186 protein-coding genes, 3 tRNA genes, 3 pseudogenes and 1 riboswitch (2 of these 193 only partly in view) are annotated in these 230686 nt (G+C 74.3%); of the genes and pseudogenes, 108 read left to right on the forward strand and 84 right to left on the reverse strand.

All coding sequences use genetic code 11. From position 1 onward, the window contains the following. The 7 genes from ACN20G_RS14980 to ACN20G_RS15010 form a co-directional block, all read left to right on the forward strand. Nucleotides 1-1445, forward strand: the 3' portion of a protein-coding gene (locus ACN20G_RS14980; RefSeq protein WP_424215515.1) for a sugar transferase. Its footprint begins 169 nt before the window's first position; only the last 1445 of its 1614 coding nucleotides appear in the window; its start codon lies beyond the left edge, outside the window; its stop codon occupies nucleotides 1443-1445. Between the two features lies 1 nt (nucleotide 1446). Next, nucleotides 1447-2844, forward strand: a complete 1398-nt coding sequence (locus ACN20G_RS14985) for an O-antigen ligase family protein (RefSeq protein ID WP_424213275.1) — start codon at nucleotides 1447-1449, stop codon at nucleotides 2842-2844. After that, a complete protein-coding gene (gene murJ, locus ACN20G_RS14990) occupies nucleotides 2841-4646 on the forward strand; it encodes a murein biosynthesis integral membrane protein MurJ (RefSeq protein WP_424213276.1) in 1806 nt (601 codons plus the stop codon). Before ACN20G_RS14985 ends, murJ begins: the two co-directional genes overlap by 4 nt. Beyond that, nucleotides 4636-5421 (forward strand): polysaccharide deacetylase family protein, encoded by a 786-nt coding sequence (locus ACN20G_RS14995; protein WP_424213277.1) that lies wholly within the window; start codon nucleotides 4636-4638, stop codon nucleotides 5419-5421. The genes murJ and ACN20G_RS14995 overlap by 11 nt, the downstream gene beginning before the upstream one ends. After that, complete coding sequence (locus ACN20G_RS15000) at nucleotides 5418-6728, forward strand: glycosyltransferase (protein ID WP_424213278.1); 1311 nt, start codon at nucleotides 5418-5420, stop codon at nucleotides 6726-6728. Before ACN20G_RS14995 ends, ACN20G_RS15000 begins: the two co-directional genes overlap by 4 nt. Before the next feature lie 157 nt (nucleotides 6729-6885). Continuing rightward, nucleotides 6886-7665, forward strand: coding sequence for a YveK family protein (locus tag ACN20G_RS15005; protein WP_424213279.1), 780 nt, complete (start codon nucleotides 6886-6888; stop codon nucleotides 7663-7665). Beyond that, entirely contained in the window at nucleotides 7662-8810 is a 1149-nt protein-coding gene (locus ACN20G_RS15010; protein WP_424213280.1) for a GNAT family N-acetyltransferase, read from the forward strand. Before ACN20G_RS15005 ends, ACN20G_RS15010 begins: the two co-directional genes overlap by 4 nt. 71 nt (nucleotides 8811-8881) lie before the next feature. Here ACN20G_RS15010 and ACN20G_RS15015 read toward each other — a convergent pair whose 3' ends face one another. Continuing rightward, on the reverse strand, nucleotides 8882-10255 hold the full coding sequence (locus ACN20G_RS15015; protein WP_424213281.1) for a glycoside hydrolase family 26 protein: 1374 nt from the start codon (nucleotides 10253-10255) through the stop codon (nucleotides 8882-8884). Nucleotides 10256-10405: 150 nt separating this feature from the next. Between ACN20G_RS15015 and ACN20G_RS15020 the strand changes: the two genes are divergently transcribed. The 4 genes from ACN20G_RS15020 (at nucleotide 10406) to ACN20G_RS15035 (ending at nucleotide 16222) form a co-directional block, all read left to right on the forward strand. After that, the gene (locus ACN20G_RS15020) at nucleotides 10406-11977 is read left to right on the forward strand and encodes an ATP-grasp domain-containing protein (RefSeq protein ID WP_424213282.1); all 1572 of its coding nucleotides are present in this window, start codon (nucleotides 10406-10408) and stop codon (nucleotides 11975-11977) included. Between the two features lie 104 nt (nucleotides 11978-12081). After that, entirely contained in the window at nucleotides 12082-13353 is a 1272-nt protein-coding gene (locus ACN20G_RS15025; RefSeq protein ID WP_424215516.1) for an FAD-dependent oxidoreductase, read from the forward strand. Nucleotides 13354-13997: 644 nt separating this feature from the next. Next, nucleotides 13998-16007: a SpoIIE family protein phosphatase gene (locus tag ACN20G_RS15030; RefSeq protein ID WP_424215517.1), complete on the forward strand. Its 2010-nt coding sequence runs from the start codon at nucleotides 13998-14000 to the stop codon at nucleotides 16005-16007. Nucleotides 16008-16060: 53 nt separating this feature from the next. Then, entirely contained in the window at nucleotides 16061-16222 is a 162-nt protein-coding gene (locus ACN20G_RS15035) for a hypothetical protein (protein ID WP_424213283.1), read from the forward strand. A 45-nt stretch (nucleotides 16223-16267) separates the two neighbouring features. Here the strand turns inward: ACN20G_RS15035 and ACN20G_RS15040 are convergent, their stop codons facing one another. Continuing rightward, on the reverse strand, nucleotides 16268-16711 hold the full coding sequence (locus ACN20G_RS15040) for a DUF6299 family protein (protein ID WP_424213284.1): 444 nt from the start codon (nucleotides 16709-16711) through the stop codon (nucleotides 16268-16270). Between the two features lie 177 nt (nucleotides 16712-16888). Here ACN20G_RS15040 and ACN20G_RS15045 point away from each other — a divergent pair, with 177 nt between their 5' ends. Together ACN20G_RS15045 and ACN20G_RS15050 are read left to right on the forward strand one after the other, a co-directional pair. After that, a complete protein-coding gene (locus ACN20G_RS15045) occupies nucleotides 16889-17512 on the forward strand; it encodes a hypothetical protein (protein WP_424213285.1) in 624 nt (207 codons plus the stop codon). Nucleotides 17513-17568: 56 nt separating this feature from the next. Then, nucleotides 17569-18075 carry a DUF5949 family protein gene (locus ACN20G_RS15050; protein WP_424213286.1) on the forward strand — a complete coding sequence of 169 codons (507 nt, stop codon included), beginning with the start codon at nucleotides 17569-17571 and terminating at the stop codon, nucleotides 18073-18075. Between the two features lie 71 nt (nucleotides 18076-18146). Here ACN20G_RS15050 and ACN20G_RS15055 read toward each other — a convergent pair whose 3' ends face one another. The 3 genes from ACN20G_RS15055 to ACN20G_RS15065 all read right to left on the reverse strand — a co-directional run bounded on the left by ACN20G_RS15055 (nucleotide 18147) and on the right by ACN20G_RS15065 (nucleotide 21461). Next, complete coding sequence (locus ACN20G_RS15055) at nucleotides 18147-19391, reverse strand: cytochrome P450 (RefSeq protein WP_424213287.1); 1245 nt, start codon at nucleotides 19389-19391, stop codon at nucleotides 18147-18149. A gap of 143 nt (nucleotides 19392-19534) precedes the next feature. Then, nucleotides 19535-20686: a low temperature requirement protein A gene (locus tag ACN20G_RS15060; RefSeq protein ID WP_424213288.1), complete on the reverse strand. Its 1152-nt coding sequence runs from the start codon at nucleotides 20684-20686 to the stop codon at nucleotides 19535-19537. A 28-nt stretch (nucleotides 20687-20714) separates the two neighbouring features. After that, the gene (locus ACN20G_RS15065; protein WP_424213289.1) at nucleotides 20715-21461 is read right to left on the reverse strand and encodes a sirohydrochlorin chelatase; all 747 of its coding nucleotides are present in this window, start codon (nucleotides 21459-21461) and stop codon (nucleotides 20715-20717) included. A 281-nt stretch (nucleotides 21462-21742) separates the two neighbouring features. Between ACN20G_RS15065 and nirB the strand changes: the two genes are divergently transcribed. From nirB to ACN20G_RS15125, 12 genes are all read left to right on the forward strand, one after another. Further along, complete coding sequence (gene nirB, locus ACN20G_RS15070; protein WP_424213290.1) at nucleotides 21743-24511, forward strand: nitrite reductase large subunit NirB; 2769 nt, start codon at nucleotides 21743-21745, stop codon at nucleotides 24509-24511. 203 nt (nucleotides 24512-24714) lie between these two features. Continuing rightward, nucleotides 24715-26127 carry an MFS transporter gene (locus ACN20G_RS15075; protein WP_424213291.1) on the forward strand — a complete coding sequence of 471 codons (1413 nt, stop codon included), beginning with the start codon at nucleotides 24715-24717 and terminating at the stop codon, nucleotides 26125-26127. Between the two features lie 167 nt (nucleotides 26128-26294). Further along, entirely contained in the window at nucleotides 26295-27596 is a 1302-nt protein-coding gene (locus ACN20G_RS15080) for an anaerobic C4-dicarboxylate transporter family protein (RefSeq protein ID WP_424215518.1), read from the forward strand. Between the two features lie 235 nt (nucleotides 27597-27831). Next, nucleotides 27832-30099, forward strand: a complete 2268-nt coding sequence (gene pflB / locus ACN20G_RS15085; RefSeq protein WP_424213292.1) for a formate C-acetyltransferase — start codon at nucleotides 27832-27834, stop codon at nucleotides 30097-30099. Nucleotides 30100-30287: 188 nt separating this feature from the next. Continuing rightward, a complete protein-coding gene (gene pflA, locus ACN20G_RS15090) occupies nucleotides 30288-31124 on the forward strand; it encodes a pyruvate formate-lyase-activating protein (protein WP_424213293.1) in 837 nt (278 codons plus the stop codon). Between the two features lie 103 nt (nucleotides 31125-31227). Next, nucleotides 31228-32346, forward strand: a complete 1119-nt coding sequence (locus tag ACN20G_RS15095) for an MFS transporter (RefSeq protein WP_424213294.1) — start codon at nucleotides 31228-31230, stop codon at nucleotides 32344-32346. Beyond that, a complete protein-coding gene (locus ACN20G_RS15100) occupies nucleotides 32343-34640 on the forward strand; it encodes a molybdopterin oxidoreductase family protein (protein WP_424213295.1) in 2298 nt (765 codons plus the stop codon). The genes ACN20G_RS15095 and ACN20G_RS15100 overlap by 4 nt, the downstream gene beginning before the upstream one ends. Nucleotides 34641-34646: 6 nt before the next feature. Then, nucleotides 34647-35246 carry a 4Fe-4S dicluster domain-containing protein gene (locus tag ACN20G_RS15105; RefSeq protein WP_424213296.1) on the forward strand — a complete coding sequence of 200 codons (600 nt, stop codon included), beginning with the start codon at nucleotides 34647-34649 and terminating at the stop codon, nucleotides 35244-35246. Next, entirely contained in the window at nucleotides 35243-35908 is a 666-nt protein-coding gene (locus tag ACN20G_RS15110) for a ubiquinol-cytochrome c reductase iron-sulfur subunit (RefSeq protein WP_424213297.1), read from the forward strand. Before ACN20G_RS15105 ends, ACN20G_RS15110 begins: the two co-directional genes overlap by 4 nt. Beyond that, nucleotides 35905-36270 (forward strand): hypothetical protein, encoded by a 366-nt coding sequence (locus ACN20G_RS15115; RefSeq protein ID WP_424213298.1) that lies wholly within the window; start codon nucleotides 35905-35907, stop codon nucleotides 36268-36270. The genes ACN20G_RS15110 and ACN20G_RS15115 overlap by 4 nt, the downstream gene beginning before the upstream one ends. Nucleotides 36271-36273: 3 nt before the next feature. Beyond that, nucleotides 36274-37707 (forward strand): NarK family nitrate/nitrite MFS transporter, encoded by a 1434-nt coding sequence (locus ACN20G_RS15120; protein ID WP_424213299.1) that lies wholly within the window; start codon nucleotides 36274-36276, stop codon nucleotides 37705-37707. A 108-nt stretch (nucleotides 37708-37815) separates the two neighbouring features. Then, a complete protein-coding gene (locus ACN20G_RS15125; protein WP_424213300.1) occupies nucleotides 37816-38028 on the forward strand; it encodes a hypothetical protein in 213 nt (70 codons plus the stop codon). 17 nt (nucleotides 38029-38045) lie between these two features. Here the strand turns inward: ACN20G_RS15125 and mscL are convergent, their stop codons facing one another. The 3 genes from mscL to ACN20G_RS15140 form a co-directional block, all read right to left on the reverse strand. Continuing rightward, nucleotides 38046-38567, reverse strand: a complete 522-nt coding sequence (gene mscL / locus ACN20G_RS15130) for a large conductance mechanosensitive channel protein MscL (protein ID WP_424213301.1) — start codon at nucleotides 38565-38567, stop codon at nucleotides 38046-38048. Nucleotides 38568-39175: 608 nt separating this feature from the next. Further along, nucleotides 39176-40114 (reverse strand): RNA polymerase sigma factor SigJ, encoded by a 939-nt coding sequence (sigJ, locus tag ACN20G_RS15135; protein WP_424213302.1) that lies wholly within the window; start codon nucleotides 40112-40114, stop codon nucleotides 39176-39178. Nucleotides 40115-40153: 39 nt separating this feature from the next. Further along, nucleotides 40154-40711: a carboxymuconolactone decarboxylase family protein gene (locus ACN20G_RS15140; RefSeq protein ID WP_424213303.1), complete on the reverse strand. Its 558-nt coding sequence runs from the start codon at nucleotides 40709-40711 to the stop codon at nucleotides 40154-40156. A gap of 235 nt (nucleotides 40712-40946) precedes the next feature. Between ACN20G_RS15140 and ACN20G_RS15145 the strand changes: the two genes are divergently transcribed. Next, entirely contained in the window at nucleotides 40947-41825 is an 879-nt protein-coding gene (locus tag ACN20G_RS15145) for a hypothetical protein (protein WP_424213304.1), read from the forward strand. A 97-nt stretch (nucleotides 41826-41922) separates the two neighbouring features. On the opposite strand, the gene ACN20G_RS15150 is transcribed toward ACN20G_RS15145, so the two are convergent. The 4 genes and pseudogenes from ACN20G_RS15150 to ACN20G_RS15165 form a co-directional block, all read right to left on the reverse strand. Continuing rightward, nucleotides 41923-42756, reverse strand: a complete 834-nt coding sequence (locus ACN20G_RS15150; RefSeq protein ID WP_424213305.1) for an S-methyl-5'-thioadenosine phosphorylase — start codon at nucleotides 42754-42756, stop codon at nucleotides 41923-41925. A 114-nt stretch (nucleotides 42757-42870) separates the two neighbouring features. Then, nucleotides 42871-43179, reverse strand: a complete 309-nt coding sequence (locus ACN20G_RS15155) for an FmdB family zinc ribbon protein (RefSeq protein WP_424213306.1) — start codon at nucleotides 43177-43179, stop codon at nucleotides 42871-42873. A gap of 229 nt (nucleotides 43180-43408) precedes the next feature. Next, nucleotides 43409-44698, reverse strand: a pseudogene (locus ACN20G_RS15160) (MFS transporter); the annotation flags it as partial. Between the two features lie 378 nt (nucleotides 44699-45076). Beyond that, nucleotides 45077-46621: a potassium/proton antiporter gene (locus tag ACN20G_RS15165; RefSeq protein WP_424213307.1), complete on the reverse strand. Its 1545-nt coding sequence runs from the start codon at nucleotides 46619-46621 to the stop codon at nucleotides 45077-45079. Between the two features lie 318 nt (nucleotides 46622-46939). Here ACN20G_RS15165 and ACN20G_RS15170 point away from each other — a divergent pair, with 318 nt between their 5' ends. Further along, complete coding sequence (locus tag ACN20G_RS15170; protein ID WP_424213308.1) at nucleotides 46940-50011, forward strand: penicillin acylase family protein; 3072 nt, start codon at nucleotides 46940-46942, stop codon at nucleotides 50009-50011. A gap of 22 nt (nucleotides 50012-50033) precedes the next feature. Here the strand turns inward: ACN20G_RS15170 and ACN20G_RS15175 are convergent, their stop codons facing one another. Further along, nucleotides 50034-50684: a 5-formyltetrahydrofolate cyclo-ligase gene (locus ACN20G_RS15175; RefSeq protein ID WP_424213309.1), complete on the reverse strand. Its 651-nt coding sequence runs from the start codon at nucleotides 50682-50684 to the stop codon at nucleotides 50034-50036. Nucleotides 50685-50776: 92 nt separating this feature from the next. On the opposite strand from ACN20G_RS15175, the gene galU reads away from it, so the two are divergent. From galU to ACN20G_RS15220, 9 genes are all read left to right on the forward strand, one after another. Then, complete coding sequence (gene galU, locus ACN20G_RS15180) at nucleotides 50777-51688, forward strand: UTP--glucose-1-phosphate uridylyltransferase GalU (protein ID WP_424213310.1); 912 nt, start codon at nucleotides 50777-50779, stop codon at nucleotides 51686-51688. Beyond that, nucleotides 51685-53091 carry a gephyrin-like molybdotransferase Glp gene (gene glp, locus ACN20G_RS15185; protein ID WP_424213311.1) on the forward strand — a complete coding sequence of 469 codons (1407 nt, stop codon included), beginning with the start codon at nucleotides 51685-51687 and terminating at the stop codon, nucleotides 53089-53091. The genes galU and glp overlap by 4 nt, the downstream gene beginning before the upstream one ends. Nucleotides 53092-53176: 85 nt before the next feature. Then, nucleotides 53177-53656 (forward strand): cyclic pyranopterin monophosphate synthase MoaC, encoded by a 480-nt coding sequence (gene moaC, locus ACN20G_RS15190; protein WP_424213312.1) that lies wholly within the window; start codon nucleotides 53177-53179, stop codon nucleotides 53654-53656. Beyond that, the gene (locus ACN20G_RS15195; protein ID WP_424213313.1) at nucleotides 53653-54249 is read left to right on the forward strand and encodes a MogA/MoaB family molybdenum cofactor biosynthesis protein; all 597 of its coding nucleotides are present in this window, start codon (nucleotides 53653-53655) and stop codon (nucleotides 54247-54249) included. Before moaC ends, ACN20G_RS15195 begins: the two co-directional genes overlap by 4 nt. Nucleotides 54250-54266: 17 nt before the next feature. Further along, entirely contained in the window at nucleotides 54267-54872 is a 606-nt protein-coding gene (locus ACN20G_RS15200) for a GNAT family N-acetyltransferase (protein WP_424213314.1), read from the forward strand. Nucleotides 54873-55009: 137 nt separating this feature from the next. Next, on the forward strand, nucleotides 55010-56125 hold the full coding sequence (glpR, locus tag ACN20G_RS15205; protein ID WP_424213315.1) for a gephyrin-like molybdotransferase receptor GlpR: 1116 nt from the start codon (nucleotides 55010-55012) through the stop codon (nucleotides 56123-56125). Between the two features lie 73 nt (nucleotides 56126-56198). Continuing rightward, nucleotides 56199-56272: transfer RNA gene (locus ACN20G_RS15210), tRNA-Ala, on the forward strand. 182 nt (nucleotides 56273-56454) lie between these two features. After that, entirely contained in the window at nucleotides 56455-58038 is a 1584-nt protein-coding gene (locus ACN20G_RS15215; protein WP_424213316.1) for a hypothetical protein, read from the forward strand. Between the two features lie 39 nt (nucleotides 58039-58077). Further along, a complete protein-coding gene (locus ACN20G_RS15220; RefSeq protein WP_424213317.1) occupies nucleotides 58078-58593 on the forward strand; it encodes a hypothetical protein in 516 nt (171 codons plus the stop codon). A 27-nt stretch (nucleotides 58594-58620) separates the two neighbouring features. Here ACN20G_RS15220 and ACN20G_RS15225 read toward each other — a convergent pair whose 3' ends face one another. After that, on the reverse strand, nucleotides 58621-59490 hold the full coding sequence (locus tag ACN20G_RS15225; protein ID WP_424213318.1) for a YwqG family protein: 870 nt from the start codon (nucleotides 59488-59490) through the stop codon (nucleotides 58621-58623). 164 nt (nucleotides 59491-59654) lie between these two features. On the opposite strand from ACN20G_RS15225, the gene ACN20G_RS15230 reads away from it, so the two are divergent. Further along, entirely contained in the window at nucleotides 59655-60866 is a 1212-nt protein-coding gene (locus tag ACN20G_RS15230) for a cytochrome P450 (RefSeq protein ID WP_424213319.1), read from the forward strand. 32 nt (nucleotides 60867-60898) lie between these two features. Here ACN20G_RS15230 and ACN20G_RS15235 read toward each other — a convergent pair whose 3' ends face one another. After that, nucleotides 60899-62956 carry an Imm49 family immunity protein gene (locus ACN20G_RS15235; protein WP_424213320.1) on the reverse strand — a complete coding sequence of 686 codons (2058 nt, stop codon included), beginning with the start codon at nucleotides 62954-62956 and terminating at the stop codon, nucleotides 60899-60901. A 2189-nt stretch (nucleotides 62957-65145) separates the two neighbouring features. Between ACN20G_RS15235 and ACN20G_RS15240 the strand changes: the two genes are divergently transcribed. Next, nucleotides 65146-65505 (forward strand): PadR family transcriptional regulator, encoded by a 360-nt coding sequence (locus tag ACN20G_RS15240; protein WP_424213321.1) that lies wholly within the window; start codon nucleotides 65146-65148, stop codon nucleotides 65503-65505. Then, complete coding sequence (locus ACN20G_RS15245; RefSeq protein WP_424213322.1) at nucleotides 65502-66419, forward strand: hypothetical protein; 918 nt, start codon at nucleotides 65502-65504, stop codon at nucleotides 66417-66419. The genes ACN20G_RS15240 and ACN20G_RS15245 overlap by 4 nt, the downstream gene beginning before the upstream one ends. Nucleotides 66420-66466: 47 nt before the next feature. Here the strand turns inward: ACN20G_RS15245 and ACN20G_RS15250 are convergent, their stop codons facing one another. Further along, complete coding sequence (locus tag ACN20G_RS15250; protein ID WP_424213323.1) at nucleotides 66467-66973, reverse strand: GNAT family N-acetyltransferase; 507 nt, start codon at nucleotides 66971-66973, stop codon at nucleotides 66467-66469. A 100-nt stretch (nucleotides 66974-67073) separates the two neighbouring features. On the opposite strand from ACN20G_RS15250, the gene ACN20G_RS15255 reads away from it, so the two are divergent. Next, nucleotides 67074-67877, forward strand: a complete 804-nt coding sequence (locus ACN20G_RS15255; RefSeq protein ID WP_424213324.1) for an exodeoxyribonuclease III — start codon at nucleotides 67074-67076, stop codon at nucleotides 67875-67877. A gap of 111 nt (nucleotides 67878-67988) precedes the next feature. Here the strand turns inward: ACN20G_RS15255 and ACN20G_RS15260 are convergent, their stop codons facing one another. After that, nucleotides 67989-68192: a cold-shock protein gene (locus tag ACN20G_RS15260; protein WP_424213325.1), complete on the reverse strand. Its 204-nt coding sequence runs from the start codon at nucleotides 68190-68192 to the stop codon at nucleotides 67989-67991. Between the two features lie 119 nt (nucleotides 68193-68311). After that, complete coding sequence (locus ACN20G_RS15265) at nucleotides 68312-69049, reverse strand: MerR family transcriptional regulator (RefSeq protein ID WP_424215519.1); 738 nt, start codon at nucleotides 69047-69049, stop codon at nucleotides 68312-68314. Between the two features lie 816 nt (nucleotides 69050-69865). On the opposite strand from ACN20G_RS15265, the pseudogene ACN20G_RS15270 reads away from it, so the two are divergent. From ACN20G_RS15270 to ACN20G_RS15290, 5 genes and pseudogenes are all read left to right on the forward strand, one after another. Then, nucleotides 69866-71464: pseudogene (locus tag ACN20G_RS15270) on the forward strand (flavin-containing monooxygenase); the annotation flags it as partial. Between the two features lie 476 nt (nucleotides 71465-71940). Next, nucleotides 71941-72912: an alpha/beta fold hydrolase gene (locus ACN20G_RS15275; RefSeq protein ID WP_424213326.1), complete on the forward strand. Its 972-nt coding sequence runs from the start codon at nucleotides 71941-71943 to the stop codon at nucleotides 72910-72912. Then, the gene (locus ACN20G_RS15280; protein WP_424213327.1) at nucleotides 72909-73796 is read left to right on the forward strand and encodes an SDR family oxidoreductase; all 888 of its coding nucleotides are present in this window, start codon (nucleotides 72909-72911) and stop codon (nucleotides 73794-73796) included. The genes ACN20G_RS15275 and ACN20G_RS15280 overlap by 4 nt, the downstream gene beginning before the upstream one ends. 71 nt (nucleotides 73797-73867) lie before the next feature. Further along, nucleotides 73868-74038, forward strand: a complete 171-nt coding sequence (locus ACN20G_RS15285) for a hypothetical protein (RefSeq protein ID WP_424213328.1) — start codon at nucleotides 73868-73870, stop codon at nucleotides 74036-74038. 308 nt (nucleotides 74039-74346) lie between these two features. Further along, nucleotides 74347-74757 (forward strand): hypothetical protein, encoded by a 411-nt coding sequence (locus tag ACN20G_RS15290; RefSeq protein WP_424213329.1) that lies wholly within the window; start codon nucleotides 74347-74349, stop codon nucleotides 74755-74757. Nucleotides 74758-75316: 559 nt separating this feature from the next. Here the strand turns inward: ACN20G_RS15290 and ACN20G_RS15295 are convergent. Continuing rightward, nucleotides 75317-75514 carry a hypothetical protein gene (locus ACN20G_RS15295; RefSeq protein WP_424213330.1) on the reverse strand — a complete coding sequence of 66 codons (198 nt, stop codon included), beginning with the start codon at nucleotides 75512-75514 and terminating at the stop codon, nucleotides 75317-75319. A 158-nt stretch (nucleotides 75515-75672) separates the two neighbouring features. On the opposite strand from ACN20G_RS15295, the gene ACN20G_RS15300 reads away from it, so the two are divergent. The 3 genes from ACN20G_RS15300 to ACN20G_RS15310 are packed head-to-tail and all read left to right on the forward strand — an operon-like array spanning nucleotide 75673 to nucleotide 76935. Then, a complete protein-coding gene (locus ACN20G_RS15300; protein ID WP_424213331.1) occupies nucleotides 75673-76518 on the forward strand; it encodes a helix-turn-helix domain-containing protein in 846 nt (281 codons plus the stop codon). After that, on the forward strand, nucleotides 76515-76703 hold the full coding sequence (locus tag ACN20G_RS15305) for a DUF397 domain-containing protein (RefSeq protein ID WP_424213332.1): 189 nt from the start codon (nucleotides 76515-76517) through the stop codon (nucleotides 76701-76703). Before ACN20G_RS15300 ends, ACN20G_RS15305 begins: the two co-directional genes overlap by 4 nt. A gap of 46 nt (nucleotides 76704-76749) precedes the next feature. Then, nucleotides 76750-76935: a DUF397 domain-containing protein gene (locus ACN20G_RS15310; protein ID WP_424213333.1), complete on the forward strand. Its 186-nt coding sequence runs from the start codon at nucleotides 76750-76752 to the stop codon at nucleotides 76933-76935. A gap of 57 nt (nucleotides 76936-76992) precedes the next feature. Here ACN20G_RS15310 and ACN20G_RS15315 read toward each other — a convergent pair whose 3' ends face one another. Further along, nucleotides 76993-80613 carry a S41 family peptidase gene (locus tag ACN20G_RS15315; RefSeq protein ID WP_424213334.1) on the reverse strand — a complete coding sequence of 1207 codons (3621 nt, stop codon included), beginning with the start codon at nucleotides 80611-80613 and terminating at the stop codon, nucleotides 76993-76995. A gap of 271 nt (nucleotides 80614-80884) precedes the next feature. On the opposite strand from ACN20G_RS15315, the gene ACN20G_RS15320 reads away from it, so the two are divergent. Both ACN20G_RS15320 and ACN20G_RS15325 read left to right on the forward strand, forming a co-directional pair. After that, a complete protein-coding gene (locus ACN20G_RS15320) occupies nucleotides 80885-81478 on the forward strand; it encodes a TetR/AcrR family transcriptional regulator (protein ID WP_424213335.1) in 594 nt (197 codons plus the stop codon). Between the two features lie 223 nt (nucleotides 81479-81701). Beyond that, the gene (locus tag ACN20G_RS15325; protein ID WP_424213336.1) at nucleotides 81702-83966 is read left to right on the forward strand and encodes an MMPL family transporter; all 2265 of its coding nucleotides are present in this window, start codon (nucleotides 81702-81704) and stop codon (nucleotides 83964-83966) included. A gap of 136 nt (nucleotides 83967-84102) precedes the next feature. Here ACN20G_RS15325 and ACN20G_RS15330 read toward each other — a convergent pair whose 3' ends face one another. Then, nucleotides 84103-84597, reverse strand: coding sequence for an SsgA family sporulation/cell division regulator (locus ACN20G_RS15330; protein ID WP_424213337.1), 495 nt, complete (start codon nucleotides 84595-84597; stop codon nucleotides 84103-84105). A 176-nt stretch (nucleotides 84598-84773) separates the two neighbouring features. Here ACN20G_RS15330 and ACN20G_RS15335 point away from each other — a divergent pair, with 176 nt between their 5' ends. Genes ACN20G_RS15335 through ACN20G_RS15350 form a run of 4 tightly spaced genes read left to right on the forward strand, consistent with a single transcriptional unit; the run spans nucleotide 84774 to nucleotide 88737 of the window. Continuing rightward, nucleotides 84774-85865: an energy-coupling factor ABC transporter permease gene (locus tag ACN20G_RS15335; protein ID WP_424213338.1), complete on the forward strand. Its 1092-nt coding sequence runs from the start codon at nucleotides 84774-84776 to the stop codon at nucleotides 85863-85865. A 1-nt stretch (nucleotide 85866) separates the two neighbouring features. Continuing rightward, on the forward strand, nucleotides 85867-86631 hold the full coding sequence (gene cbiQ, locus ACN20G_RS15340; RefSeq protein WP_424213339.1) for a cobalt ECF transporter T component CbiQ: 765 nt from the start codon (nucleotides 85867-85869) through the stop codon (nucleotides 86629-86631). After that, entirely contained in the window at nucleotides 86628-87452 is an 825-nt protein-coding gene (locus ACN20G_RS15345; RefSeq protein ID WP_424213340.1) for an energy-coupling factor ABC transporter ATP-binding protein, read from the forward strand. The genes cbiQ and ACN20G_RS15345 overlap by 4 nt, the downstream gene beginning before the upstream one ends. A gap of 10 nt (nucleotides 87453-87462) precedes the next feature. After that, complete coding sequence (locus ACN20G_RS15350) at nucleotides 87463-88737, forward strand: serine hydrolase domain-containing protein (RefSeq protein ID WP_424213341.1); 1275 nt, start codon at nucleotides 87463-87465, stop codon at nucleotides 88735-88737. A 36-nt stretch (nucleotides 88738-88773) separates the two neighbouring features. On the opposite strand, the gene ACN20G_RS15355 is transcribed toward ACN20G_RS15350, so the two are convergent. Together ACN20G_RS15355 and ACN20G_RS15360 are read right to left on the reverse strand one after the other, a co-directional pair. Then, complete coding sequence (locus ACN20G_RS15355; RefSeq protein WP_424213342.1) at nucleotides 88774-90393, reverse strand: penicillin-binding transpeptidase domain-containing protein; 1620 nt, start codon at nucleotides 90391-90393, stop codon at nucleotides 88774-88776. Nucleotides 90394-90698: 305 nt separating this feature from the next. Next, nucleotides 90699-92501 carry a dolichyl-phosphate-mannose--protein mannosyltransferase gene (locus ACN20G_RS15360; protein WP_424213343.1) on the reverse strand — a complete coding sequence of 601 codons (1803 nt, stop codon included), beginning with the start codon at nucleotides 92499-92501 and terminating at the stop codon, nucleotides 90699-90701. A 344-nt stretch (nucleotides 92502-92845) separates the two neighbouring features. Between ACN20G_RS15360 and rsmI the strand changes: the two genes are divergently transcribed. The 15 genes from rsmI (at nucleotide 92846) to ACN20G_RS15435 (ending at nucleotide 112846) form a co-directional block, all read left to right on the forward strand. Further along, on the forward strand, nucleotides 92846-93706 hold the full coding sequence (gene rsmI, locus ACN20G_RS15365) for a 16S rRNA (cytidine(1402)-2'-O)-methyltransferase (RefSeq protein ID WP_424215520.1): 861 nt from the start codon (nucleotides 92846-92848) through the stop codon (nucleotides 93704-93706). Between the two features lie 160 nt (nucleotides 93707-93866). Continuing rightward, a complete protein-coding gene (locus ACN20G_RS15370; protein WP_424213344.1) occupies nucleotides 93867-94445 on the forward strand; it encodes a hypothetical protein in 579 nt (192 codons plus the stop codon). Nucleotides 94446-94720: 275 nt separating this feature from the next. Beyond that, nucleotides 94721-95626, forward strand: a complete 906-nt coding sequence (locus ACN20G_RS15375; RefSeq protein ID WP_424213345.1) for a TatD family hydrolase — start codon at nucleotides 94721-94723, stop codon at nucleotides 95624-95626. 111 nt (nucleotides 95627-95737) lie between these two features. Then, nucleotides 95738-97621, forward strand: coding sequence for a ubiquitin-like domain-containing protein (locus ACN20G_RS15380; RefSeq protein WP_424213346.1), 1884 nt, complete (start codon nucleotides 95738-95740; stop codon nucleotides 97619-97621). Continuing rightward, the gene (gene rsmA / locus ACN20G_RS15385) at nucleotides 97618-98550 is read left to right on the forward strand and encodes a 16S rRNA (adenine(1518)-N(6)/adenine(1519)-N(6))-dimethyltransferase RsmA (RefSeq protein ID WP_424213347.1); all 933 of its coding nucleotides are present in this window, start codon (nucleotides 97618-97620) and stop codon (nucleotides 98548-98550) included. The genes ACN20G_RS15380 and rsmA overlap by 4 nt, the downstream gene beginning before the upstream one ends. After that, on the forward strand, nucleotides 98547-99470 hold the full coding sequence (locus ACN20G_RS15390; protein WP_424213348.1) for a 4-(cytidine 5'-diphospho)-2-C-methyl-D-erythritol kinase: 924 nt from the start codon (nucleotides 98547-98549) through the stop codon (nucleotides 99468-99470). Before rsmA ends, ACN20G_RS15390 begins: the two co-directional genes overlap by 4 nt. A 99-nt stretch (nucleotides 99471-99569) precedes the next feature. Further along, a complete protein-coding gene (locus ACN20G_RS15395; RefSeq protein ID WP_424213349.1) occupies nucleotides 99570-100994 on the forward strand; it encodes an acyltransferase family protein in 1425 nt (474 codons plus the stop codon). A gap of 26 nt (nucleotides 100995-101020) precedes the next feature. Beyond that, nucleotides 101021-102832, forward strand: coding sequence for an ABC-F family ATP-binding cassette domain-containing protein (locus ACN20G_RS15400; protein ID WP_424213350.1), 1812 nt, complete (start codon nucleotides 101021-101023; stop codon nucleotides 102830-102832). A gap of 171 nt (nucleotides 102833-103003) precedes the next feature. After that, the gene (locus tag ACN20G_RS15405) at nucleotides 103004-104725 is read left to right on the forward strand and encodes a PQQ-binding-like beta-propeller repeat protein (protein WP_424213351.1); all 1722 of its coding nucleotides are present in this window, start codon (nucleotides 103004-103006) and stop codon (nucleotides 104723-104725) included. Between the two features lie 164 nt (nucleotides 104726-104889). Next, a complete protein-coding gene (locus ACN20G_RS15410) occupies nucleotides 104890-106776 on the forward strand; it encodes a PQQ-binding-like beta-propeller repeat protein (protein WP_424213352.1) in 1887 nt (628 codons plus the stop codon). 94 nt (nucleotides 106777-106870) lie between these two features. Then, nucleotides 106871-108682 carry a PQQ-binding-like beta-propeller repeat protein gene (locus tag ACN20G_RS15415; protein WP_424213353.1) on the forward strand — a complete coding sequence of 604 codons (1812 nt, stop codon included), beginning with the start codon at nucleotides 106871-106873 and terminating at the stop codon, nucleotides 108680-108682. A gap of 230 nt (nucleotides 108683-108912) precedes the next feature. Then, the gene (locus ACN20G_RS15420; RefSeq protein ID WP_424213354.1) at nucleotides 108913-109332 is read left to right on the forward strand and encodes a hypothetical protein; all 420 of its coding nucleotides are present in this window, start codon (nucleotides 108913-108915) and stop codon (nucleotides 109330-109332) included. 269 nt (nucleotides 109333-109601) lie between these two features. Then, a complete protein-coding gene (locus tag ACN20G_RS15425; protein WP_424215521.1) occupies nucleotides 109602-110312 on the forward strand; it encodes a helix-turn-helix transcriptional regulator in 711 nt (236 codons plus the stop codon). Between the two features lie 152 nt (nucleotides 110313-110464). Continuing rightward, nucleotides 110465-111502 carry a UDP-glucose 4-epimerase GalE gene (gene galE, locus ACN20G_RS15430; RefSeq protein ID WP_424213355.1) on the forward strand — a complete coding sequence of 346 codons (1038 nt, stop codon included), beginning with the start codon at nucleotides 110465-110467 and terminating at the stop codon, nucleotides 111500-111502. Nucleotides 111503-111964: 462 nt separating this feature from the next. After that, a complete protein-coding gene (locus ACN20G_RS15435; RefSeq protein ID WP_424215522.1) occupies nucleotides 111965-112846 on the forward strand; it encodes a LuxR C-terminal-related transcriptional regulator in 882 nt (293 codons plus the stop codon). Between the two features lie 104 nt (nucleotides 112847-112950). Here the strand turns inward: ACN20G_RS15435 and ACN20G_RS15440 are convergent, their stop codons facing one another. Beyond that, nucleotides 112951-113448 (reverse strand): MarR family winged helix-turn-helix transcriptional regulator, encoded by a 498-nt coding sequence (locus ACN20G_RS15440; protein WP_424213356.1) that lies wholly within the window; start codon nucleotides 113446-113448, stop codon nucleotides 112951-112953. Between the two features lie 143 nt (nucleotides 113449-113591). Between ACN20G_RS15440 and ACN20G_RS15445 the strand changes: the two genes are divergently transcribed. Together ACN20G_RS15445 and ACN20G_RS15450 are read left to right on the forward strand one after the other, a co-directional pair. After that, a complete protein-coding gene (locus ACN20G_RS15445) occupies nucleotides 113592-114557 on the forward strand; it encodes a methyltransferase domain-containing protein (RefSeq protein ID WP_424213357.1) in 966 nt (321 codons plus the stop codon). A gap of 5 nt (nucleotides 114558-114562) precedes the next feature. Then, a complete protein-coding gene (locus tag ACN20G_RS15450; RefSeq protein ID WP_424213358.1) occupies nucleotides 114563-114937 on the forward strand; it encodes a VOC family protein in 375 nt (124 codons plus the stop codon). A 26-nt stretch (nucleotides 114938-114963) separates the two neighbouring features. Here ACN20G_RS15450 and ACN20G_RS15455 read toward each other — a convergent pair whose 3' ends face one another. From ACN20G_RS15455 to ACN20G_RS15475, 5 genes are all read right to left on the reverse strand, one after another. Continuing rightward, entirely contained in the window at nucleotides 114964-116700 is a 1737-nt protein-coding gene (locus ACN20G_RS15455; protein WP_424213359.1) for an FG-GAP repeat domain-containing protein, read from the reverse strand. A gap of 132 nt (nucleotides 116701-116832) precedes the next feature. Then, nucleotides 116833-118665 carry an FG-GAP repeat domain-containing protein gene (locus tag ACN20G_RS15460; protein ID WP_424213360.1) on the reverse strand — a complete coding sequence of 611 codons (1833 nt, stop codon included), beginning with the start codon at nucleotides 118663-118665 and terminating at the stop codon, nucleotides 116833-116835. Between the two features lie 197 nt (nucleotides 118666-118862). Further along, on the reverse strand, nucleotides 118863-119855 hold the full coding sequence (locus tag ACN20G_RS15465; RefSeq protein ID WP_424213361.1) for a class I SAM-dependent methyltransferase: 993 nt from the start codon (nucleotides 119853-119855) through the stop codon (nucleotides 118863-118865). Then, entirely contained in the window at nucleotides 119852-120049 is a 198-nt protein-coding gene (locus tag ACN20G_RS15470) for a DUF397 domain-containing protein (protein WP_424213362.1), read from the reverse strand. The genes ACN20G_RS15465 and ACN20G_RS15470 overlap by 4 nt, the downstream gene beginning before the upstream one ends. Beyond that, on the reverse strand, nucleotides 120049-120936 hold the full coding sequence (locus tag ACN20G_RS15475) for a helix-turn-helix domain-containing protein (RefSeq protein ID WP_424213363.1): 888 nt from the start codon (nucleotides 120934-120936) through the stop codon (nucleotides 120049-120051). The genes ACN20G_RS15470 and ACN20G_RS15475 overlap by 1 nt, the downstream gene beginning before the upstream one ends. Before the next feature lie 269 nt (nucleotides 120937-121205). Between ACN20G_RS15475 and ACN20G_RS15480 the strand changes: the two genes are divergently transcribed. Then, entirely contained in the window at nucleotides 121206-121628 is a 423-nt protein-coding gene (locus tag ACN20G_RS15480; RefSeq protein ID WP_424213364.1) for an ATP-binding protein, read from the forward strand. Between the two features lie 113 nt (nucleotides 121629-121741). Here ACN20G_RS15480 and ACN20G_RS15485 read toward each other — a convergent pair whose 3' ends face one another. The 10 genes from ACN20G_RS15485 to ACN20G_RS15530 all read right to left on the reverse strand — a co-directional run bounded on the left by ACN20G_RS15485 (nucleotide 121742) and on the right by ACN20G_RS15530 (nucleotide 135074). Next, the gene (locus tag ACN20G_RS15485) at nucleotides 121742-124387 is read right to left on the reverse strand and encodes a hypothetical protein (RefSeq protein ID WP_424213365.1); all 2646 of its coding nucleotides are present in this window, start codon (nucleotides 124385-124387) and stop codon (nucleotides 121742-121744) included. Nucleotides 124388-125586: 1199 nt separating this feature from the next. Next, nucleotides 125587-127983, reverse strand: coding sequence for a hypothetical protein (locus ACN20G_RS15490; RefSeq protein WP_424213366.1), 2397 nt, complete (start codon nucleotides 127981-127983; stop codon nucleotides 125587-125589). Between the two features lie 545 nt (nucleotides 127984-128528). Continuing rightward, a complete protein-coding gene (locus tag ACN20G_RS15495; RefSeq protein WP_424213367.1) occupies nucleotides 128529-128762 on the reverse strand; it encodes a DUF6253 family protein in 234 nt (77 codons plus the stop codon). Further along, nucleotides 128759-129568, reverse strand: a complete 810-nt coding sequence (locus tag ACN20G_RS15500; protein WP_424213368.1) for a maleate cis-trans isomerase family protein — start codon at nucleotides 129566-129568, stop codon at nucleotides 128759-128761. The genes ACN20G_RS15495 and ACN20G_RS15500 overlap by 4 nt, the downstream gene beginning before the upstream one ends. A 183-nt stretch (nucleotides 129569-129751) precedes the next feature. Further along, nucleotides 129752-130426 (reverse strand): transglutaminase-like domain-containing protein, encoded by a 675-nt coding sequence (locus tag ACN20G_RS15505; protein ID WP_424213369.1) that lies wholly within the window; start codon nucleotides 130424-130426, stop codon nucleotides 129752-129754. 71 nt (nucleotides 130427-130497) lie between these two features. Next, on the reverse strand, nucleotides 130498-131616 hold the full coding sequence (locus ACN20G_RS15510) for an acyl-CoA dehydrogenase family protein (RefSeq protein ID WP_424213370.1): 1119 nt from the start codon (nucleotides 131614-131616) through the stop codon (nucleotides 130498-130500). A gap of 185 nt (nucleotides 131617-131801) precedes the next feature. Beyond that, nucleotides 131802-132176, reverse strand: a complete 375-nt coding sequence (locus ACN20G_RS15515) for an ectoine synthase (protein ID WP_424213371.1) — start codon at nucleotides 132174-132176, stop codon at nucleotides 131802-131804. Nucleotides 132177-132473: 297 nt separating this feature from the next. Further along, a complete protein-coding gene (locus tag ACN20G_RS15520; RefSeq protein WP_424213372.1) occupies nucleotides 132474-132743 on the reverse strand; it encodes an acyl carrier protein in 270 nt (89 codons plus the stop codon). Further along, nucleotides 132740-134212, reverse strand: a complete 1473-nt coding sequence (locus ACN20G_RS15525) for an AMP-binding protein (protein WP_424213373.1) — start codon at nucleotides 134210-134212, stop codon at nucleotides 132740-132742. The genes ACN20G_RS15520 and ACN20G_RS15525 overlap by 4 nt, the downstream gene beginning before the upstream one ends. Nucleotides 134213-134624: 412 nt before the next feature. Beyond that, nucleotides 134625-135074, reverse strand: a complete 450-nt coding sequence (locus tag ACN20G_RS15530) for a MarR family winged helix-turn-helix transcriptional regulator (protein ID WP_424213374.1) — start codon at nucleotides 135072-135074, stop codon at nucleotides 134625-134627. Nucleotides 135075-135211: 137 nt separating this feature from the next. Between ACN20G_RS15530 and ACN20G_RS15535 the strand changes: the two genes are divergently transcribed. The 4 genes from ACN20G_RS15535 to ACN20G_RS15550 all read left to right on the forward strand — a co-directional run bounded on the left by ACN20G_RS15535 (nucleotide 135212) and on the right by ACN20G_RS15550 (nucleotide 137408). Then, nucleotides 135212-135661 (forward strand): DMT family transporter, encoded by a 450-nt coding sequence (locus ACN20G_RS15535; RefSeq protein WP_424213375.1) that lies wholly within the window; start codon nucleotides 135212-135214, stop codon nucleotides 135659-135661. Between the two features lie 271 nt (nucleotides 135662-135932). Further along, the gene (locus ACN20G_RS15540) at nucleotides 135933-136250 is read left to right on the forward strand and encodes a DMT family transporter (protein WP_424213376.1); all 318 of its coding nucleotides are present in this window, start codon (nucleotides 135933-135935) and stop codon (nucleotides 136248-136250) included. Between the two features lie 13 nt (nucleotides 136251-136263). Beyond that, on the forward strand, nucleotides 136264-136758 hold the full coding sequence (locus ACN20G_RS15545; RefSeq protein WP_424213377.1) for a nucleoside deaminase: 495 nt from the start codon (nucleotides 136264-136266) through the stop codon (nucleotides 136756-136758). Then, nucleotides 136755-137408, forward strand: coding sequence for a DsbA family oxidoreductase (locus ACN20G_RS15550; RefSeq protein ID WP_424213378.1), 654 nt, complete (start codon nucleotides 136755-136757; stop codon nucleotides 137406-137408). Before ACN20G_RS15545 ends, ACN20G_RS15550 begins: the two co-directional genes overlap by 4 nt. Nucleotides 137409-137569: 161 nt before the next feature. On the opposite strand, the gene ACN20G_RS15555 is transcribed toward ACN20G_RS15550, so the two are convergent. Further along, nucleotides 137570-138241 (reverse strand): TetR family transcriptional regulator, encoded by a 672-nt coding sequence (locus ACN20G_RS15555; protein WP_424215523.1) that lies wholly within the window; start codon nucleotides 138239-138241, stop codon nucleotides 137570-137572. Next, on the reverse strand, nucleotides 138241-139257 hold the full coding sequence (locus ACN20G_RS15560) for an acyl-CoA desaturase (protein WP_424213379.1): 1017 nt from the start codon (nucleotides 139255-139257) through the stop codon (nucleotides 138241-138243). The genes ACN20G_RS15555 and ACN20G_RS15560 overlap by 1 nt, the downstream gene beginning before the upstream one ends. A 621-nt stretch (nucleotides 139258-139878) precedes the next feature. On the opposite strand from ACN20G_RS15560, the gene ppc reads away from it, so the two are divergent. From ppc to ACN20G_RS15575, 3 genes are all read left to right on the forward strand, one after another. Beyond that, entirely contained in the window at nucleotides 139879-142572 is a 2694-nt protein-coding gene (ppc, locus tag ACN20G_RS15565) for a phosphoenolpyruvate carboxylase (RefSeq protein WP_424215524.1), read from the forward strand. A 137-nt stretch (nucleotides 142573-142709) separates the two neighbouring features. Then, nucleotides 142710-142988: a hypothetical protein gene (locus tag ACN20G_RS15570; RefSeq protein ID WP_424213380.1), complete on the forward strand. Its 279-nt coding sequence runs from the start codon at nucleotides 142710-142712 to the stop codon at nucleotides 142986-142988. Beyond that, nucleotides 142985-143383: a PIN domain-containing protein gene (locus ACN20G_RS15575; RefSeq protein WP_424213381.1), complete on the forward strand. Its 399-nt coding sequence runs from the start codon at nucleotides 142985-142987 to the stop codon at nucleotides 143381-143383. The genes ACN20G_RS15570 and ACN20G_RS15575 overlap by 4 nt, the downstream gene beginning before the upstream one ends. Before the next feature lie 55 nt (nucleotides 143384-143438). Here ACN20G_RS15575 and pth read toward each other — a convergent pair whose 3' ends face one another. From pth to ACN20G_RS15600, 5 genes are all read right to left on the reverse strand, one after another. After that, nucleotides 143439-144032, reverse strand: coding sequence for an aminoacyl-tRNA hydrolase (gene pth, locus ACN20G_RS15580; RefSeq protein ID WP_424213382.1), 594 nt, complete (start codon nucleotides 144030-144032; stop codon nucleotides 143439-143441). Between the two features lie 105 nt (nucleotides 144033-144137). Continuing rightward, nucleotides 144138-144719, reverse strand: a complete 582-nt coding sequence (locus tag ACN20G_RS15585) for a 50S ribosomal protein L25/general stress protein Ctc (RefSeq protein WP_424213383.1) — start codon at nucleotides 144717-144719, stop codon at nucleotides 144138-144140. A gap of 216 nt (nucleotides 144720-144935) precedes the next feature. After that, complete coding sequence (locus ACN20G_RS15590; RefSeq protein WP_424213384.1) at nucleotides 144936-145913, reverse strand: ribose-phosphate diphosphokinase; 978 nt, start codon at nucleotides 145911-145913, stop codon at nucleotides 144936-144938. A 145-nt stretch (nucleotides 145914-146058) separates the two neighbouring features. Beyond that, complete coding sequence (glmU, locus tag ACN20G_RS15595) at nucleotides 146059-147513, reverse strand: bifunctional UDP-N-acetylglucosamine diphosphorylase/glucosamine-1-phosphate N-acetyltransferase GlmU (protein ID WP_424213385.1); 1455 nt, start codon at nucleotides 147511-147513, stop codon at nucleotides 146059-146061. 221 nt (nucleotides 147514-147734) lie between these two features. After that, nucleotides 147735-147806 (reverse strand) — tRNA-Gln (locus tag ACN20G_RS15600). 177 nt (nucleotides 147807-147983) lie between these two features. Here ACN20G_RS15600 and ACN20G_RS15605 point away from each other — a divergent pair. Then, a complete protein-coding gene (locus tag ACN20G_RS15605) occupies nucleotides 147984-149357 on the forward strand; it encodes a sensor histidine kinase (protein WP_424213386.1) in 1374 nt (457 codons plus the stop codon). A gap of 53 nt (nucleotides 149358-149410) precedes the next feature. Here the strand turns inward: ACN20G_RS15605 and ACN20G_RS15610 are convergent, their stop codons facing one another. Continuing rightward, complete coding sequence (locus ACN20G_RS15610; protein WP_424213387.1) at nucleotides 149411-149962, reverse strand: SUKH-3 domain-containing protein; 552 nt, start codon at nucleotides 149960-149962, stop codon at nucleotides 149411-149413. Continuing rightward, nucleotides 149959-150471, reverse strand: a complete 513-nt coding sequence (locus tag ACN20G_RS15615) for a YwqJ-related putative deaminase (protein ID WP_424215525.1) — start codon at nucleotides 150469-150471, stop codon at nucleotides 149959-149961. Before ACN20G_RS15615 ends, ACN20G_RS15610 begins: the two co-directional genes overlap by 4 nt. A 598-nt stretch (nucleotides 150472-151069) precedes the next feature. Here ACN20G_RS15615 and ACN20G_RS15620 point away from each other — a divergent pair. From ACN20G_RS15620 to ACN20G_RS15630, 3 genes are all read left to right on the forward strand, one after another. Continuing rightward, nucleotides 151070-152071: an SMI1/KNR4 family protein gene (locus tag ACN20G_RS15620; protein WP_424213388.1), complete on the forward strand. Its 1002-nt coding sequence runs from the start codon at nucleotides 151070-151072 to the stop codon at nucleotides 152069-152071. Between the two features lie 7 nt (nucleotides 152072-152078). Continuing rightward, entirely contained in the window at nucleotides 152079-154949 is a 2871-nt protein-coding gene (locus ACN20G_RS15625; protein WP_424213389.1) for an SUKH-4 family immunity protein, read from the forward strand. Nucleotides 154950-155152: 203 nt separating this feature from the next. Next, nucleotides 155153-156031, forward strand: coding sequence for a cellulose-binding protein (locus ACN20G_RS15630; RefSeq protein WP_424213390.1), 879 nt, complete (start codon nucleotides 155153-155155; stop codon nucleotides 156029-156031). A gap of 260 nt (nucleotides 156032-156291) precedes the next feature. On the opposite strand, the gene ACN20G_RS15635 is transcribed toward ACN20G_RS15630, so the two are convergent. Continuing rightward, nucleotides 156292-157821 (reverse strand): MFS transporter, encoded by a 1530-nt coding sequence (locus tag ACN20G_RS15635; RefSeq protein ID WP_424213391.1) that lies wholly within the window; start codon nucleotides 157819-157821, stop codon nucleotides 156292-156294. Nucleotides 157822-157992: 171 nt separating this feature from the next. Here ACN20G_RS15635 and ACN20G_RS15640 point away from each other — a divergent pair, with 171 nt between their 5' ends. Further along, nucleotides 157993-158424 carry a VOC family protein gene (locus ACN20G_RS15640; RefSeq protein WP_424213392.1) on the forward strand — a complete coding sequence of 144 codons (432 nt, stop codon included), beginning with the start codon at nucleotides 157993-157995 and terminating at the stop codon, nucleotides 158422-158424. Between the two features lie 185 nt (nucleotides 158425-158609). Here ACN20G_RS15640 and ACN20G_RS15645 read toward each other — a convergent pair whose 3' ends face one another. Then, on the reverse strand, nucleotides 158610-159152 hold the full coding sequence (locus ACN20G_RS15645) for a MarR family winged helix-turn-helix transcriptional regulator (protein ID WP_424213393.1): 543 nt from the start codon (nucleotides 159150-159152) through the stop codon (nucleotides 158610-158612). A gap of 177 nt (nucleotides 159153-159329) precedes the next feature. On the opposite strand from ACN20G_RS15645, the gene ACN20G_RS15650 reads away from it, so the two are divergent. Then, complete coding sequence (locus tag ACN20G_RS15650) at nucleotides 159330-159881, forward strand: hypothetical protein (RefSeq protein ID WP_424213394.1); 552 nt, start codon at nucleotides 159330-159332, stop codon at nucleotides 159879-159881. A gap of 44 nt (nucleotides 159882-159925) precedes the next feature. On the opposite strand, the gene ACN20G_RS15655 is transcribed toward ACN20G_RS15650, so the two are convergent. The 5 genes from ACN20G_RS15655 to ACN20G_RS15675 form a co-directional block, all read right to left on the reverse strand. Beyond that, nucleotides 159926-160429: a hypothetical protein gene (locus ACN20G_RS15655; protein WP_424213395.1), complete on the reverse strand. Its 504-nt coding sequence runs from the start codon at nucleotides 160427-160429 to the stop codon at nucleotides 159926-159928. Nucleotides 160430-160583: 154 nt separating this feature from the next. Further along, complete coding sequence (locus ACN20G_RS15660) at nucleotides 160584-161165, reverse strand: hypothetical protein (protein ID WP_424213396.1); 582 nt, start codon at nucleotides 161163-161165, stop codon at nucleotides 160584-160586. Continuing rightward, nucleotides 161155-161589 (reverse strand): GNAT family N-acetyltransferase, encoded by a 435-nt coding sequence (locus ACN20G_RS15665; protein WP_424213397.1) that lies wholly within the window; start codon nucleotides 161587-161589, stop codon nucleotides 161155-161157. The genes ACN20G_RS15660 and ACN20G_RS15665 overlap by 11 nt, the downstream gene beginning before the upstream one ends. A 270-nt stretch (nucleotides 161590-161859) precedes the next feature. After that, nucleotides 161860-163728: an MFS transporter gene (locus ACN20G_RS15670; protein ID WP_424213398.1), complete on the reverse strand. Its 1869-nt coding sequence runs from the start codon at nucleotides 163726-163728 to the stop codon at nucleotides 161860-161862. 992 nt (nucleotides 163729-164720) lie between these two features. After that, entirely contained in the window at nucleotides 164721-166247 is a 1527-nt protein-coding gene (locus ACN20G_RS15675; RefSeq protein WP_424213399.1) for a DUF2079 domain-containing protein, read from the reverse strand. A 585-nt stretch (nucleotides 166248-166832) separates the two neighbouring features. Between ACN20G_RS15675 and mfd the strand changes: the two genes are divergently transcribed. After that, on the forward strand, nucleotides 166833-170375 hold the full coding sequence (mfd, locus tag ACN20G_RS15680; RefSeq protein ID WP_424213400.1) for a transcription-repair coupling factor: 3543 nt from the start codon (nucleotides 166833-166835) through the stop codon (nucleotides 170373-170375). Between the two features lie 123 nt (nucleotides 170376-170498). Here the strand turns inward: mfd and ACN20G_RS15685 are convergent, their stop codons facing one another. Together ACN20G_RS15685 and ACN20G_RS15690 are read right to left on the reverse strand one after the other, a co-directional pair. Then, nucleotides 170499-170672, reverse strand: a complete 174-nt coding sequence (locus ACN20G_RS15685) for an antitoxin (protein WP_424213401.1) — start codon at nucleotides 170670-170672, stop codon at nucleotides 170499-170501. Nucleotides 170673-170971: 299 nt separating this feature from the next. After that, a complete protein-coding gene (locus ACN20G_RS15690; protein WP_424213402.1) occupies nucleotides 170972-171880 on the reverse strand; it encodes a hypothetical protein in 909 nt (302 codons plus the stop codon). Between the two features lie 347 nt (nucleotides 171881-172227). On the opposite strand from ACN20G_RS15690, the gene ACN20G_RS15695 reads away from it, so the two are divergent. From ACN20G_RS15695 to ACN20G_RS15705, 3 genes are all read left to right on the forward strand, one after another. Further along, on the forward strand, nucleotides 172228-174303 hold the full coding sequence (locus tag ACN20G_RS15695) for an N-6 DNA methylase (protein WP_424215526.1): 2076 nt from the start codon (nucleotides 172228-172230) through the stop codon (nucleotides 174301-174303). Between the two features lie 203 nt (nucleotides 174304-174506). Then, nucleotides 174507-175316 (forward strand): hypothetical protein, encoded by an 810-nt coding sequence (locus tag ACN20G_RS15700; protein ID WP_424213403.1) that lies wholly within the window; start codon nucleotides 174507-174509, stop codon nucleotides 175314-175316. Then, the gene (locus ACN20G_RS15705) at nucleotides 175316-176836 is read left to right on the forward strand and encodes a protein kinase domain-containing protein (protein ID WP_424213405.1); all 1521 of its coding nucleotides are present in this window, start codon (nucleotides 175316-175318) and stop codon (nucleotides 176834-176836) included. The genes ACN20G_RS15700 and ACN20G_RS15705 overlap by 1 nt, the downstream gene beginning before the upstream one ends. Here ACN20G_RS15705 and fxsT read toward each other — a convergent pair. Genes fxsT through ACN20G_RS15720 form a run of 3 tightly spaced genes read right to left on the reverse strand, consistent with a single transcriptional unit; the run spans nucleotide 176820 to nucleotide 182084 of the window. Then, entirely contained in the window at nucleotides 176820-179234 is a 2415-nt protein-coding gene (fxsT, locus tag ACN20G_RS15710) for an FxSxx-COOH system tetratricopeptide repeat protein (protein ID WP_424213406.1), read from the reverse strand. The genes ACN20G_RS15705 and fxsT overlap by 17 nt on opposite strands. Before the next feature lie 43 nt (nucleotides 179235-179277). Beyond that, nucleotides 179278-179625: a hypothetical protein gene (locus ACN20G_RS15715; protein ID WP_424213407.1), complete on the reverse strand. Its 348-nt coding sequence runs from the start codon at nucleotides 179623-179625 to the stop codon at nucleotides 179278-179280. 32 nt (nucleotides 179626-179657) lie between these two features. Next, on the reverse strand, nucleotides 179658-182084 hold the full coding sequence (locus tag ACN20G_RS15720; RefSeq protein ID WP_424213409.1) for a YfhO family protein: 2427 nt from the start codon (nucleotides 182082-182084) through the stop codon (nucleotides 179658-179660). 230 nt (nucleotides 182085-182314) lie between these two features. Here ACN20G_RS15720 and ACN20G_RS15725 point away from each other — a divergent pair, with 230 nt between their 5' ends. Both ACN20G_RS15725 and ACN20G_RS15730 read left to right on the forward strand, forming a co-directional pair. Beyond that, the gene (locus tag ACN20G_RS15725; protein WP_424213410.1) at nucleotides 182315-182941 is read left to right on the forward strand and encodes a hypothetical protein; all 627 of its coding nucleotides are present in this window, start codon (nucleotides 182315-182317) and stop codon (nucleotides 182939-182941) included. 70 nt (nucleotides 182942-183011) lie between these two features. Then, entirely contained in the window at nucleotides 183012-184151 is a 1140-nt protein-coding gene (locus ACN20G_RS15730) for a MazG family protein (protein ID WP_424215527.1), read from the forward strand. 47 nt (nucleotides 184152-184198) lie between these two features. Here the strand turns inward: ACN20G_RS15730 and ACN20G_RS15735 are convergent, their stop codons facing one another. Beyond that, nucleotides 184199-185410: a globin domain-containing protein gene (locus tag ACN20G_RS15735; RefSeq protein ID WP_424213411.1), complete on the reverse strand. Its 1212-nt coding sequence runs from the start codon at nucleotides 185408-185410 to the stop codon at nucleotides 184199-184201. 159 nt (nucleotides 185411-185569) lie between these two features. Beyond that, a complete protein-coding gene (locus tag ACN20G_RS15740; RefSeq protein ID WP_424213412.1) occupies nucleotides 185570-186847 on the reverse strand; it encodes a cytochrome P450 family protein in 1278 nt (425 codons plus the stop codon). Between the two features lie 313 nt (nucleotides 186848-187160). Here ACN20G_RS15740 and ACN20G_RS15745 point away from each other — a divergent pair, with 313 nt between their 5' ends. The 6 genes from ACN20G_RS15745 (at nucleotide 187161) to ACN20G_RS15770 (ending at nucleotide 193668) form a co-directional block, all read left to right on the forward strand. Next, the gene (locus ACN20G_RS15745) at nucleotides 187161-188339 is read left to right on the forward strand and encodes a LysM peptidoglycan-binding domain-containing protein (RefSeq protein ID WP_424213413.1); all 1179 of its coding nucleotides are present in this window, start codon (nucleotides 187161-187163) and stop codon (nucleotides 188337-188339) included. A 271-nt stretch (nucleotides 188340-188610) separates the two neighbouring features. Beyond that, nucleotides 188611-188793: riboswitch (cyclic di-AMP (ydaO/yuaA leader) on the forward strand. Nucleotides 188794-188796: 3 nt separating this feature from the next. Further along, nucleotides 188797-189402 (forward strand): transglycosylase family protein, encoded by a 606-nt coding sequence (locus tag ACN20G_RS15750; protein WP_424213414.1) that lies wholly within the window; start codon nucleotides 188797-188799, stop codon nucleotides 189400-189402. Between the two features lie 715 nt (nucleotides 189403-190117). Further along, on the forward strand, nucleotides 190118-191404 hold the full coding sequence (gene eno / locus ACN20G_RS15755) for a phosphopyruvate hydratase (RefSeq protein WP_424213415.1): 1287 nt from the start codon (nucleotides 190118-190120) through the stop codon (nucleotides 191402-191404). Between the two features lie 190 nt (nucleotides 191405-191594). After that, the gene (locus ACN20G_RS15760) at nucleotides 191595-192092 is read left to right on the forward strand and encodes an FtsB family cell division protein (RefSeq protein ID WP_424213416.1); all 498 of its coding nucleotides are present in this window, start codon (nucleotides 191595-191597) and stop codon (nucleotides 192090-192092) included. 53 nt (nucleotides 192093-192145) lie between these two features. Further along, nucleotides 192146-192709, forward strand: a complete 564-nt coding sequence (locus ACN20G_RS15765; protein ID WP_424213417.1) for a DUF501 domain-containing protein — start codon at nucleotides 192146-192148, stop codon at nucleotides 192707-192709. Beyond that, nucleotides 192706-193668 carry an exopolyphosphatase gene (locus ACN20G_RS15770; RefSeq protein ID WP_424213419.1) on the forward strand — a complete coding sequence of 321 codons (963 nt, stop codon included), beginning with the start codon at nucleotides 192706-192708 and terminating at the stop codon, nucleotides 193666-193668. The genes ACN20G_RS15765 and ACN20G_RS15770 overlap by 4 nt, the downstream gene beginning before the upstream one ends. A 122-nt stretch (nucleotides 193669-193790) precedes the next feature. Here the strand turns inward: ACN20G_RS15770 and tgmC are convergent, their stop codons facing one another. The 6 genes from tgmC to ACN20G_RS15800 all read right to left on the reverse strand — a co-directional run bounded on the left by tgmC (nucleotide 193791) and on the right by ACN20G_RS15800 (nucleotide 198460). Then, a complete protein-coding gene (gene tgmC / locus ACN20G_RS15775) occupies nucleotides 193791-194957 on the reverse strand; it encodes an ATP-grasp peptide maturase system methyltransferase (protein ID WP_424213420.1) in 1167 nt (388 codons plus the stop codon). After that, nucleotides 194954-195904, reverse strand: a complete 951-nt coding sequence (gene tgmB / locus ACN20G_RS15780; RefSeq protein ID WP_424213421.1) for an ATP-grasp ribosomal peptide maturase — start codon at nucleotides 195902-195904, stop codon at nucleotides 194954-194956. The genes tgmC and tgmB overlap by 4 nt, the downstream gene beginning before the upstream one ends. A gap of 1 nt (nucleotide 195905) precedes the next feature. Then, entirely contained in the window at nucleotides 195906-196169 is a 264-nt protein-coding gene (tgmA, locus tag ACN20G_RS15785) for a putative ATP-grasp-modified RiPP (protein WP_424213422.1), read from the reverse strand. Nucleotides 196170-196671: 502 nt separating this feature from the next. After that, a complete protein-coding gene (locus ACN20G_RS15790; protein ID WP_424213424.1) occupies nucleotides 196672-196899 on the reverse strand; it encodes a hypothetical protein in 228 nt (75 codons plus the stop codon). Between the two features lie 53 nt (nucleotides 196900-196952). Continuing rightward, nucleotides 196953-198173 carry a helix-turn-helix domain-containing protein gene (locus ACN20G_RS15795; protein ID WP_424213425.1) on the reverse strand — a complete coding sequence of 407 codons (1221 nt, stop codon included), beginning with the start codon at nucleotides 198171-198173 and terminating at the stop codon, nucleotides 196953-196955. Between the two features lie 119 nt (nucleotides 198174-198292). Continuing rightward, nucleotides 198293-198460, reverse strand: coding sequence for a hypothetical protein (locus ACN20G_RS15800; RefSeq protein ID WP_424213426.1), 168 nt, complete (start codon nucleotides 198458-198460; stop codon nucleotides 198293-198295). Nucleotides 198461-198983: 523 nt separating this feature from the next. On the opposite strand from ACN20G_RS15800, the gene ACN20G_RS15805 reads away from it, so the two are divergent. Next, complete coding sequence (locus ACN20G_RS15805) at nucleotides 198984-200384, forward strand: NAD(P)/FAD-dependent oxidoreductase (RefSeq protein ID WP_424213427.1); 1401 nt, start codon at nucleotides 198984-198986, stop codon at nucleotides 200382-200384. A 365-nt stretch (nucleotides 200385-200749) separates the two neighbouring features. Beyond that, nucleotides 200750-202123 carry a class I SAM-dependent methyltransferase gene (locus tag ACN20G_RS15810; protein WP_424213429.1) on the forward strand — a complete coding sequence of 458 codons (1374 nt, stop codon included), beginning with the start codon at nucleotides 200750-200752 and terminating at the stop codon, nucleotides 202121-202123. A 105-nt stretch (nucleotides 202124-202228) separates the two neighbouring features. On the opposite strand, the gene ACN20G_RS15815 is transcribed toward ACN20G_RS15810, so the two are convergent. Further along, the gene (locus ACN20G_RS15815) at nucleotides 202229-204772 is read right to left on the reverse strand and encodes an ABC transporter permease (protein WP_424213430.1); all 2544 of its coding nucleotides are present in this window, start codon (nucleotides 204770-204772) and stop codon (nucleotides 202229-202231) included. An 80-nt stretch (nucleotides 204773-204852) separates the two neighbouring features. Further along, nucleotides 204853-205626, reverse strand: coding sequence for an ABC transporter ATP-binding protein (locus tag ACN20G_RS15820; RefSeq protein WP_424215528.1), 774 nt, complete (start codon nucleotides 205624-205626; stop codon nucleotides 204853-204855). A 735-nt stretch (nucleotides 205627-206361) separates the two neighbouring features. Here ACN20G_RS15820 and ACN20G_RS15825 point away from each other — a divergent pair. After that, nucleotides 206362-206444 (forward strand) — tRNA-Leu (locus ACN20G_RS15825). Between the two features lie 1720 nt (nucleotides 206445-208164). Here the strand turns inward: ACN20G_RS15825 and ACN20G_RS15830 are convergent. Continuing rightward, nucleotides 208165-209469 (reverse strand): hypothetical protein, encoded by a 1305-nt coding sequence (locus ACN20G_RS15830; protein WP_424213431.1) that lies wholly within the window; start codon nucleotides 209467-209469, stop codon nucleotides 208165-208167. A 309-nt stretch (nucleotides 209470-209778) separates the two neighbouring features. Between ACN20G_RS15830 and ACN20G_RS15835 the strand changes: the two genes are divergently transcribed. Next, nucleotides 209779-210621 carry a Bax inhibitor-1/YccA family protein gene (locus ACN20G_RS15835; protein ID WP_424213432.1) on the forward strand — a complete coding sequence of 281 codons (843 nt, stop codon included), beginning with the start codon at nucleotides 209779-209781 and terminating at the stop codon, nucleotides 210619-210621. 222 nt (nucleotides 210622-210843) lie between these two features. Here the strand turns inward: ACN20G_RS15835 and ACN20G_RS15840 are convergent, their stop codons facing one another. Then, nucleotides 210844-211074: a DUF4287 domain-containing protein gene (locus tag ACN20G_RS15840; protein ID WP_424213433.1), complete on the reverse strand. Its 231-nt coding sequence runs from the start codon at nucleotides 211072-211074 to the stop codon at nucleotides 210844-210846. A gap of 111 nt (nucleotides 211075-211185) precedes the next feature. On the opposite strand from ACN20G_RS15840, the gene ACN20G_RS15845 reads away from it, so the two are divergent. Beyond that, nucleotides 211186-211575 carry a hypothetical protein gene (locus tag ACN20G_RS15845; RefSeq protein ID WP_424213434.1) on the forward strand — a complete coding sequence of 130 codons (390 nt, stop codon included), beginning with the start codon at nucleotides 211186-211188 and terminating at the stop codon, nucleotides 211573-211575. 126 nt (nucleotides 211576-211701) lie between these two features. On the opposite strand, the gene ACN20G_RS15850 is transcribed toward ACN20G_RS15845, so the two are convergent. From ACN20G_RS15850 to ACN20G_RS15860, 3 genes and pseudogenes are all read right to left on the reverse strand, one after another. Next, nucleotides 211702-212535 carry a hypothetical protein gene (locus ACN20G_RS15850; RefSeq protein ID WP_424215529.1) on the reverse strand — a complete coding sequence of 278 codons (834 nt, stop codon included), beginning with the start codon at nucleotides 212533-212535 and terminating at the stop codon, nucleotides 211702-211704. Between the two features lie 860 nt (nucleotides 212536-213395). Then, nucleotides 213396-214616, reverse strand: coding sequence for an acetyl-CoA C-acetyltransferase (locus ACN20G_RS15855; protein ID WP_424213435.1), 1221 nt, complete (start codon nucleotides 214614-214616; stop codon nucleotides 213396-213398). 728 nt (nucleotides 214617-215344) lie between these two features. Next, a pseudogene (locus tag ACN20G_RS15860) lies at nucleotides 215345-216397 on the reverse strand (SGNH/GDSL hydrolase family protein); the annotation flags it as partial. Between the two features lie 179 nt (nucleotides 216398-216576). Between ACN20G_RS15860 and ACN20G_RS15865 the strand changes: the two are divergent. Continuing rightward, nucleotides 216577-217965 (forward strand): cystathionine beta-synthase, encoded by a 1389-nt coding sequence (locus ACN20G_RS15865; protein ID WP_424215530.1) that lies wholly within the window; start codon nucleotides 216577-216579, stop codon nucleotides 217963-217965. Nucleotides 217966-218044: 79 nt separating this feature from the next. Here the strand turns inward: ACN20G_RS15865 and ACN20G_RS15870 are convergent, their stop codons facing one another. From ACN20G_RS15870 to ACN20G_RS15890, 5 genes are all read right to left on the reverse strand, one after another. Next, a complete protein-coding gene (locus tag ACN20G_RS15870) occupies nucleotides 218045-219976 on the reverse strand; it encodes a hypothetical protein (RefSeq protein ID WP_424213436.1) in 1932 nt (643 codons plus the stop codon). A gap of 331 nt (nucleotides 219977-220307) precedes the next feature. Next, nucleotides 220308-220556 (reverse strand): hypothetical protein, encoded by a 249-nt coding sequence (locus ACN20G_RS15875; protein ID WP_424213437.1) that lies wholly within the window; start codon nucleotides 220554-220556, stop codon nucleotides 220308-220310. Nucleotides 220557-222617: 2061 nt separating this feature from the next. Then, complete coding sequence (locus ACN20G_RS15880; RefSeq protein ID WP_424213438.1) at nucleotides 222618-223334, reverse strand: chitinase; 717 nt, start codon at nucleotides 223332-223334, stop codon at nucleotides 222618-222620. A 198-nt stretch (nucleotides 223335-223532) separates the two neighbouring features. Further along, complete coding sequence (locus tag ACN20G_RS15885; protein WP_424213440.1) at nucleotides 223533-224168, reverse strand: hypothetical protein; 636 nt, start codon at nucleotides 224166-224168, stop codon at nucleotides 223533-223535. Further along, nucleotides 224165-224728 carry a matrixin family metalloprotease gene (locus ACN20G_RS15890; RefSeq protein WP_424213442.1) on the reverse strand — a complete coding sequence of 188 codons (564 nt, stop codon included), beginning with the start codon at nucleotides 224726-224728 and terminating at the stop codon, nucleotides 224165-224167. Before ACN20G_RS15890 ends, ACN20G_RS15885 begins: the two co-directional genes overlap by 4 nt. A gap of 311 nt (nucleotides 224729-225039) precedes the next feature. On the opposite strand from ACN20G_RS15890, the gene ACN20G_RS15895 reads away from it, so the two are divergent. Then, on the forward strand, nucleotides 225040-225894 hold the full coding sequence (locus tag ACN20G_RS15895) for a MurR/RpiR family transcriptional regulator (RefSeq protein WP_424213443.1): 855 nt from the start codon (nucleotides 225040-225042) through the stop codon (nucleotides 225892-225894). 60 nt (nucleotides 225895-225954) lie between these two features. On the opposite strand, the gene ACN20G_RS15900 is transcribed toward ACN20G_RS15895, so the two are convergent. Then, nucleotides 225955-226362: a VOC family protein gene (locus tag ACN20G_RS15900; protein ID WP_424213444.1), complete on the reverse strand. Its 408-nt coding sequence runs from the start codon at nucleotides 226360-226362 to the stop codon at nucleotides 225955-225957. A gap of 102 nt (nucleotides 226363-226464) precedes the next feature. Between ACN20G_RS15900 and ACN20G_RS15905 the strand changes: the two genes are divergently transcribed. Beyond that, nucleotides 226465-226617: a hypothetical protein gene (locus tag ACN20G_RS15905; RefSeq protein WP_424213445.1), complete on the forward strand. Its 153-nt coding sequence runs from the start codon at nucleotides 226465-226467 to the stop codon at nucleotides 226615-226617. 223 nt (nucleotides 226618-226840) lie between these two features. On the opposite strand, the gene ACN20G_RS15910 is transcribed toward ACN20G_RS15905, so the two are convergent. From ACN20G_RS15910 to ACN20G_RS15920, 3 genes are read right to left on the reverse strand one after another with little or no spacing between them, the layout of a single operon-like run. Then, on the reverse strand, nucleotides 226841-227035 hold the full coding sequence (locus ACN20G_RS15910; RefSeq protein ID WP_424213446.1) for a hypothetical protein: 195 nt from the start codon (nucleotides 227033-227035) through the stop codon (nucleotides 226841-226843). An 11-nt stretch (nucleotides 227036-227046) separates the two neighbouring features. Then, nucleotides 227047-227238, reverse strand: coding sequence for a hypothetical protein (locus tag ACN20G_RS15915; protein WP_424213447.1), 192 nt, complete (start codon nucleotides 227236-227238; stop codon nucleotides 227047-227049). Between the two features lie 11 nt (nucleotides 227239-227249). Next, nucleotides 227250-228101 (reverse strand): helix-turn-helix domain-containing protein, encoded by an 852-nt coding sequence (locus tag ACN20G_RS15920; protein ID WP_424213448.1) that lies wholly within the window; start codon nucleotides 228099-228101, stop codon nucleotides 227250-227252. Nucleotides 228102-228388: 287 nt separating this feature from the next. Between ACN20G_RS15920 and ACN20G_RS15925 the strand changes: the two genes are divergently transcribed. The 3 genes from ACN20G_RS15925 to hutU all read left to right on the forward strand — a co-directional run. After that, a complete protein-coding gene (locus ACN20G_RS15925) occupies nucleotides 228389-228883 on the forward strand; it encodes an ATP-binding protein (RefSeq protein ID WP_424213449.1) in 495 nt (164 codons plus the stop codon). Nucleotides 228884-229950: 1067 nt separating this feature from the next. Beyond that, complete coding sequence (locus tag ACN20G_RS15930; RefSeq protein WP_424213450.1) at nucleotides 229951-230199, forward strand: hypothetical protein; 249 nt, start codon at nucleotides 229951-229953, stop codon at nucleotides 230197-230199. Nucleotides 230200-230351: 152 nt separating this feature from the next. After that, nucleotides 230352-230686 carry the start of a urocanate hydratase gene (gene hutU, locus ACN20G_RS15935; RefSeq protein ID WP_424213451.1) on the forward strand. 1420 nt of this gene lie beyond the right edge of the window, so only the first 335 of its 1755 coding nucleotides appear in the window; its start codon is at nucleotides 230352-230354; its stop codon lies off the right edge, out of view.

Consider the following 230686-nt stretch of genomic DNA (forward strand, 5'->3'; position numbering starts at 1 on the left):
GGCTGACCGCCGACGCGCTCGCCGTGTTCGGCACCGCCGCCGCCCTCCCCGGGCTCGCCCTGCCGATCGAGACCGCCGTCCCGCTGACCGTCCTGCTCGCCGGACTGCACGCCCAGGCCGGGCTCTACCGGCCCCGGCTCGCCCCCTCCGCGCTGCTCGACCTGCCCGCCCTCGCCGGCCGCGCCGCCGTGCTGTGGGCCCTGACCGCCGGGGTCGTCGCCGCCGTCGACCCCCGCCAGGCCCTCGCGTGGGGTCCGCTGCTGACCGCCGTGGCCCTCCAGACCCTGCTCGCCTGCGCGGGCCGGGGCCTGGCCAACCACCTGCGGCGCCGCGCCGGACTGCGCCGCCCCGTCTCCGCCCTCGTGGTCGGACCCGCCGGCGGCGCCCAACAGATCGCCGCCGCCCTGCACGGCCGCCCCGAGTTCGGCCTGCGCCCGGTGGGCCTGGCCGACGCCGGCAACCCCGGCGGCCCGGTGACCGCCGCGATCGCCACCGTCCTCCCCGCCGAGGCCGCCCTCGCCGCGCTCCCCGCCCCCGCCGACGGCTCCGCCCCCGGGGCCGCGACCGGGACCGCGACCCCGACGGAGGAGCCCGCCGCCAACGCCCTGCCCCGTCTCGACAGCCACGAGGACATCCGCCGCGCCGTCATCCAGAACAGCGTCCGGCACGCCGTCTTCACCCGCCCCCCGGAGGCCGACGAGCGCACCGCCGCCCTGGTCCGGCTCTTCCACGACCACGGCTGCCGCCTCTGGGTCGCCGACCCGACCGGCACCGCCAAGGTCACCGGCATGCGGGTGCCCGAACCCCGCGACCAGCTCTGGGGCCACGCCGTCCGCCCGCTGCTGCCCCGCCCGCACCGGATCCTGGCCCGCCAGGTCAAGCGGGGCATGGACGCCGCGCTCGCCGGCGCCGCCCTGCTGTGCGCCGCCCCCGTCCTCGGGGCCTGCGCCCTCGCCGTCCGGCTCGCCGACGGACCCGGGGTGATCTTCCGTCAGGAGCGCATCGGGCTCTACGGACGCCCCTTCACCCTGCTGAAGTTCCGCACCCTGCGCGCCGACGAACACGAGTCCGCGACCCGCTGGACCGTCGCCGGGGACCGGAGCATGAGCCCGGTCGGATCCTTCCTGCGCAAGTCCTCCCTCGACGAGCTGCCGCAGCTGTGGAACGTGGTGCGCGGGGACATGAGCCTGGTCGGGCCCCGCCCCGAGCGGCCCTTCTTCGTCGCCAAGTTCTCCACCGTGCACCCCGGGTACGAGGCCCGGCACCGGATGCCCGTCGGCATCACCGGACTCGCCCAGATCAACGGCCTGCGCGGGGACACCTCCATCGAGGACCGCGCCCGCTTCGACAACCACTACATCGACACCTGGTCCCTCTGGCAGGACCTGTGGATCCTCATCCGCACCGCGGCCGGGTTCCTCGGCTTCCGACTGGGGGGCAGCTGAGATGAGCACCGACACCGTTTCACGTGAAACAACGGCTGTTTCACGTGAAACAGCGCCGGCCGCCGCCGTCGGCGGGCCGCTGATCCGGATCGAGGCCCCGCCCCGGGGCGCGGCGGCCGTGCTGCGCCGCCACTGGGCCCTGCTGCCGCTGGCCGCGACCGTGCTCGCGCTGCTCGCCCCGGTCCCCGCCGGGGACGCCGCCACCTCCGGCAAGGTGGGCCCCGCCGACGCCTTCTCCTTCCTGCTGGTCGCGGTCTGCGGACTGCGGGCCCTCCAGGGCCGGGTCCGACCCTTGGGCCGGCCCGCCGCGATCGTCTTCGGGATCGCGGCCCTCGGACCGGCCGTCGCCACGATCACGGCCGGCGACCCCGGGGCCGCGCTGCCGGGCCTGGTCCGCTACCTCCAGGTCTTCGTGCTCGTGCCCGTCGCCGTGATCCTGCTGGTCGTCGACGCCTTCGCGTTCCGGCTGGTCGCCGGCTGCTTCATGGTGCTGGCCCTGGCCCAGGGCGCCTTCGGCGTGGTCCAGTTCGCCACCCACACCGGCGCCTCCTACCAGGGCGAGGACATCCGCGCCGTCGGCACCTTCGGGCCCGGGGACGTGATGGGCATGGCCACCGTGGTCGCCTACGGGCTGATCGCGGCCGCCGCCCTCGCCCTCGCCCCCGGCGCCTCCCCCCGGGTGCGGCGGTTCGCGCTGATCTCCGCGTGCGCCCTGCCCGTGCCCCTGGTGCTCTCCTTCAGCCGGGGCGCGTGGATCGCGACCGTCGTGGCCGCCCTCCTCGTCATGGTCCTCGCCGGGATCCGCCGCGCGCTCGGCGTGCTCGCCGCCCTCGCCGCCCTCGGCGTGGTCCTCGTCGGCGGGCTCGGGCTCGGCTCCGAGATGGTCGCCGAACGCCTCTCCTCCATCACCCAGGTGGCCGGCGCCCCCGACCAGTCCGTCGTGGACCGGTACACCATGTGGGCCGCGGCCCAGGAGATGTGGCGGGAGAACCCGGCCGCCGGGGTCGGCCTCAAGGGCTTCCCGGCCTACCGCGACTCCTACTCCTCCATCGCCCTGTCCGCCGGCTCCGACACCGCCGGCGCCGGACAGGGCTTCGTCAAGCAGGCCCTGCTCTCCCCGCACAACATGTACCTGCTGGTCCTCGGCGAACAGGGCCTGATCGGCCTGACCGCCCTGGCCGGCGGATGGATCGCCCTCCTCGTCGCCGGGGTCCGCCGCTTCCTCGCCGAACCCGGGGCCCGGGACTGCGGCCTGGTCGCCGTCGGCCTCCTCGCCTGGCAGCTCACCGACTTCCTCTACGCGGACATCGGCGGCCCCTCCACCGTGCTCACCGGGGTCATCATCGGCCTCGCCGGATGGTGGGCCCTCGGGGTCCGGGCGGGCACGGCCGGCAGGTGACCGACACGACGCCCTGGCGGCCCGCGCCCTCCACCCCGGAGGGCCCGGGCCGTCCGTCGCGCCCGGGGCGCCCCGCCGAGGCCCCGGGCACCGTCGTGCCCGCGCCCACCCTGGCCGCCGACCCGCCCGCGCCGGCGGCCCCCGGCGACGGGGACGGGGCGGGCGGGGCCCGACTCGGCCGGACCCTGGCCAAGGCCGCCGCCGTCACCGCCTCGCTCACGGCGGCCGGCGCGGTCCTCGGCCTGCTCCGCGACCAGAGCATCGCCCACCTCTTCGGCGCGGGGCACGACAGCGACGCCTTCCTGGTGGCCTGGACCGTGCCCGAGATGGCCTCGACGCTGCTGATCGAGGACGCCATGGCCCTGCTCATGGTGCCCGCGTTCAGTCACGCCCTGGCCCGCCGCGCCGCCGCCCGCTCCGGACTGACCCGGGCCGAGGCCCGGGCCGTCGACCCCGTGCGGCTGCTGGTGCTGGCCACCCTGCCCCGGCTGCTGCTCCTGCTCGCCGTCGTCACCGGCCTGCTCGTGCTCGCCGCCCCCGTCGTGGTCGGGGTGCTCGCGCCCGGCCTGCCCGATCCCGAACTCGCGATCCGCTGCACCCGGCTGACCGCGCTGACCGTCCTCACCTTCGGCGTGGCCGGCTACTTCAGCGCCGCCCTGCGCGCCCACCGCTCCTTCCTGCCGCCGGCCGCGATCTACGTGGCCTACAACGTGGGCATCATCGGCGCCGTGTTCGCCCTGCACGCGGCCTGGGGGGTGCGGGCGGCGGCGGCCGGGGTGGCCGTCGGCGGCCTGTTGATGATCCTCGTGCAACTGCCCGCGTTCGTCCGGCACGTGGGACTGCCCACCCGGCGCCGGCGCCCGCCCCGGGGGGAGCAGCGGGACCGGGACCGGCCCACGCTGATGGCGCTGGGCCTGATCGCCCCCGTCATCCTCTTCGCCGTGTTCCGGCAGTCCCAGGTCCTCGTCGAGCGCTTCCTCGCGGCGGCCCTGCCCGCCGGCGCCATCTCGCACCTGAACTACGCGCAGAAGGTCGCGCAGATGCCGATGGTGCTCTCCCTGATGATCGCCACCGTCACCTTCCCCGTGGTCGCCCAGGCCATGGCGAGCGGCGAACGGGACAAGGCCCGCCGCCGGGTGGAACAGGACCTCGCGCTGGCCGGGCTGACCGTGCTGCTCGGCACCGCGATGGTGATCGGCTACGCCCCGCAGATCATCGAGGTGCTCTTCCAACGCGGCGCGTTCACCGCCGAGGACACTGCCGCCACCGCCTCCGTGATGCGGGTCTACGCCCTCGGACTGCTCGGCCACTGCCTGGTCGGGGCCCTGTCCCGACCCTTCTTCTCGGCCGCCCGCCCCACCTGGTTCCCGATGCTCGCGATGGGCGTCGGACTCCTCGTCAACATCGCCGTCGGGGTGCTCGCCGCCGGCTGGTGGGGCACCTGGGGGATCGCCGCCGCCAACGCGGCCGGCATCTCCACCACCGCGGCCCTGCTGCTCTTCGGGATCGGCTCCCGGATCGTGCCCATCCGCGCCGGCCGGGTGGTCCGCGAACTGGGCCGACTCGCCCTGGCCGCGACCGCCGCCGCCGCGACCGGCCTGCTCGCCGGCCCGCTGGTCCCCGACGCGCTGCTGAGCGTGGCCCTGGGCGTGTTCCTGGTGCCCGCGATGTTCGTCGCCACCGGCATGGCCCTGCGCGCCCCGCAGGCCCTCGCCCTGCCCGCACTCCTCGCCGGGGCGGCCCACCGCCTCCCGCGAGCCCTCAGACACCGTCTTCCCACGAGGTTCCGCGATGACCGCTGAGACCCTGCCCGCCGGCCTCCCCGGGCCCCGACCCGCCCGCCCGCCCGGGGCCGTGCCCTGGGTGCTGATGTACCACTCCGTCACCGCGATCGCCTCCCCCGACCAGGACCCCTACGGCATCACCGTCACCCCCGAGGTGCTCGACGCGCAGTTGCGCCGGCTGGTGGGCCAGGGGCTGCGCGGGGTCTCGATGGGCGAGCTGTGGGCCGCTCGGGCCGCCGGGCGGGCCGCCGGACTGGTCGGGCTCACCTTCGACGACGGCTACCGCGACTTCCTGGAGCACGCCCTGCCGCTGCTGGCCCGGCACCGCTGCACCGCCACCCTGTTCGTGCTGCCCGGCCGGCTCGGCACCGACAACGCCTGGGACCCGCTCGGCCCCCGCAAGCCGCTGCTCGACGCGGACGAGGTGCGCGAGGCCGCCGCGGCCGGCACCGAGATCGGCTCCCACGGCATGCTGCACCGGCACCTCACCGGACTCCCCGACGCCGAGCTGACGGCGGAACTCGTCGACAGCCGGGCCGCCCTGACCGAACTGACCGGACGGGCGCCCGAGGGCTTCTGCTACCCGTACGGCTCCCTGGACCGGCGGGTCCTGGAGGCCACCCGGGCCGCCGGCTACGCCTGGGCCGTGGGCATCGACCCCGGCCCGCTGGCCGGGGACCCGCACGCCATCGCCCGCACCCACGTGAGCCAGGCCGACGGACCGGCCCGGCTGCTCGTCAAACAGGCCCGCCACCGGGCCCGCGAACTGCGCCGGGGAGTGTTCGGCCGATGATCGAGACCGGGGGCGCCACCCCCTACCGCAAGGGCGCGGGCCAGGGCTCGCCCAAGGTGCTGCACGTGATCACCGGGCTCGGGGTGGGCGGCGCCGAACAACAACTGCGGCTGCTGCTGCGGCACCTGCCGATGCGGGCCGACGTGCTCACCCTCACCAATCCCGGGCCGGTGGCCGAGGGCCTGCGCGCCGACGGGGTGCGCGTCCTGGACCTGGGCATGAACGGCAACCGGGACCTGGGGGCGCTGCCCCGACTGGCCCGGATCGTGCGGCGCGGCCGCTACGACCTCGTCCACACGCACCTGTACCGGGCCTGCGTGTACGGCCGGCTCGCGGCCCGGATGGCGGGGGTGCGGACCGTCGTGGCCACCGAGCACTCGCTGGGCGAGGCCGAGATCGAGGGCCGGCCGCTGACCCGGGGGGTGCGCGGGCTGTACCTGGCGAGCGAACGGCTGGGCTCGGCCACGGTCGCCGTCTCCGACACGGTGGCCGGCCGGCTGGTGGGCTGGGGGGTGCCGGCCGACCGGATCGCGGTCGTGCCCAACGGGATCGAGGCCCTGCGCTTCCGCTTCGACCCGGCCGTGCGGGAGGCCACGCGGGCCCGGATCGGGCTGCCCGCCGACGCGTTCGTGGTCGGCGGGGTCGGCCGGCTGGTGCCCGGCAAGCGCTTCGACGTCGCGGTCCGCGCGGTCGCGGCGCTGCCGGCGGCCCGGCTGGTGCTGGTCGGCGACGGACCCGAACGGGCCCGGCTGCGGGCCCTGGCCGGTGAGCTGGGGGCGGCGGACCGGGTGCACCTGCTCGGCGAACGCGACCCCTTGGGTGCACGCGGGGGTCCGGCCGTCACCCCGGGGGTGCCCGAACTGTTGAGCGCGATGGACGTGTTCGTGTCCCCGTCGAAGGAGGAGGCGTTCGGATTGGCGGTCTTGGAGGCGCTGGCGGCGGGCCTGCCGGTGTTGCACGTGACCTGCCCGGCCGTCGACGACCTGCCGCCCGAGGAGGCGCCGGGCGCGCTGCGGATCGGACCCGACGCGGGCGCGTTGGAACGGGCGCTGCGCGAGTGCCGGGACGCGGGCGCGCGACGCCGGCCGGTGCCGCCGGTGGTGCGCCGCTACGACATCGTGCGCAGCGCCGAGCTGTTGGCGGAGGTCTACGCGCGGGCCTGGTCGGGCACCCCGGTCGGGCCCGCGGGCGCGGCCGGCTGCGGGCGCCGGGCGGAGCCGGGGGCGGCGCGGGTGCCCGGCCCGACGGCCCCCGCCCGCCCCGGGGCCGGGATCGGCGCGGACCCGGAGTCCGCCGCCGGTCCGTGATCGCCGCTCCCCCCAGACCCGCCGGTCCGTCCCCGGACCGGCCCCCTCAGGTCCCGACCGCGCCGGCCGGATCCCCGGCGCACGGCCGTGTCCCCCACCCCCGCGGGCGCTGCCCCCGCAGCCGCCCGTCCCTCTCCAGGAAGTGAGTGAGCCGCAGATGGCCGACAACCCCGCGAACCCCGCGCACACCGCGAACCCCGAGACCGCCGATGGGCGGCGCTCCCGCAAGGGGCGGCTGTCCGTGCTGCCCGTGTGGTGGCCGCTGCCGGCCTGCGCCGTGCTCGGGCTCGCGGCGGGCGGCGCGTACGGGGTGCTGAAGACCCCGCAGTACGCCGCCACCAGCTACGTCGTGGCCGTGCCCGACGACGACACCGAGCCGGCCACGGCGCAGGGCTTCGCGCAGGCGTACGCGCGGATCGCGACCAGCCAGTCCACCCTGGCCTACGCCCAGCCGCGGGCCGGGGTGTCGGCGAAGAAGCTGCGCGCGCAGGTGCGGGCGGAGACCTCGCCGGAGTCCCCGATGATCGCGATCACGGGCACCGACGGGGACCCGGCGAAGGCGGCGGACATCGCGAACGCGGTCGCCGACGCCCTCTCGCTCAGCAGCAACCAGGCCGCGAAGAACACCGGCGTGCAGTTGTTGATGTTCAACCAGGCGGTGGCGCCGCCGGAGTCGATCTCGCCGTCCGCGCCGATCAGCGCGGCCGTGGGGATGTGCGCGGGCGGGCTGCTCGGCGGGTTGGCGCTGCTGGCCGGCCCGGGGGCGCGCGGCCGGCGTCGGGAGGACGGCGAGGGGGCCGAGGGCCTCGCCGGGGTGCCCGCCGGGTACGCGCCGGTGTACGCGCCGGTCGCCGGGGTCGGCTTCGGGCCGGTCGCGGCGCTGCCGGCGCAGGCCGAGGGCGGGGCGGCGGCCAAGGAGAAGGAGTCGGCCCGATGAGCGGGCGGGCGGCGGGCGGACCGCTGACGGTCACGCTGTGCCGGGACCCGCGCCGGTTCGCGTCGATGGAGGAGGAGTGGAACCGGCTGGTGCGCTCCTGCCCTTCGGCGACCCCGTTCCAGCACCACGCGTGGCTGCACTCGTGGTGGCTGAGCTACGGGCACGAGGGCCGGCTGCGGGTGGTGCTGGTGCGGCGCGGGGACGGCCGGTTGGTGGCGGCGGCGGCCCTGACGCTCGTGCACCGGCCGTTGCCGCTGCTCGTGCCGCTGGGCGGGGAGATCACCGACTACTCGGACGTGCTGGTGGACGCCGAGCACGCGGACCGGGCGGTGCCGGCGCTGGCCGAGGGGCTGCACCGGGCCGCGCGGGGCGCGGTGGTGGACCTGCGGGAGGTGCGCCCGGGGGCGGCGGCGGAACGTCTGTACGCGCACTGGCCCGGGGAGCGCAGCACGCTCGCGGACTCGGCGTGCATGGAGCTGCCGGCCGTGCCCTTCGAGGAGCTGGTCAAGCGGATGCCGACGGCGGGTGCGCAACGGGTGCGGGCCAAGCTGCGCAAGACCGACGCGGCGGGGCTGGAGGAGCGGGAGGTCACCGAGCAGGAGGTGCCGCGCGCGGTGCGGACCATGCTGCGGCTGCACGAGAAGCAGTGGCGGGGCCGGGGCGTGACCCCCGAGCACCTTCGGCCCCGGTTCGCCGAGCACCTGACGCGGGCCACCCGGCGCATGGTGCGCTCGGGGGACGGGCGGCTGACCGAGTACCGGCTGGACGGCAAGGTGGTCGCGTCGAACGTGACCCTGCTGTCGGCGGGCCTGTCGGGCGGCTACCTGTACGGGGCCGATCCGGACCTGCGCTCGCGCCGGGTGGACGTGGCGACGCTGTTGTTGCGCCACGAGACGGCGCGGGCGGTGGCCGAGGGCCGGCCGGTGGTCAGCTTCCTGCGCGGCAACGAGCCGTACAAGAACCACTGGCGGCCCAGCGTGGTGGTCAACCAGCGGATGCTGTTGGCGACCAGCGCCCTGGCCCCGCTACTGCGGCTGCGGCGGGCGCAGGTCACGGGGCGGGACCGGATGGCGGACGCGGTACGGGAGACGGTGCCGGCGGCCCGCGACTGGCGGGCCCGGCTGAACGATCTGCGCGCCCGGTGAACGGGGCCCCGAAGGACCCGTCCCGGGGCGGCCGGGCCCGCCCCGGGACGGGCCCGGGGCGGGTGGGCGGATCAGTTCCGGAAGGGCCAGTAGCCGCCCTTGCCGCCGTCGAACTTCACGCAGACGGACTGCTTGCCGACGAGCTGGGAGAGCCAGTCGCCGAACTGGATCGGGACGCACCACTCCTTGGGGTTCACGGGGGTGGTCGGCTTCGGCGTGGGCTTCGGCGTGGGTGTGGGTGTGGGAACGGGCAGCTCCGGCACCGGCGTGGGCTTCGGCGTCGGCGTGGGCTTCGGCACGGGTGTCGGGGTGGGCTCGGGTGTGGGCGTGGGCGTGGGGACGGGGAGCGGCGGCAGGGTCGGCACCGGGGGCCGGGTCGGCCGGGTCGGGGTGGGCAGCGGCGGCAGGGTGGGCCGGGGCGGCAGGCTCGGGCCGGTCGGCAGCGGGGAGGGGACGGGCGCGGGCCGGTCGGACATCAGCTCGCGGAAGACCTTGGCGGCGCGCGGGTTCTGCTTGCACTGCCAGACGCCGTGCGGGCAGTAGTCGGTGAGCGTGTGGTAGAGCGGTTTGTGCTCGTTGATCCAGCCGAGCATGCGCCGCACGTACTCGGGGTTGTCGCCGCGCCGGAACAGTCCCCACTCGGGGTAGGAGATCGGCTTGCCGTGTGCCTTCGCGAAGTCGACGTGCTGTTGGAGGCCGTAGGGCTGGGTGATCTGGTCGTCGAACGTGCGGCCGGGGTCCTGGTCGTACGAGTCCATGCCGATGACGTCGACCACGTCGTCGCCCGGGTAGCAGCGGGTCCAGCCGATCGCGTCGGTGCCCCGGTTGGGGGCGAAATCGAACTTGAACCGGGCGCCGGGCACGGAGCGCATCGCGTTGACGATCCGCTTCCAGTACACCTTCCAGTTCTCCGGGTCGGGCCCGCAGCGGTGGGTGTAGGTGGTGCCGTTCATCTCCCAGCCGAGCACGACCACGGTGTCGGGGACCTTGAGCTGGACGAGGCGCTCGGCGAGCCGGCGGAAGTGTTCGTCGTACTCGCCGCGGGCGCCGGCCCGGATCAGGCGGGCCACCTCCTGGTCGGACACGCGGGCCTCGTTGCGCTCCTGCATCGGGACGTTCAGGACGAACATCCGGTCGGGGGAGCCGCGCCGCCAGGCCGCCCAGGCCGCCAGGTAGTCCATGGCGCCCTGGCCCTCGATGTTGGACCACACGTCGCCGGGGAGGTACGTGTGCCCGACCCGGATCTCGGCCCCGCCGAGCCAGCGCGAGAGGTACGGGATGCGTGCCACGCCGGCGGGGCCGTAGTCGAGGTAGGCGCCCATCGCGATGTCGCGGTCCCGGACCACGCGCTCCTCGGGTTCGGTGAGGGCCGCCCCGGTGGCGAGGAGGCCGGCCGTCACGGCGCCGATGCAGGTCCCCGCGAATCTGCGGCTTGGTCTGGGCATGGCGTCTCCCGAGCTTTCCCGAGTCGGTGTGCTTGCACTCGACGTTAGGCATCAGATCCGACGAATGGCCTGTCCGGTGCATGCCCTGGTGGGCCATTCGCATGTGCGCATCACTTCCGCTTGGTCCGACTAGGTGAAAGACGTCCTTTCATGCACGAGTTCGCCGGCCCCGAGCCCGCCGTCCTGCTGCGACTGGATCGCAACCCCTTCCACCACGGCACCCTCGGGGCCGTCAGATCCCTAGGCCGCGGCGGCGTGGAGGTGCACGCGGTGGTCGAGGGCGGGGGTGGTCCGCTGGCGCGCTCGCGCTATCTGCGGGCCGTGCACAAGGGTCCTGACGGTGGTTCGGATCCGGAGGCCCCGGAGGCTCTGCTGTCCTGTCTGCTCGGCGTGTCGGAGCGGATCGGGCGGCCCGCCGTGCTGATCGCGATGGACGACTGCGGGGCCATCTCGCTGGGGCGCCTGGCCGGTCGGTTGGACGGGCGGTTCCGGATCCCCCATCAGCCCGACGACCTGCCGGCCCGGGTCGCTGACAAGGCCGAACTGGCCTCCCTGTGCGCCCGCTGGGGCATCCCGCACCCGGAGACGGTGGTGCCGTCGGCGGCGGCCGAGGCCGGGGACGCGGCCTGGCGGCTGGGGCTGCCGCTGGTCGCGAAGTGGAGCCGGCCCTGGCTGTTGCCCGCCGGGTCGGGGCTGCGCAGCACCTGCCTGGTGCACAGCGCGACCGAGGCCCGGCTGTTGTGGGAACGGACCGAGGAGGCCGGCAGTCGGCTGCTGTTGCAGCGCTTCCTGCCCGCCGGCCCGGACACCGACCGCTTCTTCCACGGGTGTTTCACCAGGGAGGGGCTGCCGCTGCTGTACGGGGCGGGCCGCAAGGAGCACTCGTGGCCGGTGCGCACGGGGCTGACGGCCGTGGGCCGCTGGCTGCCCGATCCGGCGGTGGAGGAGGCCGGGCTGCGGCTGGCCCGGCTGCTGCGCTACCAGGGCATCCTCGACCTCGACTTCCGCCGCGACGAGCGCGGCGCGTTCCGGCTCGTGGACTTCAACCCGCGCCCCGGGGCCCAGTTCCGCCTGTTCACGGAGGACGGCGGGTTGGACGTGGTGCGGGCCCTGTACCTGGATCTGACGGGGCAACGGGTGCCGGCGCCGAGCGGGGGTCCGGGGCGGCGGTTCGTGGCGGAGAACTACGCGCTGATGTCGCGGGTGTTGGGGCTGCTGCCGGTGCGCCCCGGGCAGGGTCCGGTGCCCGTCGGCGCGCGAGGGGGTGAGGCGGGTGTGGTCGACGGTTCTCGTGTGACGAACGAGAGTGAAGGTGACCACGAGATCGGCGAGGGGGGAGCGACGCACGAGGTGGTCGGACGCCCTACCGCGATCGGCGTCCCGGCGCAGCCCGAGGCGGCCCGCGCCGAGCCCGCGCACGACCGCGGCGCGGGGCCCCGACGCCGGCCTCCCGGGCCCGCCGGACGGCTGTCCGGCCCGCGCCGGGGACGCGTCGAGTACGCCTGGTGGGCGGCCGACGACATGGCCCCGTTTGTCGCGATGCTCGGCGCCTTCCTCGGTCGGGGGGTCCGCAAAGGCTGGGGTGTGATTTCCGGTTTTCCTGGGCAAAGTCGGCGTATCACTCGCGCGGCGGTACCGACCCGCACCCCCCACCCGAGAGGGGAGGTGGACGGCACCGGCGCCGCGGACTCCGCGGAACCCGACGAACTGGTGGCACGTTGACCCCTTCCGACCCCTTCCCCACCCCCCGCCACACCCCCCGCGACACCCCCGCGCCGCACCACGCGCACCGGGTGCCCGGACCCCGGCGCCGATCCGACCTCGTCGTGATCGGCGCGGGCCCCTACGGCCTCTCGATCGGCGCCCACGCCGCCGCGGCCGGCCTCGACGTCCGCGTCCTGGGCCGGCCCATGGCCTCCTGGCGCGACCACATGCCCGCCGGCATGCACCTCAAGTCCGAACCCTGGGCCTCCGACCTCTCCGCCCCCGCCCCCGGCCACACCCTGGCCGACTACTGCGCCCGCCGCGGCCTGAACGCCGCGCACGGCCGGCCGCTGCCCATCGAGGTGTTCGGCGAGTACGGGCTGTGGTTCGCCGACACGGCCGTCCCCGCCGTCGAGGAGAGCACCGTCGTCGGACTCGCCCCCGAACCCGGCGGCTACCGGATCACCCGCGCCGACGGCGAACCCCTGCACACCCGCGCCGTCACCCTCGCCGTGGGCGTCATGCCCTTCCGCCGCCACCCCCGCGCCCTCGACGCCCTGCCGCCCGGCACCTGGTCGCACAGCACCGAGCACGGCGGCCACGACCTGGAGCGCTGGGCGGGCCACGACGTGGTGGTCCTGGGCGCCGGACAGGCCGCGCTGGAGACCGCGAGCCTGCTCGCCGACGCCGGCGCCCGGCCCACCGTCGTGGCCCGCCGGCCCGCCCTGTGCTGGAACACCGTGCCCCCACCGCTGCGGCGCCCGCTCACCCGCTCCCTGCGCACCCCGCACAGCGGCCTCGGCTCGGGCTGGCGCAACTGGGCCTACGCCGAGCTCCCCGGCGCCGTGCGCGCCCTGCCCGCCCCCACCCGCGAACGGATCTTCCACACCGCCCTCGGACCGGCCGGCGCCTGGTGGCTGCGGTCCCGATTCGAACACCGGGTGCCCGTGCTCACCGGACAGCGACTGCTCGCCGTCGGGGCCCACGGGGACGGGGTCCGGCTGGAACTGGCCGGAGGTGACGGCCGGCGGACCGTCCTGGAGGCCGCGCACGTGATCGCCGCCACCGGCTTCGCCCCCGACCTGGACCGGCTCGACCTGCTCCCGCCCACCCTGCGCGCCGCCCTGCCCCGGCTCGGCGGCTGCGGGGCCCCCGCCCTCGGCGCCGATTTCGAGTCGGGACGGCCCGGACTCTTCTTCGCGGGCCTGCTCGCGGCTCCCTCGTTCGGCCCTTCCATGCGATTTGTACACGGCGCCGGCTTCACGGCGGGGAGACTGGTGACGGGTGTCCGACGGCGATTGCGCGCGAGCGGGTCGCGGCCGGTCACGCTCGGCACGGGCCGACCCCGCACGGTCACCGCCCGCGTCGAACGTCCGCAGCCTTCCCTGAGGTGACAGAAGGGGTCCGTGATGAGCCGGGAACGCGCAGAGGGTCGGGGGTGGGTCAGGATTCCCGCCAGCCGCGGCGAACAAGCGGCGGGGGCGGATCCCCGGCCCCCCGGCGCGCCCGAGGCGGTCGGATCCGCGCCCGTGGTGGCTCGGGGCGCCCCGGCGGGTACAACCCCGGTCGGGGGACCCGCCGCGCCCGCCCCCGGGAGCGGCGATCCCGTGATCTACCTGTCGCTCGTCGAGCGCTGGCGACAGGCCGGACGCACACTTCCGGGGCATCCTGACGAGGAGTGGGACCGGCTGATCAGACAGCCCTACTGGCCCGGCCGTTAGGTGGTGGACGCGTGGCAGCGGCGCAGGCACACGGGCACGGGCGAGGCCCCGAACCACGTCCCCGACCGCGCCCCGAGCCCGCGCCCGGCGGCGAGGACGCCCCGGAACGGGTCCGCGAGGCCGCCACGCCCCGGCCCGCCGCGCCCCAGTCAGCCGCGCCCCCGCCCGGGGGTTCCTCCGAGACGCAGCACCAGCGCGGTCCGGCGGGGGCGCCCGCCGGGGACGCCGAGCCGCCCGCCCGCCCCCGCGAGGGCCACGCGGGGCAGGGCCCGGAGCCGGGCCGGGGCCGGCCCACCGGCGCGGGCGAGCGACTCGCCCTGAACGGGATGGGCAGCTTCGACTGGGACCTGGACGAGGGGACCCTCGACCTCGACCCCGCCGGCATGGTCGTCTTCGACCTGCCGCCCGGCTCCTTCGACGGCACCCCGGAGGGCCTGGGCCTGGGCATCGACGACTCGGACGGGCTGCGGCTCGGCGAGACCGTGCTCAGCGCCCTCGACGCGCGGGAGGAGACCTACGGGGCCTATTTCACCGTGCGCCGCCGGGACGGCCGGGAGCAGTGGACCCACACCCAGGGGCGGATCCTGCGGGACGCCGAGGGGCGGGCCCGCCGGATCCTGGGGATCGTGCGGGACGCCACCGCCGAGCTGGCGCAGGCCACCGCGCTGCGGCAGCTGGAGGCGGCCCGCGCCAAGCAGAGCACCATCGTGCAGCGGACCACCGAGGCGCTGTCGCGGGCGGTGACCGTGGACGACGTGACGGCGGCCCTGACCGGGGCCGGGGCCCTGGAGCGGCTCGGCGCGGACGGGCTGGCCCTGGGGCTGGTGGAGAGCGGCGCGGTGCGGATCATCGCGCTCAGCGGCGAGACCCTGGAGATCCTCTCCGAGCGCCGCTTCACCCGCCTGGACGGTTCGCTGCCGCTGTCCGACGTGATCATCACCCGCACCGCGCGCTTCGTGGACGATCTGTCGGAGCTGGCCGAGCAGTACCCGCTCATGGGCCCCTACCTGCGGCGGATCCACTACAACGCGGCCGCCTACCTGCCGTTGATCGCGCAGGCCAAGGCCATCGGCGGGCTGGTGCTCTTCTACCGCCGGCACTCCGAGTTCAGCCCCGAGGAGCGCAACCTGAGCCTGGGCCTGGCCGGCATCGTCGCCCAGTCCCTGCAACGGGCCCTGCTCTTCGACCAGGAACGCGAGTTCGCCACCGGGCTCCAGGCCGCGATGCTGCCGCGCCGGATCCCCGAGATCGGCGGCGGCGAGATCGCGGTGCGCTACCACTCGGCGTGGAGCGGGCGGGAGGTCGGCGGGGACTGGTACGACGTGATCGCGCTGCCCCGGGACCGGGTGGGCATCGTGGTGGGCGACGTGCAGGGCCACGACACGCACGCCGCCGCGATCATGGGCCAGCTGCGGATCGCGCTGCGGGCCTACGCCGGCGAGGGCCACCCGCCGTCCACGGTGCTGGCCCGCGCCTCCCGCTTCCTCGCCGAACTCGACACCGAACGCTTCGCCACCTGCACCTACGCCCAGGTGGACCTCGGCACGGGCGGGGTGCGGGCGGTGCGGGCCGGGCACCTCGGGCCGCTGATCCGGCACACCGACGGGCGCACCGGCTGGCCCAACCTGCGGGGCGGGCTGCCGCTCGGGCTGGCCACCGTCTTCGCGCAGGAGGACTTCCCCGAGACCCGGCTCGACCTCGTGCCCGGCGAGACCCTCGTGCTGTGCACGGACGGCCTGGTCGAGGAGCCCGGCACCGAGATCACCGACGGCATGGAGGCCCTGGCCCGGGCGGTCCGCAGCGGCCCGCAGGGGGCGGAGGCGCTCGCGGACCACCTCTCCGAGCGGCTGTGGGAGCGCTGGGGCTCGGGGGACGACGTGGCCCTGCTGGTGCTGCGCCGGGCGCCGGACCCGGGCACCCACCGGGCGCCCCGGATCCACCAGTACGTGCACCAGGCCGATCCCGAGGGCCTGTCGGAGGCCCGGTACGCGCTGCGGCAGGCGCTGCGCGACTGGGGGATGCCGCAGCTCGCGGACGACGTGGAGCTGGCGGCGGGCGAGCTGCTCGTGAACGCGCTGCTGCACACCGAGGGCGGGGCGGTGCTGACGATGGAGGTGCTGCCCGAACCCGTCCGGCGGATCAGGCTGTGGGTGAAGGACCGTTCCAGCGTCTGGCCCCGGCGCCGCAGTCCGGGCGAGGCGGCGACCACCGGACGCGGGTTGTTGCTGGTGGACGCGGTGGCCTCGCACTGGGGCGTGGAGTCGCGGGGCGACGGGAAGGCCGTGTGGTGCGAGTTTCCCGCCCCGCCCACCGGGGACTCTCCGTGAGGGAGCGGTCGCGTGCGGTTGCGGTCGCGGTGAGCGGGAGTGAGCATCGGGGCATGAGAGGACTTGTGCGGGCGCTGCTGGCGTTCGTGTTGGTGTGCGCGGCGGTGGCGGCGTGGACGGCGGTCGAGCGGTCCGCCGGCACCGCGCGCGCGGTGGGTTCCTGCGACGGCGTGGCGTTCCTGTCGGTGATGGACGCCGGCCGGGACTGCCCCTGAGGTGTCCGGGCCGGCGGACCCGGACGGTGAGCTCAGAGAGCGGGCTCAGGGGGCCGCGAGGATCTCGACGTCCTGGCGGTGCGCGCTCAGCGGGGTGACGTTCGGGATCAGGCCCCGGCCGGGGCGCACGGAGGAGAGCCGGGCCTCGGCCTCGGCCGTGCCGGGGTGCAGGTCGGGGGTGTGCCGCAGGGAGCCGGAGGCGTGCCAGGCGTGCTCCTCGCCGTCGCAGACGGCGTCCCCGCCGGCGAGGCCGAGCCGGGTGCCGTCCTGGTAGAGGGTGACGCCGATCTGCACCGCCCCGGAGGGTGACGGGGGCAGGCAGCGGTAGGTCCCGGAAAGGGTGACGGTCGCGTCCGGTCCGATGACGGCGACCGGGGCCACGTCCACCTCGCTCGCGGCGGCGCCGGCCCCGGCGGGGGCGGCGAGGACGGCGGCCGAGGCCAGGACGGAGACGGCGGCCATGGACAGCGCGCGACGCGAAATGCGCATGATTCCTCCGGGGGAGTGGGGGGTGTTCGCGGGGGTGGGGCGGCGGGGGTGAATCCGCCGGAACGCATTGTGCTGGTCGCGGCCCGTCAACGCGTTCCGCCGGTCCGTGTCGTGGGCGCAATTGCCCGCTCGGCCGCGTGACACTGGGCGAAATTCGTCCCCCGAAGGGATTCCCCCGTGTCCGCACGTCACCGTCACCGTCGAGGCCGCCCTCGCGCCGCGCTCGCGCTCGCCCTCCTGCCGCTGCTGCTCGGCGCCGCCGTCGCCTGCGGGCACCTGCCGGAGGGGGAGACCCGGGCGCCCGCCGGGGTGCCCGCCGTGCCGGTGGGCGAGGGGGGCCCGGACCCGGGCGACGACGGGCGCGGCCGACTCGACGCGGCGCCCGCCGACGCGCGCCGGATGGGGGAGGTGCTGCGGGTGCGGGGGCGGGAGTTGGGGCGCCACCTGGACGCCGTGCTCACCTCGTGGGTGGACCCGGCGGTGCCGGTGCGGGCCGGGGTCGGGCCGCCCGCCGGCCGCCGTTGGGTGGGGGCGGGGATGTCCTTCGTCAACGTGGGGGGCGACACGTACGGGCCCCTGGGGAGCGTGTGGGCGCACGACAGCGCGGGACGGAGCTGGCCGGCGGTCGCGACGGGGGAACTCACCACCGGCAGGCCGCTCGTCCTCGATTCCCTCGCCGTGGGTTCCCGGGCCGAGGGATGGGTGGTGTTCGAAATTCCGGACAACGCGCGCATCGTGCGCCTCCAATACCGGGACGCGAACGTCCGCGCGAATTCCGGAGAGGGATTCTGGACCATCTAGCCCGGGTGGGTGAAGGGTCGTGAAATACCCCATCCGAATCCCACTAGGGTGCGCGCATGACTTCTACTCAGGCCGAAATCGACAGCTCCCGACTCGGCACCCTCTCCGTGCTCGCCTGGATCGGCGACCCCGAGGAGGGGCACGACATCCCCTACCTGCTCGCCTACACCCTCGGCGACGGGCCGGGCGAGCCGGAGGAGGCCCTGCGGGCGAGCGAGGAGGCCGCGCGCGCCCTGCTGGACCAGATGAAGCTCACGATCGGCGACGTGGTCCTCGACGCCACCCACAGCCCCCGCACCTTCCCGATCCAGGTCGTCCTCGTGGACGACCAGGTCGCGCTCACGATGCCGGGCCTCAACGCCCAGTGCGGGGCCCCGCCGGAGTGGGTGGCCGCCGCCAACGACAGCGAGCAGGTCTACTTCCTCTTCGCCACCCGCCCCTGGCCCGAGGCGGCCCCCGGCAAGCCGGTCAGCCCCGAGGCCCTGCAGAAGTTCGCGGGCGACGAAGAGGTCCTGACCTCCGCCGCCCACTGCGTGCTCCAGGTGCAGCGCCTCCAGCGCTGATCCGGCGCGCGGTCCGGGGCGACGCGCGATGCGCGCGCCGCCCCGGCCGTGCCGCTCCGCCCCGCCCCGGCTCAGCCGTCGAAGGCGAAGCGGAGGGTGCGGACCCGGTTGTCGAAGTTCGATCCGGCCAGGTCCGGCGCCCCCACCGCCCGCAGGCCCACCGGGCGGGTCAGCAACTCGCGGAACAGCGCCTTCAGTTCCACCCGGGCCAGGTGCGCCCCCAGGCAGTAGTGCGGTCCGCCGCCCCCGAAACCGAGGTGCGGATTGGGCGAGCGGGTGATGTCGAAGGCGTCCGGATCGGCGAAGACGGCCTCGTCCCGATTGGCGGAGGCGTAGTACAGCACCACCTTCTCGCCCGGCCCGAACTCCCGCCCCCCGAGCCGGTGTTCCGTGGTCAGGGTGCGACGGAACTGGATGATGGGGGTGGAGTGGCGGATGATCTCGTCCACCGCCCCGTCCGCGTACCGCTCGAAGTCCGAGACCCACAGCTCCCGTTGCTCGGGGTGCTCGGTCAGCAGGCTCAGCCCGTGGGTGATCGCGTTGCGCGTGGTCTCCACCCCGGCCACCATCAGCAGCGAGAAGAACGCCCCCAACTGCCGCGAGTTCAGGCCCTGCCCGTCGAGGTCGGCGGAGACCAGGGCCGAGATCAGGTCCTCGCCCGGGTGTCTGCGCCGCTCCCGGCCGATCGCCCCCACCATGCGCTGCATCCGGGCCAGCGCGCGCAGCCCCCGTCCCGGCATCCGCAGCCGCGAGGCCAGCCCCCGCTCCACCCCGATGTGCTCCGAGGCGTGGTTGACGCGGTCGGCGATCTCGGCCCGGTGCCGTTCGGGGATGCCCATCATGTTGCAGATGACCTCCAGCGGCAGCCGCGAGGCCACCGAGGCCACGAACTCGTCGGGCCGCCGGTCGAGGACCTCGTCCACGATCCGCCGGGCCACCGCGTGCACGTCCTCCTCCGCCGCCGCCAACAGCCGGGGGGTGAAGGAGCGGTGCACGATCCGGCGCAGCCGGGCGTGATCGGCCCCGTCCAGGTTGACCATCGAATCGCCGAACAGGGTCCGCACCCAGCGCGGCGGCTCCGGGGTGGTCACGCCGGGGGCGCTGGCGAAGACGGTGGGCCGCCGGCTCGCCTCCTGCACGTCCGCGTGCCGCACGAGCGCCCAGTGGCCCCGGCCGCGCCGGTCCTCCGGCATGAACACCGGCTCGCGCCGGGCCCGCAGCCGCGCGAACGCGGCCCGCTGCGTCTCGGGGGGCCGGCGCCAGAACGCGGGGTCGGCGAGGTTGACGTCCTGAGCGGGGAGGGACGCGGCCGGCATGGCGGTTTCCTTCGAGCGAGCGGGTTCCTTCACGTGTGAGGAGAACGCCGCCGCTCGGCGGGGCGTCGACCGCCCCGCCCCCGATTCCGTCGAAGGGATGGTCGCGCGGGACGAGGGTTGACGCCGCTCACCCCGGGCGCGCGTCAGACGAGGCGCGTGTGGTGCGCCGTCCGCACCCCGATGGCCACCGCCGCCGTCGCCACCAGCCCCATCCACAGCACCGCGTGCGAACCCGTCCACGCGCAGCCCACCACCAGCGCCGCCGTCACCGGCAGCAGCAGTTGCTGCGCCGGCCCGTTCTTGAAGTGCCGCGAGTGCAGCAGCCACACGAAGAACAGGAACGCCGCCGCCGGCACCGCCACCGCCAGGTTCGCCGCCACGACCGAGATGTGCGCCTCGCCCAGGGCCTGCTCGATGACCACCTCGATGCCCGCGCCGATCGCCGCCGCAGCCATGAAGATCACGAAGTGCCCGTAGCCCCACGGGATCGCCTCCCGGTTGCTCCGCAGCCGGTCGTGGGCGGGCACCGCGAAGTAGATCCACCAGGCCGCGAACACCAGCAGCACCCCGCCGCCCGCGATGTACAGCAGGTTGCCCAGCGCCTCGTGCTCGTCCAGCGCCGACTGCACCGCCACCGTCGCCGCCGCGATGGTCTCGCCCAGCACGATGATCGTGAACAGCCCGTAGCGCTCGGCGATGTGGTGCGGGTGCCACGGGGTCTCGTGCCCCCGTTCGGCGATCAGCGGCACCGACAGCTCCGCCACCACCAGGATCAGGAACAGCCAGCGCTTGGCCCCGTCCGGCGCCCACAGCAGCGCGATCCAGCCGAGCTGGCAGACCACCAGCCCCGCCGCGTACGTCAGGGTCGAGCGCCGGGCCGGGCCGCTCTCCCCGCGCGAGGCCCGCAGCCACTGCGCGGTCAGCGCCACCCGCATCACCAGGTAGCCGATGACCGCGACCAGCCAGTCGTTCGCGTCGAAGGCGCGCGGGATGCCGGCCGCGAACACCAGCACGCCCGCGATCTGCACCAGGGTCGCCACCCGGTACGGCACGTCGTCCACGTCGTAGGCGGAGGCGAACCACGTGAAGTTCATCCACGCCCACCACACGCCGAAGAACACGAACACGTAGCCCAGCAGCCCGTCCGCCACGTGCCCCTCGGCCAGGGCGTGCACGAGCTGCCGGCCGGCCTGCGCCACCGCGACCACGAAGCACAGGTCGAAGAAGAGCTCCAGGTTGGTCGCGGTGCGGTGGGCCTCGTCCCGGCTCCGGGCGGTCATCGGCAGGTAGGTCATGCGGGCCAGCACAGCAGCCCGCCGGGGGCTACGAGGCGAGGCGCGCGGTCCGGGCCTCGCGCATGCCCCGGGCGGACTCCCGCAGGGCCCGTTCCCAGCGGCGCAGCACCAGCCGGGCCAGCCGGGGGTGGTCGGCCAGCGGCGCCGACACGGTCCACGCGTCGAGCCGGTCCAGCACCTCCGTGAACCGGCCGGGGGCCAGCAGGTGGGTGGCCACGGCGATCCGCTCGTGGCCCGCCGCCCGCAGCGCGGCCAGGGCCTCGGCCGGGGTGGGGGAGGCGGAGGTCAGGTAGGCGGGCACCACCGGGATCGGGCCGGGCCCGCGGTCGCACTCCAGCAGGGTCGACAACTGCTCGACGCAGGTCAGCGTGCCGTCGTTGCCCCCGGGGCGGGAGGAGCCGGCGCCCGCGACGAGCACCGCGTCGGCCAGGGCGTGCGGTCCGCGCCGCCGCTCGGCCTCGCGCAGCCGGCCGTACAGGGCCAGGGCCACGTCCTGCTCGCGGGCCAGGCCCTCGGTGAGCACGCAGTCCGGGGCACCGTGCTCGGCCAGCACCGCCGGGATGTCCACCCGCCGGTGGTAGCCGTCGCCCAGCAGCAGCGGCACCACCACCGCGTGCGGGTGCTCGGCGACCACCTCGGCCAGCGAGGGGCGCTGCACGTCGAGGTGCCCGACGACGGCCCGGACCCCGCTGAGGGCCTCGATCGAGGCGAGCAGCCGGTCGATGGTGGCCGAGGCGGCCGGGACGGCGCTGCCGTGCACGGCGAGTACGAGCATCGTGATCCCTTTCCGGGCGGCGGCAGGGGTGTCCCCCCTCCCACGCTAAGCCGCGCGGCCCGCCCCGGCCGCTCGGCCAAGGCCCTGGGTGCAGGGCCGATGGTCCTGTGTGAAACGGGGCCCGGGGCCCGGGGTCGGGGGTCGTTTTCGGAGCCTGCGGACTGCGCGGCGGACCTACCGTCGAAGAGTCGGAATGTATGCACGGACAGGCGCGCGGATCCGCTGCGGATCCCCACCGAACGCGTCGCGTGCGCCGTACAGGGACACGTGGAGTGAGACGCATGCAGCAGACGCTGGTTGTCATCGGCCACGGCATGGTGGGACACCGCCTGCTGGAAGCCCTCGCCGAGCGGGACGCGCTCATCGACCCGGCCAAGCCCGAGGGCCGCGGCTGGAAGGCGATCGTCCTCGCCGAGGAGAAGCGCCCCGCCTACGACCGCGTCCACCTGTCCGCCGCGTTCACCGGCACCGGCGGCGACGAGCTGTCCATGGTCTCCGAGGGCTTCCTGGAGCGGCACGGCGTGGACCTGCGCCTGGGCGACCCGGCCGTGCACGTGGACACCGCCGCCCGCGCCGTCACCACCGCCTCCGGCGCGGTGGTCCGCTACGACGCGCTGGTCCTGGCCACCGGTTCCTACCCCTTCGTGCCGCCCATCGAGGGCGCCGACGCCGAGGGCTGCTTCACCTACCGCACCCTCGACGACGTCGAGGCCATCACCTCCTACGCCGGGGCCGCGGGCCGCCGCACCGGCGTCGTGATCGGCGGCGGCCTGCTCGGCCTGGAGGCCGCGGGCGCCCTGCGCACCCTGGGCCTGACCACGCACGTCGTGGAGTTCGCCGCCCGCCTCATGCCGCTCCAGGTGGACGACGGCGGCGCGGCCGCGCTGCGCGCCACCATCGAGTCCATGGGCGTGGCCGTGCACACCGGGGTCGGGGCCGCCGAGGTCGAGACCGACGCCGACGGGCGCGCGACCCGCCTGCACCTGACCAACGGCGAGGACATCCACGCCGACCTCGTCGTGTTCTCCGCCGGCGTCCGCCCGCGCGACCGCCTGGCCCGCGAGAGCGGCCTCGCGGTCGGCGACCGGGGCGGCGTGGTCGTGGACGCGCACTGCCGGACGAGCGACCCGTACGTGTACGCCGTCGGCGAGTGCGCGCAGACGGTCGACGGAAAGGTGTACGGTCTGGTCGCCCCCGGTTACCAGATGGCCGAAACGGTCGCCGAGGCACTGGCCGGCGCCGGCGAGCTCACGTTCACCGGCGCCGACACCTCCACCAAGCTGAAGCTGATGGGCGCCGACGTCGCCTCCTTCGGCGACCCCTTCGCCCCCGAGGGCCGCGACGGCGCGGTCTCCGTGGTCTTCTCCGACGCCCGCGAAGGCGTGTACAAGAAGCTGCTGCTGGGCCCGGACGGCGCCCTCCTCGGCGGCATCCTGGTCGGCGACGCCGACGCGTACGGCTCGCTGAAGCCGCACGCCGGCCGGCAGCTCCCGGCCCCGGCGGAGGCGTTCATCCTCCCCAACACCGAGGGCGTGGCCCTGCCGGGCGCCGACGCGCTGCCCGACGACGCGGTGGTCTGCTCCTGCCACAACGTGACCAAGGCGCAGGTCCGCACGGCGGTGGTCGAGGAGTCCCTCACCGACATCGGCGGCATCAAGAAGTGCACCAAGGCCGGCACCGGCTGCGGCGGCTGCCTGGGCACCCTCCAGGCCGTGCTCGACGCGGAACTCGCGGCGGCCGGCATCGAGAAGCCGCGCGGCCTGTGCGAGCACTTCACCCTCACGCGCGCCGAGGTCTACGAGACCGTCCGCACCGAGCGGATCCGCAGCTTCACCGAGCTGATGGAGAAGCACGGGGTCGGCGGCCAGGGCTGCGCCGTGTGCAAGCCCGTGGTCGGCAACGTCCTCGGCTCCCTCGCCCCGGACCTGGGCCTGAGGCACATTCTGGACGGGGAGCAGGCCACCCTCCAGGACTCCAACGACCTCTTCCTCGCCAACCTCCAGAAGGACGGCACCTACTCGGTGATCCCCCGGGTCGCCGGCGGCGAGATCACCGCCGAGCAGGTCATCGTGCTCGGTGAGGTCGCCCGGGACTACGAGCTGTACACCAAGGTCACCGGCGCCCAGCGGATCGGCCTGTTCGGCGCCCGCAAGGAGCAGCTGCCGGACATCTGGCGGCGCCTGGGCGGGGCCGGGTTCGAGACGGGCCAGGCATACGGCAAGTCCCTGCGCGCGGTGAAGTCCTGCGTCGGCTCGCGGTTCTGCCGCTTCGGCCAGGGCGACTCGATCCAGCTCGCCATCGACCTGGAGCTGCGCTACCGGGGCCTGCGCACCCCGCACAAGTTCAAGGGCGGCGTCTCGGGCTGCCTGCGCGAGTGCGCGGAGGCCCGCGGCAAGGACATCGGCGTCATCGCCACCGCCAACGGCTGGAACCTGTACGTCAGCGGCAACGGCGGCGCGATCCCGCGCCACGCCGACCTGCTGGCCTCGGACCTCACCACGGCCGAGCTGTTCGCGCTGATCGACCGCTTCCTCATGTACTACATCCGCACCGGTGAGCGCCTGGAGCGCACCTCGACGTGGCTGGAGCGCATCGAGGGCGGCCTGGGGCACCTCAAGGAGGTGCTGATCGAGGACTCGCTGGGCATCTGCGCGGAGCTGGAGGCGCAGATGGAGCGGCACGTGTCCGCGTACCAGGACGAGTGGCAGGCCGTGCTGGAGGACCCGGCGGCGCTGGAGCGCTTCGGCACGGTGGACTTCGGCGCGGGCGCGGCGGCGGTCTCGGACGCGCTGGAGCCCGGCCGCGGCCGGATCGCGGTGCTGCCCGACGGTTCGCAGGCGGCGGTGTTCAAGGACGAGGCGGGCGAGGTCTACGCGGTCGGCAACACCGACCCGTTCTCGGGCGCGGACGTGATCGCCGACGGGATCATGGGCTCGAAGGACGGGGTGCCGGTGGTGGCGTCCCCGATGCACAAGCAGCTCTTCGACCTGCGCACCGGCGTCTGCCTGGACGACCCGGAGGTCTCGCTCCCGGTCTTCGAGGTCAAGTGACCTGACGCGCACGCGCGCCGGCGGGGCCCCGCGGGGCCCCGCCGGCGCGTTCGGGGTTGTGGGCCGTGCGACGAACGCCTTGTGCGTCCGGGGACCTTGTCCTGTCGATCGCGCGACGTTCTGCCCTGCCGGCGGGCCGGGGCGAACCGGAACCTTGAAAGGTCAGGACCCGTAGGACCCCATTTCAACGTTCAGGACACTGCATGAGTTCCGCGAGCTTCACGAAGGTCGAGGAGACCACCGCGGTCGACCCGGCCCAATACCGGCCCGGCAAGACCATCACCGACTGGCGTCCGCAGGACCCGGCCTTCTGGGAGTCCACGGGCAAGCGGGTCGCGACCCGCAACCTGTGGATCGCCGTGCCGGCGCTGCTCGTGGCCTTCGTGGTGTGGCAGGTGTGGTCGATCACCGCGACCAACCTGAAGGACGTCGGGTTCGACCTGACCCAGTCGCAGCTGTTCTGGCTGACGGCCGTCCCGGGCATCACCGGCGGTACCGCGCGGATCTTCTACACCTTCTGGGGCCCGATGGTGGGTCAGCGCCGGTTCACCGCGCTGTCCACCGTGGTCCTGATCGTGCCGCTGCTGTGGCTCGGCTTCGCCGTGCAGGACAACACCACCTCCTACGGCACCCTGATCACGATCGCCGCCCTGTGCGGCATCGGCGGCGCGAACTTCTCCTCCTCGCTGGCCAACATCGGCTTCTTCTACCCGAAGGAGAAGAAGGGCAGCGCGACCGGCATCAACGGCGGCCTGGGCAACCTCGGCGTCTCCGTGGTGCAGCTGCTCACCCCGATCCTGATCACCACCTCGGTGCTCGCGATCGGCGCGGGCCAGGCCAAGGCCGACGGCAAGACCGTCTACCTGCAGAACGCCGCGTTCGTGTGGATCCCGGTCCTGATCGTGCTCGCCGCCGTGGCGTGGTTCGGGCAGAACGACCTGAAGGTGGCCTCGACCCCCTTCTCGCAGCAGAAGATCATCTTCAAGCGCAAGCACAACTGGGTCATGACCTGGCTGTACGTGGGCACCTTCGGCTCCTTCATCGGGTTCGCCGCCGCCCTGCCGCTGCTGATCAAGACCACCTTCCCGGACTACTCGGTGGCCACCTACGCCTGGATGGGCCCGGCCCTGGGCGCGCTCGCCCGCTGGGGCGGCGGCTGGCTGTCGGACAAGCTCGGCGGCGCCCGCGTCACCATGCTGTCCTTCGTGGGCATGGCCCTGGCCATCATCGGCGTGATCAACTTCCTGCCGGCCGGCGGCGACGGCGGTCACTTCTTCGGCTTCTTCCTCTGCTTCCTGGCCGCGTTCCTCTTCTCCGGCCTGGGCAACGGCTCGACCTTCCGGCAGATCCCGGTGATCTTCCGCGGGCAGCACCTGGCCGGTCTGACCGAGGGCACCCCGGAGTACGCCAAGGCCCTGAAGCAGTCCGAGATCGAGTCCGGCGCGGTCACCGGTTTCACCGCCGCGATCGCCGCGTACGGCTTCTTCTTCATCCCGGCGATGTTCGCGAACTTCGCCGTGACCAGCGCGATGTGGGGCTTCGTCGGCTTCTACGTCACCTGCCTGGTCGTCTGCTGGTGGTTCTACGCCCGCAAGGGTGCCGAGGCCCCCAGCTAGAGCTCTTCCGGCCCGTGCCGTCCTGACGACGAGCCCCGGTCCCGCGCGCCCCTCGGGGAGGCGCGGGGCCGGGGCGTCGGGGCGTCCGGGGCCGCTTTCGATCCTGTGGCGCCGGGGGACGCCGGGGGGACACTCCGCACGAAAGGCCAGGTCACGCCGTGCTCGGCATGTTCCTGCAACTCGCCGTCATGGTGGCGGCCATCGCCCTGGGCTCGCGCAAGGGCGGCATCGCGATGGGCCTGTGGGGCGCCGTCGGCGTCTTCGTCCTCGCCACCGTCTTCGACGTCACCCCCGCCGACACCGGCGGGATCGTGGACGTCATGCTGATCATCCTCGCGGTGATCACGGCCGCCGCCGCGATGGAGGCGGCGGGCGGCATCGACTTCCTCGTCGGGGTCGCCGAGCGGGCGATCCGGCGCAAGCCGCGCATGGTGACCTTCGTGGCCCCGCTGGTCTCGTGGGCCTTCACCCTGGGCGCGGGCACGGCGCACGTGTTCTACCCGTTGCTGCCCGTGATCCACGACGTGGCCCGGGAGGGCGGGGTGCGGCCCGAGCGGCCGATCGCGGTCTCCTCGATCGCGGCGACCGTGGGCATCACGGCCTCGCCGGTCTCGGCGGCGATGGCCGCGATGATCGTGATGTTCGACGGGGACGGCTGGAACCTGCCGCGGATCATGGCGGTGGCCGTGCCCTCCACGCTGATCGGCGTGGTGGTGGCGGCCTGTGTGCAGTCGCGGATCGGGGCGGAGCTGTCCGAGGACCCCGAGTACCGGCGCCGGCTCGCGGCCGGCGAGGTCGGGGAGGCGCTCGCGGGGGAGCGGCCGGAGCCGAGGCCGCGGGCCCGCTGGTCGGCGTGGCTGTTCCTGGCGGGCACCGGCGCGGTGGTGCTGAGCGGCTTGTTCCCGGGGCTGCGGCCGACCGGGCCGAAGGGGCCGTTGGGGATGCCGGCGACGATCGAGATCCTGATGATGTCGGTGGCCGCGCTGATCCTGCTGGTCTGCAAGGTGGACGCGAAGCGGATCCCGGGCACGGACGTGGCCCGCTCGGGGCTGGTCGCGGTGATCGGCGTGTTCGGCCTGTCCTGGCTGGGGCTGTCGTTCATCGGGGCCAACGAGCACCGGATCACGGGCGCGCTGGGCGGGATCGCCCGGGACCACCCGTGGTTCTTCGCCGTGATGCTGCTGGTGCTCTCGGGCCTGTTGTTCAGCCAGGCCACGACCACGAAGGCGCTGATGCCGCTGGGCGTGGCCCTGGGCATCCCGGCGCCGTTGCTGATCGCGATGTGGCCGGCGGTGAACGGCTATTTCCTGCTGCCCACCTACGGCACGTTCATCGCGGCGATCAACTTCGACCGGACGGGCACCACGAAGGTGGGCCGGTTCGTCGTGAACCACTCGTTCATGCTGCCGGGGCTGGTCACCGTGATCACGGCTGTGGCCTGCGGTTTCGGTATCTCTCAGCTCGTTTGACCGTGTTTGTGACGGCCTCGGGCGCGATCCGCCTGAGAAAGTTTGTGAATGCATTCACAAGCGCACGAAGGACCTTGGTCCCGTCCCGAATGCCAGGTCAGGGCCGGTGGGGGAGTCTGGAGGCAGGGGAGGGCGGGACCTTCGGGCGCCGGAACGGGACCAACGCGGGCCCAAATGATCGATCAAAAGGCGTGCAATGGATACAAGCAATGAGGCGACTGGGAAGGTGCGGGCGATGACTGCCACCCCTGCGGAAACCACGAAGAACGGCGAAGCCTGGGACGGCTTCAAGGGCGGCCTGTGGCGTGACGCCGTCGACGTCCGCGACTTCATCCAGCAGAACTACACGCCGTTCGAGGGTGACGACACCTTCCTCGCCGGCCCCACCGAGCGCACCACCGCCGTGTGGAAGGCGATCACGGACAAGTTCCCGGAGGAGCGCGAGAAGGGTGTCTACGACGTCGCGTACGACATCCCCTCGACGATCACCGCCCACGCCCCCGGGTACATCGACCGCGACAAGGACCTGATCGTCGGTCTCCAGACCGACGCGCCGCTGAAGCGCGCGATCATGCCCTACGGCGGCTGGCGCATGGTCGCCGGCGCCCTGGAGACCTACGGCTACCCGGTCTCCCAGGACCTGGAGAAGGTCTTCACCGAGTACCGCAAGACCCACAACGCCGGTGTCTTCGACGCGTACACCCCCGAGATCCGCGCCGCCCGCAAGGCCGGCATCGTGACCGGTCTGCCGGACGCGTACGGCCGCGGCCGCATCATCGGCGACTACCGCCGCGTGGCCCTCTACGGCGTCGACAAGCTCATCGCCTTCAAGAAGGCGGAGAAGGAGGAGCTCAACGCCCTCCCGACCGGCGACCGCCTGGAAGAGACCATCCGCCTGCGCGAGGAGCTCTCCGAGCAGATGCGCGCCCTGGGCGAGCTGAAGGCCATGGCCGCCTCCTACGGCTACGACATCTCGGGCCCGGCCAAGACCGGCCGCGAGGCCATCCAGTGGCTGTACTTCGCCTACCTGGCCGCCGTCAAGGAGCAGAACGGCGCGGCCATGTCCCTGGGCCGGACCTCCACCTTCGTGGACGTCTACCTCCAGCGCGACATGGAGGCCGGTGTCCTCACCGAGGAGCAGGCCCAGGAGCTCGTCGACGACTTCATCATCAAGCTCCGCATCGTCCGCTTCCTGCGGACCCCGGAGTACGACGAGCTGTTCTCGGGCGACCCGACCTGGGTCACCGAGTCCATCGCCGGCATGGGCGAGGACGGCCGTCCGCTGGTCACCAAGACCTCGTTCCGCTACCTCCAGACCCTCTACAACCTCGGCCCGGCCCCCGAGCCGAACATGACGGTCTTCTGGTCCCCGCAGCTGCCGCAGGGCTTCAAGGAGTTCTGCGCCCGGGTCTCGATCGACACCTCCTCGGTGCAGTACGAGTCCGACGAGCTGATGCGCCCGCGCTTCGGCGACGACACCGCCATCGCCTGCTGCGTCTCGGCCATGCCGGTCGGCAAGCAGATGCAGTTCTTCGGCGCCCGCGTGAACCTCGCCAAGACCCTCCTCTACGCGATCAACGGCGGTCGCGACGAGAAGCTCGGCATCCAGATCAGCCCCGACACGGGCGCGATCACCGCCGAGGTCCTCGACTACGACGAGGTCATGAAGAAGTTCGACGAGCAGATGGAATGGCTCGCCAACGTCTACGTGCACGCGCTGAACGTCATCCACTACATGCACGACCGGTACGCCTACGAGCGCATCGAGATGGCGCTGCACGACCGTGACGTCCGCCGCACCATGGCCTGCGGCATCGCCGGCCTCTCCGTCGCCGCCGACTCCCTGGCCGCCATCAAGTACGCCAAGGTGACCCCGGTCCGCGACGAGACCGGTCTCGCCGTCGACTACACCATCGAGGGCGACTACCCGGCGTTCGGCAACAACGACGACCGCGTCGACTCCATCGCCGTCTGGCTGGTCGAGGAGTTCATGAAGAAGGTGCGCAAGCACCCGACGTACCGCAATGCCGAGCACACCCAGTCCGTGCTGACCATCACCTCGAACGTGGTCTACGGCAAGAAGACCGGCAACACCCCCGACGGCCGCCGCGCCGGCGAGCCCTTCTCCCCGGGTGCCAACCCGATGAACGGCCGCGACACCCACGGCTACGTCACCTCCGCCCTCTCGGTCGCGAAGCTGCCGTACGAGGACGCCGAGGACGGCATCTCGCTGACCAACACCGTCACCCCCGACGGCCTGGGCCGCACCCCCGAGGAGCGGATCAAGAACCTGGCGGGCGTGCTCGACGGCTACATGTCGGTCGACGGCTTCCACATGAACGTCAACGTGCTCAACCGCGACGTGCTCAAGGACGCCATGGAGCACCCGGAGAACTACCCGCAGCTGACCATCCGTGTCAGCGGCTACGCGGTGAACTTCGTCCGGCTGACCCGCGAGCAGCAGCTCGACGTGCTGAACCGCACCTTCCACGGTTCGCTGTAACACCCCCGGTGCGCCGCCGCCCCCCGCGCGGCGCACCCCCTCCGGCCCGCGCGGCCCGGGACCGTCCCTGTCGGCCCCGGGACCGCGCGCCTCCACCGCCGGTCCGCACCCCTCAGAGCCGCCGGCCCCCACCGGCGGCGCCGCCACATCTCCACGAGACCCACCCCAAGGAATTTCGGAGACCTGCCATGACCGTCCTCCTCGGCTCGAACATCCCCGTCGGATCGGCGGCCGCCGCCTCGGCCGGATTCGTGAGCGCCGGCAAGACCCCGGCCGCCGCCGCCACCCAGCGGCCCTCCGAGGGCACGGTCCACTCCTGGGACCTGTCCACCGGTGTGGACGGTCCCGGCACCCGCTTCGTCACCTTCCTCTCCGGCTGCCCGCTGACCTGCCTGTACTGCCACAACCCCGACACCATGCGGATGCGCAACGGCAAGCGCACCTCCGCCGACGAGGTGATCGCGGAGGCGAAGAAGTACACGGCCTTCATCGCGGCCTCCGGCGGCGGCGCCACCATCTCCGGCGGCGAGCCCCTGCTCCAGCCCGTGTTCGCGGGCGAGCTGCTGCACCGCATGAAGCGCGACCTGGGCCTGCACACCGCCCTGGACACCGCCGGCTTCCTCGGCGCCCGCGCCACCGACGCGATGCTGCGCGACGTGGACCTCGTCCTCCTCGACATCAAGTCCTGGGACCGCGAGACCTACAAGAAGGTCACCGGCCGCGAGCTGGACCCCACCCTGGAGTTCGCCCGCCGCCTCGCCGACCAGGGCAAGGAGGTGCACGTGCGCTTCGTGCTCGTGCCCGGGCTGACCGACGCCCGCGAGAACGTCGAGGGCGTGGCCTCGTTCGCCGCCTCCCTCGGCAACGTCTCCCGGGTGGACGTGCTGCCCTTCCACAAGCTCGGCGAGAGCAAGTGGGAGGCCCTGAACATGAACTTCACCCTGCACGACACCCCCTCCCCGGACCGCGAGCAGGTCGCCGCCGCGCGCGAGATCTTCGCCTCGCACGGCCTGTACGCCGTCTGACGCCGGCCGACACCGCCCGGGCGGGCCCGGGGTTCCGCCGAACGGGCGACCCCACACCCCCTTACAACAGGCTTAAACCGGACATACCCCCTAGCGTGGGGGTGTGTCCGAGCCCACAGAGGTCCTCCCCGCCGCGCCGCCTCCCCCTCCCGAGGCGGCGCCGTCCTCGCCAGGGAAGAAGCGCTCCGTCACGGCACGCGCCACCCTCGCGGGGACCGTCGTCTCCCTGCTGCTCGTCGTCGCGATCGTCCTGGGCAGCCGACTGCTGCGGGACTTCGACTCGGCGCTGCTGCCGTACGCCGTCGCCACCGTCTTCCTCGCCTTCGGCGTCGCCTATCGGTACACCGTGTGGGTCTCCGCCCCCGGCGCCCGACGGCTGTTCAAGAAGGGCTTCGGGAGCTTCTTCTCCGTCGCCAACTTCAAGAAGGCACCCACCGCCCTGCCGCGGATGATCGCCACCTACCTGGGCTTCCAGAAGTTCCTCGGGGCCCGCTCGCGCTCCCGCTGGATCGCCCACCAGCTCATCTTCTGGGGCTGCCTGCTGGCCGCCGCGATCACCTTCCCGCTCACCTGGGGCTGGTTCACCTTCACCTCGTCCACCGGCTCCGGACCGGGCTACGAGATGCGGATCTGGGGCTTCAAGGTGCTCGGCTACGACTCGCTGAGCGTGGTCGGCTGGATCATGTTCCACGGGCTCGACCTGGCCGCCGTCCTCGTCATCCCGGGCGCCTGCTACTTCCTGTGGCGCCGGATGAAGGACCGCGGCGCCATCACCGGCCAGCGCTTCGCCTACGACCTGCTGCCGCTGATCTGCCTGATCGTCATCTCCGTCACCGGCCTGCTGCTGACCTTCTCCTCGATCTTCCTGCACGGCGGCGGCTACGAATTCCTGGCGATCCTGCACATGGTCTCGGTGGTGTTCACCCTGATCTACATCCCGTTCGGGAAGTTCTTCCACATCGTGCAGCGCCCGGCCGCCGTCGGCATGCAGCTGTTCAAGTACACCTCCCGCAAGAACGCGGCGGGCACCGGCGAGGAACCCCTCCAGGGCTGCAAGCGCTGCGGCGAACCCATCGACACCGCCCCCTACGTCGAGAACCTGCGCGGCACGATGCGCGACCTGCGACTCGACTTCGACGCCTGGGCCGAGTACTGCCCCCGCTGCAAAAGAGTCCTGCGCGGCAACGCGTACCTCACCCACGTCAAGAAGGGGTACAAGTGACCTCCCCGTTGCCTCTCGACCCGTCCGTCGCGCCGCCCGGGACGCGTAATTTCCGGGATGCCGGCGGGATTCCCGCCGATCGGTGGCACGCCGATCAGAACGGGGAGACGCTGGTCCCCACCCACTGCTGCTTCTGCGGCGTGCAGTGCGGCATGTACCTGCGGGTGAACTCGCACGGGAAGGTCTTCGGCGTCGAGCCCCGCAACCACGACATCAACCGGATGCGGCTGTGCCCCAAGGGCATCAACGCCTACCAGCAGGTCAACCACCCCGACCGGCTCACCGCCCCGCTGATGCGGACCTCCCGTGACGAGCCCTTCCGCGAGGTCTCCTGGGACGAGGCCCTGGACTTCACGGTCCGTGAGATCCGCCGCATCCAGGCCGAGCACGGCAACGACGCCTTCGGGCTGCTCGGCGGCGCCAGCCTGTTCTCCGAGAAGACCTACCTCGTCGGCAAGTTCGCCCGGGTCGCCCTCAAGACCAAGCACGTGGACTACAACGGCCGGCTGTGCATGGTGAGCGCGGCCGGCGCGAACAAGCTGTCCTTCGGCATCGACCGGGCCGGCAACCCCTTCTCCGACATCCTCCTCACCGACTGCCTGCTCATCGCCGGCTCCAACGTCGGCGAGTGCTTCCCCGTCATGACCCAGTACCTGTGGGGCGCCCGGGACCGCGGCGCGAGCCTGATCGTCGTGGACCCGCGCGAGACGGCCATCGCCCGCACCGCCGACGTGCACGTGGCCCTCAAGCCCGGCACCGACTCGGCCTTCTTCAACGCCGTGCTGCACGTGGTGGTCGCCGAGGGCCTCGCCGACGAGGCGTACCTCGCGGCCCACGCCACCGGCTGGGAGGAGGTCAAGGCCACCGTCGCCCAGTACCCGCCCGAGCGCTCGGCCGAGATCTGCGGGGTGCCCGCCTCCCAGATCGTGCAAGTGGCGCGGATGTTCGCCGGCGCCCCCAAGGCCATGGCCTGGCACGCGCGCGGCATCGAACACCACTCCCAAGGCGTCGAGAACTGCCTCACCGTCATCAACCTGTGCGCGGCCACCGGACACATCGGCAAGCCCGGCGCCGGCTACGGCACCATCACCGGCCAGGGCAACGGCCAGGGCGGGCGCGAGCACGGCCAGAAGTCCGACATGCTGCCCGGCGGCCGGGCCATCGACAACCCCGAGCACCGCCGGCAGATCTGCGAGATCTGGGCCATCGAGGAGTCCGAGCTGCCCCGCTCCGGCACCTCGATGATGGAGATGGTCTGGCAGATGCAACGCCGCGAGATCCGCGGCCTGATCGGCATCTGCAACAACCCCTTCGTCTCCCTGCCCAACTACGCGGTGGTCAAGGAGGGCTACGACACCGCCGAGTTCCACGCCCAGTTCGACTTCTTCCTCTCCGAGACGGCCGCCAACGCCCACGTGGTCTTCCCCGTCACCACCTGGGCCGAGGACGACGGGGTGATGGCCAACGCCGAGGCCCGCGTGGTCAAGCACAACAAGGCCCAGGAGCCGCCCGCCGGGGTCCGCACCGACACCTGGGTGCTGTGCGAGCTGGCCAAACGCCTCGGAGCCGGCGAGAAGTTCCCCTTCCGGAACTCCCAGGAGGTGTTCGAGGAACTGCGCGTCGCCTCCAAGGGCACCGTCAACGACTACTACGGCATCACCTACGAGCGGCTGGAGGAGACCGGCGGGATCGCGTGGCCGTGCCCGAGCACCGACCACCCCGGCACCCCCCGGCTCTTCGAGGACGGGCGGACCTTCCACGCCGACGGGAAGATCCACATGCAGGTGGTGGAGTGGCACCCGCCGATGGACGCCTACACCGAGGAGTACCCGCTCTCGCTGACCACCGGCCGCACCGTCGCCCACTTCCTGTCCGGCAACCAGACCCGACGCCTGGGCGCCCTGGTCGAGCAGACCCCGCGCCCGTGGGTGGAGGTGCACCCCAGCCACGGGTTCCGCAACGGCGATCCGGTGCGGGTGGTGACCCGGCGCGGCAGCGAGGTGTTCCCGGCCCTGGTCACCGAGGCCATCCGGCCCGACACCGTGTTCATCCCCTACCACTGGCCGGTCCCGACCGCCGCGAACGCCCTGACCATCGACGCCCTCGACCCGAGGTCGAAGATCCCCGAGTACAAGGTCTGCGCCGCCCGGATCGAGGCGGCCGACGCCGTCGACGAGGTCCCCGAACCGCCCACCGCGCCCGGACACGTGGCGTACCCGGAGACCCAGGTCTCCCGGACCGACCCCCTGCCGCCGACGTCCCCCCAGGGCCGCGGCACGTCGGAGAGGAGCTGACCCACGATGATGGGCCGCACGATCTTCATCGACCCCGGGCGCTGCATCGGCTGCCAGGCGTGCGTCTCGGCCTGCCGCGAATGCGATTCGCACCGCGGCAAGTCGATGATCCACCTCGACTACACCGACCCCGGGCACACCGTGGCCTCGATGCCCACCGTGTGCATGCACTGCGAGGACCCGGTGGCCCCGTGCGCCGAGGTCTGTCCCGCCGACGCGATCCTCGTGACCGCCGACGGGGTGGTGCAGCAGGCCGACACCACCCGCTGCATCGGCTGCGCGAACTGCGTCAACGCCTGCCCCTTCGGGGTCCCCAAGATCGACCTCCAGGCCAAGCTCCAGCTCAAGTGCAACCTCTGCTACGACCGCACGGCCTACGGCCTGGCCCCGATGTGCGCGACCGTCTGCCCGACCGGGGCGCTGTTCTACGGAACCCTCGAAGAGCTGCGGGCCGAGCGGCCCGGGGTGCAGGTCGCGGACTCCTTCGTCTTCGGTGACGTGGTGGTCTCCACCGGCGTGGCCATGGTGGTCCCCGCCGAGAAGGTCCAGTGGCCGGTGCCGGGCGGTCTGCCCGTCGTCGAGGTGAACGGAGTCGACGTCCGATGAGCGTGACCGAACAGCCCGCCCCGGGCGGCTCCGGGCCGGATCCCGAGGAGGACGCCGCCCAGACCGCGCTGCGGGACCGGATCAGCGCCGACTCGCTGACCACCCGCCGGGACTACCTGCGGATCGTGGCCACCGTCTCGGGCGGCCTCGCCATCGGCGGGGTCGGGGTCGCGGCCGGGATCCTGCACCGGCACGGGGACAGCGACACCCTGCCGGAGACGAAGAAGGTCGCCGACCGGATCGCCCCCGGCGAGTCCGTGGCCTTCCGCTTCCCCGGCGACGAGGACCGGGCCCTGGCCGTCCGGCTCGGCGACGGCACCCTGGTCGGGTACTCGGCGGTGTGCACGCACCTGGCGTGCGCGGTGCTGTGGCGCGAGGACCGGGGGCCGGACGGCGAGCTGTACTGCCCGTGCCACGAGGGCGTGTTCGACGCCCGCAGCGGGGAGGTGACGGCCGGTCCGCCGCCGCGCCCGCTCCCCAGGATCTTCCTGACCGAGCAGCTCGACGGCAGCGTGTGGGCCGTGGCGACCGCCCGGTCGGGGGAGCCGGCCAAGGACGCCCTGTGCCGGCAGTTCCGCGACTCCCGTCCCGAGATGGCCGAACGCCTCGGCTGTCCCGGCACGGGTCGCGACGGCGCCACCGAGAGCAGGCGAGCGACATGAGCGCGAGCGAAGGCGACCGCCCGGAGTTCCACCCGGGCAGCGCGCAGCCCCGACTCAACCGCCCGGTCCGCGAGCGGTACCCGCAGATCCGCCCCACCAGCGGCTACGGGGACCCCCGGGTCCGGCACACGGGTCCGGGGCCCGGCGCGGGCAGCGAACAGGAACCGGAACGGTCCTCGAAGCTCAACGCCCGGCTGGCCCTGGCCCTCACCGTGGTCGTCGGCCAGCTCTGGGGGCTGACCGTGACCGTCAACGAGTGGATGCGCGGCAACACCGGCACGGCCTGGTGGGGGGCGGGATTCCTGGTCCTGTCCTTCCTGGTGGTGCTGGTGCTGTGGCTCCTCGACCCGAAGGACCGATGACCGATGTCCATACCCACCCCCACCCCGAGGGCCACCGGCCCGGCGCCCGTCGGCGGCGACAGCTACAAGCCCGGCAGCACGATCAGCGACTGGCGGCCGGAGGACGAGGGCTTCTGGGCCGCCACCGGACGCAAGGTGGCCCAGCGCAACCTGTGGATCTCGGTGCCGGCGCTGATGCTGGGCTTCGTGGTCTGGCAGGTCTGGTCGGTGACCGTGGTCCGCCTGAACGACGTGGGCTTCGGGTTCACCAAGTCCCAACTGTTCTGGCTGACGGCCATCCCCGGCATCACGGGCGGCACGTTCCGGATCCTGTACACCTTCATCGGGCCGATCTTCGGGGAGCGGAAGTTCACCGCGTTCTCCACGATCATCCTGGTGGGCCCGATGCTGTGGCTCGGGTTCGCGCTCCAGGACACCGGTACCCCGTACTGGGAGCTGGCGCTGATCGCCGCGGTCTGCGGCATCGGCGGCGCCAACTTCGCCTCCTCGATGGCGAACATCGGCTTCTTCTTCCCGAAGCGGGAGAAGGGCAGCGCGAACGGGCTCAACGGCGGCCTGGGCAACCTGGGCGTCTCGGTCGTGCAGCTGGTGGCGCCGCTGGTGATCACGGCGGCGGTGCTCGGCGCGCCGGCCGGCGGCCCGCAGCGGGACACCAAGAAGAACACCGACATCTGGCTCCAGAACGGGGCCTTCCTGTGGGTGCCGCTGCTGGTGATCATGGCCCTGCTGGCCTGGTTCCTGATGAACGACCTCAAGGTCGCCGCGGCCCCGTTCAGCCAGCAGAAGATCATCTTCAAGCGCAAGCACAACTGGCTGATGACCTGGCTCTACGTGGGCACCTTCGGGTCCTTCATCGGCTTCGCGGCCGGTCTGCCGCTGCTGATCAAGAACAATTTCGAGGCCCAGGGCTACCAGGCCACCACCTACGCCTGGATCGGCCCGTTCGTCGGCGCCGTCATGCGCTGGGCGGGCGGCTGGCTCTCGGACCGGATCGGCGGCGCGCGGGTCACCATGCTCTCGTTCGTCGGCATGGCGGTGGCCCTGGTCGTGGTGATCTTCGCCCTGCCCTCGGGCGGTGACGCGGGCAGCTTCTGGGCCTTCTTCATCGGCTTCCTCGTCGCCTTCGCCTTCTCGGGCCTGGGCAACGGCTCCACCTTCCGGCAGATCCCGGTGATCTTCCGCGACCACCACGCGCGGACGGCGGCGGGCAGGGGCCCGGAGGCGCAGGCCGCCGCGATCAAGCAGGCCGAGATGGAGTCCGGCGCGGTCGTCGGCTTCTCCTCCGCGATCGCGGCCTACGGGTTCTTCTTCATCCCCGCCATGTTCGCGAACCTTGCGGTCACCACGGCCCTGTGGATCTTCATCGGGTTCTACGTGACCTGCCTGGCCGTGTGCTGGTGGTACTACGCCCGCAAGGGCGCCGAGGCCCCGAGCTGACCCCCGCGCGGACGCCCGGGCAGGGACGTCCGCGCGAGGGAACACCCGGGCCGGGGGCGCCGGGGCGGCCACGGACCGCCCCGGCGCCCCCGGACGTACCCTGGGGGGATGAGCGACACCCCCCGTCCCGAGACCGGCCCGGCGGCCGAGACCGCCGAGACCGCCGCCCCGACCCGGCCCCGGCCCCGGATCGACTTCGACGACCCGCTGGACCGGCGGTCCGCCGACGACACCGACCGCGGCTGGGGCGAACGCCCGAGCGGCGGCGCCTCGGCCGACCTCGCGCGCTTCCTCGACGAGAAGCCCCCGCACCACGTCTGAGCCCGCGCGGACGGACCTCAGAACCCGGTCGACCCCGTCGAACCGGTGCCGCCCGAGGTCCCCGAACCGCCGGCGCCGCCGGAGCGCTGCGCGACGAGGGTGTCGCGGATCTCCTTGAGCACCTCCAGCTCGGTGATCTCCATGGTCTCCTTCACGCCCTCCTTGGCCTTGCGGCGGTCCTCCTGCCGGGCCAGGTACTTCGCCATCGGCAGCACCATCAGGAAGTACACGACGCCCGCGGTGATGAGGAACGACAGGGTGGCGTTGAGGACCGATCCCCAGAGGATGTTCACGCCCTCGACGACCTCGCCCTTGCCGTCCACGCGGCAGGGTCCCTTGAGGCAGGACGAGTAGGTGTCCAGGTTCTTCGTCCCGATCGCGCCCACGAGCGGGCTGATGATGCCCTTCACCACCGAGTTCACGATGTTGGTGAAGGCGGCGCCGATCACGACGGCGACCGCGAGGTCCACCACGTTGCCGCGCATCAGGAAGGCCCTGAAGCCCGCCAGGACGCTCTCCTTCTTCTTCTCGCTCACCACTGAGCCTCTCTGTACGAGTCCGGACCGTTGCGCTACCTATGGCAGTCCGGGGCCGGTGTGTCCAATCCGGCCACGCTCGCAGGTGACTTGACCGCCGGTCCGTTCGATTCGCCACCGGGCCGGGGGCCGGGGTCGCGGGGTCTCTCGGAGGCGCCGGCGAGCAGCAGCACGAGGGCCGCGAGCAGCCCCGCCGCCACCGGCCGGGCCCGCACCCCCGCGAGCCCCCCGCGCCCCCGTCGACGGACCCGCACGGGCGCGAACGCGGGCACCGCGCGCCCCGGCCCCGCCCGGCTCCGACCGCCCGCCCGGTCCGGGCCGGCCGCCGGGCCCGCGTGCTCCGCGTGCTCCGGTCGGGTCGGTGTGCGGGCCGGCGTGCGGGTCCCCGGGTAGCGGGGCAGCGCGGCGCGTTCGGCGTGCGGGTTCGGGTGCGGGTTCGGGGCCGAGGTCGGGGTTCGGGACATGGCGGGTACCGCCCTTCGGGTGCGGGTCACGGGTCACGCGCCCCGGACCTGCGCCCGGGGCCCCGTCAGCTTCCCGCGTTCCGCCCCCGCCCGCTCGACCCTGTGGACAACCCCCCGGCCTGTGGACAGAGGGTTCACCCACACCCGTCACAGGTGTCGCAGCTTCTCCGGATTGCGCACGACCGGGACCTCCGCGATCCGACCGTCCGCGCCGCACTCCATCACCGCCACCGAGTCCACCGACCCGTCCGGCAGCCGCAGCAGCACGCCCGGCTGCCCGTCCACGTCCACCGCCTCGGCCGCGAGCCCCGCGACCTCCGGCCGGGCGAGCACCCCGAGCAGGAACCGGACCACGTTCTCCGGGCCCGACACCGGCCGCACGGCCGCCCGGATCAGCCCGCCGCCGTCCGTCCACAGGGTCACGTCCGGCGCCAACAGCCCCAGCATCCGGTGCAGGTCCCCGCCCGTCGCCGCGGTGAGGAACTCGTCGGTGACCGCCCGGCGCACGCCCGCCGGCGCCTCGAAGCGCGGGCGCCGGGCCCGGACGGCCGCCTTGGCCCGGTGCCCGGTCTGGCGCACCGAGGGTTCGGAGCGGTCCAGGATCGAGGCCACCTCCCGGTAGGGGTAACCGAAGACCTCGTGCAGCACGAACACCGCGCGTTCCACCGGCGACAGGCTCTCCAGCACCACCATCACCGCCGTGGACACCGAGTCCGCCAACTCGACCGCCGCCGCCCCGTCCGCCGGCTCCGCGGCCCCGGCCGCGGTGACCAGGGGCTCGGGCAGCCACGGCCCGACGTAGGTCACACGCCGGGCCGCCGCCGAGTCCAGCCGGTTCAGCGCCAGGTTGGTGACCACGCGGGCCAGCCAGGCCGGCGGGTTCTCCACCGCCTCCCGGTCGGCGGCGTCCCACCGGATCCACGCCTCCTGCACCAGGTCCTCGGCGTCCGCGACCCCGCCCGTGATCCGGTAGGCGATCGCGAACAGGCGCCGGCGCTGCCCCTCGAACAGCTCCGCCCCGGCCTCCCGCCCGCCCGTGTCCCGCCCCGCGCCCGTCCCCGCGCCCGTCTCCGTGTCCCGCGTCACGTCGTCCCCCGTGGTCGTCCCCGCGACCGCCGGCGGCGGTCACCGGGGCGACGGTACGGCACACGCGGTCGAGAAGCCCTGACTCGTCAGGCCGAAGGCCCGGTTCGCCCGCGAGCGCCAGTTCTCCAGCCCCACGATCGCCGTCAGCTCCACGTACGCGGCCTCGCCCAGCTCCGCGATCACGCGGTGCGCCAGCTCCTCGTGCACCTCCGGTTCGGTCGCCGTCATCGCCTCCGCGTACTCCATGACCAGCAGTTCCCGTTCGCCGTACACGCCCTCGGTCTCGCGCCAACGGGGCACGGCCTCGATCCGCTCCTTCGACAGCCCGCGCTCGTGGCTCTCCCAGTAGCCGAAGTCCACGCACCACGAGCAGTTCAGCCGGACGGCCGCCGCCAGCACGGCGAGCTGCTTGAGCTCCCCGTCCAGCGCGTCCCACTTGGCGACCGAGCGCTCCATGGCGAAGTAGGTCGAGAGCACCCTGGTGTTGTGCCCGTAGGCCAGGCCGGGCTCCAGCACCTTCCCGAAGTCCCGGCGCGACCACCAGCCGCCGATCCGCAGCAGCAGCGAGGGGCGGGGGGCGAGCGACACGTACGGCATGGTCGGGTCCTTCCGGTCGGTGACGCGCCCTGCGCGCGCCCTCACCCGGTGGACCGGACGGGCCGCCCGGATGTGACAGGGCGGCCGAGGTTTTTCTCGGGAGGTTCGCGGAGCGTCTCCCTCCGCCGGCCCGGGGAACCGATCCCGCCGTACGGACGTGAAGTGTTCATGTCGGACGAGCTCCCTATGATGCGTGCTTCGACACCCTCGAACACCGCCCCCAAGGAGACGACGCATGGCGCAGTACGGCCCCGGTCCGGGTCAGCCCCCGCCGAACAACCCCTACGGCCAGTCGGGCAACCCGTACGGCCAGTCGGGCAACCCCTACGGTCCCGGCCCCGGTCAGCCGGGCCCGCCGCCCGGGAACCCGTACGGGCAGCCGGGCCCGCCGCCCGGCAATCCCTACGGCGGCCCGGGGCAGCCCCCGCCGCCGCCCGGCGGCTGGGGCGGTCCGCCGCCCGGCCGGCCGACCCCGCCGCCCGGCAAGGGCAAGGGCCTGGTGAGCGTGCTCGTGCTGCTCGTGCTGCTGATAGGCGCCGGCTACGGGCTCTCGAAGATCGTCGGCGACGACAAGGGCGGCTCCGACAAGCCCACCGCCTCGCCCTCCGCCTCGCACTCCTCCTCCAAGGGGGAGAAGGCCGGTCCGTGGAAGGTCGGGGACTGCGGCGGACCCGACCCCGAGGACCGGCCGGACGGCTACACGGACTTCGACTGCGACGAGTCCGGCGCCACCTTCAAGGCCCTGGAGGTGCAGGAGGCGAGCATCCTGCCCGGCTCCGTGCAGTGCCCCGCCGGCACCGACCTGATCATCCAGGTCAAGCGCACCTTCGGCGGCAACAAGGACGGCGGCCTGCCCACCCAGACGGTCTGCGGCCGCAACCTCAAGGACCCGCACCCCGGTGACGCGGGCGCCGGCGGCGGCCAGCTCGTCAAGGGCGACTGCATCACCGAGACCGCCAAGGAAGTGGCCTGCGCGAGCGCCGGCAGCGGCGCCTACAAGGTCCTCGACCTGGTCAAGCTGGAGTCCCAGTGCCCGGCCGGCACCACCGAGCCGATGAAGCTGACCATGTCCATCGGCCGCCCCTTCGACGTGATCTGCGCGAAGCCCGCGTAAGGGCGGCGCACGCCGACGCCCGCACGCCGACGCCCCGCCCCGACCGGAGGAGACCGGTCGGATCGGGGCGTCTCGCGCGTCGGGCGCGGGCGGGTGCCTACGGCAGTTCGATGCCCAGGTCCCAGCCGTCGTGCGCGTGGGTGCACAGGCAGTCGCGGTCGGCCGACGGCGGCAGCGCCGTCACCGCGTCGAAGAGCACCTCGCGCAGCCGGCCCACGTTCTCGCCGAAGACCTTCAGCACCTCGGTGTGCGAGACGCCGTCGCCGGTCTCCGCGCCCGCGTCCAGGTCCGTGACCAGGGCGATCGAGGTGTAGCACAGGCCCAGCTCGCGGGCCAGGATGGCCTCGGGGTGGCCGGTCATGCCCACGATGGACCAGCCCATCGCGGCGTGGAAGCGGGATTCGGCGCGGGTCGAGAAGCGCGGGCCCTCGATGACGACCATGGTGCCGCCGTCCACCGGCTCCCAGTCCCGTCCCCGGGCCGCCGCCAGCGCGACCTGACGCCCGACCGGGCAGTAGGGGTCGGCGAAGGTGGTGTGCACGACGTTGGGCACGGTGCCGTCCGGCAGCGGCAGCCCGTCGAAGAAGGTGCCCACGCGGGCCTTGGTGCGGTCCACGAGCTGGTCGGGGACGAGCAGGGTGCCCGGCCCGAACTCCTCGCGTAGCCCGCCGACGGCGCAGGGCCCGAGCACCTGGCGCACGCCCAGGGAGCGCAGCGCCCACAGGTTGGCCCGGTAGTTGATCCGGTTCGGCGGGACCTTGTGGTCGCGGCCGTGTCGGGGCACGAAGGCGACCTTGCGGCCGGCCAGCTCGCCGAGGAAGACGGAGTCGCTGGGGGCGCCGTACGGGGTCTCCACGGCGACCTCGGTCACGTCCTCCAGGAAGGAGTAGAACCCGGACCCGCCGATGACGCCGATCTCTGCGTTGCTCATGACAGCGTTGCTCATGGCGCCCACAGTATCCGGGCACGCCGAAGGCCCCGCTGCCCGCCCGGGACCTGTTCGGTCCGGGGTGGTGCGGGGCCCGGCGTGGCCTGGTGCGCGCGTTTAGGCGGCGGGGGTGGAGGAGCTCGTGCTCGACGCGGCCGGGGCGGCGGTCGAGGTGGTGCTCGACGTTCCCGAGGTGGTCGACGCGGACGAGGTCTTCGAGGACGAGGCCGGCGTGGAGCTCGACGAGGAGCCGCGGCTGTCGTTCCGGTAGAAACCGGAGCCCTTGAAGACGATCCCGACGGCGGAGAACACCTTCTTGAGGCGTCCCTGGCAGCTCGGGCACTCGGTCAGCGCGTCGTCGGTGAACTTCTGCACGGCCTCAAGGCCCTCACCGCACTCGGTGCACTGGTACTGGTAGGTCGGCACGAATTTCCTCCTGGCACTCTGACTCGATGAGTGCTAACGACGGTCCATGGTGACGTATTCCGCCCGTTCAGTCCACCGTCACCGGGACGCGGTGACCGACGCCACGCTCGCGCGCGGCCCCGGAACCCTTGTCCGCCATGGCCTTCGGGCTCTCCACGGTCATCTCGGGAGAAGAATCGGACGCCACCGTTCCGTGGCTCCGGTCGGCCTGTCCGGCCTGCGGCGCGGACTTGCTGACGATCCGGCTCGGGCCGTGCGGGGCCAGCTTGGAACGCAGCGCGAGCACGGTCAGCAGGGCCAGCACGGTCGCGCCGGCGGGCACCAGGAAGCCGTACGTGGAGCCGTGGGCGTCGGTCAGGCGACCGGCCACGGTCATCGCGCCGGCCTGGCCGAAGGCGACCGCGCCGGTGAGCCAGGTGAACGCCTCGGTGCGGGCGTTGTGCGGGACCAGGGTCTCGACCATGGTGTAGCCGGTGATCAGGGCCGGGGCGATGCACAGGCCGACGATCAGGCCGAGGGCGCCGAGCAGGATCGCCGAGTCGGCGGTCCACAGCAGCGAGGCCGCGGCGGCGAGGCCGACGTAGCCGAGGATCAGGCGGCGGCGCGGGCCGATCTTCCAGGCGATCATGCCGCAGGCGATGCCGGCGATCATGTTACCGCCGGCGAAGACGCCGTACAGCAGGCCGTTGGCGCCCGGGTTGCCGATCTCCTGGGAGAACGCGGCCAGCGAGACCTGCATGCCGCCGAAGACGGCGCCGATGCCGACGAACGCGATGATCAGGACGCGCAGACCGGGGACGGACAGCGCGGAGGCGTGCTTCTGGCCGTCCGCCGAGTGCCGGCCGTGGGGCTTGGGCTGGGAGGAGCGGCGGGCCGCGAAGAACAGGCCGCCGAACAGGGTCAGCGCGGCCTCGGCGACCAGACCGGCCGCCGGGTGGACGCCCGCGCACAGGGCGGTGGCCAGCACCGGGCCGACCACGAAGGTGAACTCGTCGGTGACCGACTCGAAGGCCGCGGCGGTGGGCATGAGCGCCGAGCGCTCGCCCTCCAGCTTCGCGGTCCAGCGGGCCCGCACCATCGGGCCGACCTGCGGCACCGAGCCACCGGTCAGCACGGCCGACAGGGCCAGGGCCCACAGCGGGGCGCCGAGCAGGGCCAGGGTGACGAGCAGGGCCACGGACGCGGCGTGCGCGAGGACCGCGGGGATCAGGACGGCGGCCTGGCCGAAGCGGTCGGCGAGCTTGCCCATCTGCGGGGCGAGCAGGGCCATGGAGACACCGGTGACGGCGCCGATGATGCCCGCGTCGCCGTAGGAGCCGGTGGTGTGCTGCACGAGCAGCAGGATGCCGATGGCCAGCATCGCGAAGGGCTGGCGGGCGGCGAACCCGGGGAGGACGAAGCCCAGCGCGCCGGGGGTGCGCAGGAGCTGTCCGTAGCCGACCTTGGCCTTCGTGGGGCGGTCGGCGGCGGGGGAGGAGTTCTCGGACTTGTCGTGCTGGTCGGTCGTGACGGATGCCACGGCCTTGCCTTTCCACCGCCTGGTAGAGCGTCCCCGTCTGCGGACGACACGGCCTGTGGGTCGTGCCCGTACATGTGGGAGCTCCGAGAGCTGTCCTCTTGCGCCGGACCGAGTGATACCGGGGACCCACTGCGGGGGGTGCCACGGCCGCCGAGCGGTCGCGCCAGCTCTGCGTCAGGCAGAGTTGGTTCGATGTGTGTCCTTCGATCGTACAGGGGAAAAAGGGGACACGCCCTGTGATTGTGCTGACAAGGCGTGTCTTCACCTGCGATTAACGGGGACTTCACATCCCCCGATCTTGGAAACCGGCGTGAAAGCTGCGGTTTCCCTCGGTAAGGCGGCCGGATTCGTACGGATTTCGCAGCTCCGCCCGGTCTGTCAGGTACGTGACGAAGATCGCCGGGCGCCCGGCCCCGCGCCCGTGCCCGACCCGTGCCCGGCCCGCGCGCCGCCGCCGGCCGCGTGTCCGGCCACCGCGCCCGTCGTGCCCAGCCACCCGGCCAGCTTGCCGCCGCGCGCCACCGCCCGCAGCCGCTCCTCCGCCGCGTCCCGCACCGGGTCCGTGGCCACCACCAGCAGCTCGTCCCCGCGCCGCAGCACGGTCGAGGGCTGCGGCACGAAGCTCTCCGCGTCCCGCACCACCAGGGTCACCGAGGCCCCGGCCGGCAGTCGCAGCTCGTGGATCTCCACGCCGTGCATCTTCGAGGCGGCCGGGATCGAGAACGACAGCAGGTGCCCGCGCAGCTTCTCCAGCGGCGCCGACTCGATGCCGAGGTCGGACGCGGCCTCCGCCGGATCGCCCAGCCGCAGCTTGCGCGCCAGCCAGGGCAGCGTCGGCCCCTGCACCAGCGTGTAGACCACCACGAGCACGAAGACGATGTTGAACACCCGGTCGCTGCCCTCGATCCCCGACACCATCGGGATCGTGGCCAGGATGATGGGGACGGCGCCGCGCAGGCCCGCCCACGACATCAGCGTCTGCTCCTGCCACGGCACCCGGAACGGCAGCAGCGAGACGAAGACCTCCAGGGGCCGCGCCACCATCGTCAGCACCAGACCGATGACCACCGCCGGCCAGAAGTCGTTCACCAGCTCGTGCGGCGTCACCAACAGGCCCAACAGGACGAACATGCCGATCTGGGCGATCCAGCCGAGCCCGTCGGCGAAGCCCCGGGTCGCCTGCCAGTGCGGCAACTTCGCGTTGCCCAGCACCATCGCGGTCAGGTAGACGGCGAGGAAGCCCGAACCGTGCGCCATCGCGCCCGCCGCGTACGCCGCCACCGCGATCGCCATCACGGCGATCGGGTACAGGCCGGAGGCCGGCAGGGCCACGTGCCGCAGCCCGTACGCGCCGAGGAAGCCCACCGCGAGACCGATCGTGGCGCCGATCGCCAGCTCCAGGGCTATCTTCCCGAGCAGCAGGTACCAGTCGTCCACCGGGCCGACGGTCGCGAACGCCACGACGAGGATGACCACCGGCGCGTCGTTGAAGCCGGACTCGGCCTCCAGTACGCCCGTCACCCGCGAGGGCAGGGGCACCTTGCGCAGCACCGAGAACACGGCCGCCGCGTCCGTCGAGGAGACCACCGCGCCGATCAACAGCGCCTGCCGCCACTCCAGCCCCACGAGGTAGTGCGCGCCGGCGGCGGTCACCCCGACGCTGATGGCCACGCCGACCAGAGAGAGCATCACGGCCGCGGGCAGGGCCGGTTTGATCTCTTTCCACTTCGTGCCCAGACCGCCCTCGGCCAGGATGACGACCAGGGCGGCGTAGCCGATGACCTGCGTGAGCTCGGCGTTGTCGAACGTGACGTTGCCGATGCCGTCCTGACCCATGGCTATGCCTATGCCGAGGTAGATCAGAAGGCTCGGCAGGCCGCTTCGGGACGACACGCGCACCGCCGCCACGGCGACGAGGAGCACGAGCGAGCAGACCAGCAGGAGCTCGTTGAGCTGGTGGACGGTCAGCGATCAACCCTTTCCTCGGGGCACCCGCCGGCCGGGGCCGCCGGCATCGAACCGACGGGCGCGGCGCGTTCGGGCGCGCGACACAAGTACTTCGTTACCTTACCTAATCTTTGACGGTTCCTTGACGCCTCTCACCACATTGTGAAACGCCTGTTCGGCGTAGTGCTCGGTGTGTCGGGACTTCCTGCGGCCACCTGGGGGAAGGGACCGGCGGGTCCTGCGCCTATGGTTGCTCCCAGCACTCAGGACCACCCTGCCCCTCTAAGGACAGCGATGCCCGCCACAGAATCCGCTCCCTCCACCAAGAAGAAGGGACGACGCGCCCGTCTGATCGTGCTCCTCCTGGTGCTGGTACTCGTCGCGGGCCTCGGCTACGGGGCGTACTGGACCGTGGACAACGTCCGGGCCTCGTACCCCCAGACCAGCGGCGAACTGGCCGTCCCCGGCCTGGCCAAGCCCGTCGAGGTCAAGCGCGACGCCAACGGCATTCCGCAGCTCTACGCGGACACCGACGAGGACCTCTTCCGCGCCCAGGGCTACGTGCACGCCCAGGACCGCTTCTGGGAGATGGACGTCCGCCGGCACATGACCTCCGGGCGCCTCTCCGAGATGTTCGGCGAGGGCCAGGTCGAGACCGACGCCTTCCTGCGCACCCTGGGCTGGCGCAAGGTCGCCCAGGAGGAGTGGGACAAGAAGCTCAGCCCCGAGACCAAGAAGTTCCTCACCGCCTACGCCGACGGGGTCAACGCCTGGCTCAAGGGCAAGTCCGGCAAGGACCTGTCCGTCGAGCACGCCGCGCTGAAGCTGACCGAGGACTACGTGCCCGAGCAGTGGTCGCCGGTGGACTCGGTGGCCTGGCTCAAGGCCATGGCCTGGGACCTGCGCGGGAACATGCAGGACGAGATCGACCGCGCGCTGATGGCGGGCAAGCTGACGCAGGCGCAGATCGACCAGCTCTACCCGCCGTACCCCTTCGAGCGGAACCGGCCGATCGTGGACGGCGGCAAGGTCGGCACCGAGGGCTTCACCGCCGCCAAGGGCGACGGCGACACGGGCACGGGCACGGGCAACGGGACCTCGGGCACCGGCGGCACCGGCACCAACGGCACGGGCGGCACCGGGACCAACGGCCTCGCCCCGCAGACCTCCGGCACCAATTCCCTGCCCGGCGCCGCCGAGGGCGTCCGCGCCCAGCTCGGCGCCCTGGCCAGGACCCTGGACCAGGTCCCGGCGATCCTCGGCCCGAACGGCTCCGGCATCGGCTCGAACTCCTGGGTGGTCTCGGGCAAGTACACGACCACCGGCAAGCCGCTGCTCGCCAACGACCCGCACCTCTCCCCGCAGCTGCCCTCCGTCTGGTACCAGATGGGCCTGCACTGCAAGACGAAGTCCGCCGCGTGCAGCTTCGACGTGGCCGGGTTCACCTTCTCCGGGATGCCCGGCGTGGTCATCGGCCACAACGGCGACATCGCGTGGGGCATGACGAACCTGGGCGCCGACGTGAGCGACCTGTTCCTGGAGCAGGTCCGCCCCGACGGCTACCTGCGCGACGGCAAGACCGTCCCGTTCACCACCCGCGAAGAGGTCATCAAGGTCGCGGGCGGCGAGAGCAAGAAGATCACCGTGCGCTCCACCGGGAACGGCCCGCTGATCTCCGACCGCAGCTCCGAGCTGTCCACCGTCGGCGTCCGAGCCCCCGTGGACGGCTCCGCCCCCGACCGGGGCAACGGCTACGGCATCGCGCTGCGCTGGACCGCCCTGGACCCGGGCAAGTCCATGGACGCCGTCTTCAAGATCGACCGCGCCAAGGACTTCACCGGCTTCCGCGCGGCGGCCGCCGAGTTCGAGGTCCCCTCGCAGAACCTGATCTACGCGGACAACAAGGGCCAGTACGGCAACATCGGCTACCAGGCCCCGGGCCGCATCCCGATCCGCGGCAAGGGCGACGGGCGTAGCCCGGCCCCCGGCTGGGACTCGGCGTACGCGTGGAAGGCCGACTCCAAGGGCGCCAAGCCCAAGGAGGACCCTGACGGCACGGGTACCGGCACGGGCACGGGCACCGGAACGGGTACCGGCACCGGCACGGGCACGGGCACCGGCACCGGCACCGGGACGGGCACCGCCCGCGACGGCGACGGCGGCTGGATCCCGCAGGACGAGCTGCCCTGGGAGCTGAACCCGGCCCGCGGCTACATCGTCACGGCGAACCAGGCCGTCATCAAGTCGACCCCGGCCGCCGACAAGGACAAGGGCACGGGCAACGGCACGGGCACCGGGACCGGCAACGGCACGGGCACCGGCACGGGCACGGGCAACGGTCCCGGCGCGAGCGCCGGCGGCTACCCGTACACCCTGACCACCGACTGGGGCTACGGCACCCGCTCGCAGCGGATCAACGACCTCATCGAGGCGAAGATCAAGGGCGGCGGCAAGATCTCCACCGACGACATGCGCACCATGCAGATGGACAACAGCAGCGAGATCGCCACGCTGCTCACCCCCATCCTGCTGAAGATCGACGTCGACGACCCGGAGGTCCGCGAGGCCCAGCGCCTGCTGGAGGGCTGGAACTACACGCAGGAGCCCGACTCGGCCGCCGCCGCGTACTTCAACGCCGTCTGGCGCAACATCCTGAAGCTGGCCTTCGGCGACAAGATGCCCAAGGAGCTGCGGGTCGAGGGCTCCTGCGCCAACGTCCCGGCCAACGCCGCCGGCCCCGCCGACGACCTGTCCCGGGTGGTCCGCGAGTGCGGCGAGCGCGGTCCGGACTCGGCGCAGCCCGACGGCGGCGACCGCTGGTTCGAGGTGGTCCGCAACCTGCTGAAGGACGAGAAGTCGCCGTGGTGGAAGGCCCCCGGGACCCGCAAGGCCCCCGAGGCCACCACCCGTGACCAGCTCTTCGCCCGGGCCATGACGGACGCGCGCTGGGAGCTGACGGCCACCCTCGGCAAGGACACCGACGCCTGGTCCTGGGGCCGGCTGCACCAGCTGACCCTGAAGAACCAGACCCTGGGCACCGAGGGCCCCTCCGCCGTGAAGTGGCTGCTCAACCGGGGTCCGTGGAACCTGGGCGGCGGCGAGGCCACGGTCAACGCCACCGGCTGGAACGCGTCCTCGGGCTACGGGGTGACCTGGGTGCCGTCCATGCGGATGGTCGTGAACCTCAAGGACCTGGACAAGTCCCGCTGGATCAACCTGACCGGGGCCTCCGGGCACGCGTACCACCCGAACTACTACGACCAGACCGACATGTGGGCCAAGGGCGAACTGCTCGACTGGCCGTTCGGGAAGGCCGCGGTGGACAAGGCCACCGTCGACACCCTCACGCTGACCCCGGGCAACTGACCCGGGGGCGCGTGACGGCGAGCTAGCGAAAGCGCCGGACCCCCGAGGGGGTGACGGCGGCGCGCACGGGGTGGTCGTGCGGTTCCTCCGGGACCCGCGCGACCACCTCGTCGTCGTAGAGGAGCACCACCAGGGCCGGGTTCCGGCCGGCCGCCGCGAGCCGGGCCAGCACCCGGTCGTAGCTGCCGCCGCCCCGGCCCAGCCGCATCCCGCGCCCGTCCACGGCCAGCCCGGGCAGCAGCACGGCGTCCGCGTCCAGCACGGCCGCCGGCCCGAGCGGCCTCCCGGCGGGCTCCCACAGCCGCAGCCGGCTGCCCTCCCGCCCGGCCGCGACCAGGGCCCCGGGCCCCTCGTAGGGGGCCCAGTCCAGGTCGTCGTCGGGCAGCAGCACGGGCAGCAGCACGCGGACCCCGGCCGTGCGCAGGGCGTCGAGCAGGGCGCGGGTGCCGGGTTCGGTGCCGACGGAGACGTACGCGGCGACGGTGCGGGCCCCGGCCAGTTCGGGCAGGGCGGCGGCGCGGCCGGCGAGGGCGTCGGCGTCGGCGGCGCGATCCTCGGGGGAGCGGGCGCGGCGGGCGCGCAGGAGCTCGCGCCGGAGCGCGGCCTTGGCGGCGGGGTCGGCGGGGTCGGTGGGGCCGTCGGGGTGGGGCTGGGGGGTCGGGTGGGGCTGCACGCCGGCTCGATTCCGTCTCTTAGCGGGACAAGTACTGAGGAATTTCCCTGAGGCACATGTTCGACCCAGGTGCACCCTCTATCGTGCTGACCATGACTCCGTCGCGCCCCGTGATCAAGAAGGCCGTCATTCCGGCCGCAGGGCTGGGCACCCGTTTCCTGCCCGCGACCAAGGCCACGCCGAAGGAGATGCTCCCGGTCGTGGACAAGCCGGCCATCCAGTACGTGGTGGAGGAGGCGGTGGCGGCGGGGCTGGACGACGTGCTCATGATCACGGGTCGCAACAAGCGTCCGCTGGAGGACCACTTCGACCGCAACCACGAGCTGGAGTCCGCGCTGATCGCCAAGGGCGACGACGACCGGCTCAAGAAGGTCCAGGAGTCCAGCGACCTCGCCACCATGCACTACGTCCGCCAAGGCGACCCGCGCGGCCTCGGGCACGCGGTGCTGTGCGCGGAGCCGCACGTGGGCCGCGAGCCCTTCGCGGTGCTCCTCGGCGACGACCTGATCGACCCGCGCGACCCGCTGCTGTCCCGGATGACGCGGGTGCGCGAGCTGCTCGGCGGCACCGTGATCGCGTTGATGGAGGTCGAGCCGGAGCAGATCCGGTTGTACGGCTGCGCCGCCGTGACCCCGACGGACGACGCGGACGTGGTCCGCGTGACCGGCCTGATCGAGAAGCCGGAGCCGGGCGAGGCGCCCAGCAATTACGCGGTCATCGGACGGTATGTCCTCGACCCGGCGATCTTCGACATACTGCGGGAGACGCAGCCGGGCCGCGGCGGGGAGATCCAGCTCACCGACGCCCTGCAGAAGCTGGCCGCCGACGAGAGCGTCGGCGGTCCGGTGCACGGCGTGGTCTTCCGGGGCCGGCGCTACGACACCGGGGACCGCGGCGACTGGCTGCGGGCCATCGTCCGTCTCGCCTGCGAGCGCGAGGACCTGGGCCCCGAGTTCCGCACCTGGCTGCGGACGTTCGTCACGGAGGAGATGGAGCAGTCTTGAGCAACACCGCACCGCAGGACCCCACCGCCCGGCTCTGGTCGGTGGACGAGCACCTGGCCGACATCCTCGCGACGATCCGGCCGCTGGAGCCGATCGAGCTTCAGCTCCTCGACGCGCAGGGCTGCGTCCTGGTCGAGGACGTGACCGTGCCGGTCTCGCTGCCGCCCTTCGACAACAGCTCCATGGACGGGTACGCGGTGCGCGTGGCCGACGTGGCGGCGGCCACCGAGGAGCACCCGGCCGTGCTCACCGTGATCGGGGACGTGGCGGCGGGCAGCGGCGAGCTGCCCGAGGTCGGCCCCGGCGAGGCCGCCCGCATCATGACCGGCGCCCCGCTGCCGCCCGGCGCGGACGCGGTGGTCCCGGTGGAGTGGACGGACGGCGGCACCGGCGCGGGGGTCGGCGAGACCCTCGGCATGGTCCCGGCCGCCGACGCCCCGGAGGGCGCGGCGGGCGAGGTCCGCGTGCACCGTCCGGCGCGGACCCGGGAGCACGTGCGGGACAAGGGGAGCGACGTGCGGGCCGGGGACCTGGCGCTGGCCGCCGGCACCGTGCTCGGCCCGCCGCAGATCGCGCTGCTCGCGGCGATCGGCCGGGGCAGCGTCACGGTCCGCCCGCGTCCGCGGGTGGTCGTCATGTCCACCGGCAGCGAGTTGACCCAGCCGGGCGAGGAACTGCCCGCCGGCGCCATCTACGACTCCAACAGCTTCGCGCTGGCGGCGGCGGCCCGGGACGCCGGCGCCCTGGCCTACCGGGTCGGGGCGGTCGCCGACGACGCGGACGTGCTGCGGGACACCATCGAGGACCAGCTGATCCGGGCCGACCTGCTGGTCACCACGGGCGGGGTCAGCGTCGGCGCGTACGACGTGGTCAAGGAGGCCCTCGGCGGGGTCGGCGCGGCCGACCTGGGCCGCACCACCGCCTACGAGGGCGACGGAGCCGACTCGGACGGTGCGGACGACTCGGACGGGGCCGCGGGGACGGCCGGCGGGGGCGTGGACTTCCGCAAGCTCGCGATGCAGCCCGGCAAGCCGCAGGGCTTCGGCGCGATCGGCCCCGACCGCACCCCGCTGCTGGCGCTGCCCGGCAACCCGGTGTCCTCCTACGTCTCCTTCGAGTTGTTCGTGCGGCCCGCGATCCGCGCCCTGATGGGCCTGCCGGACCCGAGCCGGCCCACCGTGCGGGCGGTGCTGAAGGCGGACGCGGCCCTGCGGTCGCCGGCGGCCCGCCGGCAGTTCCTGCGCGGGGCCCACGACCCGGTCTCGGGCACGGTCTCCCCGGTCGGCGGATCGGGCTCGCACCTGATCGCCGCGCTCGCCCACGCGGACTGCCTGATCGTGGTCCCGGAGGACGTGGTGTCGGTGGAGCCGGGGACCGAGGTGGAGGTGGTCCTCCTCGGGTGAGGCGGGCCCCGGGCGGGTAGCGTGGGCCCCCACACAGAGGCCCCCCGCGTGACGCGCGGGGCCCCGATCGGGAGCGGTACCGCGCATGAGCACGCAGAGCAGGCTGACCCACATCGACGAGGCGGGCGCGGCCCGCATGGTCGACGTCTCGGCGAAGGACGTCACGACGCGCACCGCGCGCGCCAGTGGCCGCGTGCTGGTGGCGCCCCGGGTGATCGAACTGCTGCGGGGCGAGGGCGTGCCGAAGGGCGACGCCCTCGCCACCGCGCGGATCGCGGGGATCATGGGCGCGAAGAAGACCCCCGAACTGATCCCGCTGTGCCACCCGCTGGCCGTCTCGGGGGTCACGGTGGACCTGTCGGTCGCCGACGACGCGGTGGAGATCCTCGCCACCGTGAAGACCACCGACCGCACGGGCGTGGAGATGGAGGCCCTGACGGCGGTGGCGGTGGCCGGGCTGACGGTGATCGACATGGTGAAGGCCGTGGACAAGGGCGCCGTCATCACCGACGTGCGGGTCGAGGAGAAGACCGGCGGCAAGTCGGGCGACTGGAGCCGGGCGTGAGCCCGCGCGCCGGCGAGGCGCACAGCCACGCGCACGACGACGGCGCGCGCCCCGCGCCCGAACACACCCCGGACCGGGCGCCGGACGCGGCCCGCGCGCCGCGCGCGCTGGTGGTGACGGCCTCGAACCGCGCCTCGCGCGGGGTGTACGCCGACCGCGGCGGCCCGGTGCTGGCCGAGGGCCTGACGGGCCTGGGCTTCGCCGTGGACGGCCCGCTGGTGGTGCCGGACGGGGACCCCGTGGAGGCGGCGCTGCGCGAGGCGGTGGCGGCCGGCTACGACGTGGTGCTGACCACCGGCGGCACCGGCATCTCGCCCACCGACCGCACCCCGGACGCGACCGCGAAGGTGCTGGACTACGAGATCCCGGGGATCCCGCAGGCGATCCGCGCCGAGAACCTGGCGAAGGTGCCCACGGCCGCGCTCTCGCGGGGCCTGGCGGGCGTGGCCGGGCACACCCTGATCGTGAACCTGCCGGGTTCCACGGGCGGGGTGCGCGACGGGCTGACCGTCCTGTCCCGGATCCTGCTGCACGCGGTGGACCAGATCCGCGGCGGCGACCACCCACGAGCGGACGCGGGGAGCGGAAGCTGAACGGACCCTCTTGGCCGGTGACGCTGACCGACGGGGACGTCAGCCTCCGGCCGATACGTCTGCGCGACCACGCGGACTGGCGCGAGGTCAACCGGCGCAACCGGGACTGGCTGCGCCCGTGGGAGGCGACCGTGCCGCCGCCCGCCCCGTGGGGGCCGGTGGTGCGGCGTCCGACCTTCCGTCAGATGGTGCGCCACCTGCGGGCCGAGGCGAACGCGGGGCGGATGCTGCCGTTCGTCGTCGAGTACCGGGGGCGGCTGGTCGGGCAGTTGACGGTGGCCGGGATCACCTGGGGCTCGATGTGCGGGGCGCACGTGGGGTACTGGGTGGACCGGGAGGTGGCCGGGCGCGGGGTGATGCCGACGGCGGTGGCGCTGGCGGTGGACCACTGCTTCCGCAAGGTGGGGCTGCACCGGATCGAGGTGTGCGTGCGGCCGGAGAACGGGCCGAGCCGGCGGGTGGCGGAGAAGCTGGGCTTCCGCGAGGAGGGCCTGCGCCCGCGCTACCTGCACATCGACGGGGCCTGGCGGGACCACCTGGTGTACGCGTTGACGTCGGAGGAGGTGCCGGAGGGTCTGGTGAACCGCTGGCACGCGGCCCGGCACGCCAAGAAAAGCGAATAAGTGTTCGAATGTTTTCGGGAATCGACCATAATTCGATCCGGAGAATCACAAAAAAAGTCCGTGATATCAGCCGGATCGTGCGACACACCGAACCAATTGGCAGTTGGGCCCGCCCGCGCCCCTCTACGGTGTGAGGTGTGAGCAGCAGCGGCCTCATCTACGCAGTCATCGTGGGGGCCTGGGCCGCCTACTTGGTGCCCATGTGGCTCCGCAGGCAGGACGAGCTGAACGAGGCCCGTCCGACGGAACGCTTCTCCACCGCCATCCGGCTCCTGTCGGGTCGCGCGGGAATGGAGCGCCGGTACGCCAAGGACCTGCGGGAACGGGATGCCAAGGAGGCGGGGCAGCGGCCCCACGCGGACCCGGACGCCGTGACGGAACGAGTCGATTCCGTCGACGCCGACGTTCGGGCCTTCGGCATGCCCGCGCCCGGCGCGCACGCCGGTGAACCCGGCCAGGCCGGCCCGCCCCGCGCGCCCGTCCCCGAGACCCCGCCCACCCGCGCCGAACCCCGCTCCGTCACGGTCGAACGCGAACGCCGGGCCCGCCGCAAGCGCCGCTCCCGGGCCCTGGCCCGCCGCCGGCGCACCACCGCCCTGCTCTTCCTCCTCTTCACCGCCACCGCGCTCGCCGCCGTGGCCCTCGGCGGCCGCTTCCTGTGGCTGCCCGCCCTGCCCGCCGTCCTCCTGAGCGCCTACATCCTGCACCTGCGCGCGCAGGAACGCCGCCGCTTCGCGTTCACCATGGACCGCCAGCGCGCCGAGGCCGCCGCGCACCGCCTGCGCGAGAGCCGCGGCCTGCGCCGCCCCGAACCGGCACCCGTCTTCGACGAGGACACCCCCGAACCCGAACCCGCCCCCCGGCTCACCCCGCAGGAGGCCGGCCGGCGCGCCCTGGTCGAACAGACCGACCACGCCGAGTGGGTGGACCAACAGCGCGAACGCGAACGCGGCCCGGCGCGCGGCGAGAGCTGGGAACCCGTCCCGGTCCCGCTGCCCACGTACGTCACGGCCCCGGTCGCCCCCCGCGCCGGCGCCTCGCCCGCCGCCGACCCCTGGAGCCCCACCCGCTCCAGCAGCGCCGAACCCACCGACCCCCGCCTGCGCGCCCAGGGCGCCCGCCCGAAGCCCCCGCGCGAGGACCGCGCCCCCGAGGAGCGCCCGGCCCGCCCCCACCGCCCCCGCGACGCGGGCCGCACCCCCCTCTTCGACCAGTGCGAACCGGAGGACCGCCCCCGCGCCGCCAACGAGTGACCACCCCTCCGACCTGCGCGGCAGCGGATTTTGGAGCATCCGGCGGAGGGTGCTAATGTTTCACACGTCGCAAGGGCCTGTGGCGCAGTCTGGTAGCGCACCTCGTTCGCATCGAGGGGGTCTGGGGTTCAAATCCCCACAGGTCCACAAACGACAGTTCCCGGGTAGCCCCCGAGAACGTCCTGAGATCCCGTCCCACCGCAAGGTGAGACGGGATCTCGGCGTTTGTGGGGGTCGAGTGGGGTTTCCGGGGCGGTCGTGAGCTCGCGTCCCGCTCGCCGAGCGCGGGTGGGCTGGTGTGGGGGCGGCTTGTTTGTTTCGCTGGGGGGATGCAGCCCTTGTACGTGGTCGAGTTCGACGTGTCGGCGGCGCCCGGCGTCGAGGTCGACGTGGCCGGTCGGTTACGCGCCCACCTCGCCTCCTGGCTCGACGGGAACAGTGGGCTGGGGCCCACGGTCGAGGAGTTGACCCGGTCCGGGGAGGTCACGCTGCCGGCCCGGCCGCCCGGGCGGGAGCGGCGGTCGGCGCGGTGGGCCGTCGCGGGGGGTGACGGGTCGCGGGCGGTGCGCGTGCACCTGTCGCATCCCGTGGACAGCGGCGCCCTGTTCCTCACCCAGGTCACCCTCGCCGACCTCGCCGGCAGCGTCGTGTTGCGGGTGGCCCTGGGGCAGGAGATACCCAGCGGCTGGCTCGCGCCGATCGAGGATCCGCCGCTGTACCGGCCGAATCTGCTCGGTCGGGTCGGCGGGGACAAGGACCTGCGGCTGCACACCCTCGGCCGGCCCGTCTCCGACCGGTTCGAGGCGGTCCGCCGCAGTGAGGACGTGCCCGCGCTGGTGGCCTCGCTCACCGCCGCCGGCCCCCTGCCCACCCTGCTCGTGCACCCCCGGGACGAGGACGCGCGCGCCCTGGTGCGGCGGGCCTCCTCCCAACTGCTGGGTCTGGCCCGGGTGGTCGCCCTGAACTACGCGGGCGGTCAGGAGCTCGTGCGGGCCCTGCCCCGGTTGCGGGTGCCCGACGGCGGGGCGCTGCTGGTGTGGCCGCAGCTCACCCTGGCCCACCCCCGGTTCACGCGGGCCGAGCTCGCCGATCCCGGTGTCGTCGAACGGTGGACCCGCACCCTCGCCGGTCTGTCCGTGCTCGCCCGCGGTTCCGATCGGGGCTGGGGTTCGGCCCGGCAGGCCGGGCTGCGGGACGCCGCCCGTCGGGCCGACGCCCGGCTCGCCGAGGCCCGGCACCTCGGCGGGCTGAAGGCCGCGAACGCCGAACTCCAGCGGCGGGTGCGGGAGTTGGAGGCGGAGGCCGGGCAGTGGGAGGAGCTGGCCCTGGCCGAGTCCGCGCGCGCCGACGAGTACGCCGGCCTCGCCGCCGACGCCGCGCAGAGTCGCGAGGAGGCCACCCGGTGGCGCGAGCTGTGGGAGCAGGAACGGGCGACGGGACAGGCCCCGCCGCCCGCCGACCCCTGGCAGGAGATCCCGCCGCTGGACCACGGGGACGCGGGCGCCGTCTATCGGGCCCTCGAAGCGGCCTCCGGCGGCCGGGTCGTGTTCACCCCCGGCGCCGAACGCAGTTGGAAGGCGATCCGCTACCGCCATCCCGACGAGATGCGCGAGCAGCTGATCCTGCTGGCCAAGGCCGCCGCCGACCTGTACGAGGAGAGCACCGGGCCGATGCCGCACCTCGACGAGTGGTTCTCCACCGAGCACGGGCTGCGGGTGGCCACCAGCGACCAGACCCTCAAGAAGGACCAGCGCAAGCGGTACGCCGAGTTCGAGGGCGCCCAGTGGGACACCCTCCCGCACGTGAAGGTCCGCGACGGGGTCGCCCACAGCGAGTGCGGGCGGATCCACTTCGCCCTCGACCCCAAGGGCCGCCGCTTCGTCGTGGACCACGTCGGCGTGAAGAAGTACTGAGCCCGGCCCCGCCCCGCCCCCGTCGCCGATGATGAGTACATGACTGAACACGAACTGCCGTACGCCGTGGACGCCAAGGCGCTTCAGGGGCTCGCGGAGGGCCACCACGCGCGGGCCGCGCGGGCCCTCGGCACCCGCGAGGCCGCCGGGCACCTGGTGAAGACGTACGTGATCGAGGCCCCGGGCCGCCGCGTGTCGGAGGCGGAGGTGGGCGCCGCCCTGCGCACCGCCGAGGGGCACCTGGCCGGCGGGGCCACGCGCGGTACGACGGGCCTGTCCGTGCTCGTCCTGCACGCGGGCGGGGACGGGGACTACCTGCTCGTGCACACGTGGATCGAGGGCTTCATGTCCGACCTGGCCGTGTTCACCGGCCCCGCCGACCGGCCGGCCGAACTGCGGCCGGGCCGGGCCGGGTTGGCGCCGTGCGTGTGGGAGGCGGCGGTGCTGGCCCACGAACGGGACGCGTTCGCGCGCTACGTGCTCGACGGGACCGGGCCGCTCCCGGACCGGCTCGCGGCCTGGGGCGCGGACGTGGTCACCGGCGACCTGCGCTGAGCGGGTCGGGGCGGGACGGCCGGCCGCTCAGCAGCACTGCCAGGTGAAGCCGGCCTCCTCGAAGCGGCCCGCGGCGAGGTCGGCGGGGCGGATCAGCCAGTACAGGGCGCCGGCGTCGCCCCACATCATGTCGGCCCGGTCGTCGGTGTCGATCTGGACGAGGGGGACCCAGGCGGCGGCCTCCGCGTCGGTCGCGGGGTCGTTCCAGGGGGTGTCGGGGCCGAGGAGCCCGTGCGCGAGCTCCCATTCGACGGGGTTCTGGATCGGCGCCGCGTGCCCGCCGACGCGGTGCACGTCCTGGGAGAGCTCGTACAGGGCGTCGGTGAACGCCTCCGCGTACAGCGGGTGGGTCTCGTCGCGGCCGATGACGCGGGGCAGGCCGAACGCGGCCCGCACGCGCGGGTCGTACCCGCCGAGGGCGGTCAGCCCCGGGACGCCGCGCAGCGGGGCCTCGGGGTAGGGCGGCAGCTCTTCGGGGGCGGGACGGGTCGCGGTGACGGCGTCGCCGGGTACGTGCAGGATCCGCGCGCCGGGGCGGGATTCCGGCTCGTCGGGGCCGACGAAGGCGTCGCCGTCGTCGACGCGGCCGTCGAAGTGGAAGAGGAGCAGGGCCCCGGAGGCGGGCAGGGCGAGGCCGGTGTCGCCGGCGGCGGAGAGGGCCGCGCAGTCGAGGGTCGCGACGAACGAGAGCGGCCCGTGCCCCTCCCAGTGCGGCCAGGGGACGTCGGCGGGCAGGTCGGGCAGTCCGCCGAGCCGGCCGACGAGCGGGCCCTCGGCCTCCGGGTCGCTGTCGAGCCGCAGGCCGGGGGCGAGGAGCCCGATCCAGGTCTCGGCGTCCTCGGGGGAGAGGTGGGCGCGGGCGAGGGCGTGCAGGGCGGCGGCGGAGGCGTGCGTCATACCCCCGATCATGCGTGCCGGCACCGACAATCCGTGCGGCGGGCCCGGCCCGTCGGCGTCGGGACGCGGGCCGGCCCCGGGGCCGACGGGGTGTCAGGATGCTCGCGCGGGGGTTATCGCGGGCCCGGGTGGGTCCGGGGTGGGTCGATGGCCGGGAGGCTGACGTGAGCGTGGGGACCGGGGAGACGTCCATGATCGGGCGGCTGGAACGGGTGTGGCACGAGGGGCGGGAGGGCGGTGACGGGGTGCTGCGGCTGGGCCCGCAGGCCCTCGTGCTGGTCGCCGACCCGGCCGGGGTGCGGCACGTGCTGGCCGCCAACCCCGAGGTGTACGTGAAGAAATCGCACCGGCTCGGCGCCCTGCTCGGCGACGGGGTGATCACGGCGGCCGGCGAGCCGTGGCGGCGTCAGCGCAAGCTCCTCCAGGCGCATTTCACCGGGCCCGGCGTGCGCCGGTACGCGGAGGCGATGGAGGGCGCGGCGCAGCGGGTGGTGGCGCGGTGGCGGGACGCGGCCCGCGCGGGCACCCCCGTGGACCTCGCGGACGAGACCCGGGCGTACTCGCTGGACGTGATCTGGCGGACCGCGACCGGCTCGACGGCGGGCCTGGACGCGGACACGGACCGGGAACTGCGGGTGATCGACGAGGTGTTCGGGGCGCTGCCGCCGTTCCCCGAGCCCGGGGTGCCCGCGCCCGATCTGTCGGAGGGCCTGGCGCGGATGCACGCCACGGTGGACCGGATCGTGGCCGGGGCGCGGTCCGGGCCGGCGGGGGGCGGGCTGCTCGGCGTGCTCCTCGACGCCGGGTACCCGCCGGAGTTGGTGCGCGACGAGCTGATCACGCTGTTGGCCGCCGGGTACGAGACCACGGCCACCACTCTGACCTGGCTGTTCCTGCTGCTCGACGGGGCGCCGGGGGAGCGGGAGGCGGCGTTGGGGGCGGGGGCCGAGGGGGTGCGGGCGCTGGTCTCGGAGGCGCTGCGGCTGTACCCGGTGGTGTGGATGCTGCCCCGGCACGCGGCCGCGGACGACGTGCTGCCGGACGGGCGGCGGGTGTCGGCGGGGGACGTGGTGCTGTCCGCGCCCTGGTTCACGCACCGGGACCCGGGGGTGTGGGAGCGGCCGGGGGAGTTCCGGCCGGGCCGGTTCCTGCCCGGGGGCGAGCGGCCGCACGCGCCGGGGGCGTACGCCCCGTTCGGGCTGGGGCCGCGGGCCTGTCTGGGGGCGCAGTTCGCGGTGCGGGAGTCGGTGGTGTTGTTGGAGCGGCTGCTGCCGGCGCTGACGCCGGTGCCGGTGGGGGAGGCGCCCGCGCCGCACTTCGGGGTCACGGTGCGGCCGGCGGGGCCGGTGTGGGCGCGGGTGGTGGAGCACGGGTAGCGGGGCGCTCGCGGGCCCCCTCCCGCCCGCCGTCAGGGGGACAGCGGGAGGTAGGCGGAGAGCACGGGCACGGGCCAGGGCAGGCGGCGGGCGTGGGCGACGAGGCCGAGGACGTCGAGGTTGAGGGCGGCCTCGGGGTCGGCGGGGCGGTCGGCGACGGACCAGTGGTCGCGGTGCGCTTCGAGTTCGTCGGCGAGGGCGAGGGTGAAGCCGTCGCGGTCGCCGGTGACGAGCTGGGAGAGCAGCCGGACGGGCGGGGAGGGGAACCCGGCGTGGGCGCGCAGGGCGCGGTCGGTGGCGGGTTCGGGGTCGTCGCCGCGCAGGTAGGCGTGCAGGGCCGCCGCGTAGGGGTCGCCCTGGCCCTGTTCGGGGTCGGGGGAGAAGTACTCGGGCGGCATGAGCACGCAGTCGGCGAGGGCGGTGCGGTCGCCGGTGAGCAGGGCGAGGGCGACGGCGCGGCGCCAGTGCAGGGAGTGCGGGACGGGTTCGTCGGCGGAGCGGACGAGGGTGAGGTCGAGGGGGCCGACGGTGACGCGGACGCTGTCGCCGGGCGCGGTGCGGGCGAGGCGGAACGCGGCGGCGCCGGCCTGGGCGGCGGTCGCGGTGAGCTCGGGGTCGGCCAGCGGATTGCCGGCGGGCGGGTTGCCGGAGGGGCCGGGGCCGGTCCCGGCGCCGCTGGAGTCGGAGGCGGCGTGCAGGTGGAACAGGCGGACCTGGTGGTCCATGAGGGCGGTGAGCCGGTGCAGGGGGCGGACCGGGGCGGGTTCGGCGAGGTGGGCCCACTGCTCGCGGGCGAGTTCGGCGCAGTCGGCGCGGGCCTCGGCGTCCAGGGCGCGCGGGTGCGGGGGGCGGGCCACGCGCAGCGGGCCGGCGGCGAGGGCGGTGAGGGCGTCGGGGCGCTTGTCGCGGCCGTAGGCGCGGACCCGGGGCGGGCCGGGGTCGAAGCCGCTGACGGGGGCGGCCGGCAGGTAGGGGGAGTCGATGCCGGTGGCCCAGCCGTTCCAGCGGCGGGCCATGGCGGCCAGCGCGATGGCGTCCAGGGGCAGCAGGGTGTGCGGCTTGGGGTCGCCGAATGCCTGGTGCAGCTCGCGGTGGAGGAGGAGCTGGGCGCGCAGGGCGGCGGCGAACGCCTCCTGGTCGCCGGCGGCGAGGGCGCGCAGGGTGGTGAGGGCGGCGCGGTAGGTGGGCCAGTCGGTGCCCTCGGGGAGCCGGCCGATGACGGCGTCGATGACGGCGCACTTCTCGTGGTCGGTGCGGGCGGTGGCCGGGGTGCGGCGGGGCGCGCCCTCGGGGCCGGTGGGTCCGCCGACCCCGGCGGGCACGCCGCCGAGGCCGCCGGCGGCGCTCAGCGCGGTGGCGCCGGCGGGGACGGCGGGTTCGACGTGGCCGAAGGCGTAGGCCATGAGGGCGTGCACGAGGGCGATGTCGGCGCGGTCCTCGTGGCCGGCGCGGGGGGTGGCGGCGGCGATGAACGCGGCGGCGCGGCGGTCGCTCTGGTTGGCGATGAAGGCGAGGCAGAAGGCGTCGAGCCAGTCGTGGGTGGCGGGGACGCCGCCGCCGAGGGCGTCGAGGGGCCCGGTGCCGGGGGCGGGCGCGGGGGCGCCGACGGTGTGCAGGCCGGGGGCGCGGGTCGCGGCGGGGGCGGCGGGGGCGTCGGGGGGGAGGACGGCGGGGATGACGGGGCCGTCGTCGAAGGGGCCCGCGTCGTAGGGGACGGCGTCGTAGGGGATGGGGAGGTCGAGCGCGCCGCCGCCGTCCCAACCGTCCCAACCGTCGTAGGAGACACCGGTGCCGGTGTAGTCGATGGAGACGTGCGCGGGGCCGCCGGGCACGGAGATCAGCTCCAGGGCGCCGACGGCGGCCTGCGCGGCCGACTCGAAGGCGACCTGGGCGTCCCGGCCGCGCAGGTCACGGTCTTGGACGGAGCGGGCACCGAGGTAGTCCAGAAAGGATTCGGCCACCATTTGCCAGCCGTAGGCCGGGCTGGGGTCGTGCTGCATGCGGTGTACGTCGCCGGCGATCCGCTCGGCGAAGCCGTGCGCGGCCGTCGACAGTGCCGCGTCCCCCACCTGATGGCGCTCGATTCGCACCGGAAGTCCCCTTTGCGTCCGCTTTCGAACCGTCAGGATAGGAAGCGGGCGGCCCTCCGGGGCCGTGACCGCCCGGGGGCGTACGGGTGACACCACGGCCGGGCCCCCCGACACGCCGGGGGGCGCGCGCCGCGCACACGCCCCGGCGCGTCCGCCCGGCGCGCGGACCTGCTGCGTCACCGCCTGCGGCGCGCCCCGGACCCGCCTCAAGCCCCCGGACGCGCAGTCCCCCGCCCGGGGTACGCCACCCCCCGGGGGACGGGGCCCCGGGCGTGTCGCCGGGTGGTGGTGGCGGGGGCCGGCGGGGTCGGCGGGGCGGTGGGGTGGTGGCGGTAGGGGCGGCGCGGGGCCGGCGGGGGCGGGACCTCGGGTTCCGTGCGTGGCCGGGTGCGGGTTGGTGTGGGGCGGGCGTGGCCACCTGCCGGTGGCGGGCAGGTCAACAGCGTTTCCCGGTGGCGGCGGGGAGGGGGCCGGGACGGGGGTGCGTCGCCGTCTGCGGGTGGTGTGGGGCCGGGGTGGCCGCCTGGCGGCGGCGGGTAGGTCAAAGGCTTTTCCCAGGGGCGGCGGGGAGGGGTCTGGGGTGGGGGTTCGTTGCCGTCTGCGGGTGGGTGTGGGGTTGGGGTGGCCGCCTGGCGGCGGCGGGCAAGTCAAAGGCGTTTCCTGGTGGCGGCGGGGAGGGGGCGGGGGCGGGGGTGTGTCGCCGTCTGCGGGTGACTGCGTGGCTGGTGTGGCCGCCTGCCGGCGGCGGGTAGGTCAAAAGCTTTTCCCAGGGGCGGCGGAGGGGGCGGCGGGCTGGGGTCCGTGGCCGTTCGCCGGTTCGCTCGGGGTGGGGGTTGGTCCACGGCAGGCGTCAGGTCCGGGGGCGGCTGGGGTGGTCTGTTCCATGAACTGCGACCGTGCGCCCCGCCCTCCGTCGCGCTCACCGGGCGGTCTCGGGCGGGTGCGGGCCCGTCGTGCACCACAAGCCCCGGCCGTCTGACGCCTGGCGGGCCGGACTGCGACCGGCCCGGCGTGTCGCCACGTCGGGCAGCCGTCTGGCACCTGGCGGGCTCGGCTGCGGCCGGCCCGGTGTGCCACCACGGCGGCCGTCTGACACCTGACGGGTCTGGCTGCGTACCGCCGGGTGTGTCGCCACGTCGAGCAGCCGTCTGACACTTGGCGGGCCCGGCTGAGGCCGTGCTGGTGTGCCGCCACGGGCGGCCGTCCGACACCTGGCGGGCCTGGCCGCGTACCGCCCGGCGTGTCGCCACGTCGAGCGGCCGTCTGGCGCGTGGGCGTCCCGGGCGCGGTGGGCCTGGGGCGTTTCCACGTGCCTCTGCCGTCTGGCGCATGGGCGTCTTGGGCGCGGGCGGCCTGGTGCGCTTCCAGGTGCCCCAGCCGTCTGGCGCGTGGGCGTCCCGAGCGCGGCCGGGCCTGGTGCGTTTCCACGGGCTGACCCGCAGGTAGGGGACGGGCTTGGGCGGGGCCGGTCCCTCCGCCCGGCACGTTTCTTTCCGGATTGGGGGCGGTGCCGGCAGATCGGTTGGCTTGCGTCGGCGGGGGCGGGGTCAAGGGTGGCGCGCAGCGCCATCGCGCAGCGACGCGACCGAAGGGAGCGCCCTTGAAGCCGTCCCCGACGAGGCGAGACGATCGGGCTGACGGGAACGACCCGACACCACATCAGCCCACGACACACCACCCACGGGCTGAGGTCTGGAGGGTGCGTCCGCCCCGTACGCGCCACTCCGCCCGCCCTTTTGGGGCGGGCGGGCGACGGCCCTGCCCTGCCGTGCCCTGCCCTGCCCTGCCGTGCCCTGCCGTGCCCTGCCGTGCCCTGCCGTGCCCTGCCGTGCCGTGCTGGCCCTGCCCGGCTCCGGACCCGGACCCGGCCCCGCCCCGGCCCCGCCCCGGCCCCGCCTCGGCCCCGCCTCGGCCCCGGCCCGGCCCCGGCCCGGCCCCGGCCCGGCCCCGGCCCCGCCCCGGCCACGGCCTCGACCTCGGCCCGGCCCCGGCCTTGGCCCCGCCCCGTCCCGGCCCCGACCTCGGCCTTGGCCCGGCTTCGGTCCGGCCCCGGCCCCGGTCCGCCCTGCCTTGGATGGCTTGGCTTGTTCGTTTGTGTGGTGGGGGCGGGGGGTGTTTGGGTTGGTTTTGGTGGGGGGTGGATGGGTCGGTGGGTGACATGTGTCGGTGAGTGACCTATGGTGGCCGGCATGAGAGATCGTGCGATGCAGGAACCGACGTTGCTGATGCTCACCGCGCTCGCCGATCGGCCGCGGCACGGTTACGCGATCGTCCAGGAGGTTCTGGAGATGTCCGGCGGGCGGGTGCGGTTGCGGACCGGGACGTTGTACGGCGCGCTCGAACGACTGCTCGGGGAGGGGCTGATCGAGGTGCACGGGGAGGAGACCGTCGACGGGCGGTTGCGTCGTTCGTACGTGCTCACGCGGGCCGGGCGCGAGGCGCTCACCGCCGAGGCGGAGCGGCTGCGGGCGACGGCGATCGAGGCGCAGCGGCGGCTCGGTCTCACGCTCCCGCCCCTCGGGTCCGCGCCGAAGGGGGCCACCGCGTGACCGACCATCTGACCGACCTTGCTGCCGACCACCGCGCCACCGCTTCGGTGCCGTGGCCGATACGGATCCTCCCGGCCGGGTATCGGCGGGCGCACGGGGAGGAGATGGCCGCCGTGCACGCCCAGGCTCTGGAGGGGGCCGGGCGGCTGGATCGGGTGCGGGAGACGGTCGACCTCGCGGCGTACGCCGTGCGCGTGCGGTTGCGCGTCACCTCCGCGGACCCTGCCGGGCGGGCTCTCGCCTCGGCCGCGCCCTACGTGGTCGGCGTCGCCGCCGGGCACGCCGCGCTGATGGCCCTGTGGATCGCCACGGGCGCGTTCTTCTTCGACCCCGTGGGCCGCTTCGGGAACGGCCGGGTCGAGCTCGTGGCGTCCGTGCTGCTCGCGCTGAGCGGGCCGGCGATCCTCCTGGGGCGCTGGCCCTGGGCCCGGCTGCTGGTCTTGGCCGGTGTCGCGGTGAGTGTCGCGGACCTGGTCGTCCACCCCGACCCGGCCGGCGGCTTCCCGGCCCGGCTGCTGCACGTGGTCCTGCTGCTCGCGCTGGTCCTGGGCTGCCCGCCCGACCTGCCGCCGGTCGCGGAACGCCACCGTCGCCGCACCGCCGCGTTGATCCTGCTCGTGGCCGGACCCCTGATCGTGTTCCGGCTCGGTGTACCGATCCTCGTGGTCAGCGCGACGACCCTCACCCTGCTCGCGCTGGCCGGGGCCTTCCTCGTCGCGGTCGCGTCGGAGGGCGCACGGCACCACCGGCCGGTCGGGGTGCTCCTGGCCGCGGTTCCCTGGGCCTGCGCCCCGGTCTACGGGTTCGTGGTGGTCGGGCAGAACCTGCTGTGGATCGCGGTGGCCTTCCCGTTCGCCTACGCCGTCGGGCTTCTGGTGCACGCCCTGCGCGGGCGCGCCGCCGACAGCGCCTGAGCGCACGCCGGCCCGGCACGCGAGTGCCGGGCCGGCGGCCGTGTGCGTCAGGCCAGGGGCTTGGTCATGCAGCGGCTGGAGTCGTGGAAGCGGTAGTGGCCGAATTTTTTCTCCGCCGGCAGGTAGCCCTCGGAGGTGTAGAGGGCGATGGCCTCGGGCTGCTGGTCGCCGGTCTCCAGCACCATGCGCAGCCGGCCGGCGTCGCGGGCGTCGCGTTCGAGGGCGGCCAGCACGAGGCGGGCCAGGCCCCGGCCGCGCGCGGCGGGCACCACGTACATGCGCTTGAGTTCGGCGTCCCCGTCCGCGTAGCCCTCCTCGTCGAACTCCCGGACCCGCCAGCCGCCGCTGGCCAGGGGGGCGCCGGCGGCGTCGTAGGCCAGCAGGTAGAGGCCGAGCGGCGGGGCGAACATGGACGGGTCGAGGTAGGTGGCGTCGCCCTCGCCGTCCTGGTAGCGGCGCTGGTATTCGAGCTGCACCTCGGCTTCGAGGGCGACGGCGTCGGGGTGGTCGTAGGCCACGATCCGCAGATCGATCCCCTGGGTTCCCTGAGACATCCGAACATCGTACGAAAGCACCGCGCGCGACCGGCGCGGGCGGGGGCCCCGCGCGCTCTCGGTACCCTGGACGCCGTTTCGCGCTGCCAGGGAGTTCCACGTGATCACAGTGACCACCGCCAACGTCAACGGCATCCGCGCCGCCGCCAAGAAGGGCTTCGTGCCCTGGCTGGAGTCGACGGCCGCCGACGTGGTGTGCCTCCAGGAGGTGCGCGCGGAGGAGAAGCAGATCCCCGCCGAGGTGCTCGCGGTGGAGGGTTGGCACGCGGTGTGGGCGCCCAGCGTGGCCAAGGGCCGGGCCGGGGTGGCGCTGCTGACCCGCCGGGAGCCGGACGCGGTGCGGATCGGGTTCGGCAGCGAGGAGTTCGACGTGGCCGGCCGCTACGTGGAGGCCGACCTGCCGGGCCTGACCGTGGCCAGCCTGTACCTGCCCTCGGGCGAGGCGGGCACGGTCAAGCAGGACGAGAAGTACCGGTTCATGGCCGAGTTCCTCGACCACCTGACGGCGCTGCGGGCCCGGGCCGCCGCCGACGGCCGCGAGGTCGTGGTCTGCGGCGACTGGAACATCTGCCACGCCGAGGTCGACCTGAAGAACTGGAAGACCAACCGCAAGAACGCGGGCTTCCTGCCCGAGGAACGGGAGTGGCTGACCCGGGTCTACGAGGAGGCCGGGTACGTGGACGTGATGCGCGCCCTGCACCCGCAGGAGGAGGGCCCGTACTCGTGGTGGTCCTACCGGGGCCGCGCCTTCGACAACGACGCCGGGTGGCGCATCGACCTCCAGGTCGCGACCCCCGGGCTGGCCGGGAAGGCGGTCAAGGGGCTCGTGGAGCGCGCCGAGACCCACCCCGAGCGCTGGTCGGACCACGCCCCCGTCACGGTCGCCTACGACCTGCTGCCGTGACGGCCGGAGCCGGCTCCCCGCGGTGTGCGCGGGGGCCGGCTCCGTCGGTCTCGGGGTGCGCGCGCGGTGTCGGAAGGGCGCGCGGCGCGCGGCGCGGGGCGCCGGGGCGGGTCAGAGGGTGCGGACGTTGCCGGCCTGCGGGCCGCGCTGGCCCTGGCTGATCTCGAACTCGACCCGCTGGTTCTCCTCCAGGTTCCGGAAGCCGGTGCCGGAGATGGCGCTGAAGTGGACGAACACGTCGGCACCGCCCTCGTCGGGGGAGATGAAGCCGAAGCCCTTCTCGCCGTTGAACCACTTGACGGTGCCCTGTGCCATGGCGTGTTGCCTCTCGCGTGACGGTGGCCGGACCGGGAGCGGCCGGCGGCGCGCTCCATCCCTTTCCCGTTCGGCGGGGTCGAAACGAGGCGGGGGGAGCGGGATCGCGCGGGGGGCGTTCAGGGGGCGTGCGGCGGTCGGGTGGGGGGTGTTTCGGGTTCCGCTTCTGGCTCTCGGGCGGGTTCCGGTCCTGCTTCCGGTTCGGCGGTGGTGGCGGCGGTGGCGGTGGCGGTGGCAGCGGTGGGCGCGGCCGGCATGAGGCGGTCCAGGGCCATCGAGAGTTCGGCCTCGACCACGCTGCGGGCCAGCGGGCGCAGTCGGCCGACGGCGGCGGTGGGGTCCCGGTCGTCGGGCGCGAGGTGGGTCACGACGAGTTCGGCGAAGATCGCGGCGAGGGCGTCGGCGTGCTCGCGGACCCGACGTCCGGCGCCCATCACGGCGGCCAGCGGCACCCCTTCGCGGACCAGGGCGGCGGAGACGTCGAGCAGCCGGCGGCTGACGTGCACGATCTCCTCGCCGTCCAGGGCCACGTAGCCGAGGTCGAGGGCCGCGGCCAGGTTCTCGGGGGTGACCTCGCCCGCGAAGTGGTCGGCGAGGGCCTCGGGGGTCAGCCGGACCGGGGTCTCCTCGGTGTAGCGGATGCCGAGCAGCTCGCCGAGCTGGTCCACGTCCCGGCCGCGTTCGAAGGCGGCGGTCAGCTCGGCGATGCCGCCGAGGGTGTGGCCGCGTTCCAGGAGGGCCGCGATCGTGCGCAGCCGGGCGAGGTGCCCGTCGTCGTACCAGGCCAGGCGGCCGGCGCGGCGGGGCGGGGGGAGGAGCTTGCGCTCGCGGTAGAAGCGGAGGGTGCGCAGCGGGATGCCGGCGGCCTCGGCGAGCTCCTCCGGCCGGTACTCGCGCGCGGCGGCGGCGGCCGGGTCCGGCCCGGTGTTCGCTTCGGGCGCCGCCGTGCCGGGGGCGGCTTCCGGGGCGGGGGTGGCTCCGGAGGCGTCGGGCCGCGTTGCGGGACCGGGTCCGGGGGCCGGGTTGGAGCGGGTTACGGGGGCCGCTCCGGGCCGGGTTCCGGGGGTCGGGGCGGGTGTCGGTGTGGGCTTCGGTCCGGGGGCGGCTTCGGTCCGGGTTCCGGGGGTCGGGGCGGGTGTCGGCGTGGGCTTCGGTCCGGGGGCCGTTCCGGGCCGGGTTCCCGGCTTCGGGCCGGGGGGCGAGCCGGGCGCCGGCGCGGGGTTCGCTTCGGCGGCGGTCGTCGTGGCGGTCGCGGCGGTCGCGGCGGGCGCAGTGGGCGCGGCGGTCGCGGTGGGCCGTGCTCCGGGGTCCGGGGCGGGTTCCGGTCCCGGGGTTCTGGTGGGTTCCGGTTTCGGGGGTCGCTCGGCTTCGGTCGCCAGGACGGCAGGGGCGTCGGCGGGGGTGTCGGGCCGTGGGGGCGTGGGGGGGTTCGGGGCCGGGGTGGGCCGTGGGGGTGTTCGGGTCGTTCGGTGTTGCGCCACATCCGCCCCTTGAGTCGTACCGCCGGTAACTTTACCCGCCCGCCCCCTACCCACCGGTACGGGACTGCCCTACTCTCCCCATCATGCCAGTGATTGCTGGCACGGTCTTCGGGTACTGCGGAGGGTGGCGGGATGGACGGCACGGACCAGACGCACGGCACGCACGGCACGCGCGACACCGAACACGGGGTGGTGCGGGGCGCCCGCCTCGACGCCCACGGACGCGAGCACGTCCGGGTGGCCGTCATCGGCAGCGGCTTCGGCGGCCTCGGCGCGGCCGTCCGCCTGCGCCGCGAGGGCATCACCGACTTCGTCGTCCTGGAGCGCGCGACCTCCGTCGGCGGCACCTGGCGCGACAACAGCTACCCCGGCTGCGCCTGCGACGTCCCCTCGCACCTCTACTCCTTCTCCTTCGCGCCCAACCCCGACTGGCCGCGCACGTTCTCCGGCCAGCCCGCCATCCGCGCCTACCTGGAGCACGTCGCCGACACCTTCGGCCTGCGCCCCCACCTGCGGCTGGGCGCCGAACTGCTGCGGGCCCGCTGGAACGAGGCCGAACTGTACTGGGAGCTGGAGACCGCCGACGACGCCGAACTCGTCGCCGACGTGATCGTCTCCGCCACCGGCCCGCTCTCCGACCCCAAGCTCCCCGAGATCCCGGGCCTGTCCGAGTTCCCCGGCGAGGTCTTCCACTCGGCGCGCTGGCGGCACGACGTGGACCTGCGCGGCAAGCGGGTCGCGATGATCGGCACCGGCGCCTCCGCGATCCAGATCGTGCCCGCCATCGCCCCCGACACCGCCCGCCTGACCCTCTTCCAGCGCACCCCGCCGTGGGTGATGCCGCGCGCCGACCGGGCCGTCACCGGTTTCGAACGCGCCCTGCACCGCAAGCTGCCCGTCACCGGCACCGTGCGGCGCGGCCTGCTGTGGGGGATCCGCGAGCTCCAGGTCGGCGCGTTCACCAAGCACCCCGACCGGCTGGGCCTGATCGAGTCCCTGGCCAAGGCCAACATGGCCCGCGCCATCAAGGACCCGGTGCTGCGCGCCAAGCTCACCCCGGACTACCGGATCGGCTGCAAGCGGATCCTGCTGTCCAGCGAGTACTACCCGGCGCTCGCCCGGCCCAACGTCGACGTGATCGCCTCCGGCCTGAAGGAGGTCCGCGGCTCCACCCTCGTGGCCTCCGACGGCACCGAGACCGAGGTCGACGTGATCGTCTTCGGCACCGGTTTCCACGTCACGGACATGCCGATCGCCGACCGCGTCGTCGGCGAGGACGGCACCAGCCTGGCCGAGCACTGGAAGGACGGCATGGCCGCGCTGCGCGGCGCGACCGCCGCCGGCTTCCCCAACTGGATGACGATCATCGGGCCCAACACCGGCCTCGGGAACAGCTCGATGATCCTCATGATCGAGTCCCAGCTCAACTACATGGCCGACTACCTGCGCCAGCTCTCCGTGCTCGGCGGCCGGTCCGCGCTCGCCGCCCGCCCCTCCGCCGTCAACCAGTGGAACCGGCGGGTCCAGGAACGGATGAAGCGCACGGTGTGGAACACCGGCGGCTGCACCAGCTGGTACCTCGACGCCGCCGGCCGCAACACCACCGTCTGGCCGGGCACCACCGGCGAGTTCCGCCGCGAGACCCGCACCGTGGACCTCGCCGAGTACGAGGTGCTGCGGATCCGCGACCGCGACCGGCCCGCGTTCGGCCTGGTCGGCGCGGGCGCCTCGGCCGGCGGGGCACGCGGCACGGCGGGTGCGGGCGGGGCGGCCCGCCCGACGCCCGCGCGGGGCGCCGGCCCAGCGACGGGCCCGGCGGCGGGCCCGGCGGCGGGCCCGGCGGCGGGCTCGGCGGCGGGCGCGGGCGTGGGCACGGGCCCGGACGCGGGGGCGCCGGCGGGCGCGGGGGCGGTCCGGAGCGCGTCCGTCGCCCAGGGCGCGGCGACAACCACGACTCCGACCGCGAGCGCGTCGGCGGGGGCGGACACGGCGAGCCCGAGCCCGAGCCCGAGCCCGAGCGCGGGTGCGTTGATCGCGCACATCGCGCCGGGTACGGCCGACGCCGCCGCCAAGGCGGCCGTCGCCCGCCTCCTCGGCACGTCCCCCGGCACGCCCCCCGGCGCGGCACCCGACACGGGCGACTCCCCGTCCCCCGCCATGCGGAAGCCCACGTCGACCGGCGACTTGGACCCCGCGCCCAGGCGCGCCAAGGGCAAGGGCCCCGCGTCCGCCGCCGGCGGCGCGAACGACGGTACGGGGGCGGGCGCGTGAGCCGGCTCGGGCACGTCACCGCCGGCCCCTACGCCCCGCCCGCCCCCCGCCGCGAGCACGTCGTCACCTCCGCCGACGGCTCCCGCCTGCACGCCGAGGAGCACGGGCCCCAGGACGCGCCCGCCGTCGTCCTCTCCCACGGCTGGACCTGCTCCACCGCCTTCTGGGCCGTCCAGGTCCGTGAACTCTCCCGCGACCACCGCGTGATCGTCTACGACCAGCGCGGCCACGGCCGCAGCCCGGCCGGCGCCCGCCACGGCACCACCGAACTCGCCGACGACCTCGAAGCCGTCCTCACCGCCACCCTCGGCCCCGAGGAACGCGCCGTCGTCGCCGGGCACTCCATGGGCGGCATGACGATCATGGCCGCCGCCGGTCGCCCCGCCTTCGTCCGGCACGTCGGCGCCGCCCTCCTCGCCAGCACCGGCTCCTCCCGGCTCGTCGCCGAGTCCACCGTGCTCCCGCTGCGCCCCGGCCCCGCCCGCACCCGCCTGACCCAGGCGGTCCTCGGCGCCCGCGCCCCCCTCGGGCCGGTCACCCCGCTCGGCAAGAAGGTGCTCCGCTACGCCACCATGGGCCCCGGCGCCGCGCCCGACCGGGTCGAGGCATGCGCCCGGATCGTGCACGCCTGCCCGGCGAAGGTGCGGTACTCCTGGTCGCACGTGCTGGCCGGCCTCGACCTCGACGCCAACCTCGCCGCGCTCGACGTGCCCACCGCCGTGCTCGCCGGCACCGCCGACCGGCTCACCCCCATCGGCCACGCCCGCGCCCTCGCCGCCGCCCTCCCGCGTTCCCTCGGCCTGACCGCGCTCACGGGCGTCGGCCACATGACCCCCATCGAGGCCCCGGAGGCGGTCACCGCCGAGATCCGGGCCCTCGTCCCGCACCTCACGCACCTCCCGCACCCGAACCCGCAGCCGCAGCCGCAGCCGAACCCGCGCACGGAGACGAAGGAGAAGACGGCATGAGCCCTCGCAGGAGCCTCGAAGGTCAGGTCGCGGTCGTCACCGGGGCGGCGCGCGGGGTCGGCGAACTGCTCGCCCGCAAGCTCTCCGCCCGGGGCGCGAAGATCGCCCTGGTCGGGCTGGAGCCGGACGCGCTCAAGGAGGTCGCGAGCCGGCTGCACACCGACAGCGCGTACTGGCACGCCGACGTCACCGACCACGAGGCGATGGCGCGGGTGGCCGCCGAGGTCAAGGAGCGTTTCGGGAAGGTGGACGTGGTCGTCGCCAACGCGGGCGTCGCCGCCGGCGGCCCGCTGGTGGACTCCGACCCCGAGGCATGGCGACGGGTGATCGAGGTCAACCTCGTGGGCAGCGCCGTCACCGCCCGCGCCTTCCTGCCCGTGCTCACCGAGAGCCGCGGCTACCTGCTCCAGATCGCCTCCCTCGCGGCCATCACCCCCGCGCCGATGATGAGCGCCTACTGCGCGTCCAAGTCGGGGGTCGAGGCGTTCGCGCACTGCCTGCGCGCCGAGGTCGGCTACAAGGGCGTCAAGGTCGGCGTCGGCTACCTGTCCTGGACCGACACGGACATGGTGCGCGGCGCCGACGAGAACCCCGTCATGCGCGACCTGCGGCAGCGCCTGCCCTGGCCCGCGAACCGCACCTACCCGCTGGGCCCGGCCGTGGACCGGATCGTCGCGGGCGTCGAACGCCGCTCCGCGCACGTCTACGCCCAGGGCTGGCTGCGGGGGATGCAGGCGGTGCGGGGGCTGCTGCCGGGGATCATCGGCACGGTCGGGCAGCGGGAGATGAAGCACTTCGAGCACCGGCTCGGCGAGGTCTCCACCGGGCTCGTGGGCGCGGGCGGGGCCGCCGACCGACACGAACGGGATGCCCGAAAGGTCTGACATGCGATGTTCGTGACTCCGTGGGAGGCTGGTCGGGTCCGTTCCCAGCGAGCGTTCCACGGAGGTCGCGCATGGCGTTGAAGGACCAGTTCCACGACAAGGCGAGACGACTCGCCGAACGCGCCGAGGCCGCCGACCGAGAGACCGGCACCACGCCGGCCGCCGACCGGACCCCCGACGCGGCGTCGACCCCGCGCGAGACCGGGACAGACCGGGCCCGCGACGTGTTCGACGTGTCGTAAGACCGTTGATCCATCGTCCGATCCCACGCAGCACGCAGTGAAAGAAGCAGTACGCAACACGAGCAGTACGCAGTGAGAAGCAGTACGCAACACAAGCAGTACGCATCACGAAGCAGTACGCACAAGGCACCACCCCCGTGACAGGCGGGGTTTCGCGGCAAGGCCCGACTGCTACCGGACCCGACCGCACGCACGGCACAAAGGGGCGCGGGCCCGACCGGAGGACCGGTCGGACCCGCGCCTCCGTGCGTGCGGGTGCGCGTGTGCGCGTGCGTGTGCCCGTACGGGCGACGGGGAAGACAGGCGGCATGACCGCCGCCGCGCCCGGCCCGAGCGATCCGCAGCCACGCCCCGATCTGGTGCGGCGCGCGATGCCGTTCCTGCCGGCCGGCAGCGAGGTCCGGCAGGCATTCGTGTGTCAGAGCGCGCCGAACTTCTGGTTCTTCGTCGTCACCTACCTCACCGGCCTCACGATGTTCCGGAACTCGTACCGGTGCGTGGTGGTCACGCGGGACGCCATCCACGTGTTGGACGGCGCGAAGTGGTCCGGCGGCGCGGTTCCGCGCCGCCTGGTGGGGACGATGCCTCGCCGCACCCGGCTCGGGCCGGTCACGGGACGATGGGGCCGGGTCGACCTCCTCGGCGAACGCCACTGGGTCCACCGGCGCTTCCACGCCCAGATCGACGCGGCGGACCACGAGGCCGACCTCCCCCACTGACCCGCCCGCCCGCGGCCCGGCGGCGGTCGTGGCCGGTCGCGTTCCCGTCCCCCCTCCCTCCCCTCCGGCGTGACGCGGCACGGGCGGGGTGACGGGGAACGCGAGGGAGCCGGCTCGGGCGGATGGGCGGGTGGGCGGTGCGCGGGGTGCGGCCGGGGGGCCGGCTCATCGCGGAGGGCCGTCGGGGGTCGGTGGGCGGTGCACGTCGTCACCCTCGCGTGGGGGTGGTGCGAGGGGCGCCGGGTCGGGCGCCCCGGTACGCGACGCCACGAGCTCCCGCGCGTGCGCGAGAGCCCGTGCCATTCCCGCCAACTGCCAACGTTGCAAGAGGTCCGGGAAATTCACCGGTACTCGCCGACGAAGGGTCGCCAATCCGGCGGGGGTGCGGTGCGGACGCACATTCCGCGCGCCTTTCGGTGCGAATAGCTGAACAGCGAACCATTGGCCAGAGAATGCCGGATCACCTGTTCGTGGGGAGCGATGGGCTTTCCGCACGTCCGGCATTTCGCGCCCTGCGGGGCCCATGTCGGATAGTCGTACGAGGGCAGCGGCTCGACGCTCACCGGGACGGGTCCGGGCGGTATCGGTGCAGGCCCAGGGTGTTGCGGACCGGCTGGGCCAGCAACCTGGCCCGCTCCTCCTCCTCGCGCGTGGCCGCGCGGAAGTCCCCGGCGGAGTACCACGTCTCCACCCCGCCGGCCGACCACACGGACCGCAACCACGCCCCGCCGATCGACGGATCCGCGAGCCTGGCCACAATCCGAAGTTCCCGCGTCCGCGAGAGCACCACAACGTCCCCGATTTCCATCGGCCGTCCCTTCTCGGAGTTCTTTCCCGATTGCTGAGACGACTGTGGTTCAACTCCCTTATTCTGCAAAGGGCTTCATACCTCACCTGCGAGGAGATACGAGGCATATGCCAGGGCTGCAAAGCGTGGACCCTACAACCGATACGGCCAGCTACCTGGGCGCCATGGTCCAGCGCCAACGGACCGCGACCGCGCGCAAGAGGGCAGGGCTGTTCCTGACCCAGGAAGAACTGGGGCACCAAGTGGGGGTCAGCCAGTCGCGGATCAGTGACATCGAGACGGGGAAGGTCCCGCCGGACCTGAAGCTGGCGCGGGCGCTGGAGCGAGTGTTGAGCATGATCCCGGATTCGTTGGCGGCACTTGTGCAGCAGATGAAGGACACGCGCATCCGGGACTACTCCGTGCCGTACTTTCAACGGCTCCGGGAAGCTGAAACCATCAACCACTTCGGTGGTCTGGTCGTCCCCGGAACCCTTCAAACGGTGACCTACACGGCGGCGCTGCTGCGGTCGGGCATGATCGGATCGACGGAGGACGAGATTCGAGCAGCCGCCGAAGACCGATGGGAGCGGGCGCAGGAAATACTGACTCGCCCCGTGCCCCCGTACGTGTCCACGATCCTCTACGAAGGTGTTCTACGAGCAGCCCAAGGCGACCTTGGCGCCGTCCGCGACCAGTTGGAGTACCTACTCAAGCTGGCGGTACTCCCGCACATCAGCATTCGGATCCTTCCCTTCAGCGCTCCGGCCATCGCAGGTGGTTTGACGATGCTCACCTTCGCGCACGGGGAAGGGCGCGCTGCTTATGTGGAGGGGTACGACTGCGGGAGCCACACGGAAGAATCGGCCCCGGTTGCGCAACAGCAACGGGTCTATGATCGGTTGTCCGAGGAAGCTGAACGGCCGGGCCGGTCAGTGGAGATGATCCGCGACGCTTTGGAGAGCCTGAGATGAGCCACGACATGCCGGGTTGGTACAAGTCGAGCTACAGCGGCAACGTTCCCGACTCGTGCGTTGAGATCAACCCCGAGGTCAGCCCCGCCGTGCTGATCCGTGACAGCAAGGAAGACGCCGGCGCGATCGTCACCGTGAGTCGGGCCGCGTGGGCCGCGTTCGCGGGCTCCGTCGCGGGTAGGTAGTCCTCCCGGTCGCTGGGACCGGTTTGCGCGGCACTGGAGGGTGCAGATGGACGTCCACGCCGGCCCTGGATGGTTCAAGAGCAGCTACAGCGGATCGGAAGCTGACGCGTGCGTTGAGATCAATCCGGCCGTCGCCCCGGCCGTGCTGATCCGTGACAGCAAGCAGGACGCCGGTGCGGTTGTGGCCGTGGGCCGGGCCGCCTGGGCCGTGTTCGCCGGGTCGGTGCGGTAGCCGGGAGACGGCTGCGGTGGGCCCCTCGGGATGCATCCCGAGGGGCCCCGTTCGTGTTCAGGCGCGTGGCGGCAACGGCGGACGCCGCAGGTCGGGGACGTTGGTGTAGCCCGGTGGGGTCGCCGGGGGGTTGCGTTCGAGGAGTTCCAGGGCCAGGACCACCGCGTCGTCGAGTTCCGCGTAGCGGCCCTCCGCCCAGTCCAGCGGGGTGCGCAGGGCCTGGAGGTCGGGGTCCACGCCGTGGTTCTCCACCGACCAGCCGTACTCGGGGAACCAGGCCGCGTTCATCGGCACGGTGATGACCGTGCCGTCGGCCAGGCGGTGTCGGCCGGTCATGCCGACGACCCCGCCCCAGGTCCGTTGCCCGACGACCGGGCCGAGGCCCAGCAGCTTGAACGCCGCCGTGATCATGTCCCCGTCGGAGGAGGTGGCCTCGTCGGCGAGGGCGACCAGTGGGCCGCGCGGGGCGTTGGACGCGTACGAGACGGGTTGGGCGTTGCGGGTGAGGTCCCAGCCGAGGATGGTGCGGCTGAGGGTCTCCACCACCAGCTCGCTGATGTGTCCGCCCGCGTTGCCCCGGACGTCCACGATCAGCGCGGGCCGGGACATCTCCACCCGCAGGTCGCGGTGGAACTGCGCCCAGCCCGAGCCGCTCATGTCGGGGATGTGCAGGTAGCCGCAGCGGCCGCCGCTCAACTCCCGCACGACCTCGCGTCGTTTGGCCACCCAGTCCTGGTACCGCAGCGGCATGTCGTCGACGAGGGGCACGACGGCGACGCGACGCGGGCGGCCGGGGGTGCCCTCGGGCGGGGCGAAGGTGAGTTCCACCGTGGTGCCGCCGGCCGCGCCGAGCAGCGGGGCCGGGCCCGCGACGGGGTCCACGGGCCGGCCGTCCACGTGGGTGAGGGCCGAGCCCTCGCGGATGCCGGTGCCGGCGAGCGGGGAGCGGGCCTTGGAGTCGGAGGAGTCGCCGGGCAGGATCCGGCCGAGGATCCAGGCGTCGTCGCGGCGCACGAGGTTCGCGCCGAGCAGGCCGATGGGCCGCTGGTAGTGGGCCGGGCCCTCGTTGCGGCGGGCGGCGGTCACGTAGGCGTGCGAGGTGCCGAGTTCGCCCATCACCTCGCGCAGCAGGTCCGCGAACTCGCCGGGGGTGGCGACCCTGTCCAGCAGCGGGCGGTACTGGTCGAGGACGCCGTCCCAGTCGATCCCGCACATGCGGGGCTCCCAGAAGTAGGCCCGCACGATCCGGCCCGCCTCGTCGAACGCCTGCCGCCACTCGGCGGCCGGGTCCACCTCGTGCAGGATCCGCCGCAGGTCGAGGGTGACGACGGAGTCCCCGTCACCCGATTCGCTCGACGGGGCGGCCCGCAGTTCGCCGTCCTCCTGGAGCACGAGCCGGGTCCCGTCGCCGGAAAGGGCGAAACCGTCGATCTCGGAGGCGAGTTCGGTGCGGCGGGCCTTCGTGAGGTCGAAGTGTTCCAGGGTCGGCTTGCCGCTGGTGTCGGTCGGGTTGGCGAAGGTCTCGCCGAGGGCCCCGGAGATCGGCCAGCGCAGCCAGACCAGGCCGCCGCCGGCGACCGGGCACAGCGCGGAGTACTTGGACGCGGCCACCGGGAACGGCGCCACCCGGCTCTCCAGCCCCTCCACCTCGACCGTCACCGCGCCCTCCCCGTCGCTCGCGCCCTCCACCGGGTCGAGCCCGCCGCCGGCCGGCCGGCCCTCGGGGCTGTAGGCGAAGGGGGAGGGGGTGGCCGAGTTGAGGGGCACGAGGTAGGGGCGGCAGCCGAGCGGGAACGACAGGTCGCCGGTGTGCACGTCGTACACCGGGTCGAAGCCGCGCCAGGACAGGAACGCGAGGTAGCGGCCGTCGCGGGTGAACACGGGGCTCTCGTCGGCGAACCGGCCGTTGGTGACGTCCACGACGGTGTGCGGGCCGGGGCCGGTGATACGGGCCATCCGGATCTGGCTCAGGGAGCGGCCGATGCCGGGGTGGCACCAGGTGAGCCAGCCGCCGTCGGGGGAGAAGGCGAGGTCGGAGACGGGGCCGTTGGGGGAGCGGACGAGTTCCGTGACGGGGCCGGTGGTGGCGGTGGCGCCGGTGCCGGTCGGGGGTTCGGTGAGGGTGGTCGCCGGGGTCGCGGTGGGGTCCGCGGTGGGGTCCGGGCCGGTCTCGGGTGTCGCGGCCGGCGGGGTCGGGGTCGGCGTGTCGGGGCCGGGGCCGGCGTGCATGGCGTCGTCGGTGGGCTTGTCCGCCGTGCCCTCGTCCCCGTCCGCGCCCTTTCCGTCGGCGGCGTCCGGGTTCCCGGCCGGGCTGCCGGCCGCGGCCCCCGCCGGGCCGTCGTCCTCGGACGGTTCCGGGGTGTCCTCGTCGAGGGTGTCCGGTTCGGAGGTGTCCACGAGGAGCAGCCGGCCGTCGTGCGAGGCGATGGCCACGCGGGAGCCGTCGGGGGAGGAGACCAGCTCCAGCACCCGGCCCAGTTCCCCGGCGCCGATCCGGCGGGGCGCGCGGTCGCCGGTGGCGCGCGGCAGCCAGGCGATCTCGACGGCGTCCTCGCCCTCCGCGTCCGTGACGTACGCGATGCGCCCGCTGTCGCCGAGCATCTCGGGCAGCCGGACCCGGACCCCGGGGTCGGCGGAGATCACGCGGGCCGGGCCGTCGCGGTGGGTGAGCCAGTACAGGGCGCCGCGCACGCCGATGGCGCTGGCCCGGCCGGTGGTGTCGACGGCCAGGGAGGTGACGTTGCTGCCGGCGGGCACCTGGTGCACCCGGCGGCCGGTGCGCGGGCCGCCGAGCCGGACGGGCAGCCGGCGGGGCACTGCGTCGGGCGTCAGGGACTCCACGAGCCACAGGTCGCCCGCGCACTGGTAGACCACGCGCCGGCCGTCGCTCGCGGCGTGCCGGGCGTAGAAGGCGTCGTGGTCGGTGTGGCGGCGCAGGTCGGAGCCGTCGGTGCGGCAGGAGTAGAGGTTGCCGACGCCCTCGTGGTCGGAGAGGAACGCGATCCGGTCGCCGACGAACATGGGCGCGTCGAGGTGCCCGCCGATGTCCTCCAGGAGCCGGGCGCCCTGGTACCAGAGCCGGCCGCCGGCGCCGCCCCGGTAGCGCTTCCACTCGGCGGGTTCGTGCGGGGGCTTTCCGGTGAGCAGGAGGGTGCGCAGGGCGGGGTCGGCGCCGGCGTCGGCGGCGTCGGAGCCGTCGGGGCGGGTCTCGGGCCGGCCCATGGCGATGTGGGCGACGGGGCCCCAGGGCAGTCGGCCGCCGGGGCCGCCGTCGGTGGGCAGGCGGTGGCCCCAGGAGTGGTACGAGAAGGGCTGGCCGTGGGAGGAGACGGCGAGGATGTCGGAGCGGCCGTGCTCGTCGGGCGGGGTCCAGCCGCAGATGCGGGTGTCGGCGGAGCCCCAGTGGGTGAGCCGGCGGGCCGGGCCGCCCTCGGTGGGCACGAGGTGGATCTCGGGGTCGAGGCTGCGCCAGGTGGTGAAGGCGATGGAGGCGCCGTCGGGGGAGAAGCGGGGGTGTTCGACGATCGTGCGGTCCACGGTGAGCCGCCAGGCGCGGCCGGGGGCGGTCTCGGCGCCGGGCGCGGGCAGCGGGGCGACCCAGAGGTCGTCCTCGGCGACGAAGCACAGGAGGTCGTCGTGGAGGTGCGGGTGGCGGAGGTATGCGGGGTCGTCGCTCACCCTGACATGTTTTCCGCGCCCGGCGGGCCCGGCAACCCGTGGTGCGGATCTTGTGCGACGAGTACGACGGGTACGGGGGTGTGTGCGCGGGTCGGGTTCGGGGTGGGTTCGGGTCGGGTTCGGGGTGGGTTCGAACGGTCCGGGGCTTCGGGCCGTGACGCAGGCCACGACGTGGAACGAAACGGAACGGTTTCGTTTCGCTCTGGCGAGGGGTAGCATCCTCGGTGTACGACAGCGTTTCGTTCCACGATTCGACGGGGAGGTGCGGGAGATGACCGATGTGGCAGCGTCGCCGAGGCGTACCCGGATCACCCCCGAACGCGAGGCCGAGCTGCACGAGGCGGTCCTGGACCTGCTCCGTGAGGTCGGCTACGAGGCGCTCACCATGGACGCGGTCGCCTCCCGCACCCGATCCAGCAAGGCCACCCTCTACCGCCAGTGGGGGAGCAAGCCGGAACTGGTCGCGCGGGCCCTGCGCTGCACCCAGCCCACGTCCCTGCGCGACATCGACACCGGATCGCTGCGCGGCGACTTCCAGTTCATGATCGAGAGTTCGGACGACGCCCGGATGGCGAAGGACACCGCGCTGATGCGGGGCCTGACCCATGCCGTGCACGAGAGCCCTGAACTGCACAAGGCCCTGCGCGACCTGCTCGTCGACCCGGAGCTCAACGGGTTGCAGGCCATGTTGCGCCGGGCCGTGGACCGGGGCGAGATCCGGCCGGACTGTCCGGCGTTGGACTTCGTCCCGCACATGCTGATCGGCGCGTTCATCGCGCTGCCGCTGATCGAGGACCGGTCCGTGGACCGGGTCTTCCTCGGGCAGTTCATCGACGCCGTGGTCCTCCCCGCCCTCGGCGTCTGATCCCGCGACGGCCGCCCCGCCGGCGACCGCCGCCCCACCACCACCGACAACCGCACACCGCTGTGCGCCTCACCGTGCCCGGACCACCCTGACCCGCCCCGGGTCACCGGCCCGCGATCGGGCGCGCCCCCCTCTCCAGCCTCCCCGGACACGCCGCTCTCGTCGTCGGGTCGGCTCGACACGCCCTGATCCCATCCCACGACTCGACGGGAGCACCACAACCGTGGCCACCTTCCTCTACCGGCTCGGCCGAGGCGCGTTCCGGCGCCGCAAGCTGGTCGCCCTGCTCTGGGTGGCGCTGCTCGCGATAGCCGGCGTCGGCGCCGCCACCGCGAACACCGCCACCTCCGGCTCGTTCTCCATCCCCGGCACCGAGGCGCAGCGCGCCGGCGACCTGCTGGAGCAGCGCTTCCCGGGCATGACGGCGGGCGGCGCGACCGCGCGCATCGTCGTCAAGGCCCCCGAGGGCGCCAAGGTCACCGACCCGAACGTCAAGCGCGAGGTCGACGGCCTGGTCTCCGGCCTGAAGTCGGGCGAGGGCGCCGACCAGATCGCCTCGGTCGACGACCCGTACCAGACCAAGTCCATCAGCCGGGACGGCACGACCGCCCTGGTCACCGCGAAGTACAAGGTCAGCGGCATGGAGCTGACGGAGGGCACCAAGTCCTCCCTCACCGGCTCCGGTGACGCCGCGAAGAAGGCCGGGCTGACCGTCGAGATCGGCGGCGACGCCCTGATGTCGATGCCCGAGAGCGGGGCCAGCGAGGCCATCGGCATCTCGATCGCCGCGGTCGTCCTCGTCATCACCTTCGGTTCGCTGGTCGCGGCCGGGCTGCCGCTGCTGACCGCGCTGATCGGCGTGGGCATCGGCGTCTCCTCGATCACCGCGCTCGCCAACGTGCTCGACCTCGGCTCCACCACCTCCACCCTCGCGATGATGATCGGCCTGGCGGTCGGCATCGACTACGCGCTGTTCATCGTCTCCCGCTACCGGGGCGAGCTGGCCGAGGGCCGGGAGCGCGACGAGGCCGCCGGGCGGGCCGTGGGCACCGCCGGCTCCGCCGTGGTCTTCGCGGGCCTGACCGTGGTCATCGCCCTGGTGGGCCTGGCCGTCGTCAACATCCCGATGCTGTCGAAGATGGGCTTCGCCGCCGCCGCGACCGTGGTGCTGGCCGTGCTCGTGGCGCTGACCCTGGTGCCGGCCGTGCTCGGTTTCGCGGGCGCCAAGGTGCTGCCGGCGGGCGAGAAGAGCCGCCTGTTCGGCAAGGGCAAGGCCGCCAAGGCCGCCAAGGCCGCCAAGGCCACCGGGGAGGCCGGGAGCGCGGAGGAGTCCGTCAACGGCGGCACCCGCTGGGCGCGGTTCGTGCTGCGTCGCCCGATCTTCGTGCTGCTGACCGGTGTGATCGCGCTCGGCGCGATCGCCATCCCCGCCACCAAGCTGGAGATGGGCCTGCCGGACGACGGGGTCAAGGCCACGTCCACCAGCGAGCGGCGCGCCTACGACCTGGTCTCCGAGGGCTTCGGCCCCGGCTTCAACGGCCCCCTGATGGTGGTCGTCGACGGCACCAAGGCCGAGGCCGACGCGACCGTGAAGCGGATCCGCGGGCTGGGCGAGGAGGCCGGCATGGTCACCCCCGCGCAGCCGAACAAGGAGGGCGACACCTGGATCATCACCGTGATCCCCAAGGACCGCCCGTCCTCCACCGAGACCGAGCAGCTCGTGCACGACATCCGCGCGGGCAACGGCGACAACGTGTACGTCACCGGTCAGACCGCGATGAACATCGACTTCTCGCAGAAGATGAACGACGCGCTGGTGCCGTACCTGGCGCTCGTGGTCGGCCTCGCGTTCCTCCTGCTGATGGTCGTCTTCCGCTCGATCCTGGTGCCCCTGAAGGCGGCCCTCGGCTTCCTGCTCTCGGTGGTGGCCGCGCTCGGCGCCGTCGTCGCGGTCTTCCAGTGGGGCTGGCTGGCCTCGCTGCTGGGCGTGGAGCAGACCGGGCCGATCATGAGCCTGATGCCGATCTTCATGGTCGGCGTGGTCTTCGGCCTGGCGATGGACTACGAGGTCTTCCTCGTGACCCGGATGCGCGAGGCGTACGTGCACGGGGAGCGGCCCGGGCAGGCCATCGTGACCGGTTTCCGGCACGGGGCGCGGGTGGTCGTGGCCGCCGCCGTCATCATGATCGCGGTGTTCGCGGGCTTCATCGGCATGGACGACCCGATGATCAAGTCCATCGGTTTCGGCCTGGCGATCGCGGTGTTCTTCGACGCGTTCGTGGTGCGGATGGCGATCGTGCCGGCCGTGCTCGCGCTGCTGGGGCACGCGGCCTGGTGGCTGCCGGGTTGGCTGAACCGGATCCTGCCCAACGTGGACGTCGAGGGCGAGGGGCTGCGCAAGCACCTCGACGGCGAGTCCGCGGCGGACGGGGACGACGGGGACGGGGACGGCGGCTCGGGCAAGAGCCGCGAACTCGTCAACGCGTGAACGCGTGAACGCGTGATCAACCCCTGATCCGCCGATCTGCCCATCCGCCGATCGGGTGACCAGGGAACGGGAACGGGCCGGGTTCGGACGCACCTCGCGGTGTGTCCGGGCCCGGCCCGTTTCGGCGTGCGCCCGCTCAGTCGGCCCGGTCGGCCCGGGGGGCGGGGCCCGCGTCGCCGTCGTGGGCGTGCGCGTGCGTGCGCGTGTCGGCGTCGTGGGCGTCGTGGGGCTCGGGTTCGGCGGTGCGGCGCAGGAAGCGGCGGAGCGGGGAGCTGTCGAACTGCACCACGGCCACGCCCTCGGGCGCGTGGAACTCCATGACCACCTGCACCCGGCCACAGGGCCACACGTGCACCCCGCCCCGGTGCGCGGGGGTGTGCAGGCCGGTCTCCAGCAGGCCGCGCGGCAGCACCCACTCGTTCTCGGTGCGCTCGGGCGAGACCTCGGCGGGGAAGACGAGGCGCACGGAATGCGGTTCGCCGGCCAGTCGGCGCAGGGTCACGGGGATGGTCCGCTGGAGGGGGTCGTCGCTGATGACGCGGGCGCGGACGAGCACCTCGGCGGTGACGGAGGGGGCGGTGGTGTTGGCGGCGGGGGTGGACACGGGGGTGGTGGCAGGCAACCCAGACATCGACCGGCTCCTCGAAATCGGAACAATTGCGTCCGTTTGTCCCCCCAGACTCGCACATTCCCACGAAATCGGGCTTGCCCTTTTGTGATGCGGACGCTCTTGCCAAGGGTTTGCAAGTGGGCACTAATCTTGAACAGTTAAGGATTTTGTAGGACCGCAGGAAGCGGAGTCTCCCCATGCATGTGCCCGACGGATTCATCGACACGCCCGTCTCCATCGCCTCCGGCGTGGTCGCGGCCGGCGCCGTCGCGGTCGCGCTGCGGGGCGCCCGCCGCGAGCTCGACAGCCGCACCGCCCCCCTCGCCGGCCTGGTCGCCGCCTTCGTGTTCGCCGTCCAGATGCTCAACTTCCCCGTCGCCGCCGGCACCAGCGGACACCTCCTCGGAGGCGCCCTGGCCGCGATACTCGTCGGCCCCTACACGGGCATCCTGTGCGTGTCCGTGGTCCTGCTCATGCAGGCCGTGCTCTTCGCCGACGGCGGCCTGACCGCCCTCGGCGTCAACATCACCGACATGGCGCTGGTCACCGTGGTCGTCGCGTACGCGATCTTCAAGGGCCTGCTGAAGCTGCTGCCCAACACCCGCCGCTCGGTCACCCTCGCCTCCTTCGCCGCCGCCCTCGTCTCCGTGCCGGCCGCCGCGATCGCCTTCACCGGCCTGTACGCCCTCGGCGGCACCACCGAGGTGCCGCTCGGGCAGGTCTTCGGCGCGATGGTCGGCGTGCACGTCCTGATCGGCATCGGCGAGGCCGCCATCACGGCCGCCACCGTCGGCGCCGTCCTCGCCGTCCGCCCCGACCTCGTGCACGGCGCCGCCCACACCCTGGCCGCCGCCCCGCTCAAGCTCCGGATCGACGGCGAACTCGTCGACGCGCCCGCCGCGAGCCCCGCGAGCCCGGCCGCGCCGGCCGCCGCGCCCGTCGCCGCCCGCTCCGTCGGCAAGCTGTGGGCCGTCGGCCTCGTCATCGCCCTCGTCCTCGCCGGCTTCGTCTCCGCCTTCGCCTCCTCCAGCCCCGACGGCCTGGAGAAGGTCGCCGCCGACCACGGCATCGACGAGCGGGCCCGCGACTCCGCCACCGCCGGCTCCCCGCTCGCCGACTACGGCTTCTCCGGCATCACCGACGCGGCCGTCGGCGGCGGCCTCGCCGGCGTGATCGGCGTCGGCGCCACCATCGTCGTCGGCTCCGGGGTCTTCTGGGCCGTCCGCCGCCGCCGGGACGGCGCCGCCGACGAGACCGCCCGCACCGACACCTCCGCGCCGGTGGCCTGACATGGGCGCGGGCCACGCCCACCGGCTCCACCGGCCCGGCACCTCGCCGGTCCACCTGCTGCCCCCGCACTGCAAGATCGCGGCGACCTTCCTGTTCGTGCTCGTCGTGGTCTCCACCCCGCGCGAGTCGATCTGGGCCTTCGGGGCGTACGCCGCGCTGCTCGCGGGGGTGGCGGGCGCGGCCCGGATCCCGCCCGGGTTCGTGCTGCGGCGGATGCTGGTCGAGGTCCCGTTCGTGCTGTTCGCCGTGCTCATGCCGTTCGTCGCGACCGGCGAACGGGTCTCCGTCCTCGGCGTGTCCCTCTCCGTGCCCGGCCTGTGGGGCGCGTGGAACGTGCTCGCCAAGGGCACCCTCGGTGTCTGCGCCTCCGTGCTGCTGGCCGCCACCACCGACCTGCGGGCCCTGCTGCTGGGCCTGGAACGGCTGCGGATGCCGCCGCTGCTCGTGCAGATCGCGTCCTTCATGCTGCGCTACGGCGACGTCATCGCCGACGAACTGCGCCGCATGTCCGTGGCCCGCCGCTCGCGAGGCTTCGAGGCACGCGGGGTCCGGCACTGGGGGGTGCTCGCGAAGACCGCGGGCGCCCTGTTCATCCGCTCCTACGAACGCGGCGAACGGGTCCACCTGGCCATGGTCAGCCGCGGCTACACCGGCACCATGCCGGTCATCGACGACGTGAGCGCCGCCCCCGCCCAATGGGCCCGCGCCGCCCTGCTCCCGACGGCGGCCCTGGCCGTCTGTCTGACCGGATGGATCCTGCGATGACCACACCCACGAGCACCCCCGCCGCCGCTCCCGCCGCCGAGACCGCGCCCGAGACCGCCGCCGCGCCCGCGCCCGTCGGGCCGCCGTCGCTGGAGGTGCGCGGGCTGGCCTTCGCCTACCCCGACGGGCACCAGGCCCTGTTCGGCGTGGACCTCACCGTCGGACGCGGCGAACGCGTCGCCCTCCTCGGCCCCAACGGCGCCGGCAAGACCACCCTCGTGCTGCACCTCAACGGCATCCTCGACGGCGGCGTCGGCACCGTCACCGTCGCCGGGCTGCCCGTGGTCAAGCGCAACCTCGCCGAGATCCGCCGGCGCGTCGGCATCGTCTTCCAGGACCCCGACGACCAGCTGTTCATGCCCACCGTCCGCGAGGACGTGGCCTTCGGCCCCGCCACCGCCGGACTGCGCGGCGCGGCCCTCGACGCCCGGGTCCGGGGCGCCCTCGAACGCGTCGGCATGGCCGACTACGCCGACCGCCCCCCGCACCACCTCTCCTTCGGCCAGCGCCGCCGCGTCGCCGTCGCCACCGTGCTCGCCATGGAACCGGAGATCCTCGTCCTCGACGAACCCTCCTCCAACCTCGACCCGGCCTCCCGCCGCGAACTCGCCGACATCCTGCGCTCCCTCGACGTGACCGTCCTGATGGTCACCCACGACCTGCCCTACGCCGCCGAACTCTGCCCCCGCTCGGTGATCCTCAGCGAAGGCGTCATCGCCGCCGACGGCCCCACCCGCGACCTCCTGTGCGACACCCCCACCATGACCGCCCACCGCCTGGAACTCCCCTACGGCTTCGACCCCCGCAACCTCCCCGCGTGAGACGGCCGGGATGAAGCCGGGGGCCGTGTGCGTTGCACAGGCCGTGGACATTCAGGGAGAGGTAGCCGACGGGTTCGAGCCGTTGCGCGAGACGTTCGAACGCAATTTCGCCGAGCGCGGGGACCGGGGCGCGGCCGTGGCCGTGCACCTCGACGGGCGCAAGGTCGTGGACCTGTGGGGCGGGGTGCGGGACGCCGACGCCTGGGACAGCGACGCCGGGGCCGCCGAGGGTGGGGCCGCCGACGCCGGGGCCGCCGGGGGCGGCGCTTCGTGGGCGCGGGACACCGCCGTGCTCGTGCGTTCCGCCACCAAGGGCGTCGCCGCCGCCGTCCCGCTCCTCCTGCACGAACGCGGACTCCTCGACCTCGACGCGCCCGTCGGCTCCTACTGGCCCGAGTTCAAGGCCGCCGGCAAGGAGCACGTCACCGTCTCCGAGCTGCTCGCCCACAGGGCCGGCCTGGCCGCCCTCGACGCCCCGCTGACCCCCGCCCGCGCCGCCGACGGCGAGAGCGCCGCCCGCGCGCTCGCCGAGCAGGCCCCGTTCTGGGAGCCCGGCACCGCCCACGGCTACCACGCGCAGACCTACGGCTGGCTGCTGTCCGAACTCGTGCTCCGCGTCACCGGCCACACCCTCGGCCGGTTCCTCGCCGAGGAGGTCACCGGCCCGCGCGGCCTCGACTTCCGGGTCGGCGTGCCCGACGCCGCCGCCGACCACGCGGCCGGCCGGCTCGCCCGCGTCGCCGCCGTCGAACCCCCGGCCCGCACCGGCACCCTCAAGGTCCGCGCCCGCCGCGACATAGCCGAGGCGTGGGCCGACCCCGAGTCCCTGACCCGCCGCGCCTTCGCCGCCGTCACCCCGCTGCCCGACGAGAACGACCCCGCCTGGCTCGCCGCCGACCTGCCCGGCTCCGCCGGCGTCGGCACCGCCCGCGCCCTGTCCGGGTTCTACGCCGCCACCTTCGGCGCCACCGAGGACGGCCCGCGCCTGCTCACCCCGGCCTCCACCGCCCTCGCCGGCCGCGAACTGTCCGCCGGCCCCGACCGGGTCCTCATCGCCCGCACCCGCTTCGGCCCCGGCTGGATGCTGCACGGGCCCGCCGCCCCCATGCTCTCCCCGGCCTCCTACGGCCACCCCGGACGCGGCGGCTCCCTCGGCTTCGCCGACCCCGACGCCGGCATCGGCTTCGGCTACGTCACCAACGGCCTGGCCCCCTCCGTCACCGCCGACCCCCGCGCCCAGGCCCTGGTCCGCACCCTCCGCACGATCCTCGCCGACCGGGCCTGACGCGCGCCCGACCGGGTGTCAGGCCAGGGGGTGGGCTCAGCGGGAGTTGAGGATCTTCGCGACGATGGGGCCGGCCGCGTCGCCGCCGTGGCCGCCGTTCTCGACCATCGCGGCCACGGCCATGCCGCCCGCGAAGCCGGTGAACCAGCTGTCCGGGGTGCTCTCCGGGCCGCCGACCTCGGCCGAGCCGGTCTTCGCGCCCTTGTCGCCGCTCACCGAGGCCATCGCGGCGCGGCCGGTGCCCGATTCGGCGGTCTGCCGCATCATCGCGACGAGCTGCTGTCGGACCTCCGGCTTCATGGTCCGCGCGGCCTGGGCGCGGTCGCCTTCGAGGAGGTCGGCCGAGACCAGCAGCGGCTGGTTGAAGACCCCGGAGCGGGCGGTGGCCGTGATGGAGGCGACGTTCAGCGGGTTCATCTGGACCTTGCCCTGGCCGATGTAGGCCGCGGCCGTGCCCGAGCCGGACTCGTCGGGGACGGTGCCGTCCTTGGTGTCCACGCCGACCTTCCAGTCCAGCCCGATCCCGAACACCTCGCGGGCCTCCTTGCCGAGGGCGCCCGGGTCGGCCACCGGCTTGATGCCCTTGATGAAGGCGGTGTTGCAGGAGCGGGCGAAGCTGGTGGAGAAGGGGGTGCCCTCGGGGAGGGAGAAGCGGTTCAGGTTGTGGAAGGTGGTGCCCTCCCACGAGACCTCCTGCGGGCAGGGCGCGGGCTTGTCGGCGGCCACGACGCCCCGGTCCATCAGCATGGCGGCCGTCACGATCTTCATCGTGGAGCCGGGGGCCCGGCCGCCCTGCATGGCGGCGTTGAAGCCGTCCTTGCGGTTGTTGGCCACGGCGAGCACGTCGCCGGTGTTGACGTCCAGGGCCACCACGGAGGACTCGGGGAACTGGGCCACGGCCTTCTCGGCCGCCGACTGCACCTCCGCGTCCAGGCGGGTCTTGAGCCGGCCCGGGGTGCCCTCCTCCAGGGTGAGCAGGGTGCGGCGGGGGCCCTCGGGGGTCGCGGGCTCGATCCACAGCTCGACCCCGGACTCGCCGCCGGCCTTCGCCCCGTACCGGCCGCGGAGCACGTCCACGACGCCCTTGAGGCCGGGGTGTTTCTCGGTGTCGAGTTCGACGCCGGAGCGGTCCACGGCGACGACGGGGGGCACGGTGGGCGCGCCCGTCTTGAGGGTCTCGCCGACGGCGAGCTGCGGGTGCACCACGCTGGGGGCCCAGCTGACCACGGCCCGGCCGGTGGTCTGCCCGCGGACCACGGTCAGCTTGGACTCGTAGGAGAGCTTCTTGGTCGCGCCCGCCTCCCCGACCTCGGCGGAGACGGTGAAGGCGACGGTGGAGCCGACGGCGGGCCTGGGGGTGATGGTGGCCTTGGGGATCTTCGCGCCCTCGACGAAGGAGAGCAGGACGGGGCTCGCGGCGGCCTGGTCGGTGGTGAGGGCGGCGGCGGTCTCCGATTCGCCCGAGGCCCATGCCTCCAGGAAGCGCTTGGAGGTGTCCGCGACCTCGTCGGCGGTGACGGGCCCGGTCCGGCGGCCCGAGGAGCTCGACCCGCTCCCGCCGTCGTCCCCGACCAGTGTCCACACCCCGTAGCCCGCGCCGCCGACCATCGCGAGGAACACCCCGCCGACGATCACACCCTTGGCCGCCCCGTTCATCGATCCTCCCCGTGGGGCGACCCCCGCCCAGATTCCTGAACGCGTTCAAAGGTCGGTCCCGGTACGGACCTTACGCCCCGCGAACGACAGAGTCCCCTTCCGTTACCGGACCGGAACGGGAAGGGGAATCCGCCCGACCGGTCCCTTTCGGTCGATATCGACAGTTCTCGGGGCGGGTGATGGCATGGTTTGCCCGGAACGGTCCGTTCGTCCCGGCGGGTTCGGTCAAACGGGCGGAGTGTCAGGTTTCCCGGCCCGCGTCGACCCGTGCCGACCGGTGGAACACCCGCCCCGGGGCCCGGGGCTCAGATCCAGGTGTCCAGCCACATGCGGCCGCGCCACGAGTCCATGGGGAGGGTCTGGCCCGTGTAGATGGGCCAGAAGTAGATGAAGTTCCACACGATCAGCAGCACCAGCACGCCCGCCCCGATCGCGCCCACCGCCCGCCGGCGTTCCGAGGACCCGGCCGGGCCCAGCAGCGCGCCGATCATCATCGCCACCGCCAGGCACAGGTACGGCACGAAGACCACGGCGTAGAAGTAGAAGATGGTCCGCTCCTGGTAGTTGAACCAGGGCAGCAGGCCCGCCGCCACGCCGCACGCGATGGCCCCGGCCCGCCAGTCGCGCCGGAACGCCCAGCGCCACAGCACGTACAGCAGGGCCGCGCACGCCGCCCACCACAGCAGCGGGGTGCCCAGGGCCAGCACCTCGCGGGCGCAGTTCTGGGTCTCCGTGGCCGGGCAGCCGTCCTTGCCGGGGGCCGGGGACTCGTAGAAGTAGGAGACCGGCCGGCCCAGCACCAGCCAGGACCACGGGTTGGACTCGTAGGTGTGGCCCGAGGTCAGGCCCACGTGGAACTTGTACACCTCGGTCTCGTAGTGCCACAGGCTGCGCAGCCACTCGGGCAGGAAGGACAGGGAGCTGCCCCGGTCCTCGGTGGCCGCCCAGTTGCGGAAGTAGCCGCCCTTGCCGTCGGTGGAGGAGAGGATCCAGCCCGACCAGGACAGCACGTAGACGACGATCGCGGTGGGCACCGTCGAGAGGAACGCGGGCAGCGCGTCCCGGCGCAGCATCGCCGCGTACGGGGCGCCGGCGCCCGCGACCCGGCGCGCGGAGGCGTCCCACAGCACGGTCAGGATGCCGAAGAAGGCCAGCACCACCAGCCCGTTCCACTTCGTGCCGAAGGCCAGGCCCAGGCTGATGCCGGCCACCCACCGCCACGGCCGCCGGCCCAGGCGCAGGGTCTCGGCGATCACCGCGTCCGGCCGGGTGCGGCCCTCGGCGTCCACGGGGAGGGCGTCGGCGAGCCGGGCCCGGGCCTGGTCCCGGTCGACGAGCAGCGCGCCGAACGCGGCCAGCACGAAGAACATCAGGACCAGGTCGAGGAGGGCGGTGCGGCTCATCACCAGGTGCAGGCCGTCCACGGCCAGCAGCAGGCCGGCCAGGCAGCCCAGGAAGGTGGAGCGCAGCAGGCGGCGGCCGATCCGGCACAGCATGAACACCGACAGGGTGCCGAGCACCGCCGTCATGAACCGCCAGCCGAAGGGATCGAAGCCGAACATCCACTCGCCGAGCCCGATCACCCACTTGCCCACCGGCGGGTGCACCACGTACCCCGGGTCCAGGGGCAGCGCCACCCCGTCCGGGTTGGCGAGGATGGCCTTGTCCACGTCCTTGGGCCAGTTGGCCTCGAAGCCCTGCCGGATCGTGGCCCACGCGTCCTTGGCGTAGTACGTCTCGTCGAATATCACCGCCTTCGGGCTGCCCAGGTGCACGAACCGCAGCACGCCGGCGAGCACGGCCACGACCAGCGGCCCCAGCCACGCCATGACCCGCAGCGCGAGGTCCTGCCGGCCGGGCCGGATCCCGAGGGCGGCCCAGGTCTGCGCCGAGGGGCGCGCGTACCCGGGCACGAGCCGGTCGCGCACGTCCGCGTGCGGACGGTCGCCGGGGGGCACGTAGCCGAACCGGCGCAGTCCGCGCACCCACGCGGCGGGCTCGGCGGCACGTTCGCCCCGCCGGGCGCCCCCGGCCGGGTCGGGGGGCCCGTCGGCGTCGGCGGACGGGCTGCCCGCGGGGCTGGGTTGCGGCGTCGCGGTACTGGTCACCGGGTCATCGTAGGGAACCGGCCCCCGGGAAACACAGGCACGACGACGGCGCGCTCCGCCCGGGACGTGCTCCGGCGGCGGGCTGAGAGGATGGGACGGTGACCACGAAGCCCCCCGCCACCGCCCCCGACGACGCCGCGTTCGCCCCGGACCCCGACCTCGCGGACGACACCGCGTTCGACGCCGCCGGCGCCCCGGAGGAGGACGAGCCCGGCGACCCCGACCTCGACGCCGACCCCGACCCCGAAGCCGAAGCCGACGCCGACGCCGACGCCGACGCCGACGAGAACGACGCGCACGACGCCCGTGGCGTGTCCGCCGGGCGGTCCCGGCGCGGCGCCGACCTGCCCGGCGGGGTGCTCGTGCTGGCCGGCACCCCGATCGGGGACCTCGCCGACGCCCCGCCCAGGCTCGCGACCGAGCTGGAGCGCGCCGACGTGATCGCCGCCGAGGACACCCGGCGGCTGCGCCGGCTGACCCAGGGCCTGGGCGTGTACACCACCGGCCGGGTCGTCTCCTACTTCGAGGGCAACGAGACCGCGCGCACCCCCGAGCTGGTCGAGGCGCTGCTGGCCGGCTCGCGGGTGCTGCTGGTGACGGACGCCGGGATGCCCTCCGTGTCCGACCCCGGCTACCGGCTGGTGGCGGCGGCCGTCGAGAAGGGCGTCCGCGTCACGGCCGTGCCCGGCCCGTCCGCCGTGCTGACCGCGCTCGCGATGTCGGGCCTGCCGGTGGACCGCTTCTGCTTCGAGGGCTTCCCGCCCCGCAAGAACGGCGAGCGGATCTCGCGGCTGAAGGAGGTCGCGGACGAGCGCCGCACCCTCGTGTGGTTCGAGGCCCCGCACCGGCTGGACGCGACCCTGGCCGCGATGGCCGAGGTCTTCGGCCCGGACCGGCGGGCCGCCGTCTGCCGCGAGCTGACCAAGACCTACGAGGAGGTCAAGCGCGGCGGTCTCGGCGAGCTCGCCGCGTGGGCCGCCGAGGGGGTGCGCGGCGAGATCACGATCGTGGTCGAGGGCGCGCCGGCCGCGAGCCCCGGCGACGTGGACGACGCCGAGCTGGTGCGCAGGGTGCGGGTGCGCGAGGAGGCGGGGGAGCGGCGCAAGGAGGCGATCGCGGCGGTCGCGGCCGAGGTGGGGCTGCCCAAGCGGCAGGTCTTCGACGCGGTGGTGGCGGCAAAGAACGCGGCACAAAAGATGCCGTGAAATGGTAAAGGGATAATCTGAAAGGCAAAGGTCGGGCCGGGCGACGGCCGGTTCGGGAATGAACCCGCCAAAGATCGCCCATTCTTCGACAGCGGCCGATGCGCTCCCGCCCGGCGAGGAGTCCACTGGAAAGTGACTCCAGCGGACCGAAGGAGCTGGCATGAGTGACAGCGCAGACATCCCGCAGGACGCCCGACCGGCGTCCCCGGCGACCGTGACCGCCCCCGCCCCGATCCCGCCCGCCGCCACCGCGACCCGCCCGGTCGCCACCGCGACCCCCGCGCCCGCCGCCGCCCCCACCGTGCACGAGGCGTACGCCTTCGCCTGCATGAAGTGCGGGCACGGCTGGGAGCAGGACTACGAGATAGAGCACCACCGGGACGGGCGCGGGCAGCCCTTCATCGTCTACACGGTCCGGGGCGAACGGGTGCCCTCGCCGCTGTCCAGCCCCACCTGCCTCAACTGCGGGGGCCACGTCGTGCGCATCATGCGCTCCGGCCAGGTCTCCTCGGTGCTCGGCATGATGGACCAGCTGCACCACCGGCGGCGGATCGCGCGCCGCATCGCCGAGACCGCGCCCGGCACGGCCCCGGCGGCCGGCCCGGTCGGCGGACAGGCCCCGGCCGGGGCCGCGATGGACCCGGCGGAGGCCGCCGGACCCTCCGCCGGCGAACCGGCGACGGTCCGACGCGGCCTCTGGGCCCGGCTGATGGCCGCGCTGGGCCGCCGCGAGGGCTGAGACGCGCGACGGAAGCGGGGTCGGGACGTGCCGCACGCGCCCCGACCCCGTTCCCGCCCCCGCGCCGCCCGTCCGCCCGCGGCCGGTCCGGCTCCCCGTCCCCGTCTCCGGACAGGGGTCCGGACCCTCCCGATCAGGGCACGCCCGGGTCGCCCGCCCCCTCCCGACCCGGGTGGCGCCCACGCCCCCGCCGCCACGCCCCCGCCCCGGCCCTGCACACGCCCACGCCCACGCCCGGGCCTCGCCCCGACCGCGTCCGGCCTAGGATCGGGGGCATGGCCAAGTCCTCTTCCGCCGCCTCCTCCGGCGCCTCCGACAAGAACGTCCCGCCGCCGCTCCCCGCCCCGCTGCGGGTGCCGGTGGCCGACTCGCACACCCACCTGGACATGCAGGCGGGCACCGTCGAGGAGGGCCTGGCCAAGGCCGCGTCGGTCGGCGTGACCACCGTCGTGCAGGTCGGCTGCGACATCCGGGGCTCGCGCTGGGCCGCCGAGACCGCCGCCGCGCACGCCAACGTGCACGCGGCCGTGGCCCTGCACCCCAACGAGGCCCCCCGCATCGTGCACGGCGACCCTGCGGGAGGGTGGTCGCGGCAGGGGCATCGGCCGGCCGGTGGGGACGCGGCGTTGGACGAGGCGCTCGTGGAGATCGAGAAGCTGGCCGGGCTCGCCCAGGTCAAGGCGGTCGGCGAGACCGGCCTCGACTACTTCCGCACCGGCGAGGAGGGCAAGGCCGCCCAGGAACGGTCCTTCCGCGCTCACATCGAGATCGCGAAGCGACAGAACAAGGCGCTCGTGATCCACGACCGCGACGCCCACGCCGACGTGCTGCGGGTGCTCCGCGAGGAGGGCGCACCCGAGCGGACCGTCTTCCACTGCTACTCCGGCGACGCCGACATGGCCCGCGAGTGCGCCCGGGCCGGCTACTACCTCTCCTTCGCCGGCACCGTCACCTTCAAGAACGCCGGCGCCCTGCGCGAGGCCCTCGCCGTCTCCCCCCTCGACCGCGTCCTCGTCGAGACCGACGCCCCCTACCTCACCCCCGCGCCCTACCGGGGCCGCCCCAACGCCCCGTACCTGATCCCGCTGACCGTCCGCGCGATGGCCGCCGTCCGGGGGATCGACGAGGACGCCATGGCGACCGCGCTCGCCGCCAACACGGCCGTCGCGTTCGACTACTGATCGGCTCATTTCGACACGCTGGGTGACGCTCCGGGTTGGGAGAGTGACGGTCGCTCCGCTAGGGTGCCGTGCCCGTACCCACAAGGGGCCGGAGCCAGGGGAGCGACCGTCGTGAGCGACACCCAGCCGTACGCCGACCCGCCGGCCCCCGCGCCCGGTCAGGTGCCGCCGGAACCCGGGCCCTGGCCGCCCGAGCCGGGCGGCGGATGGGGCCAGGGCGGCGCCGTGGGTATGTTGCCCGACCAGGCCCCGCCGGTCGGCGGCCCCGTGCCCTGGCCGGGCGGGGACGGCTCCTGGGGCCCGGCGGCGCCGGCCTTCGACCCGGGCTTCGACCCGGGGGAGCCGGGCGGGTACCGGCCCGAGGGGTACGAGCCGCAGGCGTACGACCTGCCGTACGTGCCGGTCCCCGCCGGATCCGGCGCCCCCTTCGACCCGACGGCCCCGGGACTCGCGGACCCCTTCGGGGCGGAGCCCCTCGCGGCCGACCCCTTCGCCCGGGCGTCCTTCCCGACGGACTCCTTCCCCGCCGACACCTTCCCCGCCGATCCCTTCGCGCCGGACGCCTTCCCCGCCGGGCCCCTCGCGCCGGATCCCTTCGCCCCTGACCCGTTCGCGGCGGCCGGGGGCGCCCCCGCCGACCCCTTCACCTTCGTGCCCCCGCCACCCGCCGACGGCGACCCAGGCCCCGCCACCGACCCCGGCGCGCTGCCCGGTCCCCGGCCCGGCGGGCGGGCCGCCGCCCGGCGCGGGCGCGGCAAGGGCGGACCCGCCGCCGCCCCCACCGGCCCCGCCGACGAGGGCGCCGGCGGCCGGATCGGCCGGCAGGGCGGCCGGGCCGCGGGCCGGGGCCGGCGCGCCGGCGCCGCCACGACCGGCGCGGGCGCCCCGGCCGGCGGTGGCAAACCGGACGGCTGGCGGCGGCTGGTCCCGCAGGCCCTCGTGGTCGCCGTCCTCGCCGGCGGCACCTCCGCGTTCGTCGCCGCCGACAAGACCGTCACCCTCACCGTGGACGGCGTCCCCCGCAGCCTGCACACCTTCGCCGACGACGTGGGCGAACTCCTCGACGACGAGGACCTCGGGGTCGGCGGCCACGACCTCGTCGCCCCCGGCACCGAGACCGAGATCGACGACGGCGACGAGATCGTGGTCCGCTACGGCCGCCCCGTCACCCTCACCCTCGACGGCGAGAGCCGCCGCGTGTGGACCACCGCCCGCGACGTGGACGGCGCCCTGCGCCAGCTCGGCGTCCGCGCCGAGGGCGCCTACCTGTCCGCGTCCCGCTCCGCCGCCATCCCCCGCTCCGGCCTCGCCCTCCAGGTGCGCACCGAACGCGGGATCACGTTCATGGCCGACGGCCGCGAACGCACCATCCGCACCAACGCCGCCACCGTCCGCGAGGCCCTCGAAGAGGCCGGCATCACCCTCGGCGCCGAGGACACCACCTCCGTGGACCCCGGGTCCTTCCCGCGCGACGGCCAGACCGTCACCGTGCTCCGCGTCTCCGGCAGCCGCGAGGTCGCCGAGGAGGTCATCCCCTTCGAGACCGAGCGGATCAAGGACTCCTCCGTGTTCACCGGCACCGAGGTCGTCGAACAGCCCGGCCGCACCGGCCTGCGCCGCGTCACCTACAGCCTGCGCACCGTCAACGGCGTCAAGGACAAGCCCCGCAAGACCGCCGAGGAGATCGTCCGCGAGCCCGTCACCCGCCGGATCCGGGTCGGCACCAAACCCATGCCGAACTCCGTCGCCGGCGCCGACCACCTCAACTGGTCCGCCCTCGCCCACTGCGAGTCCGGCGGCCGGCCCGGCGCCCTGGACCCCTCCGGCACCTACGGCGGGCTCTACCAGTTCGACGACGGCACCTGGCGGGGCCTCGGTGGCGCCGGCCGCCCCCACCAGGCGTCCTCGGGGGAGCAGACCTACCGGGCGAAGAAGCTGTTCACGCAGCGGGGGGCGAGTCCCTGGCCGCACTGCGGCCGTAGGCTTTACCGGTGAGCACCGCAGAGCAGCCCCCCCAGCCCGCCGTCGACGCCGCCCCCGACGCCCTTCTCGGCCCCGCCGACGTGCGCGAGCTGGCGGAGGTCCTCGGCGTCCGCCCGACCAAGCAGAAGGGCCAGAACTTCGTCATCGACGCCAACACGGTCCGCCGGATCGTGCGCGTCGCCGACGTGCGCCCCGAGGACGTGGTCGTCGAGGTCGGCCCCGGGCTCGGCTCGCTGACCCTGGCCCTGCTGGAGGCCGCCGCGCACGTCACCGCCGTCGAGATCGACGACGTGCTCGCCGCCGCCCTGCCCGCCACCATCGAGACCCGGATGCCCGAGGCCGCCGGCCGCTTCGACCTCGTGCACTCCGACGCGATGCTCGTGCGGGAACTGCCCGGCCCGGCGCCGACCGCGCTCGTGGCGAACCTGCCGTACAACGTGGCCGTGCCGGTGCTGCTGCACATGCTCGACCGCTTCCCGACCATCGAACGCACCCTCGTCATGGTGCAGTCCGAGGTCGCCGACCGGCTCGCGGCCCGCCCCGGCAACAAGGTCTACGGGGTGCCCTCCGTCAAGGCCAACTGGTACGCCGACGTCAAGCGCGCCGGCGCCATCGGCCGCAACGTGTTCTGGCCCGCGCCCAACGTGGACTCCGGCCTGGTCTCCCTGGTCCGCCGCGCCGAACCGGTCCGCACCAGCGCCCCCAAGCACGAGGTGTTCGCCGTCGTGGACGCCGCGTTCGCCCAGCGCCGCAAGACCCTGCGCGCCGCCCTGTCCGGCTGGGCCGGCTCCGCGCCCGCCGCCGAGGCCGCCCTCGTGGCCGCCGGGGTCTCCCCGCAGGCCCGGGGCGAGGCCCTGACCGTGGAGGAGTTCGCGGCGATCGCCGAGCACAAGCCCGAGGGCGCGGCGGCCGCCCCCGAACGCTCCGGCGCGGGCGCGTGAGCGCCCCCGCCGGGCCCGCGCGCGCCGTCACGGTCCGCGCCCCCGCGAAGGTGAACGTGCAGCTGTCGGTGGCCGCCGCCCGCCCCGACGGCTTCCACGACCTCGCCAACGTCTTCCTCGCCGTCGACCTCTTTGACGAGGTCACCGCGGCCCCGGCCGCCCCCGGCGAGCTCACCGTGAGCTGCGAGGGCCCCGACAGCGACCAGGTGCCCCTGGACCGGGGCAACCTCGTGGCCCGCGCCGCCGAACTCCTCGCCGCCCGCGCCGGCATCGCCCCGGACGTGTCCCTGCGGATCGTCAAGCGGATCCCCGTCGCCGGCGGCATGGCCGGCGGCAGCGCCGACGGCGCGGCGGCCCTGCTGGCCTGCGACCGGCTGTGGGGCCTGGACACCCCGCGCGAGGTGCTGCACGAACTGTGCGCGGAACTCGGCTCCGACGTGCCGTTCAGCCTGCTCGGTGGCGCCGCCCTGGGCACCGGGCGCGGGGAGCACCTGACCCCGCTGGACTCCGGCGTCTTCCACTGGGTGTTCGCCGTGGCGCACGGCGGGCTGTCCACCCCGGCCGTGTTCGGCGAGTTCGACCGGCTGACGGCCGGGACACAGGTGCCCGAGCCGGTGCTCGCGCCGGGCCTGACCGAGGCGCTGGCCTCCGGCGACCCGGACCGGCTCGCGGCGGTCCTCGTCAACGACCTCCAGCCGGCGGCCCTGTCCCTGCGGCCGGAACTGGCCGCGACCCTGGAGGCGGGCCGCGCGGCCGGGGCCCTGGCCGCGCTGGTCTCGGGCTCGGGCCCGACCACGGCGTTCCTGGTGCGGGACGTGGGCACGGCGGAGAAGGTGGCGGCGGCGCTCGCGGCGGAGCCCACCGTGCGGGCCACCCGCATGGCCTCGGGCCCGGCCCCGGGCGCGACGGTCCTCGGCTGAGGCCCCTGCGTATGTGAGGCCCCTGCGTATTTGAGGCCCCTTTCTATTTGAGTATGTGCACCCATGTGCCGGGTCCCCCGGGCCCGGCACGGTGGGGGCATGGCCGAGACCACATCCACCGCCCGCGCCCGGCGTGCCCCCACGGCCGCCGAGGTCGACGCCCGCACGCCCGCCGGTCGGGACCGGTACGCCGATCTGCTGAGGGTGGGTTCCCTCGCGGTCGTCGTGCTCGGGCACTGGCTGATGGCCGCCGTCAGCGGCACCGGGGTCGGCAACCTGCTGGCCGTGCTGCCGGGGCTCCAGGTGCTCACCTGGGTGTTGCAGGTGATGCCGCTGTTCTTCTTCGTCGGCGGGTTCTCGCACGCGTTGGCCTGGCGGTCCCTGGTGCGGCGGGAGCCGGACGCGCCCTCGCACTACGCCCTGTTCCTGCGGTCCCGCACGCGCCGGCTGCTGCGGCCGACGCTGGTGTTCGTGGCGGTGTGGACCCTGTTCGCGCTGGTCGCCGCGCTCGCCGGGATCGGCCGGCGGGGGCTCAGCGGGGCGGCGTTGCGGATGGTGACGCAGCCGCTGTGGTTCATCGGGATCTACCTGGCCATGGTGGCCCTGGCCCCGCTGTTGCTGCGGGCGCACGAGCGCTGGAGGTGGGGCGCGTTCGGGGCGCTCGTGGGGGCGGCGGTGGCCGTGGACGTGCTGCGGTTCGCGGTCGGGGTGCCCTTCGTGGCCTTCCTGAACTTCGCGTTCGTCTGGCTCGCCGTGCACCAGCTGGGCTTCCTGCGGGCCGACGGCCGGCTCGTGCGCCCCGCCCGGCCCGCGCTCCTCGCGGTCGCGGGGCTGGTGGGGGCTGTGGTGTTGGTGGGGTTCGGGCCGTATCCGTTGTCGATGGTGGGGATGCCGGGGGAGAAGGTGTCGAACATGGCGCCGCCGACCCTGGCCCTGCTCTGCCACGGGCTGTGGCTGACCGGGGCGGCCGAGCTGTTGCGCGGTCCGGCCGGCCGGCTGCTCGCGCGGCCCCGGGCGTGGCGGGTGGTGGTGCTCGCGAACGGGTTCGCGATGACGGCGTTCCTGTGGCACCTGACGGCGATGCTCGGCGTGTACGGCGTGCAGCTGGCGTTGGGGCCGGCGCTGCCGGAGCCGGCGACGGGGGCGTGGTGGGCGCAGTTGCCGGTACGGCTGGTGTGCGCGGCGGCGGTGACGGCGGGGCTGGTGGCGGTGTTCCGCCGGTTCGAACGCCCGCCGGCGGCGCGTGCGGCCCGTCCGGCGCGGGCCGGGGCGGGGGCGGGGCCCCGGCGGGGGAGCGGGCCGTGGCCGGGGGCGCGGGCGGCGCTGGGGGCCGTGTTGGCGCTGCTGGGGGTGCTGGGGTTGTCGCTGACGGGGCTGGGCGGATTGTTGGCCGGGCACAGCGCGACGCTGATCGTCGTGCCGGTGACGGCGCCGGTCGCGATCGCCGCCGCGGTGGTGGGCCTGCTGTTGGTGGAACGCTCCGCCGCCGACACGCCCGACCGAACGGTTAGGGTGAAGGGCTGATCGATCCCTTTCCCTGGAGTGCGTGGATGGCCGTCAATCTGGTCAATGTCGAGGCTGTCAGCAAGGTGTACGGAACCCGTGCCCTGCTTGACGGTGTCTCCCTCGGCGTGTCCGAGGGGGATCGGATCGGTGTCGTGGGTCGCAACGGCGACGGCAAGACCACCCTGATCCGCATGCTGGCGCGATTGGAGGAACCCGACACCGGCCGGGTCACCCACACGGGCGGGGCCCGGATCGGGGTGCTGACGCAGCACGATTCGCTGGACCCGAAGGCGACGATCCGGCACGCGATCATCCGGGACCTCGCCGATCACGAGTGGGCGGGTGACTCGAAGGTCCGCGACGTGCTCACCGGCCTGTTCGGCGGGCTGGACCTGCCCGGGTTCGAGCAGGGCCTGGACACGGTGATCGGGCCGCTGTCCGGTGGCGAGCGGCGGCGGATCGCGCTGGCGAAGCTCCTCATCGAGGAGCAGGACCTGCTGGTGCTGGACGAGCCCACCAACCACCTGGACGTCGAGGGCATCTCCTGGCTGGCCAAGCACCTCTCCGAGCGGCGTTCCGCGCTCGTCTGCGTCACCCACGACCGGTGGTTCCTGGACCAGGTCTGCACCCGCATGTGGGACGTGCAGCGCGGCGCCGTGCACGAGTACGAGGGCGGCTACAGCGACTACGTGTTCGCGCGGGCCGAGCGCGAGCGGATCGCGGCCACCGAGGAGACCAAGCGGCAGAACCTGGTCCGCAAGGAACTGGCCTGGCTGCGGCGCGGCGCCCCCGCCCGCACCTCCAAGCCCCGGTTCCGCATCGAGGCCGCGAACGCGCTGATCGCGGACGTGCCGCCGCCCCGGGACACCTCCGAGTTGATGAAGTTCGCGAACTCGCGGCTGGGCAAGACGGTCTTCGAGCTGGAGGACGTGACCGTCACCGCCGGCCCCAAGACCCTGCTCCGGCACCTGACCTGGCAGCTGGGCCCGGGCGACCGGATCGGCCTGGTCGGCGTGAACGGCGCGGGCAAGACCTCGCTGCTGCGGGCGCTGGCCGAGGCGGCCCGCACCCAGGGCGACGCGCAGCCCGCGGCCGGCAAGGTCACCGTCGGCAAGACCGTCAAGCTGGCGTACCTCTCGCAGGAGGTCGGCGAGCTCGACCCCTCGCTGCGGGTGCTGGAGGCGGTGCAGCGGGTCCGGGACCGGGTGGACCTCGGCAAGGGCCGGGAGCTGACCGCCGGGCAGCTGTGCGAGCAGTTCGGGTTCACGAAGGAGAAGCAGTGGACCCCGGTCGGGGACCTCTCCGGTGGCGAGCGCCGCCGGCTGCAGATCCTGCGGCTGCTGATGGACGAGCCGAACGTGCTCTTCCTCGACGAGCCCACCAACGACCTCGACATCGAGACCCTGACCCAGCTGGAGGACCTCCTCGACGGCTGGCCCGGCTCCATGATCGTGATCTCCCACGACCGGTTCTTCATCGAGCGCACCACCGACACGGTGATGGCCCTGCTCGGCGACCAGAGCCTGCGGATGCTGCCGCGCGGCCTGGACGAGTACCTGGAGCGGCGCGGCCGGATGCTCGCCGCCGCGGCCCCCGCCCCGGCCCCGGCCGCGGTGGCCGCCGCCGCCGAGAAGACGAGCAACGCCGCCGATTCGCGGGCCGCGAAGAAGGAGCTCCAGAAGATCGAGCGGCAGCTCAACAAGCTGGCCGACCGCGAGAGCGGACTGCACGCGAAGATCGCCGAGCACGCCACCGACTTCGAGAAGGTCGCGGGCTTCGACGCGGAGCTGCGGGAACTGCTCTCCGAGCGCGACGAGTTGGAGATGCGCTGGCTGGAGCTCGCCGAGGACGCGTGAGTTTCGGCCGGGTCCGGGGCGAATTGACCGCCCGCCGGCCGGATAACGACCACGTCACGGGCCGGTTCGCCCTTGGGCACAGGGCGCGACCGGCCCGTCTTCGCGTCCGTGACGGGTGGTAGAAAGGTTCGGTCCCGCGCCAGCCCGCCTGCCGATCCGAAGGTCCGAGAGATGCCCGAGCAGCCCCCGCCGCCGAATCAGCCTCCCGTGCCCGAGGGTTACGGCCACCTCCCGGGCCCCCCGCCCGGCGGACAGCAGTTCCCGCCGGCCGGGCCGAACCCCTACGCCCAGCCCGCGCCCGGCGCGACCCCCGGGTACGGGTACCCGCAGTCGTCGCCGCAGCAACCGCCCACGACGCCGGCCGGACCCGGGTACGGGTACCCGCAGCAGCCGCCGACGGCCCCCGGGTACGGGTACCCGCCGCACCAGCCCGCGACCGGCCCCGGCGGCCCGGGCGGCTCCGGCGGTTCCGGCGGGGGCAAGGGGCGGCGCAACGCGATCATCGCGGCCGGCACCGTCGGGCTGCTCCTCGTCGGCCTCGGCTCCTGGTTCGTGTTCGGGACCGAGGACGAGAAGCCGGCCAAGCCGGTCGCCGCCCCGAGCACCCCGGCCGCCCCCAAGCCCTCCGGGTCCGCCACGCCCGACGCGGGCGACGGCAAGGGCACCGGCGCCGCCGCCGCCGAGTTCAACGAGGGCCGCGCCCCCGACGAGGGCCGGGTGAACTGGCTGAAGATCAACGACATCCAACTCCCCGGCGGCGGCGGGGACTCCTGGGGCCAGTGGATCATCGGGGACACCGTCGTGAAGTCCCTCTACAAGTCCGTCACCGCCTACGGCCTCGCCGACGGCAAGGTCCGCTGGAACCTCGAACTGCCCACCGCGCCCTGCGGCATGACCTCGCAGGCCACGAAGGACGGCAAGATCGTCGCCGCCTTCAAGAACGGCACGACGACGAACGCCGACTGCAACCAGATGCGCATGCTCGACCTGACCAAGGGCACCGCCGGGTGGACCAAGGAGGTCCCCAAGGAGAGCATGTTCGACATGATGACCACGCTGGAGATGGTCATCGCCGGGGACGTCGTGGCCGTCTCCCGGACCGGCCCCAGTAGCGGCTTCAAGGTCAGCACCGGCGAGAAGGTCTGGGTCCGCAAGGGCGAGGAGAAGTGCCCGCCCTACAAGTACGCCTCCGACGGCACCACCCTCGTCAACTCCGGCCTCTGCTCCGTGGACAAGCAGAACGTGCAGGGCGCCGACCCGCTCACCGGCAAGACCACCTGGACCTGGACCCCGCCCGGCGACTACAAGGTGGACCGGTTCTACTCCGTGGACCCGGTGATCGTCGACGTCAGCAGCGAGAAGACCAAGAAGCGCGGCGTCGTCGTCCTCAACAGCGACGGCACCCAGCGCTCCCAGCTGCGCGCCGACGGCGACTTCACCCCCAAGTGCGGCTACGGCATCAACGACCGGGGCCTGCAGAACTGCCGGGGCGTCGCCGTCGACAAGGCCACGAACACCCTGTTCATGGCCACCAGCTTCAAGATCAAGAAGGCGAACGAGATCGTCGCCTTCGACCTGACCACCGGCCAGGCGAAATGGCGCGAATCGTACGGCAACGACCGCACCCTCATGCCGCTGTCCGTCACCGACGGCAAGCTGAACGTCTACCTGGAGGCCACCAAGACGGCCGGCGGGCAACTGCTGACCATCCCCGTCTCCGGCGGCTCCTTCGACACCGTCCTGAAGAACCCGGTGCGCGGCGCGGCCGTCGAATCCGGCTTCCGCGACGCGATCGTCCAGACCGGCGGCGGACACCTCGTCGTCGGCACCTCGTGGCTGCTCGGCGAGGGCAGCAACGGCAAGGAGAAGGTCCTGATGGTCTTCGGCAAGTGACGGCCCGGGCCGCGCGGCGCACCACCGGCCGCGCGGCCCCGCCCGTTCCCGGCCCCCGTGCGCGCCCGGGCCCCCACCCCGCGCGCCGGCCGCCGAAGGCCACGATCCCGCGCGTCCGCCCGCCCCCGACGGCCCGCGCAGCACGAGAGGTCCCCACCGTCCCCATGAGCACCCCGCCCCACCATCCCGCCGGCCCCCACGAGGACCCCGAGCGGGCCCCCGACGGCTACGCCCACCTGCCCGGCCCGCCGCCCACCGCCCCCGTCACCGGCCCCAACCCGTACGCGAACGCGGACACCCCGCCCCCGGCGACCCCGGCCCCGGCGACCCCGTATGGCCCCCCGCCCGTGCCCGGCCCGCGCCCCGGCACCCCGAACACGCCCGGCCCGTACCCCGGCCCCCCGAGCGCGCCCGGCGCCGCCGCCGGCGCCCCGCCCGTGCCCGGCCCGCCGCACGCGCCCGCGCCCGCCGCCGGCGTCCCGCCCGTGCCCGGCCCGCCGCACGCGCCCGCGCCCGCCGCCGGCGTCCCGCTGCCGCCGACCGTGCCCGCGCCGCCCGTGCCGTCCTGGAGCGGCCCGCTCGTCCCACCCCCGGCGGTCACGCCCCCGCCCGTGCCCGTCGCGGCCCGGCACCGGCGTCCCACCGCCCTGCTCGCCGCCGCGATCGTCGGCCTGCTCGTCTTCGGCGCCGGCACCTGGTACGCCGCGGTCAACGGCGCCGGCGCCCCCGTGCCCGCGAAGGGGGCCGCCGCCCCCAGCGCCCCCGCCGCCCCGCCCCCCTCGGCCGCGCCCGGACCCGACGACGCCAAGGGCCTCGTGCCCGTCGACACCTACAACGCCCGACGCGGCCCCGGCGAGGCCGAACTGCTGTGGTCCCGGCAGAACACCATCGCGCTGCCCGGCGCCGGCGGGAACTCCGAGGGGCAGTGGCTCGTCGGCGACACCCTCGTCAAGACCCTGCACGACCAGGTCACCGCCTACGCGCTCGCCGACGGCGCCGTCCGCTGGCGCCACAAACTCCCCAACACCCTCTGCGGCCTCACCCAGCAGACCACCGCCGACCACAAGATCGTCGTCGCCTACAAGACCGGCACCACCGAGGACGCCGTCTGTGACCAGATCCGCTCCCTGGACCTGACCAACGGCACGGTCGGCTGGACCCGGAAGCTCGTGCAGGAGCACAAGTTCGACATGCCCGAGGGCCGACTGCCGCTGAGCATCACCGGCGACCTCGTCACCGTGAACCGGGCCATCGTCGTCAGCGCCTACAAGGTGAGCACCGGCGAGAAGGCGTGGTCGCACCTCGAACAGAAGCCGTGCACCCCCTACAAGTACGCCGCCCAGGGAACCTCCCTCGTGGCCGCGGGGCTGTGCACCCAGGACAAGATGGAGATCCAGGGCATCGACCCGGCCACCGGGAACGTGACCTGGCGCTTCGCGCCCAAGAGTGGCGACTACGTCATCGATCAGGTCTACGCCGTCAACCCCACCATCGTGGACTTCCGCAGCAACGCCACCGGCAACCGGGGCGTCGGCGTGTACGACGCGAACGGGAAGGAACGCTCCCAACTGCGCTCCGACGGCGCCTTCGGACCGGCCTGCAAGTACGGCACCGACGACGAGAGCCTCCAGACCTGCCGGGGCGTGGTCCTCGACCGCGCCTCCGACACCCTCTTCATGCCGGGCAAGGACAGCGACGCCGCGACGGTCACCGAGTCCTTCGTCTTCGACCTCGCGACCGGCGCCGTCAAACGCCGCCTCAAGCACCCCTCGGGCCGCGACCTCGAACCCCTGCGGGTGATCGACGGCAAGCTCTACGCCTACCTCAAGCCCTCGAAGACGGAACCCGGGGAACTCGTCACCGTCCCCGTCGACGGCGACACGTTCACCACCGTCCTGAAGAACCCGAAGTCCACGGTCGACCTGGAACGCCGGATCATCGACCCGGTCGTCACCACCGACGGCCGGCGCCTGATCGTCGGCGCGGCCTCGCTGCTCGGCGAACAGGCCGCGGAGGAGAAGGAGAATCTCGTGATGGTCTTCGGCCCGTGACCCCGCCCGGGCCGCCCCGGCCCGCGCCACCCCCGTCACCGCACCCCGTTCCCGCCCTCCCCACAGCAGCGAGCCGAGAGGCAGACCCGAGACCGTGAGCACCCCGCCGCCCCCGCAGGACCCGCGTGACCCGCGCGCCGGATTCGGCGCCCCCGACCCCCGGTCCGGGCAGCCCACCGGCCCCGACCGCCCCGCGCAGCCGCCCACGCCGCCCGCGCAGCCGCCGACGGACCCCTCGACCATGCCCTTCGGGAAGGTCACCCCCGGCCCCGCCCCCACCCCGCCGGTCGTCCCGCCCGGCGCCCCCGTGCCCCCCGGCCCGCCGGCCTACGGCTACCCGCAGCAGCCGCCCACCACCCCCGAGGCCGCCGGGTACGGCTTCCCGCCCCAGCCCCCCACCACGCCCGGCTTCGGCGCCCCCACCGTGCCCGCGCGGCCCGCCGCGAGCGGCGGCCGGACGCCGAAGGAGAAGCGCGACCAACTCGCGATCGTCACCGCCGCCGCCGTCTGCTGCGCGCTGATCATCGGCGCCGGCTTCTGGTACTCCGGCAACCGCGAGGACACCGGGCCCGTGGCCGCGCCCCAGAACTCCGCCTCTCCCTCCGCCGACCCCAAGGCCCCCGGCGGCGAGACCGGCCCGGCCCGCGAGCAGGTCCCCGCCAACACCGCCGCCGCGATGACCTTCACCCTCGCGCAGCCCGAGCTGAAGTGGGACTACGCCGACACCAAGGGCTCCTGGCTCACCGACACCACCTTCGCCAAGGCCGCCCCCGACGGGATCGTCGGCTACGACCTCGACACCGGCAAGGAGAAGTGGAAGGTCCCCCTCACCGGCGCGGTCTGCGGGGTCTCCCCCCACGTCACCGGCGACAAGGCAGCGGTCGTCTTCCGCGAGGCCATGCCCACGGAGAAGAAGAAGGTCCCCTCGTGCAACACCGTCGGGGTCGTCGACCTGGCCGGCGGCAAGCTGCTGTGGAAGGCCCAACTGGGCCCGGGCGAACTCGGCGGTGACGAGCCGCTTCGCCTCGACGGGGTCACCGTCAGCGGGGAGACCGTCGCCGCCGCCGGCCTCTCGGGCGGCGGGGCCTGGAACCTCAACGACGGCAAGCCCCGCTGGGCCCCCAAGGTCGACGCCGAGAACTGCGCGGACACCGGTTACGCGGGTGGCCCCGCCCTCGCCGTGGTCCGCCGCTGCGGCGAAGCGGACCCGGCCTACCGCGTCGAGGTCCTCGACCCGGTCAGCGGCGCCCCCAAGTCCACCTACCGGCTGACTCCGGGTCTCAAGGACCCCGTCATCGTCTCCACCAACCCGCTTGTGATCGCGGTGAACGCCAACAAGAGTGCGAAGAACGGCAGCGGGGTCTCCGACCTGTTCGTCGTCTCCGAGACGGGTGCCCTCACCTCCAAGATCTCGCTGACCTCGGGTGCCTACGACCCCGACTGCGACACGTACGCGGAGGACTGCCGGCTGATGACCGTGGGCAACGGCAAGCTCTACCTGCCCTCGGTGAAGCACACCGTCGACGGCGACGCCAAGAAGGACACCAACGAACTGGTCTCCTTCGACCTCGCCACCGGCAAGCAGACCTCCGACCGCGTCGAGGCCGGCGCCGGCCTGCTCCTCCAGCCGATGCGCATGGACGGCCCGAACGTCATCGCCTACAAGGCCCCCGACTACAGCCAGAGCGGCGAGATCGTCAGCATCGACGGCAAGACCATGAAGGTCACCACCCTGCTGAAGCTGCCCACCGATCTGAAGTCCCAGCTGGTCTCGGGCCGCTTCGACATGGACTCCGACGACATCGTTTACCGCAATGGGCGGCTCGCCATGTCCAAGCAGATTCTCAGCAAGCCCTCCTCCACATCCGAACCGCGTCCCTGGGGGGCGCTGTTCACCGCCAAGTGACGTAGTCCGGATCTCCGTTAGACCCCACCGTCCCGCGCGTTCCCCTTCGTCGCCACCCGTCGGCGTGATCGGCGGGTGCGAAGGGCGCGGTACCCGGACGGTGGGCCCGGTCCAAAGTTCCCGAAACGGTGAACATCGCTGCAGATGAGGCATGTTGACGCATGGGCAAACCCAATTGGATCCGAGCTAAAGTGTTCGGCTCCAGCCACCATGTTTCCTCTGGGGGATCCTTGCGCATCAAGACCGGCCTCGTCGCCGCCGCGGCGGCTCTGGCCACCCTTCTCACCCCACTCGCAGCCGGCCCTGCGGCGGCGGCCGGACAGATCACCGAGGCCACCGTCGAGGATCCCGCGTTCTACGGGCGGGTGGTCCTCGGGTGGAGATACGACGGTATCGACCCGATCCTGATCACCGCCCAGGATCGTAAGACCGACGGCTTTGCCATCGGTATCCGCCTCGTCATCAACGACGGGAACGGGCAGTTGCGGGTCATCCCCAGCGGGAAGGCGTCCGCCGAGTGGAGGACGTACCTGAGACAGAGCAACGTCTACTCGGTGTACTTCCGGGTCTGCAAGATCAGGGTTGCCAACGACAACATCGAGGACTGCTACTCATCGCGGGTGATGGAGAACCCGATCCAAGCCGGCTAGACCCCGGCCGCTCTCCCCGGAGCTGAACACGCGTCGTGTCACGCGCATCCTCGCCCACGTCCGAACCGCGGCCCTGGGGGGCGTTGTTCACCGCCAAGTGACGTGGTTCGGCCGGCGGGGCGGTGCGGGTGCGAAATCCGTGGCCGTCGGCGCGTGACCGGGAAGCCCCCGAAGGGAATGACCTTTCGGGGGCTTCTGCTCGGTAACGGCCCGCACCGTCGAACAAGCGTGTAACTTGCCGGGGCAGAAGGATGGGGTGGGTACAGGCGATGGGCGTACGGGTCGTGGTCGTCGACGAGCACCGGCTGTTGGCCGAGGCGCTCGCGTCGGCCCTCAAACTGCGCGGGCACCGGGTCCTCGCGGCGACGGCCCCGGCCGCCGGCGCGGCCGACCTGGTCATCGGCCGCGCCCCGGAGGTCTGCCTGTTCGGCACGGCCGACCCGGCCGGCCCCGGGGTCTTCGAGCCCGTGTCCCGGATCCGCCGGGAGAGACCGCAGATCGCCGTCGTCGTCCTCGGGCCCGTGCCCAGCCCGCGCGGGATCGCCGCCGCCTTCGCCGCCGGGGCCTGCGGGTACGTCCGGCAGGACGAACGGATCGAGGGCGTGGAACGGGCCCTGGGCAAGGCCCGCGCGGGGGAGGCGGCCGTCTCCCCGCAACTGCTCCAGGGCGCGTTCGCCGACCTGCTGCACCCGGCGGCCCAACCCGACGACGAGGGCAGCCGCCTGCTGGCCCTGCTCACCCCGCGCGAGGTGGAGGTGCTGGTGCGGGTCGCCGAGGGCGAGGACACCCGGGGCATCGCCGCCGGCATGGACATCGCCCCCAGCACCGCCCGCACCCACGTGCAGCGGGTGTTGATGAAACTGGGCGTGGGCTCCCGGCTGGAGGCCGCCGCCCTCGCCGCCCGCACCGGGCTCCTCGACCGCGCCCTGCCCGTGTACTCCGCCCCGGCACCGGCGCACGCCCCGGCGCAGAGGCCGTAGGGGATCGGGCCGGGGCGGGGACCGGGGGGGCGGTTTCGCGACGAATTCGCGGCGAACCCGAGGGGAAACCCCGACGAATCGGCGTACGGGCCGTGTTGTTCACCCGGAAGGCCCCCGGATCCGGTATTCAGTGCCCACCGGGACGCGCGCGGATGCGCCCCGACGACCCGAAGGGCTGTAAGCGCGTGAGCAAGTACCTGGTCACCGGCGGCGCCGGTTACGTGGGCTCGGTGGTCGCCCACCACCTGCTGTCGGCGGGGCACGAGGTCGTCGTGCTCGACGACCTGTCCACGGGGTTCGCGGCGGGGGTGCCGGCGGGGGCGGAGTTCGTCCGGGGCCGGATCCAGGACGCGGCCGAGCACCTGGACCCCTCCTTCGACGGGGTGCTGCACTTCGCGGCGTTCTCGCAGGTCGGGGAGTCGGTGACGGATCCGGGCCGGTACTGGGAGAACAACGTCGGCGGCACGATGGCGCTGCTCGCGGCGATGCGCGCGGCCGGGGTCGGCCGGCTGGTGTTCTCCTCCACCGCCGCCACCTACGGGGAGCCCGTCGGCGGGGCGCCCCTGGTGGAGGGCTCGCCGACCGCGCCCACCAACCCGTACGGGGCGACGAAACTGGCCGTGGACCACATGATCGCGGGGGAGTGCGCGGCGCACGGCCTGGCGGCGGTGTCCCTGCGGTACTTCAACGTGGCGGGCGCGGACGGGGCCTTCGGGGAGCGGCACGAGCCGGAGACGCACCTCATCCCGTTGGTGCTGCGGGTCGCGCTCGGGGAGCGGGAGTCGATCTCGGTGTTCGGGGACGACTGGCCGACCCCGGACGGGACCTGCGTGCGGGACTACATCCACGTGGCGGACCTGGCGGAGGCCCATCTGGCGGCGGTGGCGGCGGCCCGGCCGGGGGAGCACCTGGTGTGCAACCTGGGCAACGGGACCGGGTTCTCGGTCCGCGAGGTGATCGAGACGGTCCGCAAGGTCACGGGCCGGGAGATCCCGGAGGTGGTCGCGGGTCGGCGGGCCGGGGACCCGGCGGTGCTGGTGGCCTCCTCGGCGCTGGCCCGCGAGCGGCTGGGCTGGACCCCGAGCCGGTCGGAGCTGGCGCGGATCGTCGGTGACGCGTGGGAGTTCACGCGGGGCCTGCGCGCGGGCGCGTTCGACGGGGGGTCGGGCGCCGGATCCGCCCGCGCGTGACCCCGCGCCCGGCGCGCGCAGAGCGGGAGCGTGCCGAACGGGCGCGTGCCGAGCGGGTGCGCGCCGGGTCGTGGTGTCGGTCGGCCGTGTGGGCCGGGCGGGTGGTCGTTCCGTCCCGGTCCCTCCGTTGTCCTCGTGGATCCTCCCGGCTTCGGCCGGGTTCCCCCGGGATCCGCGCGATGGGTCGATTTTCGGCCGGCGCCTCGGCGTCGATCGGGCCCCTGATCGGGAAAACGGCGGCAAAAACTTCAGGTATTCGGCCATCCATCGCCCGGGACCGGGCCTAACCTGAAACCTGACACCGGTGGGGGCCGGTGTTGATTCAGGGGTCGAGAAGCGTCGGGTACGGCGCCCGGTCCGGGGTAGTGCACAGGAGTCGCGACGGCGGTCGTGGCCCCGGAGATCACCCGGTCCCGGTGCCGTGCCCGGCGTCGTCCGTTCCCCGACCCATGGGGGTTGTCTGTGGTTCGTATCCGGGTTCTCGTGGTGGACGATCACCGAATCTTCGCCGAGTCGCTGGCGGCGGCGCTGGCCGCCGAGCCGGACGTCGACGTCACGGCGGCGGGCAGCGTGCCGGCCGCGCAGCGCTGTCTGGAACGGGGCGCGGCCGAGGGGCGCCGTTTCGACGTGCTGCTCGTCGACGCCGACCTCGGCGCGCTGTCGGCCGGCGCGCCCGCCCCGGGCGCGGGCCCACCCGGGGGCGGCGCGGCCGTGCCGGGGCCCCGGGAGGCCCCGGGCGGGATCGGGGCCGGGCGGGTCGGGTTCGGGCTGCCGGTGGGGCCCTCGGGGCCGCCGGGGCAGGCGGGGCTCGCGGGGGGTGCGGCGCCGGTCGTGCCCTCGGACGGGATCGGGTTGGTGGCGGCGGTGCGGGCGGCGCACCCGTCGGTGCGGGCGGTGGTGCTGGCGGAGCGGGACGAACCGCGCCGGGCCGCGTTGGCCCTCCAGGCGGGGGCCTCGGGCTGGGTGGCGAAGGACTGCTCGCTGTCGCGGCTGCTCGCGGTGATCCGGGGGGTGCTGCGGGACGAGACGCACCTGGCGCCGGTACTGCTGACCGGCGTGCTGCGGGAGCTGACGGCGGCGCGCAAGCACCGCACGGACAGCGAGCGGCTGGTGGAGTCGTTGACCCCGCGCGAGCACGAGGTGCTGCGGTGCATGGTGGCCGGGCTGGGGCGCAAGGAGGTCGCGGCCCGGCTCTACCTGTCCCCGCACACGGTCCGCACCCACATGCAGAACGTGCTGGGCAAGCTGGGGGTGCACTCGACGCTGGCGGCGGTGGCCCTGGCCCGGCGGGCGGGGGTCCGCCCGGCCGACCTGGGGCCGGTGCCGGCCCTGGGCGCGGAGTAGCGGCGGGTCGCGGTCGCGGTGGCGGCGGTCGCGGCGGCGGGGAGCGGTGCGGGGCGCGCGGGCGCCCCGCGGCCGGCCGGCCGGCCCGTGGGCGGCGGCCCGTGCTACCCGGGGACGTTGTCGAAGGGGCCGGTGAGGCGGCGCAGCAGGCCGGCGAGTTCGCCGCGCTGGGCGCGCGAGAGCTCGGAGAGGATGGCGCGTTCCTGCGCGAGCAGCCCGGCGAGGGCCTGGTCGGCGGCCTCGCGGCCCTCCGGGGTGAGGCGCACGAGCACCCCGCGCCGGTCGTTGGGGTCGGGCAGCCGCTCGACGAGGCTCTTCTTGGCGAGCCGGTCGATGCGGTTGGTCATGGTGCCCGAGGTGACCAGGGTCTGGGTCAGGAGCTGCCCGGGGGAGAGCTGGTAGGGGGCGCCGGCGCGGCGCAGCGACGTGAGCACGTCGAACTCCCACGGCTCCAGGTTGTGCTCGGCGAACGCGAGCCGGCGCGCGCGGTCGAGATGGCGCGCCAGCCTGCTGACGCGGCTGAGCACCTCGAGTGGTTCCACGTCGAGGTCAGGGCGCTCGCGCCGCCATGCCGCGACCAATCGGTCGACCTCGTCCTCCATGGCGATCAGTGTAGAGGGTCTATCGACGTGAAGTATCTTGACGTCAAGATATAGTGGTCGGGTCCTCGGGCGGAACCGGCACCGGCGCACCCGCCGGCCGTCGGCCCGCCGGCGCGCGACACCCCACCGCAGGAGGCCCGTTCATGTCCGTCGACCCCGTCCCCACCCCGCCCGCAGGCCGCCCCGCCGCCACCTGGGACCCGGCCCAGTACCTGCGACATTCGGGACATCGGGCCCGGCCGTTCGTGGACCTTCTGGCCCGGGTCCCCGAGCCCGCGGCGGCCTCCGGCCCCGCCGGCACCCCGTTCCGGATCGCCGACCTCGGCTGCGGCCCCGGCAATGTCACGGCCCTCCTCGCCGACCGCTGGCCCACCGCCCGCATCACCGGCGTGGACTCCTCCCGCGAGATGCTCGACCGCGCCGACGCCGCGTACGCGGGCCCCACGGCGGGCGGCGGCCGACTCGACTTCGTCCACGCCGACCTCACCACCTGGGACCCACACCCCCCGACAGCACAGCCCCCGACCGCGCCGGACGCGACCGGCCCGCACCAGCCCGGCCCGTCCCCGACCGGCCCGTCCCCGACCGGCGCGGTCGGGCAGGAGCCCTGGGACCTGCTGGTCTCCAACGCCACCCTCCAGTGGGTCCCCGGCCACCTCGACCTCTTCCCCCGCTGGCTCGCCGCCCTCCGCCCCGGCGGCACCCTCGCCTTCCAGGTCCCCGGCAACTTCGACGCCCCCAGCCACCTCGCCCTGCGCGCCGTGTGCGACGGCCCCCGCTGGGCCGACCGTCTCGGCGGCCTCGCCGCCCGCGCCGGCCGCGTCGCCGACCCCGCCGAATACCTGGAGCGCCTGGCCGACCTCGGCTGCTCGGTCGACGCCTGGGAGACCACCTACTGCCAGGTCCTCACCGGCCCCGACCCCGTCCTCGACTGGGTGAAGGGCACGGCCCTGCGTCCCGCCCTGACCGCCCTGTCCGAGGACCCGGCGGCCCGGGAGGAGTTCCTGACCGACTGCCGCGAGGAGCTGCGGAAGGCGTATCCGGCCGGTCGATTGGGCACGGTCTTCCCGTTCCGTCGCGTTTTCGTCGTGGCCCGCAAGGAGGACTGACCTCGATGCTCGTCTCCCTCGATCACGTCCAGCTCGCCGCCCCGCCCGGATCGGAGGACCGCCTGCGGGCCTTCTACATCGGGGCCCTGGGCATGACGGAGACCCCCAAACCACCCGCCCTCGCCGCCCGGGGCGGCTGCTGGTTCGAGGCCGGCCCGGTCCGTCTGCACGTCGGCGTCGAACACGACTACCGCCCGCCCCGCAAGGCCCACCCGGGCCTGCGGGTCGCGGGGATAGCGGAGTTCGCCGCCCGCCTCGCGGCCTCGGGCGCACCGGTGGTCTGGGACGAGGAACTCCCCGGCCACACCCGCTTCTACTCGGAGGACCCGGTCGGCAACCGCCTCGAATTCCTGGAACCCCACCCCACCCCGAACACCTGACGGGGGCGGGGTGGGCCGTCGTCCGCTCAGTGCACGTCGGCGTACGGGAACAGGGAGGCGGCCAGTGCGACCGGGCTCGTGAACGCGGCCGTGCCGGGCAGTCCGGTGGCCGAGAGCCGCACGGTCCCGGAGCCGGCGTCCATGCCGACCAGGTCGCCGAGGCCGTCGCCGGTCACGTCACCGACCGACGCGAGCAGCCGGTAGCCGGCCAGGCCGTCGGCGACCTTGGCGCGGGCGCCGAAGGGCCTGGCCGCGTTCCCGGTGCCGGGGTGCACCCACAGGGCGCCGGCCGGGGTGAGGCCCAGGAGGTCGGCGCGCCCGTCGCCGGTCACGTCCCCGGCTCCGAGCAGCCGGCCGTAGCGGCCGAAACCGGTGCCCGCCTTCACCGGGGCCTCGAAATCGAAGCCGCTCCCGCCGGACCGGTGCAGCCACAGGTCCCCGGCGGCGTCGCGGGTCACGAGGTCCCCGAAGCCGTCACCGGTCAGGTCCCCCGGCCCGGCCAGGGCGTCGTACCGCTCGGCCCACCCCGCGCCCACCAGCCGGCCGCGCGCGGCCTCGCGGACGTCCGCGCCGTCCGTCACGAACAGCTGCGAGCCCGCCGTGCCGTCGGTGGCCACCGTGCCGTACAGCCGCCGGTCCGGGTGGGGGAAGGCCCACGGGTCACTGGCCTCCACGGAGGGCAGGAAGTCCCCGTCGCCCCGGGCGTCGAACCGGTCCACGCTGCCGCCGCGGGCGCGCGCGTACAGGTCCGAACGCCCGTGCGCGGGGTTGCCGCCCTCGCCCGCGATCACGTCGGCGGGCAGCGGCCCCGCGCCGACCGGCACCGGCGTGCCGAGCCGCCCCCCGCCCTGGTATGGGATCAGTACGAGGCGCCCGTCGCCCTCACGGGCCGACAGCACCGGTACCCCGCCGTCGTCGAGGAGTCCGATCCGGTTGTACCGCCGGAACTCCCCGTCGACGCGGACGGCCGGGGCGAACAGCGCCGTCGGATCGGCGGCGGCGGTGCTCGCGTGCAACCAGAGCTCGCCTTCGGGGGTGCGGGTCACGAGGTCGGCGACCCCGTCCCCGGTGAAGTCCCCGCCGCCCACCAGCCGGTCCCACCGGTTCCAACCGGTCGTGGACACCACCAGGCGCGGGCCGAAGGGCTTGGCGGGGGCCGCCGCGCCCGTGCCCCGGTACAGGTGCAGGGCGCCGGCGGGGGTGCGGGCCAGCAGGTCGGGCACGCCGTCGCCGGTCACGTCGGAGGCGCCGACGAGCTTGTTGTAGCGGTTCCAGCCCTCGGAGGAGAAACGGGCCGGTCCGGTGCCGGTGGCCTCCGCCGGGACCAGGCTCAGCCGTCCGGTCGTGGTGAGGACGGCCAGGTCGGGTGTGCCGTCCCGGTCGAGGTCGCCGACCGGGACCACGTCCTTGACGGGCCGGGGGTCGTCGGTGCCGGGATCGACCCGGTACCCCTGCCCGGGGACGGATCCGGCGGCGGAGCCCAGCACGTGCCAGGCACCGGCCGTGCGGTGCAGCAACTCGTCGCGGCCGTCCCCGTCGAGGTCGAGACGGGGTGGCAGCGGGCGGGCGCCGGGCCCGCCGCCGGCCTCGGCGACGGCGGCCCGCACGGCGGCCAGGGCGACGGCGAGGTCGCCGGCCGGGCCGCCGTCCCCGTCCGGGGCGGGTGCGGCGTGGGCGAGTCCGGTGGTGAGGGAGCCGGCGGACACCGCGAGGGCGATGCCGACGGCCAGGCGTCGGGTGAGACGCGAACGTGCGCGGGACAAGGGGTCTCCCTGGACGGTGGCAGGCGAAACCGGGCCCCGGGCGGGGCCGGGTGTGCCGGCGCCCCGGTCGCCGGTTCGCACGGGGTGCGGGTCGGCGCCGGGGCGCGCGGGTACTGCTCGGGGCCGCTCGGGTCAGCTGATGGCGTTGAACTTCTGCCAGCCGCCGCCCATGTTGGTGCGGGAGCCCAGGGTGTCCATGCCGATCGCGGCGGAGCCGGCGGCCGGGTAGCGGTAGGAGTTGCCCGCGCTGTCCACGGCGAAGAGGTCGCCGAGGCCGTCGCCGGTGATGTCACCGGTGGCGGTGAGCTTCGGGAAGGTCCAGCCCGTGCCGATCTTCACCTTGGCGGCCAGCGGCGAGGTGCCGTTGCCGGTGCCGGCGTAGATGTACAGCTCGCCGGCGGTGTTGCGGGCCAGGAGGTCCGCGCGGCCGTCACCGGTGAAGTCGCCGGCGCCGAGGAGCTGGTTGTAGATCTGCCAGCCGGTGCCGATCTGCACGCGGGTGTTGAACGTGGTGCCGGTGCCCTGGCTGGTGTGCAGCCACAGCTTGCCGGTCTTGTCGCGGCCGATCAGGTCGCCGCGGCCGTCGCCGTTCATGTCACCGGGGCCCACGACCGCGTCGTAGGTGTCGGCCCAGCCGGCACCCACGAGAGTGGGCTCGGTGGCCTCGTACAGGTCGCTGCCGCTGCCGAAGAAGAGCTGCGAGCTGTTGAAGTTGTCGGTCGAGGAGGAGTTGTACAGCTTGGTGCCGGCGAAGGCGCCCGTGTCGCTGATCGCCGTGCCGGGGAAGAAGTTGCCGTCTTCCTTGAAGTAGTACCCGAAGAGGGTGCCCGCCGCGTCGCGACCGATGAGGTCGGAGCGGCCGTGGTCGGCGTTGCCGCCCTGGCCGGCGATCAGGTTGACCGACTCGTAGCCCGTGCCGTACGTGATGCGGTCGCCGAGCTCGGCGACGGCCTTCAGCGGGTACAGGTAGGTCTGGCCGCTCTGCTGGCGGGCGAAGACCACCGGGGTGCCGTCGTAGTCGTTGACGACGCTGAGCTGGTTGTAGATCCGCCAGCCGTGACCGATCTTCACGCGCGGGGCGAAGGTGGCGTTCGCGTCCGGGACGACCTGGCTCGCGTGCAGCCACAGGTCGCCGGCGCTGTCGCGGGTGACGAGGTCGGGCTTGCCGTCGAGGGTGAAGTCGCCGCCGCCCACGAGCTGGTCGTAGCCGCCCCAGCCGGAGCTGATCTTCACGCGGCCGCTGAAGGGCTCGCCGCCGGAGACGTTGCCGGTGCCCGCGTACAGGTACAGGTCACCGGAGGGGGTGCGGGCGACGAGGTCGGGGATGTTGTCGCCGGTGATGTCACCGGTGCCCACGACCTTGTTGAAGATGGTCCAGCCGCGGCCGGTCCACACGGTGGAACCGGAGCCGGTGGAGCCCACGGTGCTCAGGCTGAGGTTGCCCGTGACCGACAGGGCGAGCACCTCGGGCTGCCCGTCGCCGTTGAGGTCACCGGCCGGGATGACGTCCTTCAGGGTGCCGTTCTCGCCGACGGCCCCGGAGATGTCGAACGGGGTCTCCGTGCCGTCACCGTTGCTGAGCGAGACGAAGTACCCGCCGTTGAGGTCGCGGACGACCAGGTCGTCCACGCCGTCGCTGTTGACGTCGAAGTGACGCGGCGCGACCGGGACCTCGGCGGCGAGGGCGGCGGCACGGCCGTCCTTCGCGGCCTTGCCGGCCTTGCCCGCGCCGGCCTTGGCGTCGCCGCGCAGCGCGAGCTTGGCCTCGGCACCGGTGGTGCGCTTGGCGGACGGTACGTCGTCGGAACCGCCGGCGCCGCGCGGCTCGACGGACTTCGCCGACGGCACGGGCGTGACCGGACCGGGCGCGGCCACGGCGGCGGCGGACGCGAACATGCCGGCGGACAGGACGAGGGCGGTGCAGGCCGCGAGGCGGCCGGCGCGCTGGTGGCGCGTGAGGAACAAGAGGTCTCCCTGGTCGAACAGGCGAAACCGGGCTGAGCACGGACCCGCACGAACGCGCGACGGCACGCCGAAGCGCGCGGTGGGTGGCGTACGGGTGTCGATCCCCCCCCGGGAAGTGTCGTCAGCCTACAAGCGGGGTCCGACAGTGGCGCAGCAATATCGGAGAATTTTTGATCACGTTCAGAAATCGAGGGGGGTCACGCCGATCGGGCGTGCGGTCCCGGTGTGCGGTCCGGCGTGTGGTCCGGCGTGCGGGAGATCCGCAGCTCGAACAGGTACCGCTTCGTCACGGACCCCCCGAACCGGGTGTCGATCAGCCGACCGACGCAGTTCAGCAGCGAGTCGAGGGCGGCTGGCGGCAGGGTGCGGTGGTTGGAGTAGGTGCGGAGCACATCGAGGTACTCGGCGGTGGAGTAGGCCAGGTCCCGGACGTACCGCCGGGTGAGGGCCCCCGGCGCGAACCGTCCGGAGCGTTCCGCTTCGGCGGCGTGGGAGGAGGTGTCCACGTCCGCGACGGCGGGCGGCCGAAGACCGGGCGGGGTGGCGGGATCGAAGCGCTCGTAGCAGTCCTGGACGGCGGCGAAGAACTCCTCCGTCCCGCCGGCCACGTGCTGCGTGGCCACGACGGCGAGCGCCCCACCGGGCCGCAACGCGTCGGCCGAACGCGCCATCCGCACGGCGGGATCGATCCAGTGGAACGCGGTCGCCGCGAACACCACGTCGAAGGGCTCGACGGGCAGGGGCCACTCCTCGAACGCGGCGGTCACGACGACGGCGGCCGGCGCGGGGCGGGACGGCGCGGTGCGGGACGCGCCGGCGGGCGGCGTGATGTGGGGTGGCGCGGTGTCGGGCGTGCCGGTGGGTGGTGCCGTGCCGGGCGCGTCGGTGAGCGCGGCGAGGTTGCGCCGCGCGACGGCGGCCATGTTCGCGCCCACCTCCACGGCCGTCACCCGACACCCGCGCGCGACGAGCGGCACCGTCGCCTTGCCGGTTCCCGCGCCGATCTCCAACACCCGGGCCCCGGGCACGGCCCCGGCGAACTCGGCGAGGTCGTCGAACAGCGCGTCGGGATAACCGGGCCGCGCCCGGTCGTACAGTTCGGCGTCCCCGTCGAACGTCCGACTCAACGCGACCCGCCGCACGTCGTCGGGCACGTCGTCCCGCCGCGCCGGCGGCGGCGTCCCCGTCACGCCCCCTCGGCCCTACCTGCGACCCCGGCGACAAACCCCCGCCAGGCCCGGTCGGTGACGAGCAGCGTCGGCCCGCCGGACCGCTTGCTGTCCCGCACGGCGATGGCGCCGAGGGGGTCGGCGGCGACGGCGACGCATTCGGTGTCCGCGCCGTTCTTGCTGTAGCTGGAGGTGATGAAGCTGCGCATGTGCATCAGGTGGTTCCTTTGGCGAGGTCGCCAAGCAAGGAGATGGATTCCTGGGGCGACAGGCTGTACTGAGCCAGGGTTTCGAAGGACTTCTTGTAAAGCGCGCCTTGGGTGGCGGTTTCGCCCCAGGATGCGCCGAGCCTGTTCTCCGCGTACACCACATCGATCGCGTCACCCTCGGCGAAAGACAGAACGTTGAACGGTCCGTCCATGCCAGGCAGAGCACCGGTGGAGAAAGGGAGGATCTGCACGTCGACGTTCGGCAGCTCGGCCATCCGCACGATGTGTTCGGCCTGTTCGCGTACGACCTCCTCGGATGCGAACCGGCTGCGTACGGCGGCTTCCCAAATAATCGCGTGAAACCGTAGGGGATTCTCACCGGTCAGCCTGGCGTGTCGGCGCAGGCGGATGTTGACGATCCGTTCGAGGCGATCAGGGTCGATCGGTTCCGAACCCGGACCGGTGTTCAAGGCTCGAACGTAGCCTGGCGTTTGGAGCAGGCCGGGCACCAAGGCGAGTTGCCATGTACGGATGAGCGAGGCGGTCGCTTCCAGGGAGATGTATTCGGCCAGTGCGCTGATCTCTGGAAACTCGTTCCACCACCCTTTGGTGCGGCGCTGCTCCCTGTCTAGCTTGGCCAATTCAAGGAGGGGTTGGATCGTCTCTTCGTCCCGGACTCCGTAGAGGTGGCACAGGGCGCGGATGTCCGGGTCTCGCATGGGGACCTGGCCGCGTTCCATCTTCGCGACCTTGGTGATCGAGGCCGTGAGGGCCTCCGCCGCGTGGGACTGGCGAAGGCCGAGGCGTTCGCGCATGGCCAGGAGTTCGCCGCCGAGGCGTCGTCCGAGGACGGTCGACACCGTTTTCCCGCGATCTGGGTCGCTGCTCACCATGGCGACAGTGTGACCGGGCCGGGTGTAGATCATCAACCCTCGGCGATCCCGGGTGGGGGAATTTTCTGCCCGTTCGATTGCTGCCCGAGCAAATCCCCCGCTACCGTCGATGACGTAACCGCTCACCAGGGCTGGGGAGTTGGCGGAAGGCGCCGTGCTGTCTGCGGGAGAGCCACCGTCCGTTGTGTGTGCCGTGGCCTCGTCGTGCCTGGTGGTGGGTCCCTTCATGTGCCCTTTCGTGTGCTGTGCCGTGCCCGAGGAGTGTCGTCATGAGCCAGGAATCTTCGTCGTCCACGCCCTTTCCCTCGCTCCGCCGGGACGTGGGCATGTACCCGCCCCGGCAGGACTCCGTGACCGCCGCGCGGCGGCACGTCGCCGGGATGGTCGCGTTGTGGGGACAGCCCGGACTCGCGTTCGACGCGGGGCTGGTCACCAGTGAGCTGGTCACCAACGCGATCTTCCACGGCACGGTGCGGGGCCGACTGGTGCGCGTGGAGGTCGAGTTGCGGGGGGACTGCGTGCGCGTCGCCGTCAGCGACTCGCGCGGGGAACGACGGCCCGCGGTGCGGGAGGTGGGCGCCGAGGACAGGTTCGGGCGGGGGCTGCTCGTCGTGGCCGGGACGAGCCGGGCCTGGGGGTGCGAGGACCGGGTGGTGGGCAAGACGGTGTGGGCCGAACTCGCCCTCGGGTGAAGTGCGCACGGACGGCCGCGAGGGGCGGGCCGGCCCGCCCGGGGCGGCGGGGGCCCGCCCCTCACGGGCGGTCGGCGGCGCGCGGCGCGGCGTGTCGTGCGCCGCCGCCGGCGTCAGGTGTTGATGGGCGCGCAGACGGCCCAGGTGCGGAACTCCAGATTGCCGTCGGTGGTCGAGATGTTCTTGACCGCCGTCTTCCACGCGCTGTCGCCCTCGGGACGCGAGTAGACCATCACCAGGTCCGAGGGGTCGACGGTCGGGGAGAAGCCGCCGCCGGTCACGCGGGTGCCGGTGGGGCAGGTCGCGGTGGCGGTGCCGACGGCGTTGCGGGCCACGTTGACGGGGGCGCTCGACACGATCGTCGGCGCGTTCAACAGGCCGCCCTTGTCGCCCTTCGCGCCGGTGTCACCCTTCGCGCCCGTAGCGCCCTGGTCACCCTTGTCGCCCTGGCGGCCCGCCGGGCCCTGGCTGCCGGTCGGGCCGGCCGCGCCCGTGGCCCCGGCCGCCCCGGCGACGCCGGTGTCCCCGCGCGGGCCGGCCGGGCCGGTGTCGCCCTTCGCGCCGGTCGCCCCGACGGCGCCCGCGCTCCCCGGGTCGCCCTTGACGCCCGTGTCACCCTTCGCACCGGCAGGGCCCTGCGCACCCGTGGGGCCGGCGGGACCCTGGACGCCCGCCGGGCCGGTCGCCCCCGTCGCGCCCGCGGCCCCGGCCGCGCCCTGCGCGCCGATCGGCCCCTGCGCGCCCGTGGGCCCCGCGACGCCCGTGGGGCCGGCCGGGCCCTGGGACCCGGTCGCGCCGGCCGCGCCCTGCACCCCGGCCGGACCGGTCGGCCCCGCCGGGCCCGCCGTGCCCTGCGCACCCTGGTCCCCCTTCGCGCCGGTCGGGCCCTGGGCGCCCGTCGGACCCACGGGCCCCCGGGCACCCGCCGGTCCGGGATCTCCCTGGACCCCGGCCGGGCCCTCGGCGCCGGTGGCGCCCTGCGCGCCCTGGGCACCCGTGGCGCCGGCCGGGCCCGCGAGCCCCTGCGGCCCGGTCGGGCCCACGGGACCGGTCGCCCCGTCGGCGCCCGTCGCACCGGTCGCGCCCCGCGCGCCCGGGTCGCCCATCGGGCCGCGTGCGCCGGGGTCGCCGGTCGGGCCGGTGGGTCCGGTGGTGCCGCGTTCGCCCTTCGCGCCCGTCGCACCCGCGTCGCCCTGCGGGCCGGTGGCGCCCGTGGCCCCCGTCGCCCCGGCGGCACCGGCCGCGCCCGGAGTGCCGGCCGTGCCCTGCGCGCCGGTGTCGCCCTTCGGGCCCCGGGCCCCCGGGTCGCCGGTCGGGCCCGTCGGGCCGGTGGGGCCCCGGTCGCCCTTCGCACCCGGCGTACCCGGGTCGCCCTGCGGACCCGTGGCACCCGTGGCCCCCGTCGCGCCGGAGGCACCCGCCGCGCCCGTCGCACCGGCCGCGCCCTGCGCGCCCGGATCACCCTTGGGACCGCGTGCGCCGGGGTCGCCGGCCGGGCCGGTGGGTCCGGTGGTGCCGCGTTCGCCCTTCGCGCCCGTCGCACCCGCGTCACCCTGCGGGCCGGTGGCGCCCGTGGCCCCCGTCGCCCCGGTGGCGCCCGCCGCACCCGCCGCACCGGGCGCACCCGCCGCGCCCGGATCACCCTGCGGACCCCGCGCCCCCACGTCGCCCTGCGGGCCCGCGGCCCCGGTCGGCCCGCGATCACCCCGCACCCCCTGGGCCCCCGCCGCCCCGGCCGGCCCCGTCGCACCCGTCGGCCCCGCCGGGCCCCCCGCACCCGCCGCGCCCGCCGGCCCGGCGGGACCCGCCGCACCGGCCACACCCTGCGGACCGGCCGGGCCCTGCGCCCCCGTCGCCCCGGCCGCGCCCGCCGCACCCGGGGCGCCGGCCGGACCCCGCGCCCCCGGATCGCCCTGCGCGCCCTGCGCCCCCGGATCACCCTGCGGGCCCGCGGGCCCCGTCGGACCCCGGTCGCCCGCCGGGCCCGGCACCCCCGGATCCCCCTTCGCGCCCGCCTGCCCCGGATCGCCCTGCGGCCCCGCCGCGCCCTCCGCCCCACGCTCCCCGCGCGGTCCCGGCGGACCGGCAGGACCCTGAGCCCCGGCGGCGCCCGCCGGCCCGGCCGGACCCGACGCGCCCGCAGGCCCCGGATCCCCCTTCGCGCCGGTCGCGCCGGCCGCCCCCGGATCACCCTTCGCGCCGGCGGGCCCCGCGGGGCCCGCCGGACCCGCCGGCCCCGGGTCGCCCTTCGGGCCCGGCTCGCCCTTGTCCCCCTTGTCCCCCTTGTCGCCCTTCGGGCCCTTCCCGCTGTGATCCCCGTCGTTCCCGCACCACGGCACCGGACCGGACGGCTTCACGTACCGGGCGCTCATCCACCCCGAGGTGCCGGCGAGCCGGTACCAGACGTTGTTGCCGTCCACGACCTGCCCCGCCGCCTTGCAGGCCAGGCGCACGTGCGCCCCGTGCGGGTGCTTGCCGATCGCGGCGGACGCGGTGGTGGGACGCTCGCGCACGTACTGGTACGTGTGCGACACCACCGTCCCCGACACCGCCGCGCCCCCGCCGCCGCCCGTACGGAACGTGTCGCCGGCCGGGCCGGGCACGAGCGAGGCCGGACCCCGGTCGTGCGCGGCGGCGTGCGCGTGGACGGCGAGGGGACCGGCGAGTCCGGCGGTCACCCCGAGGGTGAGAACGCCCCGGCCGAGCCGATGAGCGATGACGGCGGCGAGGGCGGGCCGAGGCTGACGTGAGCTGAACACCGTGGAGGGATCGCCTTCTCGTGAGGGACGGGAGGGGTGGGAGGGAGGTGAGGGAGGTGAGGGAGGGGGGATGGGGGACGAGGGGGAGGGGAGGGGGGAAGGACGGGACGGGGGAGAGGGGAGGGAGACGGGGGTGAGGCCGCAGCGGAACGGGCCCCGTCTGGCCCTCCCGGTCGGCCCGGCCCGACCGGCCGGGCCGGCCCCACCGGCCCGGTCCCGACTCGGTGTGGCCCCGTCCCGGCCTGACCGGCCGACCGACCGGGCCGGGCCCACCGGCCCGACCCCGACTCGGTCCGGCCCGACCCCGACTCGGTCCGGCCCGGTCCCGGCCTGTCCGGCCCGGTCCCGGCCCGGCCTGTCCCGGCTCGGTCCGTTCCGGCTCGGACCGGCTCGGCTCAGCCTGACTCGGCTCGGCTCGGCTCGGCCTGGTCCGGCCCGGTCCGGCCTGGTTCGGTCCGGCAGGTCCCGCTCTTCTCGGTCTGGCTCGGCCCGGTCCGGCCCGACCCAGTCGGGCCCGCGCAGGTCCGGCCCAGGAGATCCGGGCGGGTCGGGTTGGGCCACGTTCGGCCCGCTCAGGTCCGGACTTGCCCGGCGCCCGGGCCGGGCCAGGTCCGTCCCGGTCGGGGATTGGTCCGGCAGGGTCCGGCTCGTTCGGTCTGGTTCGGTCGGATGGAGCCGGGCTGAGCCCGGTCGGTTTCGTTCAGCTCGGCCGGGCCGGGCCGGGCCGGGTCGGGCCAGGGCTGGGTGGGTTGGGATCGGTTCGATCAGGCTTGGACAGTCGGGGCGGGCCGAGTGGGCTGGGTTGGGATCGGTTCGATCGGGCTTGGACGGTCGGGACAGGCCGGGTCGGGCCGGGTCGGGCCGAGTGGGGCCGGGTCGGGCCGAGAGGGGCCGAGAGGGGCCGAGAGGGCTGGTTGGGATCGGTTTGGGTCGGGCCTGGACGGTTGGAGCGGAGCGAGGCGGGCCGAGTGGGTTCGGTTGGGTTCGGTTGGGTTCGGTTGGGTCGGGCCTGGACGGTCGGGGTGGGCCGGGGCGGGCTGGATCGGCTGGGTCCGGTCGGCCGGGGGCTGGTCGGGAAGGGGCTGGGCGGGTTGCGGCGGGCTGGGTTGGGCGGGCCGAGTGGGCTGGGTTCGGGTTTGGGCGGGGCGGGCCCGGGGGTTGGGGGTGGTGTCGGTGTGTTGCGGGGTGGGGGCGTGGGGTCAGACGCCTTCGACGGGGGCGCACACCACGTGGGCCTTCACGTTGTCCCAGGAGTTGTCGCGGTTGTACGCGGTGATGGTCCAGCCCTGGCCGTCGGCGGTGGGGCGGGAGGAGGTCACGAACGTGCCGATGATGTCGTCGTCCTGGGACATGCCGCCGCCCACCGCGCGGGTGCCGCCGGGGCACATGACGGTGACGGACTTGCGTTCCCGCTGGTTGACCGTCGTCCACGTGGCGCTGTCCACGCGCTGGAAGACCGTGAAGCCGCCCGGGGCGCCCTTCGTGCCCCGGGGGCCCTGATCGCCGGTGTCGCCGGTCGGGCCCTTGCGGCCCACCGGGCCGGCCGGACCCGCCGCGCCCTCCGGGCCGCCGGCGCCGGGGGCACCGTCGGGGCCGGTCGCGCCGGTGGGGCCCTTCGTGCCCTGGTCGCCGCGTGCGCCCTGGAGGCCGGAGGGGCCGGTCGAGCCGACAGCGCCCGTGGCGCCCTTGTCGCCGGGCCCGCCCCGCACCCCGGCGGGTCCCGCCGGGCCGGTGACCCCGGTCGCGCCGACGGCGCCGGCCGGGCCCGTCGCACCGGTGGGGCCGGCGGGGCCCGCCGTGCCGGCGGGGCCGCTCGCCCCGGTCGGGCCGATCGCGCCGGCCGCGCCCGTGGGTCCGGCGGCTCCGGTCGGGCCGGCCGGACCGGTCGCGCCCGCCGGGCCCTGGGGGCCGGTCGCGCCGGCGGGGCCGGTGGGCCCGGTGTCCCCGGCCGCGCCGGTCGTGCCCGCCGGGCCCTGCCCGCCGCTCGGTCCCGCCGCCCCGGCCGGGCCCGCGTCGCCGCCGGCCCCTCGGGGACCGGCCGCACCCGCCGTGCCGGCCGGGCCGACCGCGCCGGTGGGGCCCGTCGGGCCCGTGGCGCCGACCGGGCCGGCCGGGCCCCGGGAGCCCTGCGCGCCGAGCGGCCCGGTGGGGCCGGTGCTTCCGGTGAGGCCGGTGTCGCCGGTCGGGCCGGCCGTGCCGGTGCCGCCCCGGGGGCCGCGGGGGCCTTCGGGGCCGGTGTCGCCCGTGTCGCCCCGACCGCCGGTCGGGCCGCGCCCGCCGGACGCGCCGGCGGGGCCCGGAGCGCCCTGGGCACCGGTGGGCCCGGCCGGTCCCGTGACCCCGGCCGGGCCGGGGCCGCCGTCCTCGCCGGCCGTGCCGGCGCCGCCCCGGGGGCCACGCGGGCCTTCCGGGCCGGTGTCGCCCGTGCCGCCGCGGGCCCCGGTCACGCCGTCGGCGCCGGGCGCGCCGACCGCTCCCCGAGGGCCCGTGTCGCCGGTCGCCCCGGTCGCTCCCGCGACCCCCGTCGGGCCGGGATCGCCGCCCTCGCCTGCCGTGCCGGTGGTGCCCCGGGGGCCGCGCGGGCCCTCGGCGCCGGTGTCCCCCGCGTCGCCCCGTGTGCCGGTCGGGCCGGTCGCGCCGGTGGGACCGGCCGCGCCCGCCGGGCCCCGGGCGCCTTCGGCCCCGGTCGGGCCGGCGGCCCCGCCGGCGCCCGTCGCGCCCGTCGGTCCGGCCGCGCCGGCGTTGCCACGTGGACCGCGCGGACCCTCCGGCCCGGCGTCCCCGGCGGGCCCCGCGGCCCCGGTCGCGCCCGTGGCGCCCGGCCCGCCGGCCGGGCCCTGCGGGCCGGCCGGACCGGTCGGCCCGGCCTCGCCCCGGGCACCGGCCGGACCCGTCGGTCCGGACCCGCCCGCCGGACCGGCCTGGCCTGCGGCGCCCTGGGGGCCGGTGGGGCCGGGGGCGCCGGTCGGGCCTTCGGCGCCGGTCGGGCCCGTCGTGCCCTTGCCGCCCGTCTCGCCGCGCGAACCCCGGGGGCCCGCCGACCCGGTCGCGCCCGGGGTGCCCGCCGGGCCGGTGTCGCCGGTCGCGCCCTTCTGGCCGGGGGCGCCCTTGGGGCCGCGCGGGCCAGGGTCGCCCGTCACGCCGGCCGGTCCGGGGGTGGTGCCGGCGGGGCCTTCGGCGCCGGTCGCCCCGGCCGGGCCCGTGGGTCCGGCGGGTCCGGTCGGGCCCGGGTCACCGGTCGGGCCGGGCCGGCCGGATCCGCCCCGGTCGCCCGTGGCGCCCTTCGGTCCGGCGGGTCCGCGCGGGCCGGCCGGGCCGGTGTCGCCGCGCGGTCCGGCGTCGCCCCGGTCCCCGCGCTCGCCCTTGTCGCCCTTCGCGCCCTTGCCGCCGCCCTTGCCGTGGTGGCCGCCCTTGCCGTGCCCGTGCCCGTCGCCGCCCCCGCCGGGCGCGGCGAGGAACGTGGCCGGGACCACCGCCGAGGCCGCCGAGGCGACCGGGGCCACGGCGCCGACCAGGACGCCGGTCAGGGCGCCCAAGACCACCGCCCCCCGCGCGAAACGGACGGCAATGGCCAATTTCTGCTGTTCTCCGGTCAAGACGGCGCACTTCCTCACGGGAATCCGAAACGTGTGCGCCCCCAGAAGAACCGACAAACTGCCGAACGCGCCGGAGCCGCCGTCACGCACTCCCTCCTCCGGCCTTATTCGTATGACCGCCCCGCCCGCCATCCGGCCCCAGACCGGGGGCCCCGCCACGGGCGCCGAGCCCGCGCCCACGCCCGCGCGCCCGCGTGGGCGTCCGGACGGTCGTCGCTGCGTGGGGGAGGAGGGCATGCTCCGGGCCGGGCCAAGCCGGATCGAACGCGAACGCGGCCCGGCCCGTCCCGTCCCGGCGTCGCGTAATCCGCGCGATGCATCGGGCGGGCGCGGCCCGGCTCGGCCCGGGGTGGACGGGGGCCGCGTGGTGCGGGACTCGTGTTCTCCGCGTGGGGGCGGTGCGGAGGGCGTGGCGGGGGTGGCCTCGGGTACGCCGAAGCGGCCCGGCCCCTGGTCCTGGTGGGACGGGGCGGGCCGCTCGGAGGGTGTCCCGGTGGTGCCGGGGGACGGCACCTCCCGGCCTCGGGGGGCCGGGGCGGGACGGGTCATCCCGTGACCATGTGCCGCAGGGTCGCGGCCGAGGGCAGGTCCGGGACGGGTTCGGTGGCGTAGTACAGGAAGCCGGGCAGGGTCTCGGGGACGTGCAGGCCACCGCGGTGCCGGATGAGGCCCGTGATGTGGTCGCCGGCGTCGTACCCGCACACGAGGGGGATCCGGTACACGTCCCCGTCGGGGGTGGCGAAGACGGCCGCCGGTCCGGATTCCTCGGTCCGGGTCACGCCGCGTCGGGTGCGACCGAGAAGAGCCGGCCGTAGTCGGTGACGCCCTTGGCCAGGTCGGCGGCGCCCGCGAGGTGCAGGGCGTGCCAGGTCAGGACCTGGTTGGCGGTGATCACGTCGAAGCCGAGTTCCCGCTCCAGCGGGGCGATGGTGCCCACGGCGCGGATGCCGTTGCCGGCGACGAGGACGGCGTCCGGCTCGTGGTCGGCGACGGTGGTGCGGATCCACGCGGCGAGGTTCTCGGGGGTGATGGCCTTCTGGTCCGAGGGCAGGCCGCAGGGCCCGTGGTGGACCACGTCGAAGCCGAACTCGCGGAAGTAGTCGGCGCCCTGGCCGGACAGGTCGTCGTCGAACCACGGCGGGTTGACGAGGGCGATCTTCTTCGCGCCGAGGGCGGTGAACCCGGCGACGGCGGCGCGGGTGGTGCCGGTGATCGGGATCTCGCGGGTGACGGGGGCGAGCCGCTCGTAGAGCTCGTCCTCGCCCTTCCTGCCCAGCACGTAGCTGGAGCTGGTGAAGCCCAGGGCGAGCGCGGTGAGGGGGGCCGCGGCCAGGAGTTCCACGGCGTCGTCGAGGTAGGGGGCCTCGACGAAGGAGCGGACCGGGTCGTGGGCGATCTTCTCGTCCATGACGCCGCCGGCGCGCATCGCGGCGAAGTGGATGCGGGAGCCGTGGACGGTGACGCCGGCGGGCACGACCGCCTGCATCTCGGCCTCGGGGCCGACGTCGGCGTGCGGGACGACGACACCGATGCGGGTACCGGCGTCCCAGCCGTCGGTGGGCGCGGGGAGGGACTGCTGCGTCATGGTGCTGCTCCTTGTCGGGTGGTGGTCGCGGGATGCCGGTGAGGGGGGGACGACGTGCGCGGGCGCGTGCGTGCCGGGGCGGCGCGGGGTGGTGCGGGGGCCGGCGGTGGCCCGGTGCGGTGGGGAGGCCGCACCCGGCCGGGCCCGCCGGGGGGAGGGGGCCCGGCCCCGGTGGGGCGTGGGTCAGGCCGCGACGGCCTCGTCGGCGAGCTTGCCGCCGACGGTGCCCGAGCCGGAGGAGTCCAGGAAGTTGGGGTGCTTGCGGCGCATGGTGTCGATGACGAACTCGTAGGGGACGTCGTCGAAGGAGCCGTGGTCCTTCAGGAACTCCATGTTCCCGCCCTTGTCGGTGTGCGGGTGGTACAGGCTGTCGGTCTCGCCGTCGAACTCCAGCGCGTCCATGCCGTAGAGCTTGCACAGGATCTTGTTGAAGACGGGGGTGGCCTTGACCCACTTGCCCTCCAGGTACACCTGGGTGAGGCCGTGGAAGAACACGTCGCCGCCGATGTGCTCGATCAGGCGGGGGGAGGCGAGGTGGTTGCGCACGTCGCCGTAGACCAGCCGCGAGGGGATGTCGAGGGCGCGGACGGCGGCCGCGTACAGGACCGACTTGTGCAGGCAGAAGCCGGACTTGACGGTGGCGGTGTGGCTGGCCTTGAGGCCGTTCTCGGAGAGGTCGGCGTTGTAGACCTCGTACTGGACGGTGTCGCGGACCGCGTAGTACAGGTCGATCGCGTTCTTCTTCTTGTCGGCCGAGCGGTCCTTGACGGCGCGGTCGATGAAGTTCTGGACGGCGTCCGTCTCGTAGTCGAGGAACTCGGTGGGGCGCGTCAGCTGGTCGAGCAGGTCGAGAGTCATGGTGGTGTCCTGAATGCTCGGCGGCCGGTGGGCCGGGGAGACGGATGGGGGGAAGGGGATGAGGCGCGCGGTCACAGGCCGAGGAGGGCGGCGATGCGGTTGCGCTGGATCTCGCTGGTGCCGGAGTAGATGGTTCCGGCCAGGGAGTTGCGCAGTTCGCGCTCGATGCCGTGGGAGGTGAGGACGCCGCGGCCGCCGTGGATCTGCACGGCGTCGAGGGCGTTCTGCACGCTGGCCTCGGAGACGACGGTCTTGGTCGCGGCGAGGTCGAGGGAGGAGTCCTGACCGGCCTGGACCTTGACGCCGGTGTCGCGCAGCCACTTGCGGGCCGTCTCGACACGGATCTTCATGTCGGCGATCTTGTGGGAGACGCCCTGGTGCTTGCCGATGGTGGAGCCGAACTGCACGCGCTCCTTGGCGAAGGCGATGGTCTCCTCCAGCAGTCGCTCCATCTCCCCGAGGGTGAGGGAGAAGGCGAAGAGGACCTCGCGCTTCATGACGTAGTCGAGGACGAGGAAGCCGCCGCCCTCCATGCCGAGGCGGTTGGCGACGGGGATCCGCAGGTTGTCGAACTCCAGGGTGCCGATCGGGCTGGTGCGCAGGCCGATCTTGTCCATGGTGGGGCCGATGGTCAGGCCGGGGGTGTCCTTCTCGACCAGCAGGGTGGTGAGCGCGAAGGGGCCGGGCTTGCCGGTGCGCACGTAGAGGAGGAAGAGGTCGGCGATGGGCGCGTTCGTGATGAACATCTTGCCGCCGTTGACCACGTAGTGGTCGCCGTCGCGGACGGCGGTGGAGGTGGAGTTCATCGCGTCGGAGCCGCCGGACTCCTCGGTGATGGCGTGGGCGGTGATGGCCTCGCCGTTGAGGATCTTCGGCAGGTAGCGGGCCTTGAGGTCCTCGCTGCCGAAGTGCTGGAGGGGGATGCCCACCGAGACGATCTGGGTGGAGGTGGAGAAGGACAGGCCCGCGTCGCGCGAGTGGTAGCCCAGACCCTGGAGGACCTGCATGGTCTCGGTCAACGAGCGCCCGGCGCCGCCGTGTTCGGTGGCGAAGGGGGAGCGGAGGATCCCCGACTCCTGGATGACGGGCCACTTGTGGAAGGGGAAGGCGCCGGCTTCGTCGAGGGATTGCAGGTCGGCGTTCAGGTCCTCGGCGTATGGCCTGGCGAGGTCGCGGAGTTCGTCGGTCACAGTCTTGTTCCTGTCGGCAGCGAGGGTGGTGGGGCGGTCGCGGGTGACGCGGGGGCCGTCCCCGGCGACCCCGGCACGGGCGTGCGGGAGCGCCCGGATCCGGGGTGCGCGGGCCGGGGCGGTGGTGCGGTGGGGGAGCTGCCGGTGCGGGACGTCGGCGGACGGTCCCGCACCGGCGGGTCCGCTCAGTACTGGGAGAAGCCGTCCTCGGAGAGGGTGTGCTTCTCGGTGCCGACGATCGGCGGGTTGAACACGGAGACGAGGTGCAGGTCCTCGTGCTCGGAGGCGATCAGGTAGTGCGGGTCGTGCTCGTTGAGGGCGTAGATGGTGCCCTGGGTGATCGGGTAGCGCGTCCCGTCCTTCTCGACGACCTCGCCGGAGCCGGCCACGCAGTAGCAGGCCTCCAGGTGGTTGCGGTACTGAAGGGCGCTCTTGGTGCCCTTGCGGACGAGGGTGACGGCCACGGCGAAGCCCATGCCGTCGGACTCCGTCAGGACCCGGTGGCTGGTGCCGTTGCCCCATTCGACGGGGGTGACGTCGTCGACGCTGCGCGTGAACATCTGCGGTTCTCCCTTGGAGACGTGGAGGGTGGAGTGTGGTGAAGGGACTGGGGGACTGCGGGACTGCGGGACTGCGGGGGTCGGCGCGGGCGCCGGCCGCCGTGGCCGACGGGGCACGGTCTGGCGCGCGGGGGGCCGATCGTGCCGGAGCCGATCGGTCTGGGGTGGTGCGCGTCGCGTGCCGTGCCGGGCCGTCGGCCACGGGGGTCGGGCGCCCGCGTCGGGGACCCGGGTGCCCTCCTCCCGCCGCGCCGTCGAGCGGTCGGGGCGGCGGAAGGGAGGCGGTGGTGGGGCAGGTCAGGCGAGGACGCCGGCGGGGGCGTTCTCGCGGACCAGGGTGGTGATCGCGGTCAGGTTCCGGAAGTTGTCCGGGCCGATCTCGATGTCCTCCAGCGGCACCTGGTACTCGGACGCGATGTGCGAGACGAGGCGGACCAGGCCCAGGCTGTCGATGACGCCGTTGGAGACCAGGTCGTAGTCCTCGGTCAGGTCGGAGGAGTCCTCGCCGGCGAGGAACTCGTCGACGATGTACTGGCGGATCTGGGTGGCGAGGTCGTTGGTGCTCATGCTGCTGCGATCTCCTTCAGGCGGTTGGACTTGATGAGGTTGCGATCGGGCTTGCCCGTGGAGGTGCGGGGCAAGGGGACGTCGGTGATGTGCACCGACGAGGGGATGGCGTGCCGGGGCAGGTGCTTGCCGGCGTGGGCGCGCAGGCCCAGTCCGGTGAGCTTGGCCTCGGGGTGCCGGGCGACGTGGGCGTGCAGGCGGACGCCGGCCTCGGGGTCGGGCAGCGTCACGATGACGGCCTCGACCACGTCGGGGTGGGCGGCGAGCACGGTCTCGACCTCCTGGAGGTTGGTGCGCACGCCGCGCACCTTGACCTGCCAGTCGGCCCGTCCCTCCAGGGAGATCAGCCCGTCCTCGGTGCGGGAGACGATGTCGCCCGTGCGGTAGAAGACGAGGCCGTCGCGTTCGGTGAACACCGGCTCGTTGAGGGCGGTGCGCAGGTAGCCGCGGGTCTGGAAGGGGGTGTTGACGAGGAGTTCGCCGGTTCCCGGGCCTTCGACGGGGTCGCCGTCGGGGCCGAGGATCAGGGCGCGGACGCCGGGCAGGGGGCGTCCGATCGGGATCCGGGCCGGCGGGTTCGCCGGGTCGATCTCGTGGCCGAAGGAGTCGTTGGTCTCCGTGCAGCCGAAGATGTTGTGGAAGCGGGCGGCCGGGAAGCCGGCGGCCAGCGGGGCGAGCAGCTCGGGCGGCAGCGCGTCACCGGTGAAGATCACGGTGCGGACGGTGTCGAAGACGCCGCCGTCGCGGATCAGGTTGCGGTGCAGCATGGGGACGCCCTGCACGAAGGTGACCCCGTGCTCGGTGAGCAGGCCCTGGACGTAGGGGGCGTCGGCGGAACGCTCCTTGTCCACGAGGACCACGGCCGCGCCGAGTACGAGCAGGGCCCAGACGTCGAGGAGCGCGAGGTCGAAGTTGAGGGGCGCGTAGGAGAGGGAGACCTCGTCCGCGGTGAGCGCGAAGGCGTCGGCGGCCCACTCGCCGAAGGCGTCGAAACCGGCGGAGCCGATCGGGACGATCTTCGGGGTGCCGGTGGATCCGGAGGTGGTGAGGAGGATCCGGGTGACCTCGGGGTCGGGGATCGAGAAGCCCTCGGCCTCGGCGGGGTCCGGGGTGACGGGCTCGCCGGTGAGGACCCCGTCCTCGTCCACGGTGAGGATGAGCTCGGCGCGGGACTGGCGGGCCAGTCGCAGCCGGGCGTCCTCGCCGAGGTCGGGGGAGGGCACGAGGGGGATGAGCCCTTCGGTGAACGCGGCGAGCAGCAGCGCGATCGTCTCGGGCGTCTTGTGCGCCGGGACGACCACGGTGGTGCCGGCCGGGCCCGCCGCGTCGCGGACCGCGGGGCGCAGGGCCTCGGTCAGGTCGACCAGCTCGCGGTAGGTGACGGTGCGTCTGCCGTGAAAGAGGGCCGGCCGGTCGCCGCGGGTGCGGCCGTGGGCGGTGACGGCTTCGACGAGGCGCGTCGAGGGCACGGGAACTCTCCCTTCCGGGATGTGAGGGGATGCGGTGCGGCACTGCGGGGCATGCGGGTCGTACGGGGTACGGCGCGGCGGTGCGGGTGAGTGCGGCGGTGCGGAAAGCGGGGGTGTGGACCCCGGCGCCAGGGGTTTCGGCCATTCGGGCTGGTGTTCGTCCCGGCGTCGATGGGATGACGATAGCCCGGCAGGTCCATGCATGGTCAAGCAAATCAGGGGTCAAGATTGTGCGGTTCACGTCAGGCATCTGTGTGTGCACATGAAAAACCCCCGGTCGGCACCCCTGGGGCGGGGATGATCTGGACCGGGGGTCGGTGAGGGCTCGGAGGGCGGTATCCGGACAAGGCTCCGCCCCGCCGTCGGGGGCGACGGCGGGGCGGGTTCAGGCCGATCGGGTGCGGCGCCGGGCTCAGGCCGGGGCCCCGCGCAGGGACTGCACGGTGGGCGCGAAATCGGGGTCGGCGGTGAAGGAGTTCAAGGTGGCCGCGAGCACTTCGGCGTAGGTGGCACGGGCGTCGCGGTAGCGCTCCCGACCGAGGTCGGTGACGATCGCGTAAACCCCCCGACGGTCTGAGGCGCACAGGTCCTTCAAGGCGAACCCGGCGTTCTCCAGGCGGGCGACGAGGCGGGTCACGGAGGACTGCCCCAGGCCCACGGCGTCGGCGAGCTCCTGCATCCGCAGTTCGCCGTCCTTGGCCCGGGACAGGGATTCCAGGGCCCGGTATTCGGAGAGGCCGATGCCGTGCCGGCGGGTCATGGCCTGGGCGAGGTCCCGTTCCACGCGCGCGTGCAGGGTGAGCACCCGGTCCCAGACGACCTGGTCCGACGCACCCGTGTGCTCGTGGCGAGAAGTGTTCATTGGTGACTCCCTCTCGTGAGTGTTGTTTGACAACAGGATAGATGCTCATGCAAGCTCTTGCCATCGCCGCAGCCACGTCCTCAGCCGGCTACGGCCCCCATGTACTTGCACGCACAAACAAATTAAGGGAGGGACTTGTGTCCACCTCGTCCGCAACCGCCCCGGCCACGCAGCAGAGCGCAAACGTCGGCTGGGCCTGGCTGCTCCTCTCCTCCGTCTTCGAGATCACCTTCGCCCTCTCCACCGAGGCCACCGACGGCTTCACCAAGCTGTGGCCCTCGCTGCTCACCGCCGCCGCCGCCTCCGTGGGCATCTTCACCCTCTCCAAGGCCCTCAAGAGCGTGGACGTCGGCGTCGGCTACACCGTCTGGGCCGGCATCGGCGCCGTCGGCACCGTCGTCTTCGGCACGATCATCTACGACGAGCCCATGACCGTCTGGAAGGTCATCTCCTTCCTCCTGATCATCGGCGGCGCCCTGGGCCTGCGCATCTCCGACACCGTCGCCGAGAAGAAGAAGGCCGCCGCCGAGGCCGCCGCCGCCCCCGCGCCGGTCGAGCGCCCGCAGCGCGCCACCGTCTCGGTCTGACCCACCACGCACCACGCACCACGCACCACCCGCACCACGCACCACCGCACGTCGCACCACCCGGCGCGCCGACCCGCAGCGGCCCGCCGCCCGTACGGCGTGACGCGGTGACCCTCCCACGCCCCCCGGCCCGCACCCCCGACGGACCGAGGCACCCGGGACCGGCCGCCGCGCCCCGCGCCGCCCCCGCCCCGCAGCACCACCCGCCCGCAGCACCCCCCTGCCCGCCGACCGCCCCGTCGTCGGCGCCCACACGGAACGGATTCCCGTCATGACCTGGGTCTACCTCGGCATCGCCATCGTCTTCGAGGTCCTCTTCGCGCTCGGCACCAACGCCACCAAGGGCTTCACCCGCCTGTGGCCCTCCGTCTTCACCCTGCTCGCCGCCGCCGGCGGCATCTACACCCTCTCGCTGGCCCTCCTGGAGCTCGACGTCTCCGTCGGCTACACCATCTGGACCGGCCTGGGCGGCGTCGGCACCGTGGTCCTCGGCGCGATCCTCTTCAAGGAGAAGATCACCCTGGCCCGCGTCGCCTCCTTCGCCTCGATCATCGGCGGCGCCGTCCTGCTCCGCCTGACCTCCGTCTGATCGGGAGCGCGCCGTGACCGCCTTCGCCCCCGCCGAACTCGAAGCCCTCACCCCGCACGTCGAACACGCCGTGCAGATCAGCCGCGAGCACGTGGCCAAGGGAGGCATCCCCTTCTCCGGCGTCGTCGTGCAGAAGGGCAAGGTCCTGGGGACCGGCTTCAACCGGGTCCGCGAGGACAACGACGCCACCGCCCACGCCGAGGTCGTCGCCCTGCGCAACGCGGCCGAGAAGGTCGGACTGGTCGGCGTCGCCGGAGCGGTCCTGATCGCCTCGGGCGAACCCTGCGCCCTGTGCTACCTGGCCGCCCGCCACTACGGGATCCAGCGCGTGCTCTACGCGGCGGACCGCAAGACCGCCGCCGCGTACGGCTTCGACTACTCCGGCTCCTACCGGATGTTCGCCACCGACCCCACCCAGTGGCCGGGCCAGGTCGGCCACCTCCCCGTGGAGGGCCACGAACTGCCCTTCCACGAGTTCCTGACGCGAGAGAACGGACGCCTCCGATGACCGAGAAGGTCAAGATCAAGATCTGGTCGGACTACGTCTGCCCCTTCTGCATGCTGGCCGAGGGCCCGATCGCCGAGGCGACCGAGGGACTGGACGTCGAGATCGAGTGGCAGCCCTTCGAACTCCGCGCCAAGCCTCAGCCCACGCTCCGCCCGGAGGACGAGTACCTGCCCTCCATCTGGAAGCGCGCCGTCTACCCGATGGCCCGCCGCCTCGGCGTCGACGTCACCCTGCCGACCGTCTCCCCGCAGCCGTACACCGACCTCGCCTTCGAGGGCTTCCAGTACGCCAAGGAACACGGCAAGGGCAACGAGTACACCGACCGCATGTTCCGGGCCTTCTTCCAGGAGAACCAGGACCTCGGACAGCTCGACGTGCTGGAGCGGCTCGCCGGCGAGATCGGCCTCGACACCGCCGAGTACCGCACCGCCCTGGAGAACGGGACCTACACCAAGGCCCACAAGTCCGCGCTGCGCGAGGCCGAGGCCCACCGCGTGCAGGTGGTCCCGACCATCCTCATCGGCGACCACCGCATCGAGGGCGTGCCCGGCGTCGCCCAGCTCCGCAAGGCCGTGCTCGACGCCCAGGCCGAACTGGCCGAGGCCGAGGAGTACCCCGAGGGTGCCGCCTGCGGCATCAACGGCTGCTGACCTCACATGGACGGCAGACCGAGCGGCCCCGCAGAGCGCCCACCGGGCGCGCGCACCGCACCAGGGGCCGGAACCACCGGAAGGGCCGTTGTCGGGTGAACCCCACCCGACGACGGCCCTTCCGGTTCTTCTCCGCCCGGCCGCGCGCCGCGGCCCCCGGCTCAGTTCTTGCGGTGCCCCACCAGCCGCGGTTTGGCCTCCAGCCCGTCCAGCCCGTGCCAGGCCAGGTTCACCAGGTGCGCCGCGACCTCCGCCTTCTTCGGCCGCCGCGTCTCCAGCCACCACTGACCGGTCAGCGCCACCATCCCCACCAGCGCCTGCGCGTACAGCGGCGCCAGCTTCGGATCGAAGCCCCGGGCCTTGAACTCCAGCCCCAGGATGTCCTCCACCTGCGTGGCGATGTCGCTGATCAGCGACGCGAAGGTGCCCGTGGACTGCGCCACCGGGGAATCGCGCACGAGGATCCGGAAGCCGTCCGTGTAGTTCTCGATGTAGTCCAGCAGCGCGAACGCCGCCTGCTCCAGCAGCTCCCGCGGGTGTCCGGCGGTCAACGCGCCCGTCACCCCGTCCAGCAACTGGCGCATCTCGCGGTCCACGACCACGGCGTACAGCCCCTCCTTGCCCCCGAAGTGCTCGTAGACCACCGGCTTGGAGACCCCCGCCTTCGCGGCGATCTCCTCGACCGAGGTGCCCTCGAACCCCTTCTCGGCGAAGAGCTTGCGACCGATGTCGAGCAGCTGTTGGCGACGCTCCGCGCCGGTCATCCGCACCCGGCGACCACGCCGGGCTTTGTCGGTGCTGGAGGTGTTCCCGTCGATCGCCACGTCCCCCATCATGCCGCGTTCGTCGCCTTTTGCCTGCGCCGGCCTTCGATCCGGGCCGCCGACGGCCACCGCACGTCCGCGGCCCAGCCGAGCTGTTCGAACCAGCGGATCAGCCGCGCGCTGGAGTCCACCTGCCCGCGCAGCACCCCGTGCCGGGCCGAGGTCGGGTCCGAGTGGTGCAGGTTGTGCCAGGACTCCCCGCACGACAGCACCGCCAGCCACCACACGTTGCCCGAACGGTCCCGGGAGCGGAACGGGCGATTGCCCACCGCGTGGCAGATCGAGTTGATCGACCAGGTCACGTGGTGCAGCAGCGCCACCCGCACCAGCGAGCCCCAGAAGAACGCCGTGAACGCCCCCCACCAGGACATCGTCACCAGACCGCCCACCAGCGGCGGGATCGCCAGCGACAGCACCGTCCAGTACACGAAGTCCCGGCTGATCCGCCGGATCGCCGGGTCCTTGATCAGGTCCGGGGCGTACTTGTGCTGATCGGTCTGCTCCTCGTCGAAGAGCCAGCCCACGTGCGCCCACACCAGCCCCTTGAGCAGGGCCGGCACGGACTCCCCGAAGCGCCACGGCGAATGCGGGTCGCCCTCGGCGTCCGAGTACTTGTGGTGCTTGCGGTGGTCGGCGACCCAGCGCACCAGCGGACCCTCCACCGCCATCGACCCGGCGATCGCCAGCGCGATCCGCAGCGGCCGGCGGGCCTTGAAGGAGCCGTGCGTGAACAGCCGGTGGTAGCCGACGGTGATGCCGTGGCAGGTCAGGAAGTACATGCCGACCATCAGGCCCAGGTCCAGCCAGGTCACCCCCCAGCCCCACAGCACCGGGACGGCCGCGACCAGGGCCACGAAGGGCACCACGATGAAGAGGAGCAGGGCGATCTGCTCCACCGAGCGCTTGTGTTCCCCGCCGCGCGTGGCCGACAGGGCGCCGGGCTCGGCCGCCGTCGCGGGCGCGGCCCCCGGGGCGGGGGAGGAGGGCTTCGAGGAGTCCTCGAACACGTCCGGGCTGAGGGTCATGCGGCATCCCCCGAGGGGTGAGGTGGGCGGCAGGGCGCAGAGCTACGGAACCGTAACCTACGGAAACGTAAGTATGGCAAAGGCGCGCTCCCGGACAAGGACCCGGCACCCGGGCGTCGGTACCGAGGGGCCGCGGCGGGCGGCCTTGTCGGTGTTTCACGTGAAACGCGGCCCGGTGGACCCGGACGTGAGGTCGGAGTGCGCGGAACGTGGGCTTCGGTTGTGTTTCACGTGAAACAGCGCACGCCGACGGGGGGCGGGCCCGGAGGTCGGCGCGGCGCACGGCCCGGTGATCACTGGGGTCCGGGCCCCTCGTCGCCCCCGGTGGGACCGGCGACCTGACAGGTTCGGTGTCCGCCCTTCGGATGCCCGCCCTGTGCACCGGTCCAGTCCACCTATCCTGGTCACGTCGGACAGCGCGGTCCGCACGGGCAGCCGGCGCTGCGCATCAGGAGCGGCCTGACGCCGCGCGCGAGCCGGCCCACCCACCACCTCCCAGTAGCGCTCGACACTCTGCAAGGAGCCGCACCTGTGAGCAGTGCCGACCAGGCCCAGTCCCAGGCCCCCGTCACCACCTCGACGGACACCGCCGCCCCCGCGAACGGCACGGGCAACGCCGAGCTGCGCGCGGACATCCGCCGCCTCGGCGACCTCCTGGGCGAGACCCTCGTCCGTCAGGAAGGGCAGGACCTCCTCGACCTCGTGGAACGGGTGCGCGCTCTCACCCGCACCGACGGCGAGGCCGCCGCCACCCTCCTCGGCGACACCGACCTGGAGACCGCCGCCAAGCTGGTGCGCGCCTTCTCCACCTACTTCCACCTCGCGAACGTCACCGAGCAGGTGCACCGCGGGCGTGAGCTGCGCGAGCTGCGCGCGGCCGAGGGCGGCCTGCTGGCCCGCACCGCCGACATGCTCAAGGACGCCGACCCCGAGCACCTGCGCGAGACGGTCCGCAACCTCAACGTGCGCCCGGTCTTCACCGCGCACCCCACCGAGGCGGCCCGGCGCAGCGTGCTGAACAAGCTCCGCCGCATCGCGACCCTCCTCGACGAGCCGGTCACCGGCGCGGGCGACCGCCGCCGGCACGACCTGCGGCTGGCCGAGAACATCGACCTGGTGTGGCAGACCGACGAGCTGCGCGTGGTCCGTCCCGAGCCCGCCGACGAGGCCCGCAACGCGATCTACTACCTCGACGAGCTGCACGCGGGCGCGGTCGGCGACGTGCTGGAGGACCTGGCGGCCGAGCTCCAGCGGGTGGGCGTGGAACTGCCCCCGGGCACCCGTCCGCTGACCTTCGGCACCTGGATCGGCGGCGACCGGGACGGCAACCCGAACGTCACCCCCGAGGTCACCCGCGACGTGCTGATCCTCCAGCACGAGCACGGCATCACCGACGCGCTGGAGCTCGTGGACTTCCTGCGCGGGCTGCTGTCGAACTCGGTGCGCTACACCGGCGTGACCGAGGAACTGACCGCCTCCCTCGCCGCCGACCTCGACAAGCTCCCCGAGATCAGCCCCCGCTACAAGCGGCTGAACGCCGAGGAGCCCTACCGGCTCAAGGTCACCTGCATCCGCCAGAAGCTCCTCAACACCCGCGAGCGCCTGGCCAAGGGCACCCCGCACGAGACGGGCCGCGACTACCTGGGCACCGCCGAGCTGCTGGAGGACCTGACCGTCATCCAGACCTCGCTGCGCGAGCACCGGGGCGCGCTGTTCGCCGACGGCCGGATGGACCGCACGATCCGCACCCTGGCCGCGTTCGGCCTCCAGCTGGCGACGATGGACGTGCGCGAGCACGCCGACGCCCACCACCACGCGCTGGGCCAGCTCTTCGACCGGCTCGGCGAGGAGTCCTGGCGGTACGCGGACATGCCGCGCGACTACCGGCAGAAGCTGCTGGCGAAGGAACTGCGCTCGCGCCGCCCGCTGGCCCCGACCCCGGCCCCGCTGGACGCGGCCGGCGCGAAGACCCTCGGGGTGTTCGGCGCGGTCAAGGACGCGTTCGACAAGTTCGGGCCCGAGGTCATCGAGTCGTACATCATCTCGATGTGCCAGGGCGCGGACGACGTGTTCGCCGCCGCCGTGCTGGCCCGCGAGGCGGGTCTGCTGGACCTGCACGCCGGCTGGGCGAAGATCGGCATCGTGCCGCTGCTGGAGACCACCGACGAGCTGCGCGCGGCCGACGTGATCCTGGGCGAGATGCTCGCCGACCCCTCGTACCGGCGCCTGGTGGCGCTGCGCGGGGACGTGCAGGAGGTCATGCTCGGCTACTCGGACTCCTCGAAGTTCGGCGGCATCACCACCAGCCAGTGGGAGATCCACCGGGCGCAGCGCCGGCTGCGCGACGTGGCGCACCGGCACGGGGTCCGGCTGCGGCTCTTCCACGGCCGCGGCGGCACCGTCGGCCGCGGCGGCGGCCCCTCGCACGACGCGATCCTCGCGCAGCCGTGGGGCACGCTGGAGGGCGAGATCAAGGTGACCGAGCAGGGCGAGGTCATCTCGGACAAGTACCTGGTGCCCTCGCTGGCCCGGGAGAACCTGGAACTGACGGTCGCCGCGACCCTCCAGGCATCGGCCCTGCACACGGCCCCGCGCCAGTCCTCGGAGGCGCTGGAGCGCTGGGACGACGCGATGGACATCGTCTCGGACGCCGCGCACTCGGCGTACCGGCACCTGGTGGAGAACCCGGACCTGCCGGCGTACTTCTTCGCGTCCACCCCGGTGGACCAGCTCGCCGACCTGCACCTGGGCTCGCGGCCCTCGCGCCGGCCGGACTCGGGCGCGGGCCTGGACGGGCTGCGGGCGATCCCGTGGGTCTTCGGCTGGACCCAGTCGCGGCAGATCGTGCCGGGCTGGTTCGGCGTGGGCTCGGGCCTGAAGGCGCTGCGCGAGGCGGGCCGGGAGGAGGTGCTCGCGGAGATGGGCGAGCACTGGCACTTCTTCCGCAACTTCCTCTCCAACGTGGAGATGACGCTGGCCAAGACGGACCTGCGGATCGCGCGGCACTACGTGGAGACCCTGGTCCCGACCGAGCTGCGGCCGGTGTTCGACGTGATCGAGGCGGAGCACGAGCTGACCGTGCGCGAGGTCCTGCGGATCACGGGCGGCGAGCGGCTGCTGGACTCCAACCCGGTGCTCCAGCAGACCTTCTCGGTCCGCGACGCCTACCTGGACCCGATCTCCTACCTCCAGGTCTCGCTGCTGGCGCGCCAGCGCGCGGCGGCGGAGCGCGGCGAGGACCCGGACCCGCTGCTGGCGCGGGCCCTCCTCCTGACGGTCAACGGCGTCGCCGCGGGCCTCCGCAACACGGGCTGACCCGCCCGACCCCCGCGAAGGCCGCCGGCCCCCACCCCCCAAGGGGCGGGGGCCGGCGGCCTTCGCGGTCGGAATCGGGAGCGGCGGGGCGCATCATTGCCCAGCGGTTGTGGCATTTCTTGTGCTAGACCTGTTGCATGGCTGAAAACGCAGAGTTCTCCCCTGGCGACGGTCCTCGCAGCGGTATCTCCGTGTCCCTCACCGCCGGCACCCTCGGGGCAATTCGAGAACGGGTCGGCAGCCGGGGCGTGTCCGCGTATTTGGAGCAGGCGGCCCAGCGCCAGATCGAGCGGGACAACCTCGACGAACTGATCGCGGAGTTCGAGAGGGTGAACGGTCCGGCCGACCCTGACGCGGTCACCGCGAAGCGAGAGCTGCTGACCGGGCCCTCTGAGGGCGCGGAGGCCGCTGCGTGAGCGGTGCTCTGCTGCTCGACAGCGAGGGTCTGGCCCGCGCGGTGGCCCGGGACCGGGAGGTACAGGAATGGCTGACGGCCGCACGTGAGGCCGACATGCCGGTGATCACCTCGGCGGCCGTCTTGGTGGAGGTGATCCATCCCAGGATCAACGAGGCGGCGCTTGCGTGGGCGCTCTCACGGATCCGGGTCGAGTCCGTGACGATGGGCATCGCCCGCTCGGCTGCCGACCTGCTGAGGGGCGCGGGGCTCCACGGCCACAAGTACGCCATCGACGCGATGGTGTGCGCAACGGCACTGGCCCAGTCGGGCCGGGTGACCATCCTGACGTCCGATGTGGAGGACATCCGGATGCTCACCCTCGACCATCCGCGGATTGCGGCGCGCAAGGTGTGATCGCACCCTGCGCCGCTCTGACAGGAAGTCGGTTGTGCCTGTTCGCCGGCCGTGCTCAGGAGTTGTACGTGGACTGGGCGCGGTCCAGGCCGTCCTGGACGAGGGATTCCGTCGCGTCGGCCGCGCGGTCGACGAACCAGTCGAGGTCCTTGCGTTCGGTGCCGGAGAAGTCCTTGAGGACGAAGTCGGCGACCTGCATGCGGCCGGGCGGGCGGCCGATGCCGCAGCGGACGCGGTGGTAGTCGGGGCCCAGGGACTTCGTCATCGACTTGAGGCCGTTGTGGCCGTTGTCGCCGCCGCCGAGCTTGAGGCGGAGGGTGGCGTAGTCGATGTCGAGTTCGTCGTGGACCGCGATGATCCGGTCGGTGGGGACCTTGTAGAAGTCGCGCAGGGCGGTGACCGGGCCGCCGGAGAGGTTCATGAAGGACAGCGGCTTCGCGAGGACCACGCGTCGGGTCAGGGGGCCGGGCGGGCCCATGCGGCCCTCGACGACCTGGGCGCGGGCCTTGTGGGCCTTGAATTTGCCGCCGATGCGTTCGGCGAGGAGGTCCACGACCATGAAGCCGATGTTGTGGCGGTTGCCCGCGTACTCGGGGCCGGGGTTGCCCAGGCCGACGATCAGCCAGGGGGTCGTCGCGTCGTCGGTCATGTCGTTGCTGCTCCCTGGTGCGTCGCGGGGGTGCCACGTGCGACCGCCGCCCCGCTCCGGGGGGAGTGGGACGGCGGTCGACGGTGTTTATCGGTGGGGCGAGGCTCAGGCCTCGGTGCCCTCGGCCTCGGCGGCCGGCTCCTCGGCCTGCGGGGCGACGACCTGGACGACGACGGCGTCGGCGTCGATGGCCAGGGTGGTGCCGGTCGGGAGGGTGACGTCCTTGGCGAGGACGGAGGCGCCGGCCTCCAGGCCCTCGACGGAGACGGTGACGGCCTCGGGGAGGTGGGTGGCCTCGGCCTCGACGGTCAGGGTGGTGAGGATGTGCTCCAGCATGTTGCCGCCGGCGGCCAGGTTGCCCTCGGTGACGACGGGGACCTCGACGGTGACCTTCTCGCCCTTCTTCACGACGAGGAAGTCGACGTGGGTGATGACGGGCTTGATCGGGTGGCGCTGGATGGCCTTCGGGAGGACCAGCTCGGTGCCGGCGCCCGCGATGTCCAGGGAGATCAGGACGTTCGGGGTCTTGAGGGCCATCATCAGGCCGTGGGCCTCGACGTTGACGTGCTGCGGGGTCTGGCCGTGGCCGTAGATGACGGCGGGGGTCTGCGCGGCGCGACGGGCCTGGCGGGCGGAGCCCTTGCCGAACGTGTTGCGGACCTCGGCGGAAAGCTTGACCTCGGACATGCTCACTCCTCGTGGGGTGACGGAAACGGATTCTGCGTGGTCACCCGGCCGACAGGACGGCCTGCTACGAAGAGCGCGTCGATAACGGAGTCCCACACGTGAGTGTGGCCTCCCTCGCCGAGCAACTCGCAGAGTCTACCCGGCGCGGGAGGCCACGCCCAAAAGGATCAGGTGCCGGTCACGCGCGGTGTGCGCGGGGCCCCGGCGGCGTGATCGTTACTGCTGCTCCTCGAAGAGGGAGGTCACGGAGCCGTCCTCGAAGACCTCGCGGATGGCGCGGGCCAGCATGGGGGCGATGGACAGGACGGTGATCTTGTCCAGCTCCAGGTCCGAGGGGTCCGGGAGGGTGTTCGTGAACACGAACTCGCTGACCTTGGAGTTCTTCAGACGGTCCGCGGCGGGGCCGGAGAGGATGCCGTGGGTGGCCGTCACGATGACGTCCTCGGCGCCGTGCGCGAAGAGCGCGTCGGCGGCGGCGCAGATGGTGCCGCCGGTGTCGATCATGTCGTCGACCAGGACGCAGACGCGGCCCTTGACCTCGCCGACGACCTCGTGGACGGTCACCTGGTTGGCGACGTCCTTGTCGCGGCGCTTGTGCACGATGGCCAGCGGCGCGTCGAGGCGGTCGCACCAACGGTCGGCGACGCGGACGCGGCCGGCGTCGGGGGAGACCACGGTGAGCTTGGAGCGGTCCACCTTGGCGCCGACGTAGTCCGCGAGGACCGAGAGGGCGGAGAGGTGGTCGACCGGGCCGTCGAAGAAGCCCTGGATCTGGTCGGTGTGCAGGTCGACCGTCAGGATGCGGTCGGCGCCGGCCGTCTTGAGCAGGTCGGCGACGAGGCGGGCCGAGATCGGCTCGCGGCCCTTGTGCTTCTTGTCCTGACGGGCGTAGCCGTAGGACGGGATGATCACGGTGATGGAGCGGGCCGACGCGCGCTTGAGCGCGTCGATCATGATGAGCTGCTCCATGATCCACTTGTTGATCGGAGCCGTGTGGCTCTGGATCAGGAAGCAGTCCGCGCCGCGGGCGGACTCCTGGAAGCGGACGTAGATCTCGCCGTTCGCGAAGTCGAAAGCCTTGGTCGGGACCAGGCCGACACCGAGTTGGTGCGCGACCTCCTCGGCCAGCTCGGGGTGGGCGCGGCCGGAGAACAGCATCAGCTTCTTCTCGCCGGTCGTCTTGATCCCGGTCACAGCACAGTCTCCTCAGACGTGTTGAAAGCCGCCGCCTCCCGTGTGCGTCCGTCCCGCACACGGTGAGCCGGCCGAATTGCGTGCACCTATCACGGTACGCCGTCCTGGCCGCAGCCGTTTCCGGCCGGGTGGCCGGAAGGTGTGGTCAGCTCTTGTCGGAGCCCTGCGCGGGGGCCGACGAGGCCGCCTGCGCGGCGGCGCTGCCGGGCCGCTTGCGGGCCACCCAACCCTCGATATTCCGCTGCTGGCCCCGCGCCACGGCCAACGCACCGGGCGGCACGTCCTTCGTGATCACGGATCCGGCGGCGGTGTAGGCGCCGTCCCCGATGGTGACGGGTGCCACAAACATGTTGTCCGAGCCCGTCTTGCAATGCGAGCCGACGGTGGTGTGGTGCTTGTTCTCGCCGTCGTAGTTCACGAACACGCTGGCGGCGCCGATGTTGGTGTGGTCGCCGATGGTGGCGTCGCCCACGTACGACAGGTGGGGGACCTTGGTGCCCTCGCCGATCGTGGCGTTCTTCGTCTCCACGAAGGTGCCGATCTTGGCCTTGACGCCGAGGCGGGTGCCGGGGCGCAGGTAGGCGAAGGGGCCCACGGTCGCGCCCTCGCCGACCTCGGCGGACAGGGCCACGGTGTTGTCCACGCGGGCGCCGGCGCCGACGACCGTGTCGGTCAGGCGGCTGTTCGGGCCGACCTCGGCGCCTTCGCCGATGTGGGTGACGCCGAGCAGCTGGGTGCCGGGGTGCACGACCGCGTCCTGGCCGAAGGTGACCGTCACGTCGATCAGGGTGCTGCCCGGGTCCACGACGGTGACGCCCGCGAGCATGGCCCGCTCCAGCAGGCGCGCGTTCAGCAGGGCGCGGGCCTCGGCGAGCTGCACCCGGTTGTTGATGCCGAGGATCTGGCGGTGGTCGGAGCCGACCGAGGCGCCCACCCGGTGACCGGAGCCGCGCAGGATGCCGAGCACGTCGGTGAGGTACTCCTCGCCCTGGCTGTTGTCCGTGCGGACCTGGCCGAGGGCGTGGGCCAGCAGCTTGCCGTCGAAGGCGAAGACGCCGGAGTTGATCTCGCGGACGGCGCGCTGGGCGTCGGTGGCGTCCTTGTGCTCGACGATCGCGGTGACCGCGCCGTCGGCGGAGCCGCCCTCGCGGATGATGCGGCCGTAGCCGGTGGAGTCGGGGACCTCGGCGGTCAGCACGGTGACGGCGTTGCCGTCGGCCTCGTGGGTGGCGACCAGGCCGGCCAGGGTCTCGCCGGTGAGCAGCGGGGTGTCCCCGCAGACCACGACGACGGTGCCGTCGACGGCGCCGCCGAGCTCCTCCAGGGCCATCCGGACGGCGTGGCCGGTGCCGTTCTGCTCGTACTGGACGGCGGTGCGGACGGCGGCGTCGGCCTGCGCGAGGTGCGCGACGACCCGCTCGCGGGCGTGACCCACGACGACCACGAGGTGGGTGGGGTCCAGTTCGCGGGCGGCGGCGACGACGTGACCGACGAGCGAACGCCCGCTGATCTCGTGCAGGACCTTGGGGGTGGTCGACTTCATGCGGGTGCCCTCACCCGCGGCGAGGACGACGACGGCGGCCGGGCGATTGGCGCTCACGGGTGTGCCCTTCGGCTTCTTGGGGGTGGACCCAGGAAGAATAGCCGGGGCGTGATCGGGGTTTCGGGCGGGCCGGTGCGGGGCGACCGGAAAGTGGCGGCGCGCGCGGGGAGCGAGGGCGGGGCGTGAACGGGGCGCGCACGGTGGGCGCGGGGCCGGCGTCGGCGGCGGATTCGCGGGGGACGCACGGCAGTTGCGCGGAGGACGCGCGATGAGAGGGGCTCCCCTGCCAGGACTCGAACCTGGAACAAATCATCCAAAGTGACCCGTGTTGCCAATTACACCACAGGGGAATGTATTTACTTTTTCGTACCGAAAACGGGACAATCGCGGGCCGTGGCGGCCCGGGAACGGTCCCGGTGCGGCGGACCCCACTATGCCGTATGGACCCGCCTCGACGCGACGACGTTCGGCCCGGTCCGCGAAGTACGCCCCGGGCCGGCCCCGCTCCCCGCCCGTACGCTGATCGCATGACCGATACGGGGGACACGCGAGGGGAGCGGGCCGGGCCGCTGTGGTGGGAACGGCGCCGGGACGCCGTGCTGGACGGGTCCCTGGCCCTCCTCTCGGCGACCGAGTGCGCCTTCGAGGGCGTGGACCTCGCGCACGAGACGGCCCTGCCGGTGTTCGCGGGCGTGGCCTTCGGCACGGCCGTCGGCGCCACGCTGCTGCTGCGACGCCGCGCGCCCGTGCTGGTGGCGCTGCTCGGGGTGGCGGTCTCGCCGGCCGCGATGGGCTTCCTGCTCGGCGTCGTCGGCCTGTACACCCTGGCCGCCTCCCAGGCCCCGCGCCGGGTGATCGCCTCGGTGGCCGGGCTCTCGGTGGCCGCGACCCTCGTCGTCACCTGGCTGCGCACCCGGCACGACATCGAGGCGTCCACCACCATGGTGTGGGTGCTGTCGGCGTTCGTGGCGGTGGCCCTGACCGTGCCCCCGCTGCTGTTCGGCCTGTACGTCGGCGAACGCCGGCGGCTCATGGAGAGCCTGCGCGAACGCGCCGACTCCCTGGAACGGGAACTGGGACTGCTCGCGGACCGGGCCGAGGAACGCGCCGAGTGGGCGCGCACGGAGGAACGCAACCGGATCGCCCGCGACATGCACGACGTGGTCGCGCACCGGGTCTCGCTCATGGTCGTGCACGCCACCGCCCTCCAGGCCGTCGCCGTCAAGGACCCCGAACGGGCCGCGCGCAACGCGGCGCTGGTCGGGGACATGGGCCGGCAGGCGCTCACGGAACTGCGCGAGATGCTCGGCGTCCTCCGCTCGGGCACGGGCACGGGCACGGGCACGAGCACCGGCGCGGGCGCGAACGCGCCGGTCGCCGCGCGCCCCGCGCACGCCCTCGCCGCCGCCGGCCCCGGCCCGGGAGCCGCCCCCGCGCCGACCGGCCCGGCCGCGCCGACCGGCCCGACCGCGCCGGCCGCCCCGCCGGCGCGGGCCCCGGACCTCGGCGAACTCGCCGAACTGGTCGGGCTCTCGCGGGCGGCCGGGATGCGGGTGGAGTTCGCCGTGCACGGGGAGCCGCCCGCCGCCGACTACCCGCCCGACGTGCGCCGCGCCGTGTACCGGGTGGTGCAGGAGGCGCTCACCAACTGCCACAAGCACGCGGGCGGAGCCGCCGTCGTCGTGCGGCTCGCGCACCGCGAGGCGGAACTCGCCCTCCAGGTCGAGAACGGCCCCCGCCCCGCCGACGGCTCCGCCCCCACCGCCGCGAGCGCCCTGCCCAGCGGCGGCAACGGGCTGCTGGGCATGCGCGAACGGGTGCTCGCCCTCGGCGGGGTCTTCGTCTCGGGCGACACCGACGCGGGCGGCTTCCGCGTCTCGGCCGTCCTCCCGAAGCGCTAGCGGGCCCGGATTCGGGCGGCCGGGTCCGGGCAGTCGGGTTCGGGCGCCCGGGTTCAGGCGGTCGGCTCGTCGGCCGGGCCGACCGTCATGCGGACCGGTTGCAGGCCCGTGAGCAGCCCCGTCAGCGCCTCGTCGAGGGTCGCGCCCAGATACCAGTCGCCGGTGTGGTCCACGGCGTACACCCGGCCGTGCGCGTCCAGCGCCAGGTGCGCCGAGCCGTCGACCTCCACGCCCAGCGGGGCCAGCTCGGTGGACAGGGCCCGGCCGAGGTCGGCGAGGGTGCGGGCCAGGTGCAGGCCGGTCAGGGGGTCGACGCGCAGCGCGACCGGGGCGATCTGCCGGCCGGCGGTGCCCGAGGGACGCACGGTCAGCCCGCCGAACTCCGCCCATGCCTCCACGGCGGCCGGGAACACCGCGTGCCGGTGCCCGGCCGGGGTGGTGTGCCCGCGCAGCGAGTCGGCCCAGTACTCGGCCTGCTTGATGTCCCAGCGGCCCGGGGCCCAGCCCGCGGTCCGCAGGGCGCTGTCCACGGCCGGCGTGAACCGGTTCGCGGAGGACCGGTCGTAGGAGGCGGCGGGGCCGGGGCGGGCGGGGGAGACGGTCACGAACGGCCCTTCTCGGGGGAGGCGAGGTCCACGGCGCGGACCCCGAAGTGGGCCAGCAGCGCGTCGCAGGAGCGGCAGGGCGGGGCGTACGCGCCGTGCAGCGGGTCGCCGGCCTCGCGGATGTGGCTGGCGGTGATGCGGGCGTGCTTGAGGGAGCGGCGCGCCTCGCCGTGCGTGAGCGGCTTGCGGGCGGCGCGCCGGCTGCGGGCGGCCTCGGCGCCGGCCAGGTGCCGGGAGATGAGGATCGCCTCCGGGCACCGGCCGGTGTGCCGCTCGCGCCGGCCGCTGGTCAGGGTGGACAGGAAGTCCTCCACGAGGGGGTGCAGGGTCGGCGGGCGGTCGCCCTTGCCGGCGGTGCTCGTGAGGGTCTCGCCCTTCACGGACAGGGCGGCGGCTATCGCGGGCAGGATCCCGTCCCGCCGGAACCGCGGCACGGGCACCCCGGGGGCGGGGGCGGCGCCGTCGGCCCGGGGCGCGGCGGCGGCCCGGCCGGAGTCGGCCCAGCGCAGCCGGGGGTCGCCGGCGCCGTTGCCCGAGCCGTTGCCGGAGGCGTTGCCCGAGACGTTGCCATTGCCACCGCCGGGGCCATCGGCGTGGGCCGGGCCGGTGGCGGCCGGGTGCGGGTTCACGTGGGTGCCGGGCGCGGTGCCGAGGTGCGCGGTGGTGGGGCCGGTGGGGCCGACGGAACCGGGCCGCGACAGGCCGGGGAGCCGGCCCAGCACGTCGAGCCCGGCCGGGTCGACCGGGCCGCCGGCCGCCGGGACGGAGGGGTCGACGGGGCCCGCCGGGCGGGCGGCCGGGAGCGGCCGGTCCGGGGTGGGGCCGTCGTCCCCCGTGTGGTGCCGTGTCGCCGTCTTGCGCATCCTCTTGTCGTCCCTCCCGTGGCCGCGACGGTTCGTCCGGTGCCGTCACCGCTTCGCGCACGCCCCCGTGTCGCGGGGGACAGCCTGTCAAATATCCCGTGGAACACGGAAGCGGGGTCGAATATTCGTATCAATTCGGAACTTCCCGTCCCGCTGTGCGGTACCGGGGTCCGCTCCGGGTCCACCACTTGCCGCAGCGAATAGGCTGGGGGGAATCAGCCAGATCCAGCAGGGGGCTATCGCCATGACGACAGGTCGGCCCGGGCAGCACGCCGGCCCGCCCAACGCCGCGTACTCGGGGCAGACCGTGCGCTTCCCGGACCCGGTCCGGGCCGCGCGGCATCCCCACGGAGTGCGAGTCGACGGGGCCGGGCATCCGGACTTCGCCGCGTACGCACGCGCGAGCGTGGAGATCGCCGAACCCCCCGAGGGCTTCGGCGTCGACGAGCTGCGCCTGACGGACGTGGTGTCCGCGAACGCGGCCATGCACGCCGCGCGGCACCCGCTGTGGGACACCGTGCCCTCGGTCGCGACGCCGCACGGCTGGACCTGGCACCACGTGGCGGGCACCCGCCGGCTGGAACTCGTGCCCATCGAGGTCAAGGCGCTGCTGCGGCACCACGCCGGCCTCGCCACGTCCGCCGTCGACCACGACAAGCGCGGCACCCGGCCCGTGCAGGACCCCGCCCGGCCGGTGCACTTCGCCCTGCCCAAGGGCGAGTCCCCGGTCACCGAACGACAGGTGCAGGGTGTCGAGGAGGACCTCGGCTACCGGCTGCCGGAGGCGTACCGCTCGTTCCTGAAGGCGGCCGGCGGCTGCGCGCCGGTCGGCGTCGGCCTCGACGTGGAGCTGGGACTGATCGTGGACCAGCCGTTCTTCACGGTCCGCGAGGAGGCGGCGGTCAACGACCTCGTCTACGTGAACAAGTGCCTGCGCGACCACCTCACCAAGGACTACCTGGGCGTGGCCTTCCTCCAGGGCGGCGTGCTCGCGGTGAAGACGCGCGGCGCGGACATCGGCACGGTGTGGTTCTCGCCGTACGACGACGCCCGCGACCGGGACGGGTGGAGCGTGCAGGAGCGGGTGGCGCGGTTGTTGCTGCCGTGCGGGGCCGATTTCGACGCCTTCCTCGAACGACTGGTGGGCAATCCGCCGGAGTTGGAGACGGTGGCCGGCCTGATGGTGGACGGCGGTTTCGCGCGTTCGGTTCCGGTGGTGGGCGCGGGTCGCCCGGTGGAGGGATGACGGTCCGATGGTGACGTTCGCGCAGGCGCAGGAGCGCGCCGAGCAGTGGATCAACGGGGACGTGCCCGGCTACCAGCACCGTGAGGTGCGGGTCCGGGAGTTCGGCCTCGGGTTCGTGGTGTGGGCCGAGGACCGGGTCTCCGGCCCGGTCTCGGGCGGCGGCCGGCAGCGCATGGTGATCGCCCGCGACGGGGTCGCCACGCTGTGGCCGGGGCTGCCGGTCGGCGAGGTGATCCGCCGCTACGAGGAGGAGTACGGGAACCAGGCGGAGGAGGCGGGCGCGCGGGCGTCCGTGCCGCCGCCGCGCATCGACTCCGAACAGACCTCGTTCATGCTGACCCCGCCGGAGCTCCGGGAGGCCGCGGACGCGGCGTTCGGCGAGCGGGGCGCCGGCCCGGGTCCGGGCTCGGGTCCGGGGGCCGGCGCGCGCCCCGGTGCGGGCACGGGCGCTGGTTCCGGTTCTGGTTCCGGTTCTGCGGCCGGGTCGAACTCCGGGTCCGGCTCGTGGGCCGGTACCGACGTCAGCGCAGACCCCGACGAGGGCTCCGTGCCGCTGCCGCAGACCGTGTTCGCGCCGCCGCTCGCGGGCCTGGACCGGCCCGAGGGCCGGGGCGCGGACGCGTCCGCCGAGGCCCGCACCGAACTGCTGCGCGGCGGCCCCCCGCCGCTGCCCGACACCGCCGTGGCCGGCCCGGCCGTCCCCGAAAGCGCCGCCCGCGGCCTCGGCGACCCGGCAGGCCGCACCCCGGGCCAGGGCCAGGGCCAGGGCCGCGACGCCGGTTCGGGCTTCGGCTCGGGTTCGGGTCAGGGCCGTGACGCCGGGTCGGGTTCCGGCGCGGGTTCGGGCCGTGACGCCGGCTCGGGTTCGGGCTTCGGCTCGGGTTCGGGGCGCGAAGCCGGTTCGGGTTCGGGCTTCGGCTCGGGTTCGGGGCGCGAAGCCGGTTCGGGTTCGGGCCGTGACGCCGGCTCCGGCTTCGGTTCGGGTTCCGGTTCGGGTCGTGACGCCGGTCCCGGCTCGGGTTCCGGCTTCGGCTCCGACCGTCGATTCGGCGGTGGCGACGCGGGCCGCGGCCCGGGCGCCGGCCCCGACGCGGGTTCGGGTGCGGGTTCCGGCTCGGGCTCCGGGTCCGGCGTGGGCCCGGGTGCTCGGTCCGGGGCCGGGGATCTCTCCGACGCGCCGACGAGCAAGGCGACCCCGCCGCCCGGCCGCCGGCCCGGCGCCGGCACCCCGCCGCCGCCCCCCGGCCCCGGCGCGCCCCCGCCCCGTTCGCTCGGCGGCTCCGCCGGCGACCGTGAGGCCACGGTCCTCGCGAGCCCCGACTCCCTCGGCCCGGTCGGCGCGGTGCGTCCGCCCTCGGGCCCTCCTGCGCCCCCCGGCCCGCCCCCGGCCCCCGGCGGCACCCCGCCGCGCGGCACGGACCACGCGGCGACCGTCCTCGCGTCCCCCGAAGCGATGCGGTCCGGCCCCGGCGGCGGCTCCGGTACGGGCGGCCGTCCGCTCGGCGCGCCCCCGGCCCCGCCCGGACCGCCCCCCGCGCCCGGCACCCCGCCGCGCGGCACCGAGCACGCCGCGACGATGCTCGCGTCCCCCGAAGCCCTCGGCTCGGGTTCGGGTTCGGGTTCCGGTTCCGGTTCGGTCCGGCCCCCCTCGGGCCCGCCCGCGCCCCCCGGACCCGCGCCCACCCGCGGCACCCCGCCGCGCGGCACCGGCACGGGCGGCGCGGGCGCGGCCGGCGCCGACCACGGGGCCGCGACCGTCTTCGCCGACCCCAAGGCCGGCGGCCCCCGGCCCCCCGCCCCGCCGAGCACCCCCGGCCGCGGCCCCGTGCCGCCGCCGCCCCCGCCGGTGTCCGGGCGCGGCCCCGTGCCGCCCCCGCCGTCCCCGGCCGGTGACCCGAACGCCCCGGTGGTCGGCCCCGGCTACCAGGCGGTGTTGCGCTACCGCGCCCCGGACGGCTCCGAGCAGCAGCTCATCCGCCGCTCCGCGCCCGGCACCCCGCACCCCGAGTGGCAGATCCTGTACGAGCTGCGCGGGATGAACGTGCCCCCGCACGCCGTGCTGGAGCTGCACACCGAGCTGGCCTCCTGCGAGCTGCCGGGCGGCTACTGCGCCCGCATGATCCGGGAGACCTGGCCGCAGGTGCGGATCACCAGCGTCGCCCCGTACGGCACCGACCACGCCGGTCGGCAGGCCGGGATGCGGCACCTGTTGGCCCACCAGGGCGAGCTGCACCAGGTCGCGGACGGCCCGGCCCGTCCGGCGCCGAACCGTGCCCCGCTGCCGCAGGTCCCGCTGGAGGGCGCCATTCCGATGGCGGCGATCGGCGCGGAGCTGACGGCGGCCTTCGGCCCGCAGGGCGTGTTCCGCTTCGACCAGCGGGCCGTGTCGCGGGCCGGGGTGCCGGAGATCGTGGCGCAGACCCTGGTCGGCGCGGGCGTGCCGACCTCGTTCGGCCCGTTCTTCTGGGGCCAGGCCGAACCGGGTCAGCCGATCCCGACGCTGGCGGAGCTCGCGCAGCGGCGCGGGGTGCGGCCGGCGCCGGACGCGGGCGCGTACCTCGTCATCGGCTCGGACTTCGGGCGGGCGCTGTGCGTGCAGTACGGCACGGCGAACATCGTGGCGGTGCCGGTGGAGGCCGGTCCGGACGGTGGCCCGGTCGCCCCGCAGTTCGTGAACTCCTCGCTGCCGCAGTTCGTCCGCTCGATCGCGCTGCTGGGTCGCATGTGGCCGCTGCGGCGCGGGCTCACGCAGGAGCAGGCGGGCCGTTGGACCGTCGACTTCCAGGCCGGGCTGGTGGGCCTCGACAGCGCGGCCCCGGCCTCGCTCGAGAACTGGTGGTCGGTGCTCCTTGAGCAGATGTGGGACGGACTGCTCTGACGCGGAGGGCCGAACGGCCGTCCGAAACACCCGGAGTGCGGGGATTCACCCCGATTGACGAACGGCCGGGCCGTGACCCCTTGCGGGAGCACGGCCCGGCCATTTACGGCTTCGGCGCCGAAATGGCGCATCCTTGACCAGAACCCCCCGCGAGTCGCCGCGAGTCCCCCCGCGAGAGAGGCGCTGTCAGGATGAGTGCACCCATGTCCCCGCTCGGAGGTCTGGCGATCGTGCGCGGTCGCGGTTACCGCGCCGATCAGGTGGACGCGTACCTGTCCCGGCTGAACGCCGGCCGTGAGGACGCCTGGGCGGAGGTCGCGCGGCTGCGCGAGCAGATCGCCCGGCTGGAGGCCGAGTCCGTCCACCTCGCGCAGCGGATCGCGAACCTCGGCCCGCAGACGTACGACGAACTCACCGACCGGGCCCGCCGCATCCTGACCCTCGCCCAGGAGGAGTCCGAGATGCTGCGGATGGAGGCCCGCGCCGACGGGGCGGGGACGTACGCGGTGGCGCAGGCGGAGGCGGACCGGCTGGCCGAGAGCGTCCGCGAGGAGGCCAAGGCGGTGCGGGAACGGGCCGAGGTGCGGGCCCGGCAGGACCTGCTGCGGGCCGAGCGCCAGGCCGAGGACCTGCGCACGGAGGCCCGTGAGGACGCCGCGCAGTGGCGGGCCCAGGCCGAGGCCGCGCTCACCGAGACGGCCCGCCGGGCCGACGCCCTCCTCGCCGACCGGGAGGCCGAACAGGTCGAGCGGTGGGACACGGCGGAACGCGACATCGCCGCGCGCGGCGCCGAACTCGAAGGCCGGCACACCGAGTTGGAGGCGTACTCCGACGCCCGCCTGACCGAGGCCCGGCGCGCGTTCGCGCAGGCCGAGGAGGAGGCCCGGCACGGCCAGGAGGACGCGGAGGCGCGGGCGGCCGAGATGCTCTCGCAGGCCCGCGTGCAGGAGGAGCGGATCGGCCGCGAGACGGAACGCCTGCTGCGCGAGCACGGCGCCCAACAGGACGAGATGCGCGCCCACATGAGCCACGTCCGCGCCAGCCTGGCCGCCCTCACGGGCCGCGCCCCGGCCGAACAGTGACCGAACCGGCGAGCGGGCCGGCGGGTGGCGTCGTGCCGTAGGGGTGGGGGCCGTGGTCGGAGCCCTTCGGCGGCGGTGAGCCGATCGAGGGGTTCCGGCTCCGGGTGGACGGCCCGCGGGCGCGGCTGCGGCACTGACCCCCGTCCTCGACCGCCCGCCGTCGGGAACGGGTGTCGGGAACGCGGACGGGCGCCGGCCCGGCGGACTCCCCCGTGGGTCCGTCGGGCCGGCGCGTTCGTGGGGCGGTGGTCGGGTCGGGGTCAGGCGGTGATCGGCCGCGGGGTGGTGGCCGGCGCCTCGGTGGTGTCCTCGTTCGCGGGTCGGGTCCCGGCCGGGTCGCGCAGCACCGTCGCGGCGACGAGCAGCGCGGCCAGTACGAGCCCGGCGCCGACGCCGAACGCGAGGTGGTGTCCGCCGGTCAGCGCCTCGGCGCGGGTCGCGCCGGCGGCGGTCAGGGTCTCGGCGCGGCCGGAGGCCAGGGTGGACAGGACCGCGACGCCCAGGGCCATGCCGATCTGCTGCGTGGTGTTGAACAGGCCGGAGGCCAGGCCCGCGTCCTCGGGGCGGGCGCCGGACATGCCCAGGCCCGTCAGGGCCGGCAGCGCCAGGCCGAAGCCGGCGGCGAGCAGCATCACGGGCAGCAGGTCGGTCGAGTAGTTCGGCTGCGCCGGCACCCGGGTCAGCAGCCCGAGCACGCCCACCAGCATGACCAGCCCGGTCAGGAGCACGGCGCGCTCGCCGAAGCGGCCGATCAGGCGGGCCGAGACGCCCAGGGAGACCGCGCCGATCGCGAGGGCGGCGGGCAGCATCGCCAGGCCGGTCGCGGTGGCCCCGTACCCGGACACCTGCTGGAGGTGCAGGGCCACGAGGATCTGGAAGCCGAACAGGGCGGCGATCATCAGGACCTGCACGAGGTTCGCGCCGGCCACGGCCCGGGAGCGCAGCACGCGCAGCGGCAGGAGCGGGTTGCGGGCGGTGGCCTGCCGGATCACGAAGCCCACGAGCAGGGCGAGGGAGAGCGCGCCGAGACCGAGGGTGCGCGCGGAGCCGACGCCGTGCGCCTCGATGCCGACGACGGTGTGCAGGGTCAGCATCAGGCCGCCGGTGACGAGGAGCGCGCCGGGCAGGTCCACGCCCGCCCGCAGGCCGGGGCCGCGGTCGTCGGGGAGGGACAGGAAGGTCAGGCCGAGGATCACGGCGCCGATCGGCACGTTGATGAAGAAGATCCAGTGCCAGCTCAGCGCGTCCGTCAGCACCCCGCCCAGGACCTGCCCGATGGAGGCACCGGCCGCGCCGGTGAAGCTGAACACGGCGATGGCGCGGGCCCGTTCGCGGGCCTCGGTGAACAGGGTGATCAGGATCCCGAGGCTGACGGCGGAGGCCATCGCGCTGCCCGCGCCCTGGAGGAAGCGGGCCGCGATCAGGACCTCGGTGGAGCCGGCGAACCCGGCGAGGACGGAGGCGCCGGTGAACAGGGTGGTGCCGGCGAGGAACATCCGTCTGCGTCCGATGAGGTCGCCGAGTCTGCCGGCGAACAGCAGCAGCCCGCCGAAGGCGATCAGGTAGGCGTTGACCACCCAGCTCAGGCCGGCCGGGGTGAAGCCGAGGTCGGCCTGGAGGGCGGGCATGGCCACCGTGACGATGCTGCCGTCGAGGATCACCGTGAGCAGCCCGGCGGAGAGCACCCCGAGAGCGAGGGCCTTGGCGCGGGAGGAGAGGGCGGCGGGGGAGGGGGCGGCGGGGGTGTTGCGGGTGGTGGCGGTGGCGGTGGTCTTCGGGGCGGAGGGCATCGTCGGCTGCTTCCTGTCGGGGCGCGGGGCGGGGCGACAGGAAGAACACTAGTAGATAGTTCCGTTGCAGACTATCTATTTCTGACGTTCTTTTATGGAGGGTGCGGCTCCGGTTCCGGGGGTGCCTCATCGGCTCGGGAGGGCGTGCGGGGCCCCTGTTATCGTGCGCCGATGTCAACGATCAAGCAGATCCAAGTGACCTTCGACTGCGCGGAGCCCGCGCGTCTCGCCCTCTTCTGGTGCGAGGTGCTGGGGTACGTCGTACCGCCCGTCCCGGAGGGCTTCGCCACGTGGGAGGAGCAGCACCGCTCGCTGCCGCCCGAGGACGAGGTCTACTTCGCGTGCACCGACCCCTCGGGTGCGGGCCCCCGCCTGCTCTTCCAGCGGGTTCCCGAGGCCAAGGTCGTCAAGAACCGGGTGCACCTCGACGTGCGGACCGGCGCCGGGCTCGTGGGCGACGAGCGCCTGGCCGTGCTGGAGGCCGAATGCGCACGGCTGACGGCGCTCGGCGGCAAGCACGTGCTGACGCAGCGCGCCGACGAGGAGAACGAGTCCTGCATCACGATGCAGGACATCGAGGGCAACGAGTTCTGCCTCTGCTGACCGCGCGCCGGGGCGGGCGTCGGTGTCGCCGTCCGCCGATCCGGCACCGGCGCCGGGCGTCCGCCCCGGTTCGGGTCGGCCCGCCCCGTCCCGCTTCGCCTCGGGTCGGGGCGGGGCAGGTGGTCGCGCCGCTCGCGGGTCGGCTCGCGGGTCGGCTCGTGGGGCGGCGGCTCGCGGGGCGGCGCTCAGCCCGCCGCGCTCTGGCGGGCACGTCGTGCCGGTCGTGCGGCCTCCGTCGGTGCGGCGAGGTGACCCTCCGCGAGCCGGGTCAACGCCCGCACCAGCACCGCCCGTTCGTCCTCCGGCAGCGCGCCCAGCGCCTCCGCGTGCACCCGGTCCACGATCTCCCGGCTGCGCACCGCCAGCTCCGCCCCCGCCTCGGTCACGGCGATGATCCGTGCCCGCCGGTCCCGCTCCGACGGCCGCCGCTCGGCCAGGCCGGCCGCCTCCAGCGCGTCCACGGTCACCACCATCGTGGTCTTGTCCATGTCCCCGATCTCGGCGAGCTGCGCCTGCGTCCGCTCCTCCTCCAGCGCGTGCACGAGCACGCAGTGCATCCGTGCCGTCAGCCCCACCTCGCCCAGCGCGGAGGCCATCCGCGACCGCAGGCCGTGGCCGGTCCGGTCGAGGAGGAAGGACAGGTCGGGGTCGGTGCGGGTGTCGGCGGTGCCGGCGTCGGCGTCGGTGCCGGCGGGCGGGGTGGCGTGCGCGGGGACGAGAGCGGTCATGCGGCCAGTCTAGGGCGGATGGGTCCGTTGCGGATCATAAGCAAGCAGAGGAATTGCGTGGCCCGCATCCCCTCGCCCGCGCGCCCGGAAGCAGGCGTTCCGCTCGTGCGCCCCGGGTAGACCGGTCACTCGGGCACGGTGACGTGGGACGCGGACGCGGACGGGGGGACGGTGCGCATGGGCTTCGAAGACGGCCGCGAGCCGGGGCCCGGGGGCCCCTTCGGCGAGGCCGACCGGGACCCGGCCGAGTTCTCCGCCCACCTCGTCCTCACCTCGCGCACCCGCCGCATGCTCGTCCCCCTCGCCGTCGGGATCGCCGGGGGCGTCGTGCTCGCGCTGTGGCGCACGGCGGTCCCCTGGCTCGCGCCCTTCGCCGTCGCCGCCCTCCTGTGGGCCCTCGCCATGGCCGTGCTCGTGCTCCGCTCCCGCCGCATCGCCGTCGTGGCCGCCGACCCCGAGGCCCTCACCGTCCTCGCCCCCGGCGCCCCCATCAGCATGCCGTGGAGCGACCTGATGCACGTCGAACCCGTCCTGCGCAGCCCGCGCGGGAGCCTCCTGATGCTCGTCTGCGTCGTGCGCTCGGGCCGCCCGGGCCGCCCCGGCCCGCGCGAGATCCGCGTCCCCCTGCCCCTGCGCGACCACGCATCCGCCCTCAGGGCCCGGGACCTCCTCACCGGCCTCCTCGCGGAACACCCCCACGCCCCGCACCCACACCCTGTGGACGAATGACGGGCCCGCCCGGGGAGTTCCGGGCGGGACGCGGCGCACGCGGCTCAGTCGCCGGCGTTCGCGTCCGTCTCGGCGAAGAACCCGTCGGCGACGGCGCGGGCACGATCGAGGTCGGTGAGGGGTTCGCCGATGATCCGGCCCGCGAGTTCCGTCGCGAGCCCGACGACGTCCTCGCGCAGCTCGGCCTCGGCGATCACCCGGTCCGCCGCCAGCCGCACGGCGGCCTCGGCCACCATCTCCTCGCGCACCCGCCGCCCCTCCGCACGCACCTCGGCGAGCAGCGCGGCCCCCTCCTCCTGGGCGGCCTGCCGGATCCGCGCCGCCTCGTGACGGGCCGCGCCCAACTCCGCCCGGTACGCGGCCAACACGTCCTCGGCCCGCAACCGGAGCCCCTCGACCTGCTCCAGCGCGCCGGTCGTGGCGGCCTCACGGTCCTTGAGAGTGCGCTCGATCCGGGGCAGCAACACCCTGGCGAGAAAGAGGAAAACGCCCGCGAACGCGATCAGGCCGACCACGAGCTCGATGAGATTCGGCTTCAGGGGTCCCATGCGCGGAGCATAACGCCGAGGACTTTCACGCCGTCAGGACGCGGAGGCCGAAACGGCGCGAACGGGCCCTGTCCGCACCGGACATGACCGGATCCGGGGTTCGGGAGCCCCCGGGGCGAACGGCGGCCGGTCGGGGCGGGTCGGGCAGGGCAGGTCAGTGCGCGGGTGTCGTCGTCGCCGGCCGCCGTTCCAGGAAACGCCGTGCCGCTTCGACGGCCTCCCGCACGCACTGCTCGTGGGTGGTGTTCCGCGGGCGTTCACCCCAGTCCCAGGCTTCCATGAGGTGTGCGCACTCGACGAGCCGCGCGAGTTCCCCGGGACGCCCGAGGTCCTCCCCGATCTCGAACGCGAGGGTGAACACGCCCGCGGCGGGGTCCCAGGACCCGTCCACGACCCGGGCCGCGATCCACCGCGCCAGGGCCCACCGCCGCTCCCGAGGATCCTCGGGCGGCCGGAACGACAGCACCGACTCTTCCGTCACCAGGTCGAAGAGCGCGCGCGCCGCGGGTTCCTCGGCGCGGGTCAGACCGGCCAAGAGGGCGAGTGAGGGGCTGTCCACGTCCGCGAGCAGCACGTCCGGGCCCGCGAAGATCAGCCGGTCCGACCCGACGTCCAGGCCGAAGGCCCGTTCCCGAGCGAGACGTTCGAACCGGACCAGGGCCTCGTCCCGAGCCGACGCCCGGCCCCGGCCTTGGCCTGCGCTTGGGCCCGAGGCTTCCCCGGTGCTACTGGACACCGCGCGCCATCCACTTGCCCGGGTCGTCCAGGGACACGAAGCCGGACACGGCGTACACCCCGTGCGCGTCCGCCGTGGCCAGCATGACGCGGCGCAGCTCGTACGGCGCCAAGTGTTCGAGGACCGCCTCCACCAACGCGTGCCCCAGCCCCTGCCCACGGCTCTCCCGGGCCACGTACACGTCGCAGAGCCACGCGAACGTGGCGAGGTCCGTGACCACCCGCGCGTACCCGACCTGAGAGCCGTCGGCCCGGTCGTAGACCCCGAAGTTGAGGGAGTGGTCGATCGCCTGCTCCTGCTTCTCCCGGGTCCGCCCCAGCGCCCAGTACGCGTCCTCGGACAGCCACGCGTGGACGCGGGCCCGGTCGAGGCGGTCGGGGTCGGCGGAGATCTCGTGGCCGGTGGGCAGCTCGGTGGTCGTCATGGCCGCATGTAAACAGACCGGCCGTCCCCGGGACGACCCATTTCCACCCCGCCGGGCACCCCGGCGGGCACCCGACGGGGCGGGGCGGACTGGGGGTGGCCGCACCCTCGCCGGACGGCGGACGCGGCCCTCGTCGGACGGCGGCCCCGGCCCCCGTCGGACGGCGGACGCAGCCTTCGTCGGACGGCCGTCAGGCCCGGCACCGGGCCGGAGCCGGGCCCGGAACCGGGCCAAAGCCGGGCCCGCGTCAGGCCCGGAGGCGGGTCCGCGTCAGGCCCCCGTACGCGCGGGCTCCGACCCCGTGCCCGTGCCGGTGCCCGTGCCGGGGCCCGCGCCCGGGCCCGCGCCGTCGCCCGTCGTCGTGCCGGTACCCGCTCCCGACGCCGCTCCCGGCTCCGTGCCCGTCCCCGAGTCCGTCCCCGTCCCCGTGCCCGTCCCCGGCTCCGTCCCCGGCTCCGTCCCCGGCTCCGTCCCCGGGTCCGGCAGGATCGGGAAGCGGCGTGGTGCGATCGTCAGCAACGCGACCACCGCCACCACCGCCGCGATCGCCGCACCCCACTGGATGTGGTCCATCGCCGCCGTCACCGCCTCCCGCAGCCACCCCGCCGCCGCCGGCGACAGCTCCTCGCCCGGCGCCGGGTCCGTCAACCCCCGCGTCACGTCGTCCAGACTGCCCGGCAGCCCCGCCATCGGCGCGGCCAGCAGGCTCGTGGCCAACGTCGCGTTCGCCACCGCCCCCAACAGCGCCGCGCCCACGCTCTGCCCGACCTGCCGGCAGAACAGCACCGACGCCGTCGTCGTCCCGCGCCGCGACCACTCCACCGTCGACTGCACGCCCACGATCAGCGGCAACTGGAACAGACCCAGCGCCCCGCCCAACAGCAGCATGATCAACACGACCTGCCAGACCTTCGCCGGATGCGGCAGCAGCGTGAACGCGACCAGGCACGCGCACGCCGCGCTCATCCCCACCACCGCCGTGTCCCGGAACCCGATCCGCCGGTACACGTGCTGCGCGAGCGCCGCCGAGATCGGCCACGTCAACGTCATCGACGCCATCACCAACCCGGCCCCGATGGGATCGAGACCGAGGACGGCCTGCGCGTACGTCGGCAGGAACACCGTCGGCGCCACCATCAACAGGCCCAGCGCGCCCAGGGCCACGTTCGCCGCCGCGATCGGCCGCCGGTGCCACACCCACCCCGGCAGGATCGGCTCCACCGCCCGCCGCTCCACCCACACCACGACCCCCGCCAGCACGGCGCTCGCCCCGAACACGGCCAGCGACGGCGTCGAACCCCAGGCCCAGGCCGTGCCGCCCTGCACCAGCGCGAACAACAACGTCCCGCCGCACGCGAACACCGCGACCGCCCCGGCCCAGTCCACCGGCGCCCGCCCGACCCCCGTGCCCGCGCCCGCGCCTGCGGCTTCGCGCACCGGCTCGTGCAGGCGGCTCAGGAACAGCCAGAGGGCGAAGCCGCCGATCGGCAGATTGACGAGGAAGATCCACTGCCAGCCGGCGTGCGAGGCGAACAACCCGCCGAGCGAGGGCCCCAGGACGGAGGACCCCGCCCACACCGTCGACATCCGGGCCTGGATCTTGGGCCGGTCCTTCAGGGGGTAGAGGTCGGCGGCGAGGGTCTGGATCGTGCCCTGGAGCGCGCCGCCGCCCAGGCCCTGCACGATCCGGAACACGATCAACGCGTACATGTTCCACGCGAACGCGCACAGCACGGACCCGAGAAGGAACAGGGCTATGCCGAACACCAGCACCGGCTTCCGGCCGAAGGTGTCGGAGAGCTTGCCGTAGAGGGGCAGGGTCACGGTCACGGCGAGCAGGTAGCCGGAGAACAACCACGAGAACACGGCGAACCCGCCGAGGTCCGACACGATCTGCGGCACGGCGGTGGACACGATCGTCCCGTCCAACGCGACGAGCCCCATCCCGAGCATCATCGCGGCGACGAGCGCCCGCCCGGGCAGGGCGGCGGTGGCGGTGGCGTCGGAGGCGACGGCCGCGGCGACGGCGCCGGGAGCGGGCCCGAGAGCGGGGCCGTCCGTGCCGCCCGCAGGGTCGGCCGCGCCGTTCCGCCCGGTCGTGCGCGCCGTGTTGTCGTCCTTCGCCCGCCCCTGATCCACGTCGAAGTCCTTTCACTGTGCACGGATCCCCGGAGAACACCATGCCACCGCCCCCGCGAACCCGACATCCCCGAGACCGCCTCGTCCACGAGTCGGACAACCGCCCGCCCGCCCTCCACCCAACGGCCCGGTGCCCCGTCCTCCCCCCGGACGACGCCCACCCCGCCCCCACACCGATTCACTGGACCCCGCCGGCGTCGGCCCGCCCACGGGGGTGCCGGGCCGACACCGGCGCGACCTCACGCCCGCCCGAAGCGCGGGCCGTCGCGGCGGTGGGGCTCGCGCCCCGCGTGGGGCCGTGCCGCCCGAGCGCTCGCGCCCGAGTGCGGGTGGGGCCCTGGCCGAGGTGGCCGCCTGGCGGCGGCGGGTGGGTCAAAGGCGTTTCCCGGCGGCGGCCGGGAGGGGTGCGGGGTGTCGGTGGGTGCCCGGGTGCCGGTGGGTTCGTGGTGTGGGGCCCGACGGGCCCCCGGTCTGGGTCGGGCCGGGCCCGAGTGTCGGGTGACCCGGGCCGTTTCGGGCCGTAGGCGCGCGTGATGGTGGGTTGGTGCGGTGGGGGGGGCGTGGCCACGCGCGGTCCGGGTTCGTGGAACGGATCGCCGGTCGGCTTCCCGAGCCTTTTGCGTGCTGGGGACCTGCCCTGGCCGCGTGCGGGCCTGCGGACGGCTACGGCCCCTGACCCCCGGCCCCCTCCGCCGCCCCTGGGAAAAGCTTTTGACCTGCCCGCCGCCGGCAGGCGGCCACAGCAGCCACGGACTCGCCTGCAGACGGGAACGCGCCCCCACCCCGGACCCCTCCCCACCGCCACCAGGAAATGCTGTTGACCTGCCCGCCGCCGGCAGGCGGCCACACCAGCCCGAACCGGGCCGCACTCGGGCACGCACCCCCACCCCCGGCCCCCTCCCCGCCGCCACCGGGAAACGCCTTTGACTTGCCCGCCGCCGGCAGGCGGCCACGCCCGCCCCGTACTCGCCCGCAGACGGCGGGGGCGGGGGTTATGGGGTGGGGGCGCCTGGGGGGATCAGGGCGTAGAGGATCGTGTGGTCCGCCATGCCCGCCACTCGGTACTGGGCCCTGGGGTGCAGGGAGCGGGGGTGGGAGAGGGGGTCGGCGTCGAGGTGGTGGTCGCTGTTCTCGGCGACGATCCACTGTGGGGTGATGCCCCGGGTGTCGCCGATCCAGAAGACCCGGCAGCGGGCGACGAGGCGGGATATGAGGGGGCCGGCGTCGGCCTCGACGGTGGCGCCGTCGGGTATTCGCTCCAGCAGTTGCTCCACCTGGGCGACGCGGTCGGGCATCGCGTACGTGTCGGTCTCGGTGAGGCGGTTCAGGGGGAGCGCGGTCGCCGTCACGGCGAGGGACGCGGCGAGCACGCCGGCCGGGAGGTGCCGGGCGTAGGTGCGCAGCCACGGGCGGGCGGAGGCGCGGGCGGCGGGGAGGGCGTCCACGAGCGCGAGGAACACGACGGGCATCAGCACGGCGCTGTAGTGCCAGTCCGTGCCCCAGTAGTGGTCGAACCCGGACACGAACCGCCAGCCCAGCGTCGGCGCCGCCACCAGGAGCAGGGGTGAGCGGAGGGCGAGGAGGCCGGTGGTGGGCAGCAGCACCCAGCCGAGCGTGCGCAGTTTCGTCTCCAGCCCGGCCCAGGGGCCGGCGTCGCCGTGGTCGAGCTTGTTCCAGTAGTCGTACGTGCCGTGCAGGGCGAAGTGCGGCACGATCGCGTAGAAGATCAGCACGGCGGCGAGCAGCGCGAACGCGGCCGTGCCCAGGGCCACGGCCGTGGCCCGCTGGTCGGTGCGGCGGCTGCGCCAGGCCACGACCAGGGCGAGCGCGGCGACCGTCGCCCCCATGTCCTCCTTGACGAGCAACAGCGGCAACGCCCACGCCAACGCCCGCAGCGGGCGCCCGCGCAGCAGGGCCTCCAGGGCGAACGCGAGCAGCGGCATCGCGAAGGCGATCTCGTGGAAGTCGAAGTCCACGCCGCGCTGCACGCCCCACGACAGCGCGTACGCCAGTCCGATCCCGAGGCCGGTCGCCGGCCCGAGCGCGCGCACGGCGGCGCGCGAGACGGGCACGACGGAGAGCGCGAAGAGCGCGGCCTGCACGACGAGCAGGGTCACGGGGGAGGGGAACACCCGGTAGAAGGGGGCGACGAGGGCGGTGATCGGGCTGAAGTGGTCGCCGAGCACGTTGGCGCCGGGGCCCTTCAGGTCCACGATCGGCGCGCCGAGGTGGGCGTAGCCGCGGATGGCCTGCTCGAAGATGCCGAGGTCCCAGGAGATGGTCTCCATGCGGAGGTAGCGCAGAACGGACATGGCGGCGTACAGCACGAAGAACACCCCGCCGAGCACCCACGGGCCCCGCCGTCCCAGCCGTTCGCGTCGGTGCGCGGCGCGGGCGGCGCGGGCGTCGGGGGTGGTCTCGCCCCGTGACCGGGCCGGCTCCGGGAGCGTGTCGGCGGGCCCGGTGGGGGACGGCGGCACGGAGTCCGGCGGGACGGCGGCGGTGCGGGGGTCGGACATGGTGGGACGGGTGGCCTTCCTCGGGCACGGGCGGACGGGCGGTGTCGTGCGGGCCGCGTCGCGGGAGGTGGCTCTGGGGTGTCGGCGGCCTGAGGGCCAGAGAAACCGACAAAACGACAATCCGCCAACGGAGCGGGCTCGAACCCTACACGTCGCACCCGCACGCGCACCCGCGCGTGCGGGGGCGACGCGGACGCCGTGCGGTCGACGACGCCCCTTACCGCACAACGCGACCGTCCGCCCCGCACCCGCGTCGGCGTGTCCGTGATTCGGGGCGTTCGGCACCCCGATCCCCACCCTTGGACCCGGCCGGATCCCGCCACGTCCCGGCCGGTGAAACGGCCCCCGAACACCTTCACGCGGGGACGGCCGCCCCAGGGGCCACGGCCGGCCCCGCGGCCGGCCCCCACGGGGGCGGGGTGATTCGGCGCGCCGGAGGTGCGGGTCGCGGCGTAGGGTGGGGAACCCCGGCACGTGTGACGTGTCGGGTCGTTCGCGTTGCCCCTGGGGTTCGTGGTCGTTTGGTGCCCGGGTCCCGACCGATGCCCTCGCCCTTCCCCGGGCGACCCGACGGAAAGCCTTCCCATGAGCCTGCACGGACTCCTCGACGCCGTCACCCGGGACCCCGCCCTGAGCGAGGCCGTCGTGGCGGCCGGTGACGGGCGGCGGTCGCACGTGGACCTCGTGGGTCCGGCCGCCGCGCGTCCTTTCGTGATCGCCGCCCTCGCGCGGGCCACCGGGCGGACGCTGCTGGCCGTGACCGCCACCGGCCGGGAGGCCGAGGACCTGACGGCCGCGTTGCGCTCGCTGTTGCCGGCCGACGGGGTCGTGGACTTCCAGGCGTGGGAGACCCTGCCGCACGAGCGGCTCAGCCCGCGGTCGGACACGGTGGGCCGGCGGCTGGCCGTGCTGCGGCGGCTCGCGCACCCCGACGCGGAGGGTCGGGACGCGGGGACGGGCCCGGTGTCCGTCGTCGTCGCGCCCATCCGGTCCGTGCTCCAGCCGCAGGTGAAGGGGCTGGGGGACCTCGTCCCGGTGGCATTGCAGCGGGGGCAGTCCGTGGATCTCGACGTGGTCGTCGGCTCGCTCGCGGCCGCCGCCTACGCGCGCGTGGAGCTGGTGGAGAAGCGCGGGGAGTTCGCCGTGCGCGGCGGGATCCTCGACGTGTTCCCGCCGACCGAGGAGCACCCGCTGCGGATCGAGTTCTGGGGCGACGAGGTCGAGGAGATCCGGTACTTCAAGGTCGCCGACCAGCGTTCGCTGGAGATCGCCGAGCACGGGCTGTGGGCGCCGCCCTGCCGTGAGCTGTTGCTGACCGACGAGGTGCGGGCGCGGGCCGCCGAGCTGGCCGAGGCCCATCCCGAGCTGGGCGAACTGCTGCACAAGATCGCGGAGGGGATCGCGGTCGAGGGCATGGAGTCGCTGGCCCCGGTGCTCGTGGACGAGATGGAGCTGCTGCTCGACGTGCTGCCGGCCGGGGCGATGGCCGTGGTGTGCGATCCGGAGCGGGTGCGGACGCGGGCCTCGGACCTCGTGGCGACGAGCCAGGAGTTCCTGCACGCCTCGTGGGCGGCGACGGCCGGCGGCGGGGACGCGCCGATCGACGTGGGCGCGGCCTCGCTGTGGGGGATCGCGGACGTCCGGGACCGGGCGCGTGAGCTGGGCATGATGTGGTGGTCGGTGTCGCCGTTCGCGGCGGACGCCGAGGACGTGCTCGCCGGCGGGGACACCCTGACCTTGGGCATGCAGGCCCCGGAGGCGTACCGCGGGGACACGGCGCGGGCGCTGGCCGACACCAAGGGGCGGCTGGGCGAGGGCTGGCACACGGTGTTCGTGACGGAGGGCCACGGGCCGGCGTCGCGGACCGTGGAGGTGCTGTCGGGGGAGGGGATCCCGGCCCGGCTGGAGGCGGACCTGACCACGCTGGCGCCGGCGCTCGTGCAGGTGTCGTGCGGGGCGCTGGACACCGGGTTCGTGCACCCGGGGCTGAAGCTGGCGGTGCTCACGGAGACGGACCTGACCGGGCAGCGTTCGGCGGTGAAGGACCTGGGGCGGATGCCGACGCGCCGCCGCAAGACCATCGACCCGTTGACGCTGGAGGTCGGCGACTACATCGTGCACGAGCAGCACGGGGTGGGCCGCTACCTGGAGATGGTGCAGCGCACGGTGCAGGGCGCGACCCGCGAGTACCTGCTGGTGGAGTACGCGCCGGCGAAGAAGGGGCAGCCCGGCGACCGCCTGTACATCCCGACCGACCAGCTGGAGCAGGTCACGAAGTACGTGGGCGGCGAGGCGCCGACCCTGCACCGGCTCGGCGGCGCGGACTGGACGAAGACGAAGCAGCGCGCGAAGAAGGCCGTGAAGGAGATCGCGGCCGACCTGATCAAGCTGTACTCGGCGCGCATGGCGGCCCCCGGGCACGGTTTCGGCCCGGACACCCCGTGGCAGCGGGAGCTGGAGGACGCGTTCCCGTACGCGGAGACCCCCGACCAGCTGACCACCATCGCCGAGGTGAAGGAGGACATGGAGAAGACGATTCCCATGGACCGCCTGATCTGCGGTGACGTGGGCTACGGCAAGACGGAGATCGCGGTGCGGGCCGCGTTCAAGGCGGTGCAGGACGGCAAGCAGGTCGCGGTGCTGGTGCCGACAACGCTGCTGGTGCAGCAGCACTTCGGGACGTTCTCGGAGCGGTACGCGCAGTTCCCCGTGAACGTGCGGGCCCTGTCCCGGTTCCAGACGGACACGGAGTCGAAGGCGACGCTGGAGGGCCTCAAGGAGGGCTCGGTCGACGTCGTGATCGGCACGCACCGGCTGTTCTCGCAGGAGACCCGGTTCAAGGACCTGGGCCTGGTGATCGTCGACGAGGAGCAGCGGTTCGGCGTGGAGCACAAGGAGCAGCTCAAGAAGCTCCGGGCCAACGTCGACGTGCTGACGATGTCGGCGACGCCGATCCCGCGCACCCTGGAGATGGCGGTGACGGGCATCCGCGAGATGTCCACGATCACCACCCCGCCGGAGGAGCGGCACCCGGTGCTGACCTTCGTCGGCCCGTACGAGGAGAAGCAGATCGGGGCCGCGATCCGACGCGAACTGCTGCGCGAGGGCCAGGTCTTCTACATCCACAACCGGGTCGAGTCCATCGACAAGGCGGCGGCGCGGCTGCGGGAGATCGTGCCGGAGGCGCGGATCGCGACGGCGCACGGGCAGATGTCGGAGCAGGCCCTGGAGCAGGTCGTCGTGGACTTCTGGGAGAAGCGGTTCGACGTGCTGGTGTCGACGACGATCGTCGAGTCCGGCATCGACATCTCCAACGCGAACACGCTGATCGTGGAACGCGGCGACAACTTCGGCCTCTCGCAGCTGCACCAGCTGCGCGGCCGGGTCGGGCGCGGTCGCGAACGCGGCTACGCCTACTTCCTGTACCCGCCGGAGAAGCCGCTGACGGAGACCGCGCACGAGCGGCTGGCGACGATCGCGCAGCACACCGAGATGGGCGCGGGCATGTACGTGGCCATGAAGGACCTGGAGATCCGGGGCGCGGGCAACCTGCTGGGCGGGGAGCAGTCCGGGCACATCGCGGGGGTCGGCTTCGACCTGTACGTGCGGATGGTCGGCGAGGCCGTGGCCGACTACCGGGCCTCGTTGGAGGGCGGGCCGGCGGAGGAGCCGCCGCTGGAGGTGAAGATCGAACTGCCGGTGGACGCGCACGTGCCGCATGACTACGCGCCGGGGGAGCGGCTGCGGCTCCAGGCGTACCGGTCGATCGCGGCGGCGGCCACGGAGGCGGACGTGAAGGCGGTCCGCGAGGAGCTGACCGACCGGTACGGCAAGCTGCCGGAGCCGGTGGAGAACCTGCTGCTGGTGGCGGGGCTGCGGATGCTGGCCCGCTCGTGCGGGGTCGCGGACATCACGCTCCAGGGCAACAACGTGCGGTTCGGGCCGGTGGAGCTGCGGGAGTCGCAGGAGCTGCGGCTGATGCGGCTGTACCCGGGAACGGTGTTGAAGCCGGCGACGTCGACGGTGCTGGTGCCGCGGCCGAAGACCGCGAAGATCGGTGGGAAGCCGCTGGTCGGGCGGGAGCTGTTGGCGTGGACCGGGGAGTTCCTGACGCAGGTCCTGTCGTAGGGACGGGACGGGTTGAGGCGGGGCGGGGCCCTGCTCTCTCGCCCGGTCCCGCCTCGTGCACGGCGCCGGCCCGGCACCCCTTCGGCGGGGTGGCCGGGCCGGTCGCGTGGGTGGTGCGGGGCGCTACCTCGTGGGGTCGTCGTCGATCCCGGTGCGCTCCTCGATCGTCTGCTGGGCCTTGTCGACCTGATCGGCGTACTTGCCCTTGGTGCGCTCGTTGATCTCGGCCTCGACGTTGTCGGAGATCTCCTTGGCCTTGGTCTTTCCCTGGCCGGTGAGCTTGTCCCACAGTCCCATCGCGCGGTCCTTTCCACTGCCCCGGTTCAACACGTTTAGTCCCCCCGGCCTCCCGTTCACGACGCTACGCGCGATCGGGTGGGCGCGCGCGTCGGACGGGTGGTCCGGCCCCGGGGCCCGGACCGGGCGGCGCCGCCCACCCCCGTGCGGGGCGGCGTCGGGTCCGGTCCGGGCGGTCAGCGGCGCGGCCGGCCCGGTCGGGCGGGGCGCGGCGGGCGGGGCGGCTCGGTGGGGCGGGTGGTGGGGCGGGCGGTCCGTGTCCCCGGGAGGAGGCCGGCGCGGGACGGGGGCTCCGTCCTTCAGCCGGTCTTCGTCCAGTCCTGGCAGCCGGTGGTCTTGAAGAACTTGTCGCCCGCCTTGATCGTCACGATCCCGGAGCCCTCCAGGTTCTCGTTGGCGAGGATGGAGTCCACTCCGCCGTCGCCGGCGGCGCTGCTGCGCTCCCAGTAGCAGGTGCCGATGGTGCCCTCGGCCAGGCCGCCCGTCTTGTAGGTGCCGGGGGCGATGTCGTGGCCGACGCGGAAGGTGCCGCCGTCGCCCTTGACGGTGGTCGCCGGGGTGCCGGTGGGGGCCGCGTCGGCGTCGACGGCCTCCCAGCCGGAGCAGCCGCGGGACTTGAAGAACTTGTCGCTCGCCTTGATCTGCACGTAGGCGGTGCCGGTGACGTTGTCGTTGGCGAGGATCGCGTCGAGTTCGTCGGTGGCGTCCTTGGCGCGCTGCCAGTAGCAGCCGAGCGTTCCCTTGTTGCCGGTGCTGCGGTACAGGCCGGGCTGGACGTCCTTGCCGACCTCGACGGTGGCGCTGCCCTTGATGGCGACCTTCTTGCCCTCGTCCTTCTTGTCGCCGCCCTTGTCCCCGCCCTTCTTCTCGCCGTCCTTCTTCCCGCCGTCGCCGGAGACGGAGGCGGAGGTCGTGTCCTTGTCCGTGTCGCCCCCGCCGCCGATGGCCGCGCCCACGATGCCGATGGCCGCGATGACGCCGATCGCGGTGAGCACCTTGTGCCGGGCGAACCAGCTCTTGCGCTTTCGCGGCGGCTGCGGCGGCTGCCCGTGCGGGGCCTGCGGGGCCTGACCGTACGGCGGCGGGGGCGGGGTCTGGCCGTACGGGGGCTGCTGACCGTAGGGCTGCTGCTGCCCCTGACCGTACGGGGGCTGGGGCTGACCGTAGGGCTGCTGGGGCTGCTGCTGTCCGTAGGGCTGCTGGGACATGGGTGGTGGCCTGCTCTCGCGACGGGGGACGGGGACACGGGTGGTGACGGCGTGGGCGCCGCCGCCTCCTGGGAGGAGCGGTGCGACATGGGCAATCTGAACAGATCTTGTGAACCGAGTCAACACGGTTCACAAAGTTGAGCCGGTTCACGCCCGTGAATCGATCGAGTGGCACCATCTCGGTATGCTCGCTGTCACAGCAGACGACCAGGGGAAGCAGGGAGCAGCCAGTGCCACAGCACTCAGCGGGCGCGACGGACGGAACGCGCACGGACGGAGCCCGACCCGCCCCCGCGCCGCCCACCCCCACGCCCGTCCCCGGCGTCCCCGAGGTCACCGCCGCCGAGATCGCCCGCCTCGCCGGCGTCGGCCGCGCCGCCGTCAGCAACTGGCGCCGCCGGCACGCCGACTTCCCGCGCCCCGTCGGCGGCACCGACACCAGCCCCTCCTTCGCCCTGCCCGAGGTCGAGGACTGGCTGCGCGGCCAGGGCAAACTCGCCGAGGTCCCGCTCCGCGAACGCGTCTGGCAGCAGATCTCCGGCCGCCCCGACGGCGCCGTGCCCGCCCTCGTCGCCGCCGGCGCCGCCCTGCTCCTCGTGCACGAACGCCCCACCGACTGGCCCGCCCTCGCCGCGCACCCCGACCCGCGGATGGCCGAACTGCTGCCCCCGCAGCTGGCCCGCGTGCTCACCGACCGGCTCGGCCCCCGGCACCCGCTCGGCCCCTTCGTCGACGCCCTCGGCCCCGCCGACATGCCCCTGCTGCGCGCCGCCGCCGAACTCGCCGCCGAACTCCAGGGCGCCCGCGCCGCCTTCGAGTTCCTCCTCGGCCGGCACCTCGACGCCAACCCGCGCCAGTACACGCTCACCCCCGAGGGCCCCGCCGCCCTCATGGCCGCCCTCGCCGGCCCCGCCGCCCGCACCGTCCTCGACCCCGCCTGCGGCACCGGCGCCCTGCTGCGCGCCGTGCCCGGCGCCGTCGCCCTGCACGCCCAGGACCTCGCCCCCGACCTCGCCGCCCTCACCGCCCTGCGCCTGGCCCTCGCCCACAGCGGCCCCGCCACCGGCCCCGGCCCCGCCGTCGCCCTGCACGTCGCCGCCGGCGACGCCCTGCGCGCCGACGCCTTCCCCCACCTCGCGGCCGACGCCGTCCTGTGCCACCCCCCGTTCAACGAACGCGGCTGGGGCCACGAGGAACTCGCCTACGACCCCCGCTGGGAGTACGGCTTCCCCGCCCGCACCGAATCCGAGCTCGCCTGGGTCCAGCACGCCCTCGCCCGGCTCCGCGACGGCGGCACCGCCGTCCTCCTCATGCCGCCCGCCGTCGCCGCCCGCCGCTCCGGCCGTCGCATCCGCGCCGACCTGCTGCGCCGCGGCGCCCTGCGCGCCGTGATCGCCCTGCCCCCCGGCGCCGCCCCGCCCTACGGCATCCCCCTGCACCTGTGGGTGCTGCGCCGCCCCGAACCCGGCGGCCCGCCCCCCGCCGACCTCCTCCTGATCGACGCCGCCGGCCTCACCGCCGACGGCCGCGACCGCGCCGACTGGGCCGCCCTGCACACCGCCGTCCTCGACACCTGGACCGCCCACACCCACGCCGGCCACGGCCCCGGCGCCGCCGCCGGCGCCGAGACCCCCGGCTTCAGCCGGCGCGTGCCCGTCGTGGAACTCCTCGACGACGACGTGGACCTCACCCCCGCCCGGCACCTGCCCGCCGCCGGCGACACCCGGGGCGTCGACGAACTCGACGCCGTGCGCGAACGCCTCGACCGCACCCTCGCCCTGGCCGCCGACCTCGCCCCCGCCGCCCCCACCACCCCCGCCGCCGGCCCGCACGGCCCGGCCGGACCCGCCCGGTTCTCCTCCGGCACCATCGGCGAACTCGCCCGCGCCGGCGCCCTCGTCCTGCGCACCGGCACCGGCGCCGGCAGCCCCCCGCCCGGCACCACCGACCCCGTCGTCCTCACCGAACACGACCTGCACGCCGGCGCCCCCGCCTCCGGCACCCTCCAACCCGGCCCCGACGAACCCGTCCTCGTCCGGGCCGGGGACGTGATCCTGCCGACGCTCGGCGGCGGCGGAGCCGTCCGCGTCGCCGACGACGCCGACGCCGGCGCGGTCCTCGGCCGCAACCTGCACCTGCTGCGCCCCGACCCCGCCGCCCTCGACCCCTGGTTCCTCGCCGGCTTCCTGCGCGGCACCACCAACCGGCGCCAGGCCAGCAGCCACGCCTCCACCGCCACCCGCCTCGACGTGCGCCGGCTCACCGTGCCCCGCCTGCCGCTCGCCGAACAGGCCCGCTACGGCGCCCGGTTCCGCGAACTCGCCGCCTTCGAAGCCGCCCTCCGGCTCGCCGGCCGGCTCGGCGAACAACTCGTCCGCGGCCTCCACGACGGCCTCGCCGACGGCACCGTCACCCCCGACTAGGCCGTCGGCGCGGAGCGCGTGCCCGCCCCGCCTCGTCCCGCTGCTCGGGACGGGAACCGGGGCGGGCCGTTCGGCGTGCAACGGTTGGACACCGGGCCCACCCACGGGCCCCGTTCGCTGTATACGCTCGGTAAAGGCGTCCCCACCGCTCACGTCCGCACCGCTCACGTCCCCGCCCGCCACGTCGTCCGTCAGGAGCACCGATGCACGGCCCCGGCCTCCCGCCGCCACACCCCGTCCCGGGGCACCTGCCGCCCCCGCCCGCGCCCGGCGTCGTGATGACCCTGCGGGTGCTCTTCACCGCCCTCCCGCTGCTGAGCTGCGGGATCCTGGCGTGGGCGGCGATGCTGCGACTGGCGCTGTTGACGCGGACGAAGCGGGACTGGACGCTGTTCGGGGTCTCGATCGTGATCATGATCGGCGCGTTCGTGTTCACCAACCTCGACAAGACCCCCGACCAGAGCGGCTGGCAGACCAACGTGGGCATCGTCCCGCTGCTGCTGCTGGCCCTCGGCGCCACGATCCACTACGTGATCGCCGACGTGCGCCACTTCACCGCGCGCGCCGCCCTGCACGCCGGGCCCGCCCCCGTCGCCGCCCCCTGGTACCCGCCGCAGACCCCCGGCACCGGCTACGGCTACCCGCCCCAGGCCGGCCCGGCGTACGGCCCGCTCCCCGGCTCGACGCCCGTCCCGGGTCACGGTCACGGCACCGGTCGCGGCGCGGGGCACACGACGACGCCCTCCGCCGGCCACTCCCCGTACCGGGCCCCGGCCCCCACCCCGCCCCCGTACGCCCCGCCGCAACCCCAGCCGCAGCACCAGCCCCCCGCGCAGCACCAGCCGCCGCCGCCCCGGACCGCCCGGGTCCGCGCCGAACTCGACGAGCTCAGCGAACTCCTCCGCCGCGAGACCGAGGGCCGCGCCCCCGCCCACGACGACCGCGACCCGTACCGCGACCCCTACCGCGAGGACCCGTACGGCCCCGGCGGCCACGGAGGCGGCGCGCGCTGATGGAGACCCGCGTCATCGGCGAGCGCTACCAACTCGCCACCATCCTCGGCCAGGGCGGCATGGGCCAGGTCTGGACCGCCTACGACCGGCGCCTCGACCGCCGCGTCGCCGTCAAACTCCTGCGCCCCGACCGCGTCACCGGCCCCGGCACCGTCGCCGAGGAACTCCGCCGCCGCTTCGTGCGCGAATGCCGCGTCACCGCGCAGGTCGACCACCCGGGCCTGGTCACCGTGCACGACGCCGGCAGCGACGGCGACGACCTGTACCTCGTCATGCAGTACGTCGAAGGCGCCGACCTCTCCGACCACCTCGCCGAACACGAGCCCTACCCCTGGCAGTGGGCCGTCGCCGTCGCCGCCCAACTGTGCTCCGTGCTCTCCGCCGTGCACGCCGTCCCCATCGTGCACCGCGACCTCAAGCCCCGGAACGTCATGGTCCGCCCCGACGGCTCCCTCATCGTGCTCGACCTCGGCGTCGCCTCCGTCCTCGACACCGACACCACCCGCCTCACCCACACCGGCTCACCCGTCGGAAGCCCCGCCTACATGGCCCCCGAACAGGCCATGGGCGGCGCCGTCGGCCCCCACACCGACCTCTACGCCCTCGGCGTGCTCCTCCACGAACTCCTCAGCGGCGAGGTCCCCTTCGCCGGGTCCACCGCCCTCGGCGTCCTGCACCGCCACCTCCACGAGGCCCCCCGCCCGATCCGCGAACTGCGCCCCGAACTGCCCCACGCCCTCGAACGCGTCGTGCTCCGCCTCCTGTCCAAGGACCCCCAGGACCGGCCCGGATCGGCCCAAGAGGTCTACGAGGACCTCGCCCCCCTCCTCCCCACCCCCGGCTCCGCGAGCCCCCGAGGCCCCCTCGACCCCACCCGCCCCTTCCTGCGCCCCTCCGCCCCCTGGCCCGACCGCGCCCCCCGCCCCGGCGCCCCCGTCCCGCCGCCCCCGCCCGTCCCGCCCGCCGCCGGCCCCCGCGACCTCGCGGCGGCCGTGGACCGGGTGAAGGGCATGCTCGACGAAGGACGCCTCACGCAGGCCGTCGACCTCCTCGGCGGCCTCCTGCCCGACGCCGCCGCCCGCCACGGCGCCCACTCCCCGATCGTCCGCAGCCTGCGCCGCCAGTACGCGGCCACCCTCATGGACGACGGCCAGTACCGCCGGGCCCTGCCCGAACTGCGCACCCTCGCCGCCGAACTCCCGCCCGGCGACCCCCAGGCCCCGCGCCTGCGGTACGACGTGGCCCAGTGCCTGGAACAGCTCGGCGAACCCGCCGCCGCGCTCGCCGAATACCGCGAACTGCTCCCCGCGCTGGAGAACCGCTACGCCCACCCGGACCCGGAGCTCTCCTTCGACGTCCGCCGCCGCGTCGGCCACCTCCTGCTCACCCTCGGCGAGACCACCGCCGCCCGCGACACCCTCACCCGCCTCCTCCACGACACCGAACACCACCACGGCCCCCACCACCCCCTCCCGACAGACCTCCGCCGCACCTTGCAGTGGCTCAATCAGATGCGCTGATCCGGCGGCGCAGCTCGCCGAGGTCGACCCGGGCGTTCACCGCGTGGTGATGGTCCGGCCCCAGGCGGCGCACCAGGTCGGGGAGGAGTTCCTCGAAAGCGGCCAGGGCCCCGCCCGTGTCACCCGCCTGCCCTCGCCACCAGGCCGCGTGCCGGCGAGCACCCAGCGCGTAGAGGTGCTCGGGCCCCAAGGCCCGGCTCGCGTCCCGGGCCAGGGACTCGAACTCCTCGACCGCGCCGATCGGATCCCCGGACCGGCCGCGGATCTTGGCGAGGTGCCTGCGGGTGTTGAAGGTGTCCGGGTGGTCCGGTCCCAGGACACGGATCCGGTCGGGCAGCAGGGACGCCAACTCGGCCAAGGCCCCGTCGTGGTCGCCGGCCCGGGTCAGGACGTGCCCGAGAAGGCCGCGGCAGCGGAAGGTGAAGGGATGGGTGGGGCCCAGGGCATCGGTGAGATCGGGGAGGACGGCGTGCAGTGCACGGATCGCCGCGGCACTGTCCCCGGCGTGACTCTGCCAGATGGCGATGCTGCTGCGGGTGTCGAGGGTGGTCGCGTGGGTCCGGCCCAGGACCTCGATCTGGTCGACCACCAGTTCCCGCAGGGTCGCCACGGCCTCCGGGTATCGCCTCGCCTGCCCCAGGCAGTGCCCCAGGGCCGCGCGTGCGTCCAGGGTCCGGCGGTGACGGGGCCCCAGGACCCGGGTCAGATCGGGCAGCACCGCGCGGAGTTCCGCGACCGCCGTGACGGCCTGCCCGGCGTGCCCCTGCAATCGAGCCAGGTTGACCCGGGCGATGAGGGTGCTCGAATGCAGGGGCCCCAGGACCCTGGTCTGGTCGTGCAACAACTCGACGGACGCCTGTATCGAGGCCGACACCTCCCCCGCACGGCCCCGCGCGTGGACCAGTCTGCTCCGGGCGCGCAGGGTGTCGTGGTGGTCGGGGCCGAGCCGGGCGAGGAGCGACGCCACGAGGCCGGCGAAGTACTGTCGGGCGCTGTCCACCTGCCCGTGCTCGTCGAATTTCGTCCCGAGCTCGAAGAGCACCCTGTGTGCCCTCGGCGTGTACAGCGCCTCGCCCGCCACAACGGTCAGCACGGCCGCGTTCGCGTTGCAGGCCCGGGCCGAATCGACGTCGGGGCGGTTCGACCAGGCCGTCGTGAGCATGCCTCCCGCCGTGCGCGCGGTGTCCGCGAAGAGAGGTCCCAGGGCGTCCCGGGTCGCGCGCTGGGTGAGTTGATGGACGCGGACCGTGCCGGTCTCCGGGTCGTGGCCGAGCAGTCCGAAGCGGTGCAGGAGGCGCAGGGCACCGCGCGCCTCCTCCGGCGAAACCTGTCGGGCCACGTGCGCGCCCAGGTACTCCAGCGCGGAATCGCCGGTCAGGAGCCATTCCGGGATGCCGTTCGGATCCAGCATCGAGGTGAGGCGCAGGACGGGCAGGGCCAGGCCGACCGGGCGCAGGGTGTCGGCCTTGGCCACGGACAGGGACCAAGTGGCGGCCACGGTCGTCGTCTGATCGTCGGGCAGGGCCCCCTCTTCCGGCAGGAGGTCCGTCAGGCGGGTCGTGGCACGGGCGAGGCGGGCGCGGTACTCGTCGACGGGGACGGCCTCGTCGAGGATGTAGGCGGCCGCTTGGGCGAGGGCAAGCGGGAGGTGTCCCAGGTCCGAGGCCAGTGCCGTGATCCGCTCGCCGGGGTCGTGGCGGTCGTGCGCGGCCAGGAACGTCGTCAGGTATGCCAGGGACTGTTCGGGCGTGAACTGCCCCAGATCGACACGACGACCCGGCAACGCCGTGTCCATGCGCCGGGTGGTGATCACCGTGCGTCCCAGCGGGCTCTCCGGCGGCCACAACCCCCGCACGTCGGCCGGGTCGGACACGTCGTCGAGCACGACCAGCCAGCGGCAGCCCGATTCTCCCGAGGCGAGCCATTGCAGCAGGGTTTCGGCCGCGTGGTCCGGATTTCCGGGTGGCACGGCGAGCAGTTCCTCCGCGGCCCGAGCGTACGCCGCGATCACCGCCGAGCGGTCGCTCGCGGTGACCCACAGGAGGACGTCGAGTTCGCCGGCCGACCACAGTTCCTCCGCGTGGTGCGCGGCGAGTTGGGTCTTGCCGACGCCGCCGGTGCCGCGCAGGACCTGGCACAGGACGGCGGTGCCGCCCGCGTCGGTCGCGTCGCGCAGTTGCGCGGTCTCCGCGCGTTCCTGGTAGGCGCGGGCCTCGCGGGGGATGACGCCGATGCGGCAGGGCCAGGGGGAGGGGCGGCGGCCGGTGTGGACGTGGACCGTGCGGTTGTCGGTGGTGATGTTGCCGTGCACGTAGCCGGTGTTCGCGGTGCCGCCGGCCCCGGTGCTCGCGCCGCCGGTCTCCCGGACCTCCGGGCCGCCGCCCCGTCGTCCGATCACGCCCCCGCCCCCTCGCCCGTCTCCTCGCCCGTGCCCCGTGCGCTCACCGGTCCGTGTGGCCGGTGTTGGCCTGGCCGGGGCCGTCCGTCGTCGCGTTCCCGGTGCGTTCCACCGTGACGGGGCCCGTGCCCGTCGCGCCCCGGTGGCCGGTGTTGGCGTGTCCGCCGGCGCCCGCGCGGGCCGCGCCCGTGTCGCGGACGACGACCCCCGCCGGCGCGGCCGGGGCGGCCAGGCCCGCCCACACCGCCACGCCGACCGCCGCGACCCCCGCCAGCGCGGAGGCCACCGTCGCGATCCGGCTCGCGGTCTCCCACTGCGAGACCGCGAACACCACCCCCAGCGCCGCGACCACCCCGCAGGTCACGACCAGTGCCACGCGCTTCCCCGTCATCCGGGCATTCTCGCCCGGTACGGCGCGTTCCGTCAGGTGATTGTCGGCCTCCGTCGGCGGCTCCGCCACGCCCACCAGGCCCAGCCGGCCAGGCCCAGGGCCGCCGCCCCGGCGAGGGCCGTGCCGGCGCGCAGGCCCGGGGGGCGGAACGTGCACGTGAGCGTCGTCGCCCCCGCCGCCCCCGCCCCCGCCGCTCCCACCGGGGACGCCGTGAGCCCGCCGAAGGTCTCGGCCGGCCGGCCCCCGCAGGTCCAGCCCGCGATCCGCGGCGCCGCCAGGACGGCCGTGCCGCGCGCCCCCGGCGCGAACTCGGCCCGCACCGAACGCGCCCCCACCTCCACCCGGGTCGGCGCGCCCGCCCGCAGCGCGGCCACCGCCGCGTCCAGCCGGGCCCCGTCCAGGCAGCCCAGCCGCCACGGGGTCTCCGCCCGGCCCGGCGCCCGGTCGAAGAGCACCGGCGTGGCCGCGCCCTTCGAGACGCCGAGGCCCGCCATCCCGGCCCGGTTGCGGGGCGGGCTCGCGGCCGGCCGCACCGGCCGGCCGCCGGGCCCGAGGCGCACCGTGCCGTCGTGGTCCGGGGCCCACAGGTACGCCGAGGTGCCGGCCCGGCACACCCCCGGCGCCACCGGCTCCTCGTACACCCGCGCCCCCAGCAGGGCCTCCTGGTTGCGGAACGGGTCGCTCCCGTACACCGGGCGCGGCGCGCCCTCGGGCCGCAGCGTGACCAGCGGCAGGGTCCGCGCGGCGGGCCGGCGGATCGGGTCCGGGCCGCCGGCCAGGCGCGCGCCGACCCCGAACAGGGCGTCCGTCACCGGGTTGTCGAGGCTCTGGAGGCTGCGCCCGCGCGAGGTCCAGCCCGCGCCGAGCGCGCTCCACGTCTCCACCCACACCGCCGAGGTGTGGCTGCTGTAGTAGGCCGCGCCCTGCCCGCCGAGCAGCATCGGGTCGTTGCCGCCGAGCGCCGGCCGGCCCGGGTCCACGCGGGCCCGCGGCCAGGTGTCGGCGCCCGCGAGGGCCGCCGCCCGCGCGTCGTGCTCGGCGCCCCAGACGGGGTAGTCGTCGAGGATGCCGAGCCGGCGCCGGTCGGCGTACGCGGTGGTGGCGGCGGCCTGCCCGAGCAGGACGCCGGTCACGAGGAGGGCGCCCGTGACCCGGGCCCGGCGGCCGGCGCGGGCCCGGCCGGCCGGGTCGGCCCGCCGCCAACCCCACCAGCCCAGGCCCGCGCCCGCGAGCCCGAGCCCGTACAGGGCCCAGGCCCAGCCCCACACGAGGGTGGAGCCGGCGGCGAGCAGGCCGAGGCCGCCCGCGAGCCCGAGGCCGCCGAGCAGGGCCCGTCCGCTCAGGCCGGGCCAGGCCGCCCACGCGGCGAGGGTGAGCAGCCCCACGAACACGAAGCCCTGCCGGTACGGGCTGCCGTTGGGGGTCGCGAACACGTGCCAGGCCAGGTGCGTGGGCTCCCACTGGAAGGACAGGGCGACGGCGAGGACCAGCCCCGTCCACCCCCACCGCACCCGCCCGGCGACGGCCGCGCGCCGCGTGAACGGCAGCGCGAGCGCCGCGACCAGGGTGCCGCCGGCCACGAACACGGCCGGGGAGGAGAAGGAGTAGGTGGCGGGCAGCAGCCGGGCCGCCCAATCGGCCGCCCCGACCGGCGCGAAGGCCGTGAACCGGCCCGGGTAGGCGTGCCGCGAGCCCAGGTACACGGGCACGAGCAGCGGCGCGGCCAGCGCGATCCCGGCCGCCGTGCGGGCCACCGCCCGGGCCGTCACCACCCCGGCGGCGCGGACCGGCAGGCCCCGGGTCCACAGCCGCAGCAGCAGGAAGAGGACGGCGCCGAGGGTGGCCATGTACGCGGTGTAGAAGTTCGCGGCCCACCACACCGCCGGGACCAGCACCCCGAGCACCGGCCGGCGGGCCCGCAGCGCCCATTCACCCGTCAGACACAGGAGCGGGAACGCGATCAGCCCGTCCAGCCACATCGGGTTGTAGGCGGCCTCGGCGACCGTCCAGCCGCTCAGCGCGTACCCGGCGCCGAGCACCGCCGCCGGGCCCGCCGGCCCGCGCCGCACCGTCCGCAGCAGCCAGGCCATGGCGGCGGCCGCGACGGCGACCTTCAGCACGGTGATCGCGTACACGGCGAGGTCGATCCGGTCGCGCGGGAACAGGGCGACGAGCGGCGCGAACGGGCTCGACAGGTAGGTGCCGTAGTCGGGGAGGAAGGAACTCCCGAAACCAGAGGACCAGTTGAGGAGCAGGCCGCCGTCGGCCCGCCCGCGCAGCAGGTCCCACAGGTGGGCGTGGAAGGGCACGAACTGATTGCCGAGGTCGTTCACGGACCTCCGCAGCGGCCCGAAGGGGAAGACGCGGGCGACGGCGTCGCCGGCGCAGAGGGCGAGGGCGGCGAGCAGGCCGGCCCATCCGGCGGCGGCGGCGCTCGTGCGGCGGGGCGAGGTGCGCATGGTGGGGGCGACCCTGCCGGCGGCGGGGGGCCGGCCGGTGGCCGCGGGGTGAACACGCGGCCCAACACCCCGCGAATCGTTGGTCGAACCGGTGACTCGCGGCACTCTGACTGCATACGATGCCGATCACCGCACGGCCCCGCGCACGGGCTTGTGCACCGAGGCACAAACCCCGCACGACCACCCGGCACGACGAACCGGCACCATCCGGCCCGGCCCTGGAGGCTCCATTGCACCGTCGCACTGCGCTCTCCGTCTCCGCCGTCCTCCTCGCGGCGGCCCCCCTGCTCACGGCGTGCTCCGGGCAGGCCCGCCCCGGCACTGCGGCCCTGGTCGGCGGGGAGCGGATCACGACCTCCGCCCTCCAGGCCCGGGTCGACGACGTGCGCGGCGAGCAGCGGAGGGCGGACCCGAGCGGGCAGCTCGTCGCCGGTTCGGGCCGTCTCGAAGGGGTGCAGCTGGGCCGCATGATCCAGGTGCGGATCGTGGACCGGCTCGCGAAGGACGCCGGGGTGTCGGCGAGCACCAAGGAGGTCGAGGACGCGCGGCGCGCCGCGACCGCCGAGACCGGTTCGCCCGGCCGTCTGATTCAGGGCATGTTGCAGTTGAAGGTGCCGGTCGCGCCCGACGGGATCGACGAGTACTTCCGCTACCAGATCCTGCTGGGCAAGCTCACGCAGAAGTACGGGGAGGCGGGGCTGACGGAGCGGGCGCAGGCCCTGGCCGAGAAGTTGGACATCACGGTGAACCCGCGCTACGGGGAGTGGAAGCCGCAGGAGATCGGCATCCGGTACGGGGAGACCCCGTGGATCTCGCAGCGGTCGGTGCCGCAGGACCAGCAGCCGCCCCGGGCCTGAGGGCGGGCGCGGGCGGTAGGTTCGTGGGGTGACCGACCACGCCGCCGCCTCCGCCCCCGCGCCCGCTCCCGTGCCCGCCCCGGACCCCGCCGCCGGGTCCGATCCGGGCCGGATCGTGCTGCTCACGACCACGCACCGGGTCGCGCCCGGCATGTTGTCGTGGGCCGCGTGGGAGGTGTTGCGCGGCGCGGACCTCGTGCGGTGCGCGGACGCCGGGCACCCGCACCTGCCGTGGCTGCGGGAGGCGGGGATCGAGCCGGTCCTCGCGGAGGTCGACGCGCACGCCCTGCTCGACGAGACGGCGGGCGGCCGGACCGTGGTGGTGCTGGTGGGCGCCGAGGGGGACCGGCGGCTCACGGACCGGCTGGCCTCGCTCGCGGGCTCGGGGCGGGTCGCGATGCCGGCGTTGGAGCTGCTGCCGGGTTCCTGGGACCTGCCCGGGGCGCGGCTGATCGACCTCGTGCAGGTGATGGACCGGATCCGGCGGGACTGCCCGTGGACCTCGGTGCAGACGCACGAGGGGCTGGTGAAGTACGCGCTGGAGGAGGCGCACGAGCTGGTCGAGGCGATCGAGACGGGGGACCGGGTCGAGTTGCGCGAGGAGCTGGGCGACGTGCTGTTGCAGGTGGTGCTGCACGCGCGGATCGCGCAGGACGCGGAGCCCGGGGAGGCGTTCTCGGTGGACGACGTGGCGGCGGGGCTGGTGGACAAGCTGATCCGGCGGCATCCGCACCTGTTCGCGGCGGGTGAGGCGGACACGCCGGAGGCGGTGCACGCGGCCTGGCAGGCGGTGAAGGCGCAGGAGAAGGACCGGGAGTCGGTGACGGACGGGGTGCCGCTCGCGCAGCCGGCGCTGGCGTTGGCGGCGAAGCTGACGGGTCGGGCGCGGGCGGCGGGGCTGCCGGATCCGGCGCGGGTTTCGGGCTCGGGTCCGGTGTCCGGGGCCGGGTCCTCGGAGGGGCCGGTGCGGGACGTGGACGCGGGGCCGGGGGCGGATCCGGCGGTGGAGGCCGCGTTCGGCGCGGAGCTGTTGGTGCTCGCGGACCGGGCGGGGCGGGCCGGGGTGGATCCGGAGACGGCGTTGCGGCGGGCGGCGCGCGGTTATCGGGCGGCGTTGCGGGTGGCGGAGGGGTTGCCGGCGGAGCCGGTGCGGGTGCGGGAGCACGCGGACGCGGAGGAGGACGGGTACGAGGGGGGCGCCGCGTACTGAGACGGCCGGTCGGCGGGTCCGGTCGGCGGGTTCGGTCAGGGGGACGGTCAGGGGGTGCGGGGGGCGCGGGCCGCCGGGTTGTGCCAGACGGGGTCGGGGCGGGCCAGGAACCATTCGCCGAAGCCGACGGGTCGGGGGCCGGCGCCGCGTCCGCCGGGCACGGTGTCGTGCACGAGGTGTTCGGGGCGGACCCCGAGGTCGAGGAGCACTTCGGAGATCTCGGCGAGGAACACGGGTGGCCCGCTGAGGTGCACCTCGTGCTCGTGCCAGCGTTCGCGGCCCGAGAGGGCGCTCGCGAGGCGGTCGGTGGCCTCGTTGCGGTGCCGGCGGGGGGCGGGGGTGATGTAGGTGACGGCGAGCCACGGGCAGAGCGCGGCCCAGGCGTCGATCAGCGGCCGGTCGTAGAGGTGCGCGGGGTCGCGGGCCACGACGAACAGGCGGACGGGGTGTTCGGGCGGGGGTCCGGCGACGAGGTCTTCGAGGACGGCGCGGACGGGTGCCCAGCCGGTGCCGGCGGCGATCAGGGTGAGGGGGCGCGTCACGGTGCGGGGGCCGAGGGTGCCGGCGGGGGCGCCGAGGCGGAAGCGGTCGCCGGGGGCGCACTCGTGGACGAGGCGGGTGGAGAGCCGGCCGCCGGGCACGTGGCTGACGTGCAGGTCGAGGGTGCCGTCGGGGCGGGGGGCGTTGGCGGCGGAGTAGGTGCGCCAGGCGGTGGGGTCGCGGGGGCAGGAGACGGAGAGGTACTGGCCGGGGGTCCAGGTGAGGGGGGTGTCGGGGCGCAGGGTGAGGACGGCGAGGTCGTCGCCGTGGGTGAGCCGGCGCACGAGGGTGGCGTCCCACCAGGCCGGTTCGTCCGTCTCGGCGGCGGCGGTGGTCATCGCGTCGGCGATCAGGGCGTATGCCTCGGCCCAGGCGGCGCGGGCCTCTTCGGTCCAGGCGTCGCCGGCGGCCTCGGCGAGGGCGGCGAGGAGGCTGGTGCCGACGGCGGCGTAGTGCTCGGGGCCGACGCGGAACTTGCGGTGGTCGCGTCCGAGGTCGCGGAGGTAGGGGAGGAGGGAGTCCTCGTCGAGGTGGGCGACCACGTGGGTGAGGGCGGCGAAGAGGCGGTCGCGTTGGCGGCGCATCGCGTCCGGTTCGGCGGGGAAGAGGGGACGGAGTTCGGGGTGGTGCCAGAAGAGGTGGGCGTAGAAGAAGGTGACGGCGTGTTCGGCGCGTCTCTCCACCACCGCGAAACTGCTTTTCAAGATCCTCACGTCCACGGACGGAATGTAGGAGGGCCCGGGAACGTCGCGTCAAGCGGGGGGCGATCCACGGAGGGCCTGGGGCGAATGACCCCGAAGCGGACACGGGGGTGGAACGCGCCCGCGTCCGTCGGCCGTCCGCGCCGCCCAGGACCGCTCGGGGCCGCTCAGGGCCGCTCAGGACCGTTCGGCGGGGCGGGCGGTCTCGGGGGTGAAGGCGACGGGGAGCTCGCGCAGGCCGCGCATGATGAGCCCGCCCCGCCACCGCAGGTCCTCGGCGGGTCCGGCCAGGCGCAGGTCGGGCAGGCGGGTCAGCAGGGTCCGCAGGCCGATCTGGCCCTCCATGCGGGCCAGTGGGGCGCCCAGGCAGTAGTGGATGCCGTGGCCGTAGCCGAGGTGCTGGTTGTCGGCGCGGGCGAGGTCGAGGGTGTCGGGGCCGTCGAAGCGGGCGGGGTCGCGGTCGGCGGCGGCGAGGACCACGAGGACGGGGTCGCCGGCGGCGATCCGCTCGCCGCCGAGGGTGAGGGGACGGGTGGCGTAGCGCCAGGTCGCGAGTTCCACGGGCCCGTCGAAGCGGAGGAGTTCCTCGACCCCGGTCGCGAGCAGGTCCTCCTCCCCGGCGGCGAGGGATGCCTGGAGGCGGGCGCGCTGCTCGGGGTGGTGCAGCAGGGTGTGCACGCCGTTGCCGAGGAGGTTGATCGTGGTCTCGAAGCCGGCGAAGAGGAGCACGAAGCACATGGCGGCGGCCTCGGTCTCGGTGAGGTGCTCGCCGTGGTCGGAGGCGCGGATGAGCCCGGAGATGAGGTCGTCGCCGAGGTCGTCGCGCTTGCGGTGGATGAGGTCCACGAGGTAGGCGCGGATCTTCTTGACGGAGCGGGCGACGCCGCCGCGCGGGCCGCCGCCGTGCCGGATCATCATCGCGGCCCAGCCCTTGAACTCCTCCTGGTCCTCGCGGGGCACGCCGAGCATGTCGCAGATGGCGTGGATGGGGAGGGGGAAGGCGAACTCGTGGATGAGGTCGGCCTCGCCGCGCGCCGCGAACCCGTCCACGAAGGTGTCGGCCAACTCCTGTACCCGGGGCGCGAACTCGGCGACCCGACGGGGGGTGAACGCCTTGGAGACCAGGCGGCGCAGCCGGGTGTGGTCCGGGGGGTCGATGTTGAGGAGGTGGGTCATGAGCCCGGCGCCGCGTTCGCCCGGGATGCCCGTCTTGCCCTTGGCGTGGGCGTCCTCGGCGTGGTGCGCGGGGTTCTTGCTGAGGCGCTGGTCGGCGAGGGCCTGCCGGGCGTCGGCGTAGCGGGTGACGAGCCACGCCTCGACCCCGCTGGGCAGGGTGGTGCGGTGCACGGGGGAGTGCTCGCGCAGCCAGGCGTACGCCGGGTAGGGGTCGGTGGCGAACTCCCACGTGAACAGCTCGGGCATGGGGGTGGCGGGGCGGGGCGACGCGGCGTGCATGACCCCGACCCTATGCCGTGCCCCCGGGGCGCCGGCGGGGCGCGCGGGGGAGCGGGAGGGGAGGGGGGAATGGGGGCGCGCGGGCCGGGCAGGAGCGGAGGACGACCTTCCGTCGGGGGGTCGGCGCCGGGCCCGGGAGGAGGTCCGCGCGGGGTGTCCCGAGCGCCCCTTCCGTCCCCGTCGACACCGGTGTCCGACGGACCGTCAGCGATGTGACCTTCGTGTGATCTGTCCTGCATCGACTTGTGACAGGCGTTCGAAGGGCGCTAGGTTCCACGGCATTCCGTTGCCCGCCACGCGAAAGGCACTCCTCATGCGCTCCGGGAATGGTCGCCACCGTCGTCCCCGTCAGGTCCCCGCGATAGTCGTCACCGCCGGCGTGGCCGGCTCGGCCCTCGCGCTGCCGCTGCTCGCCTCCGGTTCCGCCGGCGCGGCGACCGGCTCCGCCTGGGACAAGGTCGCCGAGTGCGAGAGCGGCGGCACGTGGAGCGCGACCCAGGGCGGCGGCCTCGGCCTGACCGCGGAGGAGTGGAAGGCGGGCGGCGGCCAGGAGTACGCGCCCACCCCCGACCTGGCCAGCCGTCAGCAGCAGCAGGCCGTCGCCGAGAAGCTCCTCGCGGCCCGCGGCCAGGACTCCTTCGGCGCCTGCGCGGCGGGCGTGGACCTGACGACCGGGTCCTCCGGCGGGCAGGGTTCCGGTTCCGGTCACGGGCCCGGGACCTCCGTCCCGCAGGGCGGCGGCGCGGAGCACGAGGCCCCGGTGCCGGCCCTGGGCGTCGCGCCGCACGACTCGCGCTCCTCGTACCTCCCGCCGCTCGACGAGACCCCCGCCCCCTTCGACTCCGGCGACGGCGCGATCCTGCCGGGAGTGCCGCTCAGCCCGCTGGACCCGGCCGTGCCCGCGCTGCCTGTCCCGGTCGTGCCCGAGCCCGTGAAGCCCGTCACGCCGACGACGCCGACGACGCCGACCACCCCGGGCACCCCCGGAACCCCCGGCACCACGGACCCCACCGCGCCCACCGACCCCACCACGGGCACCCCCACGACCCCGACCACTCCGGGGACCCCGGGCACCGTCGCGCCCACCGACCCCACCAACCCGGGCGACCCCACGCTTCCCGTGAGCCCCACCCCCACCACGCCGGGCACCCCCGGCACGGTTGCGCCCACCACCCCCGGGACCTCCTCGCCCGACGCGAGCGGGAGCCCGAGCCCGCAGGGCACCCCCGGCGCCGTCGCCGAGACCCCGTCCGGCGGCGGCAAGCACCGCGGCCCGGCCGCCGTGGAGTCCGGAACCCCGGCCTCCACCGGCACTGACGCCCCGTCGGCGAAGACCTACACGGTCAAGGAGGGCGACACCCTCTCCGAGATCGCCCGCGCGCAGGGCGGCAAGGCCGGCTGGAACGGGCTGTACGAGGAGAACAAGCAGGTCATCGGCGAGGACGCGGACCTCATCAAGCCGGGACAGAACCTGGAACTCGGCCTTCGCTGACGGGGGTTCAGGCCCGGGAAGTCCCGTAATGCCGGTCTTGCGCGAATGAGACTTGCGTCTCTTTCGGCCAACTGACCTTTCCTGTCCGTGGACTGTGTGAAAGTGCCGCCCCACCTGCGCAAACGCCGCGCGGGTGGGGTGGAGTGCCCCGGTATTCCCGGATCGTTCCTCTGTTGAACATCCGGGCCGGACCTGCCTACCTTCTGACTCGCTCGCCACCGCGAGCCCCTTCGACCGCATCGCCGAGTCCTGCCGGCGGGCGGAGGGAATCGTCGCGAAAGCGCCGAAGGCAGGAGCGGGGGACCCACAGGTTTTCGCCGTGCCGACACGCACCCTCAGGGGGCCGTCGGCCGGCTAGGGGTGAAGCCGCGTCGGAAGTCAGACGCCGACGCGACCGGGCAACTCATCCGCCCGAACCCGACAGCTCACCTCGCAGGCGTCGGTGAGGAGAACCTCCATGCTGCTTACGGGCAAGGGCAAGCACCGCCGCGCCTCCAAGGCCACCCGCGTCGTCACCCTCGCCGGTGTCGCCGGTGTCGCCGTCGCCGCGCCGCTCATGGCCGCCGGTACCGCGAACGCCGCGACCGGCGCCGAATGGGACCGCGTCGCCCAGTGCGAGTCCGGTGGCAACTGGTCCATCAACACGGGCAACGGCTACTACGGCGGCCTGCAGTTCTCGGCCTCCACCTGGAAGGCGTACGGCGGCGGCGCGTACGCGTCCTACGCCCACAAGGCCACCAAGGCCCAGCAGATAACCATCGCCGAGAAGGTCCTCAAGGGCCAGGGCAAGGGCGCCTGGCCGCACTGCGGCAAGGGCCTGTCCAACACCCCCTACAACGGCGGCAGCGGCGGCGGCACCACCACGCCGAGCAAGCCCAACCCGAGCAAGCCCACCACGCCCACCACCGGCAAGACCTACAAGGTCAAGTCCGGCGACACCCTGGCGAGCATCGCCAAGGCGAACAAGGTGGCCGGCGGCTGGCAGAAGCTGTACCAGCTCAACAAGAACGTGCTGAAGAACCCGAACGTGATCCACGTCGGCCAGGTGCTCAAGCTCGCCTAAGGGCGACGCGCACGGGCGCCCCGACCCGTCGACCGCCCCCGTCGACCCGTCACCGGCGCCCCGCCACCCACGCGCACACACCCACGAGCCCGGTCCCGCGACCCCGGCCCCGCATCCCGCCCCATCCGGCGAGGACGCGCGGCCCGGCCCCGCCGACCGGGCTCGCGGCGTACCCCGCCCGGGCCCGTCCCGACCGGCCCCGTCCCAACACTCGGCGAACTCTTCCCGACCCCGCCGCCACGCCCGGACGACACCCCCGCGACACCCCGTGCCCCGCCCGCCGCCGTCCCGCGCCGGCCCCGCGTTCGCCCGTTCGCCGCCGCCCCGACCGGGACCGAGGGCCCGGACTTCCGGCCCGCCCCGAAAAACCCGCGGCCCACCCGCCGCGCGCCGCTCCCGCACCCCCCGGCGCACCCCCCGTGACCACGGGCGACACCCCCGCGCACCCCTGAACTCCGCACCCCCACAAGCCCCTTCCGCCCCACCGCCGGGGCCGCCCCGCACCCGTCGCGGACCTGACGTTCGCGCAGGCCGCATGCCTGTGCATCAAGAGCCCTATGTCACGGAAGAGGGGTATTCGGGCACTTTTTCGTCCCAGGGGTCGGGCGCTCGGCCGGCGGAACCCCGGAGGGCGGTTAGGCTCTAGAGCGGCAAGGCCATCCCACGGCCTGGAACGCCACCGCACACCCCACCAGCGTCACATCCCCAGAAGGAGATGCTCGTGCCCTCCATCGACGTCGTCGTAGCCCGGGAAATCCTGGACTCCCGAGGCAACCCCACGGTCGAGGTCGAGGTGGGCCTCGACGATGGCAGCACCGGCCGTGCCGCCGTCCCGTCCGGCGCCTCCACCGGTGCCTTCGAGGCCATCGAGCTTCGTGACGGCGACCAGAACCGCTACCTCGGCAAGGGTGTCGAGAAGGCCGTCCTCGCCGTCATCGAGCAGATCGGCCCGGAGCTCGTCGGCTACGACGCCACCGAGCAGCGCCTGATCGACCAGGCCATGCTGGACCTGGACGCCACGGACAACAAGGGCTCCCTCGGCGCCAACGCCATCCTCGGCGTGTCCCTCGCCGTCGCCCACGCCGCCTCCGAGGCCAGCGACCTCCCGCTGTTCCGCTACCTCGGCGGCCCGAACGCGCACCTGCTGCCCGTTCCGATGATGAACATCCTCAACGGTGGGTCGCACGCCGACTCCAACGTCGACATCCAGGAGTTCATGATCGCCCCGATCGGCGCGGAGTCCTTCTCCGAGGCGCTGCGCTGGGGCACCGAGGTCTACCACACCCTCAAGGCCGTCCTGAAGCGCAAGGGCCTGTCCACCGGTCTCGGCGACGAGGGCGGCTTCGCGCCGAACCTCGACTCCAACCGCGCCGCCCTGGACCTGATCCTCGAAGCGATCAAGGAGGCCGGCTACACCCCCGGCACCCAGGTCGCGCTCGCGCTCGACGTCGCCGCCTCCGAGTTCTACAAGGACGGCAAGTACGAGTTCGAGGGCCAGTCCCGCTCGGCCGCCGAGATGACCGAGTACTACTCGGAGCTCGTCGACGCCTACCCGCTGGTCTCCATCGAGGACCCGCTGTTCGAGGACGACTGGGCCGGCTGGAAGGTCATCACCGACAAGCTCGGCGCCAAGGTGCAGCTCGTCGGCGACGACCTCTTCGTCACCAACCCGGAGCGCCTGGCCCGCGGCATCGAGGAGGGCTCCGCGAACGCCCTGCTCGTCAAGGTCAACCAGATCGGTTCCCTGACCGAGACCCTGGACGCCGTCGAGATGGCCCAGCGCAACGGCTTCAAGTGCATGATGTCGCACCGCTCCGGCGAGACCGAGGACGTCACCATCGCCGACCTCGCCGTCGCCACCAACTGCGGCCAGATCAAGACCGGCGCCCCGGCCCGCTCCGAGCGCGTCGCCAAGTACAACCAGCTGCTGCGCATCGAGGAGATCCTCGACGACGCCGCCGTCTACGCCGGTCGCGGCGCGTTCCCGCGCTTCAAGGGCTGACCTCCCCGTCACCCCGCCGGCCGCTCCCCGCGCCCCCCGAGTGATCACCTGATCACCCGCGCGCGGTGACAGCCTCCGTACGTCCCCGCACTCGGTCCCGTACCGTGTGCGGGGACGTCGCGCGTCCGGGACCCCGGCGCGCGCCGGACGGCGCGGACCACGCGGCGGCGGCTCTCGGGGAGGCGAGGACATGGCAGGGAAGCCCGGAACCCGGGACCGGTCCGCCGGACCCTCCACCACGACCAGGCTCAAACAGCTCGGCGAGCGCACCGTCGCGCACGTGTACCGCTCCCAGACCAGGCGCCAGGTCCGCCGCAGCCGGCTCACCGGCCGCGCGGCCCTGCTGATCCTCGTCCTCTGTACCCTGGTCGTCGCCCTCGCGTACCCGATGCGGCAGTACGTGGCACAGCGCTCCGAGATCGGCGAACTGCGGGAAGCGGCCCTCCGCGACCGCACCGAACTCGAACGCCTGCGCGACGAGAAGGCCCGCTGGCAGGACCCGGCGTACGCGGAACGGCAGGCGCGCGCCCGCCTCAACTACGTGCGCCCCGGAGAGATCGGCTACACCCTGATCGACCCGGAGGCCGCGGCCGAAGAGGAGCAGCGCGCCCGCCAGGACCCGGCCGACCGGCCCTGGTACTCGAACGTCTGGGACGGCGTGGACAAGGCCGACCGCCCCGAGGACTGAACAGCCCGGGCCACCGAACGACGACCACCACACAAGAAAAGACTTCCCCAGGAATGCAGACGCCCCCGCCCCAGACCGCCCGCACCGAGCCGACCGAGGCGGACATCGACGCGTTCGAGCAGCAGCTCGGCCGCCCGCCGCGCGGACTGCGCGCCATCGCGCACCGCTGCCCCTGCGGACAGCCCGACGTGGTCGAGACGGCCCCCCGCCTCCCCGACGGCACCCCCTTCCCCACCCTCTACTACCTGACCTGCCCGCGCGCCGCCGGTGCCATCGGCACCCTGGAGGCCAACGGGGTCATGAAGCGGATGCAGGCCCGGCTCGCGGAGGACCCCGAGCTGGCCGCCGCGTACCGCGCCGCGCACGAGGACTACATCACCCGCCGCGACGCGATCGAGGTGCTCCAGGGCTTCCCGAGCGCCGGCGGCATGCCGGACCGCGTCAAGTGCCTGCACGTGCTCGTCGGGCACTCGCTGGCCGCCGGCCCCGGCGTGAACCCCTTCGGCGACGAGGCCCTCGCGATGCTGCCGGAGTGGTGGGCGAAGGGCGCGTGCGTCACCCCGTGCGCCCCGAAGCCGGAGACGGACGGCGACGCGGCGGAGGCGGACCAGTCGTGACGACGACCCGCGTGGCCGCGATCGACTGCGGCACCAACTCCATCCGCCTCCTGGTCGCCGACTGCGACCCGGCCACCGGCGAGCTGGTCGACCTCGACCGGCGCATGACGGTGGTCCGGCTCGGCCAGGGCGTGGACCGCACCGGCCGGCTGGCCCCGGAGGCGCTGGAACGCACCTTCGCGGCCTGCCGCGCGTACGCGGAGATCATCGCGGGCTTCGGCGTCGGCCCCGACCGCACCCGCTTCGTGGCCACCTCGGCCTCGCGGGACGCGGAGAACCGCGAGGACTTCGTGCGCGGGGTCCGCGAGATCCTCGGCGTGGACCCCGAGGTGATCTCGGGCGCGCAGGAGGCCGAGTACTCCTTCACGGGCGCCACCCGCGAACTGGCCGGCGCGGCCGGCGCCGCCGACCTGCCCCGCCCGTTCCTGGTCGTGGACATCGGCGGCGGCTCCACCGAGTTCGTCGTCGGCACCGAGACGGTGACGGCGGCCCGCTCGGTGAACGTCGGCTGCGTGCGCATGACCGAACGCCACCTGGCGACGGACACCGGCCTCGTCGACCCGCCCACCGAGGACCTGGTCGCGGCGATGCGCGCCGACATCGAGGCGGCCCTGGACGAGGCCGCGGCGGAGGTCCCCCTCGCCGAGGCCCGCACCCTGGTCGGCCTGGCCGGCTCGGTCACCACGGTCGCGGCGATCGCGCTGGGCTTGGAGGAGTACGACTCCGCGGCCATCCACCACTCCCGCATCCCGTACGAGAAGGTCCGGGAGATCACCCACCGGATGCTCACCACCCCGCACGCGACCCGCGCGGCCATCCCGGTCATGCACCCGGGCCGCGTGGACGTCATCGGCGCGGGCGCCCTGGTCCTCCTGTCGATCATGGAACGCGTGGGCGCGAAGGAGGTCGTGGTAAGCGAACACGACATCCTGGACGGCATCGCCTGGTCGGCCGTCTGACCCGGGGGACGGCTCTGACCAGGGCCGCCGACACGCGAGGTGTCGAGCAGCCACAGGCAGCGGCCCACGAGCACCGCCCCGCTCCCTCTGCGAGGGGCGGGGCGGTGCTCGTTTCCGGCGGCTCAGATCGGCAGGTTCCAACTCGGCCCGCCCGGGATTCCGAGCCACACGCGTTGTGCCTGCGGGGTGATGGTGAGGCCGAATTCGGAGAGGTGGGGCGCGCCCTGGTCCTGCCAGATGGTGACGGCGTCCTCGACCGCGTCCCAGAGGCGTAGCGGACCGCGCTGGGTGACGGTCCACTCGTCGCCGTCGGGCCCCGGCTCGGTTCGGGCCTGGGAGCCGGTCGCGGAATCGATCAGTGTGTGAGTCCCACCGGCCCCGAACCGCTCCGCCGACGGTGCGGCGAGCTGGGCGACGAACATGCCGGTCCAGTCGTCCAACAGGGCCGGGTCGATCCGGGTGCGGCGGCGGTGACCGGGCAGCAACTCGAAGGGTCCCCGGTCGGGTGCCCGGTGGGGTCGGGCCATCATGAAGGACGTGTACCCGGGGACGAACCGGCCGGAAGCCTCGTGGGCGGACTCGCCGGCGGTGAGGAGGACCAGGCCGTGCCCGAAACCCCACCCGGCGATGGTGACGAGCAGCGTGCCGCCCGGCCGGAGCTGCCGCAGGAGGGTGTACGGGACGTGTCGCATCGAGCAGAACGCGAGGACCACGTCGTACGGGGCCCCCGGCGGGTACCCGTTCAGACCGTCCGCGGTGATCAGGTTCGGGGTGTACCCGGTGCGGGTGAGGGCGGCGCGGGCGCGGTCGGCCGCCGCGCGGTCGGTTTCGACGGCGGTGACGTTCTCGGCCCCCGCGATCTCACAGACGTAGGCGGTCGAGAGGCCGGTGCCGGCGCCGATGACGAGCACGCGTTTGCCCTTGGTGACGCCGGCACGTTCGATCATCCAGAGGACGACGCCGGGCAGTGTCGAGGAGGAGGTCGGCGCGCCCCCGGTGATCGGTTCGGACGCGTCCTCGGCGAGGACCCCGTCGACCTGTGTGACGTGGGTGCTGTTCTCGTAGGTCAGGTGCAGCCACTCGTCGGGCGGGGTGTCGGCTCGGCGGGTGGGCGTCCAGACGGTCACGCCCCGGGCGTTGGTGGTGGGGCGGTAGATCGCGGGGCCGAGGAAGCTCTCGCGGGGGACGGTTTCGCCGGCGCGGCGTACGGTCGGGTCGGTCACGGTGCCGTCCGCGGTGAGGGCGGCGAGGAGGCGGTGCCGTAGTTCGGCCGAGGTGTCGGGGGTCATGAGGGGGTCCCCTTTTCGAGGGTGTCGGCGAGGGCCCGGGTGATCGCGTCGACCGTCGGGGGGTCCACGAACGCCCATTGCCCGTTCGGGTTGCATTCGATGAACCACCATCGGCCGGCCGGGTCGAGGGCGAAGTCGAAAGCGCCGAAGGTCAAGCCGAACGCGTCGAGGTAGGCCCTGACGGCGTCCGCGACGGTGCGCGGGATCGGCATGGGGGTGCAGGTGATCAGGCTCTGGTCCCACCGCCAGTCGAGGTGATCGCCTCGGGTGTCGATGCGGGTGGCGAACAGGTCGCGGCCGACGGCGGCGAGGCGAATGTCGGCGACCTTGGGCACGCACGCCTGGAACAGGTGCGGGCAGAGCGCGACGGACTCGTCGAGTTCCTCGACGGTGACGGTGCGGGTCCAGACCGTTCGGCCCCGGCCGTCGGCGCCGTTGATGTGCACGGGGCGCACCGGCTTGTAGATGGCCTTGCCCTGTTCGGCGACGAACGCGCGGGCGTCGTCCGGCACGGTCGTGATGAGGGTTTCGGGCACGGCCAGGCCGAGGGCCGTGGCGGTTTCGAGCTGGGCGACCTTGTAGTCGGCGGCGCGGTTGCGGCTGGGGTGGTTGACGTGCAGGGCCGTGGGCAGTGCGACCAGGGTCCCGGTGAAGCCGGCCCGTGCCTGAGCGGTGGCGAACTCCTCGACGGGGGACTCGGGCTTGGGGCAGGGGGTGGGGCGGCGCCAGTAGACGGCGCGGACGGAGTCGAGGGCGGCGGTGCGGGTGGCGGTGGACAGGGTGCCGGTCAGGGCCGCCGCCCCGCCGACGCGCACGCTGATGCGCGTGGTGTCGGCGAGGTCGGCGGCGGGGTCGAGTCGTACGACCGGGACACCCCGGCCGTGCAGCTCGGACAACACCAAGTCCGCCGTCACATCCCCGAGCGAGGTGATGACGGCGATGGTCATGTCAGTCGAAGTCCGGAACGCTGTCGGAGTCGGCCGGCGCGGGCGGTTGCTGCCCGCCGCCGTCGGCTCCGGTGTTGGTCGGGCTGCTGCTGGAGGTGGACGGCTTGGCGTGGTCGCCGTCCATCTCGACGGGGTGGCCCTGGGCGTCCGTGTAGACGGTCGTCTGGGTGTCCGGGTCGAGGGCGGGGCGGAACGTCGGGAGCGGCGCCGAGGTCGGGTAGGTCGCCAAACGCGTGAAGCCGAACGGCTGTGAGGCGGTGGTCATCCGGTGAACTCCTTTTTCGGTGAACAGGGGATGTGCCATCCGGGGCCGTCATGCCCCGGAAGCCTGAGGGGTGGGTGGCACAGGCAGGTTCCGGCGCGCGGGCAGGGGGTGCCGGAGCTGAGGTGCAGGCCGAGGGCGAGGCCGGCGAGGTAGTGGTCGATCCGGTCGCCCGGCGCCCTGAACCCGGAGTCGCACGAGAGGATGATCATGGGGTGCGCGGCGAGGTCGCGGGGGGAACGTCGTCGTCGGTGCCGCGAGGTCTCGTTCGTCGGGCAAGGCGGTCGGGAAGGTCAGCACGGTCCCCCTTGGTGCGCGGAGATCGTGGCCCATACGACCTTTCCCATCGGGCGTCGCCGGATGACGTTCGTCATCAGCCCACTCACCACCAACACGACGGCACCGAGGTATTCCTCGGATCCACCGGGAGCGCAGTGCGCCATGACCTCACGCGCCCACCTGCGGGCTTTCGCGACGTACGCCGGATCGGCTTCAACGAGGAAGTTCAACGGGGACCGAACGGGTCGGACGGCCGAATCAGCGTCCGACCGTGACCCGGGGCGCGCCATTCCTCCCCACCACCCTCCTCGACCAGGTGGTAACTGGCGATGAGGTCGGTGGGAAGTCCGATGATCACGCCCGTGGCGCGGCGGGCGGAATCGTAGGCGAGGTCGCCGAGGCGTGGGAACTGGGCCACGTCCAAGCGGTCTTGACGTTGGGGTTCCTGAGGCATGGCGGGACCGTAGGACCGGGGGCGGCCCCCTGTATGAATCCCAGGAATAACCCCTAGTGATCGAGGTGAAACCGGTCGCTCATCCGGCGGGTGCGCTCTCCCATGCTCCGGTTTCGATCGATCAAACCGCGGAGCGTCGCGCGGGCGATCGGGTGGTTCCGCACGAGCTGCGGAGCCAGTTTCTCGGCGGTTTCCAACTCCTTGAGGGCCTTGTCGCGCCGGCCGTCCCAAGCGTGGGCACGGGCCAAGTCCATGTGGTGGTGGCCCTGCCGGCTCCGGGGGAGATCGTCGATCAGCGCTTTCGGCGTCTCCTTGTGTATCGCGAGGGCCTTGGCCTGTTGGTGCATCTCGACATGGGTTGAGATCGCGTGCACGGCGACGTTGCCCTCGGAGAACGTCAGGGAGTGCCGATCGAACGAAGGAACGATCGTGCTCAGTCGCGCGGCAGCATCCTGGGCCATCTGAATACGGCTGTCGGCTTCCGCACGCCGATCGGCGCGCGCGGCCGAGATGGCGGCCCGCAGTTGCAGCGATCCCCAAGCCCGGAGTGCGAGGGGGGCGCCCCGGTCGCAATCGTCTTGGACGCTTGCGAGGGCTCGGTCGCTGAGGGCGAGGGCATCGTCCCAATCGGCGGTGGCCCACATGTCCCACACCCGCATCCATGTCGCGACGGCGGGCAACACGGGGTCGCCGGACAGGTCGGCGGCCCACCGCGCCCGTTCCGCCGTCATCGCGATCAGTTCGGCGTGTCCGAGGGAGTGGGCGGCGGTGTGGGCGAACTTGCATGCCACGGCATAGATCGCGAACCCCTCCTCGCGCTCGTGCCCGGTGGCGACCTCGGCCAGGGCACGGGCCTCACGAAGGATGTCGGGCAGGGCCGTCAGGATCGCGGTGTTGGCGGCGGCATCACGTAGCCGGTGAAGGCGTACGGTGTCCGCCCACTGTGCCTGGGAGGTCCGGGGCGTACCGGGGAAGACGGGGGTGAGGTCGAAGCGGCGCATTTCGCGCATGATCGCGGATGCCGCGATCCGCCATTGGTTTTCGCTGGGGGTTGCTGCGTATGGGCGTTCCAACAGGTCGTTGACGTGCACGTGCAGCTCGGCGGCGAGACGCGAGAGGACAGTCACCCTGTCGATTTCGATCCGCCCCCGTTCGACCTTGGACAACCACCCTTGTGTTTTCCCAAGGCTCTCGGCCAGATCGGCTTGTGCCAGGCCGAGATGGAGCCGGGCCCGCTTGACTCGTCGGCCGATCGCTTCCCTGTCTTCCAACACGTGCCCTCCCCGCGTGGCTGTTGTGCTGGCGACGGTAGCGCGCGGCCGAGAGGTCCGGGGCTTGATGAACGAGGGAACGGCACCCTTTCTTTCCCCGGGGAGGGGGCGGGCGCGGTGGGTCAGGCGGGGGGCTGTGGGAGGGTGGTGCCGAGGTCTGTCGGGAGTTCTGCCAGGGGCACCGTGGGGCCGCCTTCGGCGGGGGTGGCCTCCGCCTCGCGGGCCAGGAGTTCGTCCTGGGCCGCTTCTTCCTCCGGGGTCTCGTCGGAGGGCTCGGGGCGTTGGTCCATGGGCGGAGCGTAGCCGGGGGGTGGGGGCGCGGGACCGTTCCCGGGGGTGGGGTCGCCGGGTCGAACTGGGCCCGGGAGGGTGGTGGGGCGGGGTCTCGGGAGGGGCTTCCAGGGGTCGCGTGAGGGGTGTGGAGGGCGTGATTCCGGGTGGGTGGGGGGTCGAAGGTCCCGTCGTCCACATCAACTTCGTGAAGTTCTTCACAAGGAAAAAGGGCCTCTTGGGCCAACGAACGGACCGTTCGGGGCCCGAACGGGGTCCTCGGGCCCGCGTGGGGCGCGTTTTTGTGCGAATGGCGAACGGGGGAAGGCCGCGCTCGGAGGTGTCCACGAACCGGGTGGTCCACCCCGTCGAGGGCCTCGGAGGCCAGTTCAGGACGGGTGAACAACGAGTGCGCGGGGGTTGTGGTTCCCACAGGTGACCATGACTTCGGTCACGCGGGCCGCGCAGTGTATCAGAGGCCCTCCGGCACCTTGTGAACACCCTCACGAGCGTCCCCCTTCCGGGTGCTGGATACTCGTGTTCATGAGCACCACGGAGCGTCCCAGGATCCTCGTAGTAGGAGGTGGGTACGTAGGTCTGTACGCGGCCAAGCGCATCATGAAGAAGATGCGGTACGGCGAGGCGACCGTCACGGTCGTCGACCCGCGGTCGTACATGACCTACCAGCCCTTCCTCCCCGAAGTGGCCGCAGGCAACATCTCGCCTCGGCACGTCGTCGTCCCGCTGCGACGCGTGCTGCCCAAGGCCGAGGTACTCACCGGCCGGGTCACCACCATCGACCAGGACCGCAAGGTCGCCGTCGTCACGCCGCTGGTCGGCGAGGCGTACGAGCTGCCCTTCGACTACCTGGTGATCGCGCTCGGCGCCGTCTCCCGCACCTTCCCGATCCCCGGCCTCGCCGAGCAGGGCATCGGCATGAAGGGTGTCGAGGAGGGCATCGGCCTGCGCAACCACGTCCTCGAACAGCTGGACAAGGCCGAGTCGACCACGGACGAGGAGCTGCGCCGCCGCGCGCTGACCTTCGTGTTCGTCGGCGGTGGCTTCGCCGGTGCCGAGACGATCGGCGAGGTCGAGGACATGGCCCGCGACGCCGCGAAGTACTACACCAACGTGAAGCGCGAGGACATGCGCTTCATCCTGGTCGACGCGGCCGACAAGATCCTTCCCGAGGTCGGCCCGAAGCTGGGCACCTGGGGCAAGGAGCACCTGGAGTCCCGGGGCATCGAGATCTACCTCAACACCTCGATGGACTCCTGCGTCGACGGTCACGTCGTGCTCAAGAACGGTCTGGAGGTCGACGCCAACACCCTGGTGTGGACCGCCGGCGTCAAGCCGAACCCCGTCCTGGCCCGCTACGGTCTGCCGCTCGGCCCCCGCGGCCACGTGGACGCCGGCGCGACCCTGCAGGTCACCGGCACCGACTACATCTGGGCCGCCGGCGACAACGCCCAGGTCCCGGACATGGCCCTGCGCCGCGCCGGTGTCGAGAACGCCTGGTGCCCGCCGAACGCGCAGCACGCGCTGCGTCAGGCCAAGGTCCTCGGCGACAACGTGATCTCCGGCATGCGGGGCTTCCCGCAGAAGGAGTACGCCCACTCCAACAAGGGTGCGGTGGCGGGCCTCGGCCTCCACAAGGGCGTCGCGATGATCGTCATGGGCAAGATGAAGATCAAGCTCAAGGGTCGTCTGGCCTGGTACATGCACCGCGGCTACCACGGCATGGCCATGCCGACCTGGAACCGCAAGATCCGCGTCTTCGCGGACTGGACCCTCGGCATGTTCCTCAAGCGCGAGGTCGTGGCGCTCGGCGCGCTGGAGACCCCCCGCGAGGAGTTCTACGAGGCCGCCAAGCCGGCGCCGGCGCCCGTCGCCGCGAAGGCCGCCCCGGCCCCGGTCGAGGCCGAGAAGGCCAAGGCGTCCTGACGCCCCCGGGCCGGTGACCGCCGGTCCGTCGCATCGCCCCGAAGGGGCCGTCCGCCATCCGTGGTGCGGGCGGCCCCTTCGGCGTTCCCGGAGCCGGGGGGTGACGGGGTGGCGGTGGGGCGGTGACGGCGCCACGGCGTGACGGCGCAACGGCGTGACGTCGCGTCATCGTGCGCGGCTCGGGGCGTGCTTGACGAACCGTCGTACCTGCCCCGATCCGGGGTGCGGAAACCGGCCGGCCTACGTCACTCGATGGGCCATTCCGGTCGTGTCGGCGTATGTACCGGTCGGACTCCGTCAAGTGCGCGCATGTCGGGGGAAGGGGCCGGGGATGCCGTCGGTTGTTGTCACTGGAGGTGTTCGACATGACCGACGCCGCAACGCGGCTGGCCTCGTTGGCCGAGACCCTGCTGGGTGCCCCCCTGCCCGTGCGCATTCGCGCGTGGGACGGTTCCGTCGCCGGACCGCCCGAGGCCCCGGCGCTGATCGTGCACCATCGCCGCGCGCTGCGCCGGATCCTGTTCAAGCCGAGCGAACTCGGTCTGGCCCGGGCCTGGGTGGCCGGGGAGATCACCGTCGAGGGCGATCTGTACGAGGCGCTGGACCGGCTCTCCGCCGTCCTGTGGGAGCGCGACCCCGAGGCCGCACACGCCCCTGTGGCGGCCTCGCGGCCCGCCCGCGCCGTCAGCTCCCGACTCGCCCGGCTGCGGGCCCTGACGGACCGTTCGGCGGCCCTGAAGGACCCCGCCGTGCGGCGCGCCGTGCGGGAGTTGCTCACCCTCGCCCGCCCGTGGTCCCCGCCGCCGCCCCCGCCCGAGGAGGCGCGCGCCGCCGGCGGCTCCGCGCACACCCGCGGCCGGGACAAGAAGGCGATCAGTCACCACTACGACGTGGGCAACGAGTTCTACGAGCTCGTCCTCGGCCCCTCGATGGTCTACTCGTGCGCCTACTGGGACGGCACGGACTCGGCCACCCTCGAACAGGCCCAGTGGGACAAGCTCGACCTCGTCGCCCGCAAGCTCGACCTCGGCCCCGGGGACCGGCTCCTCGACGTGGGCTGCGGCTGGGGCTCGATGGCGATCCACGCGGCCCGCGAGTACGGGGCGAAGGTCACCGGCGTCACCATCTCGCGGGAGCAGGCCGCCTACGCCCGCAAGCGCGTCGCCGAGGAGGGCCTGGGCGACCTCGTCGAGATCCGCGTGCAGGACTACCGGGACGTGGACGACGGCCCCTACGACGCGATCTCCTCCATCGGCATGGCGGAGCACGTGGGCGCGGAGAAGTACCGCGAGTACGCCGCGAACCTGTACGGGCTGCTGCGGCCGGGCGGCCGGCTGCTCAACCACCAGATCGCCCGCCGCCCGCTGGCCGACGAGAACGCGTACGAGATCGACGAGTTCATCGGCGCGTACGTGTTCCCCGACGGGGAGCTGAGCCCGATCGGCACCACCGTCGGCCAACTGGAGCGGGCCGGGTTCGAGGTCCGCGACGTGGAGGCGCTGCGCGAGCACTACGCGCTGACCCTGCGCGCCTGGGTGGACCGGCTGGAGAAGCACTGGACGCGGGCCGTGGAGCTGACCTCCCCGGGCCGGGCCCGGGTCTGGCAGCTGTACATGGCCGCGTCGGCCCTCGCGTTCGAGCACAACGCGATAGGGGTCAACCAGGTGCTGGCCGTGAAGCCCACCGCGACCGGCGGCTCCCCCCTGCCGCTGCGCACCCGCCGCTGGCCGGCGGCCTGACGGACACGACCCGGACGGCACGGAAACGGCCGGGGCCGGACCCCACCTCGCGGTGGTGTCCGGCCCCGGCCGTCGTGCGTGTCCCGTGTCCCGTGCGGCGCCGGGCTACTCGGTCTTGATGGCGGTCAGCATGTTCAGCTTGGCCGCGCTGCGGGCCGGCCACATGGCGGCCAGCACGCCGACCACACCGGCCAGCAGGAGGAAGATCCCGATCCGGCCCCAGGGCAGGACCATCTCCCAGTCGCTGATGTTCCCGGCGAGGGTGCGGCCCAGGGCCCAGGCGAGGAAGACGCCGATGCCGACACCGAGAACCGCGCCGAAGAGCGAGATCACGACGGCCTCCAGGCGGATCATGTTCTTGACCCGGGTCCGGTCCAGGCCGATCGCCCGCAGCATGCCGATCTCCTGGGTCCGCTCGTAGACGGACATCGCCAGGGTGTTGACCACGCCGAGCACCGAGACGATCAGCGCCATGCCGAGCAGCCCGTACATGACGTTCAGCATCGTGTTGATCATGCCGGCCATCTCGTTGCGCATGTCCTCCTGCGTGGAGAAGGCCATGGCCGGGTTCTTGCCGAGGGCGTCCACGAGGGCCTGCTCGTTCGCGTCGCTCGCGCCCGTCTTCATCTTCACGTAGACGGCCGGGATGTACTGCTGCTCGGAGTGCGCGGCCAAGACCTTGTTGTCCAGGACGAGCCCGTTCAGCAGGTCGTTGTCGTTGATGACGGCGCCGACGGCGATGGTGCTCTTGGTGCCGTCCTCGAAGGTGACGGGCACCTGCGAGCCGACCTTCAGGCCGTCCTTCTTCGCGGTCGCCTCGGTGACGGCCGCCTTGCCCTGCGCGAGGGAGTCGACGGAACCGGAGACCGCCTTGACGTCCATGACCTCGGTGATGCCCTTGGGGTCCACACCGGTGGCGCTCTGGTAGCGCTTGTCCGTGCGCAGGCTGTCGCTGGTGTACTCGGAGACGGCCTGCACGCCCGGGGCGCCCTTGAGGGCGGGGATCACGGACTTGTCCATGTTGCCGAAGCCGCCGGCCATCGCGACCTTGTAGTCCGCCTTGATGTTCGCGGTGGTCATCTTGTCGATGGCCGAGCCCATGGAGACGCCGATCACCGAGAGGGTGGTGACCATGGTGAGGCCGATGGCCAGCGAGGCGGAGGTGACGGCGGTGCGGCGCGGGTTGCGGACCGCGTTCTGCGCGGCGAGCTTGCCGGAGACCCCGAAGCCCTTCTCCAGCAGCGGGCGGACCGCGCGGATGACGGGCACCGAGATGGTCGGCAGCAGGATGATCAGGCCGATCATCAGGAAGAACGCGCCGCCGCCCAGGATCTCCTTGCCGTCCTTGCCCGCGGAGATGCCCAGGAAGGCGATGCCGATGCCGAGCACGAAGACCACGCTGCCCATGATGTTGCGCAGCAGCAGGGACTTGGACGTGGCCGGGAGGTGGGCGCTGCCCATGGCGGCGACCGGGGAGATCTTCGCGGTGCGGCGGGCCGGCAGCCAGGCGGCCAGCAGGGTGACGACGATGCCGACGAGCAGGGCGATGATCACGGTGCCGGGGGAGACCACGGTCGGTCCGGCGGGGATCTTCGCGCCGAAGGTGCCGATCGCGGCGCGCATGCCCAGGGCCAGGCCGATGCCGCCGAGGATGCCGAGCACGGAGGCGATGACGCCGACGACCAGGGCCTCGGTCAGGACGGAGCGCTTGACCTGCGAACGGTTGGCGCCGACGGCGCGCAGCAGGGCCAGTTCCTTCGTGCGCTGGGCGACCAGCATGGTGAAGGTGTTGTAGATGAGGAAGATGCCGACGAAGAGCGAGATGCCGGCGAAGGCCAGGAGCATCGTGCTCATGTTCTTCATCTCGTCCTGGATGCTCTTGGCCTGCTGCTCGGCCAGGGCCTTGCCCGTCTTGGCGTCGGCGCTCTTGTTCAGCAGCGGCTTGACCTCGGTCAGCAGCTTCTCCGGGGTGGCGCCGGCCTTCGCGGCCACGGACACCTCGGTGAAGAACCCGGGCTTGAGGTAGAGCTTCTGGGCCTCGGCGCCGGTGAACAGCACGAGGGTGCCGCCCGCGTTGACCTGGCCGTCCTCGGTGGTGAACACGCCGGCGAGCTTGTACTCGCGGACCGGGCCGTTGCCGGCCACCCGCACGGTGTCGCCGACCTTGTACTTGCCGCGCTCGGCGGTGTCCTTGTCGAGGGCGATCGCGTTGTCGGCCGCCGGGCCGGTGCCCTGGACGAACGCGTAGCGCGGGTCCTGGCCGTCCTTGATCGGGGCCCAGTTCGCGCCCTGGTTGGCCCAGCCGTTGCCGATCAGCTTGCCCTTGTCGTCACCGACGCCCGCGAAGCCGGAGACCCGGCCGGCGGCGTTCTCGACGCCGGGCAGCGCGCGGATCTTGTCGAGCGTGCCCTGGGAGACACCGGGGTCGCCCTCCTTGCGGACGCCCTCCTCCTGGCCCGGGCCCCGGTCGGTGATCGAGACCGCGACGCCCGAGTAGCTCTTCGCGGACTGGTCGGACATGGCCTTGGACAGGGTGTCGGTGAAGACGAGGGTGCCGGAGACGAAGGCGACGCCGAGGGTGACGGCGAGGACCGTCATCATCAGGCGTGCCTTGTGCGCGAGCACGTTGCGCAGCGCGGTCTTGAACATGGGGTTCTCTCGTGAAGTCGATGCGGAGGGGGCGGGTCAGCGGGCGGGTGCCGCCGCGCGGGTCGCGCGATTCCCGGGGGTCAGCTGACGCGGCCCTTGGCGTCGAAGTGCTTCATGCGGTCGAAGACGGCGTCGACGGTGGGTCCGTACATCTCGTCGACGATGCGGCCGTCGGCGAGGAAGATGACGCGGTCGGCGTAGGAGGCGGCGACCGGGTCGTGGGTGACCATGACGACGGTCTGGCCCAGCTCGCGCACGGAGTTGCGCAGGAAGCCGAGGACCTCGGCGCCGGAGCGGGAGTCGAGGTTGCCGGTGGGCTCGTCGCCGAAGATGATCTCGGGTCGGGCGGCCAGCGCGCGGGCGACCGCGACGCGCTGCTGCTGGCCGCCGGAGAGCTGGGTCGGGCGGTGGGAGAGACGGCCGGAGAGGCCGACCATGTTGACGACGTTGTCCAGCCACTGCTTGTCGGGCTTGCGGCCGGCGATGTCCATGGGGAGCGTGATGTTCTCCAGGGCGGTCAGGGTCGGCAGCAGGTTGAACGCCTGGAAGATGAAGCCGATCTTGTCGCGGCGGAGCTGGGTGAGCTGCTTGTCCTTGAGGGTGGACAGCTCGGTGGAGCCGATCTGTACGGAGCCGGAGGAGAAGGTGTCCAGGCCCGCGACGCAGTGCATCAGGGTCGACTTGCCGGAGCCGGAGGGGCCCATGATCGCCGTGAACTGGCCCTGCACGAAGTCCACGGACACGTTGTCCAGCGCCACGACCTGGGTCTCGCCCTGGCCGTACACCTTCGAGACGTTCACGGCGCGGGCCGCGACCGCCTGGGTCGTGTAGGGCGAGGGAGAGGCGTAGTTCATGGCGGTCACGGGGACTCCTGGGGATCGTGAGGCGTGGCGGCGGGACCGCCGGACAGCGCGTACTGCGGGACGATCACCATCCTCGCGGCGGAAATCGGCCGGGGGATCAGGCCAGGGGTCCGTTCCACGGGACACCGGAGTCTGACCGTCCGCCCTCGCGTCTCCTCCTTTGGTATGACGTCGACCCCGAGCCGACCCGGCCGAAAGGGCGAGCCGGGCGGCGGGTGGGCACGGCGCGGGGAGGTGCGGGGAGGTGCGGGCACGGCCCGGCGTGGTGCGCGCGCGTGACCGCGCGGGTGCGCACGGGAGTGCGAACGGGGGGCGAGGGTTTGGTTCCGGTGGCACGGAGGGCTCCGGCCGGGACCGGTCGGGGCGATAACGCGCCGACTTCGACGCCGTCCGGGAATATCCGCCCGAGGTCGGTCGCGACCGGGTAGAGGGGCGCGGCGGCCGGCGGAGGGGCGGGAGGGGAGGCGGTGGCTCCGGCCTCGGAGGGGTGACCTGGGGGAGAAGGGCCCGTTGTGACGGATCCGCCGACGGAATTCGCACCCCCGGTCGTACGGACGGTAGACCTGATCGGAGGGTCACCCATCGACAATCGGCCATGATGGGGCGTCAGGTGCCAATAAAATCAGACAACATCGGAAACAAACCCGACTGCTCACCACGCGTGTGGCACTAGGCTCGCACTCGCGATTCCCGCCCCCCTTTTCCGTCGGGAACTCGCGCGCCCTTGCCCGGGTGGTGGAATGGCAGACACGGCGAGCTTAAACCTCGCTGACCTCATGGTCGTGCCGGTTCAAGTCCGGCTCCGGGCACTCTCCCCCCATCTGTGACCTGCGGATTCCCGCAGGGGTCGTGCCCCCGCCGGGGAGTCGCCCGGGCGGGGGCCGGTGCGTTTCGGTACGTGAAACGGAACCGGTGCAGCCCATTCCCATTCGTGCGGTCGAGGTGGGGCGCGCGGGAGGCGCAAAGGGGGCGCACAAGGGGGCGCGTGTAACGGAGGGAGCGAAATGCTCCGCTCTGCGACAAATCCCCGAACGGCCCCACCCCGGCCCGGGCACGAAGCGCGGAAAGAAAACCCACCGCACCCGAACACGGACCCCCGACCACCCCCACCACACCCCCCGACCTCGCCCTTCCCCCCGACACCGACACCGGCCCCGCCCCACCCGGCCCTGCCCGCCCAAGCGCACCCGCCCCGGCGCGAGGCCGCCCGGGCGGGAGAGAGCCCACCCGGGCCCGGGTCCGGCCGATCAGCCCCGGACGACCGTGGCCGAGCGGGTCGACGGCGCCGACCGGGGTGCCCCGACGGGGGGGCGGTGCCCGGGTCCGGGCCCGGACCCGGGCCCGGACGAGCAGGGTCGGACCGTGGGGGCGGGCGGGGCGGCGGTGCCGACTCGGGTCCCCCGATGGGGGAGGTGCTCGGGTCCCGGCCCGGGCGATCAGGCCCGAACAGCCGGGGCCGGGTGGGGTGCCGGTACCGACCGGGGTGCCCCAGTGCGGGGGCGCTCCGGTCCGGGCCCGGATGAGCGGGGCCGGGCCGTGAGGGCGGGCGGGGCGGCGGTGTCGACCCGGGGGTGCCCCCGGTGAGGGGGCGCTCGGGTCCAGGCCAGGGCGATCAGGCGTGGACGGCGGGGGTCGGGCGGGGTGGCGGTGTGGACCGGGGTTGGCCCGATGGAGGAGGCGCTCGGGTCCCGCCCCGGACGATCAGGCCCGAACGGCCGGGGCGGGGCGGGGTGGCGGTACCGACTCGGGTCGCTCCGATGGGGGAGGCGCTCGGGTCCGGGCCCGGACGGGCGGCTGGGGCCGGCGGGGCTCCGGTACCGACCGGAGTCACCTCGGGAGGGGCCCGGGTCAGGGCTCGGATGACCGGGGCCGGGCGGTGCGGGCCGGGCGGAGTGGCGGTGCCGAACAGGGTCGCCCCGATGGGCGAGGGCCCGGGTCCGGGCTTGGACGAGCGGGGCCGGACGGGCGTGCGGGCCTGGACGGCTGAGGCGGGAGGGGCGGGACGCCTGGAACGGGAGGGGAGGGACGGGGTGGCGGTGTCGACCGGGCTCGTCCCGATGGGCGAGGCGCCCGGGTCCGGGCTCGGATGGCCTGGGCCCGTCCGGAGGTATGGGCTGGGTGGGGTGGCGGTGTCGACCGTCCAGACCCGCCCGGGGGCGGGTCTGGACGGTCGGGGTCGGGGGAGCGGGGCCGGGTGGTGGGCGGGGTGGCGCCGGGTGGGGGCGATGCCGACCGTGCCGATCGCCCGCGTGCGACCGATCGGCACGGTCGATCGGTCGCGCACGGGTGCCGGGGCGGGGTGGCGGTCGGCACGGCACCCGCCCGTGCCCATCTCCGCGCGCGCCCGCACCCATCTGCCCGTGCCCGCCTGCCCGCCTGCGCGCGCCCTCGCCCGTCTGCCAGTGCCCGCCCTGCGTGTGGTCGCACGCTGCCTCGGCTTCCCTTCGGGGTGGGGCGCGGTCGCCCGCCCGCTCCGCGCGTGGGGGCGCGGGGCGGGCCCGGTGTCGGGGCCCGGGCGCGGGAGCGGGATCATCCCGTGAGGGCGGTGCGGACCTGGCCCGGGTAGAGGACAGGGAGCGTGGTGAACGGGCCGCGGTGCGGGCTCGCGCCCGCACCCGGCTCGGCCGGCGCCCCCGGCGCGGGCGCGGGGGCCTGCACCGGCCTCGCCGCCGTACCCGGGCCCGAGGCCGCGTTCGGGCTCGCGGCCGCGTTCGGGCCCGAGGCCGTACCCGGGCCTGCGGCCGTGCCCGGGCTCGGGGCCGTACCTGCGGCCGCATCCGGGCCTGGGGCCGTGCCCGGGGTTGCCGGGGCGGCGAGGGTGCCGTTCGCGCCCGGGGTCGGTTGGGGGGTCGCCAGGCGCCAGACGCCGTCGCACACCAGCTTGTCGCCCTCCTGCCCGTTGCCCGGGTCCACCGCGCAGAACGTCTCCCACAGCTCCCCGGTCTTCGTCACCCCCTCGATCACCAGCCGGTTGGCCTGGTGGGCGATCGAGACGCCGCACACGCCGGTCGGGTAGGCGCCCGCCGGGTTGGCGCTCAGGTCGTACCAGCGCCACGCGCCGACCGTGTCACCCTTCACCTCCCGCACGCCCGCGTACGTGATCCCGTCGGGGGTGAGCACGGTCTTGAACTCGCGGTCCTGGTTGTCGCGGACCGCGTCCACGTCCACGCACGGGCCGGCGGGCCCGGTGGCGCCGGTCGCTCCCGTGGGGCCGGTCGGGCCGATGGGGCCCGTGGGTCCGGTCGGGCCGGTGGGTCCCGTGGGGCCGGTCGGGCCCGTCGGGCCCGTGGTGCCGGTGGGTCCCGTGGGGCCCGTCGCACCCGTGGGGCCCTGGGTTCCGGGCGGGCCGGCGGGGCCCGTCGCGCCGGGGGCGCCCTTCGGTCCGGGCGGACCGGCCGGTCCGGTCGCGCCCTTGGGCCCTGCCGGCCCCTTCGGGCCTGCCGGGCCCGTGGCGCCCTTGGGGCCCTTCGGTCCGGGCGGTCCCGCCGGGCCGGTCGGGCCGGTCGGGCCGGGACAGCCGCCGCCCCCGCCCCCGCCGCCGCCCCCGTGCGCCCGTGCCGCCTCCCCGCCGGCCGGCTCCGCGTCCTCGGCCGCCCCCTCGGCCCGTTCGCCCTCCTCGGCCCCGGGCGCGGCCGGGGCGGGCAGGGTGCGCGGGCAGCCGCCGCCCCCGCCGCCCGCCGGGGCGGTGCGGGGTGCGGGGTCGGCCGTCGCGGGGGCCGCGGCGCCGGTCAGCAGCAGGGCGAGCGCGGCGAGGGCGCCGCCGGCGAGGTGGGCCCGGGTCCGGAAGGGGAGCGGGCCGAGCGGGGGACGGGAGGTCCCAGGTGCGGAGTACATGCACCCCTCCAAGAGGGATCGGCGGACGTGACGGCGTCAGCGTGGGGCACGTCCTTCGCGCCACGCCGTCCCCTTTCCCCCGACACCCCGCATTTGTCAGACGATCGGCCTATTCCCGGCCGCCCACACGCCCGGGCCCGTCACGCCGCTCCCGGAACACCCGTCACCTCCGCCCCGCCGGTTCGTCCGGGATCCCCGTCTTTCTCATCGTTCGTTCACCGAAGATCCTCCCCTGGTAGTAGGGTGCTTCCTTTGCGAACGCATTACCCTGGTTTCCAAGGCCGCGCAGTGTGGCCACGGAGGAGTGAGATGAGGAGCAGCAACCCGGTCTTCTCGCGACGGGGGTTCAGCCGCGACAACAGCGGCTACGCGGGTTTTGACGCGCAGCACCAGCAGGCCGGGGCCGCCGCGACCAACCCGTACGCGACGAACCCGTACGCGACCGACCCGCAGACGGGCATGCCGCAGGCGCCCGTGAACTCGGCGACCGCGATGACGATCGACGACGTGGTGGCCCGTACGGCCACGACGCTCGGCCTGGTCGTCGCCACGGCGATCCCCGCGTACTTGTTCCTGTCGAAGAACTTCGCCGTCGCCATCGGCGCGGCCGTGATCGCCTTCGTCCTGGCGATGGTGCAGTCCTTCAAGAGCAAGCCGATGCCGGGCGTCATCCTCGGCTACGCCGCGTTCGAGGGCGTGTTCCTCGGCGCGATCAGCGGTGCCGTCGGCAACGCCTTCGGCTTCGGCGCGATCATGCAGGCGGTGCTCGGTACCGCGGCGGTCTTCGGCGGCGTGCTGTTCGCCTACAAGATGCGCTGGATCCGCGTGAACCGCCGCTTCATCGGCTTCGTGATGGCGGCGGCGGTGGGCTTCCTGCTCCTGTCGCTGGTCAACATGGTCGCCGCCCTCATCGGCGGCGGCGACGGCCTGGGCCTGCGCGGCAACGGCCCGATGGGCATCCTGTTCGGCGTCGCCGGCGTGATCATCGGCGCGTTCTTCCTCGCCCTGGACTTCAAGCAGGTCGAGGACGGCATCACCTACGGCGCGCCGAAGGCGGAGGCGTGGCTGGCCGCGTTCGGTCTGACCCTCACCCTGGTGTGGATCTACACCGAGATGCTGCGCCTGGTCGCGATCTTCTCGGGCGACGACTAGCAGGACCCGGATCGCCCGCGCGGTCCGAGCACGACGCACGACCCTGGGAAGGCCCCGCGAGCCACACGGCTCGCGGGGCCTTCCCGCGTGTGTGGGGGTGTGGGACGGGTGACGGATCGGGGGTGCGGGGACGGGCGGGTCGGGCGGGGTCGGGCGGGGTCGGACGGGTCGGACGGGTCGAACGGGGGCGCCGGCGGTGGCGCGTGCCCCGGGGCCGGCGGGTCAGCCGAGCCTTCTGGCCGCCCGGCGCAGGTCGTACTCGTGGATGATCGCCTTGGCCTGGCCGTACGAGAGCTCGTGGGCTCCCCGCAGCCAGCTGACCTTCTCCTCGAAGCGGACGAGGGAGGGGCCCTCGTCCACCTCCCGCAGCCACCAGGCCAGTTCGCGGCCGGTGCAGCGGGGGATGCGGGAGATCATGTTGCGGTGGGTTTCCTCGAAGAACTCAACGGACATGGGCGCCTCCGGAAGCGTCGCTGGGCGTGACCGTGCGGTGTTCTTCCCGTCACCGTGCCCGAGGCTCCGCCCGTTGGCAATGGGGCCGTCGCCGCGCGTAAGGTCGGCCGCGTGATCGACACCTCGCCCCTCACCGATGCCGCGAACCGTTTCGCCGACCGGCTGCGTTCGGCCCCGCAGAGCCGTCTGAAGCGGGGTGCGGCGGCGGAGGGCCTGGCCCTGGCGCGGGAGCTGTCGGCGCGGGCGCAGCGGCTGGAGGGCCTGGCGCCGGGGGTCGAACCGCGCGAGATGCCGGACGCCGGCCCGTTCGCGGTCGGGGACCAGCTCGTCGTGGCGGCCGTGGACCTCGCGGAGGCCCTGCGGGCCGTCTCACGGCCCGCGGAGGCCGGGGCGGCGTCCGGGGGCCCCGAGGGGGCCGGGAGCGCCGGAACGGCCCCGTCCGAGGCTGTGGACGAGGCCGTGCGGTGCGTGGCGGAGGCCGCGGCCCGGGCCGGACTCTGAGCTTCCGGCCCCGGAAGGGCCCCGCCCGGGAAGTCGGGCGGCGTGACGCGGGTCGTGAAGCGGGTCGTGAAGCGGGCTGTCACGCGGTCGTCGTGACGCGGGTCGGAACGTGGCCGGGGGAGCCGGTCAGAGCGAGGCGATGACCCGGTCGGCCAGGATGTACACGTGGTTCTCGGGGTTGTCGGGGTTCTCGTCGGCGCCGCCGCAGGAGAACGTGAGCGCGTAGGCGCCGGAGATCCCCGAGCCGCCGAGCAGCACGGGCGCGGTGCCCGCGCGCAGGGCGCCGGCGAGGCGTTCGGCGGTCTCGCGGTGGCCGGGGGTCATGCAGAGCGTGGTGCCGTCGGCGAACACGTACACGTCGAGGGTGCCCAGCGGGCCGGGGCGCACGTCGGCCAGCTCGGTGCGGGCCTGCGCCAGCTCCTCCAGCCGGTTCACGGTGCGCTCGTGGTCGGCGCCGGGGTGCGGCTGCACGGGCACGAAGTCGGGGTGCGAGGGGTGCCGGCGGCGGGCGGCGGCGAGTTCGGCCGAGTCCTCGGGGTGCTCGGGGTCGGCGAGCAGATCCTCGGCGTGCAGCGGCTCCAGGCCCACCAGGTCGGCCTGGCGCGGCAGGAACATCGGGTTGCCCAGGACGTCCTCGGCGGTGCCCGGCAGGCCGCCGAGCAGCGAGGGCGCCTCGGCGTCACGGGCCTCCTGCGCGGCCCAGAACGCGCGGGCCTCGGCCAGCTCCCGTTCCCGTTCCTCGGCGAGGGCCTCGGCCACGGCGGCTCGTATCTCGGCGGCGGGCGATTCCGCGGCGGTCCGCGCGTGCGGCACGGTGGCCGCCGTCGTGCGGACGCGATCGGAGATCGCGAGCTCGCCGCGCAGGGCCGTGACCTGCTTGCGCAGGCCGTGAACGGCGTGCAGTGCGGCGGCGCCCACGGCCGTGGCAGCGGCCGTGATCAGCAGCAGGGCTAGAGACATGGCGCTCACTTACTGACTCCCGAAGTGTTTCGATCCCCCGACTTCCTACAACAGCTTGTCCCGAGAGGGGAATGCCGTGCAGTGCATTACGTCACGAATTGGACAGGCCGTTTGCCCTGGCGAACATGATCGGATCAATGCTGACCTGCGGAAACGCCGAACGCCCGCAAGGTATGTCACATCCTGGGGGAGATTTGGTCACAGATCTATTGCGAAGGGATTGAAACGGACATCCGGGTGATCCGCACGGACGTGCGGCGTCCGTTCGTGATCACGGCGCCCACCTGCGGACTCGTCCCGACGGGTGATCGGCGGGCGGTGCCCGAGTGGGGGTGAACCGGGGCGAAACCGAAAAATCGGGCTGAGATCCCGGTCACATCGCGCGGAGAGTGTCGGGTTCCGCGCGCGGGCGGCGTGTCGGGAGCGGGCCGCCGGCGTGTCGGGGGTGGGGTGGCGCAGTGTCGGGGGTGAGGTGGCGCAGTGTCGGGGGGAGGGGTGACTCCGTGCTGGGGATGGGGCGCGGCGCGGCCGGCGGCCCGTGGCGTGGGTGGGGCGCGGCGCGTCCCGGGGGCTGGGCGCGGCCGTGCCGGGGGCTGGGCGAGGCCCGTGGCGTGGGTGGGCCGGAGCTCGTCGGGCGTGCGACGGCGGCGGGGCGGGGCGCGGCCTCGTCGGCCCCGCCCCGCCCCGCCGTCCGTGCCCCCGGCCCGTGACCTGCGGCCCGCAGCCCGTGACCCCCGGCCCGTGGCCCGCAAGCCCGTGCCCCCCGGCCCGTGGCCTGCGGCCCGTGCCCCCCGGTCCGTGACTCGCGACCCGTGGCCTGCGGCCCCGGTCCGTGACCACCGGGCCGGGGGGTCGGGGTCTCAGCTCAGGCGCTCGATGACCATCGCCATGCCCTGGCCGCCGCCCACGCACATGGTCTCCAGGCCGAACTGCTTGTCGTGGAACTGGAGGCTGTTGATCAGCGTGCCGGTGAGGCGCGCGCCGGTCATCCCGAAGGGGTGACCGACCGCGATGGCCCCGCCGTTGACGTTGAGCTTGTCGAGGTCCACGCCGAGGTCCCGGTACGAGGGGATGACCTGCGCCGCGAACGCCTCGTTGATCTCCACCAGGTCGATGTCCCCGATGGTCAGTCCGGCCCGCTTCAGCGCCTGCTTGCTCGCCTCCACCGGCCCCAGGCCCATGATCTCGGGGGACAGGCCGGTCACACCGGTGGACACGATCCGCGCCAGCGGCGTCAGGCCCAGCTCGCGGGCCTTCGTGTCGCTCATGATCACCAGGGCGGCGGCGCCGTCGTTCAGCGGGCAGCAGTTGCCCGCCGTGATCAGCCCGTCCGGCCGGAACACCGGCTTCAGGCCCTCCGTGCCCTCCAGGGTGACGCCGGCGCGCGGGCCGTCGTCCTTCGAGACCACGGTGCCGTCCGGCAGGGTCACCGGGGTGATCTCCCGCTCCCAGAAGCCCTTGGCGATGGCCTGCTCGGCGAGGTTCTGCGAGCGCACGCCGAACTCGTCCATCTCCCGGCGGGTCACGCCCTTCAGGCGCGCCAGGTTCTCGGCGGTCTGCCCCATCGCGATGTACGCGTCCGGGAGCAGGCCGTCCTCGCGCGGGTCGTGCCACGAGGCGCCGGCGCTCTCCGCGACCGCCTTCGTGCGGGCCTCGGCCTCCGCGAACAGCGGGTTGTGGGTGTCCGGCAGGCCGTCCGAGGAGCCCTTCACCGAACGCGACACCATCTCCACGCCCGCCGAGACGAACACGTCCCCCTCGCCGGCCTTGATCGCGTGCAGCGCCATGCGGGAGGTCTGGAGGGAGGAGGAGCAGTAACGGGTGATCGTGCAGCCCGGCAGGTGGTCCATGCCCATCTGCACGGCCACGATGCGACCCAGGTTGTGGCCCTGCTCGCCGCCGGGCAGACCACAGCCCAGCATCAGGTCGTCGATCTCCCGCGGGTCCAGCTCGGGGATCTTCGCGAGGGCGGCCTCGATGATCGTCGCGGTCAGGTCGTCGGGACGCAGGTCCTTCAGCGAGCCTTTGAAGGCGCGACCGATGGGGGAGCGGGCGGTGGAAACGATGACGGCTTCGGGCATCGGGACTCCGGATTCGAGAGGGTCGCGGCAGGGCCTGGCGGACGGGACGGCGATCGAACGGACCGAACGGGCCGAACGGACCGATCGGACCGTCCGGACCGGACGCGGTGGACGGGCGGACCGGGCGGGCGGACCGGACGGGGCGACGGGTGGGCGGCGGGGTCGACCGCGGCCTCCCCGACGCGCCGTTCGGGCCCGATCGACCGGACCGCAAGCGAAGTTACCGCCCCGTACTGTCGAGGTCACCCGTCGCGCGGTGTGATGCGGACCCCTTTTCCGTCCCGCCGCCCCACGCCGCCCCCGCCCCGACCCCCCTCCTTCCGACCGCCGGCGCCGGATCCGTCCGGGCCGTCGCGGTCCGCCGTGCCGTCCGTGCGGTCCGTGCCGTCCGTGCTGTCTGTGCTCGCCGTGCGGTCCGTGCCCGCCGTGCCGTCCGTGCGCGCCGTGCCGCCCGTGTGTGCCGGGTCCGCCGTGGGCGTGCTTCCCGGGCCGGCCCCGGCCCGTCCCCCGGCTCCGGCCGCGCCCTCGCCCGCGTGCCCGGGGCCGTGCCCGTGCTCGCCCTCGTGCCCGTGCTCGCCCGCGTGCTCGTGCCCGGGCCCGGTCGGGTCCGTCTCCTCCGGGGTCACGATCCGTCGTAGCCACACCGGGCCGACCCCGGCCCGGTAGCGGCCCACCGTGCGCGCGTTCAGCCACTCCCAGTCCCAGTGCGCGCCCGGGCTCGCCGGGGTGCCGTCCGCGGCGCGCGGGGGTTGCGGGTCGCGGCCCTCCGGCAGCCGCCGCCGGCGCCGGTGCTTGAGCAGCGCCCACGGCGCGCGCGCTCCCGTGACCTCCGTGCCCGCTTGGCCGGCCGCCGCCGACGCCGCCTTCGCCACCGGCAGCATGTCCTCGTCCCGCGACACGTCGATCCGGTCCGCCTCCGGCCACAGCGCGAGGGCCGCGCACACCGTCGGCAGCACCGCCATCGCCGCCGTCGCGTACCCCTCGGCGGACGGGTGGTAGGCGTCCGGGCCGAACATCTCGCGCGGGTTCGCCGCGAACTCCGGGCCCAGCAGGTCGCCCATCGAGATGGTCCGTCCGCCTTCCGCGATCACCCCGATGGTCTGCGCCGCCGCCAACTGCCGCGACACCCGCCGCGCCATCCACCGCAGCGGCTGGTACACGGGCTCGATCGTGCCCAGGTCGGGGCAGGTGCCCACGACCACCTCCGTGCCCACCGCCCGCAGCCGCCGCACCGCCGACGACAACATGCGCACCGACTGCGTGGGCGGCAGCCGGCGGGTCACGTCGTTCGCCCCGATCATGATCACGGCCACGTCCGGCGCCGGCAGCCCCCGGTCCAGCAGGAGCGACACCTGCCGTTCCAGATCGTCCGAGGTCGCCCCCGACAGGGCCACGTTGCGCAGCTCCACCGGCCGCTCCGCCACCGCCGCCAGCCCCGAGGCCAGCAGCGCCGCCGGCGTCTGCCGGGCCCGCCGCACCCCCAGCCCCGCCGCTGTCGAATCGCCGAGCATCGCGAACCGCAGCGGGCCCACGCCGGGACCGGCGCCGGCGCCGAGCCCGTCGTCCGGGTGATCCCCGGGCAGGCGGGTCGCCGTCGCGAACTCCGACCCGTACAGGCCGTCCGCGCGCGGCGGATCCGCCTGGCCCGTGCCCACGGTCCGCTTGGCGAGCTGAACCTCCGCCAGGACCACCCCGACGGTGGCCACGCCGAGCAGCCCCAGCCCACCGCCCCCGTACGCCGCGCCCGCCGCGATCCGGCGGGCCGTCCTCGCCCTGGACACCCGGCGGCACCTCCTCGTGCTCCTCGTGCTCCGCACGGCCGGCACCCCACTGGTGCGCGGCCGGCCTCTTGTGCGTGTCTGCCCCGCGACGAGGTCGCGCCAATCCCAATCGATGGACAAGTCGATACTCTGGCCGCACCTCCCGGAGACCCCGTGGAGACCTGTCCTTGGAGAACATGGTGCGATTCCACGACTCGATGATCAGCCTGGTCGGCAATACGCCGCTGGTGAAGCTCAACCGCGTGACCGAAGGGCTCCAGGCGACCGTCCTGGCCAAGGTCGAGTACTTCAACCCCGGCGGGTCCGTGAAGGACCGCATCGCGGTGCGGATGATCGAGGCGGCCGAGCGCAGCGGCGCGCTGAAGCCCGGCGGCACCATCGTGGAGCCCACCAGCGGCAACACGGGCGTGGGACTGGCGATCGTGGCCCAGCAGAAGGGCTACAAGTGCGTGTTCGTGTGCCCGGACAAGGTGTCCCTGGACAAGATCAACGTGCTGCGCGCGTACGGCGCCGAGGTCGTGGTCTGCCCCACCGCCGTCGACCCCGAGCACCCGGACTCCTACTACAACGTCTCCGACCGCCTCGTCCGCGAGATCCCGGACGCGTGGAAGCCCGACCAGTACAGCAACCCGAACAACCCGCGCTCCCACTACGAGACCACCGGCCCCGAGCTGTGGGACCAGACGGAGGGGAAGATCACCCACTTCGTCGCGGGCGTCGGCACCGGCGGCACCATCTCCGGCACCGGCAAGTACCTCAAGGAGGTCTCCGAGGGCCGCGTCAAGGTCATCGGCGCCGACCCCGAGGGCTCGGTCTACTCCGGCGGCTCCGGCAGGCCGTACCTGGTGGAGGGCGTCGGCGAGGACTTCTGGCCCACCGCCTACGACCGTGAGGTGACGGACGAGATCATCGCCGTCTCCGACAAGGACTCCTTCCAGATGACCCGCCGCCTCGCCAAGGAGGAGGGCCTCCTCGTCGGCGGCTCCTGCGGCATGGCCGTCGCCGCCGCCCTGCGCGCGGCCGAGGGCCTCGGCCCGGACGACGTGGTCGTGGTCCTGCTGCCCGACAGCGGCCGCGGCTACCTCAGCAAGATCTTCAGCGACGAGTGGATGGCCGGCCACGGCTTCCTGGAGGAGGCCGGGGCCGCGGCCCGCGTCGGCCAGGTCCTCGCCGACAAGGCGGACGGCGCCATGCCCTCCCTCGTGCACATGCACCCGGAGGAGACCGTCGGCCAGGCCATCGAGGTGCTGCGCGAGTACGGCGTCTCCCAGATGCCGATCGTCAAGCCCGGCGCCGGCCACCCCGACGTGATGGCCGCCGAGGTCATCGGTTCCGTCGTCGAGCGCGAGCTCCTCGACGCCCTGTTCACCCAGCGGGCCTCCCTGGAGGACCCGCTGGAGAAGCACATGAGCGCCCCCCTCCCGCAGGTCGGCTCGGGCGAGCCCGTCGGCGACCTGATGAAGGTCCTCGGCGCGGCGGACGCGGCGATCGTCCTGGTCGAGGGCAAGCCCACCGGCGTCGTCAGCCGCCAGGACCTCCTGTCCTTCCTGGCCCGCGCCGCGAAGTAACCCCGAAGCGCGCCCGCACGACCCGCCGGCCCCGACCACCCCGCGAGGGGCGGCCGGGGCCGGCGGCGCGGGGGCGGGATCAGTTCGCGGAGTGGACGCAGATGGCGTGCGCCCGGATCCTGAGCGGGTCCGAGCCGCCGTCCGAACCCAGCGCGGCGTTGGCCTCCCAGCCCGTCCCGCCGTCGTTCGGGTGGTTCTCCATCGCCCGGTACGAGGTCGGCGGCGTCCGGTCGTAGTGGATCCCGCCGCCGACGACCTTCATCCCGTCCGGGCACATGGCCCGCGCCGTGACGTTGCCGTTCGCCGGCACCGGCACCCAGTCCCCGGTGACGTAGGTGGGCGCCTCGGTGAGGGACCCCGGGGCGGTGGCGCCCTTCGGACCCGTGGCCCCGGTGGCCCCGGCCGGTCCGGTGGCCCCGGTGGCGCCCGTCGGACCCCGGTCGCCGGCCGTCCCGGTGTCCCCCGTGCCCCCACGCGGGCCGGCCGGACCCTGCGGGCCCTTGGCCCCCGTGGCCCCGGCCGGACCCTGGGGGCCGCCGAGGCCCGCCGGGCCCGCCGGCCCCCGGTCCCCGCCGGCCCCGACGGAGCCCCGGTCCCCGGTGGGCCCCTGGGTCCCGGCGGCCCCGGTCTCCCCGCGCTGCCCCGGGTCCCCGGGATCGCCCTGGGGGCCCCGGGGGCCGGTCTCGCCCGTCGGACCCGCCGGGCCCGTCGTCCCGGTCGGGCCCGCCGCACCGGCCGCGCCCCGGGCTCCCGCCGCCCCGGCGGGACCCGTCGGACCGGACGGCCCCCGGTCCCCGCCGGCCCCGTCGGCACCCTGCGGGCCGGTGACCCCCGCCGGCCCGGTGACCCCCTGCGGGCCCCGAGCCCCGCCGGGCCCGGTCGGGCCCGCGGCCCCGGTGTCCCCGAGGGGTCCGGTGGCACCGGTCGCCCCGGCCGGGCCCGCCGCCCCGGTCGCCCCGGTGGGGCCGGCCGGCCCCTGCTCTCCGCGCGGGCCGGTGGGCCCGGCCGCGCCGGTGGGTCCGGCGGGCCCCTGGGGACCGGCGGGGCCGACCCCGCCGCGCGTCCCGGCGGGCCCGTCGGCCCCGTCCGGCCCGGCCACGCCCCGGGGACCCTCGGGCCCGAGCTCCCCGGCGGGGCCCCGGGCCCCGTCCGGGCCGGCGGGGCCCGTCGCGCCCTGGAGGCCCCGGGGTCCGGTGTCGCCGCGCGCCCCGTCCGGTCCGGTCCCGCCTCGGGGACCGGCCGCGCCGGCCGGTCCCGCCTCGCCCCGGGCACCGGTCGCGCCGGCGGCGCCCGCCGGTCCCTGAGGTCCGGCGGGACCCGCGGCCCCGTCCGGTCCCGCCCCGCCCCGGGGACCGGCCGGTCCCGTCGCGCCGGCGGGCCCGGTGTCGCCCACGGGCCCGCGCGGCCCGGTCGCCCCCGCCCCGCCGGCCGGCCCGGGCCCGCCGGCGGGACCCGTCGGACCGTCCGCCCCGGGCCCGCCGGCCGGTCCGGTGGGCCCCGGACGCCCGGGCTCGCCCCGGTCCCCGCGCGGCCCCGCCGGGCCCGTCGGCCCGGGCCCGCCCCGGTCGCCGGGCGCGCCCTTCTCGCCCTTGTCCCCCCGGTCCCCCTTGTCCCCCTTCGCGCCGCCCGCACCGCCGTCGGAGGCACACCAGGGCACGTGGCCCTTGGTGTCGAGGTAGCGGGCGCTCATCCAGCCGTGCGGGTTCTCGGCGAGGCGGTACCAGAGGTCCTGTCCGTCGACGTCGGCGCCGCGTGCGCGGCAGGCGAGTCGGACGGTGCTGCCGGTGGTGCGGCTGCCGAGGGAGGGGGAGTTGGGGGAGGGGTGTTGGCGGATGTACTGGCGGCCGTGGGCGGTGACGCGGCCGGTGGCGTCGGCGGGTGCGCCGGCGCGGAAGGTGGTGGTGGCGTGGGCGGTGGTGAGGGGGAGGAGGAGTCCGCAGGTGAGGCCGAGGGTGGTGATGCCCTGGCCGAGTCGACCGGCGATGGCGAGTTTCTGACGGGTGGTGAACACGCGGCACCCTCTTTCGTGAAGCACGCGGAAGAGGGGGGAGTCGAGTCGAGGGGACGACGGGAGGTCGGAACGGGTCGGCACCGCGCGAACGGTCCGGGGCACGGGTCCGAGGCCCGGATTCGGGACACGGATTCGGGACACGGGTTTGGGACGCGGATCCGAGGCACGGGTTCGGGGCAGGGGTCCCGGGCGGGGGTCCCGGGCACGGCTTCGCGAGGTGGTTCCGCGACGCGGTGGGGAGCCGGACCGGCCCGAACGGACGCGGCCCGAACGGGCCGGCCCGGGGCGCGGCCGGGGCCGGGGCGGAGGGTGCTCCGCCCCGGCAGGGGGCTCAGTCGGCCCCGACCACCTTCTGGCAGAACGCGATGGCGTTGATGGTGTCGCCGCCGGCGACCCCCCGGTGCCGGACCGTCAGCAGCCACTTCTTGCCGTCGTCCGAGGGCCTGGAGCTGATCATCCGGGTGTCCGAACTGTCGCTGCTCTGCGCCATGCCCCCGCCGATCACCCGGGTGCCGGCGGGACAGACCGCCTCCGTGCTCTCCGTGGCGTCGGTGGCGACGGACTTGCTCGGGCCGACCACCTTCGTCGGCGCGGAGAACCCGACCGAATCCCCGACGGGCCCGGTGGGGCCCGTCGACCCGGTGGGCCCGGTCGCGCCCGCGGCGCCCGTGGCACCGGTGGGGCCGGTGGGGCCGGCGGCGCCCGCCGGGCCCGTCGCGCCGGTGGGCCCGGTGTCCCCCGTGGCGCCCGTGGCACCCGTCCGGCCCGCAGGTCCCTGAGCCCCGTCCGGGCCGGTCGGGCCCGTCGCGCCCGCAGGCCCCGTGTCCCCGGCCGGGCCGGTCGCACCCCGATCGCCCCGCCGCCCGATCTCGCCCGTCGCCCCCCGGGCCCCGGTGTCGCCCGCGGGCCCGGTCGCGCCGGCCGCCCCGGTCGGGCCGGTCGGACCGGCGGGCCCCGGGTCCCCGGTCGCCCCGACGGGCCCGACCGGGCCCGCGCCGCCCTCGGGGCCGGTGGCACCGGTGGCACCCTGCGCGCCTCGCGGCCCGGTCGCACCGGCCGCGCCCACCGCGCCGGCCGCTCCCGCCGTCCCGGTCGGGCCCCGTTCGCCCGCCGGCCCGTCCGGTCCGTCCGCGCCGGTCGCCCCAACGGGTCCGCGTGCGCCCTGCGGGCCCCGCGCGCCCTCGGGGCCGGCGGCGCCCGTCGCCCCCGTCGGCCCGGTGGATCCCGTCGCGCCCGCACCGCCGGCCGGGCCCTGGGCCCCGGCCGGTCCGGCCGCGCCCGCCGGCCCGGTCGGGCCGGTCTCACCCGTTGCGCCGGCCGGTCCCCGGGTGCCGGGCAGCCCGGCGGGACCCGTGACCCCGGCGTCCCCGCGCACCCCGGAGGGCCCGGCCTGCCCCTGGGGGCCGTCCGGTCCTGGTGTGCCCTTGGGGCCCCGGTCCCCGGCGGGGCCGGCGGCGCCGGTCACCCCCGAAGGGCCCTGGGGTCCCTGCGAGCCGGCGACCCCGCCGGGTCCGGCCGCGCCCGTGGGGCCCGGCGCGCCGGGCGCCCCGTCCGGCCCGCCGGATCCGGGTCGGCCCGCCGGGCCGCGTTCGCCGGCCGGGCCCCGATCGCCCTCGGGCCCGGCGGCGCCCTCGGCACCCCGCGCGCCGGGTTCGCCGGCCGGGCCGTTCGCGCCGGTGGGACCGGTCGGACCCCGGCCGCCGGGGCCGCCCCGGGCACCGGTCGTTCCGGCGAGCCCGGCGGGTCCGCGTGCGCCCTGCTCGCCGGCCGGGCCGGTCGGACCGGTGGCCCCGGTCTCCCCGCGCGGCCCGGGGTCCCCGGGATCCCCCTGGGGCCGGGGTCGCCCTTGTCGCCCTTCTGCCCCTTGCCGTCGGAGTGGTCCTTGCCCCCCTTGCCCTTCTTCCCCTTGCCGCCGTGGTCGGAGCCGCCGGGGGTGTGGCCGGCGGGACGGGACGGGGCGGCGTGCCGTGCGGGCGGGGCGTCGCCGCGGTCGGCCGCCTGCGCCACCCCCGGGAGCACGGCGCCCGCGAGGGCGGTCAGGGCGATGGCCCCTTGGGACAGCCGGATCGCGGTCGCGACCCTTCGGCGTGTGGTGAACACGGCAGCGCACTCTCTCTCGGAGCGGATGAGGAGGTCGTACGCCAGAAGGAAAATCCCTTTTTAGGTCGATGTGCGATTGTCCGCGCCAGAGCCGCCCCCCTGCCGGCCTCATTCTTCAGATCAACGCCGCAGGCCCGTGCGCCCAAGTGGCGCAGGCCCGGAGAGCGCCGTGGCGACGGCGGCGGGGCGATGGCGGCGGGGCGAAACTGCACGGGCTCGTCATGTGGTGGCAGCACGGGCTTAACACGGCGCGGGCACAGTGGTGTGTGTCGACGGGAACCGGCCCACCGCACCGGGACCCGCCGACACCTGGACGGCGTGGCGACTTCCGGAGCGGCTCCCGGGACCGCCACGCCACAGGACGCGGCCACCGGCCCTGACCCGGCCCGTGTCCGACGCGGAGGACCGCCGTCGTCCCGCCCCCCGGCAACGGGGGTGCGGCGGTCCCCGCGTCGTCCCGTTTCCCGGCGTCGGGAGGCCCGTACCCGGGCGCCTCGCCGCGCCCGGTCGTGCTCACCGTCGGCCGGTCCGGTCGCGGGGCTCAGCAGGAGAGGTTGCCGCCGCCCACGTCCGTGCCGAGCACCCCCACGAAGCGCTTGTACAGGTTGATGCGGTCGTCGCGCTGGGCCGGGTTCTTGCCGTCGCACTCCAGCGCGCCGTTGATGCTGCGGATGGTCTCGCCGAAGCCCTTGCCGTTGACCATCGCGTCGTGCGAGGTCATCCGCCCGGCGCCGGACTGCGTGTTCCAGAACCAGAGCCCGGTCTTCCAGGCCGTGGCCGGGTTCTTCTCCGCCTGCCACGGGTCGCGCAGCAGGTCGATGCCGAGGGCGTCGCCCGCCGCCTTGTAGTTGAAGTTCCAGCTCAACTGGAGCGGCCCGCGGCCGTAGTACGCGGACTGCCCGGCCGGGCAGCCGTACGGCTGGGAGGTGTCGCAGTAGTGCGGGTAGTTCGCCGTGTTCTGCTCCACGACGTATCGCAGCCCGGCCGTCTCGTGGCTCACGTTGGCGAGGAACGCCGCCGCCTCCCGCTTGCGCACCGCGTCACTGCCGGCGGCCGCGAACTTCGGGTACGCGCCCAGGGCGTCGGTCAGGCCCTTGTACGTGTAGAAGCCGTTCCGGTCCGGGAACAGCTGGTTGAACTGGGCCTCGCTGACCACGAACGACCCGGCGGCGGTCGCGGGCGCCGCCTGGCCGAACAGGGACAGGGCGCCGAGCAGGGCGGTCGAGGCCGCCAGGGACAGGGTGCGGGAGAGCTTCATCGTTCCTCGGATCGGCAGGTGAGGGAGGCAGGGGGAGGGAGCTGAGCGGAACGCCACGAGAACCGGGCGCCGAGCCCCAGCATGATCGTCAAGCCCCCCGAAAACCCCGCACACGTGCGAAAGCCACCTGTTCGAGACGCCGCCGGTCAACCCCCCGAGGGTGACCTCAGCCCCCCACCCGCGAGAACCGCGTTCAGCTCACCCGGCCTCCGGCGCGGGATCCTCCGGCGGCTGCTCCGTGGGCTCGGGCGGGGACGGTGGGGTGGACAGGTCGTTCTGCTCGCGGACCGCGAGCTCCCAGCGGTCCGACATCGTGGCCTGCCCGTCCCCGTTCGCGTCCGGGACCCCGGGTGCGGGGGCCTCGCCGTCGGGAACGGGCTGGTCGCCATGGACCGGAATCAGCGTGTTGAAACGCTGGTCCGCGTTGTACTTCGTGGCGAACAGATATCGACCGCCGACGCGGAGCAGGGTGTCTCCCTCCGGGAGGTCGACGACGTTCCCGTCGGCATCCGTTCCGCCCTGTTGATTGACCACCACCACCCCTTTCACGTCCCCCTTGAAAACCCGCTGTACTTCCACCGCGTACTGGGTTTCCGCCCCGATGCCCAAATCCTTCTGCCCCTTGAGCGCGGTGACCTTTCCGTAGAAAAGATCCTCGGCCCCGCCGGCCAGATTCGCGTCGTCGGAGAAATCCGCCTCGTAGACCTGCGAAATCACCGAACGTGCCGGCGGGTTTCCTTCGTCGCGGGAAAGGGCGACGGTGATCGTGCCCGTCGCGGCCGCCAAGGCGACGCACGAGGCGATGACCAGGTGTGAGCGCTTCATCCCCGTCACCCCCAGAGCCTGTGGTAGGCCGTGCGATCGACGGAGGTGGGCCGTCCGTTGCCGGGAGTGCCCTGCAGGGTCGTCGCCATCAGCGTCCCGTTGGCCTTGTGGTCGAGTCCCAGGGCGTGCCCCATCTCGTGGGCCGCCGCCCGGCGTCGCCACGCCGTGGAGCCGAACTTCCGACCGTCGTCGAGGAACGCCCGGTTCATGACGAGGTGGTCCGCGCCCACTCGGCCCCGCCACTGCGCCACCCATGCGACGTCACCGCGCGTCTCGTCCCTCCACTCGAGATCGGTGATCGTGTTCCACGAGTCCGGGGCGATGTTGATCCGGCGCAGGTCGTATTCGCTGTTGTACCAGACGCCCGCGGCCCATTTCCGGGCATCGTCGAAACGCGTGCCGTCCTCCCACCGGATCTCACCGGCGTCCACCGAGGAACGCCCGCGGGAATCCGCCGCCGACGCGGAGGGCGCGGCGGTGATCGCGGCGGTCGCGGCGGTCGCGAGAAAAAGCGCGAGCGTGACCGAACGGCCTGGCAAACCGACTTTTGTGCGATCCCTGCGCCCCATGCGTCATCTCCCGTGGTGGGTGTGGATTCCGATGTCCCCGACGATCGACGGTGCATGTTAACCCCCGCATCGACGGGAATTGATCCCTCCATTTCTGCCGGGGATTCTTTTCGGCCGCGAGGGCGGCGGTGGTGCCGTGCCGCCCGCATTCGGGCGCCCCGCTCCCGGGCGGGGGGAGCCCGGCCTGTCCGTCTCGGCGGGTGGGCCGCGGGTTGCCGTTCTGTATGGGGGCATGCAGAGTGCTGCATGGCTGAATGGGCCCGCCCCGGATGGCGCGGGCCGGCCGGATGGACGGACGGGAGACACGGTCAATGGGCGAGGGCCCCGCGGCGCGGTTGCAGAAGCTGTTCGAGGGGCACCGGCTCACCCCGACCCAGCGGCGGATCGCCCACTGCATGGTGCGCAGCGCCGGCGAGGTGCCGTTCCTGTCCAGCGTGGAACTGGCCGAGCTGGCGGGCGTGAGCCAGCCGTCGGTGACCCGGTTCGCGGTGGCGCTCGGCTTCGACGGGTACCCGGCGCTGCGCCGGCACCTGCGCGAGGTCGCACCCGTCACCCCGTCGCGCGGAGACGCCGAGGAGGGCGGGGCCGGCGAGCCGAACGCCTACCAGCAGGCCGTCGAGGGCGAGATCGCCAACCTGCGCCGACTGTCCGAACTGCTCGCCGACCCGGCCCCGGTCGAACGCGCCGGCCGGCTCCTCGCCGAGTCCGCCCCGCTGCCCGTCCTGGGCCTGCGGGCCGCCTCCTCGCAGGCGCGCGGGTTCGCGTACTTCGCGGGCAAGGTCCACCCGGACGTCCGACTGCTCGACGAGGGCGGCACGATGCTGGAGGACCGGCTCGACGCGGCCCGACGGGCGGGCGCGACGGCGCTGCTGTGCTTCGCGCTGCCGCGGCACCCGAAGGAGGTCGTGGACGCGCTCGGACGGGCCCGGGAGCTCGGGCTGACGGTGGTCACGGTCGCCGACTCCGCGTTCGCCCCCGTCGCCGGCGTCTCCGACCTCCTCATCCCCGCCCCGGTCGGCACCGGCCTGGCCTTCGACACGGCCTGCGCCCCCATGCTGCTGGGCCGCGTGCTCCTGGAGTCCATGGCCGACGCCCTCCCGGACGCGCAGGCCAGGCTGGAAGCCTTCGACACCCGCGCGGCGACCCGCGGCCTGTTCGTGGACTGAGTGACGCCCGGGTGGTGCCCACCCGGACGGCCCCGCGCCGCATCGAGGGGGCGGGGAGGGTCAGGAGGTGGTGGGGAGCGGGGCGACGAGGGTGATTTCGAGGCCGTCGGGGTCGAGGACGGACGCGTAGCGTTCGCCCCACGGGGCGTCCTGGAGGGGGCGTCGGGGGGTGCCGCCGGTTTCGAGCAGGGCGGCGTGGAGCGCGTCGACCTCGGCGGGGGTGTCACTGCGGAACATCAGGCTCTGGCGTTCGTGGGTGCGCGGTGCCGGGCCGCGCCAGTCGGCGTCGAACGCCTGGTAGACGCCCTCGGTGTCGAAGGCCATGACCAGGCCCGGGGCGACCGGGATCTCCACGTGGTCCATGGAGTCGGCCGACGCGGGGATGTCCAGGCCGAGGCGACGGTAGAACGCCAGCGTCTTGGGGACGTCCGCCGCGATGATGTTGATGATCGCGAGTTTGGTTGCCATGCCCGAAATTGGATCACCCGGGATCGGGCCCCGCACTCCGACACGACGAGCGACCCCGCGGGTTCCGGGTGTGGCGGTTACTTCGGGCGGCCGGACGGGACGGTGGTCGGCATCGACGTGTCCGTGCACGGCGGCATGACCTCGCGGCTTGCGGTGGTCCCGGGGTTCCTCGACCACGAGACGTGGCTCGTGATCCCGCAGAACACGTACGACGACCCCCACTGCGACCGCCTGATCGACGCGACGAACTGGTGAGGGACCGGCCGCCCGGCCGGGGTGAGCGGCCGGGCGACCGGGGCGGCGCGCGGCACACTGCCGTGCAGGTGCAGGTGCAGGTGCAGGTGCGGGTGCGGGTGCAGGTGCAGGTGCAGGTGCGGGTGCGGGTGCGGGTGCGGGTGCGGGTGCGGTGCCGCCTGGCGCCGTGCGGTGGGCGCGGGCGTAGGTGTGGTGCGGCTTGGTGCGGCGTGGCGGGCGCGGGTCAGAGCAGGTGGTCGGCCTTGCCGGCCTTGATGTCCCGGATGAGCGTCCGCAGGGCCTCGGCGGAGTCGGTCAGGTAGTTCTCCTCCTGCCCGGCCACGGCGATGTAGCTGTTCCCGGCGTCATCGACCCCTATCCGGAAGCAACTCGCGCCTTCACCACAGAACGGTTCTGACCAGGTGATGTTCTCCGGCATGTCGTGCCCCTTCACAGGAGGTGGTCGGCCTTGCCGGCCTTGACGGCGAGGATCAGGGCGCGCAAGGACGCGGTGGGCTGGGTGAGCGGTGCGTCTTCTTGTCCGAGGACCGCGATGTGGGCCTGCCCGTCAGCAGTCGTGCCGAAGCGGAAGCAGGCATTGCCCTCGCCACAGAAGGCGGGTTCCCAGGTGATGTCGTGCACGGTGGTCGTCCTCAAAGCTCTTGGATGATCGAGTGGATGAACTGGCGCGATTCCGAGTCGGACAGTGCTGTCTTGTCCAGCCACGCCAGGTGGCTTCGATATTTCGCCAGTTGGGCCGGGGCGTCGAGGAAGCCGGGTCCGTGGGCGGAGTCGAGCTGGGCGGTGGCCAGATTGGGCACCGCCGCATCGGCGTAGAGCAGGGTGCTTCCGGTCCCTGGGAACATGCCGTGCTCCACGGTGATGACACGGACCGAGATGTGTTCGCGCTCGCCTTGTTCGATCAGGTGCGTGAGCTGCTCGCGTGTGGTCGCTCGTCCTCCGAACAGCATGCGCAGGGCGGCCTCGTGGATGTAGGCGAGGTAGGGCTTTGGCCGATCACCGTTGATGACCTGGGTGCGTTCCTGCCGATGGGCGGTGCGAAGTTCGATTTCCAGCCGGGGCAGCGGTGGGAGAACGGCGCCGAAGATCAGGCGCGAGTACTCCTCGGTCTGGAGCAAACCCGGCAGGTGAACGGTCTGGGTACTGGCGAGGCTGATGGCATGCCATTCCAGTTCGGTGATGTCGAGCATCCCCGGAGGGAGCTTCCCTCGGTATTCCTCCCACCACCCACGAGGGGACGGTCGTGCCATGTCCACCAAGCCGTCGACGTATGCCGTGTCCTCGCAAGCGCAGTTGAGGGCCAGGGTGCGCAGGCGGTCCTCGTTGATGGCTCGGGTGCCGGATTCGATGTTGGAGATCTTGCCCCGATCCACCCCGAGCAGGCGGGCCGCGGTCTCCGCCGTCATGCCGGCGGCCGTGCGCATGCGGCGGATCTCCGTGCCCAGGCGGACCTGGCGGTAGGTGGGCGCTGTTCTCGGCGGCATGGCATCTCCTCGGCGTGACCTGGGACGCAGTCTGCCGCGTGAACCCTACGGCTATCTACGGGGTGAATTTACCCCTGACTGTGTGGCGCGGAGCCACTTCTGCGCTCTACCGTGAGTGTCGCGTCGCTCACTCCGGGGAGCCGAAGCGCACTGGATTGCCCTGCCCTGCCCCGAAAGCCATCGGGTTCGGGTGTTCGGGCGAGGGGGGTGCCGGCATTGCCACGGCTCGGGGGGCGTCGTCGTATCCGCGTCATGTCCATCGCCTTGCTCACCGCCGGGAGTTCGCCATGTCCTCGCCCCTCACCACCTGCCAGAGCGACCCGCAGCCGCGTGCCGCCGATCGATTCGGGATCGCGTACTCGTTCACGCTGCCCGGGGAGTCGCTGTCCGCGCGGATCGCGCGGCGGACCGTAGCCGAGGTGCTGGGGGCACACGGCTTGCGCGGCGAGTACGTCGAGGACGCGGCGTTCGTGGCCGGGGAGTTGGTGGCGTCCGGGTGGCGGTGCGCGCCGGGGGAGGAGCTGTACCTGTCCGTCCGGTACCGCGCGGACCGGCTGCGGGTGATCGTCTACGACGCGCACGCCCGGCACGTCGCACCCCGCCTCGCCGCCGTGTGCGACGCGCGGCGCCGCTCCCGGCTGCGGGTGGTGGGCGCGCTCGCGCGGGAACGGCACGGGGAGCACGGGTTCGGGCCGTCCCAGACGCCCGGCGGAGGGACCCGCACGTGGGTCACGCTGCCGGATCCGCAAGCCGCCGAACTCGCCGCCCTCGCCGCGCGTTGATTCCGCCGCCGGGTCGTTCTGCCCGCCGGGACGCCGGGACGCCGGGACGCCGGGACGCCGGGACGCCGGGACGCCGGGACGCCGGGACGCCGGGACGCCGGGACGCCGGGACGCCGGGACGCCGGGACGCCGGGACGCCGGGTTGTGCGGGAGCGCCGGGAGTGTTGGAAACGCCGGGGGTGCTGGGGCGCCGGGGTGTCGGAGGCGCCAGGTTCGACGGGTCTCTGGGGGCCGGGTTCGGCGGGGCGGTGGCATGGTGTGCCGGGGGCTCCGGGGAGGCTCGGTTCGTCGGGCGCGGGGGCGGCTCGGTCGGTCGGGGTTGCGTGGCCGTCGTGTTGGCGTGCCCCGTGCGCCCGGCGCCCTCGGCCCGAGCCGCACCGCCAGGACCGCCGGCGTTGCTGCCCGAGGCGGGCCCCGTCGGTGGTCCGTTGCCCGCTCCGTGCGTCCGCCCGTGCTCCCTCCGCCGAACGCGGCCCGGCCGGTGGATCGCGTGCCTGCGAGGCCGCTCCGGATCACCGCGTGGTCACCCCGCCCCGCCCCGGCCGTCAGGTTCCCGCCCGCCCGTTCCATCCGCGCCACCCCCGGTTCGCGCCGTCCGCCTCGCGCTCGCCGTGCGTCGGTCCGTGTCCGTCCCCCGGTTGTCCCCCGGCCGTCTCCCGGTCGCCGTGTGTCGGGCCCGCGCCCGGCCCGCGTCGGCTCCGCGCTCGGGCCCGTGCTCGCCCCGCGTACGTCATCGCGCTGTGTCCGTTCGGCCTGCTCCGGCCTCGGGCGGGTCCGCCGTGTGTGGGTCAATTGGGCGCGCCGGGTCGGGGGGTTGTGGTGGGGGTGTGGTCGGGTGGGGGGTGTGCTCTGGGTGCGCCCCGTGGGTGCTCCCGCGTGCGCCCCCGTCCGGCGCGGGGCGGAATGCGCGGAGCGACGCGCCGGGTTCACCGGCCTGGCGGCCGTCGAAACGATACTGCCCGGGCGACCGGGTGACGGGGCGTTCCCCGGGGCCGGGGCGGGCGGTTGCACCGCCCGACGCGCAGATGTGCCTGCGCGCCCGTCGAACGACATCCTTCAGGAGAGTCATGCGTATTCGCTCCGCCATCACCGCCTCCGTCCTCGCCGCCGGCATCATGCTGGGCGGCGCCGGCGCCGCCCTGGCGACCGACGGCGTCAGCATCGACGAGTTCTCCGCCGGGCGCGCGGCCGGTGGCTCCACCTGTTCCTCCTTCGCCGGCGTCCCGGCCCGCATCGGCCCGGTGTACGCGGACAGCTGCGAGAAGGGCTTCGAGAAGGAGTGGGCGACCGGCGCGCACCTGGGCACCGGTCACTGACCCTGCCCGTTCCCGAGGGGCGGTCGTGCTTCGGCACGGTCGCCCCTCGGGCGTTTCCGCCGGCCGTGGCCCGATCTGCCCCGCGCTGTTGACTGGACCTATTCATACAGACAGGATGTGAATGGATCGGCCAACATCGAGGAGGCACAGCCATGTCAGGACCCCGCCCCGTACGGGCTCCGCGCGGTACCGAGCTCAGCGCCCTGGGATGGCAGCAGGAGGCCGCGCTGCGGATGCTCCAGAACAACCTCGACCCCGAGGTCGCCGAGCACCCCGACAAGCTCGTCGTCTACGGCGGCACCGGCAAGGCCGCCCGCGACTGGCGCTCGTACGACGCGATGGTCCGCACCCTGCGCACCCTGAAGCAGGACGAGACGATGCTCGTGCAGTCGGGCCGGCCGGTCGGCGTGATGCAGACCCACGAGTGGGCCCCGCGCGTGCTGATCGCCAACTCCAACCTGGTCGGCGACTGGGCGAACTGGGAGGA

Source organism: Streptomyces dryopteridis (assembly GCF_049606955.1).
Taxonomy (GTDB): domain Bacteria; phylum Actinomycetota; class Actinomycetes; order Streptomycetales; family Streptomycetaceae; genus Streptomyces.

What these genes read in the sequence shown, in the direction of transcription:
- ACN20G_RS14985 (WP_424213275.1), top strand. Translation starts at nt 1,447, where the DNA reads ATGAGCACCGACACCGTTTCACGTGAAACAACGGCTGTTTCACGTGAA.
- ACN20G_RS14995 (WP_424213277.1), top strand. Translation starts at nt 4,636, where the DNA reads ATGACCGCTGAGACCCTGCCCGCCGGCCTCCCCGGGCCCCGACCCGCC.
- ACN20G_RS15000 (WP_424213278.1), top strand. Translation starts at nt 5,418, where the DNA reads ATGATCGAGACCGGGGGCGCCACCCCCTACCGCAAGGGCGCGGGCCAG.
- ACN20G_RS15005 (WP_424213279.1), top strand. Translation starts at nt 6,886, where the DNA reads ATGGCCGACAACCCCGCGAACCCCGCGCACACCGCGAACCCCGAGACC.
- ACN20G_RS15010 (WP_424213280.1), top strand. Translation starts at nt 7,662, where the DNA reads ATGAGCGGGCGGGCGGCGGGCGGACCGCTGACGGTCACGCTGTGCCGG.
- ACN20G_RS15015 (WP_424213281.1), bottom strand. Translation starts at nt 10,255, where the DNA reads ATGCCCAGACCAAGCCGCAGATTCGCGGGGACCTGCATCGGCGCCGTG.
- ACN20G_RS15020 (WP_424213282.1), top strand. Translation starts at nt 10,406, where the DNA reads ATGCACGAGTTCGCCGGCCCCGAGCCCGCCGTCCTGCTGCGACTGGAT.
- ACN20G_RS15035 (WP_424213283.1), top strand. Translation starts at nt 16,061, where the DNA reads ATGAGAGGACTTGTGCGGGCGCTGCTGGCGTTCGTGTTGGTGTGCGCG.
- ACN20G_RS15040 (WP_424213284.1), bottom strand. Translation starts at nt 16,711, where the DNA reads ATGCGCATTTCGCGTCGCGCGCTGTCCATGGCCGCCGTCTCCGTCCTG.
- ACN20G_RS15050 (WP_424213286.1), top strand. Translation starts at nt 17,569, where the DNA reads ATGACTTCTACTCAGGCCGAAATCGACAGCTCCCGACTCGGCACCCTC.
- ACN20G_RS15055 (WP_424213287.1), bottom strand. Translation starts at nt 19,391, where the DNA reads ATGCCGGCCGCGTCCCTCCCCGCTCAGGACGTCAACCTCGCCGACCCC.
- ACN20G_RS15060 (WP_424213288.1), bottom strand. Translation starts at nt 20,686, where the DNA reads ATGACCTACCTGCCGATGACCGCCCGGAGCCGGGACGAGGCCCACCGC.
- ACN20G_RS15065 (WP_424213289.1), bottom strand. Translation starts at nt 21,461, where the DNA reads ATGCTCGTACTCGCCGTGCACGGCAGCGCCGTCCCGGCCGCCTCGGCC.
- nirB (WP_424213290.1), top strand. Translation starts at nt 21,743, where the DNA reads ATGCAGCAGACGCTGGTTGTCATCGGCCACGGCATGGTGGGACACCGC.
- ACN20G_RS15075 (WP_424213291.1), top strand. Translation starts at nt 24,715, where the DNA reads ATGAGTTCCGCGAGCTTCACGAAGGTCGAGGAGACCACCGCGGTCGAC.
- ACN20G_RS15080 (WP_424215518.1), top strand. Translation starts at nt 26,295, where the DNA reads ATGTTCCTGCAACTCGCCGTCATGGTGGCGGCCATCGCCCTGGGCTCG.
- pflB (WP_424213292.1), top strand. Translation starts at nt 27,832, where the DNA reads ATGACTGCCACCCCTGCGGAAACCACGAAGAACGGCGAAGCCTGGGAC.
- pflA (WP_424213293.1), top strand. Translation starts at nt 30,288, where the DNA reads ATGACCGTCCTCCTCGGCTCGAACATCCCCGTCGGATCGGCGGCCGCC.
- ACN20G_RS15105 (WP_424213296.1), top strand. Translation starts at nt 34,647, where the DNA reads ATGATGGGCCGCACGATCTTCATCGACCCCGGGCGCTGCATCGGCTGC.
- ACN20G_RS15110 (WP_424213297.1), top strand. Translation starts at nt 35,243, where the DNA reads ATGAGCGTGACCGAACAGCCCGCCCCGGGCGGCTCCGGGCCGGATCCC.
- ACN20G_RS15115 (WP_424213298.1), top strand. Translation starts at nt 35,905, where the DNA reads ATGAGCGCGAGCGAAGGCGACCGCCCGGAGTTCCACCCGGGCAGCGCG.
- ACN20G_RS15120 (WP_424213299.1), top strand. Translation starts at nt 36,274, where the DNA reads ATGTCCATACCCACCCCCACCCCGAGGGCCACCGGCCCGGCGCCCGTC.
- ACN20G_RS15125 (WP_424213300.1), top strand. Translation starts at nt 37,816, where the DNA reads ATGAGCGACACCCCCCGTCCCGAGACCGGCCCGGCGGCCGAGACCGCC.
- ACN20G_RS15140 (WP_424213303.1), bottom strand. Translation starts at nt 40,711, where the DNA reads ATGCCGTACGTGTCGCTCGCCCCCCGCCCCTCGCTGCTGCTGCGGATC.
- ACN20G_RS15145 (WP_424213304.1), top strand. Translation starts at nt 40,947, where the DNA reads ATGGCGCAGTACGGCCCCGGTCCGGGTCAGCCCCCGCCGAACAACCCC.
- ACN20G_RS15150 (WP_424213305.1), bottom strand. Translation starts at nt 42,756, where the DNA reads ATGAGCAACGCAGAGATCGGCGTCATCGGCGGGTCCGGGTTCTACTCC.
- ACN20G_RS15170 (WP_424213308.1), top strand. Translation starts at nt 46,940, where the DNA reads ATGCCCGCCACAGAATCCGCTCCCTCCACCAAGAAGAAGGGACGACGC.
- galU (WP_424213310.1), top strand. Translation starts at nt 50,777, where the DNA reads ATGACTCCGTCGCGCCCCGTGATCAAGAAGGCCGTCATTCCGGCCGCA.
- moaC (WP_424213312.1), top strand. Translation starts at nt 53,177, where the DNA reads ATGAGCACGCAGAGCAGGCTGACCCACATCGACGAGGCGGGCGCGGCC.
- ACN20G_RS15215 (WP_424213316.1), top strand. Translation starts at nt 56,455, where the DNA reads ATGCAGCCCTTGTACGTGGTCGAGTTCGACGTGTCGGCGGCGCCCGGC.
- ACN20G_RS15220 (WP_424213317.1), top strand. Translation starts at nt 58,078, where the DNA reads ATGACTGAACACGAACTGCCGTACGCCGTGGACGCCAAGGCGCTTCAG.
- ACN20G_RS15225 (WP_424213318.1), bottom strand. Translation starts at nt 59,490, where the DNA reads ATGACGCACGCCTCCGCCGCCGCCCTGCACGCCCTCGCCCGCGCCCAC.
- ACN20G_RS15240 (WP_424213321.1), top strand. Translation starts at nt 65,146, where the DNA reads ATGAGAGATCGTGCGATGCAGGAACCGACGTTGCTGATGCTCACCGCG.
- ACN20G_RS15250 (WP_424213323.1), bottom strand. Translation starts at nt 66,973, where the DNA reads ATGTCTCAGGGAACCCAGGGGATCGATCTGCGGATCGTGGCCTACGAC.
- ACN20G_RS15260 (WP_424213325.1), bottom strand. Translation starts at nt 68,192, where the DNA reads ATGGCACAGGGCACCGTCAAGTGGTTCAACGGCGAGAAGGGCTTCGGC.
- ACN20G_RS15280 (WP_424213327.1), top strand. Translation starts at nt 72,909, where the DNA reads ATGAGCCCTCGCAGGAGCCTCGAAGGTCAGGTCGCGGTCGTCACCGGG.
- ACN20G_RS15285 (WP_424213328.1), top strand. Translation starts at nt 73,868, where the DNA reads ATGGCGTTGAAGGACCAGTTCCACGACAAGGCGAGACGACTCGCCGAA.
- ACN20G_RS15290 (WP_424213329.1), top strand. Translation starts at nt 74,347, where the DNA reads ATGACCGCCGCCGCGCCCGGCCCGAGCGATCCGCAGCCACGCCCCGAT.
- ACN20G_RS15300 (WP_424213331.1), top strand. Translation starts at nt 75,673, where the DNA reads ATGCCAGGGCTGCAAAGCGTGGACCCTACAACCGATACGGCCAGCTAC.
- ACN20G_RS15305 (WP_424213332.1), top strand. Translation starts at nt 76,515, where the DNA reads ATGAGCCACGACATGCCGGGTTGGTACAAGTCGAGCTACAGCGGCAAC.
- ACN20G_RS15310 (WP_424213333.1), top strand. Translation starts at nt 76,750, where the DNA reads ATGGACGTCCACGCCGGCCCTGGATGGTTCAAGAGCAGCTACAGCGGA.
- ACN20G_RS15320 (WP_424213335.1), top strand. Translation starts at nt 80,885, where the DNA reads ATGACCGATGTGGCAGCGTCGCCGAGGCGTACCCGGATCACCCCCGAA.
- ACN20G_RS15330 (WP_424213337.1), bottom strand. Translation starts at nt 84,597, where the DNA reads ATGTCTGGGTTGCCTGCCACCACCCCCGTGTCCACCCCCGCCGCCAAC.
- ACN20G_RS15335 (WP_424213338.1), top strand. Translation starts at nt 84,774, where the DNA reads ATGCATGTGCCCGACGGATTCATCGACACGCCCGTCTCCATCGCCTCC.
- cbiQ (WP_424213339.1), top strand. Translation starts at nt 85,867, where the DNA reads ATGGGCGCGGGCCACGCCCACCGGCTCCACCGGCCCGGCACCTCGCCG.
- ACN20G_RS15345 (WP_424213340.1), top strand. Translation starts at nt 86,628, where the DNA reads ATGACCACACCCACGAGCACCCCCGCCGCCGCTCCCGCCGCCGAGACC.
- ACN20G_RS15350 (WP_424213341.1), top strand. Translation starts at nt 87,463, where the DNA reads ATGAAGCCGGGGGCCGTGTGCGTTGCACAGGCCGTGGACATTCAGGGA.
- ACN20G_RS15355 (WP_424213342.1), bottom strand. Translation starts at nt 90,393, where the DNA reads ATGAACGGGGCGGCCAAGGGTGTGATCGTCGGCGGGGTGTTCCTCGCG.
- ACN20G_RS15370 (WP_424213344.1), top strand. Translation starts at nt 93,867, where the DNA reads ATGAGTGACAGCGCAGACATCCCGCAGGACGCCCGACCGGCGTCCCCG.
- ACN20G_RS15375 (WP_424213345.1), top strand. Translation starts at nt 94,721, where the DNA reads ATGGCCAAGTCCTCTTCCGCCGCCTCCTCCGGCGCCTCCGACAAGAAC.
- ACN20G_RS15395 (WP_424213349.1), top strand. Translation starts at nt 99,570, where the DNA reads ATGGCCGAGACCACATCCACCGCCCGCGCCCGGCGTGCCCCCACGGCC.
- ACN20G_RS15400 (WP_424213350.1), top strand. Translation starts at nt 101,021, where the DNA reads ATGGCCGTCAATCTGGTCAATGTCGAGGCTGTCAGCAAGGTGTACGGA.
- ACN20G_RS15405 (WP_424213351.1), top strand. Translation starts at nt 103,004, where the DNA reads ATGCCCGAGCAGCCCCCGCCGCCGAATCAGCCTCCCGTGCCCGAGGGT.
- ACN20G_RS15410 (WP_424213352.1), top strand. Translation starts at nt 104,890, where the DNA reads ATGAGCACCCCGCCCCACCATCCCGCCGGCCCCCACGAGGACCCCGAG.
- ACN20G_RS15425 (WP_424215521.1), top strand. Translation starts at nt 109,602, where the DNA reads ATGGGCGTACGGGTCGTGGTCGTCGACGAGCACCGGCTGTTGGCCGAG.
- galE (WP_424213355.1), top strand. Translation starts at nt 110,465, where the DNA reads ATGCGCCCCGACGACCCGAAGGGCTGTAAGCGCGTGAGCAAGTACCTG.
- ACN20G_RS15440 (WP_424213356.1), bottom strand. Translation starts at nt 113,448, where the DNA reads ATGGAGGACGAGGTCGACCGATTGGTCGCGGCATGGCGGCGCGAGCGC.
- ACN20G_RS15445 (WP_424213357.1), top strand. Translation starts at nt 113,592, where the DNA reads ATGTCCGTCGACCCCGTCCCCACCCCGCCCGCAGGCCGCCCCGCCGCC.
- ACN20G_RS15450 (WP_424213358.1), top strand. Translation starts at nt 114,563, where the DNA reads ATGCTCGTCTCCCTCGATCACGTCCAGCTCGCCGCCCCGCCCGGATCG.
- ACN20G_RS15470 (WP_424213362.1), bottom strand. Translation starts at nt 120,049, where the DNA reads ATGCACATGCGCAGCTTCATCACCTCCAGCTACAGCAAGAACGGCGCG.
- ACN20G_RS15475 (WP_424213363.1), bottom strand. Translation starts at nt 120,936, where the DNA reads ATGGTGAGCAGCGACCCAGATCGCGGGAAAACGGTGTCGACCGTCCTC.
- ACN20G_RS15480 (WP_424213364.1), top strand. Translation starts at nt 121,206, where the DNA reads ATGAGCCAGGAATCTTCGTCGTCCACGCCCTTTCCCTCGCTCCGCCGG.
- ACN20G_RS15500 (WP_424213368.1), bottom strand. Translation starts at nt 129,568, where the DNA reads ATGACGCAGCAGTCCCTCCCCGCGCCCACCGACGGCTGGGACGCCGGT.
- ACN20G_RS15505 (WP_424213369.1), bottom strand. Translation starts at nt 130,426, where the DNA reads ATGACTCTCGACCTGCTCGACCAGCTGACGCGCCCCACCGAGTTCCTC.
- ACN20G_RS15515 (WP_424213371.1), bottom strand. Translation starts at nt 132,176, where the DNA reads ATGTTCACGCGCAGCGTCGACGACGTCACCCCCGTCGAATGGGGCAAC.
- ACN20G_RS15520 (WP_424213372.1), bottom strand. Translation starts at nt 132,743, where the DNA reads ATGAGCACCAACGACCTCGCCACCCAGATCCGCCAGTACATCGTCGAC.
- ACN20G_RS15530 (WP_424213374.1), bottom strand. Translation starts at nt 135,074, where the DNA reads ATGAACACTTCTCGCCACGAGCACACGGGTGCGTCGGACCAGGTCGTC.
- ACN20G_RS15540 (WP_424213376.1), top strand. Translation starts at nt 135,933, where the DNA reads ATGACCTGGGTCTACCTCGGCATCGCCATCGTCTTCGAGGTCCTCTTC.
- ACN20G_RS15550 (WP_424213378.1), top strand. Translation starts at nt 136,755, where the DNA reads ATGACCGAGAAGGTCAAGATCAAGATCTGGTCGGACTACGTCTGCCCC.
- ACN20G_RS15555 (WP_424215523.1), bottom strand. Translation starts at nt 138,241, where the DNA reads ATGGGGGACGTGGCGATCGACGGGAACACCTCCAGCACCGACAAAGCC.
- ACN20G_RS15560 (WP_424213379.1), bottom strand. Translation starts at nt 139,257, where the DNA reads ATGACCCTCAGCCCGGACGTGTTCGAGGACTCCTCGAAGCCCTCCTCC.
- ACN20G_RS15570 (WP_424213380.1), top strand. Translation starts at nt 142,710, where the DNA reads ATGGCTGAAAACGCAGAGTTCTCCCCTGGCGACGGTCCTCGCAGCGGT.
- pth (WP_424213382.1), bottom strand. Translation starts at nt 144,032, where the DNA reads ATGACCGACGACGCGACGACCCCCTGGCTGATCGTCGGCCTGGGCAAC.
- ACN20G_RS15585 (WP_424213383.1), bottom strand. Translation starts at nt 144,719, where the DNA reads ATGTCCGAGGTCAAGCTTTCCGCCGAGGTCCGCAACACGTTCGGCAAG.
- ACN20G_RS15605 (WP_424213386.1), top strand. Translation starts at nt 147,984, where the DNA reads ATGACCGATACGGGGGACACGCGAGGGGAGCGGGCCGGGCCGCTGTGG.
- ACN20G_RS15620 (WP_424213388.1), top strand. Translation starts at nt 151,070, where the DNA reads ATGACGACAGGTCGGCCCGGGCAGCACGCCGGCCCGCCCAACGCCGCG.
- ACN20G_RS15625 (WP_424213389.1), top strand. Translation starts at nt 152,079, where the DNA reads ATGGTGACGTTCGCGCAGGCGCAGGAGCGCGCCGAGCAGTGGATCAAC.
- ACN20G_RS15630 (WP_424213390.1), top strand. Translation starts at nt 155,153, where the DNA reads ATGTCCCCGCTCGGAGGTCTGGCGATCGTGCGCGGTCGCGGTTACCGC.
- ACN20G_RS15635 (WP_424213391.1), bottom strand. Translation starts at nt 157,821, where the DNA reads ATGCCCTCCGCCCCGAAGACCACCGCCACCGCCACCACCCGCAACACC.
- ACN20G_RS15640 (WP_424213392.1), top strand. Translation starts at nt 157,993, where the DNA reads ATGTCAACGATCAAGCAGATCCAAGTGACCTTCGACTGCGCGGAGCCC.
- ACN20G_RS15645 (WP_424213393.1), bottom strand. Translation starts at nt 159,152, where the DNA reads ATGACCGCTCTCGTCCCCGCGCACGCCACCCCGCCCGCCGGCACCGAC.
- ACN20G_RS15650 (WP_424213394.1), top strand. Translation starts at nt 159,330, where the DNA reads ATGGGCTTCGAAGACGGCCGCGAGCCGGGGCCCGGGGGCCCCTTCGGC.
- ACN20G_RS15655 (WP_424213395.1), bottom strand. Translation starts at nt 160,429, where the DNA reads ATGGGACCCCTGAAGCCGAATCTCATCGAGCTCGTGGTCGGCCTGATC.
- ACN20G_RS15665 (WP_424213397.1), bottom strand. Translation starts at nt 161,589, where the DNA reads ATGACGACCACCGAGCTGCCCACCGGCCACGAGATCTCCGCCGACCCC.
- ACN20G_RS15675 (WP_424213399.1), bottom strand. Translation starts at nt 166,247, where the DNA reads ATGTCCGACCCCCGCACCGCCGCCGTCCCGCCGGACTCCGTGCCGCCG.
- mfd (WP_424213400.1), top strand. Translation starts at nt 166,833, where the DNA reads ATGAGCCTGCACGGACTCCTCGACGCCGTCACCCGGGACCCCGCCCTG.
- ACN20G_RS15685 (WP_424213401.1), bottom strand. Translation starts at nt 170,672, where the DNA reads ATGGGACTGTGGGACAAGCTCACCGGCCAGGGAAAGACCAAGGCCAAG.
- ACN20G_RS15690 (WP_424213402.1), bottom strand. Translation starts at nt 171,880, where the DNA reads ATGTCCCAGCAGCCCTACGGACAGCAGCAGCCCCAGCAGCCCTACGGT.
- ACN20G_RS15700 (WP_424213403.1), top strand. Translation starts at nt 174,507, where the DNA reads ATGCACGGCCCCGGCCTCCCGCCGCCACACCCCGTCCCGGGGCACCTG.
- ACN20G_RS15705 (WP_424213405.1), top strand. Translation starts at nt 175,316, where the DNA reads ATGGAGACCCGCGTCATCGGCGAGCGCTACCAACTCGCCACCATCCTC.
- ACN20G_RS15715 (WP_424213407.1), bottom strand. Translation starts at nt 179,625, where the DNA reads ATGACGGGGAAGCGCGTGGCACTGGTCGTGACCTGCGGGGTGGTCGCG.
- ACN20G_RS15720 (WP_424213409.1), bottom strand. Translation starts at nt 182,084, where the DNA reads ATGCGCACCTCGCCCCGCCGCACGAGCGCCGCCGCCGCCGGATGGGCC.
- ACN20G_RS15740 (WP_424213412.1), bottom strand. Translation starts at nt 186,847, where the DNA reads ATGCACGCCGCGTCGCCCCGCCCCGCCACCCCCATGCCCGAGCTGTTC.
- ACN20G_RS15745 (WP_424213413.1), top strand. Translation starts at nt 187,161, where the DNA reads ATGCGCTCCGGGAATGGTCGCCACCGTCGTCCCCGTCAGGTCCCCGCG.
- ACN20G_RS15750 (WP_424213414.1), top strand. Translation starts at nt 188,797, where the DNA reads ATGCTGCTTACGGGCAAGGGCAAGCACCGCCGCGCCTCCAAGGCCACC.
- eno (WP_424213415.1), top strand. Translation starts at nt 190,118, where the DNA reads ATGCTCGTGCCCTCCATCGACGTCGTCGTAGCCCGGGAAATCCTGGAC.
- ACN20G_RS15760 (WP_424213416.1), top strand. Translation starts at nt 191,595, where the DNA reads ATGGCAGGGAAGCCCGGAACCCGGGACCGGTCCGCCGGACCCTCCACC.
- ACN20G_RS15765 (WP_424213417.1), top strand. Translation starts at nt 192,146, where the DNA reads ATGCAGACGCCCCCGCCCCAGACCGCCCGCACCGAGCCGACCGAGGCG.
- tgmC (WP_424213420.1), bottom strand. Translation starts at nt 194,957, where the DNA reads ATGACCCCCGACACCTCGGCCGAACTACGGCACCGCCTCCTCGCCGCC.
- tgmB (WP_424213421.1), bottom strand. Translation starts at nt 195,904, where the DNA reads ATGACCATCGCCGTCATCACCTCGCTCGGGGATGTGACGGCGGACTTG.
- tgmA (WP_424213422.1), bottom strand. Translation starts at nt 196,169, where the DNA reads ATGACCACCGCCTCACAGCCGTTCGGCTTCACGCGTTTGGCGACCTAC.
- ACN20G_RS15790 (WP_424213424.1), bottom strand. Translation starts at nt 196,899, where the DNA reads ATGCCTCAGGAACCCCAACGTCAAGACCGCTTGGACGTGGCCCAGTTC.
- ACN20G_RS15800 (WP_424213426.1), bottom strand. Translation starts at nt 198,460, where the DNA reads ATGGACCAACGCCCCGAGCCCTCCGACGAGACCCCGGAGGAAGAAGCG.
- ACN20G_RS15805 (WP_424213427.1), top strand. Translation starts at nt 198,984, where the DNA reads ATGAGCACCACGGAGCGTCCCAGGATCCTCGTAGTAGGAGGTGGGTAC.
- ACN20G_RS15810 (WP_424213429.1), top strand. Translation starts at nt 200,750, where the DNA reads ATGACCGACGCCGCAACGCGGCTGGCCTCGTTGGCCGAGACCCTGCTG.
- ACN20G_RS15815 (WP_424213430.1), bottom strand. Translation starts at nt 204,772, where the DNA reads ATGTTCAAGACCGCGCTGCGCAACGTGCTCGCGCACAAGGCACGCCTG.
- ACN20G_RS15820 (WP_424215528.1), bottom strand. Translation starts at nt 205,626, where the DNA reads ATGAACTACGCCTCTCCCTCGCCCTACACGACCCAGGCGGTCGCGGCC.
- ACN20G_RS15830 (WP_424213431.1), bottom strand. Translation starts at nt 209,469, where the DNA reads ATGTACTCCGCACCTGGGACCTCCCGTCCCCCGCTCGGCCCGCTCCCC.
- ACN20G_RS15835 (WP_424213432.1), top strand. Translation starts at nt 209,779, where the DNA reads ATGAGGAGCAGCAACCCGGTCTTCTCGCGACGGGGGTTCAGCCGCGAC.
- ACN20G_RS15840 (WP_424213433.1), bottom strand. Translation starts at nt 211,074, where the DNA reads ATGTCCGTTGAGTTCTTCGAGGAAACCCACCGCAACATGATCTCCCGC.
- ACN20G_RS15850 (WP_424215529.1), bottom strand. Translation starts at nt 212,535, where the DNA reads ATGTCTCTAGCCCTGCTGCTGATCACGGCCGCTGCCACGGCCGTGGGC.
- ACN20G_RS15855 (WP_424213435.1), bottom strand. Translation starts at nt 214,616, where the DNA reads ATGCCCGAAGCCGTCATCGTTTCCACCGCCCGCTCCCCCATCGGTCGC.
- ACN20G_RS15880 (WP_424213438.1), bottom strand. Translation starts at nt 223,334, where the DNA reads ATGAAGCTCTCCCGCACCCTGTCCCTGGCGGCCTCGACCGCCCTGCTC.
- ACN20G_RS15890 (WP_424213442.1), bottom strand. Translation starts at nt 224,728, where the DNA reads ATGGGGCGCAGGGATCGCACAAAAGTCGGTTTGCCAGGCCGTTCGGTC.
- ACN20G_RS15895 (WP_424213443.1), top strand. Translation starts at nt 225,040, where the DNA reads ATGGGCGAGGGCCCCGCGGCGCGGTTGCAGAAGCTGTTCGAGGGGCAC.
- ACN20G_RS15900 (WP_424213444.1), bottom strand. Translation starts at nt 226,362, where the DNA reads ATGGCAACCAAACTCGCGATCATCAACATCATCGCGGCGGACGTCCCC.
- ACN20G_RS15910 (WP_424213446.1), bottom strand. Translation starts at nt 227,035, where the DNA reads ATGCCGGAGAACATCACCTGGTCAGAACCGTTCTGTGGTGAAGGCGCG.
- ACN20G_RS15920 (WP_424213448.1), bottom strand. Translation starts at nt 228,101, where the DNA reads ATGCCGCCGAGAACAGCGCCCACCTACCGCCAGGTCCGCCTGGGCACG.
- ACN20G_RS15925 (WP_424213449.1), top strand. Translation starts at nt 228,389, where the DNA reads ATGTCCTCGCCCCTCACCACCTGCCAGAGCGACCCGCAGCCGCGTGCC.
- ACN20G_RS15930 (WP_424213450.1), top strand. Translation starts at nt 229,951, where the DNA reads ATGCGTATTCGCTCCGCCATCACCGCCTCCGTCCTCGCCGCCGGCATC.